Origin of the sequence: Polaribacter litorisediminis (assembly GCF_019968605.1) — a bacterium.
In the GTDB taxonomy this organism is placed as follows: domain Bacteria; phylum Bacteroidota; class Bacteroidia; order Flavobacteriales; family Flavobacteriaceae; genus Polaribacter; species Polaribacter litorisediminis.
On the sequence record NZ_CP082966.1, the window covers coordinates 1,352,396 to 1,583,081 of the forward strand.

A 230,686-nucleotide genomic window follows, 5' to 3' on the forward strand; every position below is an offset into this window, starting at 1 on the left:
GCTAACAACCCACAAAGAGAATACAATTATCTATAACGGACTTGCATTAAGTGATAAAGAAAAAAGTATTTTAAAAAGTTCATTAAGAGCCTCAAACCATCCGTTAAGCAGAACATTATACGATACTTTTAAAGAGGTAAAAACATTCGAAATTAAAGATTTCAAAGAAACTGTAGGAAAAGGAATTGAAGTAAATTATAACACTACAAATTTAAAATTGGGTTCTTCATCATACGTAAAAAAGAGTATGGAAAAAACAGCGCTAGATACCGCTGTTTATATTAGTTTTAATGAAGTTTATAAAGGAAAATTTACTTTTAAAAATGCTTATAGAGACGGGGTAAAATCATTATTTAATTCTTTAAAAGATGACTTTAATTTGGCTGTGGTTTCAGGCGATAATGAAGGAGAAAAAAGTTATTTACAAGAAAATTTACCGCCAGAAACTACGCTATTATTCAATCAAAAACCTGAAGATAAATTGAATGTTGTGGCAAAGCTTCAACAAGAAAATAAACATGTTGCCATGATTGGTGATGGTTTAAATGATGCCGGAGCTTTAGCACAGAGTGATGTTGGGATTGCACTATCAGAAAACATAAATGTATTTTCTCCTGCTTGTGATGCTATTTTAGATGCTTCGAAATTCAATAAAATAGATGTGTATATCAAAGCATCAAAAAAAGCAATTTCAATCATTAAATATAGCTTTATACTTTCTTTATGCTATAATTTAATTGGATTGTATTTTGCAACAACCGGGCAATTAAAACCAGTAATTGCAGCCATTCTAATGCCTTTAAGCTCTATTAGTATTGTTGTATTTACAACCGTTGCAACGAATATTTTAGGAAAAAAAATAAAATAATTATGAGCATACATATTGAAGCTAAAAAAGGAGAAATTGCAGAAACAGTGCTGCTGCCAGGAGATCCTATGAGAGCAAAATGGATTGCAGATACTTTTTTAAAAGAAGTTTTTCGATATAATGATGTTCGAGGAATGTTGGGGTTTACAGGAACTTACAACGGTAAAAAAATCTCGGTACAAGGCACAGGAATGGGAATTCCATCTACTTTAATTTACGCAACAGAACTCATAACGGCATACGGAGTGAAAAATTTAATTAGAGTGGGTTCTGCAGGTTCGTATCAAAAAGATGTAAAAATAAGAGATATTGTTTTAGCAATGTCTGCCTCTACAAATTCAGGTTTAAATACCATTCGTTTTAATGGAGCAGATTTTGCGCCAACAGCAAGCTTTACCTTGTTTCAAAAAGCCATTGAGGTTGCGAAAGAGAAGAATATTCCGTTAAAAGCTGGCGGAATTTTAAGTTCAGATGAGTTTTATGCAGATGAATTTGAAAGTTATAAAAAATGGGCAGATTATGGTGTTTTGTGTGTAGAAATGGAAACTTCAGGATTGTATACAGTCGCTGCAAAACACCATGTAAATGCCTTATCTATTCTAACAATTTCAGATAGTTTGGTAACAAAAGAAATAACAACTGCAGAGGAAAGAGAGCAGACTTTTAGAGAAATGATAGAAATAGCTTTAGAATTGGCTTAATAAAAAATAGATGAAAAAATCACTCATTCAAAAATACAACATTCCAGGACCAAGATACACGAGTTACCCAACAGTTCCTTTTTGGGATGCAACAACGTTTACAAAAGAAAAATGGATACAGACTTTTAAAACTTCTTTTGTTGAAAGTAATGAGCAAGAAGGCATTAGTATGTACATTCATTTACCTTTTTGTGATAGTTTATGCACGTTTTGTGCTTGTCATAAACACATTACAAAAAGACATGAAGTAGAGGAGGAGTATATAAAAACGGTCTTAAAAGAATGGCAATTATATGTAGATTTAGTAGAGGATGTCCCGGTGATTAAAGAATTGCATTTGGGTGGCGGAACACCTACTTTTTTTTCAAAAGAACATTTAAAGTTTTTGATTGATGGTATTTTTAAAATTGCTAAAAGACATACGAAGTCAGAATTTAGTTTTGAGGGGCATCCCAACAATACGACCAAAGAACAATTACAAACTTTGTATGATTGTGGTTTTACGAGAGTCAGTTTTGGCGTACAAGATTATAATGAAAAAGTACAGAAAGCCATCCACAGAATTCAGCCTTTTGAGGCAGTAGCTCAAGTAACAAAATGGGCTAGAGAAATAGGCTATACCTCTGTTAGTCACGATTTAATTTTTGGACTTCCGCATCAAACCAAAGAACATGTAATTCATACAATTCATAAAACAAAAGAATTACTGCCAGATCGAATTTCATTATACAGTTATGCGCATGTACCTTGGGTAAAAGGAGTTGGACAAAGAGGGTTTAACGAAAAAGATTTACCGAAAGATGATGAAAAACGAGCACTCTATGAAATAGGAAAACAACTTTTTGAAACATTAGGTTATGAAGAAATCGGTATGGATCATTTTGCCTTAAAATCAGATAGTTTATACAAGGCAACAATTCACAATACATTGCACAGAAATTTTATGGGATATACCGCTAATAAAACCCAATTAATGATTGGTTTAGGGATGTCTGCAATTTCAGATTCTTGGTATGGATTTGCACAAAATGTAAAAACAGTAAAAGAATATCAAGAAATTGTAAATGCTGGTGAAATACCTATTTTTAGAGGACATATTTTATCGGAAGAAGACACCGTTATTAGAAAACATATATTAAATATGATGTGTCATTTTGCAACTTCTTGGAAAGAAAAATCGACCCAAATAAAAAATATTGAATTCCATTTACAATTATTAAAAGAATTACAGGAGGATGGATTGGTTCAAATTAAAGAAAATTCACTCTCCATACCAGAAAACGCAAGACCTTTTGTGCGTAATATTTGCATGGCTTTTGATGTGCATTTGCTGAAAAAGAAACCAAGCACACAATTATTTTCACAAACTATATAAAACTTTTTATTGAAGTTTATGTCAAGATTTCTTAGAACTATCTTTCCTAAAAAACTAAGAATATTTTAACATTTTTTTAAGAAATATGACAAATGTCATATTTTATAAAGTCTATCATAATTATTTTTGAAACATCAAATTATCAGGCAAGATATGAGCGTAATATACTTACTACTAACACTAAGTATTCTAGTGGCTATTGTATTCTTTATCGCATTTATATATTCCGTTAAAAACGGACAATATGACGATACCTATACCCCATCTGTTCGCATGTTATTTGATGATGAACTGATTAAAGAAAACAAGAAAACAACTACTAATTAAATATTAAATTATGGAAATGCAACAATTTTATTACGATAATAAAATCGTGAAAAAATTCATTTATGCAACATTACTTTGGGGAATTGTAGGATTCTCTGTAGGTTTATTGTTGGCTTTTATGTTTTTATTCCCAAATGTTACAGACGGAATCTCTTGGTTAAGTTTTGGTCGTTTAAGACCGCTGCATACGAATGCTGTAATCTTTGCCTTTGTAGGAAACGCAATTTTTGCAGGAGTTTATTATTCCCTTCAAAGATTATTAAAAGCAAGGATGGCTAGTAATTTTCTAAGTAATTTTAATTTTTGGGGATGGCAATTAATTATTGTTGCAGCTGCAATTACCTTACCACTTGGATATTCATCATCTAAAGAATATGCTGAGTTAGAATGGCCAATTGATATCGCAATTGCGCTCGTTTGGGTTGCTTTTGGTGTTAATATGATTTGGACAATCTTGCAAAGAAGACAAAGACACTTATATGTTGCAATCTGGTTTTATTTAGCCACTTTCGTAACGGTTGCAGTTTTACATATCTTTAATAGTTTAGCTTTACCTGTTAGTTTTTTTAAATCATATTCGGTGTATGCTGGGGTACAAGATGCTTTAGTTCAGTGGTGGTATGGTCATAATGCGGTTGCATTTTTCTTAACGACACCATTTTTAGGATTAATGTATTATTTTGTACCTAAAGCCGCAAATAGACCTGTGTATTCTTACAGGTTATCTATTGTACATTTTTGGTCTTTAATCTTTATTTATATTTGGGCAGGTCCTCATCATTTATTATATACGGCATTGCCAAATTGGGCTCAAAATTTAGGAGTTGCATTCTCTGTGATGTTAATAGCTCCTTCTTGGGGAGGAATGATTAATGGTTTATTAACGTTAAGAGGAGCTTGGGATAAAGTAAGAACAGATCCTGTTTTAAAATTTATGGTGGTTGCAATTACCGGTTATGGTATGGCAACTTTTGAAGGCCCAATGTTATCACTTAAAAATGTAAATGCGATTGCACATTTTAGTGATTGGATTATTGCACACGTTCATGTGGGTGCATTAGCTTGGAATGGTTTCTTTACTTTTGGTATGTTGTATTGGTTAATACCAAGAATGTTTAAAACAAAATTATATTCTGTAGCATTAGCAAACTTCCATTTTTGGATAGGAACCTTAGGAATCATATTATATACATTACCAATGTATGTTGCAGGTTTTGTGCAAGCTTCTATGTGGAAACAATTTAATCCTGACGGAACTTTAACATATGGTAACTTTTTAGAAACCGTAAATGAGATCATTCCAATGTATTGGATGCGAGCCATTGGTGGAACAATGTTTATTATTGGTGCCATTGTTATGTTGTATAACGTTGTAAAAACAGTAAAAGCTGGAAGTGGCGTAGAAGATGAATTGGCAGAAGCTGCTGCTTTAACGAAAGTTTCTAAACATAGAACGCAAGGAGAAGGATATCATACTTGGTTGGAAAGAAAACCAATTAAATTAACAATTTATGCAACGATTGCAATTCTAATTGGAGGTGCTGTTCAGATTATTCCAACCTTATTAGTGAAATCGAATATTCCTACCATTAGTAGTGTAAAACCCTATACTCCTTTAGAATTAGAAGGTAGAGATTTATATATCAGAGAAGGCTGTGTAGGTTGTCACTCTCAAATGGTAAGACCTTTTAGAAGTGAAGTAGAGCGTTACGGGGAATATTCTAAAGCAGGAGAATTTGTATATGACCATCCATTTTTATGGGGATCTAAACGTACGGGACCAGATTTACATAGAGTAGGTCAAAAATATTCTGATAGCTGGCACTTAAATCATATGTATGATCCTCAAAGTACATCACCAGGTTCTATTATGCCTTCTTACAAATGGTTGATAAGCAATAAATTAGATAAATCAGATACGGAATCTAAAATGAGTGCCATGGTTACTTTGGGAGTTCCTTATTCTGAAGACGAAATAGCTAATGCACAAGCTTCTATGGATACACAAGGAAAACAAATTGAAGAGAATTTGTACCAAGATCCAGATTTCGCAAAAAACTATGAAGCTGATAAGAAGTTTGCCTCTGAAAATGGAAATGATTTCATAGCGATGAAAGATCGAGAAATTGTAGCGATCATTGCTTACATTCAACGATTAGGCACAGACATTAAAGTAAAAGACGAACAGAAAATTTCTAAAAAATAAACATCATGTTAAAATTTGTAAAAGGTCACATGGAGAGTATTACCGGAATAGAAATATATCCCCTAATATCACTTATAATATTCTTTACTTTTTTTGTAGCGCTATTTTGGTGGGTGTTTACATCAAAAAAAGAGTACATAAATAAAGTTAGTAATATACCATTAGACCATTAAAAATTTATTGAAATGAAAAAATATATACAATCCACAGTTTATGTACTATTTGTATTAGTTACATTTTTTGCACTTATAAAGTCTTTTATGACGTATAAAAATCCGCTTAATTTTTATGAAAATCCCTTAGTTTGGTTTTCTATTATCGGTTTTGTAGCAGTAATTATTTTAAAGGAAGTTGTTAATTTTATAGCGACTGAAAAAGCGAAAGAATTACAGAACGAAAAAGACGGAATTATACCAGAAGTTCCTAAAGATTGGTTGAAAGAATTATTGAAATCTTGGACTAAATCTAAAGCCATAGAAGAGGAGCAAGAAATTATCTTAGATCATAATTACGATGGAATTAAAGAATTAGATAATTCACTACCGCCTTGGTGGGTGTACATGTTTTACGCAACCATTGTATTTGCTGTTGTTTATCTGGTAAGATTTCAAGTGATGGATGGTGATACACCCGCTATGGAATATGAGAAAGCGGTTGCACAAGCAAGACTAGAAATTAATAAATTTAAATCTACTGCGCCCGATTTAATCACAGCAGAAAATGTAATATTATTAACAGATGCTTCAGATTTAAAAAGAGGTAGAGCAATTTTTAATATAAATTGTGCTTCTTGTCATTTAAGTGATGGAGGTGGTTCTATAGGGCCAAATTTAACAGACGAATATTGGATTTTAGGAGGGGGAATTAAAAATGTATTTACAACAATTTCTAACGGTGGTAGAAGTGGAAAAGGAATGATTGCTTGGAATAAAACATTAAAACCAGCAGATATGGCAAAAGTTTCTAGTTATGTACTTTCTATGCAAGGAACCACGCCAGCTCAAGCAAAAGAGCCTCAAGGAGAAAAATGGGTAGAAGAAGCTGAACAGCAAGAAGTGCCAGAGGCTATTTCTGAAGAGCTTAATGAATAGAGATTTTTTTAATTGTAGTCTTAAAGTAGGTAGTGATAAATAGTTAGAGGTAAGTTAAAATGGAAAAACCAGATAAAGAACAATTTAGAGATAGTATTGGTACTATAAATAAAGAAGGAAAGCGTTCTTGGGTATTTCCTAAAAAACCAAGCGGGAAATTCTATAAATATAGAAGTTACGTAAGTTATTTTTTACTTATTTTTTTATTGTCTGCACCGTTTATTAAAATTAACGGAAATCAGTTTTTACTATTTAATGTTTTAGAACGAAAATTTAATATTTTCAGTTTTCCTTTTTGGCCACAAGATTTTCATTTATTGGTCATTTCGATGATTACAGGTGTTGTTTTTGTGATTCTATTTACCGTTGTTTTTGGTCGTATTTTCTGCGGATGGATTTGTCCGCAAACCATATTTATGGAAATGGTTTTTAGAAAAGTAGAATATTGGATTGATGGAGATAGAGGAAAACAGATACGATTAAATAAGCAACCTTGGAATGCAGAAAAAATTAAGAAAAGACTTTTAAAATGGTTTATTTTCTTTATCATTTCTTTTATCATCGCGAATGTTTTTTTAGCGTATTTAATTGGTGGCGATACGGTAATAAGTTACATCACAGGAAATCCTTTTGATACTATTAGAACACTTATTTCTTTAATTATATTTACGTGTGTTTTCTATTTTATATTTGCTTGGTTTAGAGAGCAGGTTTGTATTATAGCTTGTCCTTATGGTAGATTACAAGGCGTTTTGCTAGACAACAAAACAATTAATGTTGCCTATGATTTTAAACGAGGAGAAAGAGAAGAAGGGCGTTCTAAATTTAAAAAGAATGAAGATAGAGAAGCTTTAGGAAAAGGAGATTGTATTGATTGCAAACAATGTGTTGTAGTTTGCCCCACAGGGATCGATATTAGAAACGGAACCCAATTAGAGTGTATAAATTGCACTGCTTGTATCGATGAGTGTGATCATATTATGGAAAGTGTTAACTTACCAAAAGGATTAATTAGATACGCAAGCGAAGATAATATTGTAAAAAAGCAACCTTTTAAATTTAATGCTAGAATAAAAGGATATTCGGCAGTATTACTTATTTTAATAGGTATTTTATTAGGAATGTTGTTTCTAAGAAATGAAGTTGAAGCGAATATTTTAAGATTACCAGGGCAATTATATCAGCAAAAAGAAAACAATATTATCAGTAACGTTTATACGTATAAAGTAATTAACAAAACAACCAAAGACATTACAGATGTAAGTTATAAAATATTGTCTCATAAAGGTGAAATTAAATTGGTTTCAAATCATAATTTTATAATACCAAAACAAGGTTTAGCTGAAGGAACCTTATTTATAGAGCTCAATGTCTCCGCATTAAAAAGTGATAAAGATAAAATAGAAATTGGTGTTTATAGTGGCGATAAATTAATTGAAACTACCATAACCAACTTTTTAGGTCCAAGAAGTTATAAATAAGTAGGTAGTTATCAAATTAGAAGTTTTGGAAATAGTTTAAATAATGATTAGGAATTAGTAACGATTGAATTTATAGAATTATTAAGGAATCGATTATTTATAGAAATTGACAATACGTAATTAGAAAGCTACGTTAATTACCAAAACAAGTTTGATATATACGTATTGACAAAAAATAAAATAAAATAAAAAATGAAAATTAGCTGGGGAACAGGAATCGTAATTACCATTATTAGCTTTATGGCTTTTATCCTATATTTTGTAATTACAATGAGTACAGGTAAAGCTTATACTCATGATTTGGTCACAGAAGAATACTATAAACAAGAATTAAAATTTCAAGATGAAATTGATGCTAGTCAGAATTTGACGAATTTAAAAGAAGAATTAACCATTACAAAATCAAAAGAAGGGCTACTCGTTAAATTTCCTAGTAAATTTAACGAAGAAAAAATACAAGGAAAAGTGTTCCTATATAGACCATCTAATAAACAATTAGATTTTGAGATTCCTATTTCAATTTCTAAAACATATTTGCTCGTGCCTGAGAAACGTTTATTAGATGGTCGTTGGAACATTAAAATAGCTTGGACTACCAATAATACAAACTATTTATTTAAAAAAGAAATTTTATATTAATGTTTTTATCTGCAATATTATTTGGGTTGTTGGGTAGTTTTCATTGCATCGGCATGTGCGGCCCCATAGCATTTATGTTGCCCATTGACCGACAACACAATATGAAAGCATTCTTTCAAATTTTAAGTTATCATGCCGGTAGATTATTTACATATAGTCTCATTGGACTCCTTTTTGGTTTCTTAGGAAGAGGATTTTATTTCTTTGGGTTTCAGCAACAACTTTCTATAATTGTAGGAGTTCTTATGATTGTTGCTATTTTATTTCCAAAACTTTTACAAAAACTATCTTTATCAAAAAAAGTGAGTACAATCATTTTAAAAATAAAAAACTCTTTAGGTAAAGAACTTAAAAAAAAGGGAAATGATACTTTTTTTACAATCGGTTTTTTAAACGGATTTTTACCTTGTGGATTGGTGTATATGGCCATTTTTGGTGCAATTGCAACCACCAATGCTTTTTCAGGAAGTTTGTATATGTTTTTATTTGGTTTAGGGACCATTCCGCTAATGACCGCTTTTGTCTATCTAGGAAATTTTACCAAGGGTAATTTTAGAAAAAACATTCAAAAAGTAATTCCTATTATGGTCATTTTTATAGGCGTTTTATTCATCATCAGAGGTTTAGGATTGGGGATTCCTTATATTTCGCCAATAGATCCTAACTTAACATCTTTGGTGAACGCAAATAGTATTTGTCATTAATCATATAAATGAAGTTTTTTTGAATCTTCTAATATTTGTCATGAAATTTTGGTATATCTAAAGTTTTAGCAAAAACTCACCTATATTTTTATGAATTTTATCGATATAAAAGTTACTGTTCGCAATTAATTTTTTAGTTATCTTAAATTTATTCTATCTTTATGCATTGACATAAAATAAAGTTCATTTTAAAAATTTACTGAAGCTCTGTCTCGAGTGATTTTTAGAGATATGTATTTTCTTTTTCTATGAGGAAACAAATTGATAAAAGTCATCATTAAAGATTGATATTACATCATTTTGTAAACTTTATAAAAATTTAAAAACAGTTTTTACACCAGATATTCTAAATATTTTTTAAGAAGTTTGTTTGTAAATAGTCAAAAAGTGAGGATTTCATTTTTTAGAAATTTAAATTGATTGAACTCACGTTAATTTTTTGATTGAACGAGTTGCAATAAATTCAAACAAAAAGATAAGGAGTACTATGAAAAGTATGGCAGCAAAGGAGTTTTTTAAATTATATCCATAGTTGAAAAATTTTTATAGGAGGTAAATTTTAGACAAGTGGTTATTATGTTTATACAGTTGGTCAATTTTGCATATGAAACAATTATCAAAAAAATATCTTTAAATCAAGGCAAATAAGCATATGAAAAGTTACAAAAAGATAAACGCTGATTCTTTAGATATTCCGGTAGCGATGCCTCGAGGTAGTTCGCTCGCAAGGAGGAAAGTAAGCATCTTATTTATTGAAAATGATGAACAAGAAATAGCTAAAGTAAAAAAAACAATTTCTAAAGAAAAGGATCGTTTTAACTTAATATCAGTTGCGAATACTACTGAGGCATTATCCTCTTTAGAAAGTAATTTACCAAATATTATTTTGTTAGATATCAACATACCAAATTTAAACGGAATTGAATTTTTAACAAGTTTAAAGAAGCATGAGATTTTTAAATCTATTCCGATAGTTATTTTAACATCTATAAGTACAAATATTAAATCTTGCTATAAGCTTGGTATTGCTGGCTATCTCTTAAAACCTTTGAAAGAAGAAGATTATGAAATAAAAATAAACTCCTTATTAGAATATTGGAGTCTTAATGAATTTATTATCTCTTAAAATTTGAGCGCCCCAAATAAAATAGAAATTTTAGAAAGAGCTTTAGAACGCCAAAAAAAGGCTAGAAAAGAAGCGGAACAAATTCTTGAAGAGAAATCTCTAGCACTTTATAAAACTTCGCAAGAGCTGCAAAAAGTTAATGAAAAATTAGAAAATCTTTTAGACGAAAAAACTGTACAATTAAGAGGTATTTTTAAAAATATTAATGATGCCTATATTGTTATGGATATTGATGGTTCAGTCCTAAAAATGAACGACAATGCTATAGAGTTATTTGGATATAATCATCAAAATGAAATGATTAATATCATAAACTTGGTCTATCGAGAAGATTTAGCATATGCCATGAATTCCTTTTCAGAATTAATAGAAAAAGGCTATTTCTCAAATTATACAGCTAGAGTAGTCGCAAAAAATAAAGAAATAAAATGGGTAAATATTAATGCTAGTGTTGTTTATGATAAAAAGAACAAACCCATAGCTGCGCAAGGAATTGTGCGAGACATTACAATTCAACGAGAAAAAAGATTAATTCTCGATATGATTAATAACATCTTAAAAGCTATTTTAGGGAAAGAAAATTTGTTTGAAATAGCTTGGCAAATATCAAGTAATATCGCTGAATATTTAGGTACAAATGATTGTGTTATTTATTTGGTTAAGGATAAAACAAAATATTTAGAGCAAATAGCAGCTTATAAAAAAAGAATATCTCAAGAGAATCAAGTTTTAAATAAGGTATTAATACCATTTGGTAAAGGGATTGTGGGGTCTGTTGCACAAACAGGTATTTCCGAAATTATTTCAGATACAAGCAAAGATGATCGATATATTTTAGATGGTGAAACAAGATTATCAGAAATAGCGGTGCCCATCATTAACGATGGTAAAGTAATTGGAGTTATAGATGCAGAGCATAGAAATGATAATTACTTCGTAAAAGAACAGTTACATACTATTGAAAGTATTGCAAATTTGGTTTCACTAAAATTACAAAGTGCCATTAATTTAAGAGAAAGAAAAAAAGTTGAAAATAGAAACACACAACTTTTAAAAAAATTAGCAAAAAGTAACGAAGAGCTTGAAGAATACGCATATATCGTTTCTCATGATTTAAAATCGCCTTTAAGAAGTATTTCGGCTTTAAATAGTTGGATTCAAGCTGATAATGAAGGTAAGTTTGATGAGTTTAGTTTACAAAATTTTCGAGATATTGATGCTACTTTACAAACTATGGAAGATTTAATTTCTAATATTTTAAAGTATTCTAGTATCAACACAAAAGATGAAATAAATGAGGATGTAGATTTACATAAATTAGTAGAAGATTTAAAAACAGTATTATTCGTTCCCAAACATATATCCATTCATATTTTAAATAAATTACCAGTTTTTAAAGGAGATAAAACTAAATTTCAACAATTATTTCAAAACTTAATTAGCAATGCTGTTAAATTTATCGATAAAGAAAAAGGTTTTGTAAACATAAATGTAACAGAAGACGCTTCTTATTATACTTTTTCTATTGAGGATAATGGGATAGGAATCGATAAAAAACATTTTGATAAAGTGTTTAAAATATTTCAATCTTTGAATATTTCAAAAGATTCAAGTGGCATAGGTTTGTCAATTGTTAAAAAAATTGTAGATATTTACAATGGAGAAATTTGGTTAACATCAGAAATAAATAAAGGAACCACATTTTATTTTACCTTAAGGAAATAGTTATGGAGCATCCTAATATTGAGTATATTAACAAGCTAGCTAGAGGAGATGAAGCCATCCGTAAAATGCTCATAGATGTTGTTAAAAGTGAGTTTCCGGAAGAGAAAAAAGAGTACTTACAGAGTTTTAGCAATAGAGACTTTAAAAAAATAGAAGAAAATGTTCATAAACTAAAGCATAAAATCAGTATTTTAGGACTCGAAAAAAGTTATGACTTGGCAAAAATATACGAGCATAATTTAAGAGAGAAAAGTATTGTTGGGTCTAAAGATTTTGAAAAGACTTTAGGGACCATCACTAAATTTATAGAAACACTATAAGGCTATGAAGTGTATTATTGTTGATGATGAGAAAATGGCAAGAGTAATTATAAATACTCTTTGCAAAGAATTTAAACATTTAGAAATTTTAAGTGAATTTTCTAATGCCATACAAGCACTTAAATTTTTGAATGAAAATGAAGTCGATTTAATTTTCTTAGATATTCATATGCCCGATTTTAATGGTTTAGATTTTATAAAATCCATAAAAAATCCGCCTAAAATAATATTAACAACTTCAGACCCACAATTTGCAATAAAAGCTTTTGAATATGATTTTATTATCGATTATTTGTTGAAGCCAATTGAATTATCTCGTTTTGAAAAAGCAATTGCCAAGGCAAAAATTAAAAAAGTCGAAACAACTCCTTCTGCTAAAAAATCAAATAATATTTCGAATGACTTTTATATCAATATCGACAGGCGTTTAATTAAAATAGATTTACCAAGTATCTATTTAATAGAGGCAAAAGGAGATTACATACAAATTAAAACTGACGATAAAAATTATACTGTACATTCTACACTTAAAAAAATAGAAGAGAAACTGCCTCATTCTTTATTCTTAAAAATACATCGGTCCTATATTATCAATATCAAAAAAATTATTGATATCGAAGATAATAGCGTACTGATTAAAAAAGACGTAATTCCTGTGAGTAGGTCTAAAAGACCAGAATTAATGAAGCGTTTAGATTTACTATAAAACTTTCATCTAAACTTAATTTCATTTCATCGACACTAATTTTGTGAGTAACGAAAACTAATCGATTTTAAACAGATTAATAATAAATTCGTGATATCAAAACCATATATCATGAAAAAATTATATATAATCTTATTATCTACAGCCCTTACTTCCTTACAAGCTCAAAATTTCAAAGATTCAAGTGAAATAGATGCTTTCGATGTTTCTTCCTTTTCAGACAACCATTCAACGACGAATTTTATAGCATCTTCAAAAGTAATAGATAAATTCTAAGTATATTCTTTTTTAAAGGATCATTGCATTTCCCAATTCTAACAAAAATGTAAGGTTTGATAAAAATTTACAAATCACAAAATAGTAGCATTAATTTTATAATTAATTTTGGAATGAACTTAGGAATTATCATAGTATTCAATAATGATGCACATATTATAAACGTAGATTACATTGTTAAAATTTTAAATGCAAATAATTTTAAAATATGTCTTGTTAACAATGCAAGCAAAGACAATACTAGTAGCATATTAAATAGAATTAAGTTTGAATCAAATACGAATTCAGATGTTTTTGTGTTGGATAATAAACAAGATAGGGGCTTAAAATACGCTGTAAAAGCGGGTGCTAGATTTTTATTAAACGAAACAGAATTTAATTCTATTATTTATTTAGAATCAAATATTTTGATGTATTTAAAAAATATGGCAGACTATTTTTTTCAATTAACTACACAAAAAGAAAAGTATAAAGCATGTCCAACTAGGTCAGATAGAAATGTGTTGAAAGATGTTTTTCCGTTAGCAGAACTTTTAAAAATGAACAATCGTTTTAATTGATCACATCTTTCTTAATACGGAAACAATTCTCCTTACCTAAAAATTTAGGATTACCAAGATCTTCAGACCAAAAGCCCTCTAAAATATCTTTTGTTAGGCATTTATAAACAACAACTCCCTTATATATTTTATTTTCATAACCTATATAATTAAAGTTGATTACTAAAATATTATTTTTAAAAAATCCCATTCCAAATTGTTCTTGGGTAGCATCGATAAGCCAGTGCGCAACAATCCTATTATTTTCATCTAAAGTTATAGATAGTGTTCCTTGATAAGAATTTTCTTCTTCATCTTGGTTCTTGCCAATTATAGAGAATTTGCCTACTAAATCTTTAATTTTCATTGCTTTATATAATTACGACACCAATTATCATTTGAAATTACGGAATAATAAGTGTTTTTAATTTGATTTAAAAATTCAACTGGTACTTGATAAATTTTAAGAGCGAATTTTATTTTCAATTACTCTTATAAAATATATTTTTTTGTTGGCTCAACGGTTACTTAATGTCCGTTTTCAGAAAATAAGACTATTTGGATCCTGAACGTATTCGGTTGTCTTCTGAAATTCAAAGGTATTCGAAATACTTGACTTTTATCGTCCTTTTTCTATCTGGTTTTGGACACTATTGGCAAAGAATTTTTTATAAGACACATGCAATAAAACCAAACGCAATTTTAATACGTATTCCTAAATCAGATAGTATCTTTGCACTTTACAAATTTTTATGGCCATCAACACACTTTTAATAACACCACCATTTACGCAGTTAAATACAGCGTATCCTGCAACTGCTTATATAAAAGGTTTTTTAGAATCTAAAGAAGTAAAAGCAACTCAAATGGATTTAAGTATCGAGTTGTTTACCGCGGTGTTTACCAAAGAGTTTATAGATGCCATTTTTAAACAAGCAGAAATGTTGGGCAATAAAGAGTTGCCTTTGGTTTACAATCAAAAAGAAGAATACGTCAATAAAGTAGATTCTGTAATGAATTATTTGCGTGTGCAAGAGGTTACGGCGGCATATCAAATAGTACATAAAGATTATTTACCTCACGGACACAGACGCATAAAATTAGATAAAGATTTAACCACCGAATTTGGTAAATTAGGCATTTTGGACAAAGCCAAACATATTGCAACGTTGTTTATAGAAGAATTAGGCGATTTTATAAATGCCAATGTAGATGAATTTTTCTTGTTTACACGCTATGCAGAACAATTGGCAAGAGCAGCCTCTAGTTTTAATACCATTGATGAGTTTTTGCAATATGAAACTACATTAATAGAAGATGAAATGTTGTATTTATTAGAACAACAAATCCAACAAGACAATTATAATTTAATCTGTTTCACGGTTCCTTTTCCTGGTAATTTATTTTCTGCTTTACGCTGTGCTCAATTTATCAAAAAAGAATATCCAAACCTTAAAATAGCAATGGGTGGTGGTTATTGCAACACCGAATTAAGACGATTATCAGATCCAAGAATATTTAATTTTGTTGATTTTATCACGTTAGATGACGGCGAAGGTCCCTTATTAAAAATAACCGAGTTTTTAGACGGTAAAATAGGAGAGGACAGCCTCGAAAGAACTTATATCTGTAAAAACAACGAAGTTGTGTATGCTGATAATAAACCGAACACTATTTTTCATCATAGAAATTTACCCGCACCTAGTTATATAGGATTGCCAACAGCTAAATATTTATCTTTTCTTGATGTCATGAATCCGATGCACCGAATGTGGTCTGACGGAAAATGGAATAAGCTTACCATTTCTCATGGTTGTTATTGGAAACAATGTTCTTTTTGTGATGTTACATTAGATTATATTGGCAATTACCAAAATACAACAGCAGAAGATTTGGTCAATAAAATTGAAAAAATAATATCAGAGACGGGTATTACAGGTTTTCATTTTGTAGATGAGGCTGCACCACCAAAAATGTTACGAGCATTAGCGAATATGTTAATAGAACGGAAAGTTTATATCACTTGGTGGACCAACATTCGCTTTGAAAAAACATTTACACCTGAATTATGTTCTTTATTATCAAAATCGGGTTGTATTGCTGTAACGGGAGGTTTAGAAGTAGCGTCGGATAGATTGCTCGCAAAGATGAAAAAAGGAGTAGATATTGCACAAGTAGCAAGAGTTACCAGGGCTTTTTCGGATGAAAATATTATGGTGCATGCGTATTTAATGTTTGGTTTCCCAACAGAAACAGACCAAGAAACAATCGATTCTTTAGAAGTTGTACGTCAATTATTTCAGAATAATTGTATTCAGTCTGCTTTTTGGCATCAATTTGCTTGCACAAGTCATAGTCCGGTGGGTAAAAATCCTGATGAATTTCAAATTAATATTATAGGTCCGGAGTTTAAAGGTTTTGCAGAAAATGATTTGTATCACGAAGACCCAACAGGAGCAGAGCATCATTTATATAGCGAAGGTTTAAATTTGGCTTTAAACAATTATTTAAATTACAAAGGATTTGAGATTCCGTTGTACAAATATTTTAATTTTAAAGTGCCAAGAATTACCCTTAAAGATGATTTAGTAGCGGGTTTTTTAAAAGGATAAAATCATTTTTTGAAGCTATTTCCAGCTTTCACTACTCGCTTTTTTTAGTTTATTCTTTATACAAATTTTTCATTCTTCAAAATTCACTCGAACTGACACTAAAAAAGAGCTCAAACAGACCGTTCAATCTGGGCTAAATCTGTTTGCCAGTAAGTCGCTAAAATCCGAACACTAATTTTAATCAAAATACATGCTGACTAAAATTAGCAATCCCAACTTAAAATTTATTTAGTATAAGCGCCAGAAGAATACGTTAACTCGTAACTATGCGTGTAAATTTCAAATACAATGCCGAAAGGATCTTCTACATAACACATTTTAAAAGGTTTGTCTTTCGGGTAATATTCTCTAATTGGCATTCTTTGTTTACCTCCATAAGCAACAATTTTGTTAATTAATTCTTCAATATTTGGATCTTGAATGCAAAAATGAAAAAGCCCTGTATTAAAAGGATTAAACTCAGGTGCTTCTTTTATTCCGTTCGGAAAAGAGAATAACTCAATTCCAATTCTGTCTGAAGTTGATAAATGTGCAATTTCAAATTCGGTCCAATCATTTCCAAAAACATCAATACACATTTGACCAATTGCAGTTTCCGTTTCTTTTTTCACAGTAGAAGGTTCCATAACAATATACCAACCCATAACTTCTGTATAGAATTTTACAGCTTCTTTGATGTCTGGAACTGTAAGACCAATATGTGAGAATGATTTTGGATAATTTTTATTTTTAGTCATAATTTGTAATTTAGACTTCAAAATTAATCTATTTTTGTCTTACGAGCAATAACTTACCTAAAAGTAGTATAGTAACCAAAACGAGTAAAATAATGATTATCAATATAATAAATTAATAATTTTGATAGAAAAAAATATATGCCCATTAAATTACACCATGAATTTAATAGGTACAAAATGGAAACCTTTAATCTTGTTTCATTTATTAGCAGGCGGTTTACGTTCTGGAGTATTGCAAAAACACATTGTAGGAATTTCAAACAAAATGTTTACACAAACAGTTCGGGAGTTAGAAAAAGACGGACTTATTTCTAGAAAAGTATATCCTGTGGTGCCACCAAAAGTAGAATACAAACTAACCAAAAGAGGACAATCTTTAGAAGCTATTTTAAGAAGTTTAGATGCTTGGGGGTTAAAAGATACCCAGCACTCATAAAATAATTGTCAGTACAATTCCTCCACGTGTTCTCATATCTAGATTTTAATTTATGATAAAGTTTTCATTAAAAAACCTACTTTTTAAAATTAGTTATTATTGTATTAATTGATAGTAAAATTATAAAACATACTTCTCAAAAAGATAGGCTATTTCCTTTTCTGGATGTGTACACAAACCAGCATGCGTTTTAGAACTTTGTATCATAGTACTTCGGCAAGCAGCTAACCATCTAAATCGGTCTGAAATTTCAAATTCCCCAATTTTACCTCCAAAAGGATTTCCGTCACAAATTAACTTCCAAGCGTTTAAATATGCATTTAAAACATCCAATTCTAATTCAGGTGCAAAAGCTTTTAATTTATTCAACGAAATATGATATTTTATGTCCAGAAATTTCTTGCGTTTCGAAAATAAAATGACACCAATATTAAAAAACTCTTCGCGTTCTACTTTGGGCACAAGTCTAATGATTGCATATTCAAAGGTAACTTTATCTTGCATTTTCTGCTTCTTTAACTAGTTCGTCAATCATCAACAATTTTGCCTTTAGAAAAGTAATATAAGCAGTTCTCATTTCGTCTGGCTTTAAAAAATCAACCTCATTAAGCAACCAATCTTCAGGAATTTTAGAAATAATTTCATTGATTACCTCGCCATTTATTTGTAGTTTTATTTCTGAAGCCGCTTTTAGTAAAGAAGTTGCTTTCGGTAAAAGCACATGGTCTTTTATCAGAGGAAATGTTCTTGTTAAATGAGTTTCCCAAGTTGGCCAGTTGTGATGAAAATACAAACTTGCACCATTATCAATAACCCATAATTCATGATTCCAATGCAAAAGATTTGTGTTTTTAGCTGTTCGGTCAATATTACTTATCAAACTATCTAGAAGCACTACTTTAGAGGCCGTAAATGCGGTAACTTCAGAGACTAAAGGATCATAAGTCATGGCACTTGATAAAAAGTGTAATCCTAAATTTAAGCCGATGCTAAACTTTAGTAAATCTTGAATTTCTTCATCGGGTTCTGTTTTACTAAAGGAATCATCGAGATTCATAAAAACCAATTCCGGAACATTTAAGCCAATGGCTCTTGCGAATTCTCCTCCAATAAATTCAGCTATCAATGCTTTTTTTCCTTGACCTGCGCCTCTAAATTTTAAAACATATAAAAAGCCATCATCTGCTTTTACCAGTGCAGGTAATGAACCACCTTCTCGCAAAGGCTGTAAATATTGAACTACATTTACTGTTCTAATATCAATTCTATTCATAAGACTAAAATATGTTATTTATACCAATTGCACATTGAAATGACCGCAATTAAACACCTTTTTTTTCCTTTCTATTTCAATATAACAAGAAACCGTAACGAAGAATTCGATGCTTTATTTTTTCTATTTTCTATAAAGAAAAAAATCATCATTTTATTTTACAGTAATTTCAAACCAAAATTGGCATTAGTTTGGTAATATTTTATGCAACCAAATTATAATCTAAAATTTACATAAACAATTAGTGTTGTCCGATTAAAATTAGCTAAAGTGTTTTAAAGTATTGATAGTCTTGATTTTCAAGAGTTTTTAAAGTAGTACACCTTGCTATTAAAACCGCTTTAGAATTTATGATGTATCGAAAAATTTAAAATTGTAATAATATTGTTTTTCAGTTAGTTACATTCAGGTCTTTGTTCTTGATTCTAACAGCGAAAGCGGTCTTTTTATCTTTTATCGGACAACAATGATAAACAATAAAGATATTCGCTGCGTGCCCTCGAGAATTTAATGGAGCTTTAAGAATATGATTTCTATTAAATTTTGATTTCTAGAAATTTAATTTCAACCTACTTTAGATACTCTTCAAAAGTTCCGTCCTTATAAAAAACAACAATTCTTTGAATTCGTTTTCCATCATTTGTATCTGAAGCCATAAAAGAAGGAGCCGCCGCACTCGACTTACTTTCGGCTTTTTTAGGAAAAGAACCGACTCCGTTTAAGAGCCAGTGTATGTCTACATCTTTAAACTCTGAAGTTATTTTTAAAATAAAATCGAGACTTGGTTTATTTCTACCAGATAAAATATGTGAGATGCTAGAGCGCTGAACACCTATCTTATCTGCGAATAAAGATGCTGTTAATTGATGAAAATTCATCACTTTTTTTATCCGTGTTGCAAATTCTAAACTGTTTATCATTGTAAATAGCTATTGTATTACAAATGTAAACTAAAATTAATTAGTATCAAAAAGATAGTCGAATAAACATTTTAATACGGGTTATATGTATTAAACTAATACTTTATATAAAATACATAAAATATTGATAATTATATTTTTAAGTATTATTTATAAAAAATAGTATTCTTGAAATTTGAGGGTTTTTAAAACTATTAATTTTTTCTATTCCCAAAATATAATTTGTTTACAGAAGTAATAAAATAGTGCTCAAATTCGGTTTACATTTGTAACCTTTTATTTGTTTACAATTGTAATCTTACAATTGTAATCTTACAATTGGCTACTTATTTTCAATAGTGTAAATTTGTATTTCTAAACAGAAACATTCGTGGATATTTTATCGACTAACTTTTTAAAAATTCTTTTCAAAGAACAAAAAGAAACATTGCTTTTTGGAAAGTGGATTACTTTTGAAGATATTAAAGGACTATTTAAAAAACATCAATTTGCTTTTGAAATTAAGCAACTTGGTTTTTCTGAATACAAACGACCTATTTATACTTTAAAAATTGGTTCAGGTAATAAAAGAATATTACTATGGTCTCAAATGCATGGAAATGAAAGTACAGCCACAAAAGCTTTATTTGATGTATTCAATTGCTTTTCTAATGCTACAGAGCCAGTATTAGAAACTATTTTAAAAGAATGTACGTTGATTTTTATTCCGATGTTAAACCCCGATGGTGCGCAAGCATATACAAGGGTAAACGGAAATAACATCGATTTAAACAGAGATGCTGTGCAGAGAGCAGCAAAAGAAAGTAAATTATTAAGAGCTATTTTAGAGGAGTTTGCTCCTCAATTTTGTTTTAATTTACACGATCAAAGAACTATTTTCGGAGTAGAAGGAACTAAAAATCCTGCTACGATCTCCTTTTTAGCACCCTCAGAAGAAGAAACTAGAGCACTTACCAAAGGAAGAAAACAAACAATGAATGTTATTGTAGCCATGAATTCTTTGTTACAAAAAATGATTCCTAATTTTGTGGGTAGATATACGGATGAATTTTATCCTACAGCTACCGGAGATAATTTTCAAAAATTAGGGTATAACACTGTTTTAATAGAATCTGGTCATTATCCTGATGATTACCCAAGAGAAATTACAAGAGAATATACGTTTTATGCAATTTTGCAAGGCATCTATCATATCGCTACTTCAAACACATTTAATGCGTATTCAGATTATTTTAAAATTCCCAATAACGATAAGATATTTTATGATGTAATTCATCGATATTCAGATCCTGAATTTGATAAAGCATATCAATATAAAGAAGAAATTATACAGGGTAAACTAGTTTCAAAATTAGTGGAAATTGAGGAAATTGTAACAAAAACCAAAATTGGACATCACGAAATCGTTTTCGAAAGCAAAAAAAATTAAACTTTTCTCACTTTTTGTTATTTTAAATTAAATTAAATTCATAAATTTGCCGTATTAATTGAATAATACACAATAAATGAAAAAATTTATTTTAGACGAAATCGATCATCAAATTTTAGATATTTTAATAGAAAATGCAAGAACACCATTTACAGACATTGCAAAGCAGTTATTAGTTTCTGCAGGAACGATTCACGTTCGTGTAAAAAAAATGGAAGATGAAGGTATTATTCAAGGTTCTACCTTAACCTTAAACTACGAAAAAATGGGTTATTCATTTATTGCTCATGTAGGTGTTTTTCTAGAAAAAACATCGATGACGCAAAGTGTTATTGAAAATTTAAGAAAAATACCGAATGTAACCGTAGCTTATGTAACCGCAGGTAAATACAACATTTTCTGTAAAGTTAGAGCAAAAGGCACAAACGATGCTAAAGATATTATTTATCAAATTGACGATGTTCCTGGGGTAAAAAGAACGGAAACAATGATTGCTTTAGAAGAAAGCATTAATGATAAAAAAAGAATGATGCATGCAATTTTTTCAGAACTATAAGAAAAAATACTATATTTTTATAAAAGTCCTTATCATTTAAAATGTTAAGGATTTTTTTATGGAATAAAATTCTTTAGCTGTATGTTTGTTATAAGTATGAAATATATAATTTATGACCACTAAAATTGAGTATACTGTAAATTCATCAATCAATAAAACTACAATGCTTTCTTTATACAAAAGAATGTTAAAACCCCGTATGATAGAAGAAAAGATGTTAATTCTTTTACGTCAAGGAAGAATTTCTAAATGGTTTTCGGGCATTGGGCAAGAAGCTATTTCAGTCGGTGTTACTAGTGCGTTAGAAAACGATGAATATATTTTGCCAATGCACAGAAATCTAGGCGTTTTCACCACAAGAGATATTCCGTTGCATCGATTATTTTCTCAATGGCAAGGAAAAATGAATGGTTTTACAAAAGGTAGAGACCGTAGTTTTCATTTTGGAACGCAAGCATACAATCTTGTAGGAATGATTTCTCATTTAGGTCCGCAATTAGGAATTGCAGACGGAATTGCTTTGGCAAATAAATTAAAAAATAACCATAAAATTTGTGCCGTTTTTACAGGTGAAGGTGGTACTAGTGAAGGCGATTTTCATGAGGCTTTAAATGTAGCTTCTGTATGGAATTTACCTATTTTATTTTGTGTTGAAAATAATGGTTATGGTTTGTCTACACCATCTTCAGAACAATTTAAATGTATCAATATTGCTGATAAAGGAATTGGCTACGGAATGGAAAGCCATATTATTGATGGAAATAATATTCTAGAAGTCTATACTAAAGTAGATGAAATTGCCAAAAGTGTGCGTAAAAATCCAAGACCTATTTTAATAGAATTTAAAACATTTAGAATGCGTGGTCATGAAGAGGCAAGTGGCACAAAATATGTCCCGCAAGAGTTGTTAGACTTTTGGGCGGCAAAAGATCCGTTAGAAAATTATCAAGAGTATTTAATCAACGAAGGAATTCTAACAGAAGAGATTGAAATTTTATATAAAGAAGAAATCGTTCATGAAATAAATGAACATCTTCAAATGGCTTTTGATGAAGAAAAAATCATTCCGAATATAAAAACGGAACTCAATGATGTTTTTAAAATGCACGAATATAAAGAAGTAACTGCTTCCTCCAATAAAAATAAAATTCGTTTTGTAGATGCCATTTCTGACGGATTAAAATTGTCCATGGAAAAATTCGATGACCTCGTTATTATGGGACAAGATGTTGCTGAATATGGTGGCGTTTTTAAAATCACAGATGGTTTTGTAGAAGCTTTTGGAAAAGAGCGGGTTCGGAATACCCCAATTTGTGAATCTGCGATTGTTTCTGCTGCTTATGGTTTGTCTATAAACGGAATAAAATCAGTGATGGAAATGCAATTTGCAGATTTTGTTTCTTCAGGTTTTAATCCCATTGTAAATTTATTAGCGAAATCTAATTATAGATGGAACCAAAATGCAGATGTTGTGATACGAATGCCTTGTGGTGGCGGCGTTGGAGCAGGGCCATTTCACAGCCAAACCAACGAAGCATGGTTTACGAATACACCAGGTTTAAAAGTAGTGTATCCAGCTTTTCCACAAGATGCAAAAGGTTTGTTAGCAAGTGCCATTGAAGATCCAAATCCTGTTTTATTTTTTGAACACAAAGGTTTGTATAGGTCTGTATATCAAGAGGTTTCAGAAGGGTATTTTACTACAGAAATAGGGAAAGCAGCGATTTTAAAAACAGGACAAGAAATGACGATTATTAGTTATGGAGCAGGAGTTCATTGGGTTTTAGAAGCTTTAGAAAACGTTCCCGAAATTTCTGCGGATGTAATTGATTTAAGAACTTTACAACCTTTAGATACCGAAACTATTTTTTCATCCGCAAAAAAAACAGGAAAAATACTAATTGTACAAGAAGATTCTTTATTTGGCGGTATTGCGAGTGATGTTTCCGCATTAATTACCGAAAATTGTTTTGAATTTTTAGACGCACCTGTAAAAAGAGTCGCCAGTTTAGAAACGCCAATTCCTTTTCAATCTGATTTAGAACAGCAATATTTAGGAAAATCCGTCTTAATGAAGGCAATTCAAGATTTACAAAATTATTAAGTATATTTGATTTCAGACTTAAAAATTCTTTCATGAATAACAAACAAATCATTTTTAAAAAACGCCCTGTTGGAGTGCCAACGGAAGATACCTGGCAATTAGAAACAAATCCCGTTCCCGAATTACAAGAAGGAGAAATTTTAGTAGAACAGCACTATATTTCTTTAGATCCTGCAATGCGCGGTTGGATGAATGATTCTAAATCTTACATTCCGCCAGTTGCCATCAATGATGTGATGAGAGCTGGTTCTGTTGGTAAAGTGATTAAAAATAATGGAAACCCAAAATTTGAAATCGGAGATGTGGTAACAAGTTGGGGTGGTGTGCAGCAATACGTGATTACAAATGGTGACAGTTGGTATAAAGTTGATACTCGTTTAGCACCAATGCCCATGTATATCGGGACTTTAGGAATGCCCGGAATGACTGCTTATTTCGGAATTACGGAAGTTGGTAAAGTTAAAGAAGGCGATATTGTACTAGTTTCGGGTGCCGCGGGTGCTGTTGGAAGTATTGTAGGACAAATTGCTAAAATTAAAGGTTGTACTGTCATCGGAATTGCTGGCGGAAAAGAAAAATGCGATTATTTGGTGAACGAATTGGGTTTTGATGCAGCCATTGATTATAAGTCTGAAAATATATATTCCGCTTTAAAAGAAAAATGTCCTAAAGGAATTGATATTTATTTTGATAATGTTGGCGGAAAAATACTAGATGCAGCTTTAAGTAAATTAAGAATGCATGCTAGAGTTGTCATTTGTGGTGCAATTTCTCAATATAATAACAAGTCTAAAATTGATGGACCCAGTAATTATTTATCCTTATTGGTAACACGTTCCACCATGCAAGGAATGGTGGTGATGGATTATACGAAGAAGTTTGGAGAAGCTGCAAAACAAATGGGAATTTGGATGCAACAGGGAAAATTGAAATCTAGAGAAGATATTTATGAAGGCATAGAAAACTTTCATGAAACCTATAACAGATTATTTTCTGGTGATAAAAATGGAAAATTAGTATTAAAAGTAATCGAAGAATAAAATTTGGAATTAGAACATTTTTTTCAATGCCCGTATTGTTGGGAAGAAATTTCAATGATATTAGATGTAAGTGTTACGCATCAAACTTATATTGAAGATTGCGAAGTTTGTTGCAATCCTATTGAGGTTTCACCGATGTTTGAAGCTGGAGAATTGGTTGGGTTTGATTCCCAATCCATTGAACAATAATTGGAATACAGCGTTTTGTTAATTTTTATATTTTTTTTTGATACAACTCAAGATAAACACTTTATTATACAAGAGGGTTTTTCCATTTAAATGTATCAAACAACGAAATCCAATCCGTAGGAAAGGATGCTTTCAAAATCATTTTTTCTGATGAAAAGGGATGTATAAATTCTAATTTCCCAGCATGTAAAAAAAGATTTTTCCAACCAAAATTTTCATCAAACATGACATCATGGCTTTTATCGCCATATTTTGCATCACCAATTAAAGGATGACTAATTTTATTAGAATGTACTCTTAATTGATGCATTCTTCCTGTTTGAGGTAAAAATTCAACTAAACTATAACGTGAAGAATCATAAGGTTTTACAGGGATATTAAGTACAACATTTTCTAATGTTTTTAAATGTGTTAATGCTTCTTTATGCACATTCGCATCACGACCTTTTACAGGAGAATCTATAATTTTTGTATCCGGAGAAAAACCACGAACTACACCGAAATATGTTTTCTGAATTTTATGAGACGTGAATAATTCTTGAAATCTTGAAACAATTTCTTTTTGTTTAGCCAATAAAATTAACCCTGAAGTTTTCCGATCTAATCGGTGAATAGGGTATACTTTTATGTGTAATTCTTGGTCAATTAATTGTAATAATGAAGCTTCATGAGCCACATTTCTTGAGAGAAAAGCATGGTGTACCAAAACATTATTGGGTTTGTTTACACAAAGAATATATTCGTCTTCAAAAATAATTTCTAAATTCATAAGGATTTTAAAAGGGATAAAAGTACTACTATTTTACCGGTAAAAAATTATGATTTATTTATCAAATTTCTAATTCTTTTTATGTAATTTTAAGTAATTTATAATCAGTAATTTATGTTTTTAAAATTCCGATTTTTACTTTTATCACTTTTAATAGTAAATATTTATAGTTGTAAAAGTACTGCCGCGCTTGCTGAAATTGAATCTATGCGAAAAACAGTTTTAGATAAAAATTTCACAATTGTTGCAAATTCTGCATCTCCTGTTGCCTTTGCAAATGTAAGGGGCATTGAAAAATTATTACCTCCTGGCAGTAATTTGGCAAATATTAGCTTAATAAATATTCAAAATAATTTTACAATAAAAAATGATAGTGTATTTTTAGATATGCCTTTTTATGGAGAAAGACGTTTTGCAAATGGTTATGGAACAGAGACTGGTCTGCAATTCAAAGGAAAACCTGATCGCGTTAAGACCTCTTTTAATGCCAAAAAAAATAAGTATCTACTTGAATATTGGTTGAATGCTAAAACAGAAAGCTTAAGAATTTCTTTAACCTTATTTGCAAATAAAACATGTAGATTTACGGTGAATAGCAGTCACAGAAGTACCATTACATATGATGGAAATTGGGAAAGTTTAAAAAATTAGATAGCCGTCAGTAGCTACTTCGAATTAAATATATATGTTTCACGAATGTCAGTTCGAGACCCAAGAAAAAAATTTTTACAAGCGTAGAAGATGACGTAAATTGGTTTTAAATATACTGAATTGCAAAATAATCGTAAAAATACAAGTAACTTTAACCGACCTTTAAATCACTGAAAAACAATTATTTAATAAAAACTTCAATGGTAGGTCGAAAATTGGAGTTTAATTTTCTAATTTATTGAAGTGAAATACGGGTAGCAATTTCATATTCATCAAAAAGGTTCTTTAAATTGATTGCTCTGTTATACACTAATACATAGCGTTCTTTTTTATGTTTTTACTTTTTGCTTGACCAAAAAGTAACAAAAAGTCAAGACTTACTTTTATTTTTCTTGAATTCTACAAGTGATTTCAATATCGTGTCCAGACTTATTATTGAGTTCCCCAATCAAGTTGAGGACAAGCTTTGGACACTTAGCCGTTGTATCCTTTTTGAATTCCTTCTAAAAACAAAAGTATTTAGGTTTTAGATTCTGATTTTTAAAGTAAATCCAAGTGTCAGTTCGAGTGATTTCAATTTTTCATTGAAATTGTATCGAGAACTCATTGAAATTGTATCGAGAACTCATCGGAATTGTATTGAGAACTATATACCAAAAAACAATCTTTTGATTTAGCATATCCAAAAAAGAGATAGCTTCGTTATTAGCAATGACGGTTCTAGGGGCAGCACGTCATTGCGAAAGAGGCACGATTGAAGCAATCTTTTAGTTTAAAAAACCCTAATAATGTTTTTACATAAACTAGTTAAAAGTATATTTTTCTTTTATTCTTCTTTTCTTTTCCATTGATGAATACTGAATCTAGTTCAGCACAGGCTTCACCAAAAGTCAAGACTTACTTTTATTTTTCTTGAATTCTACAAGTGATTTCAATATCGTGTCCAGACTTATTATTGAGTTCCCCAATCAAGTTGAGGACAAGCTTTGGACACTTAGCCGTTGTATCCTTTTTGAATTCCTTCTAAAAACAAAAGTATTTAGGTTTTAGATTTCGATTTTTAAAGTAAATCCAAGTGTCAGTTCGAGTGATTTCAATTTTTCATTGAAATTGTATCGAGAACATTTTAGAAGTAAAGAAGTAAATAGAAATTAAAAGCTTCTCGATACAAAATTTCCGAAAAAGAAATTTCACTCGAAGTGACAATCGGTTTATTAAGACTGATTACACACCCTGTCAGTTCGAGACCCAAGAAAAAAAAATTACAAGCGTAGAAGATGACGTAAATTGGTTTTAAATATACTGAATTGCAAAATAATCGTAAAAATACAAGTAACTTTAACCGACCTTTAAATCATTGAAAAACAATTATTTAATAAAAACGTCAATGGTAGCGCAGTCCAGAACTATTAGAATATTTCGACTGCGCTCGAATTGACAACTAATATCTTAGGAAACAACTGACTTTAAGTGATTTAAAGATTAAAATTAACAAGCAATTATTTATAAGAATAATGAGTATAACACTTTAAAAAAGTCCTCTAGATTTTAATTCTAAATATTTTTGGATGCTATCTCCAGTTAAATCTTCTGGCTTGGTCAATACAGATTGAATTCCGTATTTTTTAAGTTCATTTACAATTCTTTTCTTTTCGTACATAAATTTTTCAGCAATAATACTGTCATATACTTGCTGAATGGTTTCTGCCTTTGCATCGATCATCATGTCTAATTCTGTATTTTTAAAAAATACAACTAATAGTAAATGATTTTTTGCTAGCGCTCTTAAATAGGGGAGTTGTCTGTTTAAACTATCTATGGTTTCAAAATTTGTAAATAAAATAAGTAAACTTCTATGGGTAATTTTTCTTTTTACAACCGCATATAATGTACTAAAATCAGGTTCTAAAAAATTGGTTTTAATCGCATGTAATGCTTCAGAAATTAAACTCATTTGAGAGCTTCTTCTTTCTGCAACCACCCAATCTTCTAGTTTTGTAGAGAAAGACAACATGCCTGCTTTATCTTGTTTTCGTAAAATTATATGACTAATTGCCAACGTTGCATTTACAGCATAATCTAATAAACTTAAACCATTAAATTGCATTTGCATAGCCCGTCCTTTATCAATAATAGTATATACAGATTGCGATTTTTCTTCTACATATTGATTTACCATAAAATGATTTCTCTTTGCAGTGGCTTTCCAATTTAAAGTCCTGATATCATCACCAGAAACATATTCTTTAATTTGTTCAAACTCCAAAGAATTCCCAATTCTTCTTACTTTTCGAGTTCCGACAGCAGTAGATGAATTTTGAAAAGATTTCATATGAAACGCTCTTAATTTTAAAAAAGAAGGATAACATTTTAGCTCTTTTTCTTCGCACAAAACATATTTTTTAGTGGCTAATTTTAAAGCTGAATTCACAAATACATTTAAAAAGCCAAAAGAATAAACACCTCTTTCGGTGGGTCTTACAAAATAGTAAATTGTTTTTTCTTGCTTCTTTTGTACTTGTTGTTCAAAAATAAAATCTCTTTTTTGAAATTGATAAGGCAATTCTTCAATAAGTGAAATATGTGCTACAAAAGGATATTCGTTCTTAATTAAAAGAGAAATTCTATTTTCATCGCCATTAGAGAGTCTTTCTGGTAAATTCCGATCAATTTTAATTCCTTTTTTAGTTTGATATAAAATAAAAACATCAATCAAGGTGAGCATAATTAACATAAACAGCAGCACTTTAGACAACTCAAAAAAGAAAGGAGCAAAAAAGCCAATGACAAACAAGGTAGCTATTGCCGATAAGCAATAGAAAAACCGATTGTTTAAAAATAAAGTATTGTAAAAATTTTTCAAGCGATTAAATATGGATATGTTTAATTGTTTATTCGTATAAATATTGACTTGTCATTCCTGCGAAAGCAGGAACCTATTTCTTTTCAATTCTTACTAGTAAGATTCCTGCCTGCACAGGAATGACAGAAAAAAATCTACCTCGGAATCTCTACCGCCTCAATAATCTGTTCTATAATTTGTGTACTCGTTACGCCTTCCATTTCTCTTTCTGGCGTCACAATCACCCGATGTTGTAAAACCGGAATTGTAGCTCTTTTAATATCTTCTGGTGTTACAAAATCTCTACCTTCAATCGCTGCAAATGCCTTTGAGGCTGATAAAATTGCAATACTGGCTCTTGGTGAAGCTCCTAAATATAAAAACGAATTAGAGCGCGTATTCACCACAACATTCGCAATATATTTTAATAAATTTTCTTCAATCTTTATTTGATTCACCAAAGCTCTAAATTCTACAATTTTAGCTCCTTTAATAACCGTTTCAATCTTACTTATTTTGGCGGTATTTTCTAAGGCATGTTCTCTAATAATAATTTCTAATTCCTCTTCAGCATTCGGGTATTCGATAATTACTTTAAACAAAAATCGGTCTAATTGCGCTTCGGGCAGTCTATAGGTTCCTTCTTGCTCTATGGGGTTTTGAGTTGCCAACACCACAAAAGGCTCTTCCATTTTGTAGGTTTTGCCGTCCATAGTAACTTGTTTTTCTTCCATGACCTCAAACAAAGCCGCTTGTGTTTTTGCAGGGGCTCTATTAATTTCATCAATCAAAATCATATTCGAAAAAATAGGTCCTTTTTTGAATTCGAATTCTGATGTTTTTACATTAAAAATCGAGGTTCCTAAAATATCAGAAGGCATTAAATCGGGTGTAAACTGAATTCTACTAAAACCAATATCAATCGTTTTTGAAATTAGTTTTGCTGTGATGGTTTTTGCTACGCCAGGAACCCCTTCAATAAGCACATGACCATCTGCCAGTAGCGCTACTAAAAGTAAATCCATCATTTGTTTTTGACCTACAATGACCTTTTGTAATTGCTGTTTAATTTGAAAAACAGCGTCTTGCAATTCAGACAAATTGATTCTATTTTCAAATTCTAAATTGTCTGAATTTGTTTCATTATTTGGCATGTCCATTTTCTTGTTTTTTAAAGAAATTATCAATCATCTTAAATAGCACAAAGAGTTCTTCTTCAGAACATTCTGACCTTTTATTTAAAGTGATCATTGTATTGATTAAATATTTTGTATTCTGAATTTCATTGCCTGATTTTGCAGCTAAATTATGAATAAAATCTTTGTTTAAATTGTTGGTGTTTAGCAAGTATTTGGTCCTTACTTTCTCCAAAAAAAAAGTAATCTTTTTATCTACTAAATTCTTATGATCTTCTTCTTTTAAATACAAGCTAGAAATGGTTTGCGTAAACGCCACCGTGGTGTTTTCTGAAGGATGAATCATAGGAATTGGTCGCTGTTTTCTTCTTGCATTCAAAAGCATAAATAATAAGACACCTGCTAAAGAAACAAACAAAAACCACGTTAAGGTTTTGTGTTGCAAAAAGAATTTAAATACCGATGGATTGTCTTTATCGGGTTGATTGGAATGCTCACTTTTTTTTATCTGCGGATCCCAAAAAATTGTAGAAGAAGGCACATAAGAAAACACATTTTCTAGATACGCCTCTTTGTCCTTTAAAAGATAATAATTTGTGAACACCACAGGATTTGAATGCACATAAATTGCTCCTTTTCCGTGATATATTTTCATAAAATTAGGCACTTTTTCTCCATCAATTTTTGCGGAGCCTAAAACGATGGTTTTGTTCTCGTTATAGGTGATAAAATAATGCCTTCTGATATTTCTATCAAAGGTAAAAAGTTGATTCTCAAAATGAGCATCCTCTAAGTAAAACTCACCTTTTAAAGCTTTTATTGAAGATGTATTTTTGTCTAAATCATTCGTGGTAATTTCTAACTTTTCTCTTAAATTTTCACTGAACTCATTCAGAGATAGAAAAGCATGATTTCCGTTTGCAACAAAAGATAGCAATGTATCAATACCGTCTGCGGTTAACTTATACGCATCATTTTTGATACAAACATAGGTTCCAAAATTTGCTGATGGCGTTTTATAATTCTTAGTTAAATAATCATAAAAATTATCTTTTAAGTACACAACTTCTTCCTTCTCAAAAAGTGCATCCATCTCATTGTAAATGATATACGTTCCAAAAGGACTTTTCTCTTTTTCCCGATAGTTTTCATTCCAATTGGTTTTATTACAGCTGCTTAGAATTAGAAGCGTAGTAATGAATATAAAAGTTTTGAATACTATTTTTATTTTATTTGAAGTTATCAGTTCGAGTGATTTTGAGGAACGAAAAATGGTATCGAGAACAATTTGTAAGTTAAAATTAGGATCCTCGATACAAATTTTATGCTTTATAAACATAAAATTCACTCGAATTGAGAAAATTTTAAAATTATCTCGGAACCGCATCAAACTAAAGATTTTAAAAAAGATTGATACTTATGTTGAGCTCTTATAAAACTCGCTTCATCTAAAGTAAATTCTCCATACCAAACATAAGCGTATACATAAGATAAATATGAAAACTGATTTTTGATATCCCTATTTTCTATTTCAGAAAGATATGCCGAATTCGTTTTATCTTTATGATAGGAAATCATTTCTTTGTTCGATAATATTTTTAAAGAAGTTAAATAGTAATACCGAATTGCCAACCTGAAATTCTTGTTTTCTAATGCTTGCTTTAATAACCCTTCTAAATGAAGTTCATGAAGATTTTCGTTTTCGTAAATTAGAGTTTCCGTTATTTTTTTTGATCTCTTAGAAGGTTTCCAAAATTGAGCATCAAAACCTAACAACACTTTTAGAATGATAAAGATGATAAAGGCCCCTAAAAGAAACGGAAAAATAGTTTGCATAAAAAAGATAAAAAACTCGAAAATCCCCAAATTAAATGAATTGTTTATAGAAACCTTTTTATTAGGATTATTTTCCTGATATACAAAGTCTTTACCGTTGTAGGTCTCTTTTAAATCTTTTTTAAAAGTCCTTGGTTTGCTAATCGATTTATTTTTATGATATGCAATAGTGTCTCCCGAATTTTCTCTAGAATCCAACGTTTTTTCTTGTGCATAGACAAAAAGTATACACATGAAAAGGAGGGAAGTGATGCTTTTTTTCATCTATCGAATTCCGTGTTTTTTTGCCACTATAAATGGTAAAATTAAATAATAGTAACTAATTGAAATTAAAGAAAATACAATGATGGCAAAACAAAATAGGGTGGGCATTATATTGGAATATCGTGTTACATAGCCCTCTAAAAAAGCTGCCATCAAAGTAAACGGAACGGTACTAATGAAAATATAAAAAGCATCTCTGATTCCATTTTTAAAAGATTCAAAACGTTTTAAAGTACCTGGAAATAAAATACTTGCACCAATAATATAACCAGCCGCCGCTTCTATGATAATTCCGAAAATTTCATAGGTTCCGTGAATCCAAATTCCTTTTAAACTATCAAAAAAGCTATGTTGTTGATAAAAAAATGCCTGAAAAACCGCCACCATAATAGCGTTTATCACAATATAAAACGCGGTACCGATGCCTAAAAATATCCCGGATAAAAACATATTTAAGCCAACTCTTTGGTTGTTGTTATAAATACCGATAAAAGTTCCCCAATTACTGCCACCTTTATAAATGGCCATGGCATCGCCACTTTCAATATTTTCTAATGTTTGGTCTACATAACTATTCCCTAAAATTTGCCTAGCAAAAGATTCGTCATGAAACGTTGATAATAATCCGATAAAAAAACAGATAAAGAAAAAAATAAAAGAGATGTAAAAATATTTTCTGTATTTAAAAGAGAGCAGTGGTACTTGGTCTAAAAAAAAGTAAAGAATTACATTTTTATCGCTTCTTTTAGAGTCATATACCTTGTCAAAGCTGGTTTTTGCTAGTTTGTTTAAATATGCCGTAACCTTACTTTTTGGATAATAGGTTTGAGCATATACCAAATCGTTCATGATTTTTATATGCAGATTGGCTATGTCATCTGGACTTTTTTTCTCTTTATTCGAAAATCCTTGCTCAAATTCAAGCCATTTTTCTTTATTTTGCTTTATAAAAGCGACCTCTCTCATTTAGAGCGAATTTAAACATTGCATGAAAACAGTCCAAATAAAAACAGCACAAAATGTTCATATAAAATTTAAGGTTGCGAATGCATTTCAACGACTTTTAGCTTTTGTGATAGACAATGTAATCAAGTTCTCTTATGTCTATTTTGCTTATAAATTGTTTGGGTTTAGCATGTTCGATGAGTCCATAACCAGTGACAGTTGGAGTATCAAAGCGATGGAAGTTTTATTTTTAGTGCCGATAACCTTCTATTCGTTGTATTCAGAAATTTTAATGAACGGCCAAACCTTAGGAAAAAAAATAGTACAAATTAGAGTGATTAACGTGGATGGTTTTAAACCATCAATCACCGATTATATCATACGATGGTTTTTAAGAATTATAGACTTTAATTTGTTTACCTTACTGTTTGTTTATGTGGCATCCTTAGGCTTATCAGAACAGTATCGTTTACTCGTTTTAATCTTTATTTTTGGAAAATTAATCGGTTTCTTTTTGATTATGTTTACCGATAAAAATCAGCGTTTTGGTGATATCATTGCCAATACTATTGTGATTCATTTAAAGGACGATGTGCAATTTTCGCAAACTATTTTAGAGGATATTCAAGATAATTATGTCCCTACATATCCAAATGTGATTGCATTATCAGATAATGACGCGCGCATTATCAAAGAAACATTTTACACTTCTATGAAGCAGAATGATTACAAAACCTTAATAAAGTTGCGATCAAAAATTTTAGAAGTCACCGGAATAAAATCTGTCCATAAAAGCGATAAGGATTTTATTGATACCGTTTTAAAGGATTACAATTTTTATACGCAAAGTATGTAGCAGATAACGATTTTAACATCCACAGAAATAAATCGATGAAGATACTCCCGTAAATTGTATCATTTTTATAAAAAATAAGCGGTGATCAATTTACCTTTTTACGTGTTAAAAATAACAGTAAGATGGAAGTACTTCCGAAAAACAGGAATCCTAAGAAAAGGGGATAGGCTGTATCCACCACATAAAGTCCTACAAAAAATGCAATAGGTACTGCCATTACGGTAGAAACAAACCCATTGATGGCTGCACCAACACCAGCAATATGACCGATGGGTTGCATGGCTAACGAACGTAAGTTTCCAAATAAAAATCCGATTGCAAAAAACTGAATCATAAAAGAAATGACCAAAACAATAATTGGTGGGTTTACTTGCTGATAAAAAACAATTACATAAAATAAAGACACTGCGGTAAATACGGTTAAGAAAAAACGTACTAGCTTCTTCATTCCGTATTTTACAACGACCGTTCCGTTTATAAAGGTAGCAAAGCCAACCGCAAGCGCAATAGCGCCAAATAAATAAGGAAACTCATCGACTAAATTGTATTGCTTTTGAAATATGTGTTGAGACGTTCCTAAAAACACCATGAATGATCCAGTAGTGAAACCACTGATAACTGTATAAATTATGGCATCATTATGTTTAAAAAACTCGATAAAACCTTCTTTAAAGATAGAAAGATGAAAAGGTTTTTTATAGGCTAGTTTTAAGGTTTCTGGTTGTTTTATTTTAAACCAAACCATTACCAATCCGCCAAATAATAGTTGACTTGTAAAAATAGATTGCCATCCGAAATTGTCTAACATTAGTTTTCCTAAAGTTGGCGCTATCACAGGAATCAGAATGAATAAAGAAACAATAAAAGACATTATTTTGGCCATATAATCGCCTTCATAGGTATCTCTAACCATGGCAATACTTAAGGTTCTGGGAGCAGACAAACCAATGCCTTGCAAAATACGACCTAGAATCATCAACTCTAAACTTTGGGCATACACGCAAATAATACTAGCCATGGCGAAAATGATAAATCCTCCATAAACGACTGGTTTTCTGCCTAAACTATCTGAAAGCGGTCCAGCAATTAATTGGCCAGAACCTAAACCCAGAAATATCATGGTAATTAGTAACTGTGTATCTGCAGTATTTGTGCTATGAATGTCTACGGCTATACTAGTTAACGCAGGAAGCACCGCATCTATGGAAAGTGCAACGAGCGACATTAAGCACGCCATAATGATGATGAATTCTAACTGTGAATTCGTTTTTTTTTGCATGGCGCAAAAGTAGTATTAATTGAAATAGTGGGATAGGTTGCATTCGTTATTATGTTGTTAAAATAATTTCATCTTTACTAAATGGAGTATATAGGACAATCTAAGATGGTGCAGCCTGTTTTTAAAACTCTATTTTACATAATATAAATTATAGGGCGTTTTATAACAATGAGCGAAATAGCGCTTTTGGGCGATATTTGACATAATTACAGATATAACGTCTTTAGACTTATATCGATAGTAATTATGTCAAGCTAATTGTGGCTATGCAGTTATATATATTGTTGGGTAGCTATAATTCTTTATTATTTTTTTCTATGACATTTTCGTCAGTTCACCACAAGAGCATAAATTTTATGAAATCGAGTTTTTACGAGATTCACGAACTCCTTTATTTTTTTTTAAATAATTATATACGTGAGTAAAAATAAAATTCTAAGCTCTTATTCTATAGCATTTCAGTTCGTATAATCCTATACTGCAACGCATGATATATTAATCATTCCCAACAAAATTGGCTCTTCCAAAAAATCTTCGATTCACAAAGTTATTTAGATTAGAACCAAACCGATAATTAAAACCAAATCTGGTATCGATGATATATGCTGAGGGTAGCGTTACCCGCCCGCTCAATATATCCTGTTCAGTGAAGTCTCCGGATGCCAAGTAAATCTGGTCCTTTACATAATTGCCTTCTGCCCTTACATAGAAAGATAAATTCCCGGTAACACGGACATCTGCTCTGATATTCAAACCTGTAGACCAAGAGCTAAAATCATCTAGATAATTTCTCAAACGATATCCCACCTCAAGGTTTCCCCAACGTTTATTTAGTCCAAGGCTAGCTCTCAAACTTTGGAGCACCCTGGTTTCTTTAAGAACACCGCTAATCGTTTCTTCGACATATCTATTATTCCTGAGTTCAACCCCATAGTTTACTCTTAGAAATTTGGTATTCTGCACAGATTCTGGAAAAAAATTGTATTCTACTGCTGGCCTGAAGCTGGTCTGAAACTGATAATTAAGTCGGGTGTTCTGACGTCCTGCCATATCATAACCATAAGACCATTGTGGTGAAATAGACCTCACTAGCTGATGACTAAATCCAAATTCTGATACATCAAAATTATTCACAACTTCATCAACAATCTGATTACCATCTTCATTAAGAACCGCATCGCCATTGTCATCAACTCTTGGTACTTTTTGAATCGTTCTTCTCAGCCTTTCATCTATTCTCCCAGATAGAGATATTTTCCATTCATCCGTAATACGGTTAATATTAATGTTTCCACCAATATTGATATCACTGCTCAACTCCTCTATTTCAATGTTCGCATCACTTCCCAAATTAAAAACCCAGTAATTCCAAGAATCAACAACTACCTGTGTCGAGTCTTCCAGAATGGCGGAGTTCGTCTTCATGTTGATTTCGATCTCCTCCCCAGCTTTAGTTTTCGCAACATAGGGAGCTAATCCCAATTTGATAAACCGGGTTAGTTTTTTCCGCACTTCAAAGTTCGTGTCTGTCTGCTTATTATCTACATAGAGCGTATCTGTTCTTCCTGCATGAATGTTTTGTTGACCTATAAAAATCAATTGATATTGTCTTCCACCGCCACCGGATCTGTTTCTGTTAATTAGCAGAAATACATCAGCCTTTTGATTATCCCTGTAGAAGTCTACCGCCGTGATTTCCGATCTAATATAATCTAAATCACAGGCTCGATCTCCTCCACAGCCATCGATAAAAACGCCCAGTTTATTGGGAAGGCTGTAATTATCAATTAATGTTTGACTGATTGCAGGATGATGAAAGGAAAGAAATGCCAGAATCACTAAAAGTGGTGTTATTCTCATTTGATTAGAGTTCATTCAAGTTGGGCGAAAGCTTAAGAGCTAGGTTAGATGCAAGTTATCAACCTTCAAAGTGCGTTTTACCGTTATTGTTTAAAATAAGTGCGCAAATTACAGGAAAAATCGTTAATAAAACTGAAGAGGATGTTATAATTGTCACAAAAACTTGGAATCAAGAATACTGAACATTACCAAATAAAAGATTAGCGAAATAGCGCTTTTGGGCAATATTTGACATATAATCCGTTACTATTTTGTAACGTTTTACTAACTCTCTCAAATATTACGTTCACTCGCCTATTATTTTAGCCAAAGTTAATCAGGCTTATAAAAAATTATGTTTTATTTAGAAAGAAACTTTTAAATATTTGGAATGAATTTTGGACAACAAAATTTTTCGAATAATAATTTTCCTATTTCTAACCAAATTTCCTCATAAATTGAGTTTAATAAATCTTTAATATTTACCCCTATTTTACTTACGAAATCTATTATTTCATCAGCTATATTTCTTCCAAAAGGATATATTAAAAAATGACGACAATTTTTATCAATACAAGAACATTTTTTAGTGTTATACCCAATTTTATCAAAAATATTAATCCAATAATCCCTACAATCTACATTAAGATTATAAAGGGTATAAATATTAAGGCCTTTCTTTAAGTCTATGTAACAAAAAGAATCACAATTTTTATTAGTACTTAATTTATTAATAATTTTTTTATTTTTAATAAATTTAGGTATGCCATTTGATATTGCACTAATTATTTCGACCGGATAAAGATTTTCCATTTCATGGACAGGTAAAATATAGAATTCACCAAAGTCAGTTAAAATTGGTTTGGTAATAAATTGTAAAGCAGTACCCCCTAAATTTGAATGAGGTGAAGTTTTGTCCGAATCCAAAACACATAAAGTATAAGTTAAATTTTCATTTGTAATCCTTTTAAATTCATTATGAGTTGTAGTTCCACCGCCCATACTAACGTCCCAATTATATTGGATAGCATTTAATGAGTTTTGAGTAATATATTTATTTATTATTTCACTATAAATATTTGAATCAACCGTGTTTTCTAACAATAGTTTGTTTCTTAAAAGAAAAGTATTATCGTTTAAATCGTGTATATCTATAAAAATATCATTGGTTGTATTACTTTTTTTACTGTCAATAATGTTCAATGTAAAATCTACAGAAGCACTTATGGCCATTTCCGTTGTATAATTATTATATAATTTTTGATATAATTTTTTTGCTTTTTCACTAATGAACTTTGAAGACCCGAGCAATCTTAATAATTTTCTACTTCCTATAACAAAATGAAAACCTCTAATTCTAACATCAGCCAATAGTTCAAATATTTGTGAATCGTTTTGGTCATTGCTTTGTAAACCACAAAAATTTATAAGAGTATCGTCAAGTTTAATAATCATAAGAAAAATATTAATTATTTGAATCCCACTCTTCTTCAAAGAATCCAAATGGCCAATTCTTCAGAGTTCCATCATTTGTATAGCTAACTTCTTTAACTTCAGAAACTGACTCATTAGACATTTTATCAAACATTATAATATTAATATTTTCTTTAGCTATTTTTTCTTTGTAAATTCTTGTTCCGATTGTATTAACAATAGTTTCACTATGGGTTTCCAAAATAAAATATATTAATAAATCATTTTTACTACAATAATTAATAACACTAATTATTGCATCAATTAATTTGGTTTGAATTGTTGGGTGTAAATGTAATTCGGGTTGCTCTATAGCATAAATTTTAACAATGTTATCTCTTCTTCTTCTTCTAGCATTTTGTCCTTTAATTACACCAGTCCAAATTTGAGTAATAATTGGAAGTATCTGAGAAAATCCAAAACCTAAATCTGCTATATTGTGTTCTGATTTTACATTTTTGAATTTCACATTGATAGTCATATTTCCTCCTGAAATATTTGCTTTAGGACAAAAATTAAAAGTATTTAGACACCATTCTTCAAATTCATTTTTTTCAGTTGAACTTAAATTTTTTAAGACGAGAGCTAAATTTTTACCTTGGAAATCAACTTCATCAACATTCAAATCTTGTGGTCTATAATATCTTTCAGCAGTAGCTCTTAAAGGCGCTATATAACTAGTATTAGAAGCCATGTTACTAATATAATCATTACATCTCTCTATAAGTGATGGAGCAATACTTGCTAAAAGTAAAGCTCTAAATTCCTTATATATAGAATCTTCAATATTCCAATTATTAACATTCTTATAGAAAGTTTTTATTTCTTTTTGTGAAACAATAGATTCAAACAATTTTTTATTTGAAGATAAATTTAGTTTACTAATAATTTTAAGGACAGTACTATCTGCTATATTTCTACTAGAAATTTCTTTGATTTTAGTATAAATTTGCTTTACAAGGAACATATCAGAGCCAAAAGTGTAATGACCTAATTTACCTTTATATAATAATTCAGGAAGAAAATTATTACCTAAATTAACAACAATTGCATCTTCATGTTTAACAATTTCTACATTACAAACTAGAATTTGATTCAAAGAATCATTTTTACCAATATTGACTTTTAAATTAAAACCATTAAAATCCATTTCTATTTGAGAAGCAAAAGTTTTATTTTTTTCATCTCCTTTAATTTGAATTGCAACTCTACAGTTTGTTATATTTTCAGTTAAAGAAACAATTGGATGTTTTCTACGATATCGTAATGATGACCTCGATGAATCAATAAAATCTAAATCAAATGAATATTCAATAAAATCGTCCTTTTTTTTATTATCATTTAAAGCCATAGAAAAATCACCAAAATCAACAAACCTTCCATACCATAAAAGTGGTCCCGTTGTTCTAGTTTCTAAACTTTGTTTTAATAATGGAAAAGTTCTTAAAAAAGTACTTTTTCCAGAGCTATTTTGACCTAATAATATTGTAAGTGGTTTAATTGATAAGTCTCCTGTATCTACAAGACTTCTTAAATTTTTAAATCCTATTTTCATATAAAAGTAAATTTATTATAATTATTACTAATAACAATGAATAAACTACAAATTTCTATTCCACACACATTCCACTACTCTCCTATCCTTTCGACTAAGCTCAAGACAAGCTAGTTTCGTAAAAAGAGTATTCCATTACATTTTTAAAGAAACATTTTTAAAGAAACATTTGAAAAGAAACAAAGAAAAGAAAAAGTTGAAGGAATAACCTCGCTTTTCACCAAAGAAAAGTAACCCTTCGACTCGTTCCTCGCTCAGGACAGGCGCCACGTAGAACATTATTGGGCATTTTATAACAGTTAAAAGAATAGCGCTTTTGGGCGATATTTGACAAAATTACAGCTAAAATGTCTTTAGAGGTAACTCTAAAACAATGATGTTAAAAGAAATTGCGGGTTATACTTCAAAACTTAATGAAACTAATCTTTTAATACTGATTTAAAATCGTATTTTGAATCATAGGTTTGTAATAAAATATTTTAAAAGATTCTCTTGGATTGCCAAATGAACATAAAATAAACAATTACGGCACTAAAAATTCACCAGACCAATCTTTATCGATTCTAGTAAATAACACTCTTATATGATTTGGTCGCTTTAAACGTAAATACTCCATGGAAGTAGGAATAATTTTAACTGGACAAAAATAATTTTCCTCTGAAGTATATGCTATTGCATCAGGATTATTAATGAGAGTTCCTGGAGCTATTTTTGTCGTATAATCTTTTTTAGAAGCTTCTTGTACAGTATGCCAATAGGTTGCAATTTGTTCTTTGTCTGTAATTAACTCGGCTGTTCCGGAAACACGTAATTGCAATAGTTTTTTAGGATGGTAAAACAAGGCACTACACGATGAATTCTGTTGAAGATCTTCTATTTTTTGAGTCCTTTTATCCGTATAAAAAACGAAGCTTAAGTCTGTTAATGTTTTACGCAACACCACCGTGCGTTGTCGTGGTTTGCCGTTTTTAATAGTAGCAAGTGTAAAATAACGAAACGGATGACGCTTTTTAGCATGTCCATTTATAAGTTCTATCTTGGCTTCGTCTAAGAATTGATTTTTCAATGGGATTGATTTTCATTCATCATAAAAATACTTAAAAAACAAGGGAGTTAAAAGATATTATCAGTATTCATCAATAATACAATCTAAAATCAAGTAGTTTACAGATTTTGTAATATTTTTGGTGCAACTCTTCAACAACATCTAACATATTTTCATCTTCTTTAAATAAATTAAAGAATGCGATATCAAGATTTGAGCTAGTGATTCCATTAAATTCATTTCCGTATCCAGAAATACCTTTTGCGCCAGTAATATCCAAAAAATATTGTGCTTCTTCTTCATCTAAATCTAGCACTTTTGCATTTGAAAAATGTAAGATCTTTCCCTCTAATCTTCCTTCAAAAATTTCTGCAATTTCTTGCAAACTATAGTAATAGTTATTTAGGCAAATACTATTTGCTTCCCCTTTTATCACCAAATAGATGATTTCATAATCTTTAAAATTATGATCATCCAAGACCAAAGCATTTAAGCTAGATTCTAAACCTTCAATGGTGTCGCATGTTTTATAAATACTAGCTACACCATATTGCATGGCTAAATCTTCTAATTTTTTTTGTGCTTCGGTAATATCGTCCGTTTCTATATCATCAACGGCTTCTAAACAGTAAATGAATTTATCTATATCTATAAATTGTCCTTGTGGGAATTCAGGTTTTTTCTCTAACAAATTTCAATATTTATGGAAAGTATATAACACACAAAAATAATAGTTCTCTTTTATTTTTTTAGTTACTAAATGTTAAAAATATAGAAACTAAAATTTTTTTTGAAAGCCTAAATCTCACATCGTAATTGACTTGAAATAGAGAATTTGGAAGAAAAAAATAAAAAAAAGTTGAAGTAATAATCTCGCTTAAACCCAAAGCAAAGTAACCCTTCTACTCGTTCCTCGCTCAGAACAGGCGCCACGCAGCACATGATAGTACATTTTTAATTAGGGATTATCCAGTGGATGATGCATAATTAAAAGCTATTTAAAGGAATAAACAAATGATGGCTATAATGTAGTATTATGTTTAATATCCCAGAAACATTTGTTTTCATTCAACTAATAAAACGTTTCTATTACATTTTTTAAAGAAACTTTTAGAAAGAAAAAAACAAAGAAGATTGTAATTTATAAAGCTTTAACCCAAAACAAAGCAACCCTTCGATTCGTTCCTTGCTCAAGACAGGCGCCACGTAAAACAGTATAATACAAATTAACTTCGTAAATTGGATAGCTAAAAATCCTCTTTTATGTTAAATATCCCAATTGGCAAATTACATAAAGTCAATTTTAATAAGGCTTTGGATTAGAGAGACTTATCAGTTAAATTTAAAGAGTCGCATCAACAAAAAACTACAACAGCTTCGCCATGGCTGTTTTAATAATTTCAATATTTCTTTCTCTATTCGGCTTATCGGCTTTCTTTTGATCGTTCACCATATTTCTCATTAAATTGATGACCACTTTGTCAAAATTAAAACCTTTAAATTCTTTTCCTTTAACAATCATATCATCTACCACATTTTGAATAGCTTCTGTGTTGTTGCTTTCAGAGATTTGCTTAAATGCTTTTTGATACAACTTTTTGGTAGCATCATCATTGGTTAAAAACATACCCGTAACCACCGTTTTAGCAATAAAAGGCAATTCAGATTCGTCGTTTTCTTCAATAAAAATTCTAGTTAAAGGTGTTGCTAAAATTTTACGCACTTCATCGGGTAATTCCTTCGATTTTTTAATTGCCGATGGTTTATCAATATAATACATAGAAACCAGTGCTTTCCCTAAAACAGCATACGATTTGCTTTCTAATGCTTTTGCAAAAATAGGTTTCAATTCAGGATCCGTTAGTTTGCCTAATGTATTTAAAGCTTCCGCCTGGACAATGGTTTTGGAATCATTATTTGCCATTTGCATAATTTTACGAATTGCATCTTTTTTAGAAAATTTATTAATTAAATCTATTTGAGCTAATGCCAATTTTCTAATTTTATAAGAAGGATCTTCTAAAGCCGCAACTACCGCATTAAAAGCGTCTTTATCATCTTGTTTTTGAACAATTTGTAACAAAGCCTCTCTTCTATGTGCGTAATTATCAGCATGTTTAAGTTGAAAAATATAATCGCTTAATACTTTGTTTTCGTTAATATTACAAACTAAAATATTGTCTGCATTCACCTGAATTAAATCAGGTTGTCTGTTATATGAAAACGTAAAAGAAGCATCATTACCTTCTACAAAAACATGGTGTCTTGTTTTGTTTTTTCCTTCAAAAATATCGATCGCAAAAGGAAATTTAAAGGTAGCACCTTGCAACTGAATAATATTTACCGTCACTGTTTTCTGCAGCGTATTGTAATCATAAGAGATTTCTATGTTTGGATGATTTTCACCAAAATACCATTGGTTAAAAAACCAGTTTAAATCTTTTCCTGTTAACTCCTCGAAAACCAATCGTAATTGATCCACTTCTGCAGTTTGGTACTTATATTTGGTTAAATATGTTTTTAATCCTAAGAAAAAAGCCTCATCACCTAAATAGGTTCGCAACATGTGCAAAATAGCGCCACCTTTGTTATAACTCACCAAATCGAACATGTCTTCTTGATCGTCATATTCATAACGCACCAAACTTTTGCTTTCATTTTGTCCGTTTTTGTAAGCTTCAACCTGCTCGAAATAATGCATTTCTGCTGCTACTTTTCCGTGTTTGTGTGCTTGCCATAAATATTCGCTATAATTGGCAAAAGATTCGTTTAAGGTAAGATTAGACCAACTTTCTGAGGTTACCAAATTACCAAACCAATGATGAAAAACTTCATGCGCAATCGTGTTTTCTTGAACATTTTTATCTATTAATTGTCCTGGTTTTTGATAAGCTTGCTCTCCGTGAACCACTGCTGTGGTGTTTTCCATAGCGCCAGAAACATAATCTCTTACTACAATTTGGCTATATTTTTCCCAAGGATATTCTATACCTAATTGATCAGAAAAAAAACCAATCATCTCTGGTGTTGCACCAAAGATTTCTTTTGCATACGGTGCATATTTTTTTTCTACATAATAATTTACAGGAATATTTTTGTAGGAATCCTGAATAATTTCAAACTCGCCAACCGCCATAAAAGACAAATAAGGAGCGTGTTTTTGATTAAATTTCCAATAATCTGTTCTGTTTTCTCCGTTGATTGTTTGTGATATCAAAGTTCCGTTTGACAATGTTTTGTATTGTTTCGGAACTGTGATATAAATTTCTTGTGATGTTTTTTGATTTGGAGCATCAATTGTAGGGAACCATGCACTATTGGCCTCTGTTTCACCTTGTGTCCAGATTTGAGTAGGTTTATTTTTGTCGATACCATCTGAATTGATAAAATACAATCCTTTTGCATCGGTAATAGCCTGGCTTCCTTTGTCTTTTACTTTTTCTGGTCTTGCAATATATTTGATGTAAATAGTAAATGCTTCGTCTCTTCTATAAGTTTTTGGTAAGTCAATGATCAGATCATAATCGTCATAAGTATATGGTAACTTTTGATTGTTCATAGAAACCGCCTGAATAAGCATCGACTTGGCATCTAAGGTAATTTTATTTGTGCTATAAAAATGAGGTTTTGCTGTAATCCAGGCTTCCCCATTCATTGTTTTATCTTTAAAATTAAAATCGACTTTTAATTTTGTATGTATTAGATCATGTATTTTTTCCCTTTCAGGTTTGTAGCTTCCCTGAATTTGAGCAAAACCAATGGTTGCCCATACCATAAAAACCAAAAATACAATTTTTTGAAAGTTCATAAATGTCATTTTATTTCAGCTTCAAAAATAGTAAATATGGTGATAGAAGCTGTTAATTGGTCGTTAAATTCAAAAAGCATACCAAAACAACATAAGAAAGCTGTAATCTCTAAAGAAATTACAGCTTTTAAAATGATTTTATGTCGGCTTCTATCAAATTATATTTTTGATTTAATACCTAAATTGAATTATTTATTACTCGTTAAACATATTTGTAAAATTACTTAAAGCTCCATTATCTGCATCCATCTTAATACTATTCATTACTTCCATAATTTTTGCAGGATTCATATGTTCACCTAATAATCTGGCAACTCCTACTCCAATATCTTTATTATATCCAAAAGCAATTACTTCTTCTATAGATTCAGTTTCTCCGGTATAATATACTTTGATGTTCATGCCCTTTGCCTTCATAGACATTAAGCTTTTATAGGTATCATTATCCTTAAAGATGTTTTTTAAGATTGCTTTTTCAGTTTCGAAGGCCGCATCATTTTCTGCTGTCTTTTTTAGAAAAGCAATGTTAATTTTTTTGATACTTTTAATAGTTTCCTTTACTTCGTCTGAAACATCAGCTTTTGGACTTAATACAGAACTAATGGGCAAGTCTCCTGTAAAAAAACCTTCTTTTCCGCTTGTATCAACTAAATAAGCTTGCAGTGATTTTTCATTTTTACAAGAACTTGCTAGCAGCACTAAAAAGATCAAGGAAAATAATGTGGTTAATTTTTTCATAATAGGTGTTTTAAGCATTAAAAGTCAGGTTTTAAAAAACCCGACTTTATAATTATTTGGTTTTACTTACTTGTTTTGTTGGATAAAAGTATCTGCTAACTCAGACATTTTATTAATGTCTATGTTACCCGTTAAAGAGACAATCATCGATTCGGAAGCGTTGTTTGTTTTTTTACTAATACCTTTAATAAACATTAAAACTTCACTTACATAGTCTTTATTTTTAGTTGCTTTTACGTATATTTTTATGCGAGAATCATTTTCTTTGATACGCATTAATTGCGTTAAGTTATGTTCTTTAATGGCATTATTTACCAATGTTTCCATTTTATTGGCAACGGCAACATCATTTGCAGAAAACATTTTAAATTCTTTTAAATCTTGAATCATTTGAAAGACTTTCATGCCTTCATTATCATCAATTTTTATATTTTTAAATTTAGAGATCAATTCAAAAGCATCTTTGGTAACGACTACCATATCTACGCCATCTGTATCTTCTAGGGCATCAAAAAAGGACTGGGCACTTGTTATCATTGGTGATACTACAAATGCTATTAATAAGATTATTTTTTTCATAATTTATACATTTACTTGGTTTTACTATTTTTTTACTTGGTTTTTATTCTATTATTTTATTTACAGTATTTTCATACGTATATAAAGTAGCTACAGCTTGTTTACCTTTGTTTAAGTTTGTAGATAACAACTTTAAGCCTTTACTTACTTGCGCATAAATAATTTCTGCTTTTTTTCTTTCTTGCGCTTCGTCATATTGATTTTTACCAACAAATACGCTCAACAAAAGCATTACGGATGCTGCTACAGCGAGCCATTTAAAGTTTCTCTTTTTAGATTTCTTTGGTTCTAACTTAATGGTTTTTGTATAGGTTTCATCTTTTGCAGTAGCAAAATAAGTAAACATAAACTTATACTCTTGCAAGTGTGGGGCAACGTCCTCTTTCGTAAAATAGTTTTTTAGGATTGCTTCTTCTTGCAACGTAGTTGTTGCGTTTTCGTATTTTTCTACTAATTTTTCTATGTTAGCTAACTCCATAGTTGTGTTTTTTAATTAATGCCTCTCTTATTGTTTTTCTTGCTCTAGATAATGCTACTCTTACTGCGGTTGGTTTCATATCTACCATTTTACAGATTTCTTCAAAATCATATTGTTCAATATCTCTTAATTGAATAATAATTTTTTGTTGTTCGGGTAACTTTTCTATCAATAAATGTACTTGGTTTACACTGTCTTGATATTCCATCTTTTTATCTAAAGACGTTTCTTTCTCTTTATAATTACTGTGTACTAATGTTAAATTACTTGCTTGTTTCGATTTTAATCTATCATAACAATAGTTTTTAGTCATGGTCATTGCAAAAGCTTCAACATTTTTATAATCAGCTATTTTTTCTCTATTTCTCCACAATTTTAAAATAAGTTCTTGCGTAGCATCTTCAGCTTCTTCTCTAGAAACTAACAATCTTTTTGCTAATCTAAAGACCTTATCTTTAAAGGGTAAAACAACTTTTAAAAAGTCCGATTGGTTCATTGGTTGAGTTTGTTTTTCTGATATTTTTATATTTCTTTTATCAGGTTTACATCATTACGACGATACATTATATATTTTGTTACATCTAAATTTCAATAAAATACTAAATATGTTTAAATTGCGTTAAATTTGTTATAATCTCTAGACAGTCTTACATGAAATTTTTTTTAAAAGGTATTTATTTATTTGTATTCATTTCAACAGTGTTTAGTTGTTCTAAAGAATATGAAGTTCCGCAAGATTTAGTTTTGCAAGATTTTGTTTGGAAAGGTTTAAATGCTTACTATTTACATCAAGATCAAGTTCCAGATTTAGCGGACACTCGTTTTAGTTCTGACCCGCAATTAAACACTTATTTAGCGACCTTTCCGAGTTATAATTCTTTATTTTCTAGCTTATTAATTTCAACAGATACAAAATCTACTTTAATAGAAGATTTCAATACAATTGCTGAACCCGCTCCAAGAACTACTTTTACCAATGGTTTAGAATTCGGAATTATTGCAGACCCTTCAAACCCGGATAATGTTTTAGGATATGTATCTCATATTTTGCCAAATTCTGATGCATCTAATAAAAACATTAACAGAGGTGACTATTTTTATGCGATAAATGGGGAACAATTAACACGAGCTAATTTTGAAAATATCTTAACCAATGGGGCCAATTCTTTAATTATAGCAATGGCGAATTTTGATGGTGCCGTAATTACTCCTAATTCAGAATCTGTAGTTTTAGAAAAACAAAATTATACCTATACGCCAACACTTTTAGAAAAAATAATTACTCTTGATGCTGATAATATTGGTTACTTAATGTATCAGAATGATTTTTCTAAAAATTATATGAATGATTTAAATAATACGTTTTTAAACTTTAAAGATCAATCTGTTAACAAATTAATTTTAGATCTTCGTTATAGCATTTTGGGTGGTGGTTCTGCGGAAAATATATCACAAATAGCCTCAATGATTACAGAGCAAACTGCCAGTGAAGTTTTGATAAAAGAACAATGGAACGCAAAAGCACAATCTTGGTTTATAGAAAACCAACCTGATTCTTTACTCACTTTGTTCCCGAAAGAATTAAGTGGTTCTGCTTCTATGAACAGTTTAAATACGACAGACGTGTACATTATTTTAAATGGAGAGAATTTTAAAGGTTCTTCTGCGGTTGAACTTTTAATTAACAGTTTAAAGCCACATATAAATGTACATCTTATTGGTAATCAAACTGCCGGAAATAACGAAGGGAGTATTACCTTATATAATTCTCCTGATTACAATTTTCCTTTAAAAAACGATACCCATACAGTTGCATTACAGCCTGTTGTTTTAAATTTTTTAAATAAAGATGACCAAACGTATGCAAGCGGTTTTTCTCCAAATATAAGCCTTTGTGAACATGAAGATGCGTTAAATTTAGGTGTTTTAGGACAGAATACAGATCCTATTTTAAATGGTGTTTTAAATTATATTTCAACAGGAACGGCAACTTCTGCATCCCCTTGTAATCCTAACAATTTTGAATACTTGTATCATAGTATTGATGCTCAAAGAATAACGAATCAAAGAGTTTTTATGGAACAAAATTTGCCAAATACAAACTAGAATGAAAAAAATTACCGTAATTATAATCGCCACAATCCTTTTTATTTCTTGTAATAAAAAAGAAAGTATACAGATCGAGCCTACAGTAGATGATTCTATTCATTATTTTATTTGGAAAGGTTTAAATTTATATTATTTATGGCAAAAAGAGGTTCCGGATTTAGCTGATAATCGATTTGATAATTTTGATGATTTGTATACGAATTTTAGAGGCTTTTCTTCTCCAGAAGATGTTTTTGAAAGTTTATTAAAGAAACCAGAAGATCGTTTTTCTTGGATTGTGGACGATTATATTGCTTTAGAAAATTCTTTTCAAGGAATTAATGTAAGTAACGGAATGGAGTTTGGCTTGGTGCAATATAGAGATGGCTCTGACAATCTCTTTGGATATGTGCGTTATGTGGTTCCAAATTCAGATGCAGCCAACCAAAGAATAAAAAGGGGCGCTATCTTTAATCAAATAGACGGATCTCAATTAACATTAAACAATTACCAAAGCTTATTGTTCGGAAGCAATACAAGTTATACGGTTGGTTTTGCCGATTTTAACGATGGAAACCCAACTTTTAATTCAACCTCAGTTTCCTTGATAAAAACGGAAATTCAAGAAAACCCAATTGCGATATCAAAAGTAATTTCTGATGGAAATAAAAAAATTGGCTATTTACTATACAATCAATTTGCAAGAAATTACGATACCCAATTAAATGCTGTTTTTGCCAATTTTAAAGCCGAAAACATAGACGAATTAATCATCGATTTAAGATATAATCCAGGAGGTTCTACATCTACCGCAATTTATTTAGGTAGCATGGTTACAGGTCAATTTACGGGGCAATTGTATTCTCAAGAAGTTTGGAATGATAAAGTTAGAGCCGCATTACCCGCAGATCGATTTGTGAATAATTTTACGAATCAAATTAGAACTACAGATGCCACTGGTAGCGTTATTTTAGAAGAAAGCATTTATAGTTTGGAGTTAAACAAAATCTATTTTATTACGTCCATTGGTTCTGCATCTGCATCTGAATTGGTCATAAATGCTTTAAGTTCCTATATTGATGTGAGATTGATTGGCCAAAAAACTAGAGGCAAGCAAGTGGGGTCTATTACGTTATACGATTCTGATAATTTACAAAGAACCGGAAACAACTTGAGCACAAATCATTTGTATGCAATGCAACCCTTAGTTTTTGAAATTAGTAATAAAGACAATGTAAATTATCCTGAAGGTATTATTCCTGGAAGTGCTAATTTTCCGGGCTTTGAATTGGGCGAAGATTATGGTAATTTAGGAGTTCTTGGGGAACGTTCTGACCCTTTACTAAATGCAACTTTAGAATATATCAATACCGGAGCAAAAATTAAATTTTCAAAAAAGAATGCACCTGATTATAAGGAAGTTTATAACTCCAAATTCGCAACTCCGGCAAGTGATCGAATGTTCGTTGATTTTAAATGATGCCCCACATAAATTTAATAATTAAATCAAAAAATAATTCCATTTATGTACACGACAGTATAAAATTAAATTAGGGTTAATTCTTAAAATTTTAAAAACAGCATAATTTTTCTCGATGTTAACAAAACATGGCTAGATATTTAAATGATCAATATCCTTTATACCCTCTTCAATTTCTTGATCGGTTAAAATATCAGGTCTAAACTCGCTCATTACTTCTTCTCGTTGTGATTTGGCATATTTAAAACCAGACTTCCACCATTTAGTCATCAATTTTTCATCAAAAATCAATGAGTTGGTTGTTAAAACTGTTGGTGTATAATATAAATTTAATTTTACATTTTTATTTGTTGCAGCTAATTTACCGATGGTAATGTTATGTCTTTCTACGTGATTCAACATAAAATTAAAAACATCAAAGAGCAATGAAAACGGGTTTTTAGAAGGAATTCTATTAATTTGCGTTACTTCAGTTTCTAAAATAATAGCATCAATTTCTGTGGCGCCTCTTAAAATTGCCTCTCTAATAGGTACTAAAGAGCCAAAACCACCATCAGCATATTGGCAATGATCTTTTTCTAGCAAACTCATAAACGGTACATAGTTGCAAGAACCCCAGATCCAATCACAAAAATCTTCGTAAGTACAATCACTACTAGATTTGTATTCAATTTGATTCGCTGTTAAATTAGAAACGGTTACCACGACTTCCTTATCACTTTTTTTAATTTCTTCAAACATTTTCTTGGTAACCTTATTTTTAATCAAACTTCGTAAGTTTTTACTCTCACCAAAAGTTTTTCTGCCGTTTATAAAGTTCCACAAAGTATTTAAATGATTAATACTCACAACTTTTTCTCCAGCAACCATTTTTATATGAAAAGGATTGTTACTAAAAATGGTTTCTTGATTTACGTTTGTGTAAATTTCTTTTAGTTCATCGAGCTTCCCTAAAGCCAAATGAGAAACCATTAAACTCCCCGTAGAAGTACCTAAAAATAAATCATACCTTCTATTTTCTTCTTTCATAAGGTATTGGGCAACACCACCTGCAAAGGCTCCTTTGCTCCCACCACCAGAAATTACTAACGCTTTTTTCATACCCTAAAAATGATTTATGTTTTCCAAAAAATACCACAAATTTTTCTTGCAGTTTCTTTAAATTGTTTTTCTGCTTTCGCAGGATTCTAAAATATTTTTTTTGATTTTTAATGATAATTTTTGAACAAAACGAATCAAATATTGCTGAAGCTTTATTTCTATTCGATGTAATTATCCACAAAAAAACTTTATTTTAGTCCTATAAAAATATCAAAAATGAAAAGAATATCAATGATAATTGTTGTTTCACTTTTAATTAGTTCTTGTTCAAAAGAATATATACCGAGAGATCTAGAGGCAATCACGATTTTACCGTTTATAATAGATAGCACAAGTATTAGGGCTATGCAAGTTCTTAATTCAGAAACCGTATATTATGCGGGTTCTAAAGGGGATATTGGTTTTACCAAAAATGATGGCAAATCTTGGTCTAAAGATTACATTAGGTATCAAGATTCCATACGTCCACATTTTAGAAGTTTTGCCAAAAATGGCAATGCTTTTTTTGCACTCTCTATTGAAAATCCTGCTTTGTTGTATAAAATTACCGAAGGAAAATCTGAGTTGGTGTATACAGAAAATCACGAAAAAGTATTTTATGATGCCTTACAATTTTTTGATGATAGTTTGCACGGAATTGCGGTTGGCGATCCTACAGAAGATTGTGCATCTATTATAATTACTTCGGATGGTGGTGAATCTTGGCGTAAAATTAGTTGTACATCATTACCTGAATTTAAAGAAGGTGAAGCTTTTTTTGCCGCAAGCAACACAAATATTAAAACATTGGGAAGTACCGTCTGGATTGCTTCTGGTGGAAAAAGAGCTCGTATTTTAAAGTCTGATAATTTTGGAGAAACTTGGCAAATTTTTGAGACACCATTCATTCAAGGAAATGGGCCTCAAGGAATTTATGCTATAGATTTTGCTGATAAAAATAACGGAATTATCGTTGGAGGTGATTATTCTAAACCACTTGAAAACAAAGCGAATAAAGCCATTACAAAAGATGGCGGTAAAACGTGGACTTTGGTTGCAGATAACCAAAACCCAAATTATAAAAGCTGTGTGCAATATGTGCCAAATACCAACGGAAAAGAAGTTTTTGCGGTTGGAGTAACGGGTGTTTCTTTTTCTAATGATGGAGGAATTTCTTGGAATGAAGTTTCTAAAGACGCTTATTATTCCATTCAGTTTGCAGACAAACATAACGCGTGGTTAAGCGGGAATCAAAAAATGGGGAAACTCACTTTAAAATAAGTTTTCAATTTTTAATCATCCAATTAAAGCTATGATATACATTTCTAAAAATAGTTGTTTTCTTATTTTTATCGCTTCACTCCTGCTATATTCTTGCCATCAGAAATCAGAAATTAGTAAAACCTTTGATTGTGAAACTGCGGCTTTTAAAAACTTAGAAAAGGTAGAAGACGTTAAAAATGTATTCTCGATTGATTTGCCAAAAGATTGGAAAATCAACCTATACCGAGATGACATTCAGTCTTCAATTTTTACTGCAGATACTACAAAACAATTGACAGAAACTGTTTTATTAGATGTTACTTTTATTCAGAAGAATATCAATTTTGATGAAACTTTTTTAATCTCTCAAGAACAAGAAAATTTGTCTAAAAACTTAATCAAAATAAAATCGAAAGAATTTATATTTCTTGATAAACCGTCTATTTTAAATAGATATAAAGGTAGAAAAGGAGACTTTTCCTATCAAATTTGTAATATCTTTATAAAACTAAATGAACAAAATTTTATTTTAGCAAAAACTGAAATTTATGGAGATTCTTTAGTCAATAAACGTTTTTGCAGCGCATTTTCACTGATAGAAAACATCAAACTTAAAAAATAATTTCAAAAGTGGAGAAATCTTTTTGTCATTTCGACCTTTCCAATTGTCATCTCGACCTTGTGGAGAGACCTCCCTGTCATTTTTTTCGGTATGTATTCGGTTTCTGTGTTAATTCTAATTTTCAAAACTATTCACCAAATTTTGAAAACTAAGCACACCAATCACCAAACTGACCTTCGGCTTTGTGCATAACCTTTTGCAAGAATTTGTTCAATTTGGTAATTGATACAAGGTACATACCATTTTTTTTTATTACTAATGGCTACTTTGGGGTTGTGAGTTTGTTGATGATGTATTGGGGTCTTTGTTCTTAAAACCTTTGTAGAAACCTATTATAAAATCTACAAACCATTTTACGATTAAAAACACAAACCACAGTATTGAAATAGTAGCGTACCACATAAATTTAACGAAATTAAGCGTTAAAATAAAGATGATATAACTGATTTGAAGTATCGCTGCATTTTTACCTCTTACCTGAACGCCTCCCAATTTAAAACTGGAATAATTAGGTTTTAATACATTATAAGCACCTCTTTTATTTTTAACAGAAGTGCTAACACCATTTTTAGAAATATTAAAATTTAAAGGACCGCTATGATATCTACCAATAAATTGAAAATTACCATTTTGAAACCCCATTCTAGCACCTTTAAAAAGTCTTTTATGAAGTCTTACACCGTGATTCGTATTTATGGTAGCACTATACCCGTCTTTAGAAACCGTTTTTGTTGCTGCTACACCGCCTGTTCTTGAAACACGAATATTTTTATCGCGAAACTCTATTCTTTTTCTTGGTGCTTTATCTTCAACTGACATAATAGTATTTAATTATTTACCCGATAATAAAAGTTTTTAATTTCTTTATCATTAACAATAGTTATTTTTCCTTCAAAACCATATGAACACTATCATATTTAAATTTTAAAATATCACCTGATAAAATTAATATAACTACTTTATCAATAATTGGTCTTGGTGCAACAAACCATTCTCTGGGTGTTATTCTTTTACCTTTATCATCAAAAACATCAATATTTAAACAAACATCTGCAAAGAAGCGATGTATTAAATGTTCAAACTTTTGTGCATCCATATTATAACAAGCATACTTATCAAGCAAATGAACATCTGCATATAAATAAGTAGATTCTTTAGAAGCATTTTTAATACGTTCCTTTACATCAACAGATGAAAAGCCAATTTTATATAAATCATTAATTGATGCAATTTCTGGATTGGTAGATTTTGACCTTAATACATAGATCCAACCTGTTTGAACGTCTTCTGCACTAACAATATTTACATTTTTAAATAGCTCTTCCTCTGATTCTTTATCTGTGTATGAAACGATACTACCATTGTTATATAATGATTTGGAAAGTGAACGATAGTACATATTACTTTTTGTGCCATTCTCGAAAATGATTGTTGTTCTTCCATCTTTTCTTTCACTATCGCCTAGTTTTCGCTTTTTCAGACCATCATCTTCTAAGTATAATAAAATACCATCTACAACATAATAATTTCCTTTGTAAAGATTTTGCTCTACGTCTTTAAATTCTTTTAATTTACGTTTACCTTCTCTTAATTCTTTATGTACTTTTTTAAACTGTGTTTCATAAATGGCAAAATCGGTATCGCTTATTGGTTTTCTTCTTGCTGTAAAATCTGTTTCTGCTCTTTCAGAAGCAGGCTGCACATGCTTCAACTTAAATATAGATAACGTTTCATCTGTATCTAATATGCCTAAATCGTCATCATTTAAAATATCTACTACCGATTTTATTGCTGCTTTTGTGTTTAAAAGATTATTAGAATCATAAGACTTTAATATCTCAACTTTTTTAGCATCTTTTCTTAATGCTTTTAATCTTGCTAATAATTTAAATTCGGTTACATTGGTTGCTTCTGGTTCACGATTATTCTTTTCAAAAAATGCATTAATTTCTTGGAACGATTCAATTAAGCGTTCATCTTCTGATTTTATGCTAGAATTTTGGGGTTTAGCATCTAAAATTCCAAACTCATCATCATTAAATATATCTGCTAATGTTTTCTTTTTACTCATTTGCTTGGGCTTTACGCTTTTGCTCTTTTAAAAATATGATTGCCTCTGCTAAACGTCTTTCTTGTGGGTCGAAAGATTGAATGCTTGGTTGTTCGCCTGTTTTTGCTATCCAGTTTTTTATTTTAGGCCATAATATAATGGCTTCTTCATCGGTCATTGTTATTCTTGTAGCATCAATAGTTTCTTGAATTGCTTTAAATACTGATGCTGTTACCGATTTAGATAAGACTTCAAATGCTTTTTGAAATGGGTTGATGGTATCTATTAAATCGATATTCAATTCATCAATATTTACAAAACCTCCTGCGTATCTAATAAAACGTTTGTCACCTTGTGTTTCAATAGTAGAACCTTTTGTTACTGAATCTACTACCACGTGTTGACGTACAGCTTCTACATCTTCATCTGATAAGTCTGGATAGGTTTCTTTAATAATTTTTGGTATCAAGACTTTATTAATAACTTCAGGATCTACATTACCAGGCATTGCCTTTAGCATGGTATTATCTTGCATTATTTTTGCTTTGAGGTCATTAATATCACTCTCAATAATAGCTTTCGCTCTTTGTGAACTGGGTAATTTAAAACCATTAATTGTAAGATATTCCGCCCCTTCTTCATGTACTTCATTTTCCTCATGTTCTTCTAAATATTTTGGTTTAAATTTAAAGTTAGGCGCTAATACTTGTTCCATTAATAAGGATGCTGTAATCGCTTTTAACATGTTGTTTACCGATAGTTTTACCAAATCATCTTCTGCATCTGGTTGTGCAATTAAATTGGTAAATTGTGAATGCGATTTGTTTTCGCTATCTCTTGTGGCTCTGCCTATAATTTGAATAATTTCTGTTAATGAACCTCTATAACCAACCGTTAAAGCGTGTTCGCAATAGGGCCAATCAAAACCTTCTTTCGCCATACCTAATGCGATGATAATATCAATATCATCAACACTTGAAATATTGCGCAAATACTCTTGTATTTTATCTCTATCTTTTTGATTGTCGTGAACTAAATCGGCAATCTTTAAAGTTTTACCTGTAGACCTACTTATAACATATAAAACTCCTGTATCTGGGTCTTGATACTCTAAATCCCCTAAACTATCTACAATTCTATTGACTTCTTCATATTTATCTTTTTCAGATTCGCCTGCATTTACACTTGGAATATGAACAATTGTTTTTTTATTTTCATCTAATACTTCGTGAATAGCAGCGGTGTATCGACCTTGATAAAAGTGATACCCAATACCTAAAGATTTTAAATAATTATAGCCGTTTAATTGCTGGTAATAATCGTACTTAACTTTTGTAAACTTTGCTTCATCTTCTGGCAATAAAATAGGCACGGAATCTCCTCTAAAAAAAGAGCCCGTCATGGCTACAACGTGCGCAGTTGATTTTTCCATGACACTGCTTAAAACCAATCCCAATTTATTATCGCCATCTACAGATACGTGATGAAACTCATCTATTGCCAATAAACAATCATTGAGTTGTTTTTCGTCTATGGCATCAAAAGCAAAACGTAAGGTAGCGTGTGTACAGATGAGTATTTTTTCATTACTTTCTAAAAAATTTAGAAATGCAGTTACTTTGCTTTTTTCTACACCAGGCGTACATAAATTATATCTTGGATTAGGTTCCCAATCTGCAAAAAAACCAAATTGCTGCAATTCTGTTTTTGCAAATGAACTACCAATAGACCTTTCAGGAACTGCAACGATTACTTTTTTAACGCCTTGATTTATGAGTTTATCTAAACCAATAAACATTAAGGCACGCGATTTACCAGAAGCTGGTGGTGCTTTAATTAATAAATATTGAGCAGTACGAGCCTCAAATGCTTTTTGTTGCATTTCTCGCATACCATATTCGTTGGTACTTTTACTTTTTCCTGTTTGTTGGTATTTTACGTGTACGATATCTGGCATGTTATTTTTTCTTTTTAAGCTTTTTTATTTCTTTATCAAAATCTGAAATATAAGTTTCATCCTGTATGACTCTAAATTTATCGTATTCTCCTTCGGCTTTTATTTTAGCTTCTAGCATGCTTATTTTTCCTTTATCTTTTAGAATAGGATAATCTGCTAATTCTAAAAACTGGGTTAAAAATTGCTCCCAATCTTGCATATTCATAACACGCCTGTTTTGGGCTCTACTTTCAGCTAAATCTAAATAGGCTGTAACTATACGTTCTAAAGATTTTATATGTTGTTTATTTAAATAATTTTTGGCAACTGTGACATCACTTTTTAAAATTTTGCCATTTGGGGCTTGTTTCCAGTTTTTTAAACCCATAAAAATTTTGGTAGCATCGGCTTCTGTATAAATAATTTCGGCAGCGGTCTTACCTGTAATTGCCCAATGTAATTTGTTTTGTACACTTGCAAAAAAGTGCTTAGTAATAGCCGTTTGATTATCGTAATCTGCTGAAAGCGCATAAATATCTGTAATTTTTTGATACAAGCGTCTTTCACTTAACCGAATTTCACGAATGCGCTCTAAAAGTTCATCAAAATAATCTTTACCAAAATGTTTGCCTTGTTTTAAACGTTCATCATCCATGGCAAAACCCTTTATGATGTATTGATGCAACACCTCTGTTGCCCATTTTCTAAACGCTATGGCTCTGTGCGAGTTTACTTTATAGCCAACTGCTGTTATGGCTCTTAAATTGTAATGTTTGATGTCTTTATTTTGTGTTAATCCTTCAATAGCACCGTGTTGAGTGGTATGTCGGAAATACCGACACACCACTTTTTCCTCTAATTCTTCACTTTCAAACAGGTTTTTAAGATGCTCGGTAATGGTTGATCGCCCCTTTTGAAACAACTCAGCTATTTTTTTTTGGGTGAGCCAAAGGGTGTCATCCTTAAAATAAACATCAATATTTACCTTGCCATTTTCGGTTGTAAAAATGACAAAGTTGTTGATGGGTTGTAAGTTGTTTTCTTGGTCTTTGTTTTGCATTAGGTACTTTTACTTTTTCCTGTTTGTTGGTATTTTACGTGTACGATGTCTGGCATAAATGTCTAAAGTTTATCTAAAATATCTGAATTATATTCTTTTAACCTCTTGTTTTATAGTGGTTAACAATTGTTAAGTAGTTAGATTTTGTCTTAAAATGTCTAAATTTTGTCTAAAAAATGTCTAACTAATCTTGTTTAGACATTTTCCATAATTTACCTTCAACAACTATAATACCTTGTTTTTTTAGTGATTGAAGCGCATTGTTTATCTTGTTTATTTCACGAAAAATAAACTAAAAATAAACAAAACGCTCATTTATAGTTGTTTATGTGTTTTTATTTTAAAATTTGTTTTTCATTTATTTTTTTTTAGACAATATTCTCTTTTTTAAGCATCGTTTTAAATCTTGCTTATTCCGATCTAAACCTTGCTTAATACTTGTTAACAACTGTTTAACAAGTATTTATGTTTTAATTTAAACCTTGCTTAAGCGAGTTTTATTCATTTTTAAAAATATATAAAGCATTTATATCTCTTTCTTTTTTACTTTTCCGTTTCATAATCTTTTTTTCAATAAAATCATTTAAATATGTACGTATGGTGTTTTGTTCTACCTTTCTTATTGTAAAAACTAAAAAATAGTACACTAACGCTTTGCTTATTGTAAATTATCGAGGAACTTTACAATAGCGTTTTTATTATTGTAAAAACTCCATCCCTGTTTTACCTATGGCATCTAACATTTCAAATCTTTCTTTTTTATTTTCTAATTGGTCATAATATTCATCTAACTCATCGAAATAGTCAACTAATTTATTACTTGACATAAGTGCTCTTATAATTTCATTTTCATCTTGAACATCAAAAGGCAATGGTTTGATACTTTTAATAAACTTAATGAAACTTGAGTTTGAGTTATTGACTAAGCGTATTAAAAGTTCTTTTTTTAAAATTGTATCGTACTTAAAATCGAAATCTTTATAAATAAAAATACGGTAGGCTTTGCCTTGAGGTCTTAAAGCATAGGTGTAAATATTGAGATTTCTTGCTTCAATTTCAATTAAATTATAAATAGCTAACGATATTGCCTTTATAATTTTTGCGAGATATGCTTGTGTTTGTGTTGTATTAATTATGGTATTTGAAATATTAACAATAGATAATTTATTAGATAAAAACCTAATAAATGCTATTTTCTCATTTTCATAATCTTTACTTGAATTAATATTAAATCTATCATATCTGTACGTTTTATAAAATTTAGATAGTAGGTGTAAAAATTCTTTTTGATGTGCATTTAAGTTAAGACTATGTTTGCACTCTATCATAATATGAAGGTTTAAAAGCTTATGATGCCTTATGCTTTCTTCAAATTGCTTTTTGCTTTCTTTATTATTTACATCGATATTTTCAATAAGTATAATTGCTATTTTTTGTAATCGTTCTATACCAACCGAAAGGTTATACAGCAGCTCAAAAACATCTTCTGCGTAGTTGAAATTATCTAAAGTGTTAATTGATTTTAAGCCATTGAAAAGAAATGCACCAGTGATTTCTAATTCTGTGCCTAAACCAAAATTTTTCCAATAGTCTTGATTATCCATTATGCCTTTTTAGTTTTACGTGTTTTCTTTGGCTTCTCTAACAAAGTATTTTTATGTATCATCTTTTCATACTCCTTAAAAAGATATTCTAAACGCTCTGTATCACTGGTAAAAGGTTTTAAACGATAACAACGCTCAATAGCTAAATCTAATTGATGATGCGCTTCTTTTAAACCTTTAGGCATTTTATCTGGGTCATAGAGTTGTGCTAAGGTTTTACCTGAGTGTTTTTCTCTTTCTTCTAAGACTTCAAAAACGTGTAAATTGATTTGTTCTTTTTGTTTTTGATTGATTTCTGGGAATGGGAATGTATTATAGCATAAAGTGGAAGAATATCTATAATCTGATTTCATTCGACCACCAACAGCTTTTACCCATACTAAATGAATTGTAGAACTAACAAGACCAAACATCCATGGTTGAGCATTATAGATTGCTTGATTAGGCGCAATAATATTCTCATTATTATTTAAAAAATCTATTGGTAAATAATGCCTCCGTGATGAAGAAACTGTTGGAACAATAATAGAATTCTCTGACTCTTTCATTTCTCTGAATTGATGTGGTCTACCTGCTATTTTATGAGTCCCTTTGTCACTACTCGATAATCTGAATTTTTTAACAACATCAATCCTTTTTCGAATAAATAGAATTGAATTTGCTAAATCTAAGTTTTCATCAGTTATCCATAAACAATATCTTTTTAAACCCTTAAGAAACTCTTGCGCTCCTACAACTTTCTTTACTAATAATTCAGCATCCGGATATTCTATTAATAATTCATTTTTTTCTTTGGTAGATAAAATTAAACCACCACCATCAATTGCCATATTACCATATTCCATTTTTGGTAAATTTGATAAAGGTTGTGATTGTTTTGTAACAAATAAATCACTTCCTTCAATTAAATATGGACTAATATTTTTCACCTTTTTTGTAGTACCTTCAGAATATAAGAATTTAGTAGTGTTTTGAATATTTCGTATTCCTATTATAATTACAACAACTCCTGCATTACCTTTAGCATTATTTTCCCACTTAAAGGATGTATGAGCAAAAAATATTTCTAAATTTTTATTTAAAATATATGGCCACAATAGAGCTACTAATTCACCTTGACAAATAGAATTGGTTGAAACGAATGAATATTTTGATTGACTCAAATTCTGAATAAATTCCGATGCTTTTAAAAACCAAGGAAATATATAATCAACTTTAGAACTTTTACCATATTTAGAATATACTAATTCAATATCCTTTTTCTGATTTGCGTCTTGCATCCTCGCTCCCAAATAAGGTGGATTCCCTAAAATATAAATTTCATCATTAGCATTTTTAGGACAGGTATCCTCCCAATTTAAACGAGTAGCGTTGCCTTGTGTAATATTACCTGCTTCTTTAAGTGGCAAAATAGGTTTGGCTTTACCAAAGTCGTGTAATTCATCTACAAAAAACTTATTCATTTGATGCTCTGCTAGCCATAAGGATAAAATTGCCATCTCATGTGCGAAATCATCTAACTCAATACCATAAAATTGTGAGAGTTTAATTTCTGTGAATACAATAGATTGTTGCAATTCTAAACTATGTATTTCTTGTAAAATTTGTATTTCTAACTTTCGTAATTCTTTATAAGCAATAATTAAAAAGTTACCGCTACCACAGGCAGGGTCAAAAATTTTTAGTTTTGAGATGCGGTATATGAGTTGTCTTAGCTTTTTAGGGTTGCCTTTGTATTTTTCAAATTCCTCATAGAGTTCATTTAAAAACAAAGGTTTAATAACCTTCATAATATTAGGCACAGACGTATAATGCATCCCTAAACCACTACGATATGCAGGATTTACGACTGCCTGTATCATAGAGCCAAAAATATCTGGATTGATTTCGCTCCAATCTAAATCGCCACAGTCAATAATTATTTTTCGTGCTTCTTTAGTGAATTTTGGTGATACTATGGTATCTCTAAATAACCCACCATTTACAAAAGGAAAGGCTGTAAAATGTGATGCTTCTTTACTGTTATCTTTTGTATTCAAAACTTTAAAAAGCCTATCTAAAAACGTATGTGTATCGCTTCCCTCTTTTTGAGTATGTTGTTCTAAGGTGTCTGTAAACATTCCCTCAATTGGAAATATATCTGTGTCTTCTGCAAAAAAGCAAAATAGTAAACGAGATAGAAATATATTTAAGTTATGACCACCATCATCATAGATATTTGGATTTTCAGTAACTAATATATCATAGAGCTTCGCCATTTTATATGACGCTTTTCTATCTGCATAATTTTCGTTGGTTTGCGCATATTTTTCTTGACCTGCCCAAGGTAAAAAGAAACCAAAGTGTTTATGAATTTCAAGAATAGGTGTATCTAACGCTAAACCTGTTCTTATATCTTTTGCTAATACTGTTGTATAATCTGTAACAATTACAAAGCGTGGATTGTGTTTTAATGAAGTTACATCTTTTGTGATTTCATCTATAGTGTTTAAAAGTGATCCAGATGCTACTTCTTTAAAAAGCATTTTACTTTTATAAAGTACTTCGCCTTCAATTTTAGATAGGTTAAAATCTCCTTTTTTTAAACGTGTAATTGATGTTTTTGATATACCGTATGCTTTTAGTAAGTCGAATATAAATTCTTTTGTATTGAAATTTTCTACTAATGCTGTTACGTTTTTTTCTATTTGGGATGCGTTCATTTACTTTTTCATAATAATGAACTATAAAAATAGGAATCTTTTAAGGATAAACTGCAAGGGAAATGAGGTTTTTGAGGGAAGTGAGGAAAGTTTACTCAACTTCCTCACTTCCCTTAGCGTCCTCACTTTCCTCTTTTGATGGATTGTAATAATTACCCTGTGATTCTCTTACTAAGTATTTGATATTAAATTTTCTTTGGTAGGAGCAGATTAGAGCTTTGTTATCTGTTTCGCCAAAGCAAATTCTTTATCAAAAGGCAATTGTAATTGCGCTAGTTGGTCTGGCATCGCCATTGCCCAACTTGTATAATAATATGCTAAGGTTTGATAGCCTGAAAAGGTTTTGTTTTTTACTTGTAACCATCAACAATTTCTACCACAAAGCGCTTTTGCAACACGCATCAAGAGGCAATACAACACGCATCAAGACCCATTGGGTACTGAATCAAGAGGCAACTCTAAAAACCTACAGAACTTTTTATACAAACAAACATAACTTTTGGTACAAAGTTAAGATAGTTTTAAAACAAAGTATAAAAGCTTTTGATTAAAAGTTATAGTATTTTGAAACGAAAGTTGTAGTATTTTATAATCAATATACTAGTCTTTTTATGTAGATTTTGTAGTATATTTGAATAAAGGCATATTAGTAGTACAATTGCCTTTTATTTTTAATACATTTACAATATACAAAAAAAATGGCTTTACAGTACAGAATTACCAAAAGAAATAATAGCATACAAAACAATACCCCACAATACATTTTACAGGCCATAAGCAAGGGCACTGTAGATTTAGAACAATTGAGTGCCGATATTAGTAACGAATGTAGTTTGCACAGCGTAGATGTACAAGCGGTATTGATTGCTTTAGGTATAAAAATGGATTTTTATTTACAAGATGGCTACACCATAGATATGGGCAATGTGGGTAAGTTTAAAATGGGCTTACAAAGTGTGGCTGCCCCAACGCCTGAGGAATTGTCTCCTAAAAAAAATATAAAAAAATTTAGCATCAACTACCAACCTTCTCGTAAACTCAAAAAAATGCTTAAAGCGGGTGTGCAAGTTTATAAAGAAGGCAGTAGACATTTGTAAATGTATAGCTTTGGCTGTTCTGCATGCGCTTTAATCATAATGTAAAAAATTTTGAGATTTTTAAATAAAAATAAAAATGATTGATAAACAATATATTACAGATCGTTTTATAAAATATGTAACTATAGATACGGAATCTGATCCTAATAATCCTGCTTTTCCAAGTACAGAAAAACAATGGAATTTAGCCAAAGTTTTAGAACAGGAATTGAATGAAATTGGAATGCAAGAGGTAGCATTGGACGAAAATTGTTACCTCATGGCTACTTTACCGAGTAATCTAGAGTATGAAGTACCAACAATTGGTTTTATATCTCATATTGATACAAGTCCAGATTTTACGGGTGCCAATGTAAAACCTCGCATCGTTGAGAACTATCAAGGAAATGATATCATTTTAAATGAAGAGAAAAAGATCATTTTATCTCCAGATTATTTTGATGATTTACTGCAATACAAAGGTCAGACTTTGATTACTACAGATGGTACAACGCTATTAGGTGCGGATGATAAAGCTGGCATTACGGAAATTGTTTCTGCGATGGAATATTTAATCAACAATCCATCTATTAAACACGGAAAAATCAGAATTTGTTTTACGCCAGATGAAGAAGTTGGCAAAGGAGCGCATTTATTTGATATTGAAAAATTTGGAGCTGCTTGGGCGTATACGATGGATGGAAGCCAGATTGGGGAATTAGAATACGAGAATTTTAATGCGGCTTCTGCCAAAGTAACCATTACGGGTAAAATTGTACATCCTGGATATGCTAAAGGAAAAATGATCAACGCTATGTTAATTGCCAATGAGTATATTTCTGCTTTGCCAATGCATGAAGTTCCAGAAAAAACTACTGATTACGAAGGTTTTTTTCATTTACACGATATGAATGGAAATGTTGAAAAAACTGTTTTAGAATATATTATTAGAGATCATGATTTAGATATTTTTGAAAAAAGAAAATATTTAATGCAAAAAATAGCCTTCGATTTTAATCAGCGTTTAGAGCAAGATTTGGTGCATGTAGAAATAAAAAATCAATATTTTAATATGAAGGAAAAAATTACTCCTGTAATGCATATTGTAGATATTGCTGAAAAAGTGATGCAGGAAATTGGTATAAAACCACTCATAAAACCTATTAGAGGCGGTACGGACGGTTCTCAATTGTCGTATAAAGGATTGCCTTGCCCTAATATTTTTGCAGGCGGACATAATTTTCATGGCAGGTTTGAGTATGTTCCTGTAGAATCTATGATAAAAGCTACGGAAGTAATTATAGGCATCGCTCAAAAGGTTGGAGAAAAATATAAATAAATTTTCTGATTGATAAGAATTACCCACGAATTAAGATAATATACTTAAAAATAGTAGGTGGTTTTTACTAGAAAATATTTTAAGAAAGTTCGGGGTATTTCCCCTTTACATTAAAGTAAAAAGCCTTAAAAAAGGCAAAATCTTTTTCTTTATTGTCGGTCGTGTAATAAGGTTCAGAGATTTTTAATTTTTTATTTTCAAAATCTAACGTCGCCATCACAATGGGCACATTTGCACCTTTAGCGATATAATAAAATCCAGTTTTCCAGGTGTTTACTTTTTTACGGGTTCCTTCTGGAGATAAAGCAAGCCTAAAAACTTCTTTTTGATGAAAAATTTTTATAATTGCTTCCACTAAATTATTACTCTTACTTCGATCTACAGGCGTACCTCCTAAAGCTTTAAAGAAAAAACCAAAAGGGCCGTTAAAAAGAGATGATTTTCCGACAAAATTGATCATAATACCAGAACTCATTCTAGCCAAAATAGAAATCGGAAAATCTAGCCAACTAGTGTGTGGAGCTGCAATTACCACATATTTTTTTACATCTTTAGAAAAATCACCTTCCAGTTTCCATCCAAAAATTGTAAATAATATAAAGCTTGCTATTTTTTTCATATTGAGGGTTTAAATCACATACAAAATTAAGCATTTAAATATCTTTTTTTACAAGATTATGAGGAACTTTCGTTTTGAATGGTTGTACATCTGTAAAACATTCTGCTGGTAAATAAATTTCACTAAACTTCATTTGATTGGAATTAAACCATTTTACTTTATAGAGAATTTCAGAAGCAACTTTTCTTATATCACCATTTGGATAAAACTCGTTTTTTGAATCATTTTTTTTAATACCAATTAACACAAAATTAGGTGAAGAATAATTGACAACATTTTGGATAGTTATTAATTCTGATTCTTTTATTGGATCTTCTTTTTCTTTAGGTTTTAAATTTTCTCTCTTGTCTATTCTTTTTGATTCTTTTAGCTTAGATAGTTCAATATTTTTAGTTTTAAAAGAAACAACACTACCAAATTTATATTTTTCTAAGTAATTAATAACTTCCTTTTTCTCTTCTTTATCTTTTTCTTCGAGTTTTTTATATAATGATAAACTTGATTTGTATAAAAAAACTTCCTTAAACTCTACTCTATTATCATCAAAAAACACACAATTGTATTTTATTTTATCTGCTATTTCTTTACCTAATTCTTCAGAATGAGTTCTCTTTTTTTTATCATCGTTAAAAATTTCTTTAATCACCATAAAAGGAGGTACTAATTTTCCATCTCCATTTATAACTTTATTATAAAGTAATGGATGAGATTTTAGTGTAACAATAGCTCCAATAATAAAATTATTTTTCATACTTGTTTTTTTCTTTAAAGATAACTAAAAATCTTATATTTACTTCTAAGTAAGGAAGTTCTTTAGTTATTTTTAATAAACATTTATTGAGCCATTGTAAATTTTTTAATTTCAATTAATTCAAACCTTTTTTTAAGGGATAATACATACGTGAATTAGTCAAAATGTTAATTTCTTTACATAACATCAATATATCTGATATAATATCCGATATATCTTCTGTTATGCAAAGAAATGAAGTCAGAGCTTCTACCATATATATAAATATATTGAAGAACCTATTTACTTTTGGTTTGTTTATTTTCATTTTGATATAAATAAGGTTTAAGTTCATAATTAGCTGCATCCATACCTCTATAGGCAAATGTAAGTTCAATTGCATCGGGAATCGTGAACATGGTTAATAGCTCAGTCATTTAATGATGTTACGTTTATTAAATTAAAATCCGAGCGAGAACTTCTCTTACTTTTATTAGCTATGATAAATAAAAAAGAAAAAGATTGGTTTAAGGACAGAGGTTATCCTCATTTTTCTAACAAGACACCAATGTCTGTTAGGGAGAAAGTAAAATACTATGTTTCCAATCCAACAAAAGTTGCAAAACATTCTTTTCTGCCTTTAATATTTAAAGAGATTAAACAACGTAGGTATAAAGAATCCAATTTTAATGGAGAATTAAAACGGTCTCACAAAAAGCTAAAAGAGGGTGATTTAGTTTCTAATACTAAAATTAGACAAATCTTATATGCTACACATATAGATGCTCATGTATATTCTTACTATACACAAAAAATTATTACTCCAAAATATGAATCTTATTTAAATAAAAACAAATTACTTTCAGAATCAATAACTGCTTATAGAAGAATTGAAACAGAAGACAAAGTTAAGTTTAAAAATAATGTTCATTTTGCCAAAGATGTATTTGATGAAATTAAGAAGAGAGTAAACTGTGTTGCGTTAGTTTTAGATATTGAGAACTTCTTCCCTACTCTAAATCATAAAAAATTAAAACTAGCCTGGGCTAAAATAATAGGTAATAAAACTTTACCAAAAGATCATTATAACCTTTTTAAAGCAGTTACAAAGTTTTCTTATGTAAAACTAGATGATTTAAAAACAAAGAATAATCATTTTGATGAAAAAATATTGGCACACCATAAAAAAAACGGAAAGCATACTTTTTTTGATAATATACAAGAGCTTTTAGAAAGTGATATTATAATTCACAAGAATCAAAAGAAGAATGAAATAACAAAAAAATTAATGGGTATTCCTCAAGGTTTACCAATAAGTGCTCTGTTAGCCAATATATATATGTTAGCTTTTGATGAGGCTGTAATTAATGAATTGACTATTAAACATGATGTTTTTTACAGAAGATATTCTGATGATATTGTTGTTCTATGTAAAGAGAATGAAATTGAATTTGTTGAAAATTTTATAATTGATGAAGTTGCAAAAATTGATTTGAAAATATCAAAAGAAAAAACTGAAAAAACACTTTTTAAGTTACAAAAGAATAGGCTTGAATCCTTTAAAATAAGAGAAGATGGTAGTTTTCAAAATAATTTTCCTCTCAATTATTTAGGTTTTGAATTTTATGGTTATCAAACTTTAATAAAATCAAAAAACCTTGCTCAGTTTTACAGAGAAATGAAACAAACTGTAAAAAGAAAACATAAACGAGTTGAACACATCAAAGAAAAGTATCTTGAAGATGAAGCTCCCATTTTTAAAAGGAAATTATATAGATTATATAGTTTTAAGGGAGTTAAATCAAGAAAACTTCCTGCTAAAAGAACAGATTTTATAGATGGAAAAGCTGTTACTAAAAATTATAAAAGAAAATTTAGAGGTAATTATTTAAGATATGCCTATAGAGCTTCAGAAGATTTAAATGCACCAGAAATAAAAAGGCAATTGAGAAATCATTGGAAAATATTACAAAAAACTATTGAAAAATATGATTTTTCTAATGTTAAAAAAGAATAATAAATTTGAAATAAAATAAAATTTAAGAAAATGACAGAATTAATTACATACTCTTTAATAGCACTGATTTTTAGCCTGATAGGTTTTCTTATAGGAAAACTATTATCAAAAGTAAACTTCGAAAAAGAGAAAACAAATATCGAAAAAGAGAAAGCTACTTTAGCAGAACGTGTTGCTATATTGCAACAATCTAAAGATATGGTAGACGATAATTATATTGAAGTTCAAAAAGAGATCAAGGCGCATCAAAAAGAGAAAGAATCCTTAATAACACTCAATACGCGTCAGGATTCAGAAATACAACATTTACGATTAAAATTAGCAGAACATACACAAGAAGTTGAGAAATTACAAGATAAGTTTACCAAAGAATTTGAAAATTTAGCCAATAAAATTTTAGAAGAAAAATCAAATAAATTCACCCTACAAAATAAAGAGAATTTAAAAATTATCTTGAATCCGCTTCAAGAAAAAATAAAAGTTTTTGAGGATAAAGTAGACCAAACCCACAAAGAAAGTATTGATTATCATGCTGCTTTACGTCAGCAAATTTTAGGCTTAAAAGAACTGAATCAGCAAATGAGTAAAGACACTTTAAATTTAACAAAAGCTTTAAAAGGCGATAGTAAAATGCAAGGTAACTGGGGAGAACTTGTCTTAGAACGTGTTTTAGAAAAATCTGGTTTAGAGAAAGATAGGGAGTATTATGTGCAGCAAAGCTTTACTACAGAAGACAACAAAAGAGTTTTACCTGATGTAGTGATTCACCTACCCGATAACAAAAAAATGATTATAGATTCTAAAGTTTCCTTAACAGCCTATGAACGTTTTATAAATGAAGATGATGAAGGTTTAAAAGAACTATTTCTAAAAGACCATGTAATTTCCTTAAAACGACATATCGATCAATTATCAGGAAAAAAATATGAAGATTTATATCAAATTGAATCTCCAGATTTTGTGTTACTTTTTATTCCTATTGAACCCGCTTTTGCAGTTGCTTTGAATACTGATAATCATCTCTATAACAAAGCCTTTGAAAAAAACATTGTTATCGTAACTCCTGCTACCTTATTAGCAACCTTGCGTACCATTGATTCTATGTGGAATAATGAAAAACAGCAAAGAAATGCCTTAGAAATTGCGAAGCAAGCTGGTGCATTATACGATAAGTTTGACGGACTTTTAAAAGATTTAGTAGGTATTGGAAAACGAATTGATGAAAGCAAAAAAGAATATTCTAATGCAATGAACAAACTTTTTGATGGGAGAGGAAATTTAATAAATTCTGTTGAAAAATTAAAGAAAATGGGCGCAAAAGCCAAAAAATCGCTTCCTGAAAACATTATTGATCGAGCCAAAAGAGAAGATTAATTTATGAAATGAGTTAAAATTTAACTAAATGGAGTTCAGGAAAATATATGTTTTTTTTTATTTTTACTGCTAATTTATAAATGCTATAAAAATGGAAGATAATAAAAGCTTGAATGAAGAGCAAAAAGAAACAAAAAAAGAAATCAAGAAAAATGCAGTTGGAGAAGATTCCAATACAACTAAGGAAACTAAAAAAGTAGATAATACTGATTCCGAAATTTTGAAAGGAAAAAGTCTTGAAAAAGTGAAGGAAGTGAAGGAAAGCTTTAATTCTTTAGAACAAAAATTACTAAACAAATTACTGTAAAATGGCTACAGAAATTAAAAGTTAGTAATCTTTCTTTTCAAAAATTAAATCCAAGTACCAAAGAATTTCTTTGGTACTATTTTTTTATACTTCTTTTTTATATTTATCAACCAGTTTCCCCACTGTTAAACCTTGAACGATGATAGAAAAAACGACCACAATATAGGTAATCACCAAAAATAAATCACGGTGCATATCATCAGAGAGACCTAAGGCCAAAGCTATAGAAATTCCTCCTCTTAAACCTCCCCAAGTCATAATTAAATTGGTTTTTGGCACAAAATCTAGTTTCTTTTTAAATAAATTTATGGGTAAAAATAAAGAAATATACCTGCAAAATAATACTACAGGAATTGCAATAATACCTACAATTATGTATTTCCCCTCGAATACTAAAAGTAACATTTCCATACCAATTAAAACAAATAGCACGGCGTTTAAGAGAATATCAATCAATTCCCAAAATTTATCAACATATTTTTCTGTATTGTCAGACATTGTAGCAGACCTAACAGTATCATTACCAACAATTAAACCAGCAGTAACCATCGCCAAAGGTGCAGACAAATGTAATTTATGTGCAATTACAGTTCCGCCCATAACAGCGGCTAACGTTATAATTACCTCAATATCATAATCATCAATGGTCTTTAATAATTTGTAAGAAACCCAACCCAATACAGCGCCTAAAGCAATTCCGCCCAAAACTTCTTGTCCAAATAATTGCATAATATCGATGGCACTTGTATGCTCTACACCCGATTTTGCAATTTGAAAAATGGTTAAAAAGACAACAACTCCTACTCCATCATTAAACAAAGATTCTCCAACAATTTTTGTTTCTAATTTTTTTGGGACACCAGCTTGCTTTAAAATTCCCAAAACGGCAATAGGATCTGTGGGCGAAATTAAAGCTCCGAATAAAAGACAGTAAATAAAATTTACTTCAAAACTTAAAACCTGCAATATAAAAAACATTGCTATACCAACTAAAAAAGTTGAAGTCAAAACCCCTAGGGTAGAAAATAGAAGAATTGGCCATCGCTGAATTTTTAATTGCTCAAAATTAGTATGTAAGGCTCCTGCAAATAATAAGAAGCTTAACATTTCATCTAGCAAAACTGTTTTAAAATCGATACTAGAAATAATAGATTTTTCGAGCTCTAATAACGTAGTATCAAAAACACTAATCAAAAGAATAATTAAAGTAAAAATAATGGTAATAATCATTAATCCAATAGTATTCGGCATCTTTAAAAATCGAACATTGATATATCCGAAAATTGCAGATAAAAATATTAAAACTGTCGCAATAAAATAAGCATCCATAAATCTATATTTTAAAATTTAAATATATAAAAAAGCACCAAGATTTTACTTGATGCTTTTCATCTTTACTCTTAATCATTGTTGTCCGATAAAAGATAAAAAGACCGCTTTCGCTGTTAGAATCAAGAACAAAGACTTGGCTGTAACTAACTGAAAAACAATATTATTATGATTTTAAATTTTTTGATACATCATAAATTCTAAAGCAGTTTTAAAAGCAAGGTGTACTACTTTAAAAGCTCTTGAAAATCAATACTATCAATACTTTAAACCACTTTAGCTAATTTTAATCGAACAACACTAATTCTTAATATCATTTTTAACGCTGTCATACCATCTAAAATATAAGTTTTAGAATTTTAAAAATACTCAAAACAATTTAGATGACAAAAGTGTGTCTAATTCGGCACTGTCAAGATTTAATTTAGGTTCTCGTCTGCACTTCAATAGAAAATTTTCTTACATTACAAATAACCTGCGCGATCCCATCATATCAGAAACTCTTTCACTTATTTCGTGCAATGCCTCATCATTATCTGCATTTTGTATCGCTTCGTCAATAAAATCAACCACTGCTTTCATATCTTCTGTTTTTAAACCTCTTGTCGTAATGGCAGGCGTTCCAATTCGGATTCCTGAAGTTACAAATGGAGATTTATCATCAAAAGGAACCATATTTTTATTTACGGTGATGTCTGCCTTGCCTAAAGCAATTTCCGCATCTTTTCCAGAAATATTTTTGTTACGTAAGTCAATGAGCATACAGTGATTGTCTGTTCCTCCGGAGATTAAATCATATCCTTTGGCAACAAATTCTTTTGCCATGGCAGCGGCATTTTCTTTTACTTGAATTTGATATTCTAAAAACTCATCTGTCAAAGCCTCACCAAAAGCAATTGCCTTGGCAGCAATAACATGCTCTAAAGGTCCTCCTTGATTACCAGGAAAAACAGCAGAATTTAATAAGGTAGACATCATTTTTGGTTTTCCACTTTTTAAAGTTTCACCAAACGGATTTTCAAAATCTTTACCTAGCATAATAATTCCCCCTCTTGGTCCACGCAATGTTTTGTGTGTTGTAGAAGTAACAATATGACAATGTGGTAATGGATCGTTTAAAATTCCTTTGGCAATTAAACCGGCAGGATGTGAAATATCGGCCATTAAAATAGCTCCCACAGAATCAGCAATTTCTCTAAAACGTTTAAAATCAATATCTCTAGAGTATGCAGAAGCACCGGCAATAATTAATTTAGGTTGCTCTTTCGTAGCCGTTTCCTGAATTTTATCATAATTTAAAACTCCTGTTTCTTTTTCTACGCCATAAAAAGTTGGATTGTATAATTTACCCGAAAAATTTACAGAAGATCCATGTGTTAAATGACCTCCGTGAGATAAATCGAATCCTAAAATCGTATCACCAGGTTTTAAACATGCAAAAAATACGGCAGTATTTGCTTGAGAACCAGAATGAGGTTGAACGTTTACATATTCCGCACCAAATAATTCCTTAGCTCTATCAATAGCAATTTGCTCTACAATATCAACAATTTCACAACCACCATAATATCTTTTTCCAGGATATCCTTCGGCATATTTATTAGTTAAAATAGAACCTTGTGCTAACATCACTTGATCACTTACAAAATTTTCTGAAGCAATTAATTCTAAACCATTTAATTGTCTTTCCTTTTCTTCCTGAATAAGGTCAAAGATTTGATTGTCTACTTGCATTATTGTTGTTTTAAAAGAAGCATCAAAAGTAACTAAAAACAAAGATGTAAAAAATTAGTTTCAATAATATTTTACATCTTTTTGAGTGTTTTCTTTCAAGGATGATAAAGAGATGTTAAAAATGTATTTTTCGTGTACTTTTGTGTTAAAATGACAAAAAATTAATTAGATTTGAAGAAATTAAAAATTCAATAAATGATTATCACAGCAAATAATCCTAAAAGAAAATCTTGGCTTAAAGTAAAAGAGAATTCAGATTTTCCAATACAAAATATTCCTTTTGGCGTTTTTATCACCAGAGACGACATTATTACTATTGGTAGTAGAATTGGTGATTTTGCCATCGATTTAGGTGCATTTCATCAATTAGGTTATTTTGATGGAATTCCTTTAACAGACGATATATTTTTACAAGATAATTTAAATGATTTTATTGCTGATGGGCGTAAAACATGGCGTTTGGTTAGAAATAGAATTGCAGAAGTTTTTGATGTTACCAATGGTCTGTTAAGAGATAATGCCGCTCATAAGGATAAAATTATCTTTAGAATGGATGAAGTAGAAATGTTATTGCCAGTTGCTGTTGGCGATTATACAGATTTTTACTCTAGTAAAGAACATGCTACAAATGTGGGTTCTCTTTTTAGAGATCCAGAAAATGCATTGTTGCCAAATTGGTTGCATATTCCGGTTGGTTATCATGGTAGAAGTTCTTCTATTGTGCCTTCAGGAACTAAAATTAGAAGACCTTACGGACAAACAAAGCCTTCTGAAGGAAGTAATGTTCCAAATTTTGGACCTAGTAAATTAATAGATTTTGAGCTAGAAATGGCTTTTATTACTACGGATGCTAATGTTTTAGGAGATAGAATTCCGATTGAAGAAACAGAAGAATATATTTTTGGTTTGGTACAATTTAATGATTGGTCTGCTAGAGATATTCAAGCTTGGGAATATGTGCCTTTAGGTCCTTTTTTAGGAAAAAGCTTTGCTTCTACAATTTCTCCTTGGATTGTTACTTTAGATGCTTTAGAACCTTTCAGAACCGAAAATCCAAAACAACTACAAGAACCACTACCCTATTTAAAACAAGAAGGAAAAGGAAGTTATGACATCCATTTACAAGTAGGAATTCAACCTGAAAACGGCGAAGAAACTGTCGTTGCAAATTCCAATTTTAAATATATGTATTGGACTATGGCGCAACAATTAGCGCATCATACTGTAAATGGTTGCCCGGTTGAAGCTGGAGATATGATGGGGTCTGGAACGATTTCTGGTCCAACTAAAGACAGTTACGGTTCTATGTTAGAATTAACTTGGAAAGGACAAAACCCAATTACATTAAAAGACGGAACAACCCGTAAATTTATCAATGATAATGATACTGTAATTATGCGTGCACATTGTAAAAACGATAAAGTACGCATTGGTTTTGGTGAATGTGTAGGTAAAATTTTACCTGCAAAATAGAAGGCAATGCCTTCAGATAATTTATAAACCAAAACTTGTATAGTTTTGGTTTTTTTTGTGCTTTTTTTTTGAAAAATGAATAAATAAACTTGAATTTGTCTTCATTTAGATACATTGATGTTCTGAATAGAAAAAACAGCTGAATTTGATAAATGGTTTAAAAAACATTTCAAAAAACCATAAGAACAGACCAGACGGAACTTATAGTTGGTCAGGTGCTTTTAGTACTGTTTTTTGGATTGACCCAACAAATGATCTGATAGTAATTCAATTAAGACAAGTGCTACAATCTCCTAATAACAATGGTATTAATTCAAAATTAGAAAAAATAGTATATAGCGCTTTTAAAAACTAAAGAATCAATTAAATCTTTAAATAACTTTAGAAATGAGTATGTTCTTGGAGATAAACGAAATATTAAATTTAACGATGTTAAAGATTACTTTCAAAATTAAAAAGAATTATAGAATATCTAAACAATGCTGTTTGTCAAAAAGTTTAATTATATTTGGTAAAGAAATTGCATAATAATGAATTTAGCTTCGAGAAAATTAGAACTTATGGAAAAGTTGATGGGAGTTATCAATCCTAAAACTTTGGATAAAATTGAAGATTTCTTTAATAAAGAAATTATTGAAGATGTTAATTCAGAAAATGATTTACCTGAAATTGTAAACTTATTGTTAGAAAAAAGCGAAAAAGATGCTTTAAACAATAATGTTTTATCTCATAAAAACGTAATGCTGGAAGCTAGAGAAAGATATAGACTTTCTAAATAATGGGAAATTGTTTGGACAGCCACTGCCAATTTCACTTTTAGAAAGGAACAAGATTTTATTTTTACCAAATGGAATACAATTGAGATCATTAAATTTCTTGATTTAGTTGATTTTACTATTGAAAAATTAAAGAATTTTCCAAAAATTGGAACTCTAAAAAACAACAAAAGGCATCTTGTAATTTCTAAACAAACAACTTTAGTTTACAGAATAGTATCTCCAGAAAAAATAGAAATTTTACTATTTTGGAATAATAAATGGAACCCAAAAGATTTTGATAAAATCTTAAACCAAAAATAGCGATGAATTTTCAGTGCTATTTTTATTTAGTATAAAATTTGGGTTATTTAATTCTCATCACCTTTTCATTCAATAAAAAGTGTCTTCAGTTTTAATTTTTAAAAATAATAAGTTTACTCTTATTCTATTTTTAAATTATCATGTTTCTAAAAAGAGTACTCCATACTCATCAATTACCTTAACTTTGCAGTCTAATTGAAAAATGGCTTGAAAAACAAACTAAAAGAATTAAGATTATTTATAAAACAAACTGATTTTGATAAAGGAATTAAATTAGGAATTGCAATCGCAATTCCTTTTGCAATCTTATATTTTTTAGGATATTCTGAATTTGCACCTGCAATTGCTATTGGTGTGCTTTTAAATTCCTCAGGTGATATTCCTGGAAGTAAAAAACGTAAAATAAACGCAATTCTTATTAGTATCCTTTTAACAAGTGTAATCACTGCAACTATATTATTTTTAAAACCATTTTTACCTTTTTTATTAGTTGCGCTGGCACTCATTTCATTTTTAGTTTCCATAATTTCTGTTTATGGTTTTAGAGCATCTTTGGTGTCTTTTTCTGGTTTGTTAGCTATGGTGATTTCATTTGCGATTCAAAAGCAAACAGCACAAAGTATTTTTATTCAAGTAGGTTTAACAGCCATTGGTGGTCTTTGGTATTTAATTGTATCTCTTATAATTCAACAGTTAGCTCCCAAAAGAGAACAAAATCAATTATTGGCAGATACACTTTCTCTTTTAGGGGCTTATTTAAAATTGCGCGCAAAATTGTTGACTAAGAAAACAAATCGTGATGAAATTTTTAGAGAAACACTAGCGCTACAAACTCAAATTAATGAGAAACATGAAACCTTAAGAGAAATATTATTAACCGCAAGGAAACGTTCAGGCAGATCTCGTTTTGAAGAAAAACAGTTATTAATTTTAGTATCTAGTATTAAAATTTTTGAGCTTATAGAAGCAAAGCGTTTAGATTATAAGTTAATTGATCGAATATTTGGCGAGCATAAGAGCTTTTTAAAAGCTTCAAAAAACTTAAATAAAGTTATGGGGAACCATATGATACTTTTATCAGAGTTATTAATTCAGAATAAAAAAATACCAAATAAAGAAACATTATTAACTGCTTTATCAAAAGCAAACGACGCTATCGTAAGTTATATTGATACTTTCAAATTACCTGAAGCAAGAGAAGGCGCTTTAATTTTAAAAAACTTGTATGATTATCAAGAGCAATTATTGCAAGAAATTAGAACAATAAGAAGAGTTTTAGCAAATGTGCATGATGCTTCTAAAATATCTTTAAAAAGAGAAGATTCTAGTCAATTTTTAACACTACAAGAATATAGATGGAATGTTTTAACGCAAAATTTAAGTTTAAATTCTAAAATGTTTAGACACTCGTTTCGTCTGACTATTGCAATTCTCTTTACTTATCTTTTAGGTTTCATTTTAGAAATTCAAAATGCTTATTGGATTATGTTAACTGTAATTGTAATTATGAGACCTAATTATGGCTTGACAAAAGAACGATCAAAAGATAGAGTTATCGGAACAATTATTGGCGCATTCATTGCTTTTTGTATTGTTTTATTAACTCAGAACGAAATCGTTTACTCAGTTCTAGCTTTTATTTCTTTGATATTATCTTTTTCTTTACTTCAGCAAAATTATAAGTCTGCTGCCACATTTGTAACCATTAGTATCATTTTTTTATATTCCTTAATGAACCCTAATGCTTTTGAAGTAATTCAGTATCGTGTTTTAGATACCGTTATTGGAGCTGCTATTGCGGTAGTTGCTAACTATATAATACTGCCAACTTGGGAAGCTGATAATTTAAAACAGGTTCTTTTAAATGCTTTGAAGATGAATAAAAATTACCTTGTAGCAGCGCAAGTATTATATGAAAATTCAACCACGCAAAAACTTGATTACAATTTAGCAAGAAAAGATGCTTTTCTTGCCGTAAGTAATTTGAACGCATCTTTTCAAAGATTAACCCAAGATCCTAAATCAAAACAAAAAGAATTTGAATTAATTTATGAGATTGTAACCATCAATCAAACGATGATTGCCGCAATTGCTGCAATTGGTAATTTTATCATCAATCATAAAACGACACCTGCCTCAGAAGATTTTAAACAACTAATCAATACTATTTCTGAAAACTTACAGTCGTCCTCTGATATTTTAAAACATAAAAAAATCGAGAAAGAAGTTTGCAAAGAGAAAAATGAAGAAGCCCAAGATAAATTATTTGATACCTATAAAAAACTATCAAATTTAAGAGATGAAAATATCAAAAAAGGCAAAAAGGAATTAGATACAGAAACCTTACATCAACTTCAAGAAGCCTATCTTATATCGAATCATTTGAATTGGTTAAAATCACTTTCCGAAAGTCTAAAAAAAGCAATTGGAAAGTATACCTCTATTATTTTGGAATAATTAGAATCAAAAAAATAGCTCCAAAATTTAGAGCTATTTTTGTTTCTAATCTCTATCATTGTTGTCCGATAAAAGATAAAAAGACCGCTTTCGCTGTTAGAATCAAGAACAAAGACTTGAATGTAACTAACTGAAAAACAATATTATTACGATTTTAAATTTTTCGATACATCATAAATTCTAAAGCGGTTTTAATAGCAAGGTGTACTACTTTAAAAACTCTTTAAAATCAAGACTATCAATACTTTAAAACACTTTAGCTAATTTTAATCGGACAACACTAAATCTCTATAAAGATTTAAGCCTCATCATCTTCATCAGGCAAATTTGCATCAAAATCGTCATTATCCTCAAAAAATTCTTCATCATCTGCATATTCTTCCATTGCATTTTCTAAACGATCACTAATTTTAACTAAATAATTGGTGTCTGCTGTTTTTACTTCTACTGCTTTTACAGTTTGTCCTTTTGAATTTTTAAAGGAAATAATGTCTTCATAATCATAACCATCAGGATATTTTTCAACTAGCATATCTAAAATATCTTTGGTTAGTTTTGCGTATTCTACGATTACTCTTTTCATTTTTTATAATTATTTTATTAGCATTTAGCTTTTCTAATAAAAGCATCTGCGATGCTACATTTCTAATAAATAAGCAAAAATTAAAGGTGCTACAATGGTGGCATCACTTTCTATGATAAACTTTGGGGTATCTATATCTAATTTACCCCAAGTAATTTTCTCATTAGGTACAGCTCCAGAATAGGAACCATAGCTTGTGGTGGAATCTGAAATTTGACAGAAATAGCTCCAAAATGGTGTTTCTGGTCTTTCCATATCTTGATATAACATTGGCACTACACAAATAGGAAAATCTCCTGCAATGCCTCCTCCTATTTGGAAAAATCCTATTCCGTTTTCAGAATTGTTTGTATACCAATCGGCTAAGAACGTCATATATTCAATTCCAGATTTTACAGTACTGGCTTTTAATTCGCCTTTTAAAACATACGAAGCAAAAATATTTCCCATGGTAGAGTCTTCCCAACCAGGACAAATAATAGGCAGGTTTTTCTCTGCTGCTGCATACATCCAAGAATCTTTGATGTCTATCTCATAATATTGCTCTAAAACTCCAGAAAGTAATAATTTATACATGTATTCATGTGGTAAATAACGTTGTCCATTCGCTTCTGCATCTTTCCATATTTTTACAATATGTTCTTGAATTCTTCTAAACGCTTCTTCTTCAGGAATACAAGTATCTGTAACTCGGTTTAAGCCTTTTTCTAATAAATCCCATTCGTCTTGTGCTGTTAAATCTCTATAATTGGGTACACGTTTGTAGTGAGAATGTGCGACTAAATTCATCACATCTTCTTCTAAATTGGCACCTGTACAAGAAATAATTTGCACTTTATCTTGACGAATCATTTCAGCAAAAATCTTTCCTAATTCCGCAGTACTCATGGCTCCTGCTAAAGAAACTAACATTTTAGAGCCTTTGTTTAATTGTGCTTCATACCCTTTTGCAGCATCTACTAAAGCCGCAGCATTAAAGTGTAAAAAGTATTTTTCTATAAAATTTGTAATTGGTTTGTTCATTTTTAATTATTTTCTCACCGTCCTCTATACTTTGTTCTCGATACAATTTTACAAAAAAGAAAAATCACTCGAACTGACAGTATTATCAATATTAATTTTGATAGTCTTTTTTTATTACTATTTATTTTTTTTGAAGTTTATTTACTTCATAAATATCTGTTCTTCTATCTTTTAAATTTCGAACACTTCCAAATTGATTCAAATCTTTCAGCAAATCTAAATCTACATCCGCAATTAAAATCATTTCCGTATTTGTGGTTGCTTCTGCTTTAATTCCGTTTGCCGGAAATGAAAAATCACAAGGTGTAAACACCATAGATTGTGCAAACTGAATATCCATATTGTTTACTTTTGGTAAATTACCAACACTACCTGCAATGGCAACATAACACTCGTTTTCTATGGCTCTTGCTTGTGCACAATGTCTTACTCTAGAGTATCCATTTTGCGTATCGGTTAAAAATGGAACAAATAAAATATCCATTCCTTCTGCTGCTAAAATTCTGCTTAATTCTGGAAATTCTGAATCATAACAAATTAAAACGCCAATTTTCCCGCAATCTGTATCAAATGTTTTTAGCTCATTTCCACCTTGCATTCCCCATACTTTCGCTTCGTCTGGAGTTACGTGTAATTTTTCATAACGTTCTGTAGAGCCATCTCTTCTGCACAAATACCCAACATTGTATAACATTCCGTCTATTAATTCTGGGAAACTTCCTGTGATGATATTAATATTATAGGAAATAGCTAATTCAGAAAATTTCTGTACAATTTCTGGTGTATATTTTGCCAATTCTCTAATGGCTTTCGACTCTGGTAAATGATTATTATCCGCCATTAAAGGCGCGTTAAAAAACTCAGGAAACAAGGCAAAGTCTGATCTGTATGCAGAAACTGCATCTACAAAATATTCTGCTTGCTGCATCAATTCTTCTAAGTTTTTGTACAAACGCATTTGCCACTGAATCAAACCTAAGCGAACTACTTTCTTCTTAATAACGGCTTTTGTAGATTCCTTTTGGTAATACACATTGTTCCACTCTAGTAAAACAGCAAAATCGTTAGAATCTGCATCTCCTTCTATATAGCCTTTCATCACTTTTGAAGGATGAAAATCGTTAGAGATTTGAAAGTTTAAAACGGGATCGTGAATTTCTTTACGTTTTACTTTTTCTATATATTCTTTTGGAGAAATTAAGTGTGAATGTTTATGATAATTAGGAATTCTTCCTCCAAAAGCAATGCCTCTTAAATTCAACTTTTCGCATAATTCTTTACGGTAATCATACAATCTTCTTCCCAATCGTAAACCTCGATATTTAGGCATGATAAAAACATCAATTCCATATAAAACATCGCCTACATTGCTATGTGTATTAAAGGTATAATTACCCGTAATTTCTTTATAGGTATGATGATCGTCAAACTGATCATAATCTACTCTTAATGAAAGTGCACAACCAGCAAGCTCACCATTAATTTTTATAACCACCTGTCCATCAGGAAACTTACTAATTAGTGCTTGTATTTGAGGCTCTTCCCAATGGGTGCTTTGCATATTTGCATACACCTCTATCATCGCCTGTTTTAACTCTTGATAATCGTTAATCGTTAAATACTGCAGTTCTATATTTTCTATGTTTTCGACTTTCATCATTTTTTAAAAATCGTCATCATCATTTTTAAATTTTGATAATTTGCTGAACGGATTTGTAATTTCATCATCGCCCTTATCATATGTATCATCATTCTCTGCAAATTTGAAGCTCAACATTTTGTAAAATAATTTTGCTGCTAAAAAGTCAGAAGATTTTTCGTTTTCATTCGGGCATAATTCAACCATATCAAAACCAACCACATTTTTCTCTTCAAAAACTTTTTTCAAGAATTCTAGTGTTTCATAGTATAATAAACCACCTGGTTCTGGTGTTCCTGTAGATGGCATAATTGATGGATCTAAAGCATCTAAATCAAACGTAATAAACACATTACTAGTTAGTTGATCTATCACATCATCCATCCAATATTCATTTACAGCCATATCGCTTGCAAAAAATACTTTATCTGGATTCATGGTTCTTTTTTCAGAAATATCCATACTTCTAATCCCCACTTGTACCAAATTTGTATTTTGATTTGCTTCGTAAACTGCACATGCGTGATTGCATTTAGAACCTTCGTATTCTTTTCTTAAATCTGCGTGTGCGTCTATATGCAACACAGACAAATTATTAAAACACTCGTTAAAAGCACGAATGGTACCAATAGAAACTGAATGTTCTCCACCAAAAACAGTCACAAATTTATTTCTGTTGATGTACTTTTTTGTTGCTTGATGTACAGCCTCGACCATAGCTTCTGGAGAAGTATTTTCTGTGACAGCTTCCGCTAAAAAAACACCTTCTTTGTACACCTCAGAATCCGTTTCAATATCATATAATTCCATGTTTTCTGAAGCGTCTAAAAACGCCTGTGGACCTTTGTCTGCTCCTTTTTGCCAAGTACTTGTTCCATCATAAGGAACAGGGATAATCACTATTTTTGATGTTGACAGTTTTCCAAACTCTTGTGGAATTCCTGCATATGTTTTCGTTGTATTCATTTTAAATGTTGCAATATTATTATACTTCTTCTTTAATTATTTTTTCTTCTTTTTGTAATGCTTCGCTAGTTGCTCCATACCCTAAAATGGAAAGTAATTCGCTACTTTTTTGTTGCTCTTTAAATATTCTTGTTATCATGTTTCCATTTGCATCTTTATCAATAATTAAATGTTTAGGATGTGGAATTAAACAGTGTTGTAATCCTCCAAAACCACCAATGGATTCTTGATACGCACCAGTGTTAAAAAAACCAATGTACAAAGGTTTATCTTTTTCATAAACAGGAAGATAAATTCCGTTTACATGTTGTTCTGAGTTGTAATAATCATCACTATCACACGTTAAACCACCTAATAAAACACGCTCATATTGTCTGTTCCATTTGTTTAATGGCAACATAATAAAACGTTTATTAATTGCCCAAGAATCTGGTAAAGTTGTAATGAAAGAGGAGTTTATCATATTCCAACGTTCTCTATCGTTTTGTTTTTTCTGATATAAAACCTCATAAATGGCAGCTCCAGATTCACCCACTGTAAAACTTCCGAATTCAGTAAAAATATTAGGAACATCCACTTCGCCTTCTTTACAAGCTTCATTAATTTGATTAATGATTTCATCAATCATATATTGATAATCGTAATCAAAAGCTAGCGAGTTTTTAATCGGAAATCCACCACCAATGTTTAAACTATCTAAAGTTGGACATATTTTTTTAAGGTTGATGTATACTGTTAAACATTTCATCAACTCATTCCAATAATACGCATTGTCTTTGATGCCTGTATTGATGAAAAAATGAAGCATTTTTAAGTTTACTTGAGGGTTTTTAGCTATTTCACGTTCGTAAAAGGAAACGATGTTTTTATAGCCTATTCCTAATCTAGAAGTATAAAACTCAAACTTTGGTTCTTCCTCGGAAGCGATTCTGATACCTACATTTAGTTTTTCATTTGTTTCATCTAATAACAAATCTAATTCCTCATAATTGTCAATAATCGGTATACAATTTTTATGGCCTGAATTGATTAAGCCCCCAATATTTTTGATGTATTGATCGCGTTTAAATCCGTTACAAATTACGAAAGTGGTATCTTTTATCTTCCCTTCTTTCTTTAAATTGTTAACAATATCAATATCAAAAGCAGAAGAAGTTTCTATATGGATATCGTTTTTTAAAGCTTCATTTAAGATGTGTTTAAAATGAGAACTTTTTGTACAATAACTATAAAAGTACTTGCCTTTATAATCATGTTTTTCCATACTGTTTTGAAACCATCCTTTTGCTTTATTGATGTTTTCTGAAATTTTTGGTAGGTAAGTAAATTTTAATGGAGCACCATATTTTGCTGCTAATTCCATTAAGTTGATACCATGCCAAAATAATTTATTATTTTCTGTTTTAAATTCCTCTTGAGGAAAATCAAAGGTTTGTTCGATTAAATCGATGTATTTTGTGTTCACTTTATTTTTGATTAAATATAGGATAATTATTTTAAAACTAAAACTAATTAAAGCTTTAGTTCAAAAAGTACAACTCTTTAAAAGAGATGGTTATCACTGTAATATTTGCAAGTAAACAACATGAAGCTTAGAAAAACGCTTCAAGTCTTTTAAAAAAGAAAATGGAGATACCTTAATTTTTTCGTTGCATTTCCAAAATGCGATGTAACTTTCATTCTCCAAAAGAAAGGTACTTCCGAAATAAGAAAAACTTAACAATTTTACTTAAATAAGTTAAGCAAATGTAAATGATTTTTTAATACAAAAATTAAAAACAAAAAAAAAGTGAAAATAAATTTCACTTTTTAATTTTTCTTTTAGCGTTGTCCGATTAAAATTAGCTAAAGTGTTTTAAAGTATTAGTAGTCTTGATTTTTAAGAGTTTTTAAAGTAGTACACCTTGCTATTAAAACCGCTTTAGAATTTATGATGTATCGAAAAATTTAAAATCGTAATAATATTGTTTTTCAGTTAGTTACATTCAAGTCTTTGTTCTTAATTCTAACAGCGAAAGCGGTCTTTTTATCTTTTATCGGCCAACAATATTTTCTTTTAAATATTATTCTTCAGGTGGGTAACCATGGATTTCTTCAAAAACTTCATCAAAATTAGAACGTAAATACGCATTTAATTTTTTTCGATAATCATCTTTTAGCCAAGTTACAAAGTTGTGTGTACTTTTAGAAATACATTTTGCATATCGGTTAATTCTATCATCGATCTCCTCACCTAGCATTTTGGCTAGAATTAAAGCATCAAAAACATCTTCACTATTTTCAATACACATTTTTGCGTGATGCTCTATTGATTTTTCTAAAACTCGTTTAGAAGATTCTCCAGACCTAATGGTATCAATATAAATAAATTTCATATCGAAATAGGTGTCTTTCGATTTTGCGAATTCTTTTTTTACATCCGCAGGTAATTCATATCTAAAGGTACTTTCTATTTCTTCATCAGACAAAATAGCATTTAGATAATAATCGGGTGCTCTAAACATTTTTTGCCAATCTAAATCTGCTCCCCAAGGACCAAACCTATGAAAGTTGTTTCCTAAATCGATGACATCAAATGAGGTGTTATTGCCATAAATTCTAGATCCACGTCCAATCATTTGATAATATAAAGTCAAAGATTTGGTCGCTCTGTTTAAAATAATGGCTTCTATACTTGGCTCATCAAAACCAGTTGTAAGAATACTTACAGAAGTAATAATAGCATTTGGTGTTTTATGAAACCATTTTAAAATGAATTCTCTCTCCTTTTTAGTATTGGTATTATCTAAATGCGCAATTGGATACCCTGCTTTTTTAAAAGCATGAAACACTTGGATAGATGTATTAATTCCGTTGTTAAATATTAAGGTTTTTTTACCTTTAGCAGTCTCTTCATAAGCCGATATTAATTTAGAAAGCATATCGGTATTGGTATATAAATCTTCGGAAGACTTTACCGTGTAATCTCCATTAGCTCCAACCTCTAATGATGTTAAACCTACATTATAAGAGTACATATTGCCTTTTGCTAGATACTCACTATCTATTAAATCTTGAATTGATTCTCCTACAAATAACTCTTGATAATTCTCATACATTGGTAATTTAATGTTAGAGCTTAAAGGAGTTGCAGTAACTCCCAAAATAAAAGAATCATGAAAAAACTTAAAGATTTTTGTAAAAGAATTATAGTGCGCCTCATCTACAATAACCAAACCAATATCAGAAATATCTAGTTTATCATCATTTAACCTGTTTTTCAAGGTTTCCACCATGGCAACAAAACAGTTAAAATCTTCTTGATCGTCTAATTGGGCGGTTGAATTAATAATTTTATTCTTTACACCAAACTCCACTAACATTTTAGAAGTCTGCTTACTCAATTCAATTCTATGCGTAAGCACTAAAACTTTCTTCTTAAAAGTCTGTATATATCGTCTAACTATTTCAGAGAATATTACTGTTTTACCACCACCTGTGGGTAATTGGTATAACAAATGATAATCTTGGGGTGCAGTTTTAAATCGCTCAAAAATTTCTTTTAAAGCATCTTTTTGATATCCATATAATTCTTTTCCGATATTAGTTTCTGAAGTGTTAATTTCTGCCAAACGTTTAAAAATTTAAACAGCAAAAATAAGACTTAAATAAGGTGCAATGCAAGTTTAAGCTATATAAATCTTGATAAATTTACTTCAGTAATATCAGAATGAGATGCATGGTGCACAGAAACTTCATTTTGAACAACAATTAATTGTGGTGATTGATGCGTTACTTGAAACATAGCACCGATCTCTGCAGAGATATCTCTGTGATTTAACAAATCTAAATAATAGACTTTTAAATTTTGATGTTCTTCTAAAAATAAGTTTTCAAATTGTTTAATCACCATTTTACTAATTCCGCAGCGTGTAGAATGCTTAAACATAAAAACGGCTTCGGTTTTAGATTGTTCCTTAATTGTTTCTAATTGCGCTAATGACGTTAAAGGAATCCAGGTTAAGTATGACTTTTTTTCTTCTTTTGATTTTTCTCCGTCTTTACCTCCAAATATGTTATTTAATATACCCATTCCGTGTTTTTTATTTTTAAAAACACAAAGATAAGAAACTTTACCCAGTCAAAAAGTCAGTAATTATAAAGTTTTTAAGGACAATTTGACTGCTCTTTTACCTGTTCTTTATTTGGTATTAAATTTGATTTTAAGAGAGCGTACATAAAAAATTAACAAATCAATTGAGTTTACTCACTTGGATAAAAAATAAAAAGAAAAATGAATTTTAATAACTATACAACAAAATCACAAGAAACCATTCAGTTAGCGCAACAGTTAGCACAAGGATATGGACATAATCAAATAGAAAATGAACACATTTTTAAAGCTTTAACTCAAGTTGATGAAAATGTACTGCCTTTCTTATTAAAAAAATTAAACATTAATATCGAAATTGTAAATCAAATTTTAGATAAACAATTAGAAAGTTTACCAAAGGTTTCTGGAGCAGAATTAATGATTTCTAGAGAAGCTGGCAAAACGTTAAATGAAGCATCGATTATTGCCAAAAACATGAAAGATGATTATGTTTCTATAGAACATTTAATTTTAGCCATTTTTAAATCTAAAAGTAATATTGGTCAAGTTTTAAAAGATCAAGGCGTTACCGAAAAACATTTAAAAGCCGCCATAGAAGAGCTACGAAAAGGAGAAAGAGTAACATCTCAAAGTCAAGAAGAAACCTATAATTCTTTAAATAAATATGCGAAAAATTTAAATGAATTAGCAAAAAATGGCAAGTTAGACCCTGTCATTGGTAGAGATGAAGAAATTAGAAGGCTTTTACAAATCTTATCTCGTAGAACAAAAAACAATCCAATTTTAGTTGGGGAACCAGGAACCGGTAAAACAGCCATTGCCGAAGGTTTGGCGCATAGAATTGTAGATGGAGATGTACCAGAAAATTTAAAAGACAAATTAATTTTTTCTTTAGATATGGGTGCGCTAATTGCTGGTGCAAAATATAAAGGTGAGTTTGAAGAGCGCCTAAAAGCAGTGATTAAAGAGGTTACAAATTCAGAAGGCGATATTGTCCTTTTTATTGATGAAATACATACACTAGTAGGCGCAGGAGGTGGTCAAGGCGCTATGGATGCTGCAAATATTTTAAAACCTGCTCTAGCAAGAGGAGAACTGCGAGCAATTGGAGCAACGACCTTAGATGAATATCAAAAATATTTTGAAAAAGACAAAGCTTTAGAACGTCGTTTTCAAAAGGTTATCGTAAACGAACCCGATACTGAAAGTGCCATTTCTATTTTAAGAGGAATTAAAGAAAAGTATGAAACGCACCATAAAGTTCGTATTAAAGATGAAGCCATTATTGGTGCTGTAGAATTATCTCAGCGTTATATAACCAATCGTTTTTTACCAGATAAAGCTATTGATTTAATGGATGAAGCCATGGCAAAATTGCGAATGGAAATTAATTCTAAACCAGAAGAATTAGATGTTTTAGATCGTAAAATAATGCAATTAGAGATTGAAATTGAAGCAATTAAACGTGAAAAAGACGAAACAAAATTAAAATCCCTACGTTCTGATTTGGCAAATTTAAAAGAAGAACGTAATGAAATGAATGCAAAATGGAAATCTGAAAAAGAAATAGTCGATAATATTCAAAATGCTAAAGCAGCAATCGAAGATTTTAAAATAGAAGCAGAAAAAGCAGAACGAGAAGGAGATTATGGAAAAGTGGCAGAAATTCGGTATGGAAAAATAAAAAAAGCACAAGAGGATTTAGAAAAATTTCAAAAAGTTTTGGAAGAAAATCAATCTGAAAAATCTTTGATAAAAGAAGAAGTTACTTACGAGAATATTGCAGAAGTAGTTGCAAAATGGACGGGAGTCCCGGTGATGAAAATGATTCAGTCTGAACGTGAGAAATTACTGAAACTAGAAGACCAATTGCACAAGAGAGTTGTAGGACAAGAAGAGGCTATTTTAGCCGTTTCTGATGCTGTAAGGCGTTCTCGAGCCGGTTTGCAAAATCCGAATAAACCTATAGGAAGCTTCTTGTTTTTGGGAACGACGGGTGTAGGAAAAACGGAATTAGCTAAAGCGTTGGCAGAATATTTATTTGATGATGAAAATGCCATGACCAGAATTGATATGAGTGAATATCAAGAACGCCATTCGGTTAGTAGATTAGTAGGTGCGCCTCCAGGTTATGTAGGTTATGATGAAGGTGGGCAATTAACCGAAGCTGTGAGAAGAAGACCATATTCTGTAGTTTTATTAGATGAGATTGAAAAAGCACATCCAGATACTTTTAATGTTTTATTACAAGTTTTAGATGAAGGAAGGTTAACGGATAATAAAGGTCGTTTAGCCGATTTTAAAAATACAATTATCATCATGACCTCGAACATGGGAAGCCATATTATACAAGAAAAATTTGCAGATCCAATAGCAGATTTAGAAGCTGTTGCAGAACTTGCCAAAATTGAAGTAATGGGATTGTTAAAAAAATCGGTAAGACCAGAATTTTTAAACAGAATTGATGATGTGATTATGTTTACGCCTTTAGCGCAATCAGATATTTTTAAAATTGTAAAATTACAAATTGAGCATTTAAAGAAAATGATTGGAAAACAAGAAATCACTTTAGACGCTACAGATGAAGCAATTACATATTTAGCTAAAAAAGGATATCAACCAGAATTTGGCGCAAGACCTGTAAAAAGAGTCATTCAAAAAGAAGTTTTAAATCAGCTTTCTAAAGAAATTTTATCAGGAAAAATAACCACAGATAGTATTATCTTATTAGATGCTTTTGATGATAAATTGGTGTTTAGAAATCAGTCAAATTTGGTAGAGAATATTTAAAAAATTTAGCTTTGGCATTGGTTTTGTGAGCAAGAAGAAATACTGATTAACAAACATATTGCGTCATCATTTTTCCAAGTCATGCCATACCCATAAAGATAGTTTAGTTAGTTTGTTAATTTGGGGGAAGTGGTGTTTTTAAAAACATCGCTTCTTCTTTTTTAAGTATATTTGATTTTTAAAACAATACTTATGAAAAAATATTTCTTACTTATTATGTTTACTTTTAGTTTTTTAATTTCTTGTTCTTCTGATGAAACAACCACGTATTACTTAATTCGTCATGCAGAAAAAGACAGAACTGATAAGTTAGATAGAAATCCGAACTTGAGTTTTGAGGGTGAAAAAAGAGCTCAAAAATGGGCGGAATATTTTAAAGACATTGATTTAGATGCCGTGTATTCGACAGATTTCAACAGAACAATACAAACAGCAACACCCACGGCAAAAGGTCAAAAACTAGAGATTCAGCGCTATAATCCAAGTGAAATGTATGATTCTATATTTCAGAAAACTACAATAGGAAAAACAGTTTTAGTGGTAGGTCATAGTAATACTACTCCTATGTTTGCAAATAAAATTTTAGGAGAAAATAAGTTTGAAAACATGGACGATCATGACAACGCTAGTTTATATATCGTAACTATTTCTGGCAACAAAATTTCTAGTAAAATTGAAAAAGTTGATTAATTTTTAATCAACTTTTTTACAACCAAGGACCCTTTGTGGTTTATTTTGGCAAAATAGATACCTGTTGTAAAAAGTGCTAAATCTATTTGATTTTCTTGATGTAGTTCAAGTACTTTTTTACCTAAATTATTATAAATACCAATATTTTCAACAACTTTATTAAGCGTAAATATGTTTGCACTTGGGTTTGGATAAATCACTAAATCATCTCTAAAATCAATAGTTTCTGTACTCAAAGAATTACATATATTTAGGTTAAAATTAAGTTCTATCGGGTCATTAGGCATTAAAATACGGTCTGTAAAAGCGGCATAATCTTTTGCATATTTATGAGCTCTAAACACATTGTTTCCTTTTGGCTCTTCTCCTTGATTAGTTGCTTGCTTTACAATACTATTAAAGGGGTTGATATAATTCCATACAATTTCATCATCACTATTTATTTCAAAAAAATTACCTTTACTACCCTCACAAATTAATATATTGCCATTGGGTAAAACCTGTGCACCACTTAAAATAGGAGAATAAAAGTTAGAGATTTCACCTTCCTGAAACTGAGAATATTCATAAATAGGGTTTTCTGGACCAAAAGCAGTATCTTCCGTGTAACTAAAAACGCCATTCGTCTCTGGTAATTCTAAAATAAATACTTCTGAAAAATCAGGATCTCGTCCATTTCCGTTATTAAATAAAATTAGGTCACCTGCATTCCTCAAACCTTGCTCGATATAATACGGATAATGCTGCCCGAATAATTTCCGATTTACTTCTGTTCCTTGTCTATAAGATTGTGGATTTCCCCAACGATATAACAAGTCACCTCCTTTATTATACATACCTCCTGAATTTGAGGCTGCCTCTACTGTTGTTGTAGAATGGTCAATAATCCAAATTTCACTTAAATTTCTTGAGCTTAAAACAATTTGATTACGTTGCTCATCATACTGTATTGAGTTTATATGTAACCAATTTGCACTGCCATTTCCGCCATTTAAAAAATTAATATCTAATTTTTCTGGAGATTTAGCAACATCTCCAAAGTTTTGTTTTGTATCATCAAAATCTTGAATTATATGATCTTTAATATTCCATTCCCAAATAACTTCAATCTCATCGGTTCCGATAGGTTTTACTTCAAGTATTTTTTCACTATACAACCTTTCTTCTGCTATTTTAGAAGAGTCTCTACCCTGACTTATTGCTTCTTCTTTAGACCAAACCTCTGCTAATAAAATTAAAATATGACCATTTGGCATCGGATAAATATCGTGATGTTGTCTTTCTAAGTTACTATTAAAACTATAAGACCAAATAATTTCTCCATCCCAATTAAAAAGTTCTACAATACCTCCTTGTCCACCAAAAATAATATCACTTTTGCCATCTTCTTTTCCTGTTCTGAGTAAATTTCCATTCGGCAATAAGTAAACCGAATTACCAGGTGTAAAATTACTTGTCCAAGTATTCATAACTTGTCCGCAATTATTAATTAAATACGTTTTTGTATCTGCACTAAATAGTGTGTATCCATCAAAAACTTCATCTGTCATAGAAATAGTCCCAACCGTATTTTGGCTTTGAACAAATTGCACAAGAAAAAGAAAAAGAAATGTGAATTTTTTAAACATCATTTTATTTTTTATATAGAACTAAAAAGTAACGTGTATATCTTCTAAAATTATTTCAGAAATTTTTTTAAGTTGATTATTTTCAAAAGCTTTATCTAAATTCAATAATTCTATTTCAGAATTTAAAGGTGCAAAATTAAGATAATCCACAAAACGAACTCCGTTTTTACGACACTGTTCTTTTAAAACTCTAAAACGTTTTCCACCTCCATTTGTATGATACGAATAGGCTAAATAATCAATTAAAAAATCATCTTTTCCAATCCAATAGATAAAGATATCTTCAAAATCCTCTCCTCCACCATTTTCAGAAAACGTAATTTCAATTTTATAATATTCTTTTCCGTTGATGGTTGATGATGGCAGCAATTTTTTATGAACCGCTTTATCATTCAAGCCAAAAGGCAAGACAGAAAAATAGTGAACAGAATTTATCGCATTACTGTATATCGATTGTAAAGAGTCTGAGAGTTGAACAGCATGAGCGCCTATTACTCTTTTGTAACCTGTATTGGTGAGAACTTCATCAATAAAAATGGAGTCTTTTGTATAACTTCTATAGAGCTCAAAATGCCCATTTTCTCTAATTGCCGCATATTCTTTGTCTCTAAATTTAAACGTAATTTCTGAATTTTCAACTTTATCAGAACCAGAAAAAACAATTGTTTTATCGATAATTTGTTGAGCTGTTAAAGTCTTTTCTTTTGATTGACAGGAAATCATTAATAAAAGTAATACTATATAAAAATTACGCATTTTGTTGTTGAGCTTTATTCTATAAATAGACTGCGAATTTACATTTCTTAATCTTAATCAAAAATGTATCTTTGTTAAAATTATTTAAATTAAAAATCAGTCCATGACTGTTCAGAAAAAAATAAATATTCAGAATAAAAAAGCACGTTTCGAATTTGAAATTCTAGACAAATTTGTAGCCGGAATTCAATTAACAGGAACAGAGATTAAATCTATTCGATTGAGTCAAGCAAGAATTACAGAAAGTTTTTGCGAATTTAATGAAGGTGGAGAACTCTTTATTGTAAATATGTACATTCAAGAATATTTGTTTGGACATCAGTACAACCATAAACCAAAAAGTGAACGAAGATTATTATTGAATAAACGTGAATTGCGAAGTTTAAGAAAAGATGTGGAAGCAAAAGGAAATACCATTGTACCCTTACGCCTATTTATTAATGACAGAGGTTTTGCAAAACTAGAAATTGCTTTAGCCAAAGGAAAACAGACACATGACAAACGTGAAGTTTTGAAAGACAGAGATAACAAACGTGATTTAGCAAGAATTAAAAAGAGTTTTAATACCTAATTTAAAATTGCATGTTAAAAGAAAAACTAAAAGACTTTCATGTAATTTTAGCTTCAAAATCTCCTAGAAGACAGCAATTCTTTAAAGATTTACACATTGATTTTACAATTCAATTCAAAGAAGTTGAAGAAGTGTATCCTGAGGAATTACAAGGAACAGAAATTACTGATTTCTTAGCAGATTTAAAATCAAAAGCATTTACAGATTTATCTCAAAAAGATCTTCTAATTACTTCAGATACCATAGTTTGGCTAGAAAACAAAGCTTTAGGAAAGCCAAAAGATGAAGAAGAAGCATTTAAAATGTTACGAAGTTTATCGGGTAAAAAGCATGAAGTTATTACTTCTATTAGTATTAAAAACAACAATTTTCAGAAGATTATAAATGATAGTACCAAAGTTTCTTTTAAAGAACTCTCTGATGAAGAAATAAATTATTATATCAAAAATTATAAACCTTTTGACAAAGCGGGTGCATACGGAATTCAAGAATGGATAGGTTTTATTGCGATCGATACCATAGAAGGAAGCTATTTTAATGTAGTTGGATTGCCTGTTCATAAACTCTATAAAGAATTGATGGATTTATAAAGTGAGGCTTTAAATAAAAGTTTATTTTTACCAAAATTTTTACAACACACTATTTTATCATGAAAAAATATACATACACAGAAAAAAAAGATACACGATCTGGTTTTGGTGATGGCTTAACAGAATTAGGAAGAACAAACCCAAATGTAGTTGCTTTATGTGCAGATTTAATCGGTTCTTTAAAAATGGATCAATTTATAAAAGAAAATCCTGAAAGATTTTTCCAAGTGGGTATCGCAGAAGCGAACATGATTGGTATTGCAGCCGGTTTAACGATTGGAGGTAAAATACCATTTACAGGAACATTTGCAAACTTTTCAACAGGTAGGGTGTATGACCAAATTCGTCAATCTGTAGCATATTCAGGTAAAAATGTAAAAATTTGTGCTTCGCATGCAGGGGTTACTTTAGGTGAAGATGGTGCAACTCATCAAATTTTAGAAGACATCGGTTTGATGAAAATGTTACCAGGAATGACCGTAATCAATCCTTGTGATTACAATCAAACAAAAGCAGCCACGATTGCTATTGCAGACTTTGATGGGCCTGTTTACTTGCGTTTTGGTCGCCCAAAAGTACCTGTATTTATGCCAGAAGATACAAAATTTGAAATTGGAAAAGGAATACAATTAACGGAAGGAGCCGACGTAACCATTGTTGCCACAGGTCATTTAGTTTGGGAATCTTTACAAGCTGCTGAACAATTAGAAGCCGAAGGTATTTCGGTTGAAGTAATTAACATTCACACCATAAAACCTTTAGATGAAGAAATCATCTTAAAATCTGTTGCAAAAACAGGTTGTATTGTTACCGCTGAGGAGCATAACAAATTTGGTGGTTTAGGAGAAAGTGTTGCAAGAACTTTAGCCTTAAACAATCCTACTCCGCAAGAATTTGTAGCAACGAATGATACTTTTGGCGAATCTGGAACTCCGGCTCAATTAATGGCTAAATATGGTTTAGATGCTACTGCTGTTGTAAAAGCTGTTAAAAAAGTAATTTCTAGAAAATAATTACGTTAAACTATTAAGAAAACTTTAAACTGAATAATAACTTAAAAAAAAAATCATGAAAAAAGTAATTTTAGTAATTTGTTTGGCTTTCGGATTTAGTCAAATATCAAACGCCCAATTAGCCTTTGGAGTTAAAGCAGGTATTAACTATAATTCTAACTCTATAGAAAATGTTAGTCAAGATGTATTTGGTGGAGCTAAAAGTAAAACAGGTTTTCATGCCGGAATTTGGACACGCTTAAAAGTACCTGTATTAGGCCTCTATATAAGACCTGAATTGGTATATACAAATTTAGAAAATGAAATAGTTTATACAGCACCAGGAGCAGTAATTGGCGAAGTAACATCGCATACATTTCAAAAAATTGACATTCCTGTTTTATTAGGGAAAAAGATTTTTGGAATTGGTAATGTGTTTATTGGTCCTTCTTTTCAGTATATTTTAGATTCTGATTTTGATGTTGATACTATTTCGAGTATTGATTCTAAAGGTTTTACAATGGGACTTCAGTTCGGTGGTGGCGTTGAATTTGGTAAATTAGGAATAGATATACGTTGGGAAAGAGCTTTTTCTGGAGTAGGATCTTCTTTTGTAAACAATGTAGCGCAAAATGTTAATTATGATACTAGAATTAATCAAATTATTATAGGGTTGTCTATAAAACTTTAAGTCAATAAAAGATATTGCAAAAAAAAGAGAGAAAAATGATATGTTTTTCTCTCTTTTTTATTTGACTTATTTTTTGTTCAATGAACTTAAAAAAAATATTACTTCAGAATTTGAGCAGCATGAGCCTTTGTTTTTACTTTCGTAATAATATCTTCAATAATGCCATTTTCATCAATAACAAAAGTTGTTCTATGAATACCATCATATTCTTTTCCCATAAATTTTTTAGGGCCCCAAACATGAAACGCTTCAATAACGGCTTTATCTTCATCTGCTAAAAGCGGAAAAGGTAACTCATATTTATTTATAAAATTTTGTTGTCTTTTTGCAGAATCTGCACTTACTCCCAATACATCATATCCTTTCGCTAAAAAAGATTGATAATTATCTCTTAAATCGCACGCTTCATTCGTACAACCTGGTGTACTTGCTTTTGGATAAAAGAATAAAACTAATTTTTTACCCGCATAATCTGCTAATTTAATACTATTTCCTTCTTGGTCTTTTGCTTCAAATTGTGGAGCCTTATCTCCTATTTTTAATGATGTCATAAATTTAGTGTAAAAGTTTATAATGTGGAAAGTTAAAAAGTATAAATGGGACAAAAAACTTTTTAGTTAACAATGTGTAAATCTTTAGAAACTTTTAACTTTACAATTTTAGAAACTATATGATGACCAAGCTAGAAAAAGTACAATTTGTAATTGATACGTTAAACAAATTATATCCAGAAATTCCAATTCCTTTAGACCATAAAGACGCTTATACACTTTTAATTGCCGTTTTATTGTCAGCCCAATGTACAGATGTTCGGGTCAATAAAATTACACCTTTATTATTTGCTAAAGCAGATAATCCTTTTGATATGGTAAAAATGTCTGTAGAAGAAATTAAGGAAATTATTCGTCCTTGTGGCTTATCACCAATGAAAAGTAAGGGAATTTATGGTTTGTCTAAAATAATAATTGATAAATACAATGGCGAAGTTCCACAATCTTTTGAAGGTTTAGAAGAATTGCCAGCCGTTGGTCATAAAACAGCAAGTGTGGTTATGAGTCAAGCTTTTGGTGTTCCTGCTTTCCCGGTAGATACACATATTCATAGACTTATGTGGCGATGGAATTTAACCAATGGTAAAAATGTAATACAAACAGAAAAAGATGCCAAACGCTTGTTTCCAAGAGAATTATGGAACGATTTACATTTACAAATTATTTGGTATGGTCGTGATTATTCTCCTGCAAGAGGTTGGAATTTAGAAAGCGATATTATTACAAAAACGATAGGTAGAAAAACTGTTTTGAATAAGTATTACGAAAGTAGAAAATAAATAGTAGTGGCCATTTTTAAAATTAGGGCAAAAGAAAATAATGATCTTTTTCTTTATGGATATGTAAAAAAAGTATAGCCAGTTACCGTTTCTTTTTTAGATGTATTTAATTTTAGTAATTTTAAATGATAAAAGATTTAACTTCCTTAATGATGAGATTCTTTTAAAAAGGTTCTTTAAGTAATTCAGAAAAACCTTAATATCCTCTAGATGTAGCTACCAATAGGTCGCTTTCAAGAGTTTTTTCAAGCTTATTAAAAATTGTTGAATACGTTTTGTTTTTACAAATAAGTTGAATTTTCCTTCTTTTACAGAATTTCCTAAAAGAAAAAAAGGACTTAAAAAAAGTCTCAACGCTAGTTGAGACTTTTTCCACTTTAATTCAAATTCAATTCAATGAAATCTTTTGATTTTATCTTCACAATAGTTAGCGATTTGGAAAAATTAATCAAAAATTGAACTGTTTCTTTTTTCGGTTGCATCTTAATTTTGGATGACTTTTTAGAGTAAAGTTGCATCATATGTTCGATTTAATTTGTTGGTTATAAATTAGTAACGACATATTTTTAACTTTATTGCTAGTTTACTAAAATAATTTTATGTTTTTCTATTAATTTCCGCATATTTATGAGTGCATAACGCATTCTACCCAATGCTGTATTGATGCTAACGCCTGTATTTTCGCTAATTTCTTTAAAGCTCATATCTCTATACATACGCATTTCCAAAACTTCTTTTTGTTCTCCCGGCAACTCATTTATAAGTTCTCTAACATCCGCATAAATTTGTTCTTGTATAATTTTTTTTTCTGCATTTAAATTACCATCACCTAAAACAGAAAAAATATCAAACTCATCTGTGTTTTTAAAAGAGGGCATTCTTTTCAATCTTCTAAAATGATCAATAACCAAATTATGAGCAATTCTCATCACCCACGGTAAAAATTTACCTTCCTCGTTATAATTTCCTTTTTTAAGAGTTTTGATTACTTTAATAAAAGTATCCTGAAAAACATCTTCAGTAACATCACTATCCTGAACTTTACTATAAATAAAGCTAAATAATTTTTGTTGATGTCTTTTTATTAAGATGCCTAAAGCGGCCTCATTTCCTTGAATATAATCACTTACTAAAGTACTATCTGTAACAGTTTTTTTTTTCACCATAACTACTTTTTAAAGAACAAGAAGTTCTTTCAATTTATTATTTTATCAATAATTTAAAAGTAGTTTTTATGTATACGCCTCTAGTTTTGTGTTTCTTAGTAGTCAAAGATAGAATTTATTTTTAGACCAACAAATTTTTTAACAAATTCAATCTCAATCTTTTTTTAAAGTCACTTAAAATAGTAGTATTTTTATAGCTTATATTTTAGATAAATGAAGCCTGATATTTCTACAATTAGCCCCAAAGAAAATATTATTATCAAAGGAGCAAAACTGCATAATTTAAAAAATATTGATGTTGTTATTCCTAGAAATAAGTTGGTTGTGATAACAGGACTTTCTGGTTCTGGAAAATCGTCTTTGGCTTTCGATACTTTATACGCAGAAGGGCAACGACGCTATGTAGAAAGTTTATCTTCTTACGCGCGTCAGTTTTTAGGAAAATTAAACAAACCGAAAGTAGATTATATAAAAGGAATTTCACCCGCAATTGCTATTGAGCAAAAAGTAAATTCTACAAATCCGCGGTCTACAGTAGGTACATCCACAGAAATTTACGATTACATAAAACTTTTGTATGCAAGAATTGGTAAAACCTTCTCTCCTATTTCTGGTAAAGAAGTGAAAAAAGACACCACTTCTGATGTTGTTAATTTTGTAAAAAAAATTGATATAAAAACCAAATTATTATTATTAGCCCCTATTACAATTGATGAAAATCGAGATTTAAAAACTGTTTTACAAGTTCTAGAACAACAGGGCTATGCGCGTTTAAAATGGAAAGATACGGTTTATAGAATTGCAGATTTCCCTAAAGATGCCTATAAAAACGAACCTTTATTTTTAGTAGTTGATAGAATAATTACAAAAGATGATGAGGATTTTCTCAACAGATTAGCAGATGCTATTCAAACAGCATTTTTTGAGGGAAAAGGGATTTGTTTTATCGAGAATTTAGCAGATAATACAGTAAGTGAATTTAGTAACAAGTTCGATTTAGACGGCATGTCTTTTTTAGAACCTAATACACATTTATTCAGTTTTAACAATCCTTACGGCGCTTGCCCAACTTGTGAAGGTTACGGAAATGTCATCGGAATTGATAAAGAATTGGTCATTCCTAATACAGGTCTTTCTATTTTTGATGACGCTATTTTTCCATTTAAAACACCTTCTTTCATTCATTATAAAGAAGATTTAATTTCAGTTTCATATCAATTTGATATTCCTATTCACAAACCTTGGTTTCAATTATCAGAAAAACAAAAAGAATTAGTTTGGAATGGTAACAAACACTTTAACGGAATTCATCATTTTTTTAAGGCTTTAGAAGAAAAAAGTTATAAGATTCAGAATAGAGTTATGCTTTCTCGCTACCGCGGAAAAACAAAATGTACCAAATGCAACGGGAAACGTTTGCGAGAAGAAACCAATTATGTAAAAATTGTCGGAAAAACAATTTCAGACTTGGTTACGCTTCCTTTAGATGAGTTATCCATTTTTTTTAAGGAATTAAAATTAGATAAATACGATGTAGAAATCGCAAAACGTTTATTGACTGAAATTAACAATCGTTTGAAGTTTTTAACCGATGTTGGTTTGAATTATTTAACCATCAATAGAACATCTAATACGCTCTCTGGTGGAGAAAGTCAGCGTATTAATTTAGCAACTTCATTGGGCAGTTCTTTAGTGGGCTCCATGTATATTTTAGATGAACCGAGTATTGGTTTGCATCCAAAAGATACCGAGCGTTTAATTGGTGTTTTAAAAGATTTGCGTGATTTAGGAAATACGGTAGTTGTCGTTGAACATGATGAGGATATCATGAAAGAAGCCGATTATATTATTGATATTGGCCCAGAAGCAGGAACTTATGGAGGACATGTTGTTGCGGAAGGAAATTTTGAGGAAATCTTAAAATCAGATTCTTTAACAGCTAAATATTTAAATGAGGAATTAAAAATTGAAGTTCCTACAAAACGGAGAACATCCAAAAATAAAATTCAAATTATTGGTGCAAGAGAACATAATCTACAAAATATAGATGTGACGTTTCCGCTGAATTGTTTGTCTGTCATTACAGGGGTTTCAGGCTCTGGAAAAAGCACCTTAGTGAAGAGTATTTTATATCCTACCTTGCAAAAAAAGTTGGTTGGTTATGGCGATAAAATTGGACAACATACAGCTATTGAAGGAAATTTTGAGAATTTAAAACATGTAGAATTTATCGATCAAAATCCTATTGGGCGTTCTTCACGTTCTAATCCTGTTACTTATATAAAGGCTTATGATGATATTAGAGCTTTATTTTCCAATCAAAAATTATCAAAAATAAGAAACTATAAACCCAAACATTTTTCTTTTAATGTAGAAGGCGGACGCTGTGAAGTTTGCAAAGGAGAAGGTGAAGTTACCATTGAAATGCAATTTATGGCAGATGTGCATTTAGAGTGTGATGTTTGTAATGGTAAACGTTTTAAGAAAGAAGTTTTAGAAGTAAAATTTGATGGAAAATCGATTGATGATATTTTAAACCTTACGATAGATGATGCTGTTGCTTTCTTCTCTGAAAATCTAGTCACAAAAATTGCCAATAAATTAAAACCTTTGCAAGCTGTTGGTTTGGGATATGTTCAATTAGGGCAATCCTCTTCTACCCTATCAGGTGGGGAAGCGCAAAGAATTAAATTAGCATCGTTTTTAGTAAAAGGAAATACCAAAGACAAAGCTTTATTTATTTTTGATGAACCTACAACTGGTTTGCATTTTCATGATATTAAAAAATTATTAGCTTCTTTTAATGCGTTAATTGACAAAGGACATTCTATTATTGTCATTGAACACAATATTGAACTTATTAAATGTGCGGATTATATTATCGATTTAGGTTTAGAAGGCGGTAAAAATGGAGGAAGTCTCATTTTTCAGGGAACTCCAGAAGAATTAGCAAGAAATAAAAAATCATATACATCAAAGTATTTAGCAGAAAAATTAGTCTTTTAACAAAAGCGTCTCAAACTTTTTAGAAAAAAGTGGATAAAAGTCACTTATTTTAAAAACCTTTCAAAGCAGCCTTGGTATTACTTTCTTTTTCGAGAATTAATAAAATATACGCCTGTCAATATAATTGCTGAGGCAACCATAGATTGAATTGTTAATTTTTCATCTAAAACATACCATCCTAAAAGTATGGCCACTACAGGATTTACATACGTAGAAGTTGATACTTTTTCTGTGGAAACTACTTTTAATAAATAATTAAAGGAGGTAAAAGCGACGATACCACCCAAAAAAATCAATAAAAACATACAAACCTGTACGTTAAAACTCCAGGATAATGGAGATAGCCAAACTTCATTAAAACTTAAACTAGCAATGGCTAAAATTATTCCTGCGCTCAACATCTGATACCCAGTGGTAACAAAAAAGTTTTTAGGTAAATCTGCTTTAGAAACAAAAACGCTTCCATAACTCCAACTGAATACACAAGTGAATATCATGAAAATGCCCAACAAACTCTCGTTTGAGGTAGTAATTTCTTGCTGACTTACTAACAAATACATTCCCAAAATACCTAAAGAAACTCCTATTAGCGATTTTTTTTGGATGGGTTTTCTATCCATTATACGCATTAAAAATAACACAAATAAAGGTTGTGTAGATGCCAAAAGTGCGGCAAACCCAGAATCTACATATTTTAATGCCCAAACAAAAACACCATTTCCATAGACTAAAAACAAAAAACCAGATATAATAGTGTTTAAAAACTGTTTCTTAGTAATCAGCAATGACGTTTTTAACGATTTTGCTATGATCATGATAATACTTCCTGCTGTCAAAAAACGGACAGAACCTAAAAATAGTGGTGAAAGTTCTGTTACAGCAATTTTATTAAATAAATAAGTAGAGCCCCAAATAAAATAAATAGCAATAAATGCTAATATAATTAATACTTTAGTATTTTTCAACGGATAGAGATTGATGCTATCAAAAGTAATCTTTAAAATTATATAAAAACACTTTTTATAAATTTAAACTTGTGTCATCAACGGGTAATTTTTTATGTTCACTAAAATTAAAATTTCTTTAATTCCTTTTTAAAAAGTGCATCTATTTTATTAAAAAAATGATGGATTACTTTAGTACAAACTAAAATAATCTTTATCCATCTTTTCTCCTACTAAAGACAAATCATCCACCAAAGTTTCTATAAATCCTTTTAAATCTTCTTGAAAATCATCAATAGTTTTATAGCGATATTCACACATGAGTTTCCCGATTAAAAAAGCAGCAGAATCTTTATTTGCATTTTCAGTATTTGTTAAAAAGCCAATATAATAATGGATACTATTTAAAGAATTCATAATAGATCTTGGGCAATTTGGATTCAAAATTAAAAACTCTAACACAGTATGGCTAGTTGGTATTTTTCTATAATACCTTCTCATCATATCATAAGTTTCAACACATTTCAACAAAGTTACCCATTCATAACTTGTTCTTACAGAACCGCCAAAGTTTACTTTTTCTAAAAGTGCATCATTATATTTAGAGTTAATAATACGAATTACTTGGTTAGCTCTTTCAATATAAATACCCAACATTATAATTGCATATACCTCATCATGTAATAAAGTAGATCTAATTTTTGTTCGCAAAGAAGCCACACTAGAGGTAATCATAGTGGTAAAATCGAATAAACCACTTTTAACAAAACGCTCTGCTGAATATCCTTTTACAGATCTATTAAAAGTATTTATAGATTCATATAACTCTGTTGATATTAAATCTCTTGCTCCGTTTGCATTTTGTTGTACATTTTTAATCGCAGATAAAATAGAATATGATTTTTCTGGATTTAAACCAATATCAAACAAAATATCACTTTCATTAAACTCGTTTTTTTCTTTTAATTCCTCTTCATCTGCCACAAACAACATCGATCGTAAAACAAATTCTCTAGATTGCGATACTTCATTGGGTGCATCTAAAGATGAAAAATAATTTACGCTTAAATATCTTGCAATATGTTCTGACCGTTCTATATAACGACCCATCCAAAAAAGATTATTGGCTACTCTTGCTAACATAAAATTTTAATTTATTTTTTTAATATCCAAGTATCTTTAGAACCTCCTCCTTGCGAGGAATTTACCACTAAATTACCTCTTTTTAATGCGACTCTTGTCAACCCTCCTTTTAAGACAAAATCTTTGTCTTTTCCTAATAAAGTAAATGTTCTTAAATCTACATGTCTTGGTTCAAAAGAATTTTCATCTTCTATATACGTGGCGTGTGTAGAAAGAGACATAATTGGCTGGGCAATATATTTCCTTGGATTTTCTTTTATTGTCTTTTTTACTTTTTCTATTTCCTCTTTGGTTAATTTATTTCCGATAGAAATTCCATATCCACCAGATTCATCTACAGGTTTTACAACTAACTTATCAACGTTTTCTAGCACAAATTTTAATTCATTTGGTCTGCTACAATGATATGTATGCACATTATTTAGAATTGGTTCTTCATCTAAATAATATTTTATAATTTGAGGCATATATGTATAAATGGCCTTATCATCTGCAACCCCAGTTCCGGGTGCATTTACCAAAGTAACTTTGCCTTTTATATAGGAGTTGAAAAGCCCTGGAACTCCTAAAACAGAGTCTTTATTAAACACCTTAGGGTCTATAAACTCATCATCTACTCTTCTATAAATTACATCGATTCTTTGCAAACCTCTAATGGTTTTCATGTACACAAAATCATTCTCGATAAACAAATCTCTTCCTTCAACCAACTCCACTCCCATTTGTTTTGCCAAAAAAGAATGTTCATAATACGCCGAATTATAAACACCTGGAGTTAAAACCACACATTTAGGAATATCCACTCCTTTTGGTTTTACAGATTCTATAATTTCTAATAAATTTTCTCCATAATCTGAAACATTATGTGGTTTGTAAGAATTAAAAACACCAAATAAAGTCCGTTTTAATGCTTCCCTATTTCCAACAACATAACTTACACCAGACGGACATCTAATATTATCTTCTAAAACATAATACTCGCCATCAGCATGTTTAATTAAATCTGTTCCAGAAACATGATTATAAATTCCTCCTGGAGGATTAAAACCTTCCATTTCTTTTAAATAATTGGCAGATGAAGCAATTAAATCTCTTGGAACAATTTGTTGTTTTAGTATTTTTTGATCATGATATAAATCCTCTAAAAAAAGATTTAGCGCCTTGCTTCTTTGCAATGCGCCACTTTCTAATTTTAACCATTCGTCATTACCAATAATTCTCGGAAATAAATCAAAAGGAAAAATTTTCTCTTTTGTTTCTTTATCACCATATACTTGAAATGTAATTCCCTGATTAAAAAAAGCATCTTTAACTTTATCGTTTAAAGATGCAAAATCACTAACAGAATACTCACTAAATAATTTAAATAAAGTTTGATATACGTCTCTAACTTCCTTATTATCATTGAATATTTCATCATAAAGCTTTGAATCAAATTGATAAGAGGAAAATATGGGTAATTTCATATGGGTAGCCAAAATAAAAATGTTTATTGTAAAATTAATAAAATATTTAGAAATTGCTACTATATTATTGAATTATTCCATGAAAATATTTTTAAACAAGAAATTAAATTTATTAAATTAAGATTTTCTTTACATTATTGATAATTTTACTCACCTTTGTTTTAAAAGATTAGCATAATTAGTTTTATTTTATCAATTAATGTTTTTATTGTGAAAACAGTTATGAATTCACAAATAATTTTAAATTTAATGAATGATTTCACTTTAGTATAAAAAGTAAAAAATTAGTAGAGAGCTAAAATTTATGCTATCTAAAATATTCACCTTAATTTTAGTGTGATTTGTTTCAATTTAACTAATTTCACATTAAAATATTACCCGATTAAACCATGGCATTAAAAGTAGTAATTTCTCATAAAACTAAATATAAATACGATCGATCGGTAAAGCTATCGCCACATATTTTTAGGTTAAGACCTGCACCGCATAGCAGAACTCCTATAGAATCATATTCCTTAAAAATAGAGCCGAAAGATCATTTTTTTAATTGGCAACAAGATCCTTTTGGTAATTATTTGGCAAGAGTTGTTTTTCCTGAAAAAACAGAAGAACTCTCTATTGATGTAGAAATTATAGCCGATTTAAAAACCATTAATCCGTTTGATTTTTTTGTAGAAGAATCTGCAGAAGAATATCCTTTTAAGTATTCTGATAATTTAAAAAAGGAATTAAGTCCTTATTTAGAAGTTACTGAAAAAGGGAAACTCATAGACGGTTTTATTAAAACTTTAGATTTATCTCCCAGAAAAACCATTTATGTTTTGATTGATATCAATCAGAAAATTTATGAATATTTAAGTTACAATATTCGAATGGAACCGGGTGTGCAAAGTTGCGAAGACACTTTAGATAAAAAAACGGGTTCTTGTAGAGATTTTGCATGGTTATTTGTACAAACTTTGCGTCATTTAGGTTTTGGAGCGCGTTTTGTTTCTGGATATTTGGTGCAATTAAAATCGGATGAAAAATCTTTAGATGGGCCTTCTGGACCTCCAGAAGATTTCACAGATTTACACGCATGGGCAGAAGTGTATTTGCCAGGTGCTGGTTGGATTGGTTTTGATGCAACTTCTGGTTTGTTGGCTAGTGAAGGGCATATTCCTTTGGCTTGTACTCCTACTTTTGAAAGTGCTGCGCCAGTTTCTGGTATGTCTGATGTTTGTGAAACTACCTTTGAATTTGAAAACTCAGTAACAAGAATTTTAGAATCGCCAAGAGTTACAAAACCGTACACCGAAAATCAATGGAAAAACATTGTACAATTAGGTCATAAAGTAGAAAAACAACTTCAAAAAAATGATGTACGTTTAACAATGGGTGGCGAACCTACTTTTGTGTCTGTTGATGATATGGAATCTGCACAATGGAATACAGATGCAGATGGCCCTGAAAAAAGAGAACGTTCTAAAGATTTATCGATTCGTTTATTAAATAAAATTGCCCATGGCGGTTTTATGCATCATGCGCAAGGAAAATGGTATCCTGGAGAACCTTTACCAAGATGGTCTATTGAATTGTGTTGGCGAAAAGATGGTCGAAAAATTTGGTTTAACACGGATTTATTTGCAGCTATTTCAGAGACTAAAAAAGTAAATAAAGGAGATGAAAAACTCTTTTTAAACAAACTGACTGAATATTTAGCAATTTCAAATCAACATATTACGCCCGCTTATGAAGATGCTTTTTATTTTTTATGGGAACAAGGTAAACTACCTATAGATTTAAATCCAAGTGAAGATAAAGATAGTTCTTTAGCAGAAAAAAAATTAAAGGAGATTTTAGAAAACGGAACGTCAGAGCCCGTTGGTTATGTATTACCACTAAATAAAACGGAAGGAAACTGGTTTTCTAGTCATTGGAAATTTAGAAGAAATTATATCTACTTAACACCAGGAAATTCTCCTTTGGGTTTAAGATTGCCTTTAGATTCTTTACAAGCTGAACCAGAAAATGAAGTTTTTCCTATTCATGAGCCAAACCTTTTTGAAAAGAAGAAACGTTTACCAAGTTTTAAACAATTAGTTGCTAAAAGACATGCTGCGGTTTTAGAACAAGGAATCAACACTGATTTACCAAACTACTTTGTGAGAACTGCAATTTGTGCAGAAATTAGAGACGATAAATTACATCTCTTTTTACCGCCTTTAGAAGATGCACATGCTTATTTAGATTTGTTAGCATCGATTGAAGCAACGGCAAAAGAGTTAGAAATTCCGATTATTTTAGAAGGATACGGACCTCCAAAAGATAACCGATTAGAGTCTATGAAAATTACGCCAGATCCAGGAGTTGTAGAAGTAAATGTGCATCCTTCTAATAATTGGCAAGAATTAATGGACAATACATTTACCATTTATAATGAGGCTAAAAAAGCCAGATTAGGAACAGAAAAGTTCATGCTAGATGGCAAGCATACAGGAACTGGAGGCGGAAATCACGTAACTTTAGGAGGGGTTTCCCCTAAAGATAGTCCGCTGTTAAGAAAACCTAGTTTGTTGCGAAGTTTATTAACATTTTGGCAACATCACCCAGGACTTTCTTATTTGTTTTCTGGTGCTTTTGTGGGGCCAACTAGTCAGGCACCGCGAGTAGATGAAGCAAGACAAGATAGTTTGTACGAATTGGAAATTGCATTTAGTCAAATTCCGAAAGACGGGGAAGTTCCGTTTTGGTTAACCGATAGATTGTTTAGACATTTATTAACCGATTTAACAGGAAACACACATCGAGCGGAGTTTTGTATCGATAAATTATATTCGCCAGATTCATCAACAGGAAGATTAGGTATTTTAGAGCTAAGAGGTTTTGATATGCCTCCGCACGCACAAATGAGTTTACTGCAAAACTTATTGGTTAGAACATTAGTTTCTTGGTTTTGGAAAAAACCTTATGAACAAAAACTAGTACGATGGGGCACTACTTTACACGATAAATTTTTAATAGAACACTTTGTAAGAGAAGATATTAAAGACATTGTGGCGCAATTAAACAAAGCAGGATACGCATTTGAAACAGAATGGTTTAATCCATTCTTTGAATTTAGATTTCCATTACATGGAATGGTTCAAATAAATAATATTGATGTAGAATTGAGAGCTGGTATTGAACCTTGGAATGTTTTAGGGGAAGAAATGACAGGTGGCGGAACAGCAAGGTATGTAGATTCATCCGTAGAAAGATTGCAAGTAAAAGTAAATAATTTCATGGAAGATAGATATGTACTTACTTGTAATGGTGTAAAAGTTCAGTTACAACAAACAGGGGTTCAAGGTGAATTTGTTGCGGGTATTCGTTATAAAGCATGGAATCCTTATTCTGCCTTGCACCCAACTATTGATGTAGATACTCCTTTGGTTTTTGATATTGTTGATACTTGGAACAAACATTCTATTGGCGGTTGTACTTATTTTGTAACGCACCCAGGAGGTCGTTCTTATGATACATATCCTGTAAATAGTTTTGAAGCAGAATCTAGAAGAATTAACCGTTTTTGGGATTTTAACCATACACAAGGTGAAGTTGAAAATATCAAGGAAAAACCTAAAGAAGATTTTACACCAGGAAGCAGAGCTATTGTTGTAAAAAAACAAGAGACTTCTAAACGTTTTAAATATCAAGAAACTCCGGTGAATGCAGAATTTCCAAACACCTTAGATTTAAGACTAAAAAAATAATTTTTTAGGAATATGCCGGTTAAAAATTTATTTCAAAAATATTTTAGCGATTTTAAAGACTATGATGAAGTTTTAAAATCAGACATGAGCATCAATCCAAATTGGACGAAGTTATTAACCAACTTTGCGCAAATTGGTGCAGATGATTTAGCAGAAAAACAAAATCAAATAGATTGGTTACTCGCAGAAAATGGTGTAACATACAACGTTTATAATGACCCAAAAGGTTTAAATAGACCTTGGAATTTGAATATTATTCCTTTTATCATCGAACAAAAAGAATGGAAAGGAATCGAAAAAGGTTTACAACAAAGAGCAGAATTATTAAATCTTATATTAACCGATATTTATGGTAAAAGAGAACTTATTAAAAATAAAATTGTTCCGCCAGAAATTATTTATGCTCATAGAGGATTTTTAAGAAATTGTGATCAAATTAAATACAATACATCAAAGAATCTATTAATTCATTCTGCAGATTTGGCAAGAGGCCCCGATGGCAGAATGTGGGTGGTAAATGATCGTTCTGAAGCGCCTTCAGGAATGGGGTATGCTTTAGAAAATAGATTTTCTATAAGAAGAACAGTTCCTAATTTATTTAATCATATAAATGTTGAGCAACCTTCTAGTTACTTTAAAGATTTTCATCAACTTTTAATTGATGCGGCTACGAATTCGAAAGAAAATCCGACAATAGTTATTTTAACTCCAGGACCTCATAATGAGACGTATTTTGAGCATGCTTATTTATCTTCATTTTTAGGATATCCTTTGGTAAAAGGATACGATTTAATTGTGAGAGATAATAAAGTTTTTCTCAAAACATTAAAAGGTTTAATTCAGGTTGATGTTGTTTTAAGACGTGTAGACGGCGCATATACAGATCCTTTAGAATTAAAAGGAGATTCTTATTTAGGGGTAGCAGGTTTGCTAAATGTGGTTCGGAAACAAAATGTAAGTATTCTAAATCCTATTGGAAGTGGCGTTTTAGAAAACCCTGGATTAATTCCGTTTATGAATTCTATCTGCAAATACTTTTTAAAAGAGGATTTGATTTTACCTCAAATTGCTTCTTGGTGGTGCGGACAAGAAAAAGAGCGAAATTTTGTGCTCGAAAATTTAGAAAAATTTGTTGTTAAACCTATCGACAGAACCAACAGAGAACATATTTATTTCTGTGAAGTAATGTCTAAAAAAGAATTAACGGCATTAAAAAAACAAATATTATCAAGACCTTATCACTATGTTGCACAAGAAAAAATTTCATTTTCTACAGCTCCTAATTTTCACAACAATAGTCTTGAGCCTAGAAAAGTAGTGTGTAGAACCTTCTCTGTAGCTAAAAAAGATGCTTACAGCGTAATGCCTGGAGGTTTGGTAAGAGTAGCATCAGAAAAAGAAGAATTACGGGTTTCTAATCAACGTGGAGGAACCAGCAAAGACTTTTGGATTACCAATTCAGACAGTCAAGAACAGTCCTATAACAAACGTTTTCATTGGCATCCATCTACTTCAAACTCATTTTCTAGTATAGAAAATTTACCAAGTAATATTGCAGAAAATTTATTCTGGTCTGGTAGATATTTGGCAAGAACACTTGTAACGGCTAGATATACGAGAATGGTTTTAAACAAAATGGTTGATGTACAATTTAGCAAATTAGATGCGGATGCTAAAAGTTTAGATATTTTATTTCAATCGATTACTCATTTAACGTCAGTTTTTCCGGGCTTTACAGGAGAGAACAAAAAGAAGGCATTAAAAGATCCGTTAACTGAAATTAGTATTATTTTATTCGACAATAACAAGGTAGGTAGTTTAGCAAACTCTATTTCGTCATTTTCTAATTCCTACTATTCTTTGCGGAATTTATGGTCTAAAGATATGTGGCGTGTTTTTGAATCTATGAGAAAAGAATGGAATGATTTTAAGCCAGAAAACAGAAAAAAAATTAAGAGTCTTGTAAAATTATTAGATAGCATTATTACCAAATTAATTGCTTTTATTGGTTTAATTGAAGAAAGCATTCTAGTTGAACAAGGATTACTTTTATATTTTATTGGTCTGCAAATGGAATTTTCAATGATGACCATTGATAAATCTCGTGCACTTTTAGTTGTAAAACATGAAGAGGATGTAGAATATGAAATTTTAGAATCTTTATTAGACAGTCATGAAAGTTTAAATATTTACAGATATAGTTTTAAATCGTATCTAAATTTAGAAAACACGATCAATCTTATTTTGTTAGATAAATCGTATGCTCGTTCTTTAAAATATCAGTTAAATAGAATTAAAAAAGATATTTCTAAATTGCCAGAAAAAAACATCCCTATAGAACTTACTAATTCTTACTTGCAAATTTCTAAAGCGTGTGATTTGATTGAAAATACAAATTCGTTAAAACTCGTTTCTACACGCAATGAACAATATACAAGAGCAAATTTAGATACTTTATTGGCAGATTTAAGCTCGCTAATTCACGATACAACAGTATCTATTACAGATACTTATTTTAATCATTCAGATCAACAAAGACAATTAGTGCATCAAAAAGATACTTGGTAATGTTATTTTCTGTAATCCATACTACGAGCTATATTTATGAAGGGTCAGTTACGTACTGTCATAATATTTCGAACTTAAAACCGAGAGAATTTTTAGGTCAGAAATTGGTAGATTATCGTTTAGATATAAGTCCTAAACCCAATTATATAGAAGAAGATTTAGATTTTTTCGGAAACACTGTTACCCGTTTTTCAATTAATGAACCTCACAAAGAATTAATTGTAACCGCAATAAGCAACGTAGAACGCAATTACAATTTAGAGCCCAATGTTTTTACATCAGAAATATGTAAAAATACAACAGTTAAAGAAGCTTTAGAAATTATTAATAAAGGTGAAGAAGAAATTTTAAAAGTAGTTGAATTTACCTTAGATTCTCAATTTATAAAGGGTATTTCTGATGAAATTAAAGAATATGCAAAAAAATCTTTACAACCAGAATCTTCTTTATTTGAAGCTACCAAAAACTTGATGGAACGCATTTTTAAAGATTTTAAATTTGATGCAACATTTAGTACCATTTCAACTCCGTTAGATGAAGTTATGAAAGCTAAAAAGGGCGTTTGCCAAGATTTTGCTCAAATAGGTATTGCTTGCCTGCGTTCTATTGGTTTACCCGCAAGATATGTAAGCGGTTATATAGAAACGCTACCACCTCCAGGAAAGATAAAACTAGTGGGAACAGACGCTTCTCACGCTTGGTTTTCTGTATACATTCCGAATTTTGGTTGGGTAGATTTTGATCCTACGAATAATCAAATTCCAAAAAATCAACACATTACCGTCTCTTATGGAAGAGATTATTATGATGTTCCTCCTTTAAAAGGAGTTTTATATGGTTCTGGAGGTAGTAAAATGAAGGTTTCTGTGGATATTAGACCTGCTGAATAGTTGCCTATTTCAAGAAAACCTTTTGAAAACATACTACATAAAATTACAAAAAGAAGTTAGTCTTGCATAAAAAATACCCTTTTGATTCTTCTATAAAACATCATATAATCATTGCTTTGGGATTAGCAATTTGGATTTTTATTTTTCTGTATTTTACAGAACCATTAGATGTAAGCGAGTTTAGAGACGATGAAAAACTATGGTTCCTTATCGGTTATGGTTTTATTGGCGGCTTTTGCTATTTACTTTTTTTACCTTTTCAATACATTATTTTAAAGAAAAATGATGCTAAGTGGACCCTTTTAAGTGAAATCACCTTTTTATTTACTTTTAGTTTTTGCACCATTGCGATTGCTCGTTTGTATTATTTATACATCATCATGGCGAATGAACAAAATCCCTATGATTTATGGTATATGTTAAAAAGCATATATTTTCCTGCTATTGCCACTATTTTACCGATTCTTATTTTTGGTCGATTTGCTTTTGGGAAATATAAAAATAAACAGACAGAAGCTAAAAAAATAGAAATTAAAGGTGAAGGAAATTACGAAGGTGTACGTTTATTTTTAAATGATATTATTTGTGTCAAATCTTCTGATAATTATGTGGAAGTATTTTATCGATCAGGAAATGATTTAAAGAAGAGTTTGATTCGAAATAAATTATCTGTAGTTGCCGATGAACATCCTGCGCTTTTAAGAACACATCGCTCCTATTTGATCAACCCTTTTCATTTTGAGCAATGGAAAACCGAGAAAGGAAAACTTTTTGTAGTGTTATTTCACCACATAGAGGTGCCTGTTTCTAGAACCTATCAAAACCAAGTAAAAACAACGTTGAATTCTACCACAACATAGTTGAATTTCACCCCAAAGGTCTTTATATATTGAGTTTATTGATGAATCCTTTCTAGTTTTGTATCAGAAAGTTTAATCAAAAATTAGATCATTATGAAAACTCAAATCACAATTATTGCACTCTTTATTTTATCAATCTTAACTTTATCAGCACAAAAAAATCAACAAGAAGTTTTAATTATGGGAACGATGCATGAAGTTCCGAAAATTGTAAAAAAAAGTTACCAACCGATGTTACGATTTGCAAAAAAATACAATCCTGAAAAAATATTTGTAGAATCTCCGATGGCAAATGATTCCGTTTCCTGGAACTATTTAAAAAACGGTTGGTCTAAAAGCTATCAAAAATTTTATCAACTATCCGATTCCTTGCAAAAAAAATTCCATTTTAATGCTGAAAAATTTATTAAGTTATCAAACAAAAATTATGGTAGTTTAACGAAAAATGAAATTGAATATTTAATGAATAGTTATGGATACCAAAGAGATAACGGAAACTATAATTTCATGAAATATCTCCATAAATATGGAATAAAAGGTGCCAAAAAAGCAACCAGAAATGAAGACGGAGATGTTACCTACAAATTGGCTTTGCATCAAAATTTAAAGGTAACCAATATGGACGATCAGCAAACCAATAAAGCATATCATATTGCTTGGGGAAAATGCAGAAAAGAGGGTGCTAAAAACGGCAACAATGCGGCAAACGCTGCCATGTATAAAAAAAATTATAACAGTTCTATTTTGCCAGCCATTTTTAGAGGTCTAGCAAAACATACAAACAAAAGAAAATCACTAAATCAATTGCATACCATGGCTTCTTTCAGTTATGTTTTAGAAGATACGGAAGGTTGTAAAGAGGGCAGAAAATACTGGAATGAACGAAATATGAGAATGGCAAAAAATATCGCAACACAAGTTCTAGAGGATGGTAAAACTAGAAATATTGTTTTGGTTGGCGCCTCTCATGTTATAGGTTTGGAAAAAGAATTGAAAGCAAATTACCCAAATTTAAAAGTAATTCTAATGAATGAGTATTAAACTTTCTATGGTATTCTTAATTAGAAAACCCTCACTAAAAAAGTGAGGGTTTGTTTTTTACTAATTTCGGTTTTATTTTAAAATTTTTCTGTTTTTTACCTTTAATACCCAATAAATACCACCTCCAACTAAACCAACTAAAAATGAGATTGGTCCTGTTACAAATATTCCTAAAAGTGGACCTTGATTTGAATTTGGACTTAAAATAATAGGACCTATAAAGCCTAATATAAAACCAATACTTCCTACTATAATACCACCTAAAATAACATATTGGGATAGACTGTTAGACATATTTTTTGTTTTTTTCCAAATTAGAATAGCCACACTTAAACCAACTAAAAAGGATATTATATTTGGAATTGCTGGAATATTATGTGCATCTGGAATCAATGAAAATGGCACCCAAAAAGTAAAATAATACGAAGCTAAAAATGATATAAAGGTTAAAATAATTCTGATGAATGTTTTCATAATGTTTGGTTTCTAGTTGTTAATTTTAAAAGGATCATTTACTTTTTTTACTCAAAAGAAGTTTATTTATTGCTTTTATTTTTAATCTAAACTTTCTCTTATATTCTTTATTAGAGAACTCTCACTTTTAGTGAAAGTTTATTTTAGCCTTGTAAATAAGTCTTATTTACAAGGCTTGGGATTAAAACCATCATCAAACTAACTATTTTTCCTCTTCATTTTTAGTTTCGATAAATTCAATATCTCTTAAATTTTTTTGAACTGTAATGGCTCCAAACAAACTTAATAAAAAGGAGATGCCATAAAAACCTTTTTCGCTTAGCTCTAAATCTGCATTTCTTAAGCCAATGATTAATAATAGTAGGGCTGCAATCACAATTACCCAAGTAATTCCGTAGAAAATATTACTTACTTTAATATTTTCTGCCTTGTCTCGAACTGCTTTTTGTAAAGAAATAACCGCATAAATACCCATTAAGAGAATTGAAAAATAATAGCCTTTCTCATTGAGTTCCATATTTGCGTTCCATAATCCGATACAATACGATAATAACCCAATAATTACAACTCCCCAAGTTGCGCCGATATAGGCCGCTGTAGGTTTTTGATCAAATTCATTTTTAAATTTCTTACTTTTTGTTTGTTTTGTTGTTTCTTCATCTGATGAAACTTTTGTTTGATAATTCATGATTTTTAGTTTTAATGATATTTAATGATAATGCAGTTACCTAAACCCAATACTATTTTGAGAATTACTACATATAAAATTGATACATTTAGATATGTGCTTGTTTACACTGGTTTTGGTACTGTTAAAGCCAATTACACTAATGGCAAATAATAGAATGAAGACTGTTTTTTTAAAATCGTTTTTCATGATAGTTTGTTTTTTAATACATGACAAAAATGCTACGAAATGAAGAAGTATAAAAAACTAATTTTTATATTAACTGACGATTAAATAGATACTTAATACTATAAAAGTATATATTTACCATTATTTTTATAACAAATTACTGACGACTTAATGATTAATTTAAAAGAAATAGTATCTAGTTTTTCCATAGAAAAACAACAAGAATTCATTTCTTATTTGGATAAAAAGAGCAAAAGAAAAGATGCGAAAGACATTCAATTGGTAAATTTATTATTGAGAAATACACTATCATCTAAAGAAATCTGTGTCAAAATTTATGGTAAAGAAAACAAAGTTGCTTTCCATGCTTTAAGAAAACGTTTGTTCGATTCCATTATTAATTTTACAGCGAATACCAATTTAAAAGAAGAAAGTTCTATAGATATGCAATTGATTACCTATATTTTATCTGCAAAAACTTTTCTTTTAAAGGGATATTTTGATATTGGGTATAAGATTTTGGCTAAAGGAGAAGTCATTGCCAAAGAGTTTCAATTATTTACAATTTTAAATGAAATTTATCATATTAAAATTCAGTATTCTTATACAAATCCATCTTTAAATCTTGATGAACTCGTGGCTATTTTTAGAGAAAATCAACAACAATATATCTTAGAAGAAGAATTAAATATTGCTTACAGTAAAATTAGAAAAATCTTACAAGAAATAAATCATCAAAATAAAATTGTTGATATAAAAGTGATGATCGCAACTATTTTAAAGGAACATAAAATTATTGTATCAGACTCGCTTTCGTTCAAGGCATTATACCAGCTAATTCAAATTACAAATATTTCTTCTTCACAAAATTTTGATTATCATACTATAGAATCGTTTTTGATTGAAACGTATCAAACCATTAAAAATCATAAATCTAAAGATCGTCAATTATTTTATCATTTAGAAATTTTATATCTTATTTCTAATACGCTTTTTAGGAATAAAAATTTTATCGAATCTTTTAAATATCTTGATTTAATGCATTTTTATATGCAAAAAAATAAAGGTAAATATCAAAAAGAGTTTCAAACAAAGTACTCTTTATTAAAGGCTTTAAATTACAATTTTTCTGGAAATCAACAAAAAGCAATTGAAGTATTAGCGCCATTAACCAAAAAAAGGAGTACAGATATTGTGTATAAATTAGATCTTTATTTATCTTTAATTGTCTGCTATTTTCAACAAAAAGAGCTCAAAAAAGCACAAAGTTTATTTTCTAAATTGTATCATTCTGATCAATGGTTTATTGAAAAAGCAGGTATTGAGTGGACCATCAAAAAAAGTTTAATTGAAATTTTATTACAAATTGATTTAGGAAATATTGATATGGTAGATTCTAGAATATTGAGTTTTAAGAGAAAGTTTTATAAACACTTAAAAGGGATTAAACAAGATAAAGTAATTACCTATTTACAATTAGTAGAAATCTACTACAAAAACCCCGAAATAATTACGAATATTGAGTTTCACGAAAAAGTTGAAAACTCATTTATTTGGATTGGAAGAGAAGTAGAAGACATTTTTATAATGAGTTTCTTTGCTTGGTTAAAAGCAAAAATGACCAAACAAGATTTATATTTGGTCACCTTAGATTTGGTAAAAGGCTAATTTTACTTTTGTCTTTTCATTAATTCTAATTCAATATCTTTTAAAGTAAACCCTTTTGCTTGCAATAACATTAAATAGTGAAATAACAAATCTGCAGATTCATATAAAAATAATTCATCATTAGTATCCATAGCTTCAATAACCGTTTCTACAGCCTCCTCACCTACTTTTTGAGCAATTTTATTAATTCCTTTGTCAAACAAACTGGCAACATAAGATTTTTGAGTGTCTTTATTTGCGACTCTCTCTGCAATTACATTTTCTAAAGTAGAAAAGAATCCGAAGTTTGAATTATTTTTTTCATTCCAACAAGTATCAGAACCTTTATGACATGTTGGCCCCGTAGGATTTACAAAAACCAGCAAAGTATCATGATCACAATCTAGTTTTAAATTTACTAAATTCAACACATTTCCGCTTTCCTCTCCTTTGGTCCATAAACGCTTTTTAGTTCTAGAAAAAAACGTTACCAACTTTGTTTCTTGTGTTTTCTTAAAAGCTTCTTCATTCATATACCCCAACATTAAAACATTTTTTGTTGTTGCATCTTGAATGATTGCAGGTACTAATCCGTCGTTATTTTTATTGAAATTTATTGTCATTATTTTAATTTTAATTCCATTTTTACGTCAGCAGTTACAAAATAAGTGTCTTTAATTTCTACATGTTTAAAACCAAATTTCTCATAAAGATTCAAAGCATTTTGTAATTTACTACTAGACTCTAAAATAATTGTTTCCACTCTTTTTTGCTTGCATAAATCAATACAAATTTGCATTAACTTTTTCCCGATTCCCAAACCTTTATAACCATCCATAACTGCAAATTTCAAAATTTCATACGAAGTTTTATTTATCGGGTTTAAACAGATAGTACCTACTATATTATTATTTACTTTTACTAATAATATGGTTGCTCCATTTTGTATAAATAAATCAGGATTATCTAATAATTTATCATCTGCTTTTTCATACAATTCAAATTTATTTAACCAATGTAGATTGATGTTTTTAAACTGTTTTTGATATTTATCTTCGAATTGTATAATTTCTAAATCTTTCATTGTAGAATTTGAAATTAAATTCTTACCGGAATATTATGATTCTTTAATGCTTGTTTTAATTCCATAATCGGAATTTCTCCAAAATGAAAAACACTAGCTGCCAAAGCTGCATCCGCTTTTCCTAGGGTAAATGTATCTACAAAATGCTGCACGGTTCCTGCTCCGCCAGAAGCAATAATGGGTATATTTAATTCTGAAGATAATTTTGCCAAAGCTTCATTTGCAAAGCCTGCTTTGGTGCCGTCATGATTCATAGAAGTGAATAAAATTTCTCCGGCCCCTCTTCTTTCAACCTCTTTTGCCCAATCGAATAAATTCAGTTCAGTAGGAATTGTTCCTCCTGCTAAATGCACAAACCATTCTCCGTCAATTTGTTTGGCATCAATAGCAACCACAACACATTGACTCCCAAATTTCTCTGCCAATTCATTCACCAATTCAGGTCTTTTTACTGCCGAAGAATTGATAGAAACTTTATCTGCTCCCCATTTTAACAACTCATTTACATTTTCTACAGAAGAAATTCCACCACCAACAGTAAACGGAATATTTACTTGTTCTGCAATTTGATGTACCATTTCTATCATGGTTTTCCTACCCTCTAAAGTTGCAGAAATATCTAAAAAAACCAACTCGTCTGCTCCTAAATCTGCATATTGTTTGGCTAAAACGACAGGGTCTCCAGCATCAATTAAATTTACAAAATTAACGCCTTTTACCGTTCTTCCGTTTTTAATATCTAAACACGGTATAATTCTTTTTGTTAACATAAGCCCATCCTAACCTTCCCAAAGGGAAGGAACTAATTTGTTAATATTTATATTATGATGAATTAATTTAACTAATTTCATTCATAATGTTTATTCGAGTGATTTCGATTTTTATCGAAATTGTATCGAAAACTTTTTTTTCGTTTTTCTTAGATTTGAAACAATCTCTTTTATTTATGAAGAATAAACTCTTCCAATTGTTTCAAACTAATTTTATGCTCGTAAATAGCCTTTCCGATAATCACACCTTCACAACCTAGTTCTGCTAATTTTGGCAATTCATCAAAAGTTGATATGCCGCCAGAAGCAATTAATTTAACAGGTTTTACTTCGGATAAAATATTACCGTAGATATTAAAACTTGGACCTTGTAACATCCCATCTTTAGAAATATCAGTGCAAATTACATATTGAATTCCTTTTTGTTGATAATCAGCAATAAACGGAATTAATTCTAAAGAACTCTCTTGTTGCCAGCCATTCGTTGCAATTTTTCCTCCAAGAGCATCAGGATAAAAATCAGCGCCTAAAATTATTTTTTGTGAACCATATTTTTCAATCCAGCTTTCAAAAATTTCACCATTTTTCACAGCAATACTTCCTCCAGTAATCTGATTTGCCCCAGAATTAAAAGCAATTTCTAAATCCTTATCAGATTTTAATCCGCCACCAAAATCTATTTTTAAAGTTGTTTTTGATGCTATTTGCTCTAGAACTTTATAGTTGATAATCTGACTCGCTTTTGCGCCATCTAAATCTACAACATGCAAATACTCGATTCCTGCTGCTTCAAATTCTTTTGCAACTTCTAACGGATTTTCATTATATATTTTTTTTGTACTGTAATCGCCTTTTGTTAAACGAACACATTTTCCGTCGATAATGTCTATGGCTGGTATGATTCTCATTATTTATTTTGTTGTTGTCACATCGAGTGATTTCGATTTTTCATCGAAATTGTATCGAGATGTTTTGTTTAAATGTTCTCGATACAATTTTTTCATTTTTCAAAAATCACTCGAACTAACATTGTGTTTATAAATTGATAAAATCTGCTGTAGATTTTGCTCTTTGAGAAGCTCTATAATTAGCACCTACAGAACTTGAACTTCTTATTAATTGATTTACAAAAGCATTATATTCTCTTGATTTTGGTACTTTAAACAAAATCTCCAACAATTTAAAGTAAAGTTTTTAGTTCTTACGATTATTTGATTTTTCATAATACTCTTTACTTTTAATATCTAATATTTAACTTTTTATATTAATGAAATTCCTCAAAATTTTTTCTCCTTCTACCCCACTTTTTTCTGGATGAAACTGAACTCCATAAAAATTATCTTTTTGTAAAGCAGATGCATATTCAAATTCATAATCCGTAGTTGCAATAGCTTCATCACAGCTCTCAGCATAAAAACTATGCACCAAATACATAAATTCTTTCTCTTTTATTCCTGAAAATAAATCTGATTTTAAATCATAAATAACATTCCAACCCATTTGCGGAACTTTTACTGCTTTCGAAAACTTCTTAACATCCACATCAAAAATCCCTAATCCTTTTGTATTGCCTTCTTCAGAAGAATTGCACATGAGCTGCATCCCCAAACAAATACCTAAAACAGGTTGTGTTAAAGTAGGAATCACTTTATCTAACCCGCTTTCTTGCAACATTTTCATGGCGGAACTTGCTTCACCAACTCCAGGGAAAATCACTTTATCAGCCGCTTTTATTTCATCAATATTATTGGATAAAATAGCAGTAACGCCCAAGCGCTTAAAAGCAAACTGAATGCTTTTAATATTTCCGGCTCCGTAATCTATAATTACTAAAGAAGCCCCATCTAACTTCCCCAAAGGGGAAGAACGCTCACTCATGTGTTTTAACTTTTCTTTTTTATTTTCCATTTGTGTAATTTCCATTTATTCCCCCTTTGGGGGAAAGGGGGCTTAAAGCATTCCTTTTGTTGATGGCAAAAACATCTTATTTGCATCTCTTTTTACAGCCATTTTCATCGCCTTGGCAAATGCTTTAAAAATGCCTTCAATTTTATGATGTTCATTGGTACCTTCAGCTTTAATATTTAAATTACATTTTGCCCCATCGGTAAAGGATTTAAATAAGTGATAAAACATTTCTGTGGGCATATCTCCTATTTTCTCTCGTTTAAAATCTGCATCCCATTCTAACCAATTTCTGCCCCCAAAATCAACGGCAACTTGTGCTAAACAATCGTCCATTGGCAAACAAAAACCATAACGTTCAATGCCTAATTTATTTCCTAACGCTTTGCTGAATAATTCGCCAAAAGCAATCATGGTATCTTCTATGGTATGGTGCTCATCCACCTCTAAATCGCCAGTTACTTTAATCGTTAAATCCATATTTCCATGACGCCCAATTTGATCTAACATATGATCAAAAAACGACAAACCGGTAGCAATATCATTTTTACCAGAACCATCTAAATTCAGTTTGATATAAATTTTAGTTTCGTTGGTATTTCTAGTGATTTCTGCAACTCTATCTTCTAATTTTAAAAATTGATAAATTTCAGCCCAATCAGTGCTCGTTAGTGCAATGCAATCAAATATTTCTTGTTTAGAAGATTCTATTTCTGCTACGCCTAAATCTGGATTTTCGGATAAATAAATACCTTTTGACCCTAAATTTTTTGCCAATTCCATGTCTGTAATTCGATCTCCTAAAACAAATGAATTTTCCAAATCATACTCCTCAGAAAAATACTTTGTTAACAAGCCTGTTCTTGGTTTTCTTGTAGGAGCATTTTCATGTGGAAATGTTTTATCTATTACTATTTCAGAAAAAACAACGCCTTCTTTCTCAAAAGCACTTATTATTTTGTTTTGAGCTGGCCAAAAAGTATCCTCAGGAAAAGAAGTTGTTCCCAAACCATCTTGATTCGTGACCATCACCAATTCATAGTCCAATTCTGATGCAATTTTTGCCATGTATTGAAATACTTTTGGGTAGTATTCTAACTTTTCTAAACTATCTAATTGATAATCTACTGGTGGTTCTAAAACCAAAGTGCCGTCTCTGTCTATAAATAATACTTTCTTACTCATACGAAAAGCCCATCCTAACCTTCCCAAAGGGAAGGAACTCTTACTCGGGTGTGTAAGAATTTAATTGTTTCTTATTCTTTTCAGACCTGACAGGTTTTGAAAACCTGTCAGGTCTATTTTTTAATTTTAACAATTTGCTAAAACTATATTTCTTTTAATGTTTGTATCAATCTTCCGTTTTCCAAATTCGTTCCCACAGTAAAACGTAAACAATTCTCACATAAAGGCTGATTAGTTCTGTTTCTAATTACAATTCCTTTCGCAATTAATTGATTGTATCTTTTATTGGCGTCATCAACTTTTACTAAAACGAAATTACAATCTGTTGGATAAATTTTTGTAATAAATTTAATTTCTTTTAAATGTTGAATTAAAGAAGTTCTTTCTTTAATGATTTCTGAAACTTCATTGGTTACTTCCTCCATTTTTTGCAAACGCTCAACTGCTTTTTGTTGCGTTAACTCGTTTACATTATAAGGTGGTTTTATATTATTTAAAATAGCAATAATTTCTGTTGATGCATAACCAACTCCCAAACGAATTCCTGCTAAACCATAAGCTTTTGATAAAGTTTGAGTAATAATTAAATTTGGAAATTGCTCGAATTTTTCTAACCAACTTTTTTGTTCAGAAAAATCGATATATGCTTCATCTATAATTACTAAACCATTAAATTTTAATAATAATTCTTCTACTTTATCAGTTGAGAAACTGTTTCCAGAAGGATTATTTGGCGAACATAAAAACAGCATTTTAGTGTTTTTATCAACATTATCAAGAATTTGAGCAACTTTTGGTTGAAAATCTTCCGTTAATAAAACTTCTCTATTTTCTATATTATTGATGTTCGCCAAAACCGAGTACATTCCATATGTTGGTGGTAATGTAATAATATTGTCTTCTTTTGGTTCGCAAAATGCTCTAAAAATTAAATCTAATACTTCATCACTTCCATTTCCTAAAAGAATATTTTTTGTGTCAACATTTTTAATCGTTGATAATAAATCTTTTACCGAATGTTGTTGCGGATCTGGATATCGATTAACGCCATTTTCAAAAGGATTTTCATTAGCATCTAAAAAAATCATATCGTCAGAAGTGGCGTCCTTGTATTCATCTCTGGCTGATGAATAAGGTTTTAGAGATTTTATATTTTCTCTAATGAGATTTTTTATATTGAAATTTGTCTTCATTTTTATTATGCTAAATTTATTCTAGCATTTTGTTGTTTTTTTTCCAGACCTCACAGGTTTTAAAAACCTATGAGGTCTTTGTTGAGTATTATTTTAAATCATCTAAACGTAAAGTAACCGCATTTTTATGCGCTTGTAAACCTTCTGCTGCTGCCATAATTTCTATGGATTTCCCAATCGTTTTAATCCCTTCTTTCGATATTTTTTGAAACGTAATACTTTTCATAAAACTATCTAAATTTACACCTGAATACGCTTTTGTAAATCCGTTAGTTGGCAACGTATGGTTGGTTCCTGAGGCATAATCTCCGGCACTTTCTGGCGTATAATTGCCTATAAAAACGGAACCTGCATTTTCTATATGATCCACATAAAAATCATCATTCTTCGTACAAATAATAAAATGTTCTGGCCCATATTCATTGATTAAATCTAAAGCAATTTCATCTGTTTCAACAAAAATAGATTTCGAATTTTCAATCGCTTTAGAAGCAATTTCAAATCGAGGCAATTCTTTTAATTGACGTTCAATTTCTATGGCAACAGCTGAAATTAATTGTTTAGAAGTTGAGACCAATATAACTTGACTATCTTTTCCGTGCTCTGCTTGACTCAATAAATCTGAAGCTACATAACTTGCATTTGCCGTATTGTCTGCAACCACCAATAATTCACTCGGTCCTGCGGGCATATCAATAGCAACGCCATATTTGGTTGCTAACTGTTTTGCAACGGTTACAAATTGATTTCCGGGACCAAAAATTTTATAGACTTGTGGAATGGATCTTGTTCCGAAAGTTAATCCTGCAATTGCTTGAATGCCCCCTACTTTAATAATTTTTGTAACTCCACAAAGTTTTGCTGCATATAAAATTGCTGGGTGAATTTTACCTTCTTTATTTGGTGGCGAACAAAGCACAATTTCTTTACAACCTGCAATTTGAGCAGGAATTGCCAACATTAAAACCGTAGAAAAAAGCGGAGCAGTTCCGCCAGGAATATATAAACCAACTTTCTGAATCGGTCTTTTTTCTTGCCAACACTGAACCCCTTTTACGGTTTCTGCATATACATTTTCAGTTTTTTGTGCGTTATGAAAAGTAGTAATATTTTTCTTTGCCAATAGAATAGCCTCTTTTAATTCTTCTGATACTAATGAAATTGCTAACGCTATTTCATCCAAAGAAACCACAGTATTTTCTAGCTTTACACCGTCAAATAATTGCGTGTATTTATCAACGGATATATCACCATTTTTTTGAATATCATCAAAAATTTGATTCACATTCTTTTCAATATCATCAATTGTTTTTGTAGGTCTTTGTAATATTTGAGACCAATTTTCTTTCGGTGGATTTATAATCGTTTTCATGATTTACTTGTTACGCAACGCTGAAATTTATTCAATGTCTTTTTAATTCTTTAAGATTTTTTAAAACTGAAGCTCGTTCAGCATACTTTAAATGTTGATAAGATCTAAAGCACCATTTTTTCAATAGGACATACTAAAATACCCTCTGCTCCATTTTGTTTTAATTCATCAATAATTTCCCAAAATTCATTTTTAGAAATTACGGTATGCACAGAACTCCAACCTTTTTCTGCTAATGGTAAAACTGTAGGACTTCTCATTCCTGGTAATAATTTCAAAATGGCCTCTAACTTTTCATTAGGTGCATTTAGCAATACATATTTAGAGTTTCTTCCTTTTAAAACAGACTGAATTCTAAATTGAACTTTCTGTAAAATAGTGTTTCTTTCTTCTGAAATTAATGGTGATACCGCTAAAACTGCTTCCGATTTTAATAAAACTTCAATCTCTTTTAAACCATTTTTGAATAATGTGCTTCCGCTAGAAACGATATCACAAATTCCGTCTGCCAAACCAATATTTGGGGCAATTTCTACAGAACCATTAATGATATGCAAGTGTGCATCGATGTTTTGATCTTTTAAAAATTTTTTTACGGTTTGTGGATACGAAGTTGCTATTCTTTTTCCGTCTAAATCTTTTAAAGAATTTGCATCAGATTCTTTTGGTACGGCTATAGAAACTTTGCATTTAGAAAAGCCTAAACGCTCTATAAACTTAATTTCGCCTCCTTTTTCTATCAAAACATTCTCGCCAATAATTGCCGCATCAACGACTCCATCTCTTAGATATTGAGGAATATCGCCATTTCTTAAATAGAAAACTTCCAAAGGAAAATTTCTTGCCGATGCTTTTAGCTGATCTTTTCCGTTATCAATAGAAATACCAATGTCTTTTAAGATTCTCATAGAATCTTCATTTAATCTTCCTGACTTTTGTACTGCAATTCTTAAGTTACTCATAAGTACATTTTAATAAATTTTAAATCTTCTTTTAGATTCCCTTTTTCAAGGGAATGACAGTTTATTTGTAATCTTTTGCTATGCAAAAGAAGCGTTTTTTCAAATAAAAAACCTGTTTGATTTGCTCAAACAGGTTTATAAATATTTTGATTTTATTCAATACATTTCTAAATCGCTTGATTGCAATTGTAAAAATGATGATGATGATTTTGCGTAATTGTCATGTCTTTTATTCGATGGGCAAATATTCAAATTTTATTTTGATAATTCCAAAGGATGCTCATAAAAATTTCGTTAAAATAAAATATTCATCAAGATTTTGATATTTGTTTAAAATTAAGTTTTTAATCGAGCCATGTTCATTCACTATATTTTTAGAATAAAAAACAAACTTCACTAACCTATAAAATAGCATATTTCAGGTAAAATAAATTCAATCTTTAAATGTTATGTTATTTTTTAGGTTTGATACATCTAAATTAAAATAAAAACTGCAATCAGCATAAAAACAACAATTTGCATCCATTTTAAATACCAACCAATTTTAGCATTTTCTTTAATCTTATAAGAAATAGCGCCCGCCAAAATAGCAATTGTGGAAAATATAAGCAGAGAAACGAGCATAAATATCAATCCTAAAATATAAAATTGAAGTACGTGAGAAATACGATCAGAAAATAAAAAACCAGGAAAAAAGGCCAAAAAGAAAATAGATACTTTCGGATTTAAAACGTTCATAATAAAACCCTGTTTAAACAATTGTAAAGTAGTTTTCTTCTCGACAGCATTCACTGAAAACACAATATTTGCTTTAGATTTGTAAACTTTAAAAGCTAAAAATAATAAATATGAAGCCCCAAATAATTTAATTGCAAAAAATAAGTTTTCCGATTCTTTTATGATAGCGGAAACTCCGAATGCTAATAAAGTAGTGTGCACTAAACATCCAGAAATAAGCCCGAAAACAGTTGCCAAACCAAATTTTCTACCATTAACAATACTTTGTGTTAACACAAAAATATTGTCTGGTCCTGGAGAAATTGCTAAAATAGAAGTTGCGATTGCAAAAGATAAAAGAGTTTCTATCATGGGCGTAAAAATACACTTTTTTATAAGTTTTATAAAAAAGCAACGTCGTATAAACCATTTTTTTTGACGTTAATTTTAATTCAAATTTTAAGAATGATTTGTGTTGATAGCAGAATTAAAAATCATGGACACATCTCGCTTTGTTTGTTAAAAACATTAAAAACTTAAACAATATTAACAATTTCATAGGAACTAAATTTATTATCTTTGTCATTATTTTTTAAACGATAAAAGCTATATATTTTTTGAAATAGATACTCTTTTCCAAAAAAATAGTGTTTCTAAATATCTAAAAGAATATGAATGATGTTTGTTTAGAAAAAGAATAAATTTAAGTTTTAAAATATTTTATTGATGGGGTTTTTGATTGTTTTTGCTACTTTTTGGGGAATGGAATTCATGGCTTGGTTTACACATAAATATGTGATGCATGGGTTTTTATGGAATTTACATTTAGATCATCATGTACCAAACAGAAAAACTTTCTTCGAGAAAAATGATGCTTTTTTCTTAATTTATGCTGTTCCGTCTTGGTTGTGCATTATGCTCGGTTCTATGTTTGGTGCATGGACCGTGATGTATATTGGTTTTGGAATTTTAGCCTACGGAATTGCCTATTTTTTAGTACATGAGGTATTTATTCATCAAAGATTAAAATGGTTTCGGAATAGTGATAACATTTATTTAAGAGCTATTCGAAGAGCACATAAAATGCACCACAAACATATAGGCAAAGAAGACGGAGAGTGTTTTGGAATGTTAATTGTACCCTTTAAATACTTGAAACAAGAACTTAAAAAAGCAAAGGCTGCATGAAAAAGGCTGTTGTGGTTGGTGCCGGAATTGCAGGAATTGCTTCTGCAATTCGTTTACAAAACAAAGGATATGAGGTGCAGGTTCTTGAAAAAAACGCCTATCCTGGCGGAAAGTTAACAGAACTTAAAGGCAATGGATTTCGGTTTGATGCAGGTCCTTCACTTTTTACCATGCCAAATTTAGTAACCGAGCTTTTTGAAATTTCTGGAAAAAAGTCTTCTGATTATTTCAATTACGATCGTCTTGAAACCTTATGTAATTATTTTTATGAAGATGGAACAAGAATTTCGGCCAATGCAAATATCAATATTTTTGCAGAAGAAATTGAAAAGAAAACAAACGACTCTGCCGATAAAGTCATCAAACATCTTAAAAAAAGTGAATTTATTCATAAAGCCACCGAAGAACAATTTCTCAATAAATCTTTGCATAAAATAAATTCCTTTCTCTCATTTTCTACAGTAACATCAATCTTAAAGTTGCCTTTTTTGAATATTTTTAGTTCGATGAATAAGGTCAATGAAAAAGCATTTATAGATTCTAAAACGATTCGATTATTCAACAGATATGCTACTTATAACGGTTCGAACCCATACAAAGCTCCTGGTATATTAAATATCATTCCGCATTTAGAGTTTGGTTTAGGAGCCTATTTGCCAAAAGGCGGTATGCATCAAATTACAAACAGTTTGGTTAAATTGGCTAAGGAAATTGGTGTTGAGTTTCATTTTAATCAAGAAGTAACTGCTATAGAAACCAATCATAATTTAGCGAAAAAGGTCATTACAAAAAATAGTAATTACAACGCTGATGTTATTGTTTGTAATGCTGATATTCATACGGTTTATGAAAAATTAATTCCATCAGCAAAAAAACTAGCAAAAGTAGATCAACAAGAAAGGTCTAGTTCTGCTCTTATTTTTTATTGGGGAATTGATAAAGAATTTGCTGAGTTAGATGTGCATAACATTCTATTTACTGAAGATTACAAAACAGAATTTGATCATCTTTTTGATTCTAAAACAATTTACGAAGATCCAACGGTTTATATTAACATTACCAGCAAACACATTAAGGAAGATGCTCCTGAAGGAAAAGAAAATTGGTTTGTGATGATTAATGTACCTTCTGTATATAAACAAGATTGGGATACTATGATTGCAAAAGCAAGAAAAAATATTTTGACCAAAGTATCTAGAATATTAGGAGAAAATATTGAAAAATTCATTGAATTTGAAGAAATATTAACGCCTCAATTGATACAAGATAAAACAAATTCATATAAAGGGTCGTTGTATGGAACGTCTAGCAACAATCGATTTTCGGCATTTTTTCGTCATAAAAATTTTTCATCGCAATACAAAAACCTCTATTTTTGCGGCGGCAGTGTGCATCCAGGAGGAGGAATTCCGTTAGCACTTTCTTCGGCAAAAATTATTGATACCCTTATAAAATGATAAAAAATATTTCCATTGAAAATCGGTGGATTATCCTTTTGCTTTTGTTCTATTTCTTTGGATTATTAGGAATGTCGATCGTTCAATTTCGTGATTTATTTTTGATGTTTACACCACTCAATTTGCTAATAACCTTGTTGGTTTTTTATAAAATAAATAACGATTTTAGTAGACGGTTTTTAATTTTATCATTCCTTGTTTTTTTAATAGGATTTTCAATTGAAGCCATTGGAGTTGCTACTGGTGTTTTATTCGGAAATTATGCGTACGGAGCTCCTTTCGGATTCAAACTTTTTGAAACTCCGATACTCATTGGGGTTAATTGGCTTTTTTTAGCACTAAGTGCTCATGGAATTGTGCAATCTTTTACTAAAAAAGCATTGTGGCTTATTATACTTCCCTCGTTATGTATGACTTTATTAGATTTTTTGGTAGAGCCTGTTGCTATGAAATTAGATTTTTGGAGCTGGGAAAATGATAGCATTCCGATACAAAATTATGTGATGTGGTTTGTAACGAGTATTTTTATTCATTCGATAATTTACTTTTTTAGTCCTAAAATAAACACGAAAGTGAGTTTTTTTATTTTCGGCGCTCAACTTATCTTTTTTGGCGTTTTAAACCTCGTTCTTTAAATAAAGAAATCTACAATTGTAAGACTATAAAAATCAGCATTTTCTGTAAACAAAGTTTAGAATCACTGCTCTATGTAGCGATATAATATCGTGATAATTCGTTTTTATGCTTATTTTATAAGTCACCAAATATTTCCTTTTGATTTATAATTTAGATTTTTAATATTTGGCAAAAAGCCAGCAATTTTAGTTGAAACAGAAAACTAGAATTTTAAAATATAAATTTTCAGTAAACTCATCTGATAAGAAAAATAGATTAAGATTACTTGAATTTTAGACAAAATAAAGTACTGAAAATTAACTTTTTTGATTAACTAATTATCTCTTATTATAAAGACTCTAAAAAATCAACAGTTATTGGTTTCGTTGTATAGCTAAAAATATTATTGGTATTTTTTGTTTTTAAGATATCATTATCATCAACACTTCCAGAAACCACACATATTTTACATTTTCCTGAAACATTTAAATTTAAAGAATCAAATGCCTTTACAAATTCCATACCATCCATGAGTGGCATGTAAAGATCTAATAGAATTACTTCTGGTAAATTTTCTTCAATCTCTTTATTTTCTTCCAAATATTTAATAGCATCTAAACCACTATTAAACTCTAAAATTTGTTCTGCTATTTTGTTGTTTTTAATTAAAACTTTTACCAAATAATTATCAATTTCATCATCATCGATAATCATTATTTTATTGTATTTAAAATCCATATATTTTTTTAACGGTATTAAAATTATTCATTAATAAATTTCACAAACTCTTCTTGCCTTCTTTTTGCAACAGGTAACAATTTCCCGTCTGGTAACTCACAAAATAAGCCATTATTCTTTATAATTTTAATGATATATTTTATGTTTACAATATAAGAATGATGTATTCTGAAAAAATTATTATTTAAAGAAGGTTCGTATTCACCAAGATTTCTACTAGAAACAATCATTTGTTTATTTGCCGTATAAAATTCGGTGTATTTGCCATCTGCTTTACAAAATACAATATCCTCAACTTTTAAAAGTTCAATTTTATCTACAGATGTAATTGATACATATTCAAATTTCTTTTTAAGCGTATTTATAGTGTCTATTTTTCCAATGATATTTTTTTGAAAAACCGATTCCATTTCTATGTGCTTGATGATTTTATATACAGAAACAATTAAGTTGTTGCTATTTATGGGCTTTAATAAAAAGTCTATTGCATTGTATTTATACGCCTCAAATGCATCGCTTTTATTTTTTGAGATATATAATAATTTTGGTTTAATGATATTTATTTCATTAAATATTTGGGGGTTAAACACCAAATCATCTTTGCTTAGAATTAATGCATCTGGTTTATGGGTGTTTATTAATTCTGTAATATTTTTGAAATCAGGAATAATTTCTACAACTGAAAATAAAACTGAATTTTCGCTCTCAAATTGCTTAAATAGTTTTATAACATTTAGATCATTTTCAATTATAATTGTTCTTAAAATCCGCATTAATATTATTTTAAAGGTTTATTCCTAAAGCAATAATACAAATATTTTTTTATACTTTTCTATAGATTCCTGAACATAATACGAATTCTTTTTTAAAATTACTGTAAAATAAAATGATGATTTTATTTCTTTATAGAAAATAGAAAAATAAAGTAGAGCATTCGTTACAGTTTCTTTTTATGTTGAAATAGAAAGGAAAAAAGGACGTTTTATTGCGGTCATTTCAATGCGGATTTTTTATAATTATCAACATAGAGAATAGCAGTCATAATTATGAATGATGCTAGATTATTGTTGTATAAACTTTGTGATACTCTCTAAAATAATCGTAATTCAGTAAAGTTTATACTATTTTTCTAAGTTCATTTTATTTTACTTAGCTAATATTTAAAACTTTTATCTAGTAAAACGGATTCGATATCAATTATAATAAAACACTTATTCTTTAAAACTTATCACTTATACTCCTATTCTCTCGAGTACGAATAAGATTTTTTATTTATAAATTCATTGAACACTTTCGCTTAAATTTATCAATATTTATAATTGATTGCAGTGGAACTATAAAATATCGATTTTTTAATTTTTATCTAGAATTAAAAAGTAGGCGTTTTGTTACTGTTCAAGAAAGCGACAAAAATATATTGAATACTTTTTGTAACCTATTAGTGTTGAAAAATAGTTAAATTATAATTTTAAATAATCTTTTAATTAAGCTAAAAAAATTGTAAATTTCACGCGTAATTTTTTTAAAAAAAGGTTATCAGAGTATCCTTTTTAGATTGATTCCCCCAAGAATATTTTAGTAATAAGCATATTGAAAGTTTAGTCTTTCAGATGACTTTTCATTATTAGTCATTCCAGTATAATGGTGAATGAATCTTAAACACCCTATAAATGAATAAAAACAAACTAACATACCAAGAATTAGAAAAAGAGGTTGCAATGCTTCGCGAAGAAAAAGATAGATATTTTCGGGATTTCTATGATAACTCTCCTAATATTTATATTTCAGTTTCTCCAAGTGATGGAACAATCTTGAATTGCAATCAAACCTTTTTATCTGAAACTGGTTTTTTAGAAGAGGAGATTATTGGTTCTTCGATATTCAAAATATATCATGATGATTGTATCAATGAAGTAAAAAAGTTAAAACAAAAGTTTTCAAAAACTGGAAGAATTACGAATGAAAACTTAATTTTAAGAAAGAAGAATGGTCGTAAAATGTATGTCATTTTAAATTCTACTGCCATAAAAAACACTTTTGGGGAAACATTGCATTGCATTTCATCATATCGTGATATTACGCGACAAAGGAAATCAGAAATTATTCTTAAAGAAAGCGAATCTAGATTTAAAAAAATGTTTGAAAGTCATAATTCTATTATGCTAATGTTAGAACCCAATACGGGTGCTATTATCGATGCTAATGAATCTGCTATTCGATTTTATGGTTATGACAAGCTTCAACTTTGTTCAATGAACATGGATGATATTAATACGTTACCAGAAGAGCAGCTTATAATGGAACGCATAAAGGCTATAAATGAAGAAATGAATTCTTTTATATTCGCCCATAAATTGGCAAATGATGAAATACGAACTGTTGAAGTTCATTCTTCTCCTATAAGTTTTCATGAAAAAAAAATACTATTTTCTATCATACATGATATTACAGATCGTACAATAGCACAACAAGCACTTTCAAAAAGTTTACAAGATCTTAAAGAACTTAATGCTACAAAAGATAAACTGTTTTCAATAATTTCGCATGACTTAAGAAGTCCTTTTAGCAGTATTATAGGTCTTTCTAGTTTATTAACAGAGAGCGCAGAAAATTTAAATTCTGAAGAATCTAAAGGTATTTTAGAAATGATTAACACATCTTCTAAAAGTGCCCTTAATTTGTTGGATACTTTATTAGAATGGGCAAAAACTCAAAGGGGACAAATTCATTTTAATCCTGTTCAATTAAATTTAGAACCAATCATAACAGATGTATTTGATACGCTAAAAACAACCTCAAAAATTAAAGAAATTTCCTTAAATTTTCCTCAATCTAATGAAATAGACCTGATTGCTGATGCAAATATGTTGAAAACAGTATTATATAATTTGATCTCTAACGCTATAAAATTTAGTTATAAAAAAAGTAAAATCGATATTTATGCTAAACATAAAGGTAATAATATCGAAATTAGTGTTGTAGATCATGGCGTTGGTATTGAAAAAGAAATCATAGATAAATTATTTAGCATTAATAACAACATTACAACGAGAGGAACATTAAATGAAAAGGGTTCAGGTTTAGGTTTATTAATTTGTAAAGAATTTATACAAAAGCATGATGGACAAATTTGGATTGAAAGTGAAGTAGGAAAAGGAAGTGCATTTAAATTTACAGTGCCTTCAAGTATACCAGAAAAGGAACCAGTGAACCATTGATAAAACGCGGGAATTTTATCTAAAGCGAATCAGCTTTCGAAGAGATCTATAAAATAACGTAAGTATTGTGCCCTTAAGGCTAATACCTCGAAGTCCTTTGTTAATTATAGCGTTGCTTTCATTTCTAGAATCATTTGCCACATTTTTTTTACATCTACAGGTTTGCTAAAATATAAGTCAAAACCCGCATTTAAACATTTATCTTCCCATTCTTTACCTGTATAAGCCGTTAAGGCTACATAAATTCCCTTTTGATTTTCTTTAAATTTTAGATTTTGTAAAACACCAAAACCATCGATTTTTGGATCTGCAAGATTTAAATCTAAAATAAAAATATCAAAAGCTTCTGACTTGGCGATATCTATAGCTACAAATCCATTTTCTTCCGTTTTTATTTCACAAAATCCTTTTAGTGATTTTGAAATAACCAATCTATTAATTGGGTTATCCTCTACATAAAGTGCTTTCATCATTTTTTTTTTAATTAATGGGTATGTTTACTTCAAAATTAGATCCAAAACCGAGGTGACTTTCTAACTCAATAGTACCTCCTAGATATTCTGTATATATTTTAACAATATAAAGACCTAAACCACTACTAATGTCTTGACTTCCTGTAATATTAGATGACATATAAAAAGGTTCGAATATCTTATCTAATTCCTCTGGATTGATTCCGGGTCCGTTATCTTCTACTGAAAATCGTAGCAATCTTCCATAATTTTTAATTATTATTTTTGCATTTACATGAACAATCGCTTTGGGGCCACTATATTTTAAAGCATTGTTTACTAAATTGATTAAAATTTGACTTAAAATCATTTCATTCGATAAAATTAAAGTGTCAACATTATGAATATGCCACTTTAAAGATTGTCCTTTTGTGTGCGCAATATCTGCGACAGTTTTTAAGTTTGATGCAAAAAAATCGTCTAAACTAATAGAGGTTATTAAGCTTTTTGACGAATCTCCTCCTGTTAAATCTAGATCCATCAAACGATTAAATGTTTGCAGCATTCTTGCACCACTTTGATATATGAGCTGAGCAAATTGGCGTGTTTCTTTATTTTCTGAACCAGATTCATTTATAAGAGTTGCAAGGCCCATAATTCCGTTTAAAGGGGTGCGCATTTCATGACTCATATTGCTCATTACTACGCTTTTTAAACTGTTAAACCGGTCAGCCTCTCTGCCCGATTTTACCATAATATCCACTTTTGCTTGTAATTGCTTTTTCTCTTCTTGCAAAAGAAAGTTAGCATAATTTAAATCATTGACCTTCTTTTCAAGTACTACTTCAATTTGATTACTATTAGATTCATTGCGAAGATGACTTAATATATTAGCCTGCAAAGCATTAAAAAGTTCCTGAATCATTTTTCTATCACTTTTTTGCCAAGGTAGTGATTGATTTTTAACGAGCTCTTGCCAAGCTTTAAAGTTTTTTCGTGGGATAAAAGATTTGTTAGACTCCTCTTTATTCTCTTCAAAAGGTTTACCTGCCCATGTATATATTCTGTTTTTTTCTTCTCTATATAAAATTAAAACAGACCTATCTGGATCATTTAACCTTATTGCTGCAAGACCTGATACGATAGCGTTTAAATCATTTGTAATCTCTTCTTTACGATTATAAAAAAAGGTATTAAGCGCTTGTCCGTTATTCATGTTTTTCTCTAATTGTGCTATAATTTTAAAGACATCAATTTCTTCTAGAACAATGCCATGATTTACAATTGCATTTTTACTGTAAATAGAGAAACCTATTAATTTTAATTCTTTGGATAAAGCAGTCCATTCATGAAGAATTAAGGACTCAAGAGATTTCACTTTACTATTTTGTCGAATATTTCTACATATTTCTTCTTGGGTATATCTGCGGTAATTTTGCTGTTTAATTAAAATAGTTTGCAGCCGAAGAGAAATACCATTGGTAAAGAATATTGCTAACATTCTCTTATTAAAAGATAATGTTTTTGGACTTTTATAATGATGGCAAAAAATTATACCCCATAATTCACCATCGTTAATAATACTTGTACCAAAAGTAGCTGTAACGCCCATATTTTTTAAGTATTGCAAGTGCGTGGGGCTTGCTGTTCTAAAAACTGCGTTACTTAAATCAACTGGGTTGTTATAATTTAAACCATAGATAGGAATTCCTTCATCGTTTATATCAGAAATAGACCTAATAAGATTTTTTTTATAAAGTTCTCGTGCCGGTTTTGGCATATCACTAGCAGGATATCGTAGGCCTAAAAAAGACTCTAAGCCGAAAGATTTTTCTTCAGCTATGACCTCTCCATCTCCATTTTGATCAAATTTATAGCACATTACTCGATCAAAACCAGTAAGCTCTTTAAAATGACTTACAGCACTAGAAGCCATATCTTTTTCTCGATTGAAACTACTTATTGATTTTAAAAAGCAATCTAATGAGGATAGTTTTGCAGTTAAAACTTCAGGTTCATTTTTATCAAATGATTCTAATTCAATAAGTACTTCACCAATAGTAGATTTTGAAAACCGTGCTTGATGCGGAACACCTTCCCAATCAATTATAGTAGGATATATGAGGCTTAAACTTTTACTTTTATTAAATTTTTTGAAACAATTAATTATGGAGTCATTAAAAAGGTGACTCAAAATAATTTTATCTGAATTCTGTAGTAAAGATTCTATTAAATTCTGAAGATTTGATGAAAAATATATTAATTCCTGATCAGAATTAAATCCGAATAGCAATCCATGAGTATCTATTCTTCCTAATTGATGAATAGGTTCTTCATCGCAATTTTGAATATTAACTTTAAACTTATTTGCTAAATCTTTTTTTAAATTATTTTTCAAACGAAATATTAGTTTGGGGGATTTATAGGATGCAATTTAAATAAAAATTATTAATAAATGTTCGCCATAATTACATTTTTAAAAATTTCCTTTCAAAACATGAAACACATGAACATATAAAAGTAAATTCCATCACTTATTGCACTAAACATGACACTTATGTCACCAATAAACTCAACTATATTTATTTTTTTTAAGACCCCCCCTATTTTTAAACTTCATAAAGTGCCTAATAGCTTAAAAATTGTGCAGAATAATTAGAAGATTGTATCAAATGTAAACAACCATATTTTTATCATATTTATATAGTGTTGTCCGATTACAATTAGCTAAAGTGTTTTAAAGTATTGATAGTATTGATTTTCAAGAACTTTTAAAGTAGTACACCTTGCTTTTAAAACTGCTTTAGAATTTATGATGTATCTAAAAATTTAAAATCATAATAATATTGTTTTTCAGTTAGTTACAGCCAAGTCTTTGTTCTTGATTCTAACAGAGAAAGCGGTCTTTTTGTCTTTTATCGGACAACAATGATTTTTATATATGAATTTTTATGAAATCATGCTTAATGAAGTATATCACGCTATTTTATTACTATTTTTTTGATTAATTTAACCTGAAGTAAGTCTGCTGTTAAATCTAGTTTTATAGATTTTTAAAAAATTTTATTCTTTTCTTTTTAGTTTCTATATTTCGTTCTAATAATTTATTTATAATAAATGTAAAATATTAATAAACAATATGTTAGAATACATAAAAGGAAGTGCGAGGTTTGTTTCTAATAATTAAGTTTTCACCAACTTCGATGAATTTTATTCTTGGTTACCTAAATATACTTTATAAAAAACAGCTCCAAAAAGGAGCATGTCCTAATTTTTATCACCCTAAAGAAACCTTATTTTTCCCTGATAAAATTGAATTCAAAAACTATCAAAGAACCCTTTACTTAGAATTTAATCGAAAAGAATTCCTCGATGCTCTGCGTCGGGGTTTCCGTTGAAATTGTCATTCCCGTGAAAACGGGAATCTAAATAATAGAATTTTGGTTTTTGACCTTTTTAGGTCAAAATGAAACGAGCGAAAGACCTCTATGGCTCTGCCTCGAGGATAGTTCGTTTCAAGAAATTCTTTATTTATGCATTCAACTGGGCATTTTCTTCCTCAGTTAAAAGTCTTGAATGGATTAAAAAACGAAGTCCTAAAGGAATTTCTAACGAAAAACTTGCGCCACGACCTTTGGTAACATCTACGGTTAAATGTGTATGTTTCCAATATTCAAATTGATCTTGATTCATATAAAAGTTCACGCCATTTAAGTTCCCTAATAGAATATCGCTTTCATCTAAATACATATCATCTTTTTCAAATAACATGGGGGCAGAACCATCGCAACAACCACCACTTTGATGAAATATTAATTCGCCATGTTTTGCTATTAGTTGCTTTACAACTTTCTCTGCTTCTTTGGTTATTGCTACTCTTTCCATAATTTAAAGGTATTAAAAAGGCTGAATTTAAAATAATTCAGCCTTCACATTATTCATTAATTTCTACTAAAAAAATCCTAATTTATTTTTATCATAAGAGATTAACATATTTTTAGTTTGGCGATAATAATTAAGCATCATTACATGATTTTCTCTTCCAAATCCAGATTTTTTATAGCCTCCAAATGGTGCATGTGCTGGATAAGCGTGGTAACAATTTACCCAAACACGACCTGCTTTTATGGCTCTTGGAATTTGATATAATTGATGAGCATCTCGGGTCCAAACTCCAGCTCCAAGTCCATAAAGTGTATCATTTGCAATTGCTATAGCTTCCTCTTCATCTTTAAATTTGGTTACGCAAGCAACAGGGCCAAAAATTTCTTCTTGGAAGACTCTCATTTTATTATGACCTTCTAAAATAGTAGGCTGAATGTAAAAACCGTTTGCTAAATCTCCATCTAATTTTTTAACTGCTCCGCCAGTTAATACTTTTGCACCTTCCTCTATACCTATTTTAAGGTAAGATTGTATTTTTTCGTATTGGTCGTTAGAGGCTTGTGCACCAACCATAGTGTTGACATCGTATGGATTAGCTTGCACAATAGCGTTCGTGCGCTCAATAACACGTTCCATAAAAGCATCGTAAATATCTTCCTGAACTAAAATTCTTGAAGGACATGTACAAACCTCACCTTGATTAAAGGCAAATAACACTGCACCTTCAATAGCTTTATCTAAATAGGCATCGTCTGCATCCATCACAGAATTAAAGAATACATTTGGAGATTTCCCACCTAACTCCATCGTTACAGGATTCAAGTTTTTAGATGCATATTGCATAATTAATTGTCCAGTTGTCGTTTCTCCTGTAAAAGCAACTTTGTCTACTTTTGAACTTGATGCTAATGGTTTACCTGCTTCCGGACCAAAACCATGAACAATATTAATAACTCCTGGAGGAAACACATCTGCAATTTTTTCCATTAATAAAGTCGCCGAAGAGGGTGTTTGTTCTGCTGGTTTTAAGACCACGCAGTTCCCTGTAACGATAGCTGGGGGTAATTTCCAAGACAGCATTAATAATGGAAAATTCCATGGAATAATCTGTCCAACAACCCCTAGTGGTTCTTTAATATTCATAGATAATGTATGTTGATCTAACTCAGTGGCACCTCCTTCTTCTGAACGAATACATGCAGCAAAATAGCGCCAATGGTCTACACACAAAGGAATATCTGCATTTAATGTTTCGCGAATTGGCTTTCCATTATCGCATGTTTCAACAAGCGCAAACTCTTCTAAATTAGCCTCAATAATATCTGCAACTTTATATAATAAATTAGAACGTTCTGTGGCCGATGTATTTCCCCAACTTTCTTTAGCGGCATTGGCTGCATCTAAAGCCAATTCTACATCCTCTTTTTGAGATCGTGGATATTTAGCAATGAAACTATTATCTATGGGCGATGTGTTTTCAAAATATTGACCACCTATGGGTTCTACAAATTTCCCGTTGATAAAATTAGAATATTTCTCTTTAAATTTTGGTTTAGAATAACTCATAAATGATGTAATTAAATTAGTAATTTGTTGTTTTTTAAATCTTAAAAATAGATTATTTCTATTTTTGATAAAGTTATTTTATCATATTCGAAATATCTTGAACATATTTATTGTATTTTTGAACATATCTCTTATTTTTAATATTTATGTTTTAAAATTTTTAACAGTGAGTATAAATTCCATCTTAAAGCAACATCAAACCAAAAGAAATCTAACCACTTTAGTGGAAAATAGAACGACCTATAATGCAGATTATGCTGAGTTGAATATTTATGAAACCCATGATTTTGCTGAAAAAGTAGCGCTGACATTTGACTTTCCTGTTATAGCCACCATGCTTACTGGAAAGAAAGTTATGCATATTGATGGTTTTAAAACTTTTGACTTTTTTCCTGGAGAATCGGTGGTCATGCCAAAAAACAAGGAGATGGTTATCGATTTCCCTTTAGCGACAAAAAAAAATCCAACGCAATGCCTAGCGCTTGGTATCGAAGCATCTAAAATTAACGAGGTCGTTGAGAAATTTAATCAAAATGTTGCTATTGAATACGAAAACAACAATTGGAATTTAGATAAAACAGCATCGCATTTAGTTAATAATACAGAAATTAATTATTTAATTGAACGATTAACGTGCACGTTTACGAATGATAGTATATCTAAAGATGTTTTATTAGATTTAATGATACAAGAATTAATCATTAGACTTTTACAAACAAAGGCAAAATCTTTAATTATAAATAATCCTAATCAAATTTTCAATGACACCAGAATAGGAACTGTCATTGGGTATATAAAAGAGAATTTAACCAATAAAGATATTAATGTAAATGTATTGGCAAAAAAAGCTTGTATGAGTGCCTCTCATTTTCATAAAAAATTTAAAAACACCTTAGGAGTTTCTCCGATTGATTATTTAAATTCTGAAAAAATTAAATTTTCAAAAAAACTAATGAAAGAAACTAAAGATTTTAGAATGTCTGAAATCGCTTTTAAATCTGGTTTTAACAACACGAGTTATTTTAACAGACAATTTAAGAAGATGGAAATGATGACGCCTCAACAATTCAAAAAATCACTTGTTTTTTGAATAATTTGTGATAGACTCGTAAAATAGAAATACTGTTTTAAGCAGGCATGTTCATTAATATCAAAGTGTTGGTGTTAGTACCCTACCTTTAATTCATTTGTGGATTTTTCTAAATAAAATTAAAGAAGCGCCAAAATATCTTCTAAAATAGGATTGCTATTTTTTTTATTCCAAATTACGGAAAGTGTTGTTTTTTGAGGAATCATATCCAATTCAATAAATTTAATTTTATAACCTCCTCTGCGAGCTAACGATTGTGGCACAATAGAAATTCCAAAATTATTTTCCACTAATTTAAAAATAGAACTAGAGTGAATGGTATTATGAGAAATTAGAGGAGTAAAAGCGCAATCATCAAAAATTTGCATTACTTTTTCGTGGTAAGAGGCACTATACTTTGCATCAAAAAGAATGAAAGACTCCTCACTAAACTGCGCTAAACTTTTAAAATTATTTTTATGAATACTATGATTTTTGGGCAACACCAAACAAAAATTTTCTTTTAAAATTTCTTTTATTTCCAATGCTCTAGGAACCCTCTCTAAACGTACAAACCCAATATCCGAAGAAAAAGAAAGTAAATCATCTATTTGTTGCTGATTATCAATTTCTTTTAAATTAAAAAGTATATCTGGGTGATTTTTCTCAAAACTTAATAATAAATTAGGAATTACATCTTGCATGGCAGAACCCACATAACCAATTTTTAATTCTCCTTTCATACCATCATGCAATAATTTTGCATGATCTAAAGTATAAGAAAGTGTTTTTAGTTGCAATGAAAATTCTTTTTTTAAATACGCCCCAACTTTCGTTAGGAGCACCTTTCTATTATGACGTTCAAAAAGAACAACCCCCAACTCTTCCTCTAGCATTTTAATTTGTCTACTTAATCCTGGTTGAGAAATAAATAACTTCTCGGCTGCTTTTCTAAAATGTAATTCTTCGGCAACTGCTAAAAAATATCGAATGTGTCTTAATTCTATTTGATGCTTCATAGGTATTATTTATTACATTGATTAGTATTATAAAGCATCAAAAGTAATCATAACTTTGTAAAAACTCAACTAATAATAAACAATGTTTAAATACGGAATAGATCAACTTACACTTCTTAAAGTACGAGATATTGCTAACGGAAATTTAAAAACCATCATTACTAATGAAGCCAAAGAAAAAATAATTGCCTGCAGAAAAAAAGTAGAAACCATCACCAAAAAAAACAAAGCGGTATATGGTATAAATACTGGTTTTGGACCTTTGTGTGATGTGCAAATATCACCTAAAGAAACCCATCAACTTCAAACCAATTTACTCATTACACATGCTGTGGGGGTTGGTGAAAATATTGACAAACAATTGTCTAAATTGATGATGATTTGCAAAGTGCATGCATTATGTCAGGGTTTTTCTGGCGTTCGTTTAAAATTGATAGAACGTATTATTTATTTTATAGAAAATGATTTATTACCAACTGTTCCTATGCAAGGTTCTGTGGGAGCTTCGGGAGATTTAGCGCCTCTTTCTCACTTATTTTTACCAATTATTGGTGAAGGAGAATTTTGGGTGAATCATAAAATTCTTCCTGCCAAAGAAGTTTTAGAAAATCATAATTTACAACCTTTAGAATTGCATGCTAAAGAGGGTTTAGGCTTAATAAACGGCACTCAATTTATTTTAGCACATACGATTACCGGACTTCTAAAAATGGACTATTTATTGGATTTAGCAGATGTTTCTGGTGCCATGAGTATTGAAGGTTATAAAGGAAGTTCGTCTCCTTTTAGAGAAGAATTACATCGCATAAGACCGTTTAAAGGAAGTATAAAAGTTGCAGAAAGAATGCGAAATTTATTTAAAAACTCTCAAAACATTACTTCTCATGAGAATTGCGAACGTGTTCAAGACCCCTACTCTATGCGCTGTATTCCTCAGGTACATGGTGCTTCTAGAAATGCATTTTACCACTTACTAGAATTGGCGGAAATAGAAATGAATGCGGTTACCGATAACCCCATTGTATTGAGCGAAACAGAAGCAATTTCAGGAGGTAATTTTCACGGACAACCTTTGGCTATGGCATTAGATTACTGTTCAATTGCTGCATCAGAATTAGGAAATATTGCAGACCGACGTTGTTATTTATTGTTAGAAGGGAAATATGGTTTACCAAGATTACTAACTAAAAGTGGCGGTTTAAACTCTGGTTTTATGATTCCGCAATACACCACCGCAGCTTTGGTTACCGAAAACAAATCGTTGTGCTTCCCTCCTTCTGCAGATAGTATTCCAACTTCTTTAGGACAAGAAGATCATGTCTCGATGGGAAGTATTTCTGGTCGACAATTCAATGAAATTTTAGGGAATTTAGAAAAAATACTAGCTATCGAATTGATGTATGCCGCGCAAGCACTAGAATTTAGAAGACCCAATACATTTTCTAAAATCATAGAAAAAAATCATACAATTATTAGAGAAAAAGTTGATAAATTAGAAGAGGATAGACTTTTAAAGGATGATATTTATAATATGATTCAATTAGTGAGAAATAAAAATATTATCGTAAAATAAAATTAATCATGACGTTTCAAGAACAAATTTTACAAGGAATTCCTGCAATTTTACCTGCTAAAAGAAGCTATCCTAAAGATGCAAATAGAGCTCCAAAAAGAAAAGATATTTTAACAATTGAAGAAAAACAGCTCGCGATTAAAAATGCTTTACGATATTTTCCAAAAGATTGGCATCAAGAATTAGCTACTGAATTTGCGAATGAATTAAAAGAATTTGGCAGAATATATATGTATCGGTTCAAACCAGCGTATAAGATTTTTGCTAGATCAATTGCAGAATATCCTTCAAAAACACAGCAAGCTGCAGCCATCATGTTAATGATTCAGAATAATCTAAACCCATCAGTTGCGCAGCATCCAGAAGAACTCATCACCTATGGCGGAAATGGTGCTGTTTTTCAAAATTGGGTGCAATATCTTTTGGTCATGCAGTATTTAGCAATGATGACAGCAGAACAAACTTTACATGTATATTCGGGTCATCCCATGGGTTTATTTCCCTCCTCTAAAAATGCACCAAGAGTTGTCGTAACCAACGGAATGATGATTCCGAATTACTCAAAACCAAACGATTGGGAAAAGTTTAATGCTTTAGGAGTTACTCAATATGGGCAAATGACTGCGGGTTCATTTATGTATATTGGTCCGCAAGGAATTGTACACGGAACCACGATTACGGTGATGAACGCATTTCGAAAAATATTAAAAAAAGAGGAAAATCCGAATGGAAAAATATTTTTAACAGCAGGATTAGGCGGCATGAGTGGCGCACAACCCAAAGCGGGAACTATTGCAGGTTGTATTACAATTTGCGCAGAAGTAAACAAAAAAGCGGCTATAAAAAGATATGAGCAAGGTTGGGTAGATGTTTTAATTGATGATATTGATATTCTTGTTGAAAGAACCTTAAAAGCTCAAAAAAATAAAGAAATTGTTTCAATCGCTTTTATTGGAAATATTATTCATGTTTGGGAAAAATTTGATGAAGAAAATATCTTTATTCATATCGGTTCAGATCAAACGTCACTGCATATTCCTTGGACAGGGGGGTATTATCCTGCAGATATTTCTTATGAAGCTGCCAATATTTTACTAAGAGAAAATCCTGAATTATTTAAAAAAGAGGTACAAAAATCTTTAAGAAGGCACGCAAAATCTATCAATAATCATACTAAAAAAGGAACCTATTTCTTTGATTATGGAAATGCCTTTTTATTAGAAGCGTCAAGAGCTGGTGCCGATGTAATGGCAAAAAATAAGATTGATTTTAAATATCCTTCTTATGTGCAGGACATTTTAGGTCCCATGTGTTTCGATTATGGTTTTGGACCTTTTAGATGGGTGTGTGCTTCTGGGAATCCTAAAGATTTAGACAAAACGGATGCCATTGCTGCAACTGTTTTACAAGAATTAATGGAGAATTCACCCGAAGAAATAAAACTACAAATGCAGGATAATATCACTTGGATACAGAATGCAAAATCCAATAAAATGATTGTTGGTTCTCAAGCTAGAATTCTATATGCAGATGCTGAAGGGCGCATAAAAATTGCAGAAGCTTTTAATAATGCCATTGCAAAAGGAGAAATTGGCCCAATAATTTTAGGTAGAGATCATCATGATGTGAGTGGAACAGATTCTCCCTTTAGAGAAACTTCTAATATTTACGATGGTAGTAAATTTACTGCAGATATGGCAATTCATAATGTTATTGGAGATAGCTTTCGAGGTGCAACTTGGGTTTCTATTCATAATGGCGGCGGCGTTGGTTGGGGAGAAGTAATCAATGGTGGTTTCGGAATGCTCTTAGACGGCACAAAAGAGGCAGAACAGAAATTAAGAAATATGCTTTTTTATGATGTAAATAACGGAATTGCAAGAAGAAGTTGGGCAAGAAATAAAGAAGCTATTTTTGCCATAAAAAGAGAAATGGAAAGAACCCCAAATCTAAAAATTACGTTGCCTAACTTCGTGGAGGAAAATCTCTTAAAAAATTTATTTGAATGAATGTACTTTTTATAAATATCAAAGAATTAATTCAAGTACGAGAGCACTCCGTAGATTTTATTTCTGGGAAAGACATGAATGTTTTACCCACGATTAAAAACGCTTTTTTATTAGTTGAAAATGGATTCATTGCCGATTTTGGATTGATGGAACACTGCCCTAATATAGCAATTAAAACGATTGATGCTAGCGGAAGAATGATCTTACCTTCTTGGTGTGATTCTCATACGCACCTTGTGTATTCAGGCAATCGAGAAGATGAATTTGTTGCTAGAATTAACGGACTTTCATATGCTGAAATTGCTGAAAAGGGCGGCGGAATTTTAAACTCTGCTAAAAAACTACAAGAAACTTCAGAAGAAGATTTATACAACGAAAGTAAAATTCGATTAGAAGAAATTATTCAATTAGGCACAGGTGCTGTAGAAATAAAATCGGGATATGGTTTAACAAAAGATGCGGAGTTAAAAATGCTTCGTGTCATAAAAAAATTAAAAGAAAATTATTCGGTAGCGATAAAAGCTACTTTTTTAGGTGCTCATGCAATTCCAGCTGCCTATAAAAACCATAAAAGCGGGTATTTACAAATGTTAATTGATGATATGCTACCGATTATTGCAAAAGAAAAGTTAGCGGATTTTATCGATATTTTCTGTGAAACAGGCTATTTTTCTGTGAAAGATACAGCGCAAATCTTAAAAGCTGGACAAAAGCACGGACTCCGAGGTAAAATTCATGTCAATCAGTTTACTGCCATAGGCGGAGTTGAAGTTGCTGTTCAAAACAAAGCATTATCGGTAGACCATTTGGAAGAAATGAGAACTGAAGATATTGAAGCTCTTAAAAACACCAAAACAATGCCAGTTGCCTTGCCAAGTTGTTCTTATTTTTTAAGCATTCCGTATGCACCCGCTAGAAAAATGATCAACGCGGGTTTGCCTTTGGCCTTAGCAACAGATTACAACCCTGGTTCTACACCTTCTGGAAACATGAATTTTGTGGTTGCTACGGCTTGTATTAAAATGAAAATGACACCCGAAGAAGCTATAAATGCGGCAACAATTAACGGAGCTTATGCCATGAATTTACAAGAAAAAGTAGGTTCTATTACCAAAGGAAAATTAGCGAATTTAATTTTGACTAAGAAAATTAATTCTTATAATTTTATTCCTTATTCTTTTGGAAATCATCAAATTGAAAGCGTATTTTTAAAAGGGAATGAAATTAAAAAAGCATAAAATGGAATTCTTTAAAAATTTAAAAGTCGATTACACAACAGGGAATAAAAATAATTATTCTGGTAGAAGTTCTAAGCTTCCCAATCAATATTGGCATCAAGAAATAAAGGTTTCGAGTATTGAAAAACTAAAGATTCCGAATACTATTGATATTGGTTTGATTGGTTATGCTTGTGATGAAGGGGTTCAAAGAAATCAAGGTAGAATTGGCGCTAGAAAAGGTCCAAAAAGCATAAGAACTAAATTAGGAAAACTTCCGATTCATTTTAAAAATAAAAACATTACCGATTTTGGAGATATTATTTGCGTTGATACTAATTTAGAGGATTGCCAGAAAGCACTTTCTAAAAGCATTAGTACATTAATTAAGAATCATGTTTTACCAATTGCCATTGGTGGCGGCCATGATATAGCTTTGGCTAATTTCAACGGAATCAAAGATGCTATTAAAAATACTTCAAAAAATAACATCGGAATTATCAATTTTGATGCACATTTCGATGTAAGAAAAGTGGATACTCAAGGAAATTCAGGGACTCCTTTTTATCAAATTTTAAAAGAAAATGATACTGCTCGTTATTTTGCAATCGGAATTCAGCAACAATCAAACACCAAAGAATTATTTGAAATTGCAGCAGCATATAATGTTTCTTATGTTTCTAATTTTGACTGTGAATCCTTTGGCGAAGACTTAAAAAACAAACTAACTACTTTTATCGATCAAGTAGATTATATATACATCACAATCGATTTAGATGGGTTTTCATCCGCTTTTGCTCCGGGAGTAAGCGCACCTTCTGCACTCGGTTTTTCCCCTAACTTTGTTTATCAAGTTTTAACTTTTTTATTCCAAAGTAAAAAAGTCATTTCTTGTGATATTGCCGAATTAAACCCAAATTTTGATATAGACAGTGCTACCGCAGGTTTAGCAGCTAAATTAGTAGATTTTATGGTTTTGAATTCCTGAATCTTGAGAATAACAATAATTTGATAAAACGTTCGTACTCAAAAATAGCTAAATTTATAGTTGAGTTACTAAAATCGTTATTGTCATTTCATCAATACATAAAATTATAAAGGTATTTAGTCTTAGAGTGATTTCAGTTCTTAATTTGCTTTCAAAACAGATTATCATATTATTAACATTATAACGTATATATTAATTAAATAATAGTATTTGTAATCATTTACATATTTTTTAACTTATTTTTAGTCGATATATTGAATAAAACTCAAAGGTGTTCTTATTGACTAATACACTTATCCCATTAATATCTACATTTATTTTTCAAATGGACTCAAATACTACTGCGCTCTTTTTTTTAGCATTTTTTACTTTCTTTTAGTGTAGTTTTGAAGTGTCAGTAATTGTTAATAACTTATAATTCCCCCAATTATGAAAGTAAATACATTAAAACAAATAGCCATCCTTTTAATTTGTGCAGTAGGATTATACCTTTCAGGTAGTAATTTACTAAACATCGCTGGTATTAAATCTTTATCTGATGCAGCAACTGTGATAACTTTTTTCTCTTGTTTTTTTCCTTTCTCAATTTTGACAATAAACTTATCTATTAACTTTTTACAAATCTTTTTTAAATTTAAACCCCTACAATTATGAAAAAATTAGACAAACTTGAAATTTCCGGAATTATTTTTTGTGTTACCTGCTTATTACCATTGTTATTTGCTTTTTTAGTAGATTTAATGCACAAAGGCTCAAATTTTTAAGAAGCCAAAATTTATGAGCAATCTACATGAGTTTTCCCCCACTTTTTGATTGCTATCCGTATTTTACCCATAAAAAAAACTTGAAGATATTTTCTTCAAGTTTTTTTTAATAATATTCCAATTATTTTTCTTTACCATCTGGTATCGTTAAATGAATAATTGCAGCTAAACTAATTTTTTTGTGATGTTTTATAAATTGATGAAATGAAAGTTTTATTTTTTGAGTTTTCTTGTTTAGAAAATGAAATAAATCAGCATGAAAACTTAACTTTCTTTTCTCAAAACCTCTAATGGCGGACTTTTTAAAACACTTCTAATATTACTCAAACCGATGAATAATACCAAAATTGTAATGCCGGGTAGAAATACTAAAAACGGTACTGCAGAGGGTAAAAAGGGTTCTTTGAACAATAAAGTTGCTAATAATTGACTACTTACTAGCGACAATAAAATTCCGACCAAACTACCCAATACACCTAAATACACGTATTCAAGAGCCGTAATTTGTAATATTTGCTTGCTTTTAGCTCCTAATGTTCGTAACAAAACACTTTCTTTAATCCGCTGATATTTGCTATTTCTAACCGAACCGATTAAAACGATAATTCCCGTAAGAATACTAAAGAATGCCATAAAATTAATAATCCAAGATATTTTATCTAAAATATCCTCTACAATAGTAAAAATCTGTCTTAAATCTAAAATAGAAATATTTGGAAATTTCTTAACCAAATCCCTTTGCAAATCAGCAGACCTCGCTTCGTTAGGTACATAGGTTGTTAGCACATTAAACTGTGGTGCATTTTCTAAAATACCTAACGGAAATACAATAGAAAAGTTCAATTGCATATTTCCCCAATTCACTTTTCTGATACTTCCAATCTTGGTTTCCATTAAAACTCCTTGTACATTTAGTACTACTTCATCTCCAACTTTTAAATCGGCATCTCTTGCTATATTATCTGCAATCGAAATTAAAATCGGTTCGTTCGGATTTGCTTTTTGAACCCAAGATCCTTCTAATATTTCTTCGGATTCTAACAATTCATCTCGATAGGTAGTTCTAAACTCATGGTTTAAAATCCAACGATTCATGTTAGATGTAGAGTCTTTACGAATATCATTTACTAATCTATCTTTAATCCGATGCATTCGCATGGTAACAATCGGTATATTATCGATAACCTCTAAACCTTTAGGAAGAATTGTGTTTACAACCGCTTCTTTTTGTGCACTTTGTACATCCATTAAAATGATATTTGCATCATTTTTTTTATTCTCGATAGCTGTTTTTGCTAATAAAATATCTTTGGTAAAATACAACGTACTAATTAAAAAAGTACCCAATCCGATAGCTAAAATTAAGACCATTGTTTGATTATTTGGTCGATATAAATTCAGCAAACTTTGTCGTTTTATAAAACCCCAATTAGCAGGGAAATATTTTTTGATTGCCCTCATAAATAAACTTGAAACTGCTGCCATAATCGAGAAAGTAATTAAAATACCCACCGTAAATACAATTCCATTAAAAGCATCTTTTAACAACCAAAACGAAAATAAAAAGATAAAAAGTAAAATAGCCGCGAAAGTTAAAAGTCTTGCTTTTCTTGGTTTTACTAAATTTTCATCGGTACCTCTTAAAACTTCTAAGGGCGAAACATACCAAGTACCTAATAAAGGCAATAATGCAAATAAAACCGACATTAAAACACCTAGCATTACACCCATTATTATGGGTTGTATGGTAATCGATATTTGAACATCAAAAGGCAAAAATCCTTTTAAAATATAAGGAAATGCATATTGTAATCCCATCCCAATGGCGGAACCTAAAATTCCACCAATCAATCCTATGCCAAGAATTTGTAATACATAAATTAAAAAAGTTTGTCTTCTTGTCGCTCCCAAACATTTTAAAACAGCTACATTTTTTAGTTTTTCTTTGATATAAATATGCACGGAACTTGCAATTCCTATACAACCTAACAAAAGCGCAATAAATGCTGATAAATTTAAAAACCGGCTCACATTATCATATCTTCTGCCTAGTTGAGCACTCGTATTTGTATGCGTATCAAGATCTGCATTTTCATCATCTAAAATAGGATCTATTTTTTTATTCAACAAAACCAAATCCATGGAAGGTGGCGCAACGAAAAAATACTGATATTCTTTTCTACTTCCTATTTGTAAGAGTTCCGTTTCTTCTATAAAACGAAAAGGAATTAGCACGGTTGGTGCTACTGAACTAGAAATGGCGGTCGTTCCAGGAATTGATTTTAAGGCACCCAAAATCGGGAATGTTAACTTGCCTAATTTAATAGAATCTCCAGGTTTTAAATTATACTGCAATAATAAAGTAGCATCCACCAAGGCACCTCCCATTTTTTGATATTGTTGTGCAGCAATCACTGGTTCTGTATCTAAAGTTCCATAAAAAGGAAAATTACCCTCTATAGCCCTTACTTTTACTAATTTTGTCGCTTCATTTTTTGGAAACGCTGCCATAGAAACAAAATTAACTTCGGATGCGGCAACTTGTAAAGAATCTATAATTGCTTGTACTTTTTTAGAAGGGAGTTGTTTGCTATCAATAATAAAATCTGCGCCCATTAAGGCTTTCGACTGATTTTTAATATTATCTTTTAAATTTTCGCTAAACAATTGAATAGAAACTACTGCGGCAATTCCTAAAATAATGGATGCCATAAATAATAACAATCTAGAAAGACTTGCTTTACCATCTCTCCAAGCCATTTTAAACAGCCATTGCACCGAGGTTTTTGAGGTTAATTTGCTCATAAAATGGCTACCGTTTTTTCATTAGACATTATTTTACCTCCTTTTAATCGCAAAATTTGCTGGGTTCTATTGGCCAATTCTAAATCATGTGTAATAATTACCAAAGTAGTACCAGCTTCTTTATTTAATTGAAAAAGTAGTTGAATAACCTTTTCCCCAGTTTCTTCATCTAAATTTCCTGTGGGTTCATCTGCAAATAAAATTGAAGGTTTGTTAGAAAATGCTCTAGCCAGTGCAACCCGTTGCTGCTCGCCACCCGATAATTGCGAAGGATAATGATGCACACGATCTGATAAACCTACTTTTTGTAAAAGTGCTAAACCCACTTTAGCAGCATTTTTTTCACCTTGAAGTTCTAACGGAACAATTACATTTTCTAAGGCTGTAAGTGTAGGCAATAATTGAAAATTTTGAAATATAAAACCAACTTCTTTGTTCCGTAGCAGCGCACGTTCATCTTCATTTAAATCATGTAAATTATTTCCGCATAATTCGATACTTCCAGAACTCGGGTAATCTAAACCTGCGCATAAACCTAATAAAGTCGTTTTTCCACTTCCGGATGGACCTATAATAGAAAAGATACTTCCTTTTTCTATCTCAAAAGAAATATCGTTTAATACTGTTAATTTTTTGGAACCACTGTTATAGGTCTTCTCAAGTTGATGAATCTTTAATATCTTTGTCATTGTATTCATTTCAAATAAATTTACTGAAAATGCTAAACCTGAAAAATAAACAATTGCAGCCAAACATTAAAGATAGTGCTTTTAATGTTTTCATAAAGTTATGTTATTTTTCATCTGTCATATTGTTACTTTCTTGTGGATCGGATACGTCTAAAAAATCAGAAAACATTGACAATGTAACTCAGAATACTGAAAGTAAGAAAACAGAAAAAAATGTTTCAAAAAAGATTTTATTTTTTGGTGATAGTTTAACGGCTGGTTATGGTTTAGAAGATATCAATGATGCTTTTCCTGCGTTGATTCAAAATAAAATAGATGCTCTTTCTTTAGATTATACAGTCATCAATTCCGGTTTAAGTGGGGAAACGTCCGCTGGTGGAAAAAGCAGAATTAACTGGGTGTTAAATCAAAAAATAGATATTTTTATACTAGAATTGGGTGCAAATGATGGTTTACGCGGCATTCCTTTAAAAGAAACTAGAAAAAACCTACAAGCTATTATTGATGCTGTGCTTGCCAAAAATGCGGATACCAAAATTGTTTTAGCAGGCATGCAACTTCCGCCAAATATGGGAAACGATTATATTACAGAGTTTAAAAAGATTTTTCCTGAATTAGCAAAAAAGAATGGTTTGGAATTAATTCCGTTTTTATTGAAAAATGTTGGTGGAATTCCTGCTTTAAATCAATCCGATGGTATTCATCCAACGGCAGAAGGTCAAAAAATACTTGCGAATAATGTTTGGGCAGTTTTAGAACCAATGCTTACTTCCTAAAAAATTACTACGCGTGTTTTTTTCTTGCAGATAGTATGTTAATGCTTTTTGTCTGTAACTGTTTGTACTGCCCAATCTGGAAAAACGGTTGGATCAATATCAAATATAACAGTACCCCAAACTATTGTCATAATTACAATAATGATCGTTGCAAAGATGTCTATTATGACTCCTGTTTTTATCATTTGAAACATTTTTAACTTTCCAGTACCAAATACAATGGCATTTGGTGGCGTTGCTATCGGTAACATAAAAGCCATGGATGCTGCTAAAGTAACCGGAATCATTATTAATAAAGGATTGACTTTTATTTCTGTTGCTAATCCAGAAATAATAGGTAACATCATTTCTGTAGTTGCGGTGTTCGATGTAAATTCGGTAAGCGTAGACATTAAAGTTGTTAATGTGCCTACCAACATGATTGGAGACATATCTTTTGTTCCTCCTAAAAGTCCACCAACATAATTAGACAATCCAGAATCGATAAATCCTTTGGCTAAAGCAAAACCACCTCCAAATAAAAACACAATATGCCAAGGTAATTTTAGCATGATTTGCCAGTTTACCAAAGCTTCTTTCTTTTTGCTAGAAGGAATAATAAATAACAACATGGCAATAAAAATAGCAACAGTTCCATCATTTAAAAATTTAGGGTTTTGAAAAAAGGAACTCCATCCAGGAATAGTTACAAAACCAAGGTTAAGATTAGATCTGAATACCCATAAAACAGCTAAAGACACAAACAAAATAAAGACACGTCTTTGTTCTGCACTTACTTTTCCAAGAGCTTTATATTTATCACTGAAGAAAGAGGTATCTAAGTTTTCAATTTTTCCTTTTGGTTTATACGTAAAATATAATAGCAACAACGAAAAAATAAAAATCATCACTGTAATTGGAAATGCAAAAGTGATCCATTGCCCAAACGAAATTTCGGGTGCTTCAGGATAAATAATTTCGAAGATTCTTAAAAAGGATAAATTAGGCGGTGTTCCTACAAGGGTTGCAATACCTCCTATAGAACAAGCATGCGCAATAGCTAATAACAAACCGGCAGCAAACGAACTTATTTTTCCTTCCCCATACACTTCTTCTAAAGCTGCTGTTACCGAAAAAGCAATCGGCAACATCATCATAGCCGTTGCTGTATTAGACATCCACATCGATAAAAATGATGATGCCAACATAAAACCTAACATAATTCTAAACGGACTCCCTCCAACAGTTGATAGTATTTTTAGTGCAATTCGTTTGTGAAGATTCCATTTCTCCATCGCTAACGCCATGATAAAACCTCCAATAAATAAAAAAATCACATAATTTATATAGGCATTCGATATTGCTTTTCCGTCTAAAACGCCTAGCATAGGGAATAAAACGATGGGCAGTAATGATGTAATCCCGATAGGCAATGCCTCCGTAACCCACCAAAAAGCCATAAGCACAGCAATAGCCGCCGTATAAGTAACTTCTGGTTTTCCGGGTTGTAGATCTACAAAAAAAATCATTCCAAAAAACACAAGCAATCCGGCAATTATTAATTTCATATTAATTTCTGTGTTCGCTTCAAAAGTTGCCATAAGTAATTGGTTTTAGTTAATTTAGATTTGATATTTCATTACAAACATTCCTTTGTGTGTATCTACTTTTATTCGATTATGAATATTTTAAAAAATAGGTTTGTCTTCATATTGTAAACTTAAGATTTTGTTATAAGCTTTGATACAGTAGTTTATACTCATATCGCAAACCATTATTTTATCATCTAAAACATCAAAATCTGAATACAGTATCGTTATATCGAATTGTAATGGTCTATTATTTTTAAATGTACGGAATAAATATTCTTTTCAAAGGATAAATTATATGTCAAAACTTATTTCAATATTCTAAGATTAAAAAAAAAAAAAGAATGTTTGATGCATACTATAAAAGATGCACTTCAGAATAAACAAATAAAGAGCTGTATGCATTCATTATTTTAATAAGAACCTTTAAAAACCACCTTGAACAAAACGAACTTCAAAAAAATAATTGCATCAATATAATTGTATCTTTGCCTCATTATAAGAAACACATTACACCGAATAAATTTTTAGTTAATTTCTATGCCCTTTAAAAAATTACATGCCTCTATAAAAGAGAAGCTAGAATCTCTTGAAATAAATACTCCGACTCCATTTCAAAGCAAAAGTATTCCTTTGATTAAAAGTGGTGCAAATATATTTTGTACTGCTCCAGAAAATAGTGGAAAAACAACCACATTACTTCTTACCACGATGCAAAAGTTACAATGTGAGGAAGTAGGAACAGCGCCAAGAGCAATTATTTTAGTAGGTGATAATGAAAAAGCAAAAGCCTTGTATGATACTTTTAATGAGTACACAAGACGTACTTCGTTGCGCGTTTATGTATGTGATGAAAAGTTGCACATTGATTTGCTAAAATCAGAAATTTTTGAAGGCACAGATATTTTAATCGCAACGCCTCAAATAATGAATAAGTTGCTTTTATTAAATGGCGTAAATGTTACGCAGTTAAAACTATTTTGCATTGACGATGCTGAATTTTTAAGTCAAAAAACTCCGTTATCGAATATTATGGCAATTACCCAAAGCCTTGCAAAGTGTCAGTTTGTAATTTATTCAGAGAAAATGCATCCGTTTTTAAAGCGTTTTGAATCTTATTTTATGACGAATGCTAGAACGATTGGTCTGTAGAAATTTGACTAATCCATATTATTTAAAGTTTAATTTACGATTAAAAAATTAAAAATAATGATTCCTAAATTACACTATCTCTCTCAAGGAAATTCTCCGAAAGAACATTTAGAAAATATACAAAAGGCATGCTCAGCTGGGGCAGAATTAGTGCAATTACGTTTAAAAAATATATCAGAAAAAAAATATTTAAAATTAGCGGAACAAGCGAGAGAAATTACTGCTCACTTTCAAACTAGATTATTGATAAACGGTGATTATAAAATAGCAAAAAGTATCAAGGCTGATGGTGTTCATTTAGAAAAATCAGGTGCTTGTCCAAACATTGCCAGAACTCATATATACACTTGGCAAATTATTGGTAGTACTGCAAATACCTTGCAAGATTGTGAAACCTTAATTGGCAAACAAGTTGATTATATTAGTTTAAGTCCTTTTAGAGTTTCGAAAGCTCAAGAATCTTTATCAAAACCATTAGGTTTAGCGGGTTATAAAGCAATTATGGATGTTTTAAAAACCGAAACACCTATTATTGGTGCTGGAGGAATTACCTCTAAAGATGTGAAAAATATTTTAGAAACAGGAATTTCTGGAGTGGGAGTTTCTAATGAAATTACAAGGGATTTTAATTCGATTAAAGTGTTGAATGAATTATTGAAAGCTTCATCAACCGAAGAAAAACGGCACACTTTTTAAATAAAACCAATTATTTTTTAAAAGTGAACCTTTAAACCATTAAACTATGAATTTAGAACATTTATTATACGATTACTTTATAAAAACTGGAATAAATGAGACATCAGCAGCCTATTTAAATATGGCTATTTTATTAATTACTGTCTTATCTATAGCCGTTTTGGTTGATGTACTCATTAGAAAAATTATGTTACAATTATTTACCCAGTTTGCCGATAAAAGTAAAACCAATTTCGATGATTTATTAGTGAAAAACAAAGTACCACGTAATATTGCACATATCATTCCTTTAATTTTTGTTTTAGAGTGCACGCCATTAGTCTTTTCAGACTTTCCATATATCGAAAATATTATTCAAAAAAGCCTTGAAGTATTTACAATTGTTTTAATTCTTTGGATTGTTAGAAGCCTTTTAAGCACCCTGAAAGATTATTTTAAAACCTTGCCAGGCCTAAAAGACAAACCCATAGATAGCTATATCCAAGTATTTATGATTTTTGCTTGGGTCTTTGGTATTTTATCTGCTTTTGCCATCATAACAGGCATAGAGTTTATCAAGTTTATTACCACCATTGGAGCTGCTTCCGCTGTAATTCTATTAATTTTTAAAGATACTATCCTTGGTTTTGTTGCTAGTATTCAAGTTTCTATCAATGATATGGTAAGAATTGGAGACTGGATTACTTTTGAAAAATATGGTGCTGATGGTGATGTTATAGAAATTAATCTGTCTACCGTAAAAGTTCAAAATTTTGATAAAACCATTACTACAATTCCTACTTATGCTTTAATTTCTGATTCTTTTAAAAACTGGAGAGGCATGTCGGAATCTGGAGGAAGACGTATCAAGAGATCCTTACATATTAATTTGGATAGTATTCATTATTTATCAAAAATTGAAGTAGACAATTTAAAGAAAATTCAATCTATTCAGACGTATTTAGAGACACGTCAAGCTGATATTGATGACTACAATAAGAAAAATAACATTAACAAAGAGCTTTTGTTAAATGGAAGGAACCTAACGAATATTGGAGTTTTTAGAAAATATATTGAAACTTACATAGAAAATCACTCTGGTACTAACAAAGAAATGATGATTATGGTGCGTCAGTTATCACCAGGAACTCAAGGAATTCCTCTTGAAATTTATGCTTTTAGTAGTGATAAACGTTGGCAAAACTATGAATATATTATGTCTGATATTTTTGACCATGTAATTGCCGCAGTTCCTTATTTTGGTTTAGAAATATTTGAACTTCCTAGTAATTCTAGTTTTATCCGTTCAAAAGAATAAATTATTTCTTAAATTAAGGAATAAAAGTATATAATAGAAAAGAAATCTTCTTATGCGGATTTAATCGCTATTTCTATACGCTTTTATAAAATGCTATTATACCTTTTACAAATCTATATAGTCTTAGTTTTTTTGTAAACTTGTTCTCACAAATTAATAACTCAAAACAAAACGTTGGATTTACTTGCAGTTTTAACATGGTTTTCAGGATTGGCTTTTATCTATTTCGGCATTAGCTGCTTTTATTCAAAGTTTATTATCGATGAGTTTATTCGTTATAAGTTACCAAATTTTAGAAAACTAACCGGATTTCTTCAACTATTAGGTGCTATAGGCTTATTTTTAGGGCTTTATGTATTTCCTATACTCTTACTATTAGCTTCTTCGGGGCTGTGCATATTAATGCTTGCAGGCTTTATTGTCAGGTTAAAAATTAAGGATAATTTTATAAAATCTGCTCCTTCTTTTACGTTTGCAGCTTTAAATTTATTTATCGCTATCAAAACTTTCTACACCTACTTTTAGAACGAATAATAGGCAATAAATAGATTTATACTCATAAATAAAAAAGCTGGAAACGATTTGTACAATGCATCTTTTACCCTTAAATGCATAATTATAGAGCCGAGCAGTAGCGCAGCTAAACCTAAACTTCCTATTATAGCCAAATTCTCAAAATAAATAGAACTCAGTAATATAAGGGCTAAACTTACTTTTAAAAAACCTATGAAGTAACAAAATGACTTAGATAAGCCATATACTCGAAACTCTTCAAATATATTTTTTGCATTACCACCTCTCCACTTGGTCGCTTTTTGGGGCTGAATTAACCAAACATTTAAGATACTAATGCCCACAATTAATTTTAAAGTGATGATAATATAGTCGATTATAGTCATAATTATTTCATTTTTGATAATGCCTAAATTAAGAAAATAATTTTAGTTTAATAGCCATTTCGTATAGAATCTATTTTTATGCATTGTTAATGGAGTATCTCCTACTCATATTTTAAAAATAACAAAGATTTAAGCTTTTATAAAGTGAATGTATCTATATAAATTCGCTGAACCCGTATATTTGTTTTTTTATAAAATTATTTAATCAAATTTGGAGCAAATAAAGGCATATTTAGATCAAGTCGCTACGATATCTCAAGCAGATTGGGAGTTTTTTATTTCAAAATTACAGCGTCGTGAGATACCGAAGAAATCCGTTTTTTTGCAAATCAATGAAATAGAAAATCATATTTCCTTTATAGAGTCTGGAGTGGTACGTTTGTTTATCCCAAAAGAAAATCCAGAAAAAGAAATTACATTTGGCTTTAGTTTTAAAGATCAATTTATTAGCGCTTATGATTCCTTTTTAACACAAAAACCCTCTTTATATCAACTGCAATCTCTTACCAAAACAACTCTTTTAAGTATTACTTATCGTGATTTACAAGAAGTTTATAAAACTACTCAGATTGGTAATTTAATAGGGAGATTAACGGCAGAGCGTCTTTTTCTTATCAAATCTAAACGAGAACAAAATTTATTAAATCTTACTGCAGAAGAGCGCTATAAAAGATTATTTAAAGAAAGACCAGAACTTCTAAAAGTGATTCCTCTAAAATATATTAGTTCTTATATTGGCGTTACAGCGCAAGCTTTAAGTCGTATTCGAAAACGTGTTTAATTGATTTAGGTTCATTGTTTGCTGCATTTTATCAGATTATCTTTGTAAAAAAAACAAATGATCATCATCCTTTTTATCCTAACGCTTTGGTACGGGGGCTTATTTTTTCAATCTTTCTTTTTGCATCGGTATGCCGCACATCAAGTTTTTACGATGTCTAAATTTATGGAGCGTATGACATTCGTTTTTACTTGGATTTTTCAAGGTTCTAGTTATTTGAGTGCGTATGGTTACGGAATTATGCATAGAATGCACCATGCGTATACGGATACTGAAAAAGATCCCCACTCCCCTTCTTATGATGCCAATTTGTTTGCAATGATGTGGAAAACCAAAACCATATATCAGGATATAAATGATCAAAAAATTGCTGTAGATGCAAAATTTACTAAAAATGTTCCGCAATGGAAAACATTTGATGCTTTTGCAAGCTCTCGATTTTCTCGACTGCTTTGGATTACTTTTTACATCCTTTTCTTTGCTTATTTTGCAACAGCTTTATGGCAATGGTTTTTGTTACCCATCGCACTTTTAATGGCACCAATTCATGGTGTAATTATCAATTGGTTTGGTCATATTTATGGGTATGTAAATTATAAGATGAAAAATACGAGTAAAAATTTATTTCATTTTGATTTTTTAATGATGGGCGAAGGATATCATAACAATCACCATAAACATGCTAGTAGCGCAAATTTTGGGGTAAAATGGCATGAAGTTGATGTAACCTACATGATTATTAAAGTACTAGATTTCTTTAAAATAATTCAGTTAAAGAAAAATTAGTACAACATAGGTGTTTTTTGCAGCTAAAATCTAAACGGTATACATTCTAACTTTCTTCTTTTTTAAGCGAGCGTTATTCAGTTTTTCCACCAAACTTTCGGCTAAACTCAAAGGAACGGCTACAAAGGCACAATCTTGTTTCAATTCGATACCTCCCAATTGATCTTTAGATAATTTGCCTTGTTTGATAAACAATCCTGCAATATCACCTTTTGAAATTTTATCCTTTCTTCCGCCAGAAATAAAAACAGTTTCCCAATAAGCAGGTTTTCTTTCTGCTTGTTTAGAAATATCTTGTACTGCTGCATTTTTTATAAAATCGGGTAAGTGTTCGTCTTTCCATTTTAAAACATAAGCGGTTCCAGTGGCAGAAACTCTTGCTGTTCGCCCATTTCTGTGTGTAAATTCTTCAATAGCATTTGGCAATTCATAATGAATTATATAATTCATTTCAGGAACATCAATTCCTCTTGCTGCTAAATCCGTGGCAATTAAAATTTGATTGGTTCCGTTTCTAAATTTTATCAAAGAACGTTCTCTATCTTTCTGTTCCATGCCGCCACTAAAACAACCATGTCTAATATTTTTACTTTCTAAAAAAGTACTCACATTATGGATGCTATCTTTTAAGTTACAGAATATAATTCCTTGCTGATTGCCTAAATGATTTAATAAATGTAACAAGGTATTTAGTTTATTTTTGGCTGGAGAAATTACCGTTTTTACAACTAATTTAGAAGTTGTTGCTTTTAAATAATTTACGGTATTTGGCTTTGTTAAACCAACAAAATCAGGAATCTCAACTCCCTGTGTAGCAGAGGTTAATATTCGTTTATCTAAACAACTTAATTGATTGATAATTCCTCTCATTTCATATTCAAAACCAACTTCTAATGATTTATCAAACTCATCTAAAATTAATATTTTTATAAAATCTTTAGAGAATCTTTCATTTACAAAATGGTCAGAAACTCTTCCTGGAGTTCCAATTAATATGGCAGGCACATGTTTTAATTCAATTTTATCTTTAGACATGGGTCTACCGCCATAAACCGCATTTACTTTATAACCTGACCCCATAGAACGAATGACTTGTTCAATTTGAATGGCTAATTCTCTTGAAGGCACTAAAATTAATGCCTGAACTTCTTCTAAGTCAGGATCTAATCTTTTTAACAACGGTAACGAAAAAGCCAAGGTTTTTCCGGTTCCTGTTGGCGAAAGTAGAATTGTATTCTCATTTTTATTGATGGTAGCAATAGCTTCCTCTTGCATCGGGTTTAACTGAACAATATTCAGTTTTTGTAATATTTCTTTTTGTCCTTTGATGTGATTTGCCATAATGATTGCTAATTTTTTATCTGTTTGATGCTCCTAATTTTAAGGCCATCTATTTTTAAAATATACTTTTGTTTTCAGTAACAAAAGTCGATGCACACAATTTAATTTTTCTATAATTACTAGTAAAATTACAAAAGGATAAATAACAAGAATCCCATTGCAATTTTCGAACAAATTACCGTTGTAAGAGGAGTAAACTTACCAATCTATTGGAAAATAATCTTTAAGAAACTTACCTGACCAATGTTTTCCGGTATTAATTCCATCGATTAAAGGATCCATCACTCTTGCTGCACCATCAACAATATCTAACGGTGGTTGAAAATCGTGTACTTCTTCTTTCTTTTTTGATAATTCTGCAGGATCCTCATCAGTAACCCAACCTGTATCTACTGCATTCATATAAATACCTTTCTTAGCAAACGTGGCAGATGAAGTATGTGTTAACATATTTAAAGCCGCTTTTGCCATATTGGTATGCGGATGCCTGTCTACTTTTTTAAATCGATGAAACTTTCCTTCCATTGCAGAAACATTGATAATATGTTTTTTACCTGTGTTTTCTTTCATCATTAAATTAGACAAACGATTGCATAACACAAAAGGAGCTACCGCGTTTACCAATTGAACTTCCACCATTTCAGTAGTTTCGATTTCACCTAATTTTAAACGCCAACTATTGGTTTTTCTTAAATCTACTTGTTGCAAATCCGCATCTAATTTTCCTTCCGGAAAAACTTCGGCAGTTTGTAAAGAAGTATCGAAACTATAGGGAATTTGAGATAATGCTGCCGAGTTTCGCAATCCGATGCCAGGTTCTGGACCATGCCAAGTTATGGGTAACACATTATTTTTATTTGTTTTAGAAGATGAAGCGCTCAGGTCTGCAATTTCTTTTAAACACTCTTGATGATTTTCTAATAATCTTTGTGCCAATTTTGGTAACTCTGAAATAGGTTTTTTCTCATTTTCCATCAAATGAAGGTAAAAACCAGAAGGCCTTCTTACAGTTTGTGCCGCATTATTGATTAAAATATCCAAACGATCATATTTTTGTTCAATATAGTTGCAGAAAATTTCTACACTAGGAATGTGTCTTAAATCTAATCCATGAATGTGTAAACGATGACTCCAATCTTTATAATCTTCTTCTTTTGCAAAACGAATAGCAGAATCCGCAGGAAAACGGGTGGTTGCTATCACCGTTGCTCCAGATCGCAAAGCCATTAAGGTTATGTGATACCCTATTTTTAATCGAGAACCTGTAATGACTGCAACTTGATCTTTTAAATCTGCGGATTGAAAACGTTTTGCATAATTTAAATCGCCACAATCTGTGCACATGGTATCATAAAAATGATGCAATTTTGTAAAAACAGCCTTACAAACATAACAATTTCTGGGGGATTCTAATTCAGGAGTATCCTCTGATATAGAAGCTGCTGATAATAATTTCGGAGCTACAAATAACTCGGCTTCTCTTGCAGAACGTATTCCAGTTGATTTTCTTGCATGTTTATCGCTTTCTATTTGCTTGCGTTTTGCAGCTTTTTTAGCATCCTTTCTTCTTCGCTGAAATTCATTTCTATTGGGTCGAGACAATTCTCCTGCCACCTTAAAAAGGGCTATTCTTTGCGCTTCAGGAATTTCAAAAAGCTGATTGGTATTCTCCAATAAACTTTGTAAAGTTTTAATACAAGCAGTAATTTCTGGATTGTTATTTTTATCACTCATAAAAAAATACGTTATCTTTTAAAAACAGTTTAATTTTGAAACAAAATTGATGGTTATAAAATTATTTTCTCTTTGTTTTTTTAGAATCTTCCGTTTTAGAAATTTTTGAATTTGTTTGATTTAAATAATCTGCCAATACTTTTTCAATCAATTCTTCTTTTGTTAAATGATGAAAAACCGTTCTAACCTTTCTTTTAAAATCTTCAGAAACTGTTTTGTTAGGTTTGGTTTTAAATATTTTTTTTGCCCATAAGAGACCGTTATTTTCTTCTATACTTTGGGCATCTGCTTTTTGATAGGCATTAAAAGTAATGCCTAATTCATTCTGAAAATCAGCAATATCTGCTGCTTCTTCTTTCTGTAAAATGGTTAACGAAAGTCCCTTTGCTCCTGCTCTTGCCGTTCGTCCGCTTCTATGCACATAGGCATCATAAGTGTCTGGTAAATGATAATTCACCACGTAGGAAATTTCTTTTACATCAATTCCTCTAGCGGCTAAATCTGTAGCTACTAAAATATCGATATGACCTTCTCGAAATTGTCCCATAATTCGATCTCGAATTCCTTGCGTTAAACTTCCATGAATCGCTCCAGAAGAGAATTTATGAATGGCTAAATTCTTAGCTAATTTATTAACAGCGGCTTTCGTTTTACAAAAAATAATACCTCTTTGCCCTTCTTTAGCGTTTAAAAAGTGCAATAAAACCTCTAGTTTTTCTATTGGTTCTACAATTACGTATTGGTGCTCAATTCCTTGATGTCCTAAGGTTTTCATATCGGCTTCAATTTGAACAACCTCCTTAGACATATAATTATTTACGAGCTGTCTAATCGATCCGGGCATCGTTGCTGTAAACAATAAAGTTCTTCTTTTTTTGGGAATTTCTCTAATAATACTATCCAATCCTTCTTTTAAAGCGCTAACCATTTCATCGGCTTCATCTAAAATAAAATAAGAAATATTTTTTATGTTGATGGCTTTACGGCTCACTAAATCAGCTAAACGTCCGGGCGTTGCAACCACAATATGTGTGGTTTCTTTTAATCTTTCAATTTGAGGTTTAATCGGAATTCCCCCACAAATAACTGCCATGGATATTTCTGGAGTATTTGAAGCAAATGCTTTTAAATTTGCATGAATTTGTTGTCCTAATTCTCTTGTTGGTGCTAAAATTACAGCTTGAATATTGTCCTTTTTTGTATCCATTAATTGGAGTAATGGCAAACCAAAAGCCGCAGTTTTTCCGGTTCCTGTTTTTGCCAAGGCAACTACATCTTCTTTTTGATGCAATAGTACAGGAATCACCTTTTTTTGAATATCTGTGGGTACAGAGATTTTTAAAGCCGTTAAACTTTGTTGTAATTGTTGATGAATTCCTAAATCAGAAAAGGTCTTTGACATTTTTAAAATTTGTACAAAGGTAACGACACTTTTTAAAAGGAAAAACACCAATGACTTATAATTATTAAAATCATTTAGTGTTTAAATATGTGAAATTCCTTGAGAAGACTATTTTAAAAATGTTATAAAAAAAAACTATCCTCAAATGCAAGATATTAACAAGCAATATGATATTTTGTGTTTTCTATGATGTAACTTTTTAAAACTCCTTTAGTTTTAAGCTCATCCATAATTGTATAAAGTGACAATATCATGTTTACATTGTCTACTTTTTTTAAAATTTGAAAACTTGTTAAAGGTTCTTGTTTGATCGTGTTTAATACTGATACTTGTTCTGGAGTAAGATTGTTTAGTTTCATAATATGGGGTTTTAAAATATGGGGTTTTATACTGTAAATTTATAGAGATGTAAGCGTCAGGTTTATAATATTAGACAATCTCCCATTTACAGTCTTCGAAATGTAAGTTTTTATAGATGAACTGTATTTTTTAATTATAAAATATCGACGAATAGGATTTTAAGTATTTTTTACAAATTTAGAATCTATAGAAATTTTAGACATTTTATGAAAACAATAAAAAAATTGCAGCAAAATTTTTATAATGGCTGAATTCAAATCTTAAATGACATCTCTTTTTTATTTGAAATAATTTAATTTGATTCCATTTTTTTTAAATACTCGACTACAGCTTTTCGAATATCAGAAGCTAATTCATCTTCTTTAGGGCTATAAACACTTAAAACCTCTTTATTTTCGGATGATAAGAAAGGAATATCAAATCCTTTTAATAAATAGTCAGAAAAAGCGACTGTATATGTTTTATTGATATTCAATTCTTTGTTTTGAATCATCCACTTCTCTCCTACTTTTTCAGCATTAAAACGTTGTAAATAGGCTCCTGTTCCAGCTGCTAAAAGTCCATAATCTAAAACACGTTTTAACAATCTTCCTTTAATTTGAACTTTTAAAACAGGACCTCCATAAGGCAGCACTCTAAAAATATCAACAGCATTAATGGCGCCTGTTAATTGATCATCAATTCTTATGGATCCTCCGTTCACCAAAGCACAATCTACTGAATCATCAAAAGCGAAAGACATCGATTTTGTAATGATTTCTCCTAAATTAGTTTGAATACTTCTAATTGGAGTATCTCGGCCATCTAAAGGAGTTTTTGCAGTGTAAATTACTTCCTCTGGATTAGGAATAATATTTTTAATTTTTGAAGTTAAAATAGTTTGCCATTTATCAACAATTTGAGCAACTTTCTCATCTGATTTTATGGAAGAATTTATTTCTTTCAATTCAGATTTTACACTTGTTTTTTTTGTCTTTTTATCAAAAGAAATTCTATGAATATACGCTGTTTTAGCATTGGCATCCGCTTTAGAAATAAGCACACTTCCAATGGTGTCATATGAATTGGTATGTTCATGACCTCCCATAATTAAGGGCAAATTAGGAATTAATTTTGCAATTCTTTTATCGTTGGTTAATTTTACATGTGTTAACCCAAAAACAACATCCACAGAATCTTGTAATGCGGCATAAGAGGCTCTTGCTTTTACAAACATATTACCGTATTGTACAAATTCTTTTGGATTAGACGGAATGCAAACACTTATAAAACCTACTTTAATGGTCGTTCCATCTTCATCAGAAAATTCTTTGATAAAGGTTTCGTTTACAGGTTCTTTTTTACCGTTTATTTCTTTGTAAAAAGGCATCGATTTTTCTTTAGTTTTTAATTTTACATTCGCAGAAATCCAAGGAAAATTACTTTCATTTAAACGTTTTTGTAAATCTTTCTGTGAAATATCAAATTCATGATTTCCAAAGGCTACCAAATCAAAATTCATAGAATTCATAACTTCTACCATTTGTTTTCCACGAACTCTTTCTCCATCAACTTTTATAGTTCCTAGCAAAGACGGACTTAAAAAATCTCCCGCCATAAAAAGCATGGTATTCTTATTTTCTTTTAGTAATTCTTTGTGAACGGTTTCTACTCGTGCCATTCCGCCAAATTCACCTCCTTGAATAGGTGCAATTTCATATACATCGTTTACCTGAAGAAATGTAAAATCTATTTTGCCATCTTCTTTTTGACAGGAAAAAATTGTAAATACAATAATTAAAAGGAGTATTTTTTTATAGAGTTCCATAAAATTGTTTTAAAACTAAAAAATTAATTTATATTTTTTACAAAATATGTTTACAGTTTCAAAAGTAATCACATAAAACAACAAAACCCATCAAAATTGATGGGTTTTGTTCTGAATATATAAATTTATTTATTCATTAGATCCAATATTACCCTGAGCTACAATAGTACCCAATTCACTAGCACTTAAATGTACATTAATATAACCGTTATATGTTAATATGTCTTCATAAGTGATTGCAGTATTATCATCTAATGAACTCACTTGAGTTGTACTCATTCCTGTAGTACCATCAACGGCATTAAAAGTGAACGCAATTCCACCTCCCGTGGCAACATCATTCTGATGAATGTGCGCAGGGTGTATACCGCCAACTGGTGTGTTTTGAACATTTAAAACAGCTAGAGCAGAACCATTTACTCTTTTATAAAAAGTTGCCGTACCTGAAATACCCGCAACATCTTTTTCAGCTAAAGTATACATCTTTGAATCTCCAGTTAAATCATTCTGACCAATATCCCCTTGGGCAACTATAACTCCTAATTCAGTTGAACTTAGGTGTACATTTACATAACCATCTAAACCTTCGATGTTTGCATACCCAAAAGAAGAACCATCATCAAAAGACGCTACATTTGTTGCACTCATTCCTGTATCTCCATTTACGGGAGTAAAAGAAAATAGAATCCCTCCTCCTTCTACTGCGGTATTTGCATGGATATGAGCAGGATGTAAACCTCCAGCAGGTGTTCCTATTAGCATGATTTCAGCCAAGGCTTCTCCATTTTTACGCTCTGAAAAAGTAACAGTTCCTGAAATACCAGGTACCGCTTTCTCTCCTAAATCATATGATGTTGTCATTCCTGTAAGATCATTCTGACCAATATCCCCTTGGGCAACTATAACTCCTAATTCAGTTGAACTTAGGTGTACATTTACATAACCATCTAAACCTTCGATGTTTGCATACCCAAAAGAAGAACCATCATCAAAAGACGCTACATTTGTTGCACTCATTCCTGTATCTCCATTTACGGGAGTAAAAGAAAATAGAATCCCTCCTCCTTCTACTGCGGTATTTGCATGGATATGAGCAGGATGTAAACCTCCAGCAGGTGTTCCTATTAGCATGATTTCAGCCAAGGCTTCTCCATTTTTACGCTCTGAAAAAGTAACAGTTCCTGAAATTCCAGCTACTGCTTTCTCTCCTAAATCATATGATGTTGTCATTCCTGTAAGATCATTCTGACCAATATCTCCTTGGGCAACTATAGTGCTTAATTGTGTTGCGCTTAGATGTACATTCACATAGCCGTCTAAACCTTCTATGTTTGCATACCCAAAAGAAGAGCCGTCATCAAAAGAAGCTACATTTGTTGCACTCATTCCTGTATCTCCATTTACGGGAGCAAAAGAAAATAGAATCCCTCCACCTTCTACTGCGGTATTTGCATGAATGTGCGCAGGATGTGAACCTCCAGCAGGTGTTCCTGATAACATGATTTCAGCCAAGGCTTCTCCATTTACTCTTTCAGAAAACGATACTGTTCCTGAAATACCCGCTACAGCCTTTTCTCCCAAATCATAAGATTTCGTCGATCCAGTTAAGTCATTTTGTCCAATATCTCCTTGTGCGACGATAGTTCCTAATTCGCTAGCACTTAAGTGAACATTCACATATGCATCTAAAGTTTCAATATCTGAGAAGGCAAATGCAGTCCCATCATCAAAACTAGTAATATTGGTTGCACTCATTCCTGTATCTCCATTAATAGGTGAAAATGAAAGTAAAATTCCTCCACCTTCTACTGCCGTATTCGCATGAATATGCGCTGGATGAACTCCGCCTTCTGGCGTGCCTGCTAATGTAATCTGAGACAAAACTTCTCCATTATTTCGTTCTGCAAACATTACGCTTCCCGAAATTCCAGGTGCTGCCTTTTCTCCTAAATCATAAGTTTTAGAATTTCCATTTAAATCATTTTGTCCGATATCTCCTTGCGCCACTATGGTGCCTAATTGATCTGCACTTAAATGCACATTAATGTATCCATCGAAATTCATCAACTCATCTAATGTAATAGGAGTTCCATCATCTAAAGTTGAAAACGTTGTTACACTTTGTCCATCGCTACCATTTACTGGATTAAAACTAAGTGCGATTCCTCCACCTTCTGCCGCGGTGTTAAAGTGTATATGCGCTGGGTGACTCCCTCCGTCTGGTGTTCCAGAAAGATGTAAAACTGCGGTTATAGATCCATTGCTATTTTCTATAAAAGTTGCTCCCCCAGAAATTCCGTCAACATCTTTTGATGGTAAATCGAAACCTAAGGTATCTGAAGGTACTGGTATCGTATTGTCATCATCGTCATTACAATTATAGAGCACTAAAGATGTTGTAATTAGTAATAAAATTAGTTTAATTTTTTTCATGGTTTATTTTATTTTAGTTTAATGTTTGTGTGAATTATCAATACTTACGATAAAAGTTATGTTGTGGTTTTAAAAAAAAGTATTTTTTTTACAATTATTGAAAAAACTAACTTTACAGCGAAACCATTTTTTTAATTTTTTTCGAACAAATATAAATCGAAAACTTAATTTTGTTTAACTTTTGCACAGCAAAACTAAACAATATATCTATGACGTTTTTAACTAAAAACTGTTTTAACATATGTTTAACCCAAGAAAGCATAAACAAAAAATAGATTGAAACAGATTTTTTTTGGAATTTAGTAAGAAAAATAAATGGATTGATAAAGAACCTGTTATACGTAAACAGCTTTAAAACCGTTTGTTTTTGAGTATTTTACGATAATTTTCATTTCTAGTGCTGATTGAATTCAATGAATTATCTTTTAATTCATTGAAATTAAAAAATAGGCGAAATAAGGATGATTTATTGCAACATTAATTGTCTGAAAATCGTATTCGTAGTTGTTGTAACTGAAGTGCAAGAATATTTATAGATGTAGGTAGAATTAAATAAAGACCTCTAAAGCCTTATTATAAGCGCTTTCAAAACTCATCGGTTTTATATTTGTATCGGCCTTTGCCTCAGTAAAATAACTTAATAATTTTTCCGTTGGCATATTTCCTGTCAATTCGTCTTTTGCCATTGGGCAGCCACCATACCCTTTAATTGCGCCATCAAAACGGTTACAACCAGCTTTGTAGGCGGCATTTACTTTTTCATGCCATTTGTCTGGAGTGGTATGCAAATGTGCTCCAAATTCTATGGCTGGATATTTCGGAATTAAATTTGAAAATAAATAGTCAATTACCTCTGGAGTTGAGCTTCCGACTGTATCGGAAAGGGATAAAATTTTTACGCCCATTGTAGCTAACTTTTCTGTCCAATTGCCAACAATTTCCTCATTCCAAGGATCTCCATACGGATTGCCAAAACCCATCGATAAATAGGCAACAACTTCTTTGTTTGTTTTATCAGCAATAATTAAAATTTCATCGAGCGCTTTGATAGATTCATCAATTGTTTTATGCGTATTACGCATTTGAAAGTTTTCTGAAATTGAAAAAGGATATCCTAAATAATCAATCTCCTCAAATTGAGATGCGTCATTGGCTCCTCTTACATTTGCAATAATTGCAAGTAATTTACTCTCTGTTCTAGATAAATCTAATTTTGCTAAAACTGCAGCTGTATCTCGCATTTGAGGAATTGCTTTTGGAGACACAAAACTGCCAAAATCAATAGTATCAAAACCTACTTTTAGCAATGAATTAATATATAATGCCTTTTTTTCTGTGGATATAAAATGAGATTTTATTCCTTGCATTGCGTCTCTCGGACATTCTATAATTTTGACTTTTTTCATCATTTCAAATATAAAGAAACTAAAGTATTCATAGATCAATTTAACGGATTATTAAACCCTTTTTTATTAATTTCGTTTGCTTAAAATGAAAAATTCTAAACTTATACTTCCCGTTATTGTTATCTCTCAATTTTGCTGCACTTCTTTATGGTTTGCAGGCAATGGAGTAATGACCATGCTTGTGGAAACGTTTCATTTACAAGAAAATGCCTTAAGTCATTTAACATCTGCAGTTCAATTTGGTTTTATTTTTGGCACTTTTACATTTGCTTTATTCACAATTTCTGATCGTTTTTCACCTTCAAAAGTATTTTTTATCAGTGCTATTTTAGGCGCAATTTTTAATTTAGGACTCGTTTATTCTTCGCAAAATTTATTTAGCTTAATAGTTTTTCGTTTTTTAACTGGATTTTTCTTGGCCGGAATTTATCCTGTAGGAATGAAGATAGCCGCTGATTATTACCAAAAAGGATTAGGAAAATCGTTGGGTTATTTAGTGGGTGCTTTGGTTTTAGGTACTGCTTTGCCTCATTTATTGAAAGATATTTTAATAAATTATTCATGGAAAAGTGTTTTGATTTCAACTTCTTCTTTATCTTTTTTAGGAGGATTATTAATGATTACCTTTGTAAAAGATGGTCCCTATAGAAGACCAAGCGTAGGATTAAATTTATCAAGTAGTTTTCAGGTTTTTAAAAATCTGAATTTCAGAAAAGCTGCCTTTGGATATTTTGGTCATATGTGGGAGTTGTATACTTTTTGGACTTTTGTGCCTGTATTTTTATTCATCTATCAAGATTTACATCCAAACATAACTATAAATATTTCTATATTATCTTTTTTTATTATTGCTGCTGGAAGCTTGTCTTGCGTTCTATCAGGATTTCTCTCTCAGAAAATAGGCGTTAAAAAAACTGCTTTTGGCTTTTTATTATTATCCTGTATATGTTGTTTTGTTTTTCCTTGGATATTTCAATTGGAAAATAAAAATTTATTTATTGGTTTTTTAGTTTTTTGGGGAATGGTTGTTATCGCTGATTCTCCTCTTTTTTCAACTTTAGTTGCAAAGAATGCTCCTTCAAAAGACAAAGGAACCGCTTTAACGATTGTTAATTGTATTGGATTTTCGATTACCATTATCAGCATTCAATTGATAAGCGCTATCCAAGAATCCTTAAACTCGAACTTTATTTTTCTGGGGCTAGCGCTAGGTCCAATTTTAGGATTAATGGCTTTAAGAAGAAAATCATCTCTATAATTTTAAATTAGTAAGCAAAAAAAACTCCTAAATTTCTTTAGGAGTTTAAAATATAATTTTGATAATTTTAAGCGTTTTGCTTTTTGATTAAATTTAAAGCAGAACCTTCGTTATACCAAGTGATTTGAGAATCATTATAGGTGTGATTCACTTTAAAAACATCTTTACTTCCATCTGCATGAACGGCTTCTATGGTTAATTGTTTTTCTGGAGCAAATTCGTTTAAATCTAAAAAGTTAAACGTATCATCTTCTTGAATTAAATCGTAATCTGATTCGTTCGCAAACGTTAAACCTAACATTCCTTGTTTCTTTAAGTTGGTTTCATGAATTCTTGCAAAAGATTTTACAATAACAGCAGCAACACCTAAATGTCTCGGTTGCATTGCAGCATGCTCTCTAGAAGAACCTTCACCATAATTATGATCACCAACAACGATGGTCTTAATCCCTGCTTTTTTATAAGCTCTTTGCACAGCAGGAACGGCATCATATTCTCCTGTTAATTGGTTTTTAACAAAGTTTGTTTTTTTATTAAACGCATTGATTGCTCCGATTAAAGTGTTGTTTGCTATATTATCTAAATGACCTCTAAAACGCAACCAAGGGCCAGCCATAGAAATATGATCCGTAGTACATTTACCAAAAGCCTTTATTAATAATTTTGCTCCTGTAATGGTATTTCCTAAAGGAGTAAAAGGTTCTAATAATTGTAATCTTTCTGAATCTTCATTTACAGCAATTTTAACATGACTTCCGTCTTCTTCAGGAGCTAAATAACCATTATCTTTTACCTCAAAACCTTTTGGAGGTAATTCCCACCCCGTTGGTTCATCGAACATTACTTCTTCTCCGTTTTCATTGATTAAAGAATCTTTTAGAGGATTAAAATCTAAACGACCAGCAATTGCAATGGCTGCAGTTATTTCTGGTGATGCCACAAAAGCGTGTGTATTAGGGTTGCCATCTGCTCTTTTCGCAAAGTTTCTATTAAAAGAATGCACAATACTATTTTTTGGAGCATTTTTAGGATCTGAATATCTTGCCCATTGGCCAATACATGGACCACAAGCATTGGTAAATATTTTTGCATTTAAGCTTTCGAAAATTCCAAGAATTCCATCTCTATCTGCAGTGTATCTTACTTGTTCTGAACCAGGATTAATCCCTAATTCTGATTTCATTTTTAACCCTTTATCAATAGCTTGTTGTGCAATTGAGGACGCTCTTGACAAATCTTCGTAAGATGAATTTGTACAAGAACCGATCAATCCCCATTCAACAACAAGAGGCCAATCATTTGCACTAGCTTTTTCTGTCATCTCAGACCCCACATTTGTTGATAAATCTGGTGTAAAAGGTCCGTTTAATAAAGGTCCTAATTCAGATAAATTTATGTCAATTACTTGATCAAAATATTTTTCTGGATGTGCATATACTTCAGCATCTGCGGTTAAATAATCTTTTACTTTATTCGCTGCATCTGCCACATCTTCTCTATCTGTTGCACGTAAGTAACGTTCCATCGATTCATCATAACCAAACGTTGATGTAGTTGCACCAATTTCAGCTCCCATATTACAAATTGTACCTTTTCCAGTACAGGACATTGAGGTTGCTCCGGGTCCAAAATATTCTACAATTGCTCCTGTTCCGCCTTTTACAGTTAATATTTCAGCAACTTTTAAAATTACATCTTTTGGAGCTGTCCAACCTGATAATTTCCCAGTCAATCTTACTCCAATCAATTTCGGAAACTTTAGCTCCCAAGCCATACCAGCCATTACATCTACAGCATCTGCACCACCTACACCAATAGCAACCATACCTAAACCTCCTGCATTTACCGTATGAGAATCTGTACCAATCATCATTCCTCCAGGAAATGCATAATTTTCTAAAACTACTTGGTGAATAATTCCTGCTCCTGGTTTCCAAAAACCAATTCCATATTTATTTGAAACAGATTCTAAAAAATTAAAAACTTCACTACTTGTGCTGTTAGCGTGCTTTAAATCTTTAGCCGCGCCTTCTTTAGCTTGAATTAAATGATCACAGTGAACGGTTGTTGGCACAGCAACTTTAGCTTTACCTGCTTGCATAAATTGTAAAAGCGCCATCTGAGCGGTGGCATCTTGACAAGCAATTCTATCTGGAGCAAAATCAACATAATCCTTACCTCTTGCGAGTTCTTTAGTAGGTTTTCCTTGCCATAAATGAGAATATAAAATCTTTTCAGATAATGTAAGTGGTTGTCCAGTAATTTTTCGTGCAGCATCAACGCGTTCTGTCATATTTGCGTAAACCTGCTTGATCATATCAATATCAAATGCCATATTCAGTTGTGATTTTAAAATTTTTCGTAAAACAAATTTACAGTTTTAATATCACTTTTAAAAGATAAATAATAGATTGGTATAATTAATGAATAAACAAAAGCTATTTCCTTAAATCTTGAATATTATTCAAAGAAAATAGTTTTTAATTTTACTTTTGAAAGTGTAAAAAGAAAATAAAAAAGCAGACTAATAAGCCGAATTCTGTACCCTAAAATTTTTAAGGCTCTTATCATTTATCTAGTTCTAAAATTACTTTTAGAATCTATCTGCCTACCCTTTAGAATCGAGCGAGTAGCCCTCAAGCTCTAATATACATGGCATTGCACATCATAGAGTTTACCTGGTTTCACTACAGCCGAACTGTACTTGCTTTCTGTTGCACTTGTCCTCAACTTACGTTGGACGGATGTTATCCGCTATGAGCACTCTATTGTGTCCGGACTTTCCTCTTTATTCCGAACTTAATTTTAAAACCTTTGCTAAAATATTTCTATTTATGAGAAGGGTGTAAAAAAAAATCATCAAAAGCGATAAGAAAAGTCTGCTTTCTATTTTGTAATTTATTTCTTTTACATTGAAAAAAAACCCACTTAAATAAAATTTAAGTGGGAAAAATTGCTATGAAAAAGAAAAAGTGTTATCGATTTCTCAATAACACTACAAATGTAAATTAAAATTAATTCATAAAAAACATATTTCATAAAATAATCAATCTTTTTTTTACTTTTTATTATTTTATTAAGAAAACATATCCTTTACTTTCTCAAAAAATGATTTATCGGATGTATTTGGACTTGGCGTAAAATTATCGTCTTTAGCCATTTTTTCAAAAAACTGTCTTTGTTCTTTATTTAATTCTTGTGGAGTCCATACATTGGTATGAATTAAAAAATCACCCGTTCCATAACGCTCAATACTTGGTAATCCTTTTCCTTTTAATCGTAAAATTCTACCTGATTGTGTACCTGCATCGATTTTAATCTTCACTTTACCCGTTACAGTCTCTACTTCTTTACTAGTTCCTAAAACTGCTTCAGAAAAATTAATATATAAATCATAATGAATATTGGTGCCTTCTCTCTTTAAAGTAGCATGAGGTATTTCTTCAATCAATACTAATAAATCTCCTGAAATAGAATTTTTACCGGGAGCTTCATTTCCTTTTCCTCCTACTTTTAATTGAACCCCTTCTGTTACACCCGCTGGAATGTTAATAGGTACAGTTTCTTCCTTAATAATTAACCCTTGCGCATCTGCCCCGGCCGGTTTAGAACTTATAATTTCTCCTGCTCCAGAACAAGTACTACAAGTGGTTGCTGTTTGCATTCTACCTAAAATAGTGTTGGTCACACGCATTTGCTGACCAGAACCATTACAGGTTGTACAAGTTTTGTATCTAACACCTGTGGCTTGCACTTTTCTGCGAACTTTTACTTTCTTTTCTACTCCTTTCGCAATTTCTTCTAAAGTTAATTTTACACGAATTCGCATATTACTTCCCTTCACCATTGCTTGTCTTTGACCACCGCCACCGAAGCCTCCGAAACCGCCGCCACCGCCAAAAATATCTCCAAACTGACTGAATATATCATCCATATTCATACCGCCACCGCCAAAACCGCCACCGCCGCCTTGAGGACCATCAAATGCTGCATGACCATATTGATCGTAACGAGCTTTTTTATTTTCGTCACTTAAAATCTCATAAGCTTCTGCTGCTTTTTTAAAGTTTTCTTCAGCAGTTTTGTCATCAGGATTTTTATCTGGATGATATTTGATTGCCATTTTTCTATAGCCTTTCTTAATTTCTGCCTGCGAAGCCGATTTTGAAATTCCTAATATGTCGTAAAAATCTTGTTTTGCCATTATTTTTTATTTCTAAATCATTGCGAGGAACAAACAAATCTATTTATTCATTCATAGATGGTTTTGTTCCTCGCAATGATTCTTAATTACTGTCCTATTACTACTTTTGGATAACGAATTATTTTATCACCTAGCTTATATCCTTTTTCTACACAATCAATTACTTTTCCTTTTAAATCGTCTGAAGGAGCAGGAATCTGGGTAATTGCTTCATGAATTTCTGCATCAAAAACATCACCTGGATTGGTTTCTATTTTTAATAATCCTTTAAGCTCTAAAGTATTATAAAATTTTTGGTAGATTAATAAAACACCTTTTCTTAACTCTTCAGTTTCTGTATCTTCTTTTATATGTGCCAAAGCACGCTCAAAATCGTCAACAACTGGCAGTAAAGATGTCATCAATTCTTGTCCTGCAGTTTTAAACAACTCTATTCTTTCTCTAGTTGTTCTTTTTTTATAGTTTTCAAACTCGGCAAATAAACGTAAAAACTTGTCTTTTTCAGCTTGAATAATTTCCTCTGAGGTAGGTTCTTCTTTTACAACTTCTACTTCAACTTCTTGATTATCTTCAACTTGAACAGTTTCTTGCTCGCTTTTTACTTCTTCGCTTTTTATTTCTTCTTTTTTACTCATTTCTTGATAATAATTAAATTGTCTTTCACTTATTCGCAAAAATGTTGCCAACAAAAAAATAGTGTCAAACTGACACTATTTTTTTAGATCTGCACATCAGACCAATTTTCACCTGATTTTATTCTATGAATTTGGGTGTCAGAGACTCCAAATCGCTTGGCAATCATCGATATTCTATTATTTTTATTTTTAAGCTGTCGCTTTATAATTTTTACTTTTCCTACAGATAATTTAGCAAAATCTCTACTCTTATTTTTTAAAATTTCATTCCAAGTTGGGTTGTTAAATTGATGTAATTCCTTTTCTCTTTTCGTTGCCCATTTTAAATTTTCTACGCTGTTATCCTCTTTATCGTAATTTAAATGTATCACATAAATTTGATCTTCAGTTTCTTTTTCAATAAAGTGCTGTGCTACTAATTTATGCACATATCTACTCGTTGATTTTTGGTTAACTTCTTGTTTTAAAGAAATGTTTTCATAGCCTCGGATAAAAGTTGGTTTTCTTAAATATTCCTTTTCATTGGAACAATTAATAACTCTGCCATAATTAGAAATTTTAAACTTAAGTTTTTTTGATATTTTTTCATCAAACTGAACTTCTTTCCATTCTTCGTTATAAATATTTCGTATCATTTTCAAAAAATTAAGTTACAATCATTGATTAAATAATTTTCTTAATTTTCAATTCTTTCAATTTTAGCCCCAATAGATTTTAAGCGCGCCTCAATATTTTCGTAACCTCTATCTATTTGTTCAATATTGTTAATAATTGAGGTTCCTTTTGCCGAAAGTGCCGCTATTAATAATGAAATACCTGCTCTAATGTCTGGAGATGTCATTTTGGTTGCTTTTAAAGAACTTTCAAAATTCATACCAATTACAGTGGCTCTATGAGGATCGCACAAAATTACTTTTGCGCCCATATCAATCAATTTATCAACAAAAAACAATCTACTTTCAAACATTTTTTGATGGATTAAAACCGTACCTTTTGCTTGAGTTGCGATGACCAAAATAATACTCAATAAATCTGGCGTAAAACCTGGCCAAGGAGCATCTGAAACTGTTAAAACAGAACCGTCAATATAATTCTGAATTTCGTAAGATTCTTGTTCTGGAATGTAGATATCATCACCTCTTTTTTCAAATTGAATTCCGAGTTTTCTAAAAACATTCGGGATTTGCCCTAAATTTTCCCAGCTAACATTCTTAATTGTTAACGCTGAGCGTGTCATAACAGCAACTCCAATCCAAGAGCCAATTTCAATCATGTCTGGTAAAACGTTATGCTCGCATCCCACTAAATTATCAACGCCTTTTATCCTTAATAAATTAGAGCCAACACCTGTAATATTTGCCCCCATAGAATTCAACATTTTACATAATTGTTGAATGTAAGGCTCGCAAGCAGCATTGTAAATTGTTGTAGTTCCGGTGGCTAAAACTGATGCCATTAAAATGTTAGCAGTTCCGGTAACCGATGCTTCATCTAATAACATATCTGTACCAAACAATTCATCGGCTTCTACACCGTAAAAATGTTCTTCTTTATTATATCTAAATTTTGCACCTAAATTAATAAAACCCTCAAAATGCGTATCTAATCTTCTTCTACCTATTTTATCTCCTCCAGGTCTAGGAATATATCCTTTTCCAAAACGAGCTAATAATGGACCTACAATCATAATAGAACCACGCAAAGAACTGCCATCTCTTTTAAAATCAGCAGATTCTAAATATTTTAAATTGATGTTATCTGCCTGAAAAGAATAAGAGTTTCTGCTTAACTTCTCTACTTTAACCCCCAGTTCTCCTAAAATAAAAATTAATTTATTTACATCTATAATATCAGGAACATTATTGATGATTACTTTTTCTGGAGTTAATAAAACTGCACAAAGTATTTGTAAAACCTCATTTTTTGCTCCTTGTGGAGTAATTGTCCCTTTTAATTTATGACCGCCTTCAATTTTAAATGATGCCATTAACTTTTATCTTTTTCTATTTTTATTCTGGTTGCTGTGATGTGTTTTCTTGTGTGAAGTTTTAGAACTACTTTGACCTTGAAAATTTCTTTTTCTTAACAAGTTTTTACTTTCGGATAATTCTTCATCAGAATTTCTTAAATCAAATTTTTCACCAGACAAATCAAATAAATGTTTAAAAATTACGGCATCATCTACCGTATCTTTATTCCAATTTAAATAACATTTTTTCATGTGATTTGCGATCGTAAAAACCAATGCTTCTCTCTTTTCGCCTTCTTCCCAACTCAAAGCAATGTCTATCATTGTTTGAATATTGTTACCGTAATACCTATAATTAGAGGCATATTTAGGATACGGTAAACTTTCTGGTTTTTCTTGTAACTCTTCTCTAGACGGAATTGGATATGGTGAATCTGCGTCTAATTTAAAATCTGACATTATATAAAGTTGATCCCATAATTTATGCTTAAAATCTGGCACATCGCGCAAATGAGGTTGTAAATTTCCCATTACATCAACAATTGCTTTTGCCATTTTATCGCGCTCTTCTTTCGTTTCTAAAGCGATACAATGATCTACTAATTTCTGTATATGCCTGCCGTATTCTGGAATAATCATTAACGGTCTTTCTGAATTATATTCTAAATCGAATGTCATTTATCTATTTTTGAAGTGTGTTCTCGATGCATTTTCTTACGTTATTTTAATCAAAAGAAAACACTCGAACTGACAATTTATACTATTGTAGTTATTTAACGTTGCAAAATAGCAATTTATTTTAGTATTATGAATGCTTTTTAACCAATAATTTTCAATTTCACAAAACGCAATAGAAGATTCTTCTTTCCCGCGGTGCCAAATTTAATCATTGCTTTTTTATCGGGCCCTTTCCCTTCTAAAGAAAGGACTTCTCCCCTACCAAAACGATCGTGTTCTATAATATTACCAACCACAATTTTATTATCAAATAAATTTGATTTAGAGACAGTTTCTGATGCCTTTTTTAAATTTTTAGGAACTGTGATTTCTTTCTTTTTAACCAAATCGCGCTCCATTTTTTTGCGCTGAATAGGTTTTTGAAAACGAATTCCTTTAGGTGCATCTTCAAAAATACTTTTGTCAATAAACTTATTTACAGAGGGTTCTGGCATTTTTGGAGTAATATAATACAAATATTGGTCATCAATTTCTTCTAAAAACCTACTAGGTTCAGCATCAATTAATTTACCCCAACGATACCTTGTTTGTGCATAACTTAAATACGCAACTTTTTCTGCACGTGTTAACGCCACATAAAATAACCTACGCTCCTCTTCTAATTCACTTCGAGTATTCATGCTCATGGCAGATGGGAATAAATTTTCTTCTAGACCCACAATATATACATACATATATTCTAATCCTTTAGATTGATGAATTGTCATGAGCGAAACACTGGGTTTGTCATCATCTTTTTTAGAGTCGAAATCTGTAGCCAAAGCAACATCTTCTAAAAACGAAGTTAATGAGGTATCTTCTCCTTGTTCTATTTTATCTGTAATAAAATCTTTAATTCCGTTTAAAAGTTCTTGAACATTTTCTACTTTACTAACAGCTTCTGGAGTTCCGTCTTTTTCTAGATCTTTAATTAATTGTGTTTGTTTCACTACAATTTCTGCAATTTCAAACGCATTTTTTGTTTGAGATTCTATTTGCAAACGCAAAATCATGTTCATAAAATTCTGAAGTTTATTTTTAGTTCCAGAATTTATTTTTAAATCGATTTTGTCAATATATTTTAAAATATCAAAAATTGATTTTTTATAATGATTTGCAGCTATGGTTAATTTATCAATAGTAGTTGCACCAATTCCTCTTGCAGGATAATTGATGATTCTTTTTAACGCTTCTTCATCATTTGGGTTGATTAGAATTCGCAAATAAGACAAAATATCTTTGATTTCCTTTCTTTGATAAAAAGAAATTCCACCATAAATTTTATAATCAATTCCTTTTTTTCTTAAGGCGTCTTCAATGGCTCTCGATTGGGAGTTTGTTCTATACAAAACGCAAAAATCATCGGGTGTTAATTGATGATTCATTTGGTTTTCCCAAATAGATTGTGCAACAAAACGACCTTCTTCTCCATCAGAAATAGTTCGCATTACGTTAATCGAATCTCCAGCATCGTTAGAAGTCCAAACTTCTTTATCTAATTTTGTTTTGTTTTTGGCAATTACAGAATTTGCAGCATTCACAATATTTTTTGTAGAACGATAATTTTGTTCAAGCTTAAAGGTTTTTACCTCTGGATAATCCTTTTGAAAATTTAAAATATTCTGAATATTTGCCCCTCTAAAACTATAAATACTTTGAGAATCATCACCAACAACACAAATATTACCAAACTTATCTGCCAAAGCTCTTACAATTATATATTGAGAATGGTTTGTATCTTGGTACTCATCTACCATGATGTACCGAAAACGATCTTGATATTTTGCCAAAGATTCTGGAAAACGAGCTAATAATTCATTAGTTCTCAACAATAAATCATCAAAATCCATAGCACCAGATTTAAAACATCGGTCTACATATTCTTTATAAATATCTCCGACTTTAGGTCTGCTAGCATGCAAATCTGCTTCTTGTAAATCACTATTATTAAAGTAGGCTCTTACAGTAATTAAACTATTTTTAAAGGATGAAATTCGTCCTAATATTTGTTTGGGTTTATAGCGCTCTTTGTCTAAGCCCATTTCTTTAATAATAGCACTGATTAACCGAACGGAATCTTGCGTATCGTAAATGGTAAAGTTTGATGGAAAACCCAATTTATCCGCTTCCGAACGTAAAATTCTTGCAAAAACCGAATGAAAAGTTCCCATCCAAAGATTTTTTGCTTCACTTTGACCAACAACTCCAGCAATTCTTGCTTTCATTTCTTTGGCAGCTTTGTTGGTAAATGTGAGCGATAAAATATTAAAAGCATCCACGCCAGATTGCATTAAATGTGCAATTCTATAGGTTAGAACTCTTGTTTTACCAGAACCTGCACCTGCAATTATAATCATGGGTCCGTCTTTTTGCAAGACCGCTTGTTTTTGTGCTTCGTTTAAAGAATTTAAGTATGTATTCAAGCCTAAGTTTTGTAAGAATTTAAAAGTGTGAAATTATGAAATGTTCATCAATAAATTTATCACTTTTGTAAAATTATAAATACATTTACGCAAATAAATCTAATATCATGAAAAAAATTAATGTATTGGTGCTGTTTTTAATGTTTTCAAACTTTATTTCTTCTCAAAGTAATAGAGAGCCAGGTAAAATTATAAAAAACTTTGGAGAAACATTTCATGTTGAAAATGTGGATATTAAAACCGATACTACAGCACAACTTAAGGTAATTTTTGATGTATCTAAATCTTCAGAAAAAGTAGATATTATAAACAAAAATATTGTGACCGCTGCTAGATTTTTAAATATGCATGCAAATGAAGGTATGAAACCTCATCAGCTAAAAGTAGCAATTACAATACATGGTAGTGCTTGGAAAGATGTTTTAAATGATGAAGCTTATATGGAAAAATATGGTGTAAAAAATCCTAATTCAAAATTAATTAAGGAACTAAACAATGCAGGAGTAGATGTAATTATTTGCGGACAAACATCAATGTACAGAAAAATTGATAAAATGCTTGTTTTACCCGAAGTAAAGTTTGCACTTTCTGCTATGACAGCTTTACTCCAGTACCAGAATAAAGGTTATAAATTTATAAAATTTTAAATAATGGAAGACAAATTTTTAGAAAGTATCGCTTATATTTTACCTGCTGTTGTTACCGGTTTTGTTGCTTATTATATGTTTAATGGGTTTATTCATCATAAAAATGCTGAGAAAAAATTAGAACTGTTAGCCGAAAAAAAGAAAGATTCTTTGCCAATTAAATTGCAGGCTTACGAACGCCTTTTATTATTTTGTGAGCGTATAAATCCTGTTAAAATATTGATTAGAATAAAACCATTATCAACAGATAAAAATGAATATTTACAGCTTTTAATTGGCAATATAGAACAAGAGTTTGAACACAATTTAGTACAACAAATCTATATTTCTGATGAAAGTTGGACTGCTATTTATGCTGCCAAAAGTGCCGTAATTAATAAATTAAAACAAGTTGCAGAATCTTCTAATTCAGCAAATGATTTACGAGAAAATGTATTAATCGATTATTCTAAAATGTTACCTCCTACAGAAACTGCGATTGCTTTTATTAAAAATGAAGTAAAGAAATTATTATAAAAAAAAAGGCTCCAATCTTACTAAATATATCAGTAATTGAAGCCTTTACTTATTTCTCAATTTAATACCAACTATCATATTAAATAACGGGTATCACTTTCTCTCTTAAAAATTGAATATTACTTCAATTTTGCAATTTCTATTTTTAATTAAAATAGATTTTACTCGGTATTAAACCCACAGTAAATTCTTTCAATTCCATATTTGTAGTTGCGTCAAATATTTTTAGAGTTCCATTACTTGAAAAGTCTTTAGCATCTGTTACGTAAATTTTATTTTCGTTTACAGATATTCCATAAACGTTCGTATTTATGATTGGCGAAGTTGGCACAGAAGTAGCTTCTTCACTCATTTTATAAATACTATTAGAAGTTGATAAAAACATAATTAAACCATCTATTACCATAGAATTTGGATGAAAACCAGCAGTAAAATTTAAAGTATTACTTACCTCGTTTGTAGCAGTATTAATCGTTACTAAACTTCCTAAAACCTCTGTTGGGTTCCAAGATGTTTTGGCGCTACCTTCGCAAGAAACTAAAATATTACCGCTAGCATCAATAGCTAATTCATCAGGAATATCTCCGACAGAAATGGTGGTTACAATTGTGTTTGTTGATGCATTGATTACACTAACCGTATTTCCAGACCCCCAGCCTCCTTTATGGGATACATATAAAAAATTTCCCTTGGCAATAATTTGCTCAGGTCCTTCTGTTACAGTTATTTTACTAGAAATGGTGTTTGTTGCTAAATCGATCACAGCAACAAAATCATCTGATGTGTCCGAACCCTGGCCCCAATTTGTAACAAAGCCTTTTCCGTTTGCAAAAGCAATATATCTTGGGTTTACTAAACCTTCAGAAATTTCCGTAATCTTTTCCATCGTAAATCTATTTGCTACGGTTATTTTACTCCCTACATTTGCAATTAAATACGCATCATCATTATTAAATCCTATGGATTGTAAAATGGTTCCTATATTTTGATTATTTACTTTATTGTAAATTTTTTCTTCGGCAACTGTATAATCATCAGAAATAAAACTTATGGTTCCTGTGCCTCCAGAAAAAGCACCTTCGTTTGCAATTAAAATTCCATTATCGTAATTTCCTTTTGGTAGTTCTAATTCATTATCATTATCGCAAGAAGTCAATAAAAAACCTGTGATGGTTGCTAAAAATAGTGTTTTTTTGAAATTCATTTTTTTTAAAAATTTATGGTTGTTGTGATTTGAAAATTAATGCCAGGCATTGGTCTATTTAAAGTATTTTGATACTTTTTATTGTATATATTATGGATTACAAAACCAATATTTGGTTTATTTTTTAATCTTGAGAGTTCATAGTTAATACCGACATTAGAAACTTGAAAAGCAGAAATTGTATCTACTAAAAACCGAACATCATCATTAAACAATATTTGATAAAAGGCGCTCCAACTTTTATGCTGATAATTAAATAGTGCATTGAATCTATTTTTTGGCACTGAAATTAATTGTTGATCTGTTTCTAAATCTTTAGCATCCGTATAGGAATAATTTGCATTGATTTCTAAAATATTATTTTTGAAAGCCGTTTTATAATTTGCAGAAAATTCAAGTCCGATGTTTCTAGTTTCATCTGTATTTGTTGGACTCCAAACATCATATTCATTCGGAATCCATTGAATTAATTCTGATGATTTTATATAAAATCCGTTTACTTGAAAAGAAATATTTTTAAAACTGATGGCATTCCCAATTTCAAATTGATAAGAATCCTCTGGCTGTAAGTTGATATTTCCTCCAGGTTGCCAATACAAATCATTAAAAGTGGGAATTCTAAAGTTTTTTGAAGTATTGAATGAAAGCGTATAATTTTTATTCAGTTTTTGCTCAATTCCTAATGAATATAAAAAAGGCGACTCAAAATCATTTTGAAAGTCTTTTCTAAACTGAATGCCATAACTTAGTTTTTTTGTAAGCTGATGATTTAAAGAGAAAACCCCCGAAAAAATATTTCTAGTATTGGAATCAAAACTAGATCCGTAAGCAGAAACAGCTTCAAAACCAAGAATGCCATTTATTTTTAATTTTCTAGAAACGGAATTATTATAATCTATTTGAGCAATTTTTCTTTCGGTATTTCCTTCAGAAAAAATGTCTTTATTTTGATTATTGTCAAAGAATTTAAACTTTTCAAAAATGTAAGAAACTCGTGAAGTAATGTGTTCTTTAGGTGATAAAAAGAAATTCCATTCTATTAAATTTTTACTATTAAGATCTTCGTACCCGTCATTAGAAGGTGCATTTAATGTTCTAGATAAATTTCTATCAGCAAAAAAAGTGCTTGAATAAAATTTAAATTGATGTTTCTTGTTGAATTTATAACCGTAATTTGCATCAAAATTATAATTAAAATAATTACCATTTCCATTGGTTAAATTAGAGTCTAAATAGTTAAAATCATTATCAGAACTATTTGTACCCAAACCAATATTGATAAAACTTTTATCGGTAGCTTTCATATAATCATAACTTATATGTTGTGTGTTAAAGCTTCCATAATTTGCAACTATTTTATGACTTTCTTGTTCAGAAAATTGAATAAGATTGTCTAAATGTATGGTACCACCAATAGCACCACTGCCAAAAAGAACACTTCCTCCTCCACTTCTTACAGATATATTGTCATAAGAATTTGCTGAAATTGCATTGAAATCAATCTGGCCGTTTAATTGCGAATTAATATTGATACCATTCCAAATTACTGCGGTATGTGAGGCACTTGTTCCTCTAAAAGAGGGCGAAGAAACCATGCCTAAACCATTTTCTTTAAAGTAAATAAAGGAGTTAAATTTTAAAATATCTGTTAACGAACGAATATTTCTAGCCACTAAACTGTCTGAAATTAAGATGGTGTGATATCCTTTAGAAAAATCATTTACCTTAGCAATAGAGATTGAAAAAGCATTTAAATTTATAACAACAGCATCTTTTTGCGAGTATAAACTACCTGCAAAAATAATCGGTAAAACGAAAATAAAAAGTCCTTTTAAGTTCATATCTCATAAAATCTTTATCCCGAAGATTTTTATAAATTTAAGATCCTTGGCAGGTCTCCTGACTTGTTTTTATGTTATGATACCTTCCCAACAAAAAATGTCAGTGGTAAAAGAGTTTATAACATCCTCAAACGAGGTACTAAAATAAATTTAGTATCAACTTACAGTTGCGGGAACAGTTCTAGATTTTAACTAGATTCCCTTTTAATTTGATGTAAAATGATTTGTACATCAAAACCAAAAATCATGCAAATATAAATCGAATTGAATAAACAAGCTAATTAATAATGATTTGAAAAGTTATATCTTTAAATTCGCATAAATTAAACTATTATGAGGATAGAAAATGAGTTAAAACTTGGTTTTAAAGATGTAATGATTCGTCCGAAACGATCTACATTAAAATCACGTTCGCAAGTAACTTTAGAGAGAGAATTTACTTTTTTGCATAGTGATTTGGTTTGGAAAGGCATCCCAATTATGGCTGCAAATATGGATACCGTAGGTACGTTTAAAATGGCAGAAGCTTTGGCTAAAGATGGCTTATTTACTGCAATTCATAAACATTATTCCATAACAGAATGGCAAGAATTTGCTAAAAACGCTTCAGAAAAAGTTTTAAAAAATATTGCAGTAAGCTCAGGGATTGGAAAAGATGATTCAGAAAAAGTAGCACGTATTTTAAATGAATTTCCGCGGATAAACTTTATATGTTTAGATGTTGCTAACGGATACTCTGAACATTTTGTGAATTTTGTCAAAAAAATGCGCAAAAATCATCCTAATAAAATAATTATTGCTGGTAATGTTGTTACGGGTGAAATGGTCGAGGAATTATTATTAGCAGGAGCAGACATTATTAAAGTAGGGATTGGTCCTGGTTCTGTTTGTACAACTCGTGTTAAAACAGGCGTTGGCTATCCGCAATTATCTGCAATTATAGAATGTGCCGATGCAGCTCACGGAATGGGTGGTCAAATTATTTCTGATGGCGGTTGTAAAATTCCTGGAGATATTGCAAAAGCTTTTGGCGGTGGCGCCGATTTTGTTATGCTAGGCGGTATGCTTGCCGGCCATGAAGAAAGTGGCGGTGAATTCATTGAAAGAAACGGAGAAAAATTCAAAGCTTTTTACGGAATGAGTTCTACAACCGCTATGAATAAACATGTTGGTGGTGTAGCAAATTATAGAGCATCCGAAGGAAAAACAGTAGAAGTACCTTTTAAAGGAGATGTTGAAGAAACCGTAACAGATATTTTAGGCGGCATTAGATCTACATGCACCTATGTTGGTGCCCGTAGATTGAAAGAACTCACCAAAAGAACCACATTTATTAGAGTTCAAGAACAAGAAAACCAAGTTTACTCTTCATGAAAAATTTAAAATTATCAACTCTTTTTCTGTTGCTTTTTATCTCTATTTCTTGTAAAAAAGAAGTTGTTAAAATTGATAATAAAATACAAGCGAAAAGTAGTATTAAATATGCAAAAGGATTTGATATTATTCATGAAAACGGAACTAAAAAATTAATTATCAAGTCTGCATATCAGAATTCTAACACAATTTTTGAATATCATATTAAAAATAAAAATTCAAAGACCAATTTAAACAATACATATAATATCATTGAAGTTCCTATTCAAAAAATAGTAGTGACTTCTACAACGCATATTCCTATGGTTGAATTGTTGCATGAAGAAACTTCAATTATAGGTTTTCCATATGCTAACTATGTTTCATCAGAAAAAACAAGAAAATTAATCGATGCAGGAAAAATAACCGAAATAGGAAAAGAAAGTTCCTTAAACACAGAAATTTTATTAAACTTACAGCCAGAATTGGTTGTTGGTTATAGTGTTTCTTCTGCAGATAAATCTTTAAACACGATTCAAAAAGCAGGAATCAATGTAATTTATAACGGAGATTGGCTAGAAGAAACGCCTTTAGGAAGAGCTGAATGGATCAAATTTTTTGGAGTTCTGTTTGATAAAGAAAATCAAGCTGACAGTATTTTTAAAGTGATAGAAACTAATTATTTAGAAGCAAAGCAAATCGCATTAAAATCAACAAAAAAACCAACTATTTTGTCTGGTGCCATTATGAGTAAAGACATCTGGAATTTACCAGGTGGTGAAAGTTTTGTGGCACAGTTTTTAAAAGATGCTAATCTTGATTATCTCTGGCAAAATTCAAAAGGGAAAGGTAGTTTATCTTTAAGTTTTGAAAGTGTTTTTGAAAAAGGAAAAGATGCGGATTTTTGGATTGCTCCGGGTTACTTTTCATCTAAAGAACAACTTTTACAAACCAATCAATTATATACAAAGTTTAAAGCTTTTAAAGAAAATAACATCTACACGCCAACAACTAAAAAAGGAAAAACCGGTGGTGTGCTTTATTACGAATTAGCGCCTACAAGACCAGATTTGGTGCTAAAAGATATTATCAAAATTACAAATCCAGACTTATTACCTAATTATACCTGCACCTTTTTTGAAAAAATGAAATAAGTTCTATTGCAGAGAACCCTTTCTGTAAATAAATTAAAGCCAATCGTTGCGAAAATCTGCGATATATCGAAATAATAAGACAATCAGCCTTAGCATTTTCTGATTTTTTGCCAGTTTCTGCCATTATTTCATCTAACAAATCCCATCTGTTTTCAGACTGAAGTTTGGCTATTTTTCCAAAATCAAAGGAATTAATCACCACTTCTGCAGAATGAGTTTTTCCTAATCTAGTTGCATTCAATTGGTTTAAAATTCGATAATATATTAAGATTGATTCTGGAGTAATCCCACCAATTAATCCTATTTTTTTATGATTTCAGCTTTAATTTCTCTAAAGAATTTTCACGCATATATAAAAACAGCGGAAAGGTAAAAGCGACAGCGATTAAAAATGTTAACGGAATTAAAACCCACCAAAATTTAACTTTTAGTCGTAAAGATTCCGGAATCATAAAAGCAAAAAAAGTGAAGCAAACTACTGTTAAATCTGCTCCAAACGATTTTCCTGCAAAATTTTGCTGGGCATCTTGAAAAAAACCAATCAAATTTGCATTTTCTACAGTATTAAAATATTGAATATTGTAGTACCAAGTGTAACAAATTCCTAATATTGCTAATAGTAAATAGATGTGTTTTAATTTCATTTTTCGTGAGTATTAAACCTCAAAGGTTTGGGTAACGTTAAATTCTAAAACAACTTTTGCTGATTCTCATCATTATTGTCTTTTTTCTTCTGAATGGCTTTCTTTAAAAGTGCTTGCTTTTTTTCTTCTTTAGCCTGCGTATCTAATGTTGAAGGTTTTTCAATAACTGGTGTGTCAATTGGCAATTTCTCATCAATAACTTCTTCATCTACAACTTCTATTTCTTCGGAAGTTTCTTCTTTTGGTTCTTCAAAAGGCAAAGAATCTAATAAATTTACATTTTTAATTCTATCTGTAGTCAATTGATTTCCTTGTGCTTTTATTCCTTTTACAGCAATAAACTCCTCAAAATTTATTTTTTCATTTTCTAAACTTCTTTTAGAAAACTGAATTTCTGCAACAGGTCTATAATCTGTGGCTACAATTTCTAACTGACTTTTTGGATGATTAGAAATAAACTCTTCTTCTTTTTCTATGGTTTCAATCAAGAAACGTTTTACATAATAGCGTTCTTTTTCACCATCAAAATAAATTGCAGAAATAGGTTTATTTGGGTTCCATTTTTCTAACACAATCATATCATCTTCGAAATGCATCGCCAAATCAGGTTTTACAGCCTTGGCTTTTCCACTTTGTGTAATAATTAATAGTTTATCTTCAGCTTTAAATTCGCCCAACAACTCCCCTCTTTCATCAACATTTAAACGTTGCACAGCATCATCAAACCAAATTTTACGAGGTTTTAAGGTAGAAACTCCTGCGGATTTAAAATCGATACTTTTAATTGAAAATTTCGTAATAATATTACCACGAATTGCTCTACCTTTTACACCTAAATCAGCAAAATCAATATCCCATTTCAATTTTTTTATAGTTCCCACAGAACGTAAATTTATGGTCACAACTTCTGCTTCTCCGTTTGGATTTGCTGAAAAATAATGAACAACAGATCCTTTGTTTTTACCCGCTAAATTATATTCTTTGTCACGCGTAACCGAGGTAACATTAAAACGTTTCATATAACTAGCGCCACGTGCACCATCTCGATACATATAATTGTAAACTGTGCGCCTATCTTTCTTTTTAAAGACTGCCACATGAATGATATCTTTACCTACAAAGGTTTTAGAATCAATTTTTGAAACCATCATGCCTCCATCTTTTCTGAAAATGATAATATCATCGATGTCTGAACAATCGGTCACAAATTCATCTCTTTTCAAGGAAGTTCCGATAAAGCCTTCTGCCCTATTCACGTATAATTTAGTGTTATTCATAGCCACTTTTGATGCCACAATATCATCAAAAATTCGGATTTCAGTTTTGCGTTCTTTTCCTTTTCCGTACGTATCTTTTAATCTTTTAAAATAATTTATTGCAAATTCAATTAAGTTAGCTAAATGATCTTTAACAACGGCTATTTTCTCTTCTAAACTGTCAATGAATTGCTTTGCTTTATCAATATCAAATTTTGATATTTTTTTAATTTTAATTTCAGTTAAACGCGTAATATCTTCCACAGTAATTGCACGTTTTAAATGCTGTATATGTGGTTGTAAACCTTTGTCTATAGCCGCAATAACGCCATCCCAAGTTTCTTCTTCTTCGATATCTCGATAAATTCTATTTTCTATAAATATTCTTTCTAAAGATGAAAAATGCCATTGTTCTTCCAGCTCATTTAATTGAATTTCTAATTCTTTTTTCAGTAAATCAACCGTTAAATCTGTAGAATGTTTTAACATTTCTGAAACTCCCACAAAAACAGGCGTATCATTTTCAATGGTGCAAGCCAAAGGAGATATGGAACTCTCACAATTTGTAAAGGCATACAAAGCATCAATACTTTTATCAGGAGATACATTAGGCGGTAAATGCACTAAAATTTCTACTTCTGCTGCAGTATTGTCTTCAATTTTTTTAATTTTTATTTTACCTTTTTCATTTGCTTTTATAATGCTGTCAATTAAAGAAGTTGTAGTCGTTCCAAATGGAATTTCACTGATAATTAAGGTTTTTTTATCTTGTTGTGCAATTTTTGCTCTTACACGAACCTTTCCTCCTCTTTTTCCGTCGTTATAATTGGTAAAATCTGCAATTCCTCCAGTTAAAAAATCAGGAACTATTTTAAAACTTCTTCCTTTTAAATATTTAATAGAAGCATCAATCAATTCAATAAAATTATGGGGTAATATTTTGGTTGATAAACCTACAGCAATTCCCTCTGCACCTTGCGCTAATAATAAAGGGAATTTTACAGGTAAATCTATCGGTTCTTTTCTACGGCCGTCATAAGACATTTTCCAATCTGTTGTTTTTGAATTAAAAACAACATCTAAAGCAAATTTAGATAAGCGAGCTTCAATGTAACGAGAGGCAGCAGCTCGGTCTCCGGTGAGAATATTTCCCCAATTTCCTTGCATATCAATCAACAATTCTTTCTGACCAATTTGCACCATGGCATCTGCAATTGAGGCATCTCCATGCGGATGGTACTGCATTGTGTGCCCAACAATATTCGCTACTTTATTGTAACGACCATCGTCTAAATCTTTCATAGAATGCATAATTCTACGTTGCACTGGTTTTAAGCCGTCTTCTAAAGACGGCACCGCTCTTTCTAAAATTACATAAGACGCATAATCTAAAAACCACTCTTTGTACATGCCTGTAACTTTGGTAATGGTTTCTTCTTGGGGTGATTCTAATTGTTCACCTTCGTTCGTTAATTCCTCTTCGTGTTCGTTTTCGTTTATTTCTTCACTCATTTAGCCCCCTTTTAATTCCCCAAAGAGGAAATTTAGCTTGTTTGATTTATACTCTTGAGGATGTATTCTTAAACCTCAAATTTTATTTTTATAGAAGTTTGCTTCTTTTCACAAACTTGCTAAAAGTCCTTTACTTTGAAAAGGATTTAGGATAAGATTATAGTTAATTCATATTGGGCGTTCCCTAAAAAGGTCGGGCTTTACGTTCTATCTTTTTATTTTGTTCTCGATACAAATTTGTTTATTCTTCACAAATTCACTCGAACTACAATAAAAAGAATACCACTTCAATCCCTAACCCAGCACATTTGCCAACTTTTTGTTTTATTCTATATCTTTTTTATAATCAACTTTTGTTCTTTTTTTTGTCATTGCAAAGAAAGTTTTCACTTTCTGTGGCAATCTCGTAATTAATTAACAGATTGCTTCGTTCCTCGCAATGACATTTCTAATTTTAATATTTACTGCAATTGCGCTATCACTATTCAAAACACTTAACAAAATTGCAACTCCTTATTCTGTAAAGACTATTGGAGCATATCGTAAACCCATCTTATAAGAATTGGAGGTCACAAATTGTGATTTCCAATTTTAGCTAGTTCAAACATAAAATCATCTTGAAAACGATTTAATTTTCTTTTGACTGCTTGTTTTAAAACTCTTGTTTCTACTCGATATAATTCCGCCAAATCTCTATCTAACATTACCTTTTAATCACGTATCAAATAGATTTTATTCTTTCATTTTTTTATCTTGAAGTATTAAAATAGCTCTTCAAGTTATTTTTTTATCTTTTTAGACATGAGGTCGCAATTTGCAAACTCATCTCTAAAAGTTATTCATCTTTATTTTTAAGCTGCATTGAAATAATAAACAATGCACCTGCTAAAACGCCAAAAAAAAGTCCAGAATTTGTTCTGCTTGATAAGTTATTCCAATCGATTTGAAACAACCAGAATAGCAATACCAAACCAAACATTACTGTAAAAATATTCTTAATTAGTTTTTTATTATATTTTTTCTTCAACATAATTTAATTTAACCTTTAAAATTTAGTTTTAGAAAGATTGATAAAACCATAAATTGTGAATTCTAATTTAAGTCTTACAAAACCTCTCAGGTTTCAAAAACCTGTGAGGTCTTCATGAACATTGATATTTTATCCAGAAACTTGCTACAAAATCCTTTCTTTCCAAAAGTATTTAAGATAGACTTGCTTCCTCTTCAATAGTATCTAACTCTATCTTTAAATTCTCAATAATAAATTTTTGTCTATCAGGGGTATTTTTTCCCATATAAAACTGCAACATTTGCTCAATCGGTATTTCTTTGTCTAACATAACAGGATCTAAACGAATATCATTACCAATAAAATGCACAAATTCATTAGGCGAAATTTCACCCAAACCCTTAAAACGTGTAATTTCTGGTTTGCCTTTTAATTTTTGTATAGCTTCTCGTTTTTCTTCATCAGAATAACAATAAAACGTTTGCTTTTTATTTCTCACTCTAAAAAGTGGCGTTTCCAAAATATATAAATGACCTTCTTTGATTAATTCCGGGAAAAATTGGAGAAAAAAAGTGATCAATAATAATCGAATATGCATGCCATCTACATCAGCATCTGTGGCAATTACAATGTTATTATAACGCAAATCTTCTAAGCCATCTTCAATATTTAATGCCGCTTGTAATAAATTAAACTCTTCATTCTCGTATACAATCTTTTTACTCAATCCAAAAGAATTTAAAGGCTTTCCTTTTAGACTAAAAACAGCTTGTGTGTTTACATTCCTAGATTTTGTGATGGAACCCGAAGCAGAATCTCCCTCGGTAATAAATAAAGTAGTTTCTAAATAATTTTCTTTTTTAATATCGCCCAAATGAATTCTACAATCTCGCAATTTTTTGTTATGCAAACTTGATTTTTTTGCTCTATCTCTCGCTAATTTCCGAATCCCAGAAAGTTCTTTCCGTTCTTTTTCTGCTTGAACTATTTTCCGCTGAAGTTTGTCTGCCACTTCTGGATTTCTATGAAGAAAATTATCCAGTTTTGTTTTTACAAAATCATTAATATAGGTTCTCACCGTTGGCAACTCTCCTCCCATTTCGGTAGAACCTAGTTTCGTTTTCGTCTGACTTTCGAAAACAGGTTCCATGACTTTAATGGCAATCGCAGAAATTACGGATTTTCGAATATCCGAAGCTTCAAAACTTTTTCCGTAGAAATCACGAATTGTTTTTACAATAGATTCTCTAAACGCTGCCTGATGTGTACCTCCTTGGGTGGTATATTGCCCGTTTACAAAAGAATGGTACTCTTCTGAATATTGCGTTTTACTGTGCGTAATCGCAACTTCAATATCATCGCCTTTTAAGTGAATAATAGGATATAACATATCATCCTTATTGTTATTATCTTCCAACAAATCTTTCAATCCATTTTTGGATAAAAATTTTTCACCATTAAAAATAATCGTTAAACCAGGATTTAAATACACGTAATACTTTAGCATTTTTGCTACATATTCATTTCGGTACTTGTATTTTTTAAAGATTTCTTCATCTGGGATAAAAGAAACTTTGGTTCCTTTTCTACGAGATGTTTCTTCTAAAAACTCTTGATTTTGTAAATTTCCTTGGCTAAATTCCGCCGAAGCAGATTTCCCTTCTCTAGAAGATTCAACTCTAAAAAAAGACGAAAGGGCGTTTACAGCTTTTGTACCAACACCATTTAAACCCACTGATTTTTTAAAAGCTTTGGAGTCGTATTTCCCTCCAGTGTTCATTTTAGAAACTACATCAACCACTTTTCCTAGAGGAATTCCCCGACCATAATCTCTAACCGTAACTTTACTTCCTTGAATAGAGATTTCGATAGTTTTCCCTGCGCCCATCACATATTCATCAATAGAATTGTCTAGCACTTCTTTGACTAAAATATAAATGCCATCATCTGCAGAAGAACCATCACCTAATTTACCAATATACATACCAGGGCGCATTCTAATATGCTCTTTCCAGTCTAATGATCTAATATTATCTTCTGTATATTTGGTTTCTTGAGTCATGTAATGTCTTACAGTAATTAAGTTTAAGGAATCACAAGATAGCCATCTCATTAGAAAAAAGGAAAGACAAAAAGAATTAGTTATCAACATGATTTCAACGGTTTTTATTGCCTTCGCTCTTCACTTTTAACAAATAAGCTAAAACCCAATAGCTGCTAAAAATCACAATAAAAAACAATTTGTTGTATTTTTAAACAAATTGAAATTTATATAACAATTTGATTACTTTTGAAATCTAAATAAATGATAAATCGTGGAAAGAACACAACTTTTAGAATTAGCAAATACATACGGAAGTCCTTTATATGTATATGATACAGATAAAATTGAATCGCAATATAATAGATTAACAAATGCTTTTAATAGCGTAAAAAATTTAAAACTCAATTATGCGGTAAAAGCACTTTCTAACATTAATATTTTAAAATTTTTTAAAAATTTAGGTGCCGGTTTAGATACTGTTTCTATTCAAGAAGTACACTTAGGATTGACTACTGGAATTGATCCGAAGAAAATTATTTTTACACCCAACGGGGTTTCTTTAACAGAGATTGAAGACGTTGCAAAATTAGGTGTTCAAATAAATATTGATAATCTTTCAATTTTAGAATTATTCGGACAAAAGCATCCAGAAATTCCGGTTTGTGTGCGGATCAATCCACATATTATGGCAGGTGGAAATTCTAAAATTTCTGTAGGTCATATTGATTCTAAATTCGGAATTTCAATTCATCAAGTACCACATATTAAACGTGTTGTAGAAAATACTGGGATGAATATCAACGGAATTCACATGCACACAGGTTCTGATATTTTAGATATTGATACTTTTTTACGTGCCACAGAAATTTTGTTTGATGTAGCAAAACAATTCGAAAATATTGATTTTATTGATTTCGGAAGCGGGTTTAAAGTTCCTTATAAAGAAGGCGATATTTCTACAGATATTGAGCAATTAGGTTTGCAATTATCAGAAAGATTCAATGAATTTTGTGTTGAATACGGAAAAGAGATCACCTTAATGTTTGAGCCAGGAAAATTTTTAGTTTCTGAAGCGGGTGTTTTTCTTGCCAAAGTAAATGTTGTAAAACAAACAACTTCTACAGTATTTGCCCATGTAGATTCAGGTTTTAACCATTTGGTAAGACCTATGATGTATGATTCTTACCATCAAATCACCAATATTTCAAATCCTACAGGAAGAGATCGCTACTACTCAGTGGTTGGCTATATTTGTGAAACAGATACCTTTGGTTCTAACCGAAGGATTTCAGAAATTTCAGAAGAAGATGTATTGTGTTTCCACAATGCTGGGGCGTATTGTTTTTCTATGGCATCCAATTACAATTCTCGTTATCAACCAGCCGAAGTAATGCTGTATAAAGGAAAAGATTATTTAATTAGAAAAAGACAAACAATTGAAGATATTCTGCGTAATCAAGAAGTTGTAGAGTTTTCAACAAATAATGCACTTAAAAAAGAAGCAATTACTGCCTAAAAACTTCTAGAAATAATTATTTTAGCCACAAATTCATAAATTATTTTAGTGAATTTGTGGCTAAACTTTTTAAACTACTTTTTGATGAAAATTAGACGATCTACTGCGGATGATATTCCGAATATTATGACCCTTATTGATGATGCAAAACAATATTTAGCATCTCAAAAAATTGATCAATGGCAAAATGGTTATCCGAATGCTGATCAAGTTGAAAATGATATCCAAAAAGAAGAAAGTTATGTGGTTGTTCATGAAAATAATGAAGTTATTGCTACGTCCATGTTTACCTGTGAAAAAGAACCTACATATAAAGTAATTGATGGTAATTGGATTGTAAATGAAGATGAACCTTATGGTGTTATCCATAGAATGGCCATCAAAAAAGAATTTAGACAATTGGGTTTGGCTACTTTTATGTTCAACGAATTTCATCAGCAATTAAAAGCTCAAAACATACAAAGTTTAAAGATTGATACCCATGAAAAAAACATAGGAATGCAATCTTTACTTAAAAAATTAGGGTATCGATATTGTGGAATTATTTACACAAACTATAAGGCAAAACGTTTGGCTTTTGAGAAAGTAATTGCATAAAAAACATCTCGACACAAAATTCTTATTCTGTATACAATTTAATTTCATTTATAATCGAATAAATTACTCAAATTGAAAGAATTTCACTCGATGTGACAATGGGTAAATATTTAAATGCATCAGTAAGAAAATGATGTAACTTCGAATGTTTTTTTTGGCGTATAAAGAAAAATTGCACCGAGAAGTTTTATATTCATCATATCCAAACACAAAATAAAAGTATATTTACATCCTCATAAATTTAATTTTATGAGGATTTTTTTTTCTTTAAAATTTAATATAAAAATGCAAATTCTTCCATATATAATTCAACAAACGCAACTTTCATCAAAAGCCATAGAAAACACCATTTCTCTTTTAAATGAAGATGCTACAATTCCTTTTATCAGTAGATATAGAAAAGAAATGACGGGTAATTTAGATGAAGTTCAAATTGGAGAAATTGTAAAATTTAAAGAGCTTTTTGAAGGGTTAGAAAAACGAAAAAAAGCAATTTTAAAAGCGTTAGAAGAACAAGGTGTTTTAACACAAGAGCTAACGTTGAAAATAAACAATTCTAGAGATTTAATTGAACTAGAAGACATGTATTTACCCTATAAGAAAAAGCGAAAAACCAAGGCAGAAACGGCACGTTTACAAGGTTTAGAACCCTTGGCAAAAATGATTATGAGTCAGCGCGTAAATGATTTAGAAAACACGGCCTCAAAATATACATCTAAGGAAGTTGAAAATATTGAGCACGCATTAGAAGGCGCTCGTTTTATCATTGCAGAATGGATAAATGAACGCACAGATATTAGAAATACTATTCGAAGAGAATTAGAGCGTTTTGCAACCATTTCATCCAAAATAATAAAAGCAAAAAAGGAAGATGAAAAAGCCCAAAAGTTCAAAGATTATTTTGACTGGAGCGAATCTTTAAACAGAATTCCATCACACAGATTGTTGGCAATTTTAAGAGCAGAAAATGAAGGTTTTATTCGCGTGAAAATAGAAATTGATGCAGAAAGAATGTTACAGAGAATTGAGAATCGAATTATTAAAACTCAAAACGCATGTGCTACTCAAATTGAATTGGCAATTAAAGATGCTTTTAAACGGTTATTATTTCCTTCTTTATCTAATGAAGCTTTGTCAATTGCCAAAGAAAAAGCAGATGAAAATGCCATTTTAGTATTTGCTAAAAACTTAAAGCAATTATTATTGGGCTCGCCTTTAGGTGAAAAACGAGTCTTGGCAATTGATCCTGGATTTAGATCTGGCTGTAAAATTGTTTGTTTAAATGAACAAGGAGAATTAAAACATAATGAAAACATTTTTCCTCACGAACCTCAAAAACAAACCATTGAGGCCATAAAAAAAATTAACTTCTTAGTGGAAGCTCATAAAATTGAAGCCATTGCTATTGGAAATGGAACTGCCTCACGAGAAACGGAACAATTGGTGAAGAAAATTCAGTTTAAAAATCCTGTTGATGTTTTTGTGGTAAGTGAAGCTGGAGCATCCATTTATTCTGCTTCTAAAATTGCACGAGATGAATTCCCAAATTACGATGTTACTGTTCGTGGCGCTGTTTCTATTGGTAGAAGATTGCAAGATCCTTTAGCAGAATTGGTAAAAATTGATGCAAAATCGATTGGAGTTGGACAATATCAGCATGATGTTGATCAAACCAAACTTAAAAAATCTTTAGATACTACTGTTGAAAGTTGTGTAAATACGGTGGGTGTAAATATTAATACGGCAAGCGAATCTTTGTTAAGTTATGTTTCTGGAATTGGCCCTAAACTAGCAGAAAATATTGTGAAGTATAGAAATGAAAATGGTTCTTTTTTATCAAGAAATGAAATTAAAAAAGTACCTCGTTTGGGCGGAAAAGCATTTGAACAAGCTGCTGGTTTTTTACGAATTAAAAACGGGGAAAACCCGTTAGATGATTCTGGGGTGCATCCAGAAAGTTATGTTTTGGTTGATAAAATGGCGAAAGATTTAAAAACTAAAGTTGCGGATATCTTAGGAAATAAAGAAATCCTTCAAAAAATTAATCTTCAAAAATATTGCACAGAAACCATTGGTTTACCTACTCTGAAAGATATTATCAAAGAATTAGAGAAGCCTGGAGTTGACCCAAGAGCAAAAGCGAAAGTGTTTTCTTTTGATGCAAACATTAAAACAATTTCTGATGTAAGAATTGGTCAATTATTACCAGGAATTGTCAACAACATTACCAATTTTGGTTGTTTTGTAGATATCGGAATTAAAGAAAGTGGTTTAATTCACGTTTCAAATTTATCAGATACTTTTGTAAAAGACGTGAATTCAATTGTGTCTTTACAACAACAAATTATTGTAAAAGTGTTGGAGGTGGATGTTGTGAGAAAAAGAATTCAATTGGCTTTGGTGAAGTGATAAAAGTTAAAAATCTTCATTTGAAAATTTTCTAATAAAAACTTCTGGGGAAGTAAAATACATTTCTTTAAAATGTCTTGATTGAACAAAACTTAGTTTTGCTTCTTGTTGTACTTTTTTACAATTTTCTATTTTTATCAAATCCTTTGGTTCTTCAAATTTTTTATGAACCAAACTGACATAAAAACCATTTTGTTTGGAAATATCTTTTTGTTTTGGATTATAAAACTCATTCCTAATTTCTTTTGCCGTTTTTACTTTATTCAAATTATATTTTTCTGCAAAATCATTGTAATCTAAACTTTGAGCAGCTGCTCCTTTAATTTTTAAAGTATGACTTGAAAAAAATTTGGAGTAGTATTCTTTATCTTCTTTTGTGAAATTTTTATTCGTTTCTTTTTCTAAAAGAATTCTAAATAAAATATTCGCTTTCTGAATTTCTTCAATACATAAAACATAAATTGCATAAGCTCTTGCAATTCGATTACCATCAAATAAATAATCTGCATCATCGAGCAATGATTTAGAGTTATTAAAGCATTTGTGAATTCCAGTTTTAATTTCTTCTTTATCTAAATGAACCATTATCTTTTTTGTATAAATTTAAATGAAATTATATTATAACAAAATTGTTTATAAAATTATAATCTACTTAAAAATATAGGCTTAATATTTTTTGTTTTTTCATTAATTTCGACCTTATAAAATCAACCAATATTGAAAGTCTGTATCGCAGAGAAACCATCTGTAGCAAGAGAAATCGCTAACATTCTAGGAGCCAACACAAAACGTGATGGTTTTTACGAAGGAAACGGCTATGCTGTAACCTATACATTTGGACATTTATGCACACTTTTAGAACCCAAAGATTACAAACCTCACTGGAAAAGTTGGGATATGAATAATCTCCCAATGTTGCCAGAACGTTTTGACACCAAAGTTACCGGCGATGCAGGAATTAAAAAACAATTCAGCATTGTAAAATCTTTGTTTGATAAAGCTACTGTGGTCATTAATTGTGGGGATGCAGGAACAGAAGGAGAACTCATTCAGCGTTGGGTCATCAATCAATGTGGTTATAAAGGCGAAGTACAAAGACTCTGGATTTCATCGTTAACGGAAGAGGCTATCAAAGAAGGCTTTAATAATTTAGAATCGTCTAAAAAATATGATAATTTGTACTATGCAGGATATTCTAGAGCGATTGGAGATTGGCTTTTAGGCTTAAATGCAACCCGTTTATACACCATAAAATTTGGCGGTTACAAGCAAGTTTTGTCGGTAGGTAGAGTGCAAACTCCTACCCTAGCAATGCTCGTAAATAGGTATTTTGAAATTCAAAATTTTAAACCAGAACCGTATTGGGAATTGCAAACTACCTATAGAAGTACGCTTTTTAATTACGAAGATGGTCGTTTTTTAAAAGAAGAAGACGGACAAGTATTAGCCAATAAAGTAAAAGAATCTGACTTTGAAATAGTATCCGTCACCAAAAAGAAAGGAAAAGATTACGCTCCTAAATTATTCGATTTAACAGGTTTACAAGTGTATTGCAATAATAAATTCGGATTTTCTGCGGATGAAACCCTTAAAATGGTTCAGAAGTTATACGAAATGAAAGTAGTAACCTACCCAAGAGTTGATACCACTTTTTTACCGAATGACGTATATCCAAAAATTGCAGGTATTTTATCGAAATTGACGAATTATAGTGCCTTAACACAACCGCTTTTAGGTAAAAAAATAAAGAAAACAAAACGTATTTTTGATGATACCAAAGTAACCGATCACCATGCCATTATTCCCACCGGAATTCAAGGAAATTTGCAATACAATCAACAACGAGTTTACGACATTATTACTCGCAGATTTATTGCTGTTTTTTATCCTGATTCAGAGGTTTCAAATACGTCTGTAATTGGTAAAGCTGCCAATGTTCCTTTTAAAACAACGGGAAAAGAAATTTTAACAAAGGGCTGGCGAGTGGCTTTTGAGACCGAAGAAAGCAAAGCTAAAAAAGAATTAAACGAGCAAGCAACTTTACCCTCCTTTGTAAAAGGTGAAAAAGGACCTCACGAACCTTCGTTTTTAGAAAAAGAAACAAAGCCGCCAAGAAATTTTACCGAGGCAAGTTTATTACGTGCCATGGAAACTGCCGGAAAGCAAGTTGATGATGATGAGATGCGAGAATTGATGAAAGAAAACGGAATCGGTAGGCCTTCTACAAGAGCGAGTATTATAGAAACTTTATTTCGACGAAAGTACATTGAACGCAAGAAAAAATTAGTATTACCTACCCAAACTGGTATCGATTTAATCAATATAATTGACAATGAATTGTTAAAATCTGCTGAATTAACTGGACGCTGGGAAAAGCGTTTAAAAGAAATTGAGAGAGGAGAATTCAATGCAGGAACTTTTATCAAAAACATGAAAAAAATGGTCGATGATTTGGTGTATGAAGTACGCTCTAACACTTCTAAAAAACGGATCTCTTCAAATTCTAATGGTATGCCAAAGGGCAATGAATTGAATCAATCCGCAGTTTCAAAAACCAAATCGAAAGCAACATCAAAAAAAGAAGTTGTTGGAAAAACCTGCCCAAAATGCAAAAAAGGACAACTTTTAAAAGGATCTTCCGCTTTTGGCTGTTCGGAATACAAAAGCAATTGTAATTTAAAGATTCCGTTTAAGATCTATGATAAAAAGATTTCAGAAAATCAAATAATAAGATTGATTGATAAGGGTTGTACCACCAACCTAAAAGGTTTTGTTTTCAATGATCAAAAGGTAGAAGGTTTAATTCGATTTGATGAGGATTTTAATTTAAAGTTAGCACCTAAAAAACAGCTCAGCAATTCGAATTTAGTTAAAAAATCTTCTGATAAAATTCTCTGTCCTAAATGTAAAAAAGGAACCGTTTTAAAAGGTAAAACGGCTTATGGTTGCTCTAATTATAAAAATGGCTGTGATTTTGTATTTAAATTTGAAAATATCAAAAAAATTGCTAACGGAAAACCATTAACGAAAGAATTGGTTTTGGAGATTATTTCATCATAAATTACAATTATTATTTCTCCTAAGCTAGTAATTTACAATTTTAAATTAATTTTCTTAAACATTCTATAGATTCCCTTTTTCATGGGAATTCCATAAGAAATAATACTACGTTTTTCTATGTAAACATCCAATAGGGCTTGCTTATTTTCAATAGGATTACCTTCATAAGAATCGTTTAGTATTAACGATTAAATTCTGATGTTTTAAAAATTTTGCAAAAAATATTATTCTCTAATACTCCAAATTTCATGAATTGGACTCCCTTTGCTTGACAAGCCTGAATGATGCCAAGTACCATCAATCAATTCATAATCAAACTTTAAACTACGTCCTGTTTTAGAATCGTCTTTAGAAAAGAACTCGATATTTTCTGTATATTTTCCGTTTTTAGTAGTATAAGTTCCTCCTCCCGTTCCCATAAACTGTTTTGTTTCGGTATTGTATGCTATCCATTGAAACCGAGTTCCTGATAAAATTTTCATAGTTTTTCTTGGTTTACTTGTATCCCTTAACTGAGTTTTACCATCTCTAATTCTACCAGACATTAACCAAGCTCCTTGTAATTTTCCTGGTGAGCCATTATCTAATCTTTTTAATTTAGAATTACGGTCAATTATTTCTATTTCATCGTTTGTAATACGTACTTTAAAACTTACTTGTGCTCCAACAAGATCGGGGTTGTCTGTATGAAACTCAATTTCTTCAGTCATCATATTACCCTCTAGTTTCCATTTACCTCCATTGCTATTTATAAATTTACCAGTAGTAGCATCATAAGTTGTAGCTACTTGATAACCATTTGAAAAAATTACGACTGTTTTTAATAATTCTCCGTTTTTAGAAGTAGAAGAGCCTTCCCATGCACCAATAATTCCCTGGGATTGAAGCATCAAAGAAAAGGTAATACTAATGAGAGATAAAATTATTTTTTTCATGCATGTATGTTTTTAGTAACTTCCATATTTTCATAGCAATTATTAATTAGCTCTTCTACTTCTTTATTTTAAAATTGATTATTAAAAACAATATAATTGATTATTTATTTATTTATTTAACTCTTGGATCTTGACTCATTTCGATTTTATATTCTTTTGGTGGATTGGCTTTCATAAGATACTTTAAAAAATAATCCCAGCGTCTGCGCATAATATAATAACTATCTCTACCATAGCCATGTCTGGCATTTGGAAGCAAGATAAAATCGAAATCTTTATTCGCTTTAATCAACGCATCGGCTACCAAATAAGAATTATAAGGAGGCACATTATCATCCATACCTCCATGAATGAGTAATAATTTTCCTTTTAAATTTTTAGCAAGCGTCTGATTTGCTTGTTTTTCATAGTTTGATACGCCATCATTATCAAAAGTCTCCAGACCTATATAACGCTCTCCCCAATCGTCTTCGTAATTTCTGTTATCATGGTTTCCTGATTCTGAAATTCCTACTTTGAAAAAATCAGGATATTGGAACATTGCTGCTGCAGTTGCAAAACCACCTCCTGAGTGTCCCCAAATTCCGACTTTCTCCAAATCTAGAAACTTGTATTTGTCTTGCAATTGTTTCAACCCTGAAATCTGATCTGACAAGGTATTTTCTCCCATGTTTCCATAACATGCATCATGAAAAGATTTTGATCTATTTGGATTACAACTCCCTTCAATTTGCACAACAACAAAACCCAATTCAGCTAGTGCTTGATTATCTCCCCTTGAAGCACGAAAACTCCATGAGCCAACACTACCTCCCTGAGGACCAGGATATATATAAACAATCACTGGTAATTTCTCATCAGCTTTTATTTCCTTAGGAGTGTATAAAAGCCCATATAAATCCCACTCCCCATTGCCTGATTTTACTTTAAATGGAGTTGCAGGTTTCCATCCTGTCGCTTTCAATCTTGAAATATCCGTCTTTTCTAAAACACTTACTAGTTTGCCTTTGATGTTTTTTACTTGATGTATAGGTGGTACATCCGCCTGCGAATAGGAATCAATAAAATAATTTCCGTTAGGAGATACATTAATGCTGTGATGTCCTATTTCTGGCGTTAATAACTTTAACTTTTTACCATTAAAGTCAACTTGATACAAATAACTAAAATAAGGATTGTCTTTTCCTTCATGATGACTTGCTATAAAATAAATTTTACGATTTTTCTCATCGATTTTTACAATTTCACGAACTACATAATCTCCATTAGTAATCTGATTTTTTACAACTCCAGTGTTGGCGTCATACAAGTATAAATGCCCCCAGTCACTTTTTTCTGAATACCAGATTATCTCATTAGTTTTTGAGAAGTACCTCCAATTGATTCCTCCTTGACCAGATTCATATTGCGTAGCTACAGTTTCTTCAAAAATATCTTTAACTTCCCCTGTTTCTGTATTGGCTATTCTTATATTTTCTTGTTTATGATCACGACTTGTAGACACAAAAACAAGTTGTTTGCTATCTTCACTCCAAGCCACATCATCAAAACCACCTTCGCATGAAATATCATCACATAATGTTCCACGTCTCGCATCAGAGGCCATTTTTAATTTAATTATTTTTGGATCTTTATGAATATCAATGATCACTCTATGAATACGAATGATGGCTGAATCTCCAGGAATAGGATATTTCCACTCTTTTAACTCTGGTGCACCTACTTTAGTCTTCACCAAATACATGTTGCTTACATGTCTTTGATCTTGCTGAAATGTTGCTATTTTTTTCGAATCAGGAGACCAACTCAAAATAGGTCGATCACTATGTTTCCAACCAGCATTGTCGGTTGCATAACCAAAATCTTTTACACCATCTTTGGTTAAGGCGATTTCTTTGCCTGTTGCTACTTCTTTTAAATATAAATTCCAATCTTTAATAAAAGCCACATACTTGCCATCTGGTGACAATATCTCTGTATAAGATCCCCCTTTTTTATCTACTGAAACATTCGCTTTCTCGAATAATTCCTTTTGAGAATCTGCTAGTATTTGCTCCTTATTTTTAGGGTCAAACAACTTGAATTCCATTTTATTTTCAGTCAATGATCGATACCAAAGTCTGCCATCTGGCAACCACCTTGGTCTTATATTATTATCTATCAATTTATTTGTATTTACTGATAGCGTTGCTGCTGCACGATCATAATCTGCATTTGAATATGTTCTAGCGTTTTGTCCTTGTCCTTTGGTGCTTATTAAAAGAACTAAAAATAAGAATAGAGGAATAAGTTTACTTTTCATAAATGGAATTTTAGAAGTTTGGGAATGTTTCATTGATAAAATTTTAATAACAAATACTAATCTTTCAAAGTACTAAATAAATTTCGAACCAAGAAATGTAGCAGAAAATCTTGTAAATTTAAGTAATTGGCTTTAAAACTCCGATGAACCTAATGCGCTTAAGTAATAAAAAGCAGCTAATAACTATGTGATGAACATTCATTTACCAACCCCAAGGCTCAGTATTTGAGGGATTCCCCAAAATGGTAAAAAAATACAATTCTTCATTATAAGCAATCAACAATTATTAAGTTCTTTAAGAGTTCGATTTGTCTTCATTATAATCTTAGTGAATATTTAACTTTTTACGCTTCCCAATAGACAAATACAAGATTGAACCTAAAATAGGAAGAAATATGACTACTAAAATCCAAATTAGTTTATCATTATTCTCAAACTTATGCTTCAGTAAATTTATTAAGCAATAAATCGAAAGTAGAATTGAAACAAGAAACGATATTTGCATTATTATAAGCCCTAGAGAAAATTCAGAAATTAGTGTTTCCATAAAATAATATTTAGTTCATCTTTTTTAATTCATCATGTAAAACTTAAATTCAAGTTTATATATCAGAAAAATAGTCTCTTTTCTTTTTGAATGATACAGTGAGACCAAGTTAATTGTATGTTCTTTTTCATTTGCTAATCATGTCTAAATACAACTGTTCTACTTTAGCTCTTGCCCAAGGTGTTGTTCTTAAAAACTTTAAACTCGATTTGTAGGTTGGGTTATTTTTAAAGGCATTAATGTTTAGTAGGTCTCCCATTTCTTCCCAACCATATTCAAGAAATAATTCTTCTAACATGGTTGCTAGTTTTATTCCATGAAGTGGGTTATTGGGTTGTTCTTTACTCATTTATTTTTTAGATTTAGCAATTTCTTCTAGTTCATTAGAACTAAAAATAGTTTGATTTTGTGGATGATTCGCCAGCTTTTTCATGGCAATAGCAATTGTTTTCGGATGAATCATTTTATATTTTTTGAATCCGCCAACAAACAGTGGGTTTAATAAACTCATAACTCCTTTAGCAATTCGTTCTCCTACTCTATTTTCATCACGATTTCCGCCAATTAAAGAAGGTCTTACAATATAGGTGTTTTGAATGTTTTGTTGTAAAATAGTACGTTCCATTTCGCCTTTTGTTTTATTGTAAAAAACAGTGCTGTTTTCGTTTGCACCCATAGAAGACATCACTACAAAAGTTTGTATATGATTCTTTTTAGCAAGTTTTGCCGCAGCTACAGGAATTCCGAAATCAATAGCTTTGTAACGATTTTTATCTTTTGTTTTAGCGGCAGTTGTGCCAATACAACAAAAGACTTCGTCTGCCGTAAAATCTTTTGCAGAGGTCTCTAAATTTAAAAGATCAACTATAAATTCTTCTATTTTTTCTGATGAGTTTGCTACAGAATTTCTAGAAAATAATTTAATAGTGCTATAGTTTTTATCTGCTATCAATTGCTCTAAGAGCATACCTCCTGTTAAACCTGTAGCTCCTAAAATTATGGCTGTTTTGTTCATTATTTATCTAAATCTGGTAAAACAAAATCATTTAAAACTGATTTTTTTGCCATCATTTTTTCAATTTCTTCTGATTTTCTAGGAGCTTCTCCTGATAAATTTACAGGTTTTCCATCAGTAACTAAAATATCATCTTCAATTCTTACTGCTATTCCCCACCATTTTTTATCACAAGGACTTCCTTCAGGAATATAAACTCCGGGCTCCATAGTAACTACCATATTTTTCTCAAAAGTTTCATAATTACCTGGATCATGCACATCTAATCCAATGTGGTGTGATGTTCCATGCGGCATATAAGGATGCTCTTCATCAACAGATTTAATAATCCCTAATTTTACCAATCCTTCATTAATTAATTTTTCTGCAGTAGCTCTTGGAGTGCTCATTTTCTCTCCTATTACATATTTTGCAATACCAGCTTCCTGTCCAGCATAGACCAAATCATAAATCGCTTTTTGTTCTGGAGTAAATTTCCCACTGGCAGGAATTGTTCTAGTTACATCTGCGGTAAAACCTCTATATTCTGCTCCTAAATCCATTAAAACCAAATCATTACCCACCTTAGTTTTATTATTTTCTATGTAATGTAAAATACATCCGTTGTTTCCAGCACCCACAATTGAAGGATAGCCTTCATATTCCGCGCCATATTTTTTATAAACAAATTCATGAATACCTTGCAATTCTACTTCAGACATGTGAGGTTTCATGGCTTTCATTACCTCAACTTGTCCAATTGCTGAAATACGGACAGCCTTCGTTAATAGTTTCATTTCTTCTTCCGTTTTTATTTCTCTCATAGTTGCCATTTGAGAAGGAAAAAAATCTAAATCAATATTTGTTTGTGGCTGAAGCGCTAAACTAACTTTTTGTTGATAGTCTTGAGCTAATTTTTCATCAGAAGCATTTATATAATTTTGAATAAACTTGTCTTCTTTTAATTCGGAATATTGCTCTTGAAGACCTTTAATTCTAGCAACTGTTTCTTCTCTTTTTTCTGGTGTAGTTTCTTTTATAAGACTGTAAAAATATTTTTTCATTGGAGATAAAAAAATTGCAGGATTATACCCAGACTTTTGCTTAAAACTCTTTACTAATTTAAAAACATCTGCATTATCATTAGAGTTTCTATGATCATCTTTAAATTTACCCTCAATAAAAACTTTGTCAAACTTTTTGAAATCAATTTTAGAATTGATAAAATCAATACCATTAAAAGCTAAATCAAATCCTAGTTCATTTTTGGCGCCTTCAACTCCTAAACGTTTACCATTCCATTGTTCTGCTCTTTTGTTTCTTTTTTGCACATATAAAATTTCGTTATACGAGTTTCCATTTTCATCCGTTTGATCTTCAGAAAACACGACCAAAACTGCATTAGGCTCTCTATATCCTGTTAAATAATAGAAGTTTGGATCTTGATGAAAAACATAATCCACATCATTCGCTCGATTTCTTATGGAATTAGAAAATACTACGGAAACTGAATTTTCAGGCATTTTAGACCTTAAAACCTCTCGTCTATCTTTGTGAAATTCTTTGGACAAAAAGTCCGTTGGCGTTTGCGAAATAAGTTTTGTTGATAAAAATAAAAAGGTAACTATAAGAATTTTAAAAAACTTCATGCTGGTATTTTTTAGATGTTTTCTCAAAAGTAATATTATTTCTTTTTTATTTGTGAATATTTACAGATTTTTATTGCTAGGTTATTATGAATTTTTCAATAATTTAGCCGAAATTTAAAGAATTATCAAATGAAAAATATAGCATTACATCACGTTCACGAAAATTTAGGAGCAAAAATAGTGCCTTTTGCCGGTTATAATATGCCGGTATCTTATGAAGGTGTTACCGCAGAACATCTTACTGTTAGGGAATCTGTAGGAGTTTTTGATGTAAGTCATATGGGAGAGTTTTTAGTTTCTGGAGAAAATGCTTTGGCATTGATTCAAAAAGTAACCTCTAATGATGCTTCTAAATTGGCAATTGGTGATGCTCAATATAGCTGTTTCCCAAATGAGGAAAATGGAATCGTAGATGATTTAATCTGTTACCGCATAAAAGAGCATCAATATTTATTGGTCGTAAATGCATCAAATATTGAAAAAGATTGGAATTGGATTTCTAAATATAATTCAGCATTTAAAGCTGACTTAAAAGATTTGTCAGACGATTATTCTTTATTAGCCATTCAAGGGCCAAAAGCAGTTGAGGCAATGCAGTCTTTATCTTCTTTAGACTTAGCAGACATTCCTTTTTATAAATTTAAGGTTGGTGATTTTGCAGGAATTGAGCATGTTATTATTTCGGCAACTGGATATACAGGTTCTGGAGGATTTGAGATTTATTGTAAAAATTCTGAAGTTGAACAGATTTGGAATAAAGTATTTGAGGCAGGAGCAGATTTTGGTATCAAGCCAATTGGTTTAGCCGCAAGAGATACTTTGCGTTTAGAAATGGGGTATTGTTTGTATGGAAATGATATTGATGATACTACTTCTCCCATTGAAGCAGGTCTAGGATGGATTACAAAATTTACGAAAGATTTTGTAAATGCTGATGCTTTAGCAAAACAAAAAGCAGAAAAACCTGAAAGAAGATTGGTTGCTTTTGAGCTAAATGAAAGAGGCATACCAAGACAAGGGTACGACATTGTAGACGGTAATGGAAATGTCATCGGTAACGTAACTTCTGGAACCATGAGTCCTAATTTAGGAAAAGGGATTGGTATGGGATATGTACCTACTTCCTTTGCAAAATTAGGAACTCAAATTTACATTCAAGTTCGTAAAAAAGCGATTCCCGCAACAATTGTGAAATTACCATTTTATAAAGGATAAAGTTACTCGATGTAAAACCTCACAAAGTTTGTGAGGTTTTTTATTGCAAAAGGCCTTTTATTTTCAGAATTTTCAAAAAAATAAAGTATGAATTGTTTACTGACAGGTGGTGGCGGAATTGTAGGAAGTCATATACTTTTTGAATGGATTCGAAAAGCCATTGTTGAGCAATCTGTAAATCATCTTTTTGTCATTATAAGAGATAGCGCCAAACCTGCAAAGCAACGTTTACTCGATATTTTACAAGATCCATCTCGCCCAGCATTTTTAAATCAATTTACCTTAAAGGAGTGTTTGCAAAAAGTTACTTTAATCGCTGGTAACTTATCTGACATCAACAAAAAAACAATAGAAAACTATAGTTTTGACACTGTTATACACTGTGCAGGGTCTACAAGTTTGTTACACACCAACGATTCTAAAGAAAAAGTGCACACAGAAAATTACTTGATTACCAAACATCTTTTAGAACAATTACCCCAAGCGGTTAATCGTTTTATTTATATCAGCACTGCATATTCTTTTGGTATTCAAAAAGAAAAGGTCGATGAACAAATTGAAAATTACCAAGTTTCTACTTTTAGAAATCCTTATGAGGAATCGAAATATAAAAGTGAAATCTTTGTAAAGAAAACATGTAAACTTAAAAAGATACATTGTCAAATTTTAAGACCTAGTATTATTTGTGGTCGGTTGATAGAATTTCCTTTGTATGAAACTCCAAAATTTGATGTTTTTTATTCATTAGCGATGTTTCTAGCAAAATATGCACACAAATCAAAAGATAATTTTAGAGTTTGGATAGATAAAAAAAGTGGTTTAAATATTGTTCCTGTAGATTTTGTTGCAAAAGCGATTTTATATGCTTTTTTAAACCCCACTATCAAGGAACTTAATATTATAAATCCTAAACAAATATTGCATACGGATTATGTAGAGAATTATTTAGACTATTTTAAAATCAATTCTTTTGAATATGTGGAGGATAAACCAAAAAATCTTAATGCTTTTGAGCAATTATATTATAAAACCATTGGATTTATTTTCGAAAAATATGTTTCTGTTCCAGATTTACAGTTTGAGCCCGCGCAAATATTAAAGCTAATCAACTCATTAAAGTTAGCGAAAAATCTAGGAGTTCATGACAACTTTATGAAACTGATTCATTTTTCAGTGGAAAAGGAATTTAAAAAAAGTTATTAATATTCCTATTTAGATTTAAAAAAAAAATCTTCTTTTGTTGCCTATACTCCACTAAAAAAATTACTTTAACACAAAAAATATTTCTATTTATTGGATTCATTAACTCAAATTGTTTTAGGTGCCGCTGTTGGCGAAGCTGTTCTCGGTAGAAAAATTGGCAACAAAGCCATGCTATATGGTGCCATTGCAGGTACAATTCCGGATTTAGATGTCATATCCTCATTTTTTACAGATACAGTTACTGCATTAGAAATGCACCGAGGTTTTACCCACTCTATTTTTTTCTCGGTTGTTTTTGCACCCATTTTTGCTTTCATTGTAAGTAGATACGAGCGTTATAAAAACATAAAAGATTGGTCTTGGCTTTTCTTTTGGGCATTTTTAACACATTCTATTTTAGATGCACAAACAACTTGGGGAACACAACTTTTTTGGCCTTTAGATATTAGATTAGCTTTTAAAAATATTTTTGTAGTTGATCCTTTATATACAATTCCCTTTTTAGTTTTTTTAATTTTAGCAATGCGTCAAAAAAAGGAAGCGAAAAAAAGACGTGTTTATAATAATTTAGGGCTATTTGTTAGCAGTAGTTATTTGATACTTACTTTATTTTTAAAGTGGTTTGCGTATCAAAATTTTAGTCAAGAACTTAAAAACCAAAATATCCATTATAAAGCATTTACAGTAAAACCAACGCCTCTAAATACTATTCTGTGGACTGCAAATGTAGAAACCGAAAATTCTTTTTTAATCGGATATAATTCTTTTTTTGATAAAAATCCGATTCAATTTTCTAGGTATCCAAAAAATCATCATTTATTGGGCGATTTAGCGAATCATCCAAAAATAAAAAGAATGATTAAAATTTCTAAAGGTTTTTACACCATTAATGAGCTAAATAACGTTTTATATTTTAATGATTTACGATTTGGTGTTTTAAGCATTCAAACGAATGCCAAAAATTTTGTTTTTAAATATGCAATTGAGTTAGATGAAGAAGGAACACCCTTTTTTATGGAGGAGACTAAAGAAAAACAAGAAGGTAAAAAATTATTATCCGATTTATGGATTAGAATTAAAGGAAATTGAGATTTCTAAAAATTCTTTTTATCCTATAATAATTATAGAAATCTATTCTTAAAAAATTTGTTATGATATTGATTTGATTCGAATCACTTTTAACTTTTTTACCCGATTCCTTACATTGCTTATCAACACTAATAAAGAAAAAAGCACCAAAACTAAAACTGAATACTCAAAAAATTGAACTGCTAAAGTTTTAAAAAAAACTAAATTAAAAGATTGAATTAACATAAGTATATATTTTAGATACTCAAAAGTACTATTTATACAAATAGTTGTTTATACTTATTATTCAGATGACCTTTATCTATCGATGAACTGAAGTTTACAGACGATAAATTTGTTTGAAAAAAGATATTTCATGTTAATTTTATTGAACTTTTGCTAGAATACTCTACAGTAACTATAAAAATAAAAAATCGTCTAAAAAAATATTTTTAGACGATTTAAACTGCTTACTATTTAATGCTAAACAAGTTTACTATTTAAGGAGGTGTACTTTAACCTTTATTTAGTTAAACATTAAATCTAAAATGCATCACATCGCCATCTTTTACAATGTAATCCTTCCCTTCTACCTTCATTTTACCAGCCTCCTTTACCTTTGCTTCAGAACCATAGGTAACATAATCATTATAGGCAATCGTTTCTGCTCTAATAAATCCTTTTTCAAAATCGGTATGAATTACTCCTGCTGCTTGTGGCGCAGTTGCTCCAATAGGAATTGTCCAAGCTCTTACTTCTTTTACCCCAGCAGTAAAATAGGTTTGTAAATTTAGTAATTTGTAGGCAGAACGGATTAATCTTGCAACGCCTGCTTCTTCTAAACCAATATCTGCCAAAAACATTTGTCGTTCTTCGTAATCATCTAATTCGGTTATATCTGCCTCCGTACCAACAGCTAATACAATAACTTCTGCGTTTTCATCCTTTACAGCTTCTTTTATTTGATCAACATAATCATTTCCAGAAACTGCGGAATTTTCATCAACATTACAAACATACAATACTGGTTTTGCTGTAATAAATTGCAAAGGTTGTACAAATTCCATTTCTTTTTCTGTAAACTCTAAAGTTCTTACAGAAACTCCTTTTAATAAAGTTTCTTCAATTTTTAACAAAACAACTAATTCTGCTTGCGCTTCTTTGTTTCCTGTTTTTGCAGTTCTTTTTACCCTTTCTAGACGCTTTTCAACGGTTTCTAAATCTTTTAATTGTAATTCTATATCAATCGTTTCTTTATCTCTAACAGGATCTATAGACACATCAACATGAATAATATTATCGTTATCAAAACAACGCACAACATGCAAAATAGCATCTGTTTCTCTAATATTTGCCAAAAATTGGTTTCCTAAACCCTCACCTTTACTAGCGCCTTTTACCAAACCAGCAATATCTACGATCTCTACAGTTGCAGGCATTACACGTTCTGGATTTACCAATTCTTCTAATTTTTCAATTCTTTTATCTGGCACATTTACAACGCCTAAATTCGGTTCTATGGTACAAAAAGGAAAATTAGCACTTTGCGCTTTTGCGTTCGATAAACAGTTAAATAAAGTCGATTTTCCTACGTTTGGTAATCCTACAATTCCAGCTTTCATTTCATGTATGTATTATGATTATAAATGATATTAACTTAATTTAAGGTAATTATTCATAATTTTTTAAGAATGCAAATATAATACTTTGTTAAAAGTAAATGTTCTTTTATTTAGAATTCTCAAATTGTGCTACATTCCCCAAAAATTAATATTCATGACTAAAAAATTACTTTTTACTTTTCTTTTTTTCTTCGGATGTTTCCCTTTAATTTCTCAAACTATTACAGGTAAAATAGTAGACAAGGTTTCTTTAGAACCGATACAAAATGTGGCAATTATTACAAATTTAAATAGAGGAAGTACTTCTGATATACATGGAGAATTCACTTTACAAAGTAAAAATTTAGAATCAATTACATTTTCAAGTTTGGGCTATGTGACACTAACTTTAAGTTTTGATCAAATTAAAAAGCTTAATTACACGATTTTATTGGTAGAAAAAGTTAATAAGTTAGATGAAATTCAATTGAATTTAGCAAAAATTTCTTTGGATTCTATTTTGATAAAAACACAAAAAAGTATGAAAGAAAATTACGTTTCAGGAGCTTTAAATAGTCGTTTTTACAGCAAAGAAAATAGTGTTATAAATTTTAAAAAACTCGAACTGGATTTAGACAAAAGTTCTTTACTAAACGGAAAAAATAGAAAAAAAGCTAAAAATGAATTGACAGAATATGCTGCTAACTTAAAAAATAGTAATCCTAATTTTTCAAATGAATTTTATGGAAATATAAGAACAAAAAAAGTGTATTCAGAAAAAACAAAAAAGTATTTAAATATAGATAAGGTTGACAGTGTACAAGGTTATAAATCGATGCAAAACAAGAAAAAAATTACCATAGAAGAAGCTCAAAAAGATTTGCAAAATATCGTTTTAAAACATCTTCATAAAAATGAAACTTATAAAGTAAGTTCTGGTTTGTTTCCAATTGAAGATTCACTTTCTATAAAAGAAGTAATCAATGAAGTGGATTCTGTGCAAATTAAAAATACTTTTAACGAATATCCTGCCATGAGTGGTTTTAACACAGCAAGTGTAAGAGCTAAATTCTTTAATTTTAAAAAACAAAAAAACTTTTTAAACGAAAAATATTACCATCATAATTTAGAAAATAATACTTTTATAGGAACCCAATTATTGTATGTTTTACGTTTTGAACCCAAAAAATCAAAGTCTAAATACAGTGGGAAAATCTTTATAAATCCAAGAGATTTTACAATTGCTAAAATTGAATATGAATTTGCAGACGGAAAAAGAGGTCAGAATTTAAATTTAAAATGGTTATTGGGTATTAAAGTTTCAGAAGACACGAATAAAGTAACCTTATTGTATGAAAAAAATAAAGCAAACAAAGTATATGTTTCTTATTACAAAGAAACTAGAGGAACGTATGCTTATGTGCATCGACCGATAAAATTTAAAGAAAATTCTGCAACAAAAAACAAAGTAAAATTCGATATTAAGATAGAATTAGATACAAAAGAAATTACAGAAGTTTTAGTTTTAGATAGTTATAAAATTGAAGCCGAAGAAACAAAACCAGTTACTAAAGACAATCCAAAAAAACGATTTGGGTATATGTCTTTTGATACTTACATGAAGACCAATTGGAAAAACAGACAATTAATTACTGATTATTTACAAAAATGGAAATAAAAAAAACCTCGATGAATTTCGAGGTTTGTATTTAAATTTCTAATTAAAATAAAATTAAAAAGATTATTCATGATGCATAAACTTCTGTTTTGCTATTAACTCTTCTTGAGTTTCTACATTGTTATCATCTGGTACACAACAATCTACAGGACACACTGCGGCACATTGTGGTTCTTCATGAAAACCTACACATTCTGTACATTTATCTGCCACAATAAAATAAATCTCATCCGAAACAGGCTCTTGATCTTCATCTGCATCTACAGATTTACCGTTTGGTAATACTGCTTTTCCAGATAAATCAGTTCCATCGGCATATTTCCAATCTTCAGCGCCTTCGTAAATTGCTGTATTCGGACATTCTGGTTCACATGCTCCACAATTTATGCACTCATCTGTTATTATAATTGCCATAATTTTCTTTTCTGTTTTTGTACATTTGCAACTGCAAAAATAACCCCAAAATCATTTACATCCAAAATAAATGAGTAGTATTCAAAATAGAATTAAAGCATTCGTGAAGTTGGGTGCCTTTTTAAGTCAGTTTTCAAACGATAAAATTGAAAAAGTTGATGCGATTGAGCATAATGAAATCTTTTTTGACGGTTTTTTACATCAGATAAAATTAGCCCAAGAAAAAAACTCTTGGTTTACGAAAGATAATATTTTATTTTCTTTAGAAAGTTGGAGTAAAGCACTTACAGAAAACAACTTAAATAGCTTTGCAAAAGATTTTTATGCGCAAGATATAGCCTCTAAAAAAGTTGCCATTATTATGGCTGGGAACATTCCTTTGGTGGGCTTTCATGATTTTTTATCCGTTTTAATCTCTGGGCATTCCGTTTTGGTAAAACAATCCTCTAATGATCAACATTTACTTCCTTTTTTAGCGAAATATTTAGAATTTGTTGAAGAAAGTTTTCAAGGAAAAATAACACTAACTCAAGAAAAATTATCAGATTTTGATGCGGTAATTGCAACAGGAAGTAATAATACGGCTCGTTATTTTGAGTATTATTTTAAAGGAAAACCGAATATCATCAGAAAAAACAGAAATTCCGTTGCTGTCATTACAGGAAAAGAAACCGAAGATGATTTTATAAAACTATCAAAAGATATTTTTCAGTATTTTGGATTAGGCTGCAGAAGTGTTTCTAAATTGTATGTTCCGAAAGGATTTAATTTTGATCTTTTTTTTACAGGATTATATGTGAAAAAAGAAATTATCAACAATGCAAAGTATGCCAACAATTATGATTACAACAAGGCAGTTTATTTAATGAGCGAGTTTGATTTGTTAGAAAATGGTTTTTTAATGATCAAGGAAGATGAGAGTTACTCCTCTCCTATTGCAACCATTTTTTATGAGTATTATGAGAATGAAGTAGATTTAAAAATAAAACTATATCAAGATAAAGATAAAATACAATGCATCGTTGCTAAAGATTTTATTGAAAACGAAGTTGGTTTTGGACAAACACAACATCCAGCGTTAACGGACTATGCAGATGATGTAAATACTTTAGCGTTTTTATCAACCATTTAAAAAAGTAATTCCAGAATGTTTTATAATTTTAGAAATTTTTATCAAATTTTAAATTATAAACACAAAATAGTAAACTCACTTATTGTATGAAAAAACATAATTTTAGTGCGGGCCCTTGCATTTTACCGCAAGAAGTTTTGCAAAAAGCTTCGGAAGCAATCCTGAATTTTAATAATGATAACTTGTCTTTGATAGAAATTTCTCATAGAAGTAAATCATTTGTTGCTGTCATGGAAAAGGCACGATCTTTAGCGTTAGAATTGTTAGGTTTAGAAAACAAAGGCTACAAAGCGTTATTTTTACAAGGTGGTGCTAGTTTAGAATTTTTAATGGTTGCCTATAATTTATTAAACAAAAAAGCAGCCTATTTAAATACCGGAACATGGTCTGACAAAGCGGTTCAAGAAGCAAAAGCATTTGGGGAAATTGTAGAAGTTGCATCTTCAAAAGACAAAGGTTTTACTTATATTCCTAAAAAATATTCAATTCCTGAAGATGTAGATTATTTTCACTGTACTAGTAATAATACCGTGGCGGGTACACAAATGAAGTCATTTCCAGAAACAAATGTTCCTTTGGTTTGTGATATGAGTTCAGATATTTTTTCTCGTCAATTAGATTTTGAAAAATTCGACTTAATTTATGCCGGTGCGCAAAAAAATATGGGGCCTGCGGGCACCACGTTGGTTATTATTAAAGAAGACATTTTAGGAAAAGTAGAAAGACATATTCCATCAATGCTCAATTATCAAATTCATATTGATAAAGATAGTATGTTTAACACGCCCGCTGTTTTTGCCGTTTATGTTTCTATGTTAACATTGCAATGGTTAAAAGATTTGGGGGGCATTCCTTTTATTGAGGAAGTAAACAACAAAAAAGCCGAACTTTTATACAATGAAATTGATAGAAATCCTCTTTTTAAAGGAATTGTAGCCAAAGAAGATAGAAGTACTATGAATGCAACTTTTGTTTTAACCGATGTAAATTTGACTAAAAAATTCGACAACATGTGGCAAGAAGCAGGAATTAGTGGTTTACATGGTCATAGAAGTGTTGGGGGTTATAGAGCCAGTATGTATAATGCTTTGCCATTATATAGCGTTCAGGTTTTAGTTGATGTGATGCAAAGCCTCTCCTAACCTCTCCAAAGGATAGGAACTCTCACTGTTGGAAAAATCACTTTTAAGGGTTTATAAAAAAAATAGAATCGTTTTTAAACTTATAAAGTTTGAAGAAATAACAAAAAATAATAAACAATAAATAAAACTCCTTCCCTTTGGGAAGGTTGGGATGGGCTCATGAGAATATTAGTAAACGACGGAATTTCACAAAGCGGAATTGACGCTTTAGAAAAAGAAGGATTTGAAGTAATGAACACAAAAGTTGCTCAAAATCAGTTAGAAAATTATATGAATGAACATCATATTGATGCAATTATAGTTGCGGGAAGAACCCAAGTACGCCAAGAATTAATTGAGGCTTGTCCGAGTTTAAAATTAATTGGTATGGCTGGGATTGATATGGATGCTATTGATGTCGATTATGCCATTGACAATGGTTTGCAAGTCATCAACACATCTGGCGCTTTGTCTAGCGCTGTGGCAGAGTTGGTTTTTTCTCATTTATTCGGAATGGTAAGATTTCTGCATTCCTCTAACAGAGAAATGCCTTTAGAAGGGGATTCTCGTTTTGCTGAATTAAAAAAGGCATATGCTCAAGGAACAGAATTAAGAGGAAAAACACTGGGAATTATTGGTTTTGGAAAAGTAGGACAAGAAGTTGCAAAAATTGCTATTGGCATCGGAATGAATGTTTTAGCAACAGATGAAGTTGTAGAAAGTACTGCTATTACTTTAGATTTTTTTAACGGTCAAAAAGCAATTTTTAACATTGATACAATTGATAAAGAAGAACTTTTTAAAGAAGCAGATTTTATTACTTTACATGTTCCAGAACAAGAAGAATTTTTAATTACTGCAACAGATTTCAATAAAATGAAAGATGGTGTTGGTATTATAAATACAGCAAAAGGTGGGGTTATTAATGAAGTAGATTTGATAAAAGCTATTAAAGAAGGCAAAGTACAATTCGCTGGTTTAGACGTCTTTGACACACAGCCAACACCTGCAGTGCAAGTTTTAATGAATCCAGAAATTTCTTTAACACCAAACATTGGGGCATCCACAAAAGAAGCACAAGACAGAATTGGTTTAGAGTTAGCAACGCAAATAATTACTTTATTAAAGTAAACTTAGATTTGCATAAATATTAAAAATTAAAGCCAAATCACTTTTAAAATATGGCCATTGTACACCCCTTTAAAGCCGTTAGACCCAGCAGAGATAAAGTTGCTTTGGTGTCTTCAAAATCATATGAAGCATATACTCCTGCGCAATTAGGTGCTAAATTAGATTTTAATCCGTATACTTTTTTACATATTGTAAATCCTGATTATAAATTTTTACAAGAGGTTTCTACAGAAAGACGATTTCAATTAGTACACAATAGATATCAAGATTTTAAAAGAAATAATATTTTTGTAAAAGATAAAGTTCCTGCATTTTATATTTATGAAAGAACGAACATACATAACACTTTTTGCGGAATTATTGGTGCCACCAGTATTGCAGATTATCTAAATGGCTATGTTAAAAAACACGAAGGCACTATCCATAAAAGAGAGCAACTTTTTGAAAAATATTTAAAAATAATAGGTTTTAATGCCGAACCTGTTTTATTAACTTTTAAGGATGATAAAACATTAACAGAAATTATCAACCAAGAAAAAGAGAAAAGACCAGAATATGAGTTTTCTACAACCGATAAAAATTTACATAAACTTTGGTTGGTTACGAATGAAAATATCAATCAGAAAATAATAAACGCTTTTGCAAAAATTGACGCTTTATATATTGCGGATGGTCATCACAGAACGGCTTCTTCTGCTTTGTTAGCTAAGGAGTTAGCATCAGAAAACAAAAATCATAATGGTAGTGAAGATTATAACTTCTTTATGAGTTATTTGATTCCTGAATCTCAATTAAAAATCTCTGAATTTAACCGTTTTGTAAAAGATTTAAACGGATTGTCGGTGGCTGAATTTTTAGAGAAATTAAGCAGTTCTTTCACTATTAAAAATCGAGGACAACAAGTTTACTTTCCTGATAAAAAACATCATTTTAGTATGTATTTAAATGGTGAATTTTATTCACTATATTTAAAGGAAAATATTTATAATTTCACAGATTGTTTAAGTAAATTAGATGCTGAAATTTTATACAGAACAATTTTAAATCCTATATTGGGCATAAAAGATCTTACAAATAATGACAGAATTGGTCATTCTGATAATAAAAAAGACATCGTTTCTATAAAAACAAAGGTTGATTTAGGTTTGTATACCGTTGGTTTTAGTTTGAATCCGGTCACCATTAAAGAAATGAAAGAAATTTCGGATGCTAATTTAAAAATGCCTCCAAAAACAACTTATATTCAACCTAAGTTAAGAAGTGGTTTAACGATGTATGAGTTTTGATTGTTCTATCATTCTAAATTTGATGCTTCTAATTGCAACTGTTCAAAATCTCATCACAAAATAGCTTAAAAAATGATTACAAAAAATATAAAAGAATTTAAATTAAAAATACCCGAAAATGTAACCTTAGTTGCCGTTTCTAAAACCAAACCGATTGAAGATTTACAAGAAGCTTATGATGCTGGTCAGCGCGTTTTTGGTGAAAATAAAATTCAAGAAATGGTGGATAAATATGATGCTTTGCCAAAAGATATTCAATGGCACATGATTGGTCATTTACAGAGTAATAAGGTGAAATATATGGCACATTTTGTCGATTTAATTCACGGAGTTGATAAATTTAAAACTTTAAAAGAAATTAACAAGCAAGCAAAAAAACACGATCGAATTATCAATTGTTTGTTACAAGCAAAAATTGCCAAAGAAGACACAAAATTTGGACTTACTTTTGATGAAATAGCAGAAATTTTAAACTCAAAAGAAATACTAGAACTTACCCATATAAAAATTGCTGGTTTTATGGGAATGGCTACGTTTACAGATAATCAAGAGCAATTAGCAGAAGAGTTTTCATTACTAAAAACCTTTTTTGATACTCAAAAACAACAAACTAAAATTCATAACTGCCATCTCGAGATTTTATCAATGGGCATGAGTGGAGATTATGAATTAGCCATCAAAAACGGGAGTACAATGATTAGAGTTGGAAGTTCTATATTTGGTCATCGAAATTATAATTATTAAATTTAAAAAAAATTAGAAGAAGTTGTATGTTATTTTAGATATTGAAACTACGGGAGGTAAGTTTAATGAAGAGGGAATTACAGAAATTGCTATCTACAAATTTGATGGTCATCAAGTTGTAGATCAATTTATATCGCTTGTAAATCCTGAAAAACCCATTCAAGAATTTGTGGTAAGGCTCACTGGCATTAATAATAAAATGCTGCGAAATGCGCCCAAATTTTATGAAGTTGCAAAACGCATTGTAGAAATCACCAAAGATTGTATTCTTGTAGCGCACAATGCTACTTTTGATTATCGAATTTTAAGAACAGAATTCGATAGATTAGGCTTTGATTTTTTTAGAAATACTTTATGCACTGTTGAATTAAGTCAGAATTTAATAGAAAATCAAACTTCTTATAGTTTAGGCAAGCTCACAAAATCTTTAGGAATCCCTATTACAGATAGGCACAGAGCAAACGGTGATGCTTTAGCAACCGTGCAATTGTTTAAATTACTTTTAGAAAAAGATTTTGAAAAAACGGTCATTCAAAATTCAGTGAAATATTTTGATAAAAGACAGGAAAAAGAAAAATTAAAAAACTTGATTGACGAAATTCCGAATGTTTTAGGTATTTATTACATCCATGACAGTGAAGGAAAAGTAATTTTTATTGGCAAAGGAAAAAATATAAAAGCCGAATTAAATAATCTCTTTATAAAAACTTCAAGGCGCGCAGTTAAAATACAAGATAGAGCTAATAGTGTTACTTATAATAGAACAGGTAATGAACTTTTTACCCGTTTAAAGTATTATTTACAATTAGAAAAAATAGCTCCCAAATTTAACTTTAAAAAGAATTTTAAAATTACTAAGGAAGATTTTAATAACGATAGTTTTATCATTTTTGATAAAGGCAGAGAAGTTGAAGAACATGCCGTGATTCTTATTGAAAATAATATGGTAACGAGTTATGGTTACACCAATTTAGCGCATCAAGAAAATAATTTAGAAATCTTAAAATCGGTTTTAACGTCGATAGAAAATAAAGAGATTTCTAAAACGATCATCAAAAATTATTTGAATCGAAATAAAGTGCAAAAGATTATACGTTTCTAAGGAAAAAAAAGAATTTCATTCCCTATTTATATTCGTAATGTTAAATTATTTTTTATTTTTAAAAAAGAAACCAAACTAACTTTATTTCTCTATTTTAGCGGTCGTTATATGGTAGATCAAGAACTTTTAATTTTACAGTTTCAGAAAAAAGATGTAAAAGCATACGAAAAATTGTATGGTTTATACTGTGATAGTATTTCTGGAGTTGTAAATAATATTGTTAAAAACGATAATCTTGCCCAAGAAATTACCCAAGATGTTTTTATAAAAGCTTGGAATAATGCTGAAAGTTATTCTCCAAAAAAAGGTCGTTTTTTTACTTGGATGCTAAACATCGCTAGAAATGCAGCCATAGATTGCACGCGTTCTAAAAAATATAAACAGTCGAAGCAAAACCTTAATGCAGATTTTCTCGTAAATATATTAGAAACTAGTAGTAGCTTAGACAACACAACCAATACAATTGGACTAAAAGAATTTGTAACCAAATTAGGCGATACTTGTAAATCTGTGATTGAATTATTATATTTTAAAGGGTTTACACAAAAAGAAGCATCTGAAGAATTAGAGATGCCACTTGGAACCATAAAAACAAAAAATAGAACCTGCATTGGTGAATTACGCACCATGTTAGGAGTATAAAAATGAACACAAAAGAATACATAGCATCTGGAATATTAGAACTGTACGTTGCAGGCTCGCTTTCTGAAAAAGAAAACGAGGAAGTGTATGCGGCAATTCAAGAAAACCCAGAGCTATTGGTAGAAATAGAATCTATAGAAAAAGCTATTTTACAATTAACAGCAGCAGCTAAAAAAGATATTCCCTATTCTTTTAACGATATTAAAGATCAATTAAATAGTGAAGAGCCGAAAGTAATTACCATGCCAAAACCCAACATAAAACAGTATTTAGGTTGGGCAGCTGCTTTTATTTTAGGATCTACCTTAATTTTATCTGTACTTCAAAATAATATATTAAAAGAACAATTAGCTATTGAAAAAGAACAACTGGAAGAACAAATAAACAAATCTTCGAATAGTTTAGCGGAAGCTGAAAAACTAATTGAAATATTTAGAGACAAGGATATTATTTCTATTCCTTTAGCGGGTCAAACGGTATCACCAACATCGTATGCAAAAGTATATTGGGATAAAAAAACAAATTCTATTTATTTAGACGCCAAGGGTTTACCAGAACCACCAAAAGGAAAAGTTTATCAAGTTTGGTCTTTAAAATTAGATCCTTTAACCCCAACAAGTTTAGGTACTTTAGATTCTTTTACTACGGATGCAAATAAGATTTTTACCATTGACAACGGAAATGAATCAGAAGCTTTTGGTATCACTTTAGAACCTGCTGGTGGTAGCCTCTCTCCTACTTTAGAACAGTTGTATACTTTAGGTACCGTTGCTTCTTAAAAAAACAAAATAGATTATTTTAGCCGTAAATTCCTTTTAGTGCAGAAAATCGTATACTTTTGATGAACACTGAGTCAATATCAAAAAGACAAACTACAAATGATAATTCCTATAAAAACTAATTTTAAATTATCCTTTTTTTATACTACCCTTTTATATGTGCTGTTTTCTTGCAATTCAAAAGTTGTAGAAATCTCCGAAACAAGCTTTTGTGAAACCATCCAAAGAAATGATAGTATTTCCTTGACCAATGAGCTAAAAGGCATGGAGCAAAAAATGGACAGTTTAACTGGAACTTATGTACTTGAAGATGGCAGTGGTTCTATGGTGGCAAGAGCTTGGTTAACACAATATGCAGAAAAAACTATTGACGTGCAATATTTTATTTTTTCTATGGATAATGTAGGGCTCATTGCTTGTGATTATTTAATTAAAGCAGCAGACCGAGGTGTTAAAGTTAGAATTATTGTGGATGATATTATGGTCGATGCAGATATTGAGGATATACTAATGTTTAATTCTCATAAAAATATTTCTGTAAAAATTTATAATCCTGGCGTTAATTTAGGGAAAAACATCTTCGGGAAAATTAAAAAATTTACCACAGATTTTAAGTCTGCCAACCAAAGAATGCATAATAAAACCTTTTTGGTAGATGATAAAATAGTCATTACAGGTGGTAGAAACATAGCCGATGAATATTTTGATTATGACCATGAATATAATTTTAGAGACCGAGATATTTTGTTGATGGGTAAAGCTGTAAAACAAGTTAAAAATTCTTTTTCTGACTTTTGGAACAGCGAATTTAGTAAAGATGTAGCTGAAATTGTAGCAATTGATTCCGAACTAGTATATGAGGACAACAGATTCAATAGATTGCATGAATATGCCTGTAATCCTGATAATTTTTGGCCACAGATTAGAGAAAGAATTAAAAACTTACCCGATACTTTTAACAAAATCAAAAAATCTGGCGATTTAGTTTGGTTAGAAGATGTGCAGTTTATTTCAGACATCCCAGGTAAAAATAATGGTTTTAATGGCATGGTTGGTGGCGGCGCTAGCACTAGCGCTTTAATTAAATTAGTGCAAAACGCAAAAATATCTATAGACATCCAATCTCCTTATTTAATTACAACAGAATTGAGTAGAAATTTATTTAAAAAAGCTGTAGATCGTGGTGTAAAAATAAGAATATTAACAAACAGCCTTGCCTCTACAGACAATTTGGAAGCCTTTAGTGGTTACCAAGAAGACAGAGAAGAATTACTAAAAACAGGGGTTCGAATTTTTGAATTTAGACCAGATGCGGCAAAAAGAATGAGTATTATGACCGGTGAACTTCAAGAAACTTTAGAGCATAAACCCGTTTTCGGATTGCATGCAAAATCTATGGTTATTGATAACAAAACCACTGTTATTGGCACTTTTAATCTAGATCCTAGAAGTGCAAATTTAAATACGGAATGTATTGTCATTGTAAAATCAAATAAAATTTCGGCAGGAGTTTTATCAGGAATGAACGAGGAATTTCTTCCTGAAAATTCATGGGAAACAACAATCAACTATAACCCTGATAAAGAAGTTGGTAAGTTCAAAAGATTAAAAACGTGGACAAGAAGAATTATTCCAAATAAAATATTATAATTCCAAAAACTGTAAAATAGTATATAGAAAAATAAATGCTCAAACTTTAAAGTTTGAGCATTTGTATATTATTTTAAAAATTTTTTCTATTTTCCAAAAAGTCCACCCAACATTCCGCCAAGTCCGCCAGATTCTTTTTTATCACCTCCTAAAAACATACCAGCAACATCATCAACGACACTCCCATCTCCATCTGCATCTAACATTTTTTCAAGAAAACTTTGTTCACTTGTAGCACTGCTTCCTCCTACTAAACCCCCAATAAGTCCTGTTAAATCTCCTGAACTACCAACATTTTGCTCGTTTTTTTGTTTCGCCAAAAATCCCATTAAAATAGGTGCTGCCACTTTTAAAATATGGGCTACGGAACTAGCATCTAAACCAACTTTTTGACCGATAAATTGCTCTAATCCTTGCTGCTTACTTCCTAAAATATGACTTAAAATCCCTGCTCCATCTTGTTTCACAGTATCATCTACTCCACCACCAAACAAACCACTAAGATTGTCTAAAATACTACCATCGTGTTTTCCGGATAATGCACTCATTAAACCTTCGGCCCCTTCTGGCGTTTTTGCATTTCTTTCCATAGCTTTCATTAACACAGGCAAAGCCATTGTTAAAACACTACTTGTTTTACTAGAATCATTTCCTGTAGAACCCGCTACTCCAGATATAATTGATTTTCCTAAATCGCTATTTAATAAGTCTAAAATCCCTGCCATTGTATGTTTTTAATGATTAATATATTTTCTTCCCAAAATTAGGACACAATATAACAATAAAGTCACGCTAATTTTAAATATTTTTTTATCTTTCCCTTTCTTAATTAATTTTGAAGCAACTAAATGAAAAAAGTAGCATTACATTGGAAAATTTTAATAGGAATGGTTTTAGGAATCATTTTTGGTTTTATCATGAATTCTGTTGACGGTGGTAAAGGATTTGTAACAGATTGGATAAAACCTTTTGGAACTATTTTTATCAATCTTTTAAAATTAATTGCAGTACCCCTAATATTAGCCTCTTTAATTAAAGGAATTTCTGATTTAAAAGATATTTCTAAAATTAAAAAAATGGGACTAAGAACCATGATTATTTATATGATGACAACTCTTGTGGCCATTATCATTGGTTTAGGAATTGTAAATATTGTGAAACCAGGCGCAGGAATGTCTGCTGATACCATTGAGAAAATAAAATCAAAATACGAGAGCTCTTCTGATGTTGCAGATAAATTAACCAAGGCAACGGCACAAAATGATGCAGGTCCTTTACAAGCATTAATCGATATTTTTCCAAGTAATATTTTTACGGCCTTAGGAGATGCTAGTATGTTACAAATTATCTTTTTTGCCTTGTTTGTAGGTATTTCTTTACTTCTAATACCAGAAAAGAAAGCAAAACCACTAATGGATTTCTTTGACTCTTTAAACGAAGTCGTCATGAAAATGGTCGATTTAATTATGTTATTTGCACCTTATGCTGTTTTTGCTTTGTTAGCAAACGTTATTATTGCTTTCGATGATACAGAAATTCTTTTAAAACTCTTAGTATATGCGCTTTGCGTAGTGGGTGGTTTATTGTTAATGATTGGCTTTTATCTTACCTTGGTTCGTGTATACACAAAAAAATCTCCGCTATGGTTTTTAAAACAAATTAGTCCTGCGCAATTATTGGCTTTTTCAACAAGTTCTAGTGCAGCAACTTTGCCTGTAACCATGGAAAGAGTTGAAGAGCATTTAGGTGTTGATAAAGAAATTTCTGGTTTTGTTTTACCAGTGGGTGCTACCATAAATATGGACGGAACAAGTTTATACCAAGCTATTGCGGCTGTGTTTATTATGCAAGTAGTTTGGCCAGAAGGGTTAACATTTTCTAACCAATTAATTATTGTGGCAACGGCATTATTAGCTTCTATTGGATCTGCAGCCGTGCCAAGTGCAGGCATGGTCATGTTGGTTATTGTATTAGAATCTATCGGTTTTCCTCCTGAACTATTGCCTATTGGTTTAGCACTAATTTTTGCCGTAGACAGACCTTTAGACATGTGTAGAACTACTGTAAACGTTACTGGAGACGCCACAGTTTCTATGATTATTGCAAAATCTTTAGATAAATTACACGATCCTAAACCAAAAGAATGGGACGACAACTATGAAAAAGTAAAGTAGAATTATAACGGATTACTTTCAATAAAAAATGACTTTACAAATTTCAAATCCTTTGGTTTCTGCAGATTGGCTTTACAATCATTTAGATGCCAAAAATCTTATCATTTTAGATTGTACAATTCCGAAAGTTACGGCGGTAGCATCCGTGCAAAGTGAAGCTAAAAAGCAAATAGCAGGCGCTCTGTTTTTTGATATCAAAAATATGTTTTCTGATACAACATCAGCTTTTCCAAATACGGTTTTACCACCTAAAAACTTTGAAGAAAAGGCACGGAATTTAGGGGTTAAAAAGGATAGTTGTCTAGTAGTTTATGACGATTTAGGCATCTATTCTTCTCCAAGAGTTTGGTGGCTATTTACTTTAATGGGTTTTAAAAATATTGCTGTTTTAGATGGAGGTTTGCCTGCATGGAAATCTAAAAATTATCCTATTCAAGTTCCGAATAAACATTCTTTACCGCAAGGAGACTTTCTTGTAAAATATCGTCCTGAAAAACTAAAATTTACGAATGATGTTTTATCAGCCATAGAAAAGCATCAGTTTTTAATTGTGGATGCACGTTCAGAAGATCGTTTTTATGCAAGAGTATTAGAACCTAGAAAAGAGATTAGAAATGGTCATATACCGACCTCTGTAAGTTTACCTTTTACAGAAATTGTTGAAAACGGTTTTATGAAAGAAAAAGACCAACTTCAAGAAATTTATACAAGAATAAACCCAGCAAAGAAAGATTTTATTTTTACTTGTGGAACAGGAATTACAGCATCTATTTTGGCTTTTGGAAGCGCATTAGTTGGTATTCAAAATTCTGCAGTATATGATGGTTCTTGGACAGAATGGGGATCTACAAATAATTTACCAATAGAAAAATAAGATGGAAAACAGCACTTGGTCTAGAAAAGAATTTGAAGCTTATGTGCTGCTGTACGCAGCTCATTGTAATCATTTTGAAGATATTGAAGAGCAAAATTATATTTTATCGAAAGTAGACATAAAAACATATCACAAAATTCATACGGAAGTTGTGGCCGATTCTGATGAAAATAATTTGAACAAAATTCAGCAATATATCTCCGAAAATAAGTTTAGTCAAGCTGAAAAAGAAATACTTTTAAAAGAATTAAAAAATGTTTTTTTTGCTGATGGTTCTGTTGATGTCATCGAGAAAAAAGTATTTAGCATTCTTAAAAAAATTATTGATTAATATTTTAGTGATTGTATCAACAAAACTAGACATTGCAATAAAACCTATGCAGGCAACAAAGACTAGCTCTCTTTTTTAGTAAGAAAATCAACCAGAAAAAACCTCCTTTTTTAAAACAAAAAACCTTGCAAAAGCAAGGTTATAGACGTATTCTGAAATAATTATTCTTTTATTTCAGGTGCTTTAATACCAAGTTTTTTCATCACTAATTTAGTAATATCAAAATTTTCGTCTATGTAAGCAAACTGATTTCCTGCTTTTGTAAATATTTGAGAATATCCCTCTTCCTTTGCTATTTCAGTAACCGCTTCGTTTAATTTTTTATATAACGGTACCATTAATTCATTCCGCTTTAATTGCATCAGTTTATTTCCGTTTTCTTGAAATTTCTTCACATCTTGTTCTAACGCTGTCAATTCATCAACCAATACTTTCTTCATCAGCTCACCCATTTCTTTTTCTTTCGCCCTAAAATCTTTCACTCGCTTTTTATAATCTTCCATTTTAATAGAAAAAGTAGAATCTAATCTAGCCCCGTATTCTTGTGATCTTTCTATCACAATTTTAGCCTCAGGCATTATATTAATGATATAATCGCTGTCTATGGTCCCTACTTTACTTTGCGCCATAGCCGCACTGCTTATAAAAGCAATAAAAAGAATTGTAAATTTTAATTTCATGATTTCGTTTTAGATTGACAAAGATAGAAAAGGAATTGATTTACAGAAACCTACTTGCCTTAAAAAGCATTCATCTTATCTAAAATTGTTGTAATTATTTTTTTTTCGTTAGTTTGATACTCAAACCATATTGTTTCTGTATCTCTTTTAAACCAAGTTAACTGTCTTTTTGCAAAACGTCTGGTATTTTTTTTAATCTCAGAAATGGCAAATTCCTGCGTAAAATCGTCCTGAAAGAAAGAAAATAATTCTCTATAACCAACAGTTTGTAAAGCATTCAAGTTTTTATGAGGGTACAAATTTTCAGCTTCTTCTATTAAACCATTTTCAATCATTAGATCTACTCTTTGATTAATTCTATGATAAATAATTTCTCTATCTGCCGTTAATCCTATTTTTATAGATTTAAAATTTCTGGGGGCTTTGGGTTTATTTTTAAAAGTTGCATACGGAATTCCTGTACCCAAACAAATTTCTAAAGCTCTCATAACACGATGAGGATTATCTATCGCAATAGCATTATAGGTCTCTAAATCTAACTCTTTTAATTGTTGCTGTAAAACTTCAATGCCCTCTTCTTCTAATAATTTGGTAAGATTTTCGCGAATCTGTTTATCAACTTCAGGAAAATAATCTAACCCTTTTAAGACAGCATCTACATATAAGCCACTGCCTCCAACCATAATCTGAATTGGATTTTTTTCAAATAAAGTATCTAAAGTCGCCAGGGCATCTCTTTCAAATTGACCCACATTATAATCTTCAAAAATGCTTCTATTTTGTATAAAATGGTGTTTGGCTGCAGCTAACTCCTCTGCATTAGGAACAGCGGTTCCAATAACCATTTCTTTATAAAACTGTCTAGAATCGCATGAAATAATATCCGACTTAAAATGATTTGCTAACTGTATACTTAAGGCAGTTTTACCTATTGCTGTAGGTCCAACAATGGTTATTAAAGTATTATGTATTTCTTTCATCAGGATTTAAAGTATCGCCACAATTATAACAAAAAATCGAATTTTCTTTGTGTCTATCTGCCAAACAGTTGGGGCAAGATTGTGTATTGAAATCAAGATCACTTCCTTCATGTTTTGTCATTTCTGAACTAACTATTCCGGTTGGAATTGCTATAATACCATATCCTAAAACCATGATGATACTTGCAATAAATTGACCAAAAGGGGTATTTGGTGCAATATCTCCATAACCAACAGTAGTAAGTGTTACAACTGCCCAATAAACACTTCTTGGTATACTTGTAAAGCCATTTTCTTCACCTTCTATCATATACATTATGGTACCAAGAATTAAACACAATATAATTACAAAAAATAAAAAAACTAAAATTTTAGCTCGGCTTGCTTTTAAGGCAACTATCAATCTATTGGAAGCGCCTATATATCTTGCTACTTTTAATATTCTAAAAACTCTTAATAAACGCAAAGCTCTTAAGGCCGCCAAATTATGCGACCCAATGATGATAAATGATAAGTATTTCGGAATTGTTGATAGTAGATCTATGATTCCAAAAAAGCTAAAAATATATTTTGACGGCT

Annotated in this window: 200 protein-coding genes, 1 other RNA gene and 1 riboswitch (2 of these 202 cut by a window edge); of the genes, 93 read left to right on the top strand and 108 right to left on the bottom strand. The window is 30.7% G+C overall.

Annotated elements, in window-relative coordinates; all coding sequences use genetic code 11:
• The 16 genes from K8354_RS05820 to K8354_RS05895 form a co-directional block, all read left to right on the top strand.
• Nucleotides 1–868, top strand: the 3' end of a protein-coding gene (locus K8354_RS05820) for a heavy metal translocating P-type ATPase (protein ID WP_223446220.1). The gene continues 1,505 nt to the left of window position 1, outside the view; only the last 868 of its 2,373 coding nucleotides appear in the window; its start codon lies beyond the left edge, outside the window; the stop codon is at nucleotides 866–868.
• Nucleotides 869–870: 2 nt separating this feature from the next.
• A complete protein-coding gene (gene deoD, locus K8354_RS05825; protein WP_223446222.1) occupies nucleotides 871–1,569 on the top strand; it encodes a purine-nucleoside phosphorylase in 699 nt (232 codons plus the stop codon).
• Between the two features lie 10 nt (nucleotides 1,570–1,579).
• The gene (gene hemN / locus K8354_RS05830; protein WP_223446224.1) at nucleotides 1,580–2,944 is read left to right on the top strand and encodes an oxygen-independent coproporphyrinogen III oxidase; all 1,365 of its coding nucleotides are present in this window, start codon (nucleotides 1,580–1,582) and stop codon (nucleotides 2,942–2,944) included.
• Nucleotides 2,945–3,097: 153 nt separating this feature from the next.
• The gene (gene ccoS, locus K8354_RS05835) at nucleotides 3,098–3,271 is read left to right on the top strand and encodes a cbb3-type cytochrome oxidase assembly protein CcoS (RefSeq protein ID WP_223446226.1); all 174 of its coding nucleotides are present in this window, start codon (nucleotides 3,098–3,100) and stop codon (nucleotides 3,269–3,271) included.
• 10 nt (nucleotides 3,272–3,281) lie between these two features.
• Entirely contained in the window at nucleotides 3,282–5,477 is a 2,196-nt protein-coding gene (gene ccoN / locus K8354_RS05840) for a cytochrome-c oxidase, cbb3-type subunit I (RefSeq protein ID WP_223446228.1), read from the top strand.
• Nucleotides 5,478–5,482: 5 nt separating this feature from the next.
• Nucleotides 5,483–5,650 carry a CcoQ/FixQ family Cbb3-type cytochrome c oxidase assembly chaperone gene (locus K8354_RS05845; protein ID WP_223446230.1) on the top strand — a complete coding sequence of 56 codons (168 nt, stop codon included), beginning with the start codon at nucleotides 5,483–5,485 and terminating at the stop codon, nucleotides 5,648–5,650.
• A gap of 12 nt (nucleotides 5,651–5,662) precedes the next feature.
• Complete coding sequence (locus K8354_RS05850; RefSeq protein ID WP_223446232.1) at nucleotides 5,663–6,568, top strand: cbb3-type cytochrome c oxidase N-terminal domain-containing protein; 906 nt, start codon at nucleotides 5,663–5,665, stop codon at nucleotides 6,566–6,568.
• 59 nt (nucleotides 6,569–6,627) lie between these two features.
• Complete coding sequence (ccoG, locus tag K8354_RS05855) at nucleotides 6,628–8,049, top strand: cytochrome c oxidase accessory protein CcoG (RefSeq protein ID WP_223446234.1); 1,422 nt, start codon at nucleotides 6,628–6,630, stop codon at nucleotides 8,047–8,049.
• Between the two features lie 192 nt (nucleotides 8,050–8,241).
• Nucleotides 8,242–8,688, top strand: a complete 447-nt coding sequence (locus tag K8354_RS05860; RefSeq protein WP_223446236.1) for a FixH family protein — start codon at nucleotides 8,242–8,244, stop codon at nucleotides 8,686–8,688.
• The gene (locus tag K8354_RS05865; RefSeq protein ID WP_223446238.1) at nucleotides 8,688–9,392 is read left to right on the top strand and encodes a sulfite exporter TauE/SafE family protein; all 705 of its coding nucleotides are present in this window, start codon (nucleotides 8,688–8,690) and stop codon (nucleotides 9,390–9,392) included. The genes K8354_RS05860 and K8354_RS05865 overlap by 1 nt, the downstream gene beginning before the upstream one ends.
• A 652-nt stretch (nucleotides 9,393–10,044) precedes the next feature.
• Nucleotides 10,045–10,518: a response regulator gene (locus tag K8354_RS05870; protein ID WP_223446240.1), complete on the top strand. Its 474-nt coding sequence runs from the start codon at nucleotides 10,045–10,047 to the stop codon at nucleotides 10,516–10,518.
• Nucleotides 10,519–10,521: 3 nt separating this feature from the next.
• Nucleotides 10,522–12,243 carry a GAF domain-containing sensor histidine kinase gene (locus K8354_RS05875; RefSeq protein ID WP_223446242.1) on the top strand — a complete coding sequence of 574 codons (1,722 nt, stop codon included), beginning with the start codon at nucleotides 10,522–10,524 and terminating at the stop codon, nucleotides 12,241–12,243.
• A gap of 2 nt (nucleotides 12,244–12,245) precedes the next feature.
• On the top strand, nucleotides 12,246–12,563 hold the full coding sequence (locus K8354_RS05880) for an Hpt domain-containing protein (RefSeq protein WP_223446244.1): 318 nt from the start codon (nucleotides 12,246–12,248) through the stop codon (nucleotides 12,561–12,563).
• 4 nt (nucleotides 12,564–12,567) lie between these two features.
• Nucleotides 12,568–13,269 (top strand): LytR/AlgR family response regulator transcription factor, encoded by a 702-nt coding sequence (locus K8354_RS05885; protein ID WP_223446246.1) that lies wholly within the window; start codon nucleotides 12,568–12,570, stop codon nucleotides 13,267–13,269.
• Nucleotides 13,270–13,380: 111 nt separating this feature from the next.
• Nucleotides 13,381–13,545 carry a hypothetical protein gene (locus tag K8354_RS05890; protein ID WP_223446248.1) on the top strand — a complete coding sequence of 55 codons (165 nt, stop codon included), beginning with the start codon at nucleotides 13,381–13,383 and terminating at the stop codon, nucleotides 13,543–13,545.
• A 113-nt stretch (nucleotides 13,546–13,658) separates the two neighbouring features.
• Complete coding sequence (locus K8354_RS05895) at nucleotides 13,659–14,105, top strand: glycosyltransferase (RefSeq protein WP_223446250.1); 447 nt, start codon at nucleotides 13,659–13,661, stop codon at nucleotides 14,103–14,105.
• Here K8354_RS05895 and K8354_RS05900 read toward each other — a convergent pair.
• The gene (locus K8354_RS05900; RefSeq protein WP_223446253.1) at nucleotides 14,098–14,451 is read right to left on the bottom strand and encodes a hypothetical protein; all 354 of its coding nucleotides are present in this window, start codon (nucleotides 14,449–14,451) and stop codon (nucleotides 14,098–14,100) included. The genes K8354_RS05895 and K8354_RS05900 overlap by 8 nt on opposite strands.
• 385 nt (nucleotides 14,452–14,836) lie before the next feature.
• Between K8354_RS05900 and K8354_RS05905 the strand changes: the two genes are divergently transcribed.
• Nucleotides 14,837–16,696, top strand: a complete 1,860-nt coding sequence (locus tag K8354_RS05905; RefSeq protein WP_223446255.1) for a B12-binding domain-containing radical SAM protein — start codon at nucleotides 14,837–14,839, stop codon at nucleotides 16,694–16,696.
• Nucleotides 16,697–16,920: 224 nt separating this feature from the next.
• Here the strand turns inward: K8354_RS05905 and K8354_RS05910 are convergent, their stop codons facing one another.
• Nucleotides 16,921–17,433 (bottom strand): lactoylglutathione lyase family protein, encoded by a 513-nt coding sequence (locus K8354_RS05910; RefSeq protein WP_223446257.1) that lies wholly within the window; start codon nucleotides 17,431–17,433, stop codon nucleotides 16,921–16,923.
• 157 nt (nucleotides 17,434–17,590) lie between these two features.
• Here K8354_RS05910 and K8354_RS05915 point away from each other — a divergent pair, with 157 nt between their 5' ends.
• Nucleotides 17,591–17,869: a winged helix-turn-helix transcriptional regulator gene (locus tag K8354_RS05915; RefSeq protein ID WP_223446259.1), complete on the top strand. Its 279-nt coding sequence runs from the start codon at nucleotides 17,591–17,593 to the stop codon at nucleotides 17,867–17,869.
• 120 nt (nucleotides 17,870–17,989) lie between these two features.
• Here K8354_RS05915 and K8354_RS05920 read toward each other — a convergent pair whose 3' ends face one another.
• The 3 genes from K8354_RS05920 to K8354_RS05930 form a co-directional block, all read right to left on the bottom strand.
• Nucleotides 17,990–18,373 carry a DUF3037 domain-containing protein gene (locus K8354_RS05920; RefSeq protein WP_223446261.1) on the bottom strand — a complete coding sequence of 128 codons (384 nt, stop codon included), beginning with the start codon at nucleotides 18,371–18,373 and terminating at the stop codon, nucleotides 17,990–17,992.
• Entirely contained in the window at nucleotides 18,363–19,142 is a 780-nt protein-coding gene (locus K8354_RS05925; RefSeq protein ID WP_223446264.1) for a HipA family kinase, read from the bottom strand. The genes K8354_RS05920 and K8354_RS05925 overlap by 11 nt, the downstream gene beginning before the upstream one ends.
• Before the next feature lie 569 nt (nucleotides 19,143–19,711).
• A complete protein-coding gene (locus K8354_RS05930; protein ID WP_223446265.1) occupies nucleotides 19,712–20,062 on the bottom strand; it encodes a helix-turn-helix domain-containing protein in 351 nt (116 codons plus the stop codon).
• 370 nt (nucleotides 20,063–20,432) lie between these two features.
• Here K8354_RS05930 and K8354_RS05935 point away from each other — a divergent pair, with 370 nt between their 5' ends.
• From K8354_RS05935 to K8354_RS05955, 5 genes are all read left to right on the top strand, one after another.
• Complete coding sequence (locus K8354_RS05935) at nucleotides 20,433–21,491, top strand: M14 family zinc carboxypeptidase (RefSeq protein WP_223446267.1); 1,059 nt, start codon at nucleotides 20,433–20,435, stop codon at nucleotides 21,489–21,491.
• 76 nt (nucleotides 21,492–21,567) lie between these two features.
• The gene (locus K8354_RS05940) at nucleotides 21,568–22,047 is read left to right on the top strand and encodes an Lrp/AsnC family transcriptional regulator (RefSeq protein ID WP_223446268.1); all 480 of its coding nucleotides are present in this window, start codon (nucleotides 21,568–21,570) and stop codon (nucleotides 22,045–22,047) included.
• A gap of 112 nt (nucleotides 22,048–22,159) precedes the next feature.
• Nucleotides 22,160–24,151, top strand: coding sequence for an alpha-ketoacid dehydrogenase subunit alpha/beta (locus K8354_RS05945; RefSeq protein WP_223446270.1), 1,992 nt, complete (start codon nucleotides 22,160–22,162; stop codon nucleotides 24,149–24,151).
• 32 nt (nucleotides 24,152–24,183) lie between these two features.
• The gene (locus tag K8354_RS05950) at nucleotides 24,184–25,191 is read left to right on the top strand and encodes an NADP-dependent oxidoreductase (protein WP_223446272.1); all 1,008 of its coding nucleotides are present in this window, start codon (nucleotides 24,184–24,186) and stop codon (nucleotides 25,189–25,191) included.
• A gap of 3 nt (nucleotides 25,192–25,194) precedes the next feature.
• A complete protein-coding gene (locus K8354_RS05955) occupies nucleotides 25,195–25,380 on the top strand; it encodes a CPXCG motif-containing cysteine-rich protein (RefSeq protein ID WP_223446274.1) in 186 nt (61 codons plus the stop codon).
• A gap of 64 nt (nucleotides 25,381–25,444) precedes the next feature.
• Here the strand turns inward: K8354_RS05955 and K8354_RS05960 are convergent, their stop codons facing one another.
• Nucleotides 25,445–26,149 carry a pseudouridine synthase gene (locus tag K8354_RS05960; RefSeq protein ID WP_223446276.1) on the bottom strand — a complete coding sequence of 235 codons (705 nt, stop codon included), beginning with the start codon at nucleotides 26,147–26,149 and terminating at the stop codon, nucleotides 25,445–25,447.
• A 114-nt stretch (nucleotides 26,150–26,263) separates the two neighbouring features.
• On the opposite strand from K8354_RS05960, the gene K8354_RS05965 reads away from it, so the two are divergent.
• Nucleotides 26,264–26,800 carry a DUF4251 domain-containing protein gene (locus K8354_RS05965; RefSeq protein WP_223446278.1) on the top strand — a complete coding sequence of 179 codons (537 nt, stop codon included), beginning with the start codon at nucleotides 26,264–26,266 and terminating at the stop codon, nucleotides 26,798–26,800.
• A gap of 1,528 nt (nucleotides 26,801–28,328) precedes the next feature.
• On the opposite strand, the gene K8354_RS05970 is transcribed toward K8354_RS05965, so the two are convergent.
• The 5 genes from K8354_RS05970 to K8354_RS05990 form a co-directional block, all read right to left on the bottom strand.
• Nucleotides 28,329–29,663 (bottom strand): DUF58 domain-containing protein, encoded by a 1,335-nt coding sequence (locus K8354_RS05970; protein ID WP_437440121.1) that lies wholly within the window; start codon nucleotides 29,661–29,663, stop codon nucleotides 28,329–28,331.
• A gap of 134 nt (nucleotides 29,664–29,797) precedes the next feature.
• Nucleotides 29,798–30,802 carry an AAA family ATPase gene (locus K8354_RS05975; protein ID WP_223446280.1) on the bottom strand — a complete coding sequence of 335 codons (1,005 nt, stop codon included), beginning with the start codon at nucleotides 30,800–30,802 and terminating at the stop codon, nucleotides 29,798–29,800.
• Nucleotides 30,786–32,117, bottom strand: a complete 1,332-nt coding sequence (locus K8354_RS05980; protein WP_223446282.1) for a DUF4350 domain-containing protein — start codon at nucleotides 32,115–32,117, stop codon at nucleotides 30,786–30,788. Before K8354_RS05980 ends, K8354_RS05975 begins: the two co-directional genes overlap by 17 nt.
• A gap of 47 nt (nucleotides 32,118–32,164) precedes the next feature.
• Nucleotides 32,165–32,878, bottom strand: a complete 714-nt coding sequence (locus K8354_RS05985) for a hypothetical protein (RefSeq protein WP_223446284.1) — start codon at nucleotides 32,876–32,878, stop codon at nucleotides 32,165–32,167.
• Nucleotides 32,879–33,844: a stage II sporulation protein M gene (locus K8354_RS05990; protein ID WP_223446286.1), complete on the bottom strand. Its 966-nt coding sequence runs from the start codon at nucleotides 33,842–33,844 to the stop codon at nucleotides 32,879–32,881.
• A gap of 22 nt (nucleotides 33,845–33,866) precedes the next feature.
• Here K8354_RS05990 and K8354_RS05995 point away from each other — a divergent pair, with 22 nt between their 5' ends.
• Nucleotides 33,867–34,679 (top strand): RDD family protein, encoded by an 813-nt coding sequence (locus tag K8354_RS05995; RefSeq protein WP_223446288.1) that lies wholly within the window; start codon nucleotides 33,867–33,869, stop codon nucleotides 34,677–34,679.
• 85 nt (nucleotides 34,680–34,764) lie between these two features.
• On the opposite strand, the gene K8354_RS06000 is transcribed toward K8354_RS05995, so the two are convergent.
• The 11 genes from K8354_RS06000 to K8354_RS06050 form a co-directional block, all read right to left on the bottom strand.
• Nucleotides 34,765–35,958: a multidrug effflux MFS transporter gene (locus K8354_RS06000; RefSeq protein ID WP_223446290.1), complete on the bottom strand. Its 1,194-nt coding sequence runs from the start codon at nucleotides 35,956–35,958 to the stop codon at nucleotides 34,765–34,767.
• A gap of 495 nt (nucleotides 35,959–36,453) precedes the next feature.
• Nucleotides 36,454–37,818: a hypothetical protein gene (locus tag K8354_RS06005; RefSeq protein ID WP_223446292.1), complete on the bottom strand. Its 1,365-nt coding sequence runs from the start codon at nucleotides 37,816–37,818 to the stop codon at nucleotides 36,454–36,456.
• A 357-nt stretch (nucleotides 37,819–38,175) separates the two neighbouring features.
• Nucleotides 38,176–39,252, bottom strand: a complete 1,077-nt coding sequence (locus tag K8354_RS06010) for a hypothetical protein (protein WP_223446294.1) — start codon at nucleotides 39,250–39,252, stop codon at nucleotides 38,176–38,178.
• Nucleotides 39,253–39,262: 10 nt separating this feature from the next.
• The gene (locus K8354_RS06015) at nucleotides 39,263–40,825 is read right to left on the bottom strand and encodes an AAA family ATPase (protein ID WP_223446296.1); all 1,563 of its coding nucleotides are present in this window, start codon (nucleotides 40,823–40,825) and stop codon (nucleotides 39,263–39,265) included.
• 523 nt (nucleotides 40,826–41,348) lie between these two features.
• Nucleotides 41,349–41,891: a pyridoxamine 5'-phosphate oxidase family protein gene (locus tag K8354_RS06020; RefSeq protein ID WP_223446298.1), complete on the bottom strand. Its 543-nt coding sequence runs from the start codon at nucleotides 41,889–41,891 to the stop codon at nucleotides 41,349–41,351.
• A 70-nt stretch (nucleotides 41,892–41,961) separates the two neighbouring features.
• On the bottom strand, nucleotides 41,962–42,561 hold the full coding sequence (locus K8354_RS06025) for a DUF6642 family protein (protein ID WP_223446300.1): 600 nt from the start codon (nucleotides 42,559–42,561) through the stop codon (nucleotides 41,962–41,964).
• Between the two features lie 675 nt (nucleotides 42,562–43,236).
• A complete protein-coding gene (locus K8354_RS06030; protein ID WP_223446302.1) occupies nucleotides 43,237–45,678 on the bottom strand; it encodes a M1 family metallopeptidase in 2,442 nt (813 codons plus the stop codon).
• A 195-nt stretch (nucleotides 45,679–45,873) separates the two neighbouring features.
• Nucleotides 45,874–46,416: a GFO_1091 family lipoprotein gene (locus tag K8354_RS06035; protein WP_223446304.1), complete on the bottom strand. Its 543-nt coding sequence runs from the start codon at nucleotides 46,414–46,416 to the stop codon at nucleotides 45,874–45,876.
• A 66-nt stretch (nucleotides 46,417–46,482) separates the two neighbouring features.
• Nucleotides 46,483–46,995 (bottom strand): GFO_1090 family protein, encoded by a 513-nt coding sequence (locus K8354_RS06040; RefSeq protein WP_223446306.1) that lies wholly within the window; start codon nucleotides 46,993–46,995, stop codon nucleotides 46,483–46,485.
• Nucleotides 46,996–47,038: 43 nt separating this feature from the next.
• Nucleotides 47,039–47,473, bottom strand: a complete 435-nt coding sequence (locus K8354_RS06045) for a PG0215 family putative anti-sigma factor (RefSeq protein WP_223446308.1) — start codon at nucleotides 47,471–47,473, stop codon at nucleotides 47,039–47,041.
• Nucleotides 47,460–47,969 (bottom strand): GFO_1088 family ECF-type sigma factor, encoded by a 510-nt coding sequence (locus K8354_RS06050; RefSeq protein ID WP_223446310.1) that lies wholly within the window; start codon nucleotides 47,967–47,969, stop codon nucleotides 47,460–47,462. Before K8354_RS06050 ends, K8354_RS06045 begins: the two co-directional genes overlap by 14 nt.
• A 155-nt stretch (nucleotides 47,970–48,124) precedes the next feature.
• Here K8354_RS06050 and K8354_RS06055 point away from each other — a divergent pair, with 155 nt between their 5' ends.
• Both K8354_RS06055 and K8354_RS06060 read left to right on the top strand, forming a co-directional pair.
• Nucleotides 48,125–49,579, top strand: a complete 1,455-nt coding sequence (locus K8354_RS06055; protein WP_223446312.1) for a S41 family peptidase — start codon at nucleotides 48,125–48,127, stop codon at nucleotides 49,577–49,579.
• Nucleotide 49,580: 1 nt separating this feature from the next.
• Nucleotides 49,581–51,041, top strand: coding sequence for a GFO_1087 family putative carboxy terminal peptidase (locus tag K8354_RS06060; RefSeq protein WP_223446314.1), 1,461 nt, complete (start codon nucleotides 49,581–49,583; stop codon nucleotides 51,039–51,041).
• A gap of 132 nt (nucleotides 51,042–51,173) precedes the next feature.
• Here K8354_RS06060 and K8354_RS06065 read toward each other — a convergent pair whose 3' ends face one another.
• Nucleotides 51,174–52,142 carry a patatin-like phospholipase family protein gene (locus K8354_RS06065; RefSeq protein ID WP_223446316.1) on the bottom strand — a complete coding sequence of 323 codons (969 nt, stop codon included), beginning with the start codon at nucleotides 52,140–52,142 and terminating at the stop codon, nucleotides 51,174–51,176.
• A 216-nt stretch (nucleotides 52,143–52,358) separates the two neighbouring features.
• Here K8354_RS06065 and K8354_RS06070 point away from each other — a divergent pair, with 216 nt between their 5' ends.
• Complete coding sequence (locus tag K8354_RS06070) at nucleotides 52,359–53,402, top strand: WD40/YVTN/BNR-like repeat-containing protein (protein ID WP_223446319.1); 1,044 nt, start codon at nucleotides 52,359–52,361, stop codon at nucleotides 53,400–53,402.
• A 31-nt stretch (nucleotides 53,403–53,433) separates the two neighbouring features.
• Nucleotides 53,434–54,006, top strand: a complete 573-nt coding sequence (locus tag K8354_RS06075) for a hypothetical protein (protein ID WP_223446321.1) — start codon at nucleotides 53,434–53,436, stop codon at nucleotides 54,004–54,006.
• Between the two features lie 255 nt (nucleotides 54,007–54,261).
• On the opposite strand, the gene K8354_RS06080 is transcribed toward K8354_RS06075, so the two are convergent.
• From K8354_RS06080 to K8354_RS06105, 6 genes are all read right to left on the bottom strand, one after another.
• Entirely contained in the window at nucleotides 54,262–54,825 is a 564-nt protein-coding gene (locus K8354_RS06080; RefSeq protein ID WP_223446323.1) for a hypothetical protein, read from the bottom strand.
• Between the two features lie 61 nt (nucleotides 54,826–54,886).
• On the bottom strand, nucleotides 54,887–56,077 hold the full coding sequence (locus K8354_RS06085; protein WP_223446325.1) for a GIY-YIG nuclease family protein: 1,191 nt from the start codon (nucleotides 56,075–56,077) through the stop codon (nucleotides 54,887–54,889).
• Nucleotides 56,070–58,013 (bottom strand): DEAD/DEAH box helicase, encoded by a 1,944-nt coding sequence (locus K8354_RS06090; RefSeq protein ID WP_223446327.1) that lies wholly within the window; start codon nucleotides 58,011–58,013, stop codon nucleotides 56,070–56,072. The genes K8354_RS06085 and K8354_RS06090 overlap by 8 nt, the downstream gene beginning before the upstream one ends.
• Nucleotide 58,014: 1 nt before the next feature.
• The gene (locus K8354_RS06095) at nucleotides 58,015–59,052 is read right to left on the bottom strand and encodes a virulence RhuM family protein (RefSeq protein ID WP_223446329.1); all 1,038 of its coding nucleotides are present in this window, start codon (nucleotides 59,050–59,052) and stop codon (nucleotides 58,015–58,017) included.
• Between the two features lie 698 nt (nucleotides 59,053–59,750).
• On the bottom strand, nucleotides 59,751–60,656 hold the full coding sequence (locus K8354_RS06100; RefSeq protein ID WP_223446331.1) for a hypothetical protein: 906 nt from the start codon (nucleotides 60,654–60,656) through the stop codon (nucleotides 59,751–59,753).
• Entirely contained in the window at nucleotides 60,656–63,358 is a 2,703-nt protein-coding gene (locus tag K8354_RS06105; protein WP_223446333.1) for a class I SAM-dependent DNA methyltransferase, read from the bottom strand. The genes K8354_RS06100 and K8354_RS06105 overlap by 1 nt, the downstream gene beginning before the upstream one ends.
• Nucleotides 63,359–64,056: 698 nt before the next feature.
• Between K8354_RS06105 and K8354_RS06110 the strand changes: the two genes are divergently transcribed.
• Nucleotides 64,057–64,455, top strand: a complete 399-nt coding sequence (locus tag K8354_RS06110; RefSeq protein ID WP_223446336.1) for an HU family DNA-binding protein — start codon at nucleotides 64,057–64,059, stop codon at nucleotides 64,453–64,455.
• 76 nt (nucleotides 64,456–64,531) lie between these two features.
• Nucleotides 64,532–65,773 (top strand): peptidase T, encoded by a 1,242-nt coding sequence (gene pepT, locus K8354_RS06115; RefSeq protein ID WP_223446338.1) that lies wholly within the window; start codon nucleotides 64,532–64,534, stop codon nucleotides 65,771–65,773.
• A 79-nt stretch (nucleotides 65,774–65,852) separates the two neighbouring features.
• Here the strand turns inward: pepT and K8354_RS06120 are convergent, their stop codons facing one another.
• The 3 genes from K8354_RS06120 to K8354_RS06130 all read right to left on the bottom strand — a co-directional run bounded on the left by K8354_RS06120 (nucleotide 65,853) and on the right by K8354_RS06130 (nucleotide 67,559).
• Nucleotides 65,853–66,392, bottom strand: a complete 540-nt coding sequence (locus K8354_RS06120) for a 1-acyl-sn-glycerol-3-phosphate acyltransferase (protein WP_223446340.1) — start codon at nucleotides 66,390–66,392, stop codon at nucleotides 65,853–65,855.
• A gap of 34 nt (nucleotides 66,393–66,426) precedes the next feature.
• Nucleotides 66,427–67,143, bottom strand: a complete 717-nt coding sequence (locus K8354_RS06125) for a hypothetical protein (RefSeq protein ID WP_223446342.1) — start codon at nucleotides 67,141–67,143, stop codon at nucleotides 66,427–66,429.
• Between the two features lie 278 nt (nucleotides 67,144–67,421).
• Entirely contained in the window at nucleotides 67,422–67,559 is a 138-nt protein-coding gene (locus K8354_RS06130; protein WP_223446344.1) for a hypothetical protein, read from the bottom strand.
• Nucleotides 67,560–67,621: 62 nt separating this feature from the next.
• Here K8354_RS06130 and K8354_RS06135 point away from each other — a divergent pair, with 62 nt between their 5' ends.
• From K8354_RS06135 to K8354_RS06145, 3 genes are all read left to right on the top strand, one after another.
• Complete coding sequence (locus K8354_RS06135; protein WP_223446346.1) at nucleotides 67,622–69,139, top strand: reverse transcriptase domain-containing protein; 1,518 nt, start codon at nucleotides 67,622–67,624, stop codon at nucleotides 69,137–69,139.
• Nucleotides 69,140–69,169: 30 nt separating this feature from the next.
• Nucleotides 69,170–70,513, top strand: coding sequence for a DNA recombination protein RmuC (locus K8354_RS06140; protein ID WP_223446348.1), 1,344 nt, complete (start codon nucleotides 69,170–69,172; stop codon nucleotides 70,511–70,513).
• 91 nt (nucleotides 70,514–70,604) lie between these two features.
• Nucleotides 70,605–70,820: a hypothetical protein gene (locus K8354_RS06145; RefSeq protein ID WP_223446350.1), complete on the top strand. Its 216-nt coding sequence runs from the start codon at nucleotides 70,605–70,607 to the stop codon at nucleotides 70,818–70,820.
• Between the two features lie 84 nt (nucleotides 70,821–70,904).
• Here K8354_RS06145 and K8354_RS06150 read toward each other — a convergent pair whose 3' ends face one another.
• Complete coding sequence (locus tag K8354_RS06150) at nucleotides 70,905–72,149, bottom strand: cation:proton antiporter (protein ID WP_223446352.1); 1,245 nt, start codon at nucleotides 72,147–72,149, stop codon at nucleotides 70,905–70,907.
• A gap of 459 nt (nucleotides 72,150–72,608) precedes the next feature.
• Nucleotides 72,609–73,883: a serine hydroxymethyltransferase gene (gene glyA / locus K8354_RS06155; protein WP_223446354.1), complete on the bottom strand. Its 1,275-nt coding sequence runs from the start codon at nucleotides 73,881–73,883 to the stop codon at nucleotides 72,609–72,611.
• 195 nt (nucleotides 73,884–74,078) lie between these two features.
• Between glyA and fahA the strand changes: the two genes are divergently transcribed.
• The 4 genes from fahA (at nucleotide 74,079) to K8354_RS06175 (ending at nucleotide 78,892) form a co-directional block, all read left to right on the top strand.
• Complete coding sequence (gene fahA, locus K8354_RS06160; protein ID WP_223446356.1) at nucleotides 74,079–75,356, top strand: fumarylacetoacetase; 1,278 nt, start codon at nucleotides 74,079–74,081, stop codon at nucleotides 75,354–75,356.
• Between the two features lie 145 nt (nucleotides 75,357–75,501).
• Nucleotides 75,502–75,711: a beta-lactamase family protein gene (locus K8354_RS06165; RefSeq protein ID WP_223446359.1), complete on the top strand. Its 210-nt coding sequence runs from the start codon at nucleotides 75,502–75,504 to the stop codon at nucleotides 75,709–75,711.
• 175 nt (nucleotides 75,712–75,886) lie between these two features.
• Nucleotides 75,887–76,135, top strand: a complete 249-nt coding sequence (locus tag K8354_RS06170; RefSeq protein WP_223446361.1) for a hypothetical protein — start codon at nucleotides 75,887–75,889, stop codon at nucleotides 76,133–76,135.
• Between the two features lie 507 nt (nucleotides 76,136–76,642).
• On the top strand, nucleotides 76,643–78,892 hold the full coding sequence (locus tag K8354_RS06175) for an FUSC family protein (protein WP_223446363.1): 2,250 nt from the start codon (nucleotides 76,643–76,645) through the stop codon (nucleotides 78,890–78,892).
• A 298-nt stretch (nucleotides 78,893–79,190) separates the two neighbouring features.
• Here the strand turns inward: K8354_RS06175 and K8354_RS06180 are convergent, their stop codons facing one another.
• The 7 genes from K8354_RS06180 to ytxJ all read right to left on the bottom strand — a co-directional run bounded on the left by K8354_RS06180 (nucleotide 79,191) and on the right by ytxJ (nucleotide 87,175).
• Complete coding sequence (locus K8354_RS06180) at nucleotides 79,191–79,475, bottom strand: hypothetical protein (RefSeq protein ID WP_223446365.1); 285 nt, start codon at nucleotides 79,473–79,475, stop codon at nucleotides 79,191–79,193.
• A 54-nt stretch (nucleotides 79,476–79,529) separates the two neighbouring features.
• The gene (locus K8354_RS06185; RefSeq protein ID WP_223446368.1) at nucleotides 79,530–80,498 is read right to left on the bottom strand and encodes a deoxyhypusine synthase family protein; all 969 of its coding nucleotides are present in this window, start codon (nucleotides 80,496–80,498) and stop codon (nucleotides 79,530–79,532) included.
• Between the two features lie 121 nt (nucleotides 80,499–80,619).
• A complete protein-coding gene (locus K8354_RS06190; protein ID WP_223447611.1) occupies nucleotides 80,620–82,155 on the bottom strand; it encodes a carbon-nitrogen hydrolase family protein in 1,536 nt (511 codons plus the stop codon).
• 6 nt (nucleotides 82,156–82,161) lie between these two features.
• A complete protein-coding gene (gene speB / locus K8354_RS06195; protein WP_223446370.1) occupies nucleotides 82,162–83,103 on the bottom strand; it encodes an agmatinase in 942 nt (313 codons plus the stop codon).
• Between the two features lie 19 nt (nucleotides 83,104–83,122).
• On the bottom strand, nucleotides 83,123–84,568 hold the full coding sequence (locus tag K8354_RS06200; RefSeq protein ID WP_223446372.1) for an arginine decarboxylase: 1,446 nt from the start codon (nucleotides 84,566–84,568) through the stop codon (nucleotides 83,123–83,125).
• Nucleotides 84,569–85,166: 598 nt separating this feature from the next.
• Nucleotides 85,167–86,714, bottom strand: coding sequence for a DEAD/DEAH box helicase (locus K8354_RS06205; protein ID WP_223446374.1), 1,548 nt, complete (start codon nucleotides 86,712–86,714; stop codon nucleotides 85,167–85,169).
• A gap of 59 nt (nucleotides 86,715–86,773) precedes the next feature.
• Complete coding sequence (ytxJ, locus tag K8354_RS06210) at nucleotides 86,774–87,175, bottom strand: bacillithiol system redox-active protein YtxJ (RefSeq protein WP_223446376.1); 402 nt, start codon at nucleotides 87,173–87,175, stop codon at nucleotides 86,774–86,776.
• 201 nt (nucleotides 87,176–87,376) lie between these two features.
• Between ytxJ and clpB the strand changes: the two genes are divergently transcribed.
• Complete coding sequence (gene clpB / locus K8354_RS06215) at nucleotides 87,377–89,986, top strand: ATP-dependent chaperone ClpB (protein ID WP_223446378.1); 2,610 nt, start codon at nucleotides 87,377–87,379, stop codon at nucleotides 89,984–89,986.
• 192 nt (nucleotides 89,987–90,178) lie between these two features.
• A complete protein-coding gene (locus tag K8354_RS06220) occupies nucleotides 90,179–90,676 on the top strand; it encodes a phosphoglycerate mutase family protein (protein WP_223446380.1) in 498 nt (165 codons plus the stop codon).
• Here the strand turns inward: K8354_RS06220 and K8354_RS06225 are convergent.
• Nucleotides 90,673–92,307, bottom strand: a complete 1,635-nt coding sequence (locus tag K8354_RS06225; protein WP_223446382.1) for an aryl-sulfate sulfotransferase — start codon at nucleotides 92,305–92,307, stop codon at nucleotides 90,673–90,675. The two genes, K8354_RS06220 and K8354_RS06225, sit on opposite strands and share 4 nt — an antisense overlap.
• 18 nt (nucleotides 92,308–92,325) lie before the next feature.
• Nucleotides 92,326–93,060, bottom strand: coding sequence for a DUF6503 family protein (locus K8354_RS06230; protein WP_223446384.1), 735 nt, complete (start codon nucleotides 93,058–93,060; stop codon nucleotides 92,326–92,328).
• Nucleotides 93,061–93,163: 103 nt separating this feature from the next.
• On the opposite strand from K8354_RS06230, the gene smpB reads away from it, so the two are divergent.
• From smpB to K8354_RS06250, 4 genes are read left to right on the top strand one after another with little or no spacing between them, the layout of a single operon-like run.
• On the top strand, nucleotides 93,164–93,631 hold the full coding sequence (gene smpB, locus K8354_RS06235) for an SsrA-binding protein SmpB (protein WP_223446386.1): 468 nt from the start codon (nucleotides 93,164–93,166) through the stop codon (nucleotides 93,629–93,631).
• Nucleotides 93,632–93,642: 11 nt separating this feature from the next.
• Nucleotides 93,643–94,221: a Maf-like protein gene (locus tag K8354_RS06240; RefSeq protein WP_223446388.1), complete on the top strand. Its 579-nt coding sequence runs from the start codon at nucleotides 93,643–93,645 to the stop codon at nucleotides 94,219–94,221.
• A gap of 59 nt (nucleotides 94,222–94,280) precedes the next feature.
• Entirely contained in the window at nucleotides 94,281–95,234 is a 954-nt protein-coding gene (locus K8354_RS06245; RefSeq protein ID WP_223446390.1) for a transketolase family protein, read from the top strand.
• A gap of 55 nt (nucleotides 95,235–95,289) precedes the next feature.
• Complete coding sequence (locus K8354_RS06250) at nucleotides 95,290–95,904, top strand: outer membrane beta-barrel protein (protein WP_223446393.1); 615 nt, start codon at nucleotides 95,290–95,292, stop codon at nucleotides 95,902–95,904.
• Between the two features lie 98 nt (nucleotides 95,905–96,002).
• On the opposite strand, the gene bcp is transcribed toward K8354_RS06250, so the two are convergent.
• Complete coding sequence (gene bcp, locus K8354_RS06255) at nucleotides 96,003–96,455, bottom strand: thioredoxin-dependent thiol peroxidase (protein WP_223446394.1); 453 nt, start codon at nucleotides 96,453–96,455, stop codon at nucleotides 96,003–96,005.
• A 122-nt stretch (nucleotides 96,456–96,577) separates the two neighbouring features.
• On the opposite strand from bcp, the gene K8354_RS06260 reads away from it, so the two are divergent.
• Complete coding sequence (locus K8354_RS06260) at nucleotides 96,578–97,234, top strand: endonuclease III domain-containing protein (RefSeq protein ID WP_223447613.1); 657 nt, start codon at nucleotides 96,578–96,580, stop codon at nucleotides 97,232–97,234.
• 578 nt (nucleotides 97,235–97,812) lie between these two features.
• On the opposite strand, the gene K8354_RS06265 is transcribed toward K8354_RS06260, so the two are convergent.
• Nucleotides 97,813–98,400 carry an RNA polymerase sigma factor gene (locus K8354_RS06265; protein WP_223446396.1) on the bottom strand — a complete coding sequence of 196 codons (588 nt, stop codon included), beginning with the start codon at nucleotides 98,398–98,400 and terminating at the stop codon, nucleotides 97,813–97,815.
• A gap of 213 nt (nucleotides 98,401–98,613) precedes the next feature.
• On the opposite strand from K8354_RS06265, the gene uvrA reads away from it, so the two are divergent.
• Entirely contained in the window at nucleotides 98,614–101,406 is a 2,793-nt protein-coding gene (uvrA, locus tag K8354_RS06270; protein ID WP_223446397.1) for an excinuclease ABC subunit UvrA, read from the top strand.
• 77 nt (nucleotides 101,407–101,483) lie between these two features.
• Here uvrA and K8354_RS06275 read toward each other — a convergent pair whose 3' ends face one another.
• The 3 genes from K8354_RS06275 to K8354_RS06285 all read right to left on the bottom strand — a co-directional run bounded on the left by K8354_RS06275 (nucleotide 101,484) and on the right by K8354_RS06285 (nucleotide 104,959).
• A complete protein-coding gene (locus K8354_RS06275; protein WP_223446398.1) occupies nucleotides 101,484–102,371 on the bottom strand; it encodes an EamA family transporter in 888 nt (295 codons plus the stop codon).
• 171 nt (nucleotides 102,372–102,542) lie between these two features.
• Nucleotides 102,543–103,493, bottom strand: a complete 951-nt coding sequence (locus K8354_RS06280; protein ID WP_223446399.1) for an alpha-E domain-containing protein — start codon at nucleotides 103,491–103,493, stop codon at nucleotides 102,543–102,545.
• Between the two features lie 11 nt (nucleotides 103,494–103,504).
• Nucleotides 103,505–104,959, bottom strand: a complete 1,455-nt coding sequence (locus K8354_RS06285) for a circularly permuted type 2 ATP-grasp protein (protein WP_223447615.1) — start codon at nucleotides 104,957–104,959, stop codon at nucleotides 103,505–103,507.
• Between the two features lie 389 nt (nucleotides 104,960–105,348).
• Between K8354_RS06285 and K8354_RS06290 the strand changes: the two genes are divergently transcribed.
• From K8354_RS06290 to K8354_RS06310, 5 genes are all read left to right on the top strand, one after another.
• Entirely contained in the window at nucleotides 105,349–108,693 is a 3,345-nt protein-coding gene (locus K8354_RS06290; RefSeq protein ID WP_223446401.1) for a transglutaminase family protein, read from the top strand.
• A gap of 12 nt (nucleotides 108,694–108,705) precedes the next feature.
• A complete protein-coding gene (locus K8354_RS06295; protein ID WP_223446403.1) occupies nucleotides 108,706–111,261 on the top strand; it encodes a circularly permuted type 2 ATP-grasp protein in 2,556 nt (851 codons plus the stop codon).
• Nucleotides 111,261–112,151: a transglutaminase family protein gene (locus K8354_RS06300; RefSeq protein WP_223446405.1), complete on the top strand. Its 891-nt coding sequence runs from the start codon at nucleotides 111,261–111,263 to the stop codon at nucleotides 112,149–112,151. The genes K8354_RS06295 and K8354_RS06300 overlap by 1 nt, the downstream gene beginning before the upstream one ends.
• A 62-nt stretch (nucleotides 112,152–112,213) precedes the next feature.
• Nucleotides 112,214–113,011 (top strand): LytTR family DNA-binding domain-containing protein, encoded by a 798-nt coding sequence (locus K8354_RS06305; RefSeq protein ID WP_223446408.1) that lies wholly within the window; start codon nucleotides 112,214–112,216, stop codon nucleotides 113,009–113,011.
• A gap of 93 nt (nucleotides 113,012–113,104) precedes the next feature.
• Nucleotides 113,105–114,052 carry a hypothetical protein gene (locus tag K8354_RS06310; RefSeq protein WP_223446410.1) on the top strand — a complete coding sequence of 316 codons (948 nt, stop codon included), beginning with the start codon at nucleotides 113,105–113,107 and terminating at the stop codon, nucleotides 114,050–114,052.
• Between the two features lie 72 nt (nucleotides 114,053–114,124).
• Here K8354_RS06310 and K8354_RS06315 read toward each other — a convergent pair whose 3' ends face one another.
• Nucleotides 114,125–114,526 carry a hypothetical protein gene (locus K8354_RS06315; protein ID WP_223446412.1) on the bottom strand — a complete coding sequence of 134 codons (402 nt, stop codon included), beginning with the start codon at nucleotides 114,524–114,526 and terminating at the stop codon, nucleotides 114,125–114,127.
• A gap of 202 nt (nucleotides 114,527–114,728) precedes the next feature.
• Complete coding sequence (gene yiaA / locus K8354_RS06320) at nucleotides 114,729–115,214, bottom strand: inner membrane protein YiaA (RefSeq protein ID WP_223446414.1); 486 nt, start codon at nucleotides 115,212–115,214, stop codon at nucleotides 114,729–114,731.
• 339 nt (nucleotides 115,215–115,553) lie between these two features.
• On the opposite strand from yiaA, the gene K8354_RS06325 reads away from it, so the two are divergent.
• Nucleotides 115,554–117,050: a hypothetical protein gene (locus K8354_RS06325; protein WP_223446416.1), complete on the top strand. Its 1,497-nt coding sequence runs from the start codon at nucleotides 115,554–115,556 to the stop codon at nucleotides 117,048–117,050.
• A 2-nt stretch (nucleotides 117,051–117,052) separates the two neighbouring features.
• On the opposite strand, the gene hisIE is transcribed toward K8354_RS06325, so the two are convergent.
• From hisIE to K8354_RS06380, 11 genes are all read right to left on the bottom strand, one after another.
• Nucleotides 117,053–117,652, bottom strand: coding sequence for a bifunctional phosphoribosyl-AMP cyclohydrolase/phosphoribosyl-ATP diphosphatase HisIE (gene hisIE / locus K8354_RS06330; RefSeq protein ID WP_223446419.1), 600 nt, complete (start codon nucleotides 117,650–117,652; stop codon nucleotides 117,053–117,055).
• Nucleotides 117,652–118,113 (bottom strand): GNAT family N-acetyltransferase, encoded by a 462-nt coding sequence (locus K8354_RS06335; protein ID WP_223446422.1) that lies wholly within the window; start codon nucleotides 118,111–118,113, stop codon nucleotides 117,652–117,654. Before K8354_RS06335 ends, hisIE begins: the two co-directional genes overlap by 1 nt.
• Before the next feature lie 14 nt (nucleotides 118,114–118,127).
• On the bottom strand, nucleotides 118,128–118,883 hold the full coding sequence (gene hisF, locus K8354_RS06340; protein ID WP_223446424.1) for an imidazole glycerol phosphate synthase subunit HisF: 756 nt from the start codon (nucleotides 118,881–118,883) through the stop codon (nucleotides 118,128–118,130).
• Between the two features lie 170 nt (nucleotides 118,884–119,053).
• The gene (gene hisA / locus K8354_RS06345) at nucleotides 119,054–119,791 is read right to left on the bottom strand and encodes a 1-(5-phosphoribosyl)-5-[(5-phosphoribosylamino)methylideneamino]imidazole-4-carboxamide isomerase (protein ID WP_223446426.1); all 738 of its coding nucleotides are present in this window, start codon (nucleotides 119,789–119,791) and stop codon (nucleotides 119,054–119,056) included.
• Between the two features lie 127 nt (nucleotides 119,792–119,918).
• Nucleotides 119,919–120,050, bottom strand: coding sequence for a four helix bundle protein (locus K8354_RS06350; protein ID WP_254713042.1), 132 nt, complete (start codon nucleotides 120,048–120,050; stop codon nucleotides 119,919–119,921).
• Nucleotides 120,051–120,134: 84 nt separating this feature from the next.
• Complete coding sequence (hisH, locus tag K8354_RS06355; RefSeq protein ID WP_223447617.1) at nucleotides 120,135–120,761, bottom strand: imidazole glycerol phosphate synthase subunit HisH; 627 nt, start codon at nucleotides 120,759–120,761, stop codon at nucleotides 120,135–120,137.
• 72 nt (nucleotides 120,762–120,833) lie between these two features.
• Complete coding sequence (gene hisB / locus K8354_RS06360; RefSeq protein ID WP_223446432.1) at nucleotides 120,834–121,973, bottom strand: bifunctional histidinol-phosphatase/imidazoleglycerol-phosphate dehydratase HisB; 1,140 nt, start codon at nucleotides 121,971–121,973, stop codon at nucleotides 120,834–120,836.
• Nucleotides 121,974–122,116: 143 nt separating this feature from the next.
• Nucleotides 122,117–123,166, bottom strand: a complete 1,050-nt coding sequence (gene hisC / locus K8354_RS06365) for a histidinol-phosphate transaminase (protein ID WP_223446435.1) — start codon at nucleotides 123,164–123,166, stop codon at nucleotides 122,117–122,119.
• Between the two features lie 88 nt (nucleotides 123,167–123,254).
• Nucleotides 123,255–124,538, bottom strand: a complete 1,284-nt coding sequence (hisD, locus tag K8354_RS06370; protein ID WP_223446437.1) for a histidinol dehydrogenase — start codon at nucleotides 124,536–124,538, stop codon at nucleotides 123,255–123,257.
• 104 nt (nucleotides 124,539–124,642) lie between these two features.
• The gene (hisG, locus tag K8354_RS06375; RefSeq protein ID WP_223446439.1) at nucleotides 124,643–125,500 is read right to left on the bottom strand and encodes an ATP phosphoribosyltransferase; all 858 of its coding nucleotides are present in this window, start codon (nucleotides 125,498–125,500) and stop codon (nucleotides 124,643–124,645) included.
• Nucleotides 125,501–125,974: 474 nt separating this feature from the next.
• Nucleotides 125,975–126,589 (bottom strand): LysE family translocator, encoded by a 615-nt coding sequence (locus tag K8354_RS06380; RefSeq protein ID WP_223446441.1) that lies wholly within the window; start codon nucleotides 126,587–126,589, stop codon nucleotides 125,975–125,977.
• Nucleotides 126,590–126,943: 354 nt separating this feature from the next.
• Between K8354_RS06380 and K8354_RS06385 the strand changes: the two genes are divergently transcribed.
• From K8354_RS06385 to K8354_RS06395, 3 genes are read left to right on the top strand one after another with little or no spacing between them, the layout of a single operon-like run.
• Entirely contained in the window at nucleotides 126,944–127,405 is a 462-nt protein-coding gene (locus K8354_RS06385; protein WP_223446443.1) for a sterol desaturase family protein, read from the top strand.
• Nucleotides 127,402–128,862, top strand: a complete 1,461-nt coding sequence (gene crtD / locus K8354_RS06390) for a 1-hydroxycarotenoid 3,4-desaturase CrtD (RefSeq protein WP_223446445.1) — start codon at nucleotides 127,402–127,404, stop codon at nucleotides 128,860–128,862. Before K8354_RS06385 ends, crtD begins: the two co-directional genes overlap by 4 nt.
• Complete coding sequence (locus tag K8354_RS06395) at nucleotides 128,859–129,497, top strand: carotenoid biosynthesis protein (protein ID WP_223446447.1); 639 nt, start codon at nucleotides 128,859–128,861, stop codon at nucleotides 129,495–129,497. The genes crtD and K8354_RS06395 overlap by 4 nt, the downstream gene beginning before the upstream one ends.
• A 328-nt stretch (nucleotides 129,498–129,825) precedes the next feature.
• On the opposite strand, the gene K8354_RS06400 is transcribed toward K8354_RS06395, so the two are convergent.
• Nucleotides 129,826–130,215 (bottom strand): response regulator, encoded by a 390-nt coding sequence (locus K8354_RS06400; protein WP_223446449.1) that lies wholly within the window; start codon nucleotides 130,213–130,215, stop codon nucleotides 129,826–129,828.
• A gap of 23 nt (nucleotides 130,216–130,238) precedes the next feature.
• Complete coding sequence (locus K8354_RS06405; protein WP_223446451.1) at nucleotides 130,239–130,988, bottom strand: LytR/AlgR family response regulator transcription factor; 750 nt, start codon at nucleotides 130,986–130,988, stop codon at nucleotides 130,239–130,241.
• Between the two features lie 897 nt (nucleotides 130,989–131,885).
• On the opposite strand from K8354_RS06405, the gene K8354_RS06410 reads away from it, so the two are divergent.
• On the top strand, nucleotides 131,886–133,433 hold the full coding sequence (locus tag K8354_RS06410; protein ID WP_223446453.1) for a sensor histidine kinase: 1,548 nt from the start codon (nucleotides 131,886–131,888) through the stop codon (nucleotides 133,431–133,433).
• Between the two features lie 104 nt (nucleotides 133,434–133,537).
• On the opposite strand, the gene K8354_RS06415 is transcribed toward K8354_RS06410, so the two are convergent.
• The 4 genes from K8354_RS06415 to K8354_RS06430 all read right to left on the bottom strand — a co-directional run bounded on the left by K8354_RS06415 (nucleotide 133,538) and on the right by K8354_RS06430 (nucleotide 139,336).
• Nucleotides 133,538–133,906: a response regulator gene (locus tag K8354_RS06415; RefSeq protein WP_223446455.1), complete on the bottom strand. Its 369-nt coding sequence runs from the start codon at nucleotides 133,904–133,906 to the stop codon at nucleotides 133,538–133,540.
• A gap of 7 nt (nucleotides 133,907–133,913) precedes the next feature.
• A complete protein-coding gene (locus K8354_RS06420) occupies nucleotides 133,914–136,283 on the bottom strand; it encodes an ATP-binding protein (RefSeq protein ID WP_223446457.1) in 2,370 nt (789 codons plus the stop codon).
• Between the two features lie 1,133 nt (nucleotides 136,284–137,416).
• Nucleotides 137,417–137,770: a DUF779 domain-containing protein gene (locus tag K8354_RS06425; RefSeq protein ID WP_223446460.1), complete on the bottom strand. Its 354-nt coding sequence runs from the start codon at nucleotides 137,768–137,770 to the stop codon at nucleotides 137,417–137,419.
• 66 nt (nucleotides 137,771–137,836) lie between these two features.
• Complete coding sequence (locus K8354_RS06430; RefSeq protein WP_223446462.1) at nucleotides 137,837–139,336, bottom strand: aldehyde dehydrogenase family protein; 1,500 nt, start codon at nucleotides 139,334–139,336, stop codon at nucleotides 137,837–137,839.
• 172 nt (nucleotides 139,337–139,508) lie between these two features.
• Here K8354_RS06430 and K8354_RS06435 point away from each other — a divergent pair, with 172 nt between their 5' ends.
• Entirely contained in the window at nucleotides 139,509–140,426 is a 918-nt protein-coding gene (locus tag K8354_RS06435) for an AraC family transcriptional regulator (RefSeq protein WP_223447619.1), read from the top strand.
• A 119-nt stretch (nucleotides 140,427–140,545) separates the two neighbouring features.
• Here the strand turns inward: K8354_RS06435 and K8354_RS06440 are convergent, their stop codons facing one another.
• Complete coding sequence (locus K8354_RS06440) at nucleotides 140,546–141,424, bottom strand: LysR family transcriptional regulator (protein WP_223446464.1); 879 nt, start codon at nucleotides 141,422–141,424, stop codon at nucleotides 140,546–140,548.
• 82 nt (nucleotides 141,425–141,506) lie between these two features.
• On the opposite strand from K8354_RS06440, the gene hutH reads away from it, so the two are divergent.
• Genes hutH through hutG form a run of 4 tightly spaced genes read left to right on the top strand, consistent with a single transcriptional unit; the run spans nucleotide 141,507 to nucleotide 147,211 of the window.
• On the top strand, nucleotides 141,507–142,997 hold the full coding sequence (gene hutH / locus K8354_RS06445) for a histidine ammonia-lyase (protein WP_223446466.1): 1,491 nt from the start codon (nucleotides 141,507–141,509) through the stop codon (nucleotides 142,995–142,997).
• Nucleotides 142,998–143,005: 8 nt separating this feature from the next.
• Complete coding sequence (hutU, locus tag K8354_RS06450) at nucleotides 143,006–145,006, top strand: urocanate hydratase (protein ID WP_223446468.1); 2,001 nt, start codon at nucleotides 143,006–143,008, stop codon at nucleotides 145,004–145,006.
• A complete protein-coding gene (gene hutI, locus K8354_RS06455; RefSeq protein ID WP_223446470.1) occupies nucleotides 145,003–146,244 on the top strand; it encodes an imidazolonepropionase in 1,242 nt (413 codons plus the stop codon). Before hutU ends, hutI begins: the two co-directional genes overlap by 4 nt.
• 1 nt (nucleotide 146,245) lies before the next feature.
• Nucleotides 146,246–147,211, top strand: a complete 966-nt coding sequence (gene hutG, locus K8354_RS06460) for a formimidoylglutamase (RefSeq protein WP_223446472.1) — start codon at nucleotides 146,246–146,248, stop codon at nucleotides 147,209–147,211.
• 1,028 nt (nucleotides 147,212–148,239) lie between these two features.
• On the opposite strand, the gene K8354_RS06465 is transcribed toward hutG, so the two are convergent.
• Nucleotides 148,240–150,735: an ABC transporter permease gene (locus tag K8354_RS06465; RefSeq protein ID WP_437440125.1), complete on the bottom strand. Its 2,496-nt coding sequence runs from the start codon at nucleotides 150,733–150,735 to the stop codon at nucleotides 148,240–148,242.
• Between the two features lie 41 nt (nucleotides 150,736–150,776).
• Nucleotides 150,777–151,469: an ABC transporter ATP-binding protein gene (locus K8354_RS06470; protein ID WP_223446476.1), complete on the bottom strand. Its 693-nt coding sequence runs from the start codon at nucleotides 151,467–151,469 to the stop codon at nucleotides 150,777–150,779.
• 29 nt (nucleotides 151,470–151,498) lie between these two features.
• On the opposite strand from K8354_RS06470, the gene K8354_RS06475 reads away from it, so the two are divergent.
• Nucleotides 151,499–152,245, top strand: a complete 747-nt coding sequence (locus tag K8354_RS06475) for an arylesterase (RefSeq protein WP_223446478.1) — start codon at nucleotides 151,499–151,501, stop codon at nucleotides 152,243–152,245.
• Between the two features lie 38 nt (nucleotides 152,246–152,283).
• On the opposite strand, the gene K8354_RS06480 is transcribed toward K8354_RS06475, so the two are convergent.
• The gene (locus K8354_RS06480) at nucleotides 152,284–153,825 is read right to left on the bottom strand and encodes an SLC13 family permease (protein WP_223446479.1); all 1,542 of its coding nucleotides are present in this window, start codon (nucleotides 153,823–153,825) and stop codon (nucleotides 152,284–152,286) included.
• A gap of 528 nt (nucleotides 153,826–154,353) precedes the next feature.
• Here K8354_RS06480 and K8354_RS06485 point away from each other — a divergent pair.
• The 4 genes from K8354_RS06485 to K8354_RS06500 all read left to right on the top strand — a co-directional run bounded on the left by K8354_RS06485 (nucleotide 154,354) and on the right by K8354_RS06500 (nucleotide 157,483).
• On the top strand, nucleotides 154,354–154,965 hold the full coding sequence (locus tag K8354_RS06485) for a DEAD/DEAH box helicase (protein ID WP_223446481.1): 612 nt from the start codon (nucleotides 154,354–154,356) through the stop codon (nucleotides 154,963–154,965).
• Between the two features lie 57 nt (nucleotides 154,966–155,022).
• A complete protein-coding gene (locus K8354_RS06490; RefSeq protein ID WP_223446483.1) occupies nucleotides 155,023–155,661 on the top strand; it encodes a thiamine phosphate synthase in 639 nt (212 codons plus the stop codon).
• Between the two features lie 46 nt (nucleotides 155,662–155,707).
• The gene (locus K8354_RS06495; RefSeq protein WP_223446485.1) at nucleotides 155,708–156,958 is read left to right on the top strand and encodes a mechanosensitive ion channel family protein; all 1,251 of its coding nucleotides are present in this window, start codon (nucleotides 155,708–155,710) and stop codon (nucleotides 156,956–156,958) included.
• Between the two features lie 174 nt (nucleotides 156,959–157,132).
• Nucleotides 157,133–157,483 (top strand): DoxX family protein, encoded by a 351-nt coding sequence (locus K8354_RS06500; RefSeq protein WP_223446487.1) that lies wholly within the window; start codon nucleotides 157,133–157,135, stop codon nucleotides 157,481–157,483.
• Here the strand turns inward: K8354_RS06500 and K8354_RS06505 are convergent.
• Nucleotides 157,480–157,857, bottom strand: coding sequence for a DoxX family protein (locus K8354_RS06505; RefSeq protein ID WP_223446490.1), 378 nt, complete (start codon nucleotides 157,855–157,857; stop codon nucleotides 157,480–157,482). The genes K8354_RS06500 and K8354_RS06505 overlap by 4 nt on opposite strands.
• Before the next feature lie 211 nt (nucleotides 157,858–158,068).
• On the opposite strand from K8354_RS06505, the gene K8354_RS06510 reads away from it, so the two are divergent.
• Both K8354_RS06510 and K8354_RS06515 read left to right on the top strand, forming a co-directional pair.
• Nucleotides 158,069–158,638 (top strand): Crp/Fnr family transcriptional regulator, encoded by a 570-nt coding sequence (locus K8354_RS06510; protein WP_223446493.1) that lies wholly within the window; start codon nucleotides 158,069–158,071, stop codon nucleotides 158,636–158,638.
• Between the two features lie 57 nt (nucleotides 158,639–158,695).
• Nucleotides 158,696–159,424 carry an acyl-CoA desaturase gene (locus tag K8354_RS06515; RefSeq protein ID WP_223446496.1) on the top strand — a complete coding sequence of 243 codons (729 nt, stop codon included), beginning with the start codon at nucleotides 158,696–158,698 and terminating at the stop codon, nucleotides 159,422–159,424.
• Between the two features lie 30 nt (nucleotides 159,425–159,454).
• On the opposite strand, the gene K8354_RS06520 is transcribed toward K8354_RS06515, so the two are convergent.
• The 7 genes from K8354_RS06520 to K8354_RS06550 all read right to left on the bottom strand — a co-directional run bounded on the left by K8354_RS06520 (nucleotide 159,455) and on the right by K8354_RS06550 (nucleotide 169,907).
• Nucleotides 159,455–160,765 carry a DEAD/DEAH box helicase gene (locus tag K8354_RS06520; RefSeq protein ID WP_223446498.1) on the bottom strand — a complete coding sequence of 437 codons (1,311 nt, stop codon included), beginning with the start codon at nucleotides 160,763–160,765 and terminating at the stop codon, nucleotides 159,455–159,457.
• 198 nt (nucleotides 160,766–160,963) lie between these two features.
• Entirely contained in the window at nucleotides 160,964–162,499 is a 1,536-nt protein-coding gene (locus tag K8354_RS06525; protein ID WP_223446500.1) for an SDR family NAD(P)-dependent oxidoreductase, read from the bottom strand.
• 61 nt (nucleotides 162,500–162,560) lie between these two features.
• Entirely contained in the window at nucleotides 162,561–163,901 is a 1,341-nt protein-coding gene (locus K8354_RS06530; protein WP_223446502.1) for a DEAD/DEAH box helicase, read from the bottom strand.
• 155 nt (nucleotides 163,902–164,056) lie between these two features.
• The gene (locus K8354_RS06535) at nucleotides 164,057–164,260 is read right to left on the bottom strand and encodes a hypothetical protein (protein WP_223446504.1); all 204 of its coding nucleotides are present in this window, start codon (nucleotides 164,258–164,260) and stop codon (nucleotides 164,057–164,059) included.
• A 293-nt stretch (nucleotides 164,261–164,553) separates the two neighbouring features.
• On the bottom strand, nucleotides 164,554–166,068 hold the full coding sequence (locus K8354_RS06540) for a bifunctional metallophosphatase/5'-nucleotidase (protein WP_223446505.1): 1,515 nt from the start codon (nucleotides 166,066–166,068) through the stop codon (nucleotides 164,554–164,556).
• Between the two features lie 129 nt (nucleotides 166,069–166,197).
• Nucleotides 166,198–168,501, bottom strand: a complete 2,304-nt coding sequence (locus K8354_RS06545) for a CHRD domain-containing protein (protein ID WP_223446507.1) — start codon at nucleotides 168,499–168,501, stop codon at nucleotides 166,198–166,200.
• A gap of 548 nt (nucleotides 168,502–169,049) precedes the next feature.
• The gene (locus K8354_RS06550; RefSeq protein WP_223446510.1) at nucleotides 169,050–169,907 is read right to left on the bottom strand and encodes a hydroxymethylglutaryl-CoA lyase; all 858 of its coding nucleotides are present in this window, start codon (nucleotides 169,905–169,907) and stop codon (nucleotides 169,050–169,052) included.
• A gap of 85 nt (nucleotides 169,908–169,992) precedes the next feature.
• Here K8354_RS06550 and K8354_RS06555 point away from each other — a divergent pair, with 85 nt between their 5' ends.
• Nucleotides 169,993–171,165: an MFS transporter gene (locus K8354_RS06555; protein ID WP_223446512.1), complete on the top strand. Its 1,173-nt coding sequence runs from the start codon at nucleotides 169,993–169,995 to the stop codon at nucleotides 171,163–171,165.
• A gap of 67 nt (nucleotides 171,166–171,232) precedes the next feature.
• Here the strand turns inward: K8354_RS06555 and K8354_RS06560 are convergent, their stop codons facing one another.
• The 8 genes from K8354_RS06560 to K8354_RS06595 form a co-directional block, all read right to left on the bottom strand.
• Nucleotides 171,233–173,500, bottom strand: a complete 2,268-nt coding sequence (locus tag K8354_RS06560; protein WP_223446514.1) for an aconitate hydratase — start codon at nucleotides 173,498–173,500, stop codon at nucleotides 171,233–171,235.
• Between the two features lie 177 nt (nucleotides 173,501–173,677).
• Nucleotides 173,678–173,986, bottom strand: an RNA gene (gene rnpB, locus K8354_RS06565) — RNase P RNA component class A.
• A gap of 255 nt (nucleotides 173,987–174,241) precedes the next feature.
• Nucleotides 174,242–175,369, bottom strand: coding sequence for a molecular chaperone DnaJ (dnaJ, locus tag K8354_RS06570; RefSeq protein ID WP_223446516.1), 1,128 nt, complete (start codon nucleotides 175,367–175,369; stop codon nucleotides 174,242–174,244).
• An 86-nt stretch (nucleotides 175,370–175,455) separates the two neighbouring features.
• The gene (locus tag K8354_RS06575; protein ID WP_223446518.1) at nucleotides 175,456–176,004 is read right to left on the bottom strand and encodes a nucleotide exchange factor GrpE; all 549 of its coding nucleotides are present in this window, start codon (nucleotides 176,002–176,004) and stop codon (nucleotides 175,456–175,458) included.
• Between the two features lie 83 nt (nucleotides 176,005–176,087).
• On the bottom strand, nucleotides 176,088–176,639 hold the full coding sequence (locus tag K8354_RS06580) for an NUMOD4 domain-containing protein (protein ID WP_223446520.1): 552 nt from the start codon (nucleotides 176,637–176,639) through the stop codon (nucleotides 176,088–176,090).
• A gap of 41 nt (nucleotides 176,640–176,680) precedes the next feature.
• On the bottom strand, nucleotides 176,681–177,991 hold the full coding sequence (murA, locus tag K8354_RS06585) for a UDP-N-acetylglucosamine 1-carboxyvinyltransferase (protein WP_223446522.1): 1,311 nt from the start codon (nucleotides 177,989–177,991) through the stop codon (nucleotides 176,681–176,683).
• Between the two features lie 6 nt (nucleotides 177,992–177,997).
• Nucleotides 177,998–178,651, bottom strand: a complete 654-nt coding sequence (locus K8354_RS06590) for a DUF4290 domain-containing protein (RefSeq protein WP_223446524.1) — start codon at nucleotides 178,649–178,651, stop codon at nucleotides 177,998–178,000.
• Nucleotides 178,652–178,791: 140 nt separating this feature from the next.
• Complete coding sequence (locus K8354_RS06595; RefSeq protein ID WP_223446526.1) at nucleotides 178,792–181,113, bottom strand: ATP-dependent helicase; 2,322 nt, start codon at nucleotides 181,111–181,113, stop codon at nucleotides 178,792–178,794.
• A gap of 107 nt (nucleotides 181,114–181,220) precedes the next feature.
• On the opposite strand from K8354_RS06595, the gene K8354_RS06600 reads away from it, so the two are divergent.
• Together K8354_RS06600 and K8354_RS06605 are read left to right on the top strand one after the other, a co-directional pair.
• On the top strand, nucleotides 181,221–181,760 hold the full coding sequence (locus K8354_RS06600; protein WP_223446528.1) for a DsrE family protein: 540 nt from the start codon (nucleotides 181,221–181,223) through the stop codon (nucleotides 181,758–181,760).
• 3 nt (nucleotides 181,761–181,763) lie between these two features.
• Nucleotides 181,764–182,276 carry a DUF7935 family protein gene (locus K8354_RS06605; protein ID WP_223446530.1) on the top strand — a complete coding sequence of 171 codons (513 nt, stop codon included), beginning with the start codon at nucleotides 181,764–181,766 and terminating at the stop codon, nucleotides 182,274–182,276.
• 145 nt (nucleotides 182,277–182,421) lie between these two features.
• On the opposite strand, the gene K8354_RS06610 is transcribed toward K8354_RS06605, so the two are convergent.
• Nucleotides 182,422–183,480 carry a YncE family protein gene (locus K8354_RS06610; RefSeq protein WP_223446532.1) on the bottom strand — a complete coding sequence of 353 codons (1,059 nt, stop codon included), beginning with the start codon at nucleotides 183,478–183,480 and terminating at the stop codon, nucleotides 182,422–182,424.
• 5 nt (nucleotides 183,481–183,485) lie between these two features.
• A complete protein-coding gene (locus K8354_RS06615; RefSeq protein WP_223446534.1) occupies nucleotides 183,486–185,321 on the bottom strand; it encodes a TonB-dependent receptor plug domain-containing protein in 1,836 nt (611 codons plus the stop codon).
• A gap of 31 nt (nucleotides 185,322–185,352) precedes the next feature.
• Nucleotides 185,353–185,578: riboswitch (cobalamin riboswitch) on the bottom strand.
• Nucleotides 185,579–185,654: 76 nt separating this feature from the next.
• On the opposite strand from K8354_RS06615, the gene K8354_RS06620 reads away from it, so the two are divergent.
• Nucleotides 185,655–186,695 (top strand): GMP reductase, encoded by a 1,041-nt coding sequence (locus K8354_RS06620; RefSeq protein ID WP_223446537.1) that lies wholly within the window; start codon nucleotides 185,655–185,657, stop codon nucleotides 186,693–186,695.
• A complete protein-coding gene (locus K8354_RS06625; protein ID WP_223446539.1) occupies nucleotides 186,692–187,828 on the top strand; it encodes an ABC transporter substrate-binding protein in 1,137 nt (378 codons plus the stop codon). Before K8354_RS06620 ends, K8354_RS06625 begins: the two co-directional genes overlap by 4 nt.
• On the opposite strand, the gene K8354_RS06630 is transcribed toward K8354_RS06625, so the two are convergent.
• The 6 genes from K8354_RS06630 to K8354_RS06655 all read right to left on the bottom strand — a co-directional run bounded on the left by K8354_RS06630 (nucleotide 187,791) and on the right by K8354_RS06655 (nucleotide 194,311).
• A complete protein-coding gene (locus K8354_RS06630; protein ID WP_223446541.1) occupies nucleotides 187,791–188,069 on the bottom strand; it encodes a hypothetical protein in 279 nt (92 codons plus the stop codon). The genes K8354_RS06625 and K8354_RS06630 overlap by 38 nt on opposite strands.
• Nucleotides 188,070–188,136: 67 nt before the next feature.
• Nucleotides 188,137–188,472 carry a DUF2834 domain-containing protein gene (locus K8354_RS06635; RefSeq protein ID WP_223446543.1) on the bottom strand — a complete coding sequence of 112 codons (336 nt, stop codon included), beginning with the start codon at nucleotides 188,470–188,472 and terminating at the stop codon, nucleotides 188,137–188,139.
• Nucleotides 188,473–188,516: 44 nt separating this feature from the next.
• Nucleotides 188,517–191,240 carry a DNA gyrase/topoisomerase IV subunit A gene (locus tag K8354_RS06640; RefSeq protein WP_223446545.1) on the bottom strand — a complete coding sequence of 908 codons (2,724 nt, stop codon included), beginning with the start codon at nucleotides 191,238–191,240 and terminating at the stop codon, nucleotides 188,517–188,519.
• 569 nt (nucleotides 191,241–191,809) lie between these two features.
• Nucleotides 191,810–191,944 (bottom strand): ORF6N domain-containing protein, encoded by a 135-nt coding sequence (locus tag K8354_RS18660; RefSeq protein ID WP_223446547.1) that lies wholly within the window; start codon nucleotides 191,942–191,944, stop codon nucleotides 191,810–191,812.
• A 131-nt stretch (nucleotides 191,945–192,075) separates the two neighbouring features.
• Nucleotides 192,076–192,270, bottom strand: coding sequence for a hypothetical protein (locus K8354_RS06650; RefSeq protein ID WP_223446549.1), 195 nt, complete (start codon nucleotides 192,268–192,270; stop codon nucleotides 192,076–192,078).
• A gap of 172 nt (nucleotides 192,271–192,442) precedes the next feature.
• Nucleotides 192,443–194,311 (bottom strand): DNA topoisomerase IV subunit B, encoded by a 1,869-nt coding sequence (locus tag K8354_RS06655; RefSeq protein WP_223446551.1) that lies wholly within the window; start codon nucleotides 194,309–194,311, stop codon nucleotides 192,443–192,445.
• 253 nt (nucleotides 194,312–194,564) lie between these two features.
• Here K8354_RS06655 and lysA point away from each other — a divergent pair, with 253 nt between their 5' ends.
• The 3 genes from lysA (at nucleotide 194,565) to K8354_RS06670 (ending at nucleotide 198,815) form a co-directional block, all read left to right on the top strand.
• Complete coding sequence (gene lysA, locus K8354_RS06660; protein ID WP_223446553.1) at nucleotides 194,565–195,809, top strand: diaminopimelate decarboxylase; 1,245 nt, start codon at nucleotides 194,565–194,567, stop codon at nucleotides 195,807–195,809.
• An 84-nt stretch (nucleotides 195,810–195,893) separates the two neighbouring features.
• Nucleotides 195,894–196,406: a GNAT family N-acetyltransferase gene (locus K8354_RS06665; protein ID WP_223446555.1), complete on the top strand. Its 513-nt coding sequence runs from the start codon at nucleotides 195,894–195,896 to the stop codon at nucleotides 196,404–196,406.
• A 285-nt stretch (nucleotides 196,407–196,691) separates the two neighbouring features.
• Complete coding sequence (locus K8354_RS06670; protein ID WP_223446557.1) at nucleotides 196,692–198,815, top strand: Tex family protein; 2,124 nt, start codon at nucleotides 196,692–196,694, stop codon at nucleotides 198,813–198,815.
• Nucleotides 198,816–198,821: 6 nt separating this feature from the next.
• Here K8354_RS06670 and K8354_RS06675 read toward each other — a convergent pair whose 3' ends face one another.
• Nucleotides 198,822–199,400, bottom strand: a complete 579-nt coding sequence (locus K8354_RS06675; RefSeq protein WP_223446559.1) for an AbiV family abortive infection protein — start codon at nucleotides 199,398–199,400, stop codon at nucleotides 198,822–198,824.
• A gap of 132 nt (nucleotides 199,401–199,532) precedes the next feature.
• Here K8354_RS06675 and K8354_RS06680 point away from each other — a divergent pair, with 132 nt between their 5' ends.
• Nucleotides 199,533–201,875 carry a DNA topoisomerase 3 gene (locus tag K8354_RS06680; RefSeq protein ID WP_223446561.1) on the top strand — a complete coding sequence of 781 codons (2,343 nt, stop codon included), beginning with the start codon at nucleotides 199,533–199,535 and terminating at the stop codon, nucleotides 201,873–201,875.
• A gap of 224 nt (nucleotides 201,876–202,099) precedes the next feature.
• On the opposite strand, the gene K8354_RS06685 is transcribed toward K8354_RS06680, so the two are convergent.
• The 6 genes from K8354_RS06685 to K8354_RS06710 form a co-directional block, all read right to left on the bottom strand.
• Nucleotides 202,100–202,810 (bottom strand): DUF4488 domain-containing protein, encoded by a 711-nt coding sequence (locus K8354_RS06685; RefSeq protein ID WP_223446562.1) that lies wholly within the window; start codon nucleotides 202,808–202,810, stop codon nucleotides 202,100–202,102.
• A 112-nt stretch (nucleotides 202,811–202,922) separates the two neighbouring features.
• Entirely contained in the window at nucleotides 202,923–205,145 is a 2,223-nt protein-coding gene (locus K8354_RS06690; RefSeq protein ID WP_223446564.1) for a S9 family peptidase, read from the bottom strand.
• A 292-nt stretch (nucleotides 205,146–205,437) separates the two neighbouring features.
• Nucleotides 205,438–205,659: a PLDc N-terminal domain-containing protein gene (locus K8354_RS06695; RefSeq protein ID WP_367890423.1), complete on the bottom strand. Its 222-nt coding sequence runs from the start codon at nucleotides 205,657–205,659 to the stop codon at nucleotides 205,438–205,440.
• A 127-nt stretch (nucleotides 205,660–205,786) separates the two neighbouring features.
• Nucleotides 205,787–206,008, bottom strand: a complete 222-nt coding sequence (locus K8354_RS06700; RefSeq protein ID WP_223446566.1) for a VF530 family protein — start codon at nucleotides 206,006–206,008, stop codon at nucleotides 205,787–205,789.
• Complete coding sequence (locus K8354_RS06705; protein ID WP_223446568.1) at nucleotides 206,009–206,674, bottom strand: NAD(P)H-binding protein; 666 nt, start codon at nucleotides 206,672–206,674, stop codon at nucleotides 206,009–206,011.
• Nucleotides 206,674–208,302, bottom strand: a complete 1,629-nt coding sequence (locus K8354_RS06710) for an aminopeptidase P N-terminal domain-containing protein (protein ID WP_223446569.1) — start codon at nucleotides 208,300–208,302, stop codon at nucleotides 206,674–206,676. The genes K8354_RS06705 and K8354_RS06710 overlap by 1 nt, the downstream gene beginning before the upstream one ends.
• 129 nt (nucleotides 208,303–208,431) lie before the next feature.
• On the opposite strand from K8354_RS06710, the gene gcvT reads away from it, so the two are divergent.
• The 3 genes from gcvT (at nucleotide 208,432) to K8354_RS06725 (ending at nucleotide 211,809) form a co-directional block, all read left to right on the top strand.
• Entirely contained in the window at nucleotides 208,432–209,517 is a 1,086-nt protein-coding gene (gene gcvT, locus K8354_RS06715; RefSeq protein ID WP_223446571.1) for a glycine cleavage system aminomethyltransferase GcvT, read from the top strand.
• Between the two features lie 87 nt (nucleotides 209,518–209,604).
• Complete coding sequence (locus K8354_RS06720) at nucleotides 209,605–210,720, top strand: SDR family oxidoreductase (RefSeq protein WP_223446573.1); 1,116 nt, start codon at nucleotides 209,605–209,607, stop codon at nucleotides 210,718–210,720.
• A gap of 90 nt (nucleotides 210,721–210,810) precedes the next feature.
• Entirely contained in the window at nucleotides 210,811–211,809 is a 999-nt protein-coding gene (locus K8354_RS06725; RefSeq protein ID WP_223446576.1) for a metal-dependent hydrolase, read from the top strand.
• A 509-nt stretch (nucleotides 211,810–212,318) separates the two neighbouring features.
• On the opposite strand, the gene ychF is transcribed toward K8354_RS06725, so the two are convergent.
• A complete protein-coding gene (ychF, locus tag K8354_RS06730; protein ID WP_223446578.1) occupies nucleotides 212,319–213,410 on the bottom strand; it encodes a redox-regulated ATPase YchF in 1,092 nt (363 codons plus the stop codon).
• Between the two features lie 154 nt (nucleotides 213,411–213,564).
• On the opposite strand from ychF, the gene K8354_RS06735 reads away from it, so the two are divergent.
• Nucleotides 213,565–215,067, top strand: coding sequence for a carboxypeptidase-like regulatory domain-containing protein (locus K8354_RS06735; protein WP_223446580.1), 1,503 nt, complete (start codon nucleotides 213,565–213,567; stop codon nucleotides 215,065–215,067).
• 63 nt (nucleotides 215,068–215,130) lie between these two features.
• On the opposite strand, the gene K8354_RS06740 is transcribed toward K8354_RS06735, so the two are convergent.
• On the bottom strand, nucleotides 215,131–215,481 hold the full coding sequence (locus K8354_RS06740) for a 4Fe-4S binding protein (RefSeq protein WP_223446582.1): 351 nt from the start codon (nucleotides 215,479–215,481) through the stop codon (nucleotides 215,131–215,133).
• A gap of 70 nt (nucleotides 215,482–215,551) precedes the next feature.
• Here K8354_RS06740 and K8354_RS06745 point away from each other — a divergent pair, with 70 nt between their 5' ends.
• The 9 genes from K8354_RS06745 to K8354_RS06785 all read left to right on the top strand — a co-directional run bounded on the left by K8354_RS06745 (nucleotide 215,552) and on the right by K8354_RS06785 (nucleotide 225,068).
• The gene (locus K8354_RS06745; RefSeq protein WP_223446584.1) at nucleotides 215,552–216,613 is read left to right on the top strand and encodes an acyl-CoA reductase; all 1,062 of its coding nucleotides are present in this window, start codon (nucleotides 215,552–215,554) and stop codon (nucleotides 216,611–216,613) included.
• An 86-nt stretch (nucleotides 216,614–216,699) separates the two neighbouring features.
• The gene (gene serC, locus K8354_RS06750; protein WP_223446586.1) at nucleotides 216,700–217,755 is read left to right on the top strand and encodes a 3-phosphoserine/phosphohydroxythreonine transaminase; all 1,056 of its coding nucleotides are present in this window, start codon (nucleotides 216,700–216,702) and stop codon (nucleotides 217,753–217,755) included.
• A gap of 159 nt (nucleotides 217,756–217,914) precedes the next feature.
• On the top strand, nucleotides 217,915–218,865 hold the full coding sequence (locus K8354_RS06755) for a D-2-hydroxyacid dehydrogenase (RefSeq protein WP_223446588.1): 951 nt from the start codon (nucleotides 217,915–217,917) through the stop codon (nucleotides 218,863–218,865).
• A 50-nt stretch (nucleotides 218,866–218,915) separates the two neighbouring features.
• Nucleotides 218,916–220,151, top strand: a complete 1,236-nt coding sequence (locus tag K8354_RS06760) for a DUF1015 domain-containing protein (protein WP_223446590.1) — start codon at nucleotides 218,916–218,918, stop codon at nucleotides 220,149–220,151.
• Nucleotides 220,152–220,223: 72 nt separating this feature from the next.
• Nucleotides 220,224–220,895 carry a YggS family pyridoxal phosphate-dependent enzyme gene (locus tag K8354_RS06765; protein WP_223446592.1) on the top strand — a complete coding sequence of 224 codons (672 nt, stop codon included), beginning with the start codon at nucleotides 220,224–220,226 and terminating at the stop codon, nucleotides 220,893–220,895.
• A gap of 22 nt (nucleotides 220,896–220,917) precedes the next feature.
• Nucleotides 220,918–221,997 (top strand): exonuclease domain-containing protein, encoded by a 1,080-nt coding sequence (locus K8354_RS06770; RefSeq protein WP_223446594.1) that lies wholly within the window; start codon nucleotides 220,918–220,920, stop codon nucleotides 221,995–221,997.
• A gap of 108 nt (nucleotides 221,998–222,105) precedes the next feature.
• On the top strand, nucleotides 222,106–222,639 hold the full coding sequence (locus K8354_RS06775; protein WP_223446596.1) for an RNA polymerase sigma factor: 534 nt from the start codon (nucleotides 222,106–222,108) through the stop codon (nucleotides 222,637–222,639).
• Between the two features lie 2 nt (nucleotides 222,640–222,641).
• Nucleotides 222,642–223,418: an anti-sigma factor gene (locus K8354_RS06780; RefSeq protein WP_223446599.1), complete on the top strand. Its 777-nt coding sequence runs from the start codon at nucleotides 222,642–222,644 to the stop codon at nucleotides 223,416–223,418.
• Between the two features lie 99 nt (nucleotides 223,419–223,517).
• Nucleotides 223,518–225,068: a phospholipase D family protein gene (locus tag K8354_RS06785; RefSeq protein WP_223446601.1), complete on the top strand. Its 1,551-nt coding sequence runs from the start codon at nucleotides 223,518–223,520 to the stop codon at nucleotides 225,066–225,068.
• Between the two features lie 86 nt (nucleotides 225,069–225,154).
• On the opposite strand, the gene K8354_RS06790 is transcribed toward K8354_RS06785, so the two are convergent.
• Nucleotides 225,155–225,793, bottom strand: a complete 639-nt coding sequence (locus K8354_RS06790) for a DUF937 domain-containing protein (RefSeq protein ID WP_223446603.1) — start codon at nucleotides 225,791–225,793, stop codon at nucleotides 225,155–225,157.
• Nucleotides 225,794–225,916: 123 nt separating this feature from the next.
• On the opposite strand from K8354_RS06790, the gene K8354_RS06795 reads away from it, so the two are divergent.
• Genes K8354_RS06795 through K8354_RS06805 form a run of 3 tightly spaced genes read left to right on the top strand, consistent with a single transcriptional unit; the run spans nucleotide 225,917 to nucleotide 228,447 of the window.
• Entirely contained in the window at nucleotides 225,917–227,242 is a 1,326-nt protein-coding gene (locus K8354_RS06795) for a dicarboxylate/amino acid:cation symporter (protein WP_223446605.1), read from the top strand.
• 28 nt (nucleotides 227,243–227,270) lie between these two features.
• On the top strand, nucleotides 227,271–228,116 hold the full coding sequence (locus K8354_RS06800; RefSeq protein ID WP_223446607.1) for a sulfurtransferase: 846 nt from the start codon (nucleotides 227,271–227,273) through the stop codon (nucleotides 228,114–228,116).
• Between the two features lies 1 nt (nucleotide 228,117).
• On the top strand, nucleotides 228,118–228,447 hold the full coding sequence (locus K8354_RS06805; RefSeq protein WP_223446610.1) for a hypothetical protein: 330 nt from the start codon (nucleotides 228,118–228,120) through the stop codon (nucleotides 228,445–228,447).
• Between the two features lie 161 nt (nucleotides 228,448–228,608).
• On the opposite strand, the gene K8354_RS06810 is transcribed toward K8354_RS06805, so the two are convergent.
• The 3 genes in view from K8354_RS06810 to K8354_RS06820 are tightly spaced (at most 59 nt apart) and all read right to left on the bottom strand, a layout consistent with a single transcriptional unit that may run on beyond the window.
• Nucleotides 228,609–229,127, bottom strand: coding sequence for an OmpH/Skp family outer membrane protein (locus K8354_RS06810; RefSeq protein WP_223446612.1), 519 nt, complete (start codon nucleotides 229,125–229,127; stop codon nucleotides 228,609–228,611).
• Between the two features lie 59 nt (nucleotides 229,128–229,186).
• Entirely contained in the window at nucleotides 229,187–230,107 is a 921-nt protein-coding gene (gene miaA / locus K8354_RS06815) for a tRNA (adenosine(37)-N6)-dimethylallyltransferase MiaA (RefSeq protein ID WP_223446615.1), read from the bottom strand.
• Nucleotides 230,091–230,686, bottom strand: the 3' portion of a protein-coding gene (locus K8354_RS06820) for an ion transporter (protein ID WP_223446618.1). 250 nt of this gene lie beyond the right edge of the window; 596 of the gene's 846 nt are visible here — the last part of the coding sequence; its start codon lies off the right edge, out of view — the gene reads right to left on this strand; the stop codon is at nucleotides 230,091–230,093. The genes miaA and K8354_RS06820 overlap by 17 nt, the downstream gene beginning before the upstream one ends.

What these genes read in the sequence shown, in the direction of transcription:
- deoD (WP_223446222.1), top strand. Translation starts at nt 871, where the DNA reads ATGAGCATACATATTGAAGCTAAAAAAGGAGAAATTGCAGAAACAGTG.
- hemN (WP_223446224.1), top strand. Translation starts at nt 1,580, where the DNA reads ATGAAAAAATCACTCATTCAAAAATACAACATTCCAGGACCAAGATAC.
- ccoS (WP_223446226.1), top strand. Translation starts at nt 3,098, where the DNA reads ATGAGCGTAATATACTTACTACTAACACTAAGTATTCTAGTGGCTATT.
- ccoN (WP_223446228.1), top strand. Translation starts at nt 3,282, where the DNA reads ATGGAAATGCAACAATTTTATTACGATAATAAAATCGTGAAAAAATTC.
- K8354_RS05845 (WP_223446230.1), top strand. Translation starts at nt 5,483, where the DNA reads ATGTTAAAATTTGTAAAAGGTCACATGGAGAGTATTACCGGAATAGAA.
- K8354_RS05850 (WP_223446232.1), top strand. Translation starts at nt 5,663, where the DNA reads ATGAAAAAATATATACAATCCACAGTTTATGTACTATTTGTATTAGTT.
- ccoG (WP_223446234.1), top strand. Translation starts at nt 6,628, where the DNA reads ATGGAAAAACCAGATAAAGAACAATTTAGAGATAGTATTGGTACTATA.
- K8354_RS05860 (WP_223446236.1), top strand. Translation starts at nt 8,242, where the DNA reads ATGAAAATTAGCTGGGGAACAGGAATCGTAATTACCATTATTAGCTTT.
- K8354_RS05865 (WP_223446238.1), top strand. Translation starts at nt 8,688, where the DNA reads ATGTTTTTATCTGCAATATTATTTGGGTTGTTGGGTAGTTTTCATTGC.
- K8354_RS05870 (WP_223446240.1), top strand. Translation starts at nt 10,045, where the DNA reads ATGAAAAGTTACAAAAAGATAAACGCTGATTCTTTAGATATTCCGGTA.
- K8354_RS05880 (WP_223446244.1), top strand. Translation starts at nt 12,246, where the DNA reads ATGGAGCATCCTAATATTGAGTATATTAACAAGCTAGCTAGAGGAGAT.
- K8354_RS05885 (WP_223446246.1), top strand. Translation starts at nt 12,568, where the DNA reads ATGAAGTGTATTATTGTTGATGATGAGAAAATGGCAAGAGTAATTATA.
- K8354_RS05890 (WP_223446248.1), top strand. Translation starts at nt 13,381, where the DNA reads ATGAAAAAATTATATATAATCTTATTATCTACAGCCCTTACTTCCTTA.
- K8354_RS05895 (WP_223446250.1), top strand. Translation starts at nt 13,659, where the DNA reads ATGAACTTAGGAATTATCATAGTATTCAATAATGATGCACATATTATA.
- K8354_RS05900 (WP_223446253.1), bottom strand. Translation starts at nt 14,451, where the DNA reads ATGAAAATTAAAGATTTAGTAGGCAAATTCTCTATAATTGGCAAGAAC.
- K8354_RS05905 (WP_223446255.1), top strand. Translation starts at nt 14,837, where the DNA reads ATGGCCATCAACACACTTTTAATAACACCACCATTTACGCAGTTAAAT.
- K8354_RS05910 (WP_223446257.1), bottom strand. Translation starts at nt 17,433, where the DNA reads ATGACTAAAAATAAAAATTATCCAAAATCATTCTCACATATTGGTCTT.
- K8354_RS05915 (WP_223446259.1), top strand. Translation starts at nt 17,591, where the DNA reads ATGAATTTAATAGGTACAAAATGGAAACCTTTAATCTTGTTTCATTTA.
- K8354_RS05920 (WP_223446261.1), bottom strand. Translation starts at nt 18,373, where the DNA reads ATGCAAGATAAAGTTACCTTTGAATATGCAATCATTAGACTTGTGCCC.
- K8354_RS05925 (WP_223446264.1), bottom strand. Translation starts at nt 19,142, where the DNA reads ATGAATAGAATTGATATTAGAACAGTAAATGTAGTTCAATATTTACAG.
- K8354_RS05930 (WP_223446265.1), bottom strand. Translation starts at nt 20,062, where the DNA reads ATGATAAACAGTTTAGAATTTGCAACACGGATAAAAAAAGTGATGAAT.
- K8354_RS05940 (WP_223446268.1), top strand. Translation starts at nt 21,568, where the DNA reads ATGAAAAAATTTATTTTAGACGAAATCGATCATCAAATTTTAGATATT.
- K8354_RS05945 (WP_223446270.1), top strand. Translation starts at nt 22,160, where the DNA reads ATGACCACTAAAATTGAGTATACTGTAAATTCATCAATCAATAAAACT.
- K8354_RS05950 (WP_223446272.1), top strand. Translation starts at nt 24,184, where the DNA reads ATGAATAACAAACAAATCATTTTTAAAAAACGCCCTGTTGGAGTGCCA.
- K8354_RS05960 (WP_223446276.1), bottom strand. Translation starts at nt 26,149, where the DNA reads ATGAATTTAGAAATTATTTTTGAAGACGAATATATTCTTTGTGTAAAC.
- K8354_RS05965 (WP_223446278.1), top strand. Translation starts at nt 26,264, where the DNA reads ATGTTTTTAAAATTCCGATTTTTACTTTTATCACTTTTAATAGTAAAT.
- K8354_RS05975 (WP_223446280.1), bottom strand. Translation starts at nt 30,802, where the DNA reads ATGGACATGCCAAATAATGAAACAAATTCAGACAATTTAGAATTTGAA.
- K8354_RS05980 (WP_223446282.1), bottom strand. Translation starts at nt 32,117, where the DNA reads ATGTTTATAAAGCATAAAATTTGTATCGAGGATCCTAATTTTAACTTA.
- K8354_RS05985 (WP_223446284.1), bottom strand. Translation starts at nt 32,878, where the DNA reads ATGAAAAAAAGCATCACTTCCCTCCTTTTCATGTGTATACTTTTTGTC.
- K8354_RS05990 (WP_223446286.1), bottom strand. Translation starts at nt 33,844, where the DNA reads ATGAGAGAGGTCGCTTTTATAAAGCAAAATAAAGAAAAATGGCTTGAA.
- K8354_RS05995 (WP_223446288.1), top strand. Translation starts at nt 33,867, where the DNA reads ATGAAAACAGTCCAAATAAAAACAGCACAAAATGTTCATATAAAATTT.
- K8354_RS06000 (WP_223446290.1), bottom strand. Translation starts at nt 35,958, where the DNA reads ATGCAAAAAAAAACGAATTCACAGTTAGAATTCATCATCATTATGGCG.
- K8354_RS06005 (WP_223446292.1), bottom strand. Translation starts at nt 37,818, where the DNA reads ATGAGAATAACACCACTTTTAGTGATTCTGGCATTTCTTTCCTTTCAT.
- K8354_RS06010 (WP_223446294.1), bottom strand. Translation starts at nt 39,252, where the DNA reads ATGATTATTAAACTTGACGATACTCTTATAAATTTTTGTGGTTTACAA.
- K8354_RS06015 (WP_223446296.1), bottom strand. Translation starts at nt 40,825, where the DNA reads ATGAAAATAGGATTTAAAAATTTAAGAAGTCTTGTAGATACAGGAGAC.
- K8354_RS06030 (WP_223446302.1), bottom strand. Translation starts at nt 45,678, where the DNA reads ATGAACTTTCAAAAAATTGTATTTTTGGTTTTTATGGTATGGGCAACC.
- K8354_RS06035 (WP_223446304.1), bottom strand. Translation starts at nt 46,416, where the DNA reads ATGAAAAAATTAACCACATTATTTTCCTTGATCTTTTTAGTGCTGCTA.
- K8354_RS06040 (WP_223446306.1), bottom strand. Translation starts at nt 46,995, where the DNA reads ATGAAAAAAATAATCTTATTAATAGCATTTGTAGTATCACCAATGATA.
- K8354_RS06045 (WP_223446308.1), bottom strand. Translation starts at nt 47,473, where the DNA reads ATGGAGTTAGCTAACATAGAAAAATTAGTAGAAAAATACGAAAACGCA.
- K8354_RS06050 (WP_223446310.1), bottom strand. Translation starts at nt 47,969, where the DNA reads ATGAACCAATCGGACTTTTTAAAAGTTGTTTTACCCTTTAAAGATAAG.
- K8354_RS06055 (WP_223446312.1), top strand. Translation starts at nt 48,125, where the DNA reads ATGAAATTTTTTTTAAAAGGTATTTATTTATTTGTATTCATTTCAACA.
- K8354_RS06060 (WP_223446314.1), top strand. Translation starts at nt 49,581, where the DNA reads ATGAAAAAAATTACCGTAATTATAATCGCCACAATCCTTTTTATTTCT.
- K8354_RS06065 (WP_223446316.1), bottom strand. Translation starts at nt 52,142, where the DNA reads ATGAAAAAAGCGTTAGTAATTTCTGGTGGTGGGAGCAAAGGAGCCTTT.
- K8354_RS06070 (WP_223446319.1), top strand. Translation starts at nt 52,359, where the DNA reads ATGAAAAGAATATCAATGATAATTGTTGTTTCACTTTTAATTAGTTCT.
- K8354_RS06075 (WP_223446321.1), top strand. Translation starts at nt 53,434, where the DNA reads ATGATATACATTTCTAAAAATAGTTGTTTTCTTATTTTTATCGCTTCA.
- K8354_RS06080 (WP_223446323.1), bottom strand. Translation starts at nt 54,825, where the DNA reads ATGTCAGTTGAAGATAAAGCACCAAGAAAAAGAATAGAGTTTCGCGAT.
- K8354_RS06085 (WP_223446325.1), bottom strand. Translation starts at nt 56,077, where the DNA reads ATGAGTAAAAAGAAAACATTAGCAGATATATTTAATGATGATGAGTTT.
- K8354_RS06090 (WP_223446327.1), bottom strand. Translation starts at nt 58,013, where the DNA reads ATGCCAGATATCGTACACGTAAAATACCAACAAACAGGAAAAAGTAAA.
- K8354_RS06095 (WP_223446329.1), bottom strand. Translation starts at nt 59,052, where the DNA reads ATGCAAAACAAAGACCAAGAAAACAACTTACAACCCATCAACAACTTT.
- K8354_RS06100 (WP_223446331.1), bottom strand. Translation starts at nt 60,656, where the DNA reads ATGGATAATCAAGACTATTGGAAAAATTTTGGTTTAGGCACAGAATTA.
- K8354_RS06105 (WP_223446333.1), bottom strand. Translation starts at nt 63,358, where the DNA reads ATGAACGCATCCCAAATAGAAAAAAACGTAACAGCATTAGTAGAAAAT.
- K8354_RS06110 (WP_223446336.1), top strand. Translation starts at nt 64,057, where the DNA reads ATGGCTTTACAGTACAGAATTACCAAAAGAAATAATAGCATACAAAAC.
- pepT (WP_223446338.1), top strand. Translation starts at nt 64,532, where the DNA reads ATGATTGATAAACAATATATTACAGATCGTTTTATAAAATATGTAACT.
- K8354_RS06120 (WP_223446340.1), bottom strand. Translation starts at nt 66,392, where the DNA reads ATGAAAAAAATAGCAAGCTTTATATTATTTACAATTTTTGGATGGAAA.
- K8354_RS06125 (WP_223446342.1), bottom strand. Translation starts at nt 67,143, where the DNA reads ATGAAAAATAATTTTATTATTGGAGCTATTGTTACACTAAAATCTCAT.
- K8354_RS06130 (WP_223446344.1), bottom strand. Translation starts at nt 67,559, where the DNA reads ATGACTGAGCTATTAACCATGTTCACGATTCCCGATGCAATTGAACTT.
- K8354_RS06135 (WP_223446346.1), top strand. Translation starts at nt 67,622, where the DNA reads ATGATAAATAAAAAAGAAAAAGATTGGTTTAAGGACAGAGGTTATCCT.
- K8354_RS06140 (WP_223446348.1), top strand. Translation starts at nt 69,170, where the DNA reads ATGACAGAATTAATTACATACTCTTTAATAGCACTGATTTTTAGCCTG.
- K8354_RS06145 (WP_223446350.1), top strand. Translation starts at nt 70,605, where the DNA reads ATGGAAGATAATAAAAGCTTGAATGAAGAGCAAAAAGAAACAAAAAAA.
- K8354_RS06150 (WP_223446352.1), bottom strand. Translation starts at nt 72,149, where the DNA reads ATGGATGCTTATTTTATTGCGACAGTTTTAATATTTTTATCTGCAATT.
- glyA (WP_223446354.1), bottom strand. Translation starts at nt 73,883, where the DNA reads ATGCAAGTAGACAATCAAATCTTTGACCTTATTCAGGAAGAAAAGGAA.
- fahA (WP_223446356.1), top strand. Translation starts at nt 74,079, where the DNA reads ATGATTATCACAGCAAATAATCCTAAAAGAAAATCTTGGCTTAAAGTA.
- K8354_RS06170 (WP_223446361.1), top strand. Translation starts at nt 75,887, where the DNA reads ATGAATTTAGCTTCGAGAAAATTAGAACTTATGGAAAAGTTGATGGGA.
- K8354_RS06180 (WP_223446365.1), bottom strand. Translation starts at nt 79,475, where the DNA reads ATGAAAAGAGTAATCGTAGAATACGCAAAACTAACCAAAGATATTTTA.
- K8354_RS06185 (WP_223446368.1), bottom strand. Translation starts at nt 80,498, where the DNA reads ATGAACAAACCAATTACAAATTTTATAGAAAAATACTTTTTACACTTT.
- K8354_RS06190 (WP_223447611.1), bottom strand. Translation starts at nt 82,155, where the DNA reads ATGAAAGTCGAAAACATAGAAAATATAGAACTGCAGTATTTAACGATT.
- speB (WP_223446370.1), bottom strand. Translation starts at nt 83,103, where the DNA reads ATGAATACAACGAAAACATATGCAGGAATTCCACAAGAGTTTGGAAAA.
- ytxJ (WP_223446376.1), bottom strand. Translation starts at nt 87,175, where the DNA reads ATGGGTATATTAAATAACATATTTGGAGGTAAAGACGGAGAAAAATCA.
- clpB (WP_223446378.1), top strand. Translation starts at nt 87,377, where the DNA reads ATGAATTTTAATAACTATACAACAAAATCACAAGAAACCATTCAGTTA.
- K8354_RS06220 (WP_223446380.1), top strand. Translation starts at nt 90,179, where the DNA reads ATGAAAAAATATTTCTTACTTATTATGTTTACTTTTAGTTTTTTAATT.
- K8354_RS06225 (WP_223446382.1), bottom strand. Translation starts at nt 92,307, where the DNA reads ATGATGTTTAAAAAATTCACATTTCTTTTTCTTTTTCTTGTGCAATTT.
- K8354_RS06230 (WP_223446384.1), bottom strand. Translation starts at nt 93,060, where the DNA reads ATGCGTAATTTTTATATAGTATTACTTTTATTAATGATTTCCTGTCAA.
- smpB (WP_223446386.1), top strand. Translation starts at nt 93,164, where the DNA reads ATGACTGTTCAGAAAAAAATAAATATTCAGAATAAAAAAGCACGTTTC.
- K8354_RS06240 (WP_223446388.1), top strand. Translation starts at nt 93,643, where the DNA reads ATGTTAAAAGAAAAACTAAAAGACTTTCATGTAATTTTAGCTTCAAAA.
- K8354_RS06245 (WP_223446390.1), top strand. Translation starts at nt 94,281, where the DNA reads ATGAAAAAATATACATACACAGAAAAAAAAGATACACGATCTGGTTTT.
- K8354_RS06250 (WP_223446393.1), top strand. Translation starts at nt 95,290, where the DNA reads ATGAAAAAAGTAATTTTAGTAATTTGTTTGGCTTTCGGATTTAGTCAA.
- bcp (WP_223446394.1), bottom strand. Translation starts at nt 96,455, where the DNA reads ATGACATCATTAAAAATAGGAGATAAGGCTCCACAATTTGAAGCAAAA.
- K8354_RS06260 (WP_223447613.1), top strand. Translation starts at nt 96,578, where the DNA reads ATGACCAAGCTAGAAAAAGTACAATTTGTAATTGATACGTTAAACAAA.
- K8354_RS06265 (WP_223446396.1), bottom strand. Translation starts at nt 98,400, where the DNA reads ATGGTGAAAAAAAAAACTGTTACAGATAGTACTTTAGTAAGTGATTAT.
- uvrA (WP_223446397.1), top strand. Translation starts at nt 98,614, where the DNA reads ATGAAGCCTGATATTTCTACAATTAGCCCCAAAGAAAATATTATTATC.
- K8354_RS06280 (WP_223446399.1), bottom strand. Translation starts at nt 103,493, where the DNA reads ATGTTAGCAAGAGTAGCCAATAATCTTTTTTGGATGGGTCGTTATATA.
- K8354_RS06285 (WP_223447615.1), bottom strand. Translation starts at nt 104,959, where the DNA reads ATGAAATTACCCATATTTTCCTCTTATCAATTTGATTCAAAGCTTTAT.
- K8354_RS06290 (WP_223446401.1), top strand. Translation starts at nt 105,349, where the DNA reads ATGGCATTAAAAGTAGTAATTTCTCATAAAACTAAATATAAATACGAT.
- K8354_RS06295 (WP_223446403.1), top strand. Translation starts at nt 108,706, where the DNA reads ATGCCGGTTAAAAATTTATTTCAAAAATATTTTAGCGATTTTAAAGAC.
- K8354_RS06300 (WP_223446405.1), top strand. Translation starts at nt 111,261, where the DNA reads ATGTTATTTTCTGTAATCCATACTACGAGCTATATTTATGAAGGGTCA.
- K8354_RS06310 (WP_223446410.1), top strand. Translation starts at nt 113,105, where the DNA reads ATGAAAACTCAAATCACAATTATTGCACTCTTTATTTTATCAATCTTA.
- K8354_RS06315 (WP_223446412.1), bottom strand. Translation starts at nt 114,526, where the DNA reads ATGAAAACATTCATCAGAATTATTTTAACCTTTATATCATTTTTAGCT.
- yiaA (WP_223446414.1), bottom strand. Translation starts at nt 115,214, where the DNA reads ATGAATTATCAAACAAAAGTTTCATCAGATGAAGAAACAACAAAACAA.
- K8354_RS06325 (WP_223446416.1), top strand. Translation starts at nt 115,554, where the DNA reads ATGATTAATTTAAAAGAAATAGTATCTAGTTTTTCCATAGAAAAACAA.
- hisIE (WP_223446419.1), bottom strand. Translation starts at nt 117,652, where the DNA reads ATGACAATAAATTTCAATAAAAATAACGACGGATTAGTACCTGCAATC.
- K8354_RS06335 (WP_223446422.1), bottom strand. Translation starts at nt 118,113, where the DNA reads ATGAAAGATTTAGAAATTATACAATTCGAAGATAAATATCAAAAACAG.
- hisF (WP_223446424.1), bottom strand. Translation starts at nt 118,883, where the DNA reads ATGTTAACAAAAAGAATTATACCGTGTTTAGATATTAAAAACGGAAGA.
- hisA (WP_223446426.1), bottom strand. Translation starts at nt 119,791, where the DNA reads ATGAGAATCATACCAGCCATAGACATTATCGACGGAAAATGTGTTCGT.
- hisH (WP_223447617.1), bottom strand. Translation starts at nt 120,761, where the DNA reads ATGAGTGAGCGTTCTTCCCCTTTGGGGAAGTTAGATGGGGCTTCTTTA.
- hisB (WP_223446432.1), bottom strand. Translation starts at nt 121,973, where the DNA reads ATGAGTAAGAAAGTATTATTTATAGACAGAGACGGCACTTTGGTTTTA.
- hisC (WP_223446435.1), bottom strand. Translation starts at nt 123,166, where the DNA reads ATGAAGACAAATTTCAATATAAAAAATCTCATTAGAGAAAATATAAAA.
- hisD (WP_223446437.1), bottom strand. Translation starts at nt 124,538, where the DNA reads ATGAAAACGATTATAAATCCACCGAAAGAAAATTGGTCTCAAATATTA.
- hisG (WP_223446439.1), bottom strand. Translation starts at nt 125,500, where the DNA reads ATGAGTAACTTAAGAATTGCAGTACAAAAGTCAGGAAGATTAAATGAA.
- K8354_RS06380 (WP_223446441.1), bottom strand. Translation starts at nt 126,589, where the DNA reads ATGATAGAAACTCTTTTATCTTTTGCAATCGCAACTTCTATTTTAGCA.
- K8354_RS06385 (WP_223446443.1), top strand. Translation starts at nt 126,944, where the DNA reads ATGGGGTTTTTGATTGTTTTTGCTACTTTTTGGGGAATGGAATTCATG.
- crtD (WP_223446445.1), top strand. Translation starts at nt 127,402, where the DNA reads ATGAAAAAGGCTGTTGTGGTTGGTGCCGGAATTGCAGGAATTGCTTCT.
- K8354_RS06395 (WP_223446447.1), top strand. Translation starts at nt 128,859, where the DNA reads ATGATAAAAAATATTTCCATTGAAAATCGGTGGATTATCCTTTTGCTT.
- K8354_RS06400 (WP_223446449.1), bottom strand. Translation starts at nt 130,215, where the DNA reads ATGGATTTTAAATACAATAAAATAATGATTATCGATGATGATGAAATT.
- K8354_RS06405 (WP_223446451.1), bottom strand. Translation starts at nt 130,988, where the DNA reads ATGCGGATTTTAAGAACAATTATAATTGAAAATGATCTAAATGTTATA.
- K8354_RS06410 (WP_223446453.1), top strand. Translation starts at nt 131,886, where the DNA reads ATGAATAAAAACAAACTAACATACCAAGAATTAGAAAAAGAGGTTGCA.
- K8354_RS06415 (WP_223446455.1), bottom strand. Translation starts at nt 133,906, where the DNA reads ATGATGAAAGCACTTTATGTAGAGGATAACCCAATTAATAGATTGGTT.
- K8354_RS06425 (WP_223446460.1), bottom strand. Translation starts at nt 137,770, where the DNA reads ATGGAAAGAGTAGCAATAACCAAAGAAGCAGAGAAAGTTGTAAAGCAA.
- K8354_RS06430 (WP_223446462.1), bottom strand. Translation starts at nt 139,336, where the DNA reads ATGAGTTATTCTAAACCAAAATTTAAAGAGAAATATTCTAATTTTATC.
- K8354_RS06440 (WP_223446464.1), bottom strand. Translation starts at nt 141,424, where the DNA reads ATGAAGCATCAAATAGAATTAAGACACATTCGATATTTTTTAGCAGTT.
- hutH (WP_223446466.1), top strand. Translation starts at nt 141,507, where the DNA reads ATGTTTAAATACGGAATAGATCAACTTACACTTCTTAAAGTACGAGAT.
- hutU (WP_223446468.1), top strand. Translation starts at nt 143,006, where the DNA reads ATGACGTTTCAAGAACAAATTTTACAAGGAATTCCTGCAATTTTACCT.
- hutI (WP_223446470.1), top strand. Translation starts at nt 145,003, where the DNA reads ATGAATGTACTTTTTATAAATATCAAAGAATTAATTCAAGTACGAGAG.
- hutG (WP_223446472.1), top strand. Translation starts at nt 146,246, where the DNA reads ATGGAATTCTTTAAAAATTTAAAAGTCGATTACACAACAGGGAATAAA.
- K8354_RS06465 (WP_437440125.1), bottom strand. Translation starts at nt 150,735, where the DNA reads ATGGCTTGGAGAGATGGTAAAGCAAGTCTTTCTAGATTGTTATTATTT.
- K8354_RS06470 (WP_223446476.1), bottom strand. Translation starts at nt 151,469, where the DNA reads ATGACAAAGATATTAAAGATTCATCAACTTGAGAAGACCTATAACAGT.
- K8354_RS06475 (WP_223446478.1), top strand. Translation starts at nt 151,499, where the DNA reads ATGCTAAACCTGAAAAATAAACAATTGCAGCCAAACATTAAAGATAGT.
- K8354_RS06480 (WP_223446479.1), bottom strand. Translation starts at nt 153,825, where the DNA reads ATGGCAACTTTTGAAGCGAACACAGAAATTAATATGAAATTAATAATT.
- K8354_RS06485 (WP_223446481.1), top strand. Translation starts at nt 154,354, where the DNA reads ATGCCCTTTAAAAAATTACATGCCTCTATAAAAGAGAAGCTAGAATCT.
- K8354_RS06490 (WP_223446483.1), top strand. Translation starts at nt 155,023, where the DNA reads ATGATTCCTAAATTACACTATCTCTCTCAAGGAAATTCTCCGAAAGAA.
- K8354_RS06495 (WP_223446485.1), top strand. Translation starts at nt 155,708, where the DNA reads ATGAATTTAGAACATTTATTATACGATTACTTTATAAAAACTGGAATA.
- K8354_RS06505 (WP_223446490.1), bottom strand. Translation starts at nt 157,857, where the DNA reads ATGACTATAATCGACTATATTATCATCACTTTAAAATTAATTGTGGGC.
- K8354_RS06515 (WP_223446496.1), top strand. Translation starts at nt 158,696, where the DNA reads ATGATCATCATCCTTTTTATCCTAACGCTTTGGTACGGGGGCTTATTT.
- K8354_RS06520 (WP_223446498.1), bottom strand. Translation starts at nt 160,765, where the DNA reads ATGGCAAATCACATCAAAGGACAAAAAGAAATATTACAAAAACTGAAT.
- K8354_RS06525 (WP_223446500.1), bottom strand. Translation starts at nt 162,499, where the DNA reads ATGAGTGATAAAAATAACAATCCAGAAATTACTGCTTGTATTAAAACT.
- K8354_RS06530 (WP_223446502.1), bottom strand. Translation starts at nt 163,901, where the DNA reads ATGTCAAAGACCTTTTCTGATTTAGGAATTCATCAACAATTACAACAA.
- K8354_RS06535 (WP_223446504.1), bottom strand. Translation starts at nt 164,260, where the DNA reads ATGAAACTAAACAATCTTACTCCAGAACAAGTATCAGTATTAAACACG.
- K8354_RS06540 (WP_223446505.1), bottom strand. Translation starts at nt 166,068, where the DNA reads ATGGAACTCTATAAAAAAATACTCCTTTTAATTATTGTATTTACAATT.
- K8354_RS06545 (WP_223446507.1), bottom strand. Translation starts at nt 168,501, where the DNA reads ATGAAAAAAATTAAACTAATTTTATTACTAATTACAACATCTTTAGTG.
- K8354_RS06550 (WP_223446510.1), bottom strand. Translation starts at nt 169,907, where the DNA reads ATGAAAAAAGTCAAAATTATAGAATGTCCGAGAGACGCAATGCAAGGA.
- K8354_RS06555 (WP_223446512.1), top strand. Translation starts at nt 169,993, where the DNA reads ATGAAAAATTCTAAACTTATACTTCCCGTTATTGTTATCTCTCAATTT.
- K8354_RS06560 (WP_223446514.1), bottom strand. Translation starts at nt 173,500, where the DNA reads ATGGCATTTGATATTGATATGATCAAGCAGGTTTACGCAAATATGACA.
- dnaJ (WP_223446516.1), bottom strand. Translation starts at nt 175,369, where the DNA reads ATGGCAAAACAAGATTTTTACGACATATTAGGAATTTCAAAATCGGCT.
- K8354_RS06575 (WP_223446518.1), bottom strand. Translation starts at nt 176,004, where the DNA reads ATGAGTAAAAAAGAAGAAATAAAAAGCGAAGAAGTAAAAAGCGAGCAA.
- K8354_RS06580 (WP_223446520.1), bottom strand. Translation starts at nt 176,639, where the DNA reads ATGATACGAAATATTTATAACGAAGAATGGAAAGAAGTTCAGTTTGAT.
- murA (WP_223446522.1), bottom strand. Translation starts at nt 177,991, where the DNA reads ATGGCATCATTTAAAATTGAAGGCGGTCATAAATTAAAAGGGACAATT.
- K8354_RS06590 (WP_223446524.1), bottom strand. Translation starts at nt 178,651, where the DNA reads ATGACATTCGATTTAGAATATAATTCAGAAAGACCGTTAATGATTATT.
- K8354_RS06600 (WP_223446528.1), top strand. Translation starts at nt 181,221, where the DNA reads ATGAAAAAAATTAATGTATTGGTGCTGTTTTTAATGTTTTCAAACTTT.
- K8354_RS06605 (WP_223446530.1), top strand. Translation starts at nt 181,764, where the DNA reads ATGGAAGACAAATTTTTAGAAAGTATCGCTTATATTTTACCTGCTGTT.
- K8354_RS06610 (WP_223446532.1), bottom strand. Translation starts at nt 183,480, where the DNA reads ATGAATTTCAAAAAAACACTATTTTTAGCAACCATCACAGGTTTTTTA.
- K8354_RS06615 (WP_223446534.1), bottom strand. Translation starts at nt 185,321, where the DNA reads ATGAACTTAAAAGGACTTTTTATTTTCGTTTTACCGATTATTTTTGCA.
- K8354_RS06620 (WP_223446537.1), top strand. Translation starts at nt 185,655, where the DNA reads ATGAGGATAGAAAATGAGTTAAAACTTGGTTTTAAAGATGTAATGATT.
- K8354_RS06625 (WP_223446539.1), top strand. Translation starts at nt 186,692, where the DNA reads ATGAAAAATTTAAAATTATCAACTCTTTTTCTGTTGCTTTTTATCTCT.
- K8354_RS06635 (WP_223446543.1), bottom strand. Translation starts at nt 188,472, where the DNA reads ATGAAATTAAAACACATCTATTTACTATTAGCAATATTAGGAATTTGT.
- K8354_RS06640 (WP_223446545.1), bottom strand. Translation starts at nt 191,240, where the DNA reads ATGAGTGAAGAAATAAACGAAAACGAACACGAAGAGGAATTAACGAAC.
- K8354_RS18660 (WP_223446547.1), bottom strand. Translation starts at nt 191,944, where the DNA reads ATGTTAGATAGAGATTTGGCGGAATTATATCGAGTAGAAACAAGAGTT.
- K8354_RS06650 (WP_223446549.1), bottom strand. Translation starts at nt 192,270, where the DNA reads ATGTTGAAGAAAAAATATAATAAAAAACTAATTAAGAATATTTTTACA.
- K8354_RS06655 (WP_223446551.1), bottom strand. Translation starts at nt 194,311, where the DNA reads ATGACTCAAGAAACCAAATATACAGAAGATAATATTAGATCATTAGAC.
- K8354_RS06665 (WP_223446555.1), top strand. Translation starts at nt 195,894, where the DNA reads ATGAAAATTAGACGATCTACTGCGGATGATATTCCGAATATTATGACC.
- K8354_RS06670 (WP_223446557.1), top strand. Translation starts at nt 196,692, where the DNA reads ATGCAAATTCTTCCATATATAATTCAACAAACGCAACTTTCATCAAAA.
- K8354_RS06675 (WP_223446559.1), bottom strand. Translation starts at nt 199,400, where the DNA reads ATGGTTCATTTAGATAAAGAAGAAATTAAAACTGGAATTCACAAATGC.
- K8354_RS06685 (WP_223446562.1), bottom strand. Translation starts at nt 202,810, where the DNA reads ATGAAAAAAATAATTTTATCTCTCATTAGTATTACCTTTTCTTTGATG.
- K8354_RS06690 (WP_223446564.1), bottom strand. Translation starts at nt 205,145, where the DNA reads ATGAAACATTCCCAAACTTCTAAAATTCCATTTATGAAAAGTAAACTT.
- K8354_RS06695 (WP_367890423.1), bottom strand. Translation starts at nt 205,659, where the DNA reads ATGGAAACACTAATTTCTGAATTTTCTCTAGGGCTTATAATAATGCAA.
- K8354_RS06700 (WP_223446566.1), bottom strand. Translation starts at nt 206,008, where the DNA reads ATGAGTAAAGAACAACCCAATAACCCACTTCATGGAATAAAACTAGCA.
- K8354_RS06705 (WP_223446568.1), bottom strand. Translation starts at nt 206,674, where the DNA reads ATGAACAAAACAGCCATAATTTTAGGAGCTACAGGTTTAACAGGAGGT.
- K8354_RS06710 (WP_223446569.1), bottom strand. Translation starts at nt 208,302, where the DNA reads ATGAAGTTTTTTAAAATTCTTATAGTTACCTTTTTATTTTTATCAACA.
- gcvT (WP_223446571.1), top strand. Translation starts at nt 208,432, where the DNA reads ATGAAAAATATAGCATTACATCACGTTCACGAAAATTTAGGAGCAAAA.
- K8354_RS06720 (WP_223446573.1), top strand. Translation starts at nt 209,605, where the DNA reads ATGAATTGTTTACTGACAGGTGGTGGCGGAATTGTAGGAAGTCATATA.
- ychF (WP_223446578.1), bottom strand. Translation starts at nt 213,410, where the DNA reads ATGAAAGCTGGAATTGTAGGATTACCAAACGTAGGAAAATCGACTTTA.
- K8354_RS06735 (WP_223446580.1), top strand. Translation starts at nt 213,565, where the DNA reads ATGACTAAAAAATTACTTTTTACTTTTCTTTTTTTCTTCGGATGTTTC.
- K8354_RS06740 (WP_223446582.1), bottom strand. Translation starts at nt 215,481, where the DNA reads ATGGCAATTATAATAACAGATGAGTGCATAAATTGTGGAGCATGTGAA.
- K8354_RS06745 (WP_223446584.1), top strand. Translation starts at nt 215,552, where the DNA reads ATGAGTAGTATTCAAAATAGAATTAAAGCATTCGTGAAGTTGGGTGCC.
- serC (WP_223446586.1), top strand. Translation starts at nt 216,700, where the DNA reads ATGAAAAAACATAATTTTAGTGCGGGCCCTTGCATTTTACCGCAAGAA.
- K8354_RS06755 (WP_223446588.1), top strand. Translation starts at nt 217,915, where the DNA reads ATGAGAATATTAGTAAACGACGGAATTTCACAAAGCGGAATTGACGCT.
- K8354_RS06760 (WP_223446590.1), top strand. Translation starts at nt 218,916, where the DNA reads ATGGCCATTGTACACCCCTTTAAAGCCGTTAGACCCAGCAGAGATAAA.
- K8354_RS06765 (WP_223446592.1), top strand. Translation starts at nt 220,224, where the DNA reads ATGATTACAAAAAATATAAAAGAATTTAAATTAAAAATACCCGAAAAT.
- K8354_RS06775 (WP_223446596.1), top strand. Translation starts at nt 222,106, where the DNA reads ATGGTAGATCAAGAACTTTTAATTTTACAGTTTCAGAAAAAAGATGTA.
- K8354_RS06780 (WP_223446599.1), top strand. Translation starts at nt 222,642, where the DNA reads ATGAACACAAAAGAATACATAGCATCTGGAATATTAGAACTGTACGTT.
- K8354_RS06785 (WP_223446601.1), top strand. Translation starts at nt 223,518, where the DNA reads ATGATAATTCCTATAAAAACTAATTTTAAATTATCCTTTTTTTATACT.
- K8354_RS06790 (WP_223446603.1), bottom strand. Translation starts at nt 225,793, where the DNA reads ATGGCAGGGATTTTAGACTTATTAAATAGCGATTTAGGAAAATCAATT.
- K8354_RS06795 (WP_223446605.1), top strand. Translation starts at nt 225,917, where the DNA reads ATGAAAAAAGTAGCATTACATTGGAAAATTTTAATAGGAATGGTTTTA.
- K8354_RS06800 (WP_223446607.1), top strand. Translation starts at nt 227,271, where the DNA reads ATGACTTTACAAATTTCAAATCCTTTGGTTTCTGCAGATTGGCTTTAC.
- K8354_RS06805 (WP_223446610.1), top strand. Translation starts at nt 228,118, where the DNA reads ATGGAAAACAGCACTTGGTCTAGAAAAGAATTTGAAGCTTATGTGCTG.
- K8354_RS06810 (WP_223446612.1), bottom strand. Translation starts at nt 229,127, where the DNA reads ATGAAATTAAAATTTACAATTCTTTTTATTGCTTTTATAAGCAGTGCG.
- miaA (WP_223446615.1), bottom strand. Translation starts at nt 230,107, where the DNA reads ATGAAAGAAATACATAATACTTTAATAACCATTGTTGGACCTACAGCA.